Below are 230686 nucleotides of genomic sequence, written 5' to 3'. Positions count from 1 at the left end.
GCCGCACAACGAAATCCCGACTGGCGGTTCCGCCCACGATACCTTCTGGGACTTCGTCTCCCTGGTGCCGGAATCGGCGCACATGGTTATCTGGGCGATGTCCGACCGGGCAATCCCGAAAAGCTTGCGCAGCATGCAAGGCTTCGGCGTACACACCTTCCGGTTGGTCAACGCCGAGGGCAAATCACGCTTCGTCAAATTCCACTGGCGCCCTACCGCCGGCACTTGCTCGCTGGTGTGGGACGAGGCGCAGAAGCTCGCCGGTAAAGACACCGACTACCACCGTCGCGACCTCTGGGAAGCCATCGAGATGGGCGACTACCCGGAATGGGAACTGGGTGTGCAAATCATCGAAGAGGAAAACGAGCACGACTTCGATTTCGACATCCTCGACCCAACCAAGCTGATCCCCGAAGAAATCGTGCCGATCACGCCGCTGGGCAAAATGACGCTGAACCGCAACCCGGACAACTTCTTTGCCGAGACCGAACAGGTTGCGTTCTGCCCCGGCCACATCGTGCCGGGCATCGACTTCTCCAACGATCCGCTGTTGCAAGGTCGGCTGTTTTCCTACACCGACACGCAAATCAGCCGCCTCGGCGGGCCGAATTTCCATGAGCTGCCAATCAACCGGCCGGTGGCGCCGTTCCATAACGGCCAGCGCGATGCCCAGCACCGTACGGTGATCGACAAGGGTCGTGCGTCTTATGAGCCGAACTCGATTGACGGCGGCTGGCCGAAAGAAACGCCGCCAGCCGCGCAGGACGGTGGTTTCGAGACGTATCCGGAGCGCATCGACGCCGCCAAGATCCGCCAGCGCAGCGAGTCGTTCAGCGATCACTTCTCCCAGGCGCGGCTGTTCTTCAACAGCATGAGTGCGCATGAGAAAGAGCACATCATCGCCGCCTACAGCTTCGAGCTGGGCAAGGTTGAACGCGAGTTCATCCGTGCGAGGGAAGTGAACGAGATTCTCGCCAACATTGATCTGGAACTGGCCAAGCGTGTGGCGGCCAACCTGGGTCTGCCGGCACCAACAAAAGGCACTGTTGAAGCGCGCAAAACATCGTTCGACAACTCCCCAGCGCTGAGCCAGGCCAATCTGCTGCCGGAAAACATCAAAACGCGAAAAGTGGCGATTCTTGCCGCCAACGGCGTCGATGGTGCGGCGATTGATGCGATGAAGAAGGCCCTGGCCGCTGAAGGCGCGCATGCCAAATTGCTGGGGCCGACTTCGGCGCCAGTGAAAACGGCGGATGGCAAAAGCCTGCCCGTAGACGCTTCGATGGAAGGCATGCCGTCGGTGATTTTCGATGCGGTATTCGTGCCGGGTGGTGCGGCGTCGATCAAAGCACTAAGCGGTGACGGCGTGGCTCTGCATTACGTGCTGGAGGCGTACAAGCATCTGAAGGCGATTGCGTTGCAGGGTGAGGCGAAGCAGTTGCTGGATGTGTTGAAGCTGGAGAAGGATGCGGGGCTGCTGGAGGGCAAGGATGTTGGTGCGTTGACCAAACCGTTCTTTGCCGCGATTGGGCAGCATCGTGTTTGGGATCGGGAGCCTAAGGCGAAAGCCATCCCGGCCTAAAGAACGCCTTCGCGGGCAAACCTTGCTCCTACAAGATCACACTCAATTGTAGGAGCAGAGCTTGCTCGCGAAGCTTTTAGGGTTTACGAGGACTCAAAACCATCTGCGCAGGCACGGTGCGCACGGTCTGTTTCTCGATCTGCAGATCAAAATCCGGGTTCAGTTTCTTCACACGCTTGGTCAGCAGCGTCGACAACCACGGATAATCATTCGTGCGCGGCGCCTGAATCGTCACGGCACACTCGTAATTCACCACATCGGCGGCAATCGCATCCAGTTGCCGACGAAGTTTGCGGCTATCGGTGATGTTCAGCGCAACCGTGGTGCTTTCGGCGGTCGGATCGATCACCTTGGCTTTCGGCTTGGCTTCCGCTGCCAGCAACGCCGCTTCAGCCTTTTCCAGCTCAGCCTTGCGCGCTTCAGTGATGGCGCCATTGACGCCACCGGTCAGCGCCGGCGCTTTCGGCATCAACGCGCGAGCCCGGCTCAACGCTGTGGCGGCGGCGTTCACATCACCCTTCTGCAGCACGATCTGGCTGCGACGCAGATACGCTTCGGCAAGCTGCCGCTGGTATTGCTCAAGGGATTGATCGTTAGGGGTTTCTTTCTGCAAAGCAGCCAATTGGTCTTCGGCAGTGGCCAGTTCGCTGCTGGCCAGGCTTTGCTCCAGCTGTGCGATGGCCGTAGCTCGCGCATCGGGGGCTTCGGCCACCGGCGGCGTGCTTTGGCAGGCGCCCAGCAGCACGGAAAATGCGACAAGGAGCAGATAACGGGAGGCGAACGGCTTCATTCCTGCGACTCTCTAATTGCGCAAAAAGCGAGCAAGTCTACACCCCTCGACGGGGCAGAACAAAACTCAGCAGAAACAGTGCGGCCGCCGTCACAACGATTGACGGGCCGGCCGGGGTGTCCTTGAACCACGACAACGCCAGCCCGCCACACACGGCGAGCATGCCCAGCAGGCTCGCGCCCACTGCCATCTGCTCTGGCGAACGGGCGTGACGCTGTGCCGCAGCCGCCGGGATGATCAACAGCGAAGTAATCAGCAAAACCCCGACGATTTTCATCGCCACAGCGATCACCACCGCAATCAACAGCATCAGCGCCATGCGTAGCCCCGCCACCGGCAGGCCTTCGACTTTGGCCAACTCTTCATGCACAGTGACCGCCAGCAATGGCCGCCACAGCGTCACCAGCAACACCAGCACCGCCGCGCTGCCGCCGAGGATCCACGCCAGGTCGGTCGGGCTGATCGCCAGCAGGTCACCGAACAGATAGGCCATCAGGTCGATCCGCACTTCATGCATGAAGCTTAGTACTACCAGCCCGAGCGAGAGCGTGCTCGGTGCGAGAATTCCCAAAAGCGTGTCGGACGCTAGCGGTTGGCGCTGTTGCAGCGTTACCAGCAGCACCGCCAGCAGCAGGCAGCCGACTGTTACCGCGACCGTCGGGCTGACATCCAGCAGAAAACCCAATGCCACGCCGAGCAATGCCGCGTGGGACAGCGTGTCGCCGAAATAGGCCATGCGCCGCCAGACCACGAACGAACCCAGCGGACCTGCAACGATCGCCAACGCCAGACCTGCAAGCAGGGCATACAACAGAAAATCAGCCATGCTTGCAGTTGTCTCCATGAACGTGAGGTTGGCCAGTAACCGGCCCTTTGACCACCGAACCGTGCAGATCGTGAGCGTGGTCGTGATGGTGGTGATAGACCGCCAGGCTCTGCGCGTTCTTGCCGAACAGCTCGACAAACGCCGGATCGCCGCTGACCTGCTCGGGATGCCCGGAGCAGCAGACGTGACGGTTGAGGCAGACCACCTGATCGGTGGTGCTCATCACCAGATGCAAATCGTGGGACACCATCAACACGCCGCAGCCATGACGGTCGCGCAGACGGGTGATCAAACTGTACAACTCGGCCTGGCCGGCGACGTCGACGCCTTGTACCGGCTCGTCGAGCACCAGCAATTCCGGCTCGCGCAGCAATGCCCGAGCGAGCAGCACACGCTGCATTTCACCGCCGGAAACGCTTTGCACCGGGCTGTCGATAACGTGTTCGGCGCCAACTTCCTTCAACGCGGCCAGCGCACGCGGACGGTCAACGCCGGGCACCAGGCGCAAAAAGCGCAGCACCGACAGCGGCAAGGTCGGATCGACGTGGAGTTTTTGCGGCATGTAGCCGACGCGCAGTTTCGGCTTGCGCCAGACGCTGCCGCTGTCCGGTTTCAGCAGCCCGAGCACGGCGCGCACCAGCGTGGTCTTGCCAGCGCCGTTGGGCCCGATCAGGGTGACGATCTGTCCCGGCTCGACGCTCAGCTCGATGTTGTCCAGCACGGTCTGCCCGGCAAACGTGACGGCGACCTGTTCCAGACGGATCAGCGCGTTGCTCATCAAGCCCCCTGGCAACCGGAGCAGAGGCCGACGACTTCGACGGTCTGCGCTTCGACGATGAAACCGACATCCCTGGCGCTGTTGATGATCGCGTCGCTGATCACTTTTTGCTCAAGTTCGATGGCGGCGTGGCAATCACGGCAGATCAGGAACTGGCCCTGATGCGCATGCTCCGGATGCACACAGCCAACGAAGGCGTTGAGCGAGGAGATGCGGTGCACCAGGCCGTTTTCGAGCAGAAAATCCAGCGCCCGATAGACGGTTGGCGGCGCGGCGCGGCGGCCGTCCTGCTCGCTCAGCACGGCGAGAATGTCGTAGGCGCCCAGCGGTTTGTGGCTCTGCCAGACCAATTCCAGCACCCGGCGGCGCAATGCAGTCAGGCGCAGGCCTTTCTGGGCGCACAAGGTATCGGCCTCGGACAAAGCGCTGTGCACGCAATGAGAGTGGTCGTGGGGACGGCTGGCAATCGGTGTGATAGGCATGGGCGGCGACGAGTTTTGATAGAGACGTTATTATGTTACCCGTTCTCGCCTCCTTGAGTGGTCATCGTGTCCCGACTTTTTTCTGTTTTTGTGGCTTTTGTCGCCAGTTTTCTGTTGATCGGTTCGGCTCAGGCCGAGGTCAAAGTCCTCACCAGCATCAAACCGTTGCAGCTGATTGCAGCGGCGGTGCAGGACGGCGTGGCGATCCCTGAAGTGTTATTGCCGCCGGGTGCGTCGCCGCATAACTATGCTCTGCGGCCATCCGACGTACGGAAGGTGCAGTCGGTGGATCTGCTCTACTGGATCGGCCCGGACATGGAAGGTTTCCTGCCGCGCGTGCTCAACGGTCGGACGTTGCCAAGCGTGGCGGTGCAGGATCTGCCGGGGATGAAGTTGCGTCGTTTCGCTGAAGACAGCCATTCCCACGCCGAAGACGCCGACGAACATGATCACGATCACCGTCCGGGCACACTGGACGCACATTTGTGGTTATCGCCGGTCAATGCGCGGGTGATCGCCGACAAGATGGCCGCAGACCTCAGCGCTGCCGACCCGGCGAATGCCGAACGCTATCAGAGCAATGCCAAGGCTTTCGACGAGCGTCTGGATGCACTGGATGTGCGTTTGAAAAAGCGTCTGGCAGGCGTTGAAGGCAAGCCGTACTTCGTTTTTCACGAAGCGTTCGATTACTTTGAAGAGGCTTACGGCCTGAAGCACACCGGGGTGTTCAGCGTGGCAGCCGAAGTGCAGCCGGGCGCGCAGCACGTGGCGGCGATGCGCAAGCGTTTGCAGGAAGTGGGCAAGACCTGTGTGTTCAGTGAGCCGCCGTTGCGTCCGCGTTTGGCGGAGACTTTGGTGGCGGGCCTGCCAGTGAAACTGGCTGAGCTGGATGCGTTGGGCGGCTATACGCCGGCGACGGCCCAGGGTTATGAGCAGGTGCTGGAGAAGTTGGGTAACGACCTGGCGGGATGCCTGGAATCGTTGTAACAAACCAAAACCTGTGGCGAGGGAGCTTGCTCCCGCTTGAGTGCGCAGCACTCACAAAAATCTGGCTGACTGCCAGAATTTTGGGGCCGCTGCGCAGCCCAGCGCGAGCAAGCTCGCTCGCCACAGTTTCAGAGGGCGAACGGTAGCGGTGTATTGACCTGCTGCCGCTGTGCCAAACGCTGTTCAAATTCCTGCGGATCGTGAATCAACACGTCCTGCCCGGCAAACTGCTCCGCCGCAATCAACCGCGACAGCCAGAACCGTACACACGCCACGCGCAGCATCGTCGGCCACAACTCAGCCTCCGCCGCCGTGAACGGCCGCAGCGCCGCATAAGCACCGAGGAATGCCCGGGCACGCGGCCCATCGATCAAACCTTCTTCGTCCGAACACCAGTCGTTCAAGGCAATCGCCACGTCGTACAGCATCGGCCCCGAAAAAGCGTTGTAGAAGTCGATCAGCCCGGTCAGGTGCGTGCCTTCGAACATCGCGTTATCGCGAAACAGGTCGGCATGAATATTCGCCCGAGGCAGCGCGAGAATCTTGTCTTTGCGCTCGGTGATTTCATCCAGCGCTTTCTGCAGCAAGGCACGCGGCTCGTTGCTCAGGTGCGAAAGAAACTCGGTGCCCTCCTCCAGCATCCAGTCCAGGCCACGATCGGTCTTGCGCTTGATCATGCGCTCGCCCTGGGTCGCCAGGTGCAAATGCGCCTGCAACTCGCCGACCTGCGCGCAATGCTGGGCATTGGCGACTTTGATGTGCTTGCCAGACAGACGCGGTTGCAACAGCGCCGGTTTGCCCTTCAGCTCACGCAACGCCACGCCGTCGGTGGTGCGCAGCGCGTACGGCACCGGCAGATCGGCTTCGTGCAGCACGTCGAGCAGGTCGATGAAGAACGGCATCTCCTGCACCGGGCCGCGCTCGACCAGGGTCAGGACGAATTCGCCCTGCTCCAGGCTGATAAAGAAGTTGGTGTTTTCGCTGCCGGCGGCGATCCCCTGGAAATCAAGCAGACGGCCAAGCCCGTAAGGGGCGAGAAAGGTTTCCAGCTCGGGCCGAGCGAGGGGAGTGAACACAGACATGGTTAAAAACTGCTCAGTTCAGGCGTCGCTGTCAGCGACGCCGATTAAAAGTCGGGAAACTTACTTCCAGGTAAAGATTTCCCACGACGGAATCAGCATATCCGGCTGGTCGGATCGAATGTAGTTCGCGTCCGAGCCATCGGCGCGCACCAGGAAATAGGGTTTACCACCCTTCGGTGTGACCTTGATCGCATACACGAAGCCACTGCGGCTGTATTCCTGGATGACCTTGTCACCTTCCGTGTGCGTGTTGATAGTAACTTCCGGCTCCGAGGCGGGCGCATCATCCGCCGCCATCGCGGCCAACGGTGAGGCAGCAATCAGACCGACCAGCAGCAAGCGATTTAACGTACGCATGATAACCTTGTCCCTTTGTCGTCAACGGTCCCGCTATTCTAGCGCCGGACCCGCCGAAAAGGTTGATCCTGCTCATGAGCCAAGCCCCCCTCGTCCTGGTGGACGGTTCGTCTTACCTGTACCGCGCTTTCCACGCCCTGCCTCCCCTCACCACCTCCAAAGGCCTGCCGACCGGTGCGGTCAAGGGCGTGTTGAACATGCTCAAGAGTCTGCGCAAGCAGTACCCGGACAGCCCGTTCGCGGTGGTGTTCGACGCCAAGGGCGGGACCTTTCGCGATGAGATGTATGCTGAATACAAGGCCAACCGCCCAAGCATGCCCGACGACATGCGCGTGCAGATCGAGCCGCTGCACCAGAGCGTGATCGCCCTCGGCTTCCCGCTGCTGTGCGTGGAAGGTGTCGAGGCCGACGACGTGATCGGCACCCTCGCCCGCAGCAGCGCGGCGGCGGATCGCCCGGTGATCATCTCGACGGGCGACAAGGACATGGCGCAACTGGTCGACGGCCACATTACCTTGGTCAATACCATGTCCGGTAGCTCGATGGACGTGGACGGCGTGAAGGAGAAATTCGGCGTCGCACCCGAGCAGATCATCGATTATCTGGCGCTGATGGGCGACTCTTCCGACAACATTCCGGGCGTACCGGGCATCGGCCCGAAGACCGCTTCCGGCCTGTTGGTTGGCGTCAACGGCGGCCTCACCGAGCTGTACGCAAACCTCGATATCGTCCCGACCCTGCCGATTCGCGGTGCCAAGACCCTGCCGGCCAAGCTCGAAGAGCATAAGGAGATGGCGTTCCTCTCCTATCAACTGGCGACCATCAAGGTCGACGTGCCGCTGGACGTCGAACTCGACGACCTGCAAATGGGCGCGGAAGACCCGGCCAAGCTCTACGAGCTGTACACCCTGTTGGAATTCAAGAGCTGGATCAATGATCTGGATCGCGACGCCAAGCGTCTCGAACTGAGCGCTGCCGCTGCGCCTGCGCCTGCTGGCGATCTGTTCAGCGCGCCAGAAGCCGAAGCGCCTGCTGCCCCGGCTGAAGCCGCTTACGAAACCATCCTCGATCAGGCGCGTTTCGACGTCTGGCTGGAAAAGCTCAACAACGCCAAGCTGTTCGCCTTCGACACCGAAACCACCGGCATCGACGCGCAACAGGCGCAACTGGTCGGTCTGTCGTTTGCCGTGCAAGCCAACGAGGCCGCGTACATCCCGCTGACCCACTCCTACATAGGCGTGCCGGAGCAACTGGATCGCGACACCGTGCTGCGCGCGCTCAAGCCGATTCTGGAAGACCCGAGCAAGCTCAAGGTCGGCCAGCACGCCAAGTTCGACATGAATATTCTGGCCAACTGCGCCATTGGTGGCGACCAGAACAACGGCATCACCGTGCGCGGCATCGCCTTCGACACGATGCTTGAGTCCTACGTGCTCAACTCCACCGCCACCCGCCACGACATGGACAGCCTCGCGCAGAAGTACCTGGATCACACCACCGTGAGCTTCCAGGACATCGCCGGCAAAGGCGCCAAGCAGCTGACGTTCGACCAGATCGCGCTGGAGCAGGCCGGCCCTTATGCCGCCGAAGACGCCGACATTACCCTGCGCCTGCACCAGACACTGTTCGAAAAACTCAGCGCCATCCCGAGTCTGGCCAGCGTGCTGACCGACATCGAAATCCCGCTGGTGCCGGTGCTGGCACGCATCGAACGCCAAGGTGCGTTTGTCGATGCCGAGCTGCTTGGCATTCAGAGCATCGAGCTGGGCAACAAGATGGTTGCGCTGGAGCGCGAAGCGTTCGAGATCGCCGGGGAAGAATTCAACCTTGGCTCGCCAAAACAACTGGGCGTGATTCTCTACGAGAAACTCGGCCTGCCGGTGCTGAAAAAAACCGCCAAGGGTCAGCCATCCACCGCTGAAGAAGTGTTGGCGAAGCTCGCTGAAGACGATCACCGCTTGCCCAAGGTGCTGATGGAGCACCGCTCGATGAGCAAGCTGAAAAGCACCTACACCGATCGCCTGCCGGAGCAGATCAACCCACGCACCGGGCGCATTCATACCTCGTACCATCAGGCCGTGGCGTCGACCGGTCGCTTGTCCTCCAGCGATCCGAACCTGCAGAACATTCCGGTGCGCACCGCTGAAGGCCGCCGTATCCGCCAAGCGTTCGTCGCACCGAAAGGCTACAAACTGCTGGCGGCGGACTATTCGCAGATCGAACTGCGGATCATGGCGCACCTGTCCAAGGACGAAGGCTTGATGAATGCCTTCCGCAACAACCTCGACGTGCACACCGCCACCGCTGCCGAAGTGTTCAAGGTCGAGCTCAACGAGGTCACCTCCGACCAGCGTCGTGGCGCCAAGGCGATCAACTTCGGTCTGATTTACGGCATGGGCGCCCAGAAGCTCGGCAAGGACATCGGCGTCGACACCAAGACTGCCAAGGCTTACATCGATACCTACTTCGCCCGCTATCCGGGGGTTCGCGAGTACATGGATCGCACCCGCGCGCAGGCGGCGGATCAGGGTTATGTCGAGACCTTCTTCGGGCGTCGTCTGTACCTGCCGGAGATCAACTCGAACAAGCCACAAGAGCGCGCCGCCGCCGAGCGCACGGCGATCAACGCGCCGATGCAAGGCACCGCTGCCGACATCATCAAGAAAGCCATGGTCGCGGTGGATAACTGGCTGGCGACGTCAGGCCTGGACGCCAAAGTCATCCTGCAGGTGCACGATGAACTGGTGCTGGAGGTGCGCGAGGATCTGGTCGAGCAGGTCAGCGCCGAGATTCGCCTGCACATGAGCGAGGCGGCGAAACTGGATGTGCCGCTGCTGGTCGAAGTGGGTGTGGGCAACAATTGGGATGAGGCTCACTGAGCCATTTGATGTCGGTCGCCGCGACATAGCGTCGCGGCAGCCCTGATAAATACTGCTTATTTCGAAAAGCGCTGAGGATTATTCCAAAGCTTTTTGAAAAAAATCTGAACTAATCTGGAAGGACACTACTCAGAGTTACTGAATGGCTGGTGAAGCCCTTCGATGCTCCTATGTTGTGTTAAGTGTTGGCAGATATCTGAACCCCGCCCTAGCGGTTCGGAACTTAAACCCCGGAATTTCTCCCTCCCCAATGAAATCCGGGGCTTTTTTTGCCCAAAATTTGTCTGTAGCGCGTTCATGCCGCGTTGAAAGCACAGCTCAAATGCTCATTTAGGTTCCCTAAAGTCGAGCGCGACCCCGGCCGCTTTTCACCGTGCTTTCGCCTTGCCTGAACACACTACAAACAAATTTCCATATCCCGATTTACTCGGCAGCCGCCTCGGCACCCTTGTCAGCCAGTTCCATCCAGCCGGCCAATACAGTGTAGGCCTCTTCCAGGCCCATGCGTTTTGGCGCCGAGAACAGCTGGATGGTGACCAGGTCGCCCCAACCCTTACGAATTTCGGACTGCACTTTGAGCAGGGTGTTCTTGGCTGCGCCGTAGGTCAGCTTGTCCGCTTTGGTCAGCAGGATGTGCATTGGCATGCCGGCGGCAACGGCCCAGTCGAGCATCAGCAGGTCGAAGTCGGTCATTGGATGACGGATGTCCATCATCAGAATCAATCCCTTCAAACTCTCGCGGCCACCGAGGTAAGCCTCAAGGTGACGCTGCCAGTGCATCTTCAACGGGATCGGTACTTTTGCGTAACCGTAGCCCGGCAGGTCGACCAGACGGCGATCTTCGTCTAGCTTGAAGAAGTTCAACAGCTGTGTGCGACCCGGGGTTTTCGAGGTCCGCGCAAGGCTGGCGTGAGTCAAAGTGTTCAGCGCGCTGGATTTGCCGGCGTTGGAACGACCGGCGAACGCCACTTCAAAGCCTTCGTCGTCAGGGCATTGATCGACTTTGGCGGCACTGAGCATGAATGTGGACTGTTGGCACAGGCCGAGGATGGGATTCTTGAGTTGCATGGGATTTCCGATGTGGGCGGCGCCGGGATTGGGCGCGGAACGCGGTGTCGCTTCCGTTTCAGTGACGCCAGTATATAATGCCGCAGATTTTGTGTGTGCTTTGTCCCAGCGTAGGATGAAGTTCACGAGAGCGACAGACCTTGATTGCGCATTAGAACGCAGAACGCTCTCAACCCTGAAAAGGTCGTTTTATGACGAAATGGCTGCTGGCTGCCGGAGTCTTGATGCCGCTTTACAGCGCACAGGCTACACAGGATCCGGAAGCTGTGTACAACCGTGTTTGTGGTGCCTGTCATTCCGGCCAACTCCCAACGGCGCCCGAAAGAGGCGATCAGGAAGCTTGGACGCCGAGGTTGGCGAAAGGTATGGGGACGCTGGTGCAACACGTGACCCAGGGTTTCAAGGCGATGCCGCCGCGTGGTTTGTGCATGGACTGCAGTGCCGAGGATTACCAAGCCATCATCCTTTGGATGAGCGAGTAAGCCCGGTCCATAACTTAACCCTTAGCCGTAGTTGGATTAGCTGATGAACAAATTGATCGTGAGTCTGCTGTTGACCGTGGGAATCTCAGGTTTCGCTCATGCTGCCGGTGATGCAGCAGCAGGCCAGGCGAAAGCCGCCGTTTGCGGAGCCTGCCATGGCCCGGACGGAAACAGCATGGCGCCAAACTTTCCGAAACTGGCCGGGCAAGGTGAGCGCTACCTGACCAAGCAACTGCACGACATCAAGTCGGGCAAGCGCACTGTTCTGGAAATGACCGGCCTGCTGACCAACCTGAGCGATCAGGATCTGGCCGACATCGCCGCCTATTTCGCCAGCCAGAAAGGCAGCGTCGGCGCGGCTGATCCGAAGATCGTCGCTCGCGGTGAAGCCCTGTTCCGCGGCGGCAACCTGGCCAAGGGCCTGCCCGCCTGCACCGGCTGCCACTCGCCCAACGGCGCCGGCAACGCCGCCGCAGGCTTCCCGCATCTGGGTGGCCAACACGCTCAATACATCACCAAGCAGTTGACCGATTTCCGCAAGGAAGAAGGCGGCCGCACCAACGATGGCGACACACTGACTATGCAGACCATTGCCAAACGGTTGAGCGACGAAGACATCGCCGCCGTCTCCAGCTACATTCAAGGTCTGCACTAAGACCCACGGATCGAGCGTTGTCGGTGAGAGATATCTCCTGCAATGTTAACGCTCGATTAATCCGTCGCAGCAAGTATAAAAAGGGTGGCTTGGGCCGCCCTTTTTTGTGGCCGCTGCCGTTACACTACAGAACTCATGCCCGCCAGGGCCTGTCTGAAAACAGGTCGCGCGAGGCGAACAAAATTGTCCAGGAGTAAAGCATGCGTAATCTGATCATCAGCGCCGCTCTCGTCGCTGCCAGCCTGTTCGGCGTGACCGCTCAAGCCGCCGAAGCCCCTGCCGCCCCTTATGTCGAGTTGGCCAACCCGGTCCCGGTGGCAGAGCCTGGCAAGATCGAAGTGGTCGAGCTGTTCTGGTACGGCTGCCCGCACTGCTACGCCTTCGAACCCGTGATCAACCCTTGGGTTGAAAAACTGCCGTCCGACGTCAACTTCGTGCGTATTCCTGCCATGTTCGGCGGCCCGTGGGACGCTCACGGCCAGATGTTCCTGACCCTGGAAGCCATGGGGGTCGAGCACAAGGTTCACGCGGCAGTTTTCGAAGCGATCCAGAAACAACACAAACGCCTGACCGATCCACAGGAAATGGCTGAATTCCTGGCCACTCAAGGCGTGGATAAGGACAAGTTCCTGGCCACCTTCAACTCCTTCGCCATCAAGGGCCAGATTGTAAAAGCCAAAGAACTGGCCAAGAAGTATGAAATTTCCGGCGTTCCAACCATGATCGTCAACGGCAAGTACCGCTTCGACATCGGCTCCGCCGGTGGTGCCGAACAAGCGCTGAAACTGGCCGACCAACTGGTGGCCAAAGAGCGAGCGGCAACCAAGGCTGCAGCCAACTAAGCGCGGCAACTGCCATGCGCCGCTGGAAGTCTGAACGCATCGTTGGCCTGCATGATCCGCAGGTCAACGAGCATCACCTGGCGTCCACGGGCCTGCCCGCAGACCATCGTCTGCGCTTGCTCAGTTTCAATATCCAGGTCGGCATCAGCACCGAGCGTTATCGGCATTACCTGACCCGCAGCTGGCAGCACTTGCTGCCGCACACCGGGCGTTCAGGCAATCTGCAAAAGATCGGTGACCTGCTGGGCGACTTCGATCTGGTCGCCCTGCAAGAAGCCGATGGCGGCAGCCTGCGCTCAGGCTACGTCAACCAAGTCGAACATCTGGCCCACCTCGGCGCCTTCCCGTACTGGTATCAACAACTCAATCGCAACCTCGGTCGACTGGCACAGCACAGCAATGGCGTGCTCAGCCGCCTGAAACCGTGGGCGATCGAAGATCACCCGTTGCCCGGCCCGAAAGGTCGTGGGGCGATTCTGCTGCGTTTCGGCGAAGGCCCGGAAGCGCTGGTGGTCGTGATGATGCACCTGGCCCTCGGCGCGCGAACGCGCAGCCTGCAACTGGCCTACATTCGTGAGCTGATCGGTGGTTACAAACACCAAGTATTGATGGGCGACATGAACACCCATGCCAGCGATCTGCTACAACACTCACCGTTACGCGATCTCGGCCTGCTCGCCCCTCAACTGGAAGCGACATTTCCCAGCTGGCGCCCGCAGCGTTGCCTTGATCATATTCTGCTCAGCCCGACCCTGACCCTGGAAAGAGTCGAAGTGCTGGCACAACCCATTTCCGATCACCTGCCGGTCGCGGTAGAGATCCGTCTGCCGGGTTCGCTCACGGCCGATGCATTGCCCGCGATGAGTCCTGCCCCTCGCGGAACCCCTGAATGAGCGACGACGCCCAGCGCTGGAAAGAGAAATACCTCAAAAGCATCGAAAACCAGGACAAGCTCGAACGGCGTTGGGCCGCACGCCTGGACTTGCTGCGTCGCGGGCTGGTGCGCAGCACCCTGGCGGCTGAAGGCACTGACAAGGTGGTTGATCAGTGCATGAAAGAGATGCGCGACGTGGTGCGCACTGACGACATGGACGCCGGCCTCGCCGCCCTGTTGCCACGCCTGGAAAAAGCCGTGCTCGACTCCGAGCAGCGTCGCGAAACCCGCATTGATCAGATGAGTACCGCGCTGACTTCGCTGGTCGCTCAGTTGCAGGCTTTGCCGTTGCCACGGGAAGTGGCGCAACCGCTGAAGAAATTCGCCAAACAACTGGATGGCCGCGTCGGCCAGGCGCGGGAAATGCCGCTGCTGCTGAGCGAACTCAGCGGCTTGCAGGGCAAGGCGTTGAGCCAGCTGGAGGCGCCGGCGGAGCCGGAGCGTCCGGGACTGTTGCAGCGTCTGTTTGGCAACCGTGACAGCGACGAGGTGCCTGCGCCTGCTACGCCCGAGCACGTGGCGCCAGTCGAACAGCTGCATGTCGCTCCTGCACCTGCATCCGAACCTGTGCAAACTGCGCCTGTCGCCGTCGCTGAACCGGCGGTGGTCACTACGGTAATCAAAGACACTGCGCCAATCGCAGTAGTGGAAGTACCAGCGCCCCCAGCTCGGCCGGAAACAGACGTGGTTACCTTCGTTCCGCCGACAATCGCTACCGAAGCGGCCTTCCCGATTGAAGTGGAATCCATCGCGCCCGAGCCTGAATCCGTTGTGGCTCCAGCTCCAGCTGCGATCCCACACCCAGTCGCACCAGCCGCTTTCAACCCCGACGAACTGATTCATCCCGGCGATCCGGCCCCGCTGATCCTCGACAGCCTGCCCCTGCCCGGGCCTATCGCGCAGGCTTTGGCCGCTATCGATCCGGAACAGTCCGAGCACGACATTCTGTTCGCCCTGCCGGACTCCCCGGAGCCGTCCTACAGCTCCGTGGCCAAACACATCGAAGACACCCTGATCGGCCTGCTCGACGACCTGACCCTGCCCGAACGCCACCGACCGCAAGCCGAAGCGATGCGTGAACGGCTGCAACATGGTCTGAACTGGTACGAGTTGATCCCGATCCTCGACGATCTGGCAACTCTGATGCTGGCAATCACCGACAGTGGTCAGCACGAATTCGAAGTGTATTTGCAGCAACTCAACGAACGCCTCGAAACATTTCAGAGCAACCTGCAAGCGGCCAGCGATGGCCATGCCGACAATAGCTCGGCGGCGCGGGCGATGGACTCGCAGATCCGCGAACAAGTCGACGGTTTGCAGACCAGCATGCAGGAAGCGGCGGATCTGGAAGACCTCAAGCAAGTGCTGGAAAACCATCTGGAAGGCCTGCTCGGCACCATGGATCAGCACCAGAAACAACGCGACGCCCGCGAACAGGAAGTCGCAGCGCGGCTCAAAGGCCTGTCCGAACGCGTGGCGCACATGGAACAGGAAGCCCAAGGCTTCCGCGAACACCTTGAAGTGCAACGCCAGAAAGCCCTGATCGATCCGCTCACCGGCCTGCCCAATCGCGCCGCGTGGAGCGAACGCCTTGAGCACGAGATCAAGCAGTGGCAACAACACGGCAACACCCTGAGCCTGGCGATGCTCGATCTTGATCACTTCAAACGGATCAACGACAACTACGGTCATCTGGCCGGCGACAAGGTGTTGAAGATCATTGCCACCGTGCTGCGCAAACGCCTGCGCGGTTCAGACTTCATCGCCCGCTTCGGCGGCGAGGAGTTCGTCCTGCTGCTGCCAGCCACTCCGCCCGCGGTCGGCGCCAAGTTGCTGGAAACCCTGCGAGCGGCCATCGAAGCGTGCCCGTTCCACTTCAAGGGCGAGCGTGTGACGATCACCATCTCAATGGGACTGGCTTCGTTCAAACCCGGCGAACACAGCGATCTGGTGCTGAAAAGAGCCGATCAGGCGCTGTACCGGGCAAAAAATGCAGGACGCAATCGGGTCGAGCTGGGCTGAGCCAATTGTTCCATTTTGTTTAAATGCGGCCGCTGGCCGTCGAGACGCCAGGCAGTACGTTACACTGTTGCATTATCGTCTTCTGTGTACTGCCTTCTGCCATGAAATTCTTTGCCCTTCTCGCCTCCCTGCTCGTTCTCGCCGGTTGTGCCAGCGGTCCGCGCTACGACACCAGCCACCCTTCGGCCAATCACGACAGCCGCATCCAGTTCGTGATCGTGCATTACACCTCGGCTTCGCTGGAACGCTCGCTGCAACTGCTGACCCACGGCGAAGTCAGCAGCCACTACCTGATCGGCGACGACACGCGTGGCACCGTCTACAAACTGCTGGATGAAAACCAGCGGGCCTGGCACGCCGGCGAAAGCCAATGGCAAGGCCGCACCTGGCTCAACTCGAGCTCTATCGGCATCGAAATCGTCAATCCCGGCTTCAAGGACACCCCGACCGGGCGCCTGTGGTATCCGTACAGCGAGGCGCAGATTCAAGCACTGATCGCGCTGCTCAAGGACATCAGCAAGCGCAACGGCATCAGCCCCCGCCACATCATCGGTCACAGCGATATCGCCCCCCTGCGCAAACTCGATCCGGGACCGTTGTTCCCCTGGAAACGCCTTGCCGCTGAAGGACTCGGCATCTGGCCGAATGAACAAGCGGTGGCGCGTCAGCAAGCGCTGTTCAACAGCAGCGAACTGCCGAGCATCAGCTGGTTCCAGGCGCAGCTGGCACACCTGGGTTACGACACCCCGCAGACCGGCGAACTCGACGTCGCCACGCGACATGTTCTCGCCGCCTTTCAGATGCACTTCCGGCCCTCGCGCTTCGACGGCACGCCGGACGCGCAAACGGCAGCGCTGTTGCTGGTACTCAATCAGACAAAATAATGACGCCCGCCCGACGGTCAGGGCGAAATCGTGATCAGCAGCTATAACTCATTGGTAACTCTTCGGATATTCCATGATGGTTGCTACCCGAGAGACGCTGCGTAGCTGGTTTTATCGCCCCTGGTTTTTGGCGATGATCGCGGCTGTCCTCAGTGCCAGCCTGTTGATCGCCGGCGGTTTGTTTGTAGCGATGCGTCAGGTCGAACAAAGCGAGAGCCAGGAAATGAACGCGCAAGGCGAACGTTTCCTCGCTCGTCTTGAACAATTGTTCGGCCAGTTGCGCGAAAGTCTCGACGACCTCGAAGCCCAACCCTTACGCAGTTGTGACGATGAAATGATCGCCACCCTGCAACAAGTCACCTTCAACTATCGTTTCGTCTATGAAGCCGCTTATATGGACGCCTCGCGAATCTGTTCGAACCGTCCGCGTCAGGAAGGCTTATCGGTTGTCCGCGCGCCGGACATCAAAGGCCCGACTTACAGCTATTGGCTGAACACCACCACCGAACCCGATGAAAACCGTGCAGCGCTGATGCTCGGTCGGGGCAATTTTCGGGTGGCCACCTCGCGCGGCCATTTGACCGACATGGTCGATCTGTCGCCCGGCAGCAGTCTTTTAGTGGTGCTGGATCATGGCACCCGAGCCATCCCGGTATTGGGTACGGAACAGACCTGGCCACCCGCGGAACACTGGCCGCCGAAAAGCCACAACGCCTTGCAGGTCACGCATACCCGGTTGATCTACCGTATGCCCACCGACAACCCGGAATACCAATTGGTGCTGATCACGCCGCGCACTGGCATGCACATCCCCGCCATCTGGTGGTGGATGATCCCGGTTTGTCTGGTGGCCGGTGCCATCGTCGGTTTTCTCACCTTCCTGCTGGTGCGCCAGCGCCAGTCGCTGGATGCCGAACTCCACGGCGCGATCCGTCGAGGCGAATTGCAGGTGCTCTACCAACCGATCTTCGACCTCGACAGCCGCAACTGCGTCGGCGCCGAAGCCCTGCTGCGCTGGCGTCGCCCGGACGGTACGCTGACCAGCCCCGACCTGTTTATCCCGATGGCGGAAAACACCGGACAGATCCGTCAGATGACCGACTTCGTCCTCCAACGCTTGCTGGAGCAACTGGGCCAGCTACTGCGCGCCAATCCGCAGCTGTATATCTCGGTCAATCTCGCCGCTTGCGATGTGATGGTGCCGCGCATTGGCCAGGTCATGGCGCGGTTGCTGACGTTGCACCGGGTCGCGGCGCGACAGATTGCCTTTGAAGTCACCGAACGCGGCTTGATCGATGTAGTGGTCGCGCGGGAAAACCTGCAAGCGCTGCGCGATGTCGGCCATCAAGTGCTCATTGACGACTTCGGCACCGGTTATTGCAGCCTCGCCTACCTGCAAACCCTGCCGGTCGACTGCCTGAAAATCGATAAAGCGTTCATCGACGCGCTCGGCCATGATGCCGCCAGCAGCGGCGTCGCTCCGCACATCATTCACATGGCGCAGGCACTGGATTTGAAGGTGATTGCCGAAGGCATCGAACTCGAATCGCAAGCTGAATTGCTCAGCAGCGAAGGCGTGAAGTTTGGTCAGGGCTGGTTGTTCGCCCATGCGCTGAGCGCGGTGCAGTTCATTGAACTGATCACCCGTGGCCGCCGCCTCGCGGCTCGGCGGCTGGACGACGAAGCCTAAACCGCCAGCGCCATATAGAACTGCGTGCCCTGCCCCGGCCGCGAATAAACACCCATCCGCCCACCGTGCAGCTGGACGATTTCCTTGCACAGTGCCAGGCCGAGCCCGGCCCCGCCCTTCTTGCGCCCAACCTGCACGAACGGCTCGAAGATCCGCCCCTGCTGGCCATAGGCAATACCTTCGCCGTTGTCTTCAACGCTGATGATCACCCGCTCGCCGTGGCGCCGCGCCTGCAAACGGATCTGACCGTCACGGGCGGTATGGCGCAGGGCGTTGTCGATCAAATTGTCGAGGACGCGGTCGAGCTGGGCCTGATCGGCCTGCAAACGCGGCAGCGGCCCCTGCACCTCGATGTCCAGGGCGATGCCTTTGTCCGCCGCCGACTCGGCAAAACGCGATTGCGCCTGTTCCAGCAAGTCTTCAATGGAGCACGGCGCCAGCGTGAGTTTCTGCAAACCGTTCTGATAACGCGAGAAGTTGAGCAAGTCGTTGATCAACTGCATCAGGCGCTGCATTTCCTCGTTCACCGTGTCGAGCAGATCGGCCTCGCGCGAATCCGCCGGAAACTTCGCCCGCTCACGAAACAGCCCGAAAGCCATGTGCATGCCGGTGACCGGCGTCCTCAGCTCGTGGGATGCGCGCAAGACGAACTCACTGCGCACGCGCTCGAAGGCGCGCTGCTCGGTTACGTCATGCAATACCATCACCGCACCCAGAATGTGGCCTTGGGTGTGGCTGACCGGTGTGAGGCTGTAAGTCAGCAGACGGGATTCGCCGTCGACCTCGATGCTCAAGTCTTCCGGTGCACGCTCAAGGGTGCCGCCACGCAGCACCAGTTGCAGCTGCGCATCCAGCTCCGGCCGCTGCAACGCCGTGCCCAAGCCCTGACCCAGCCGATCGTCGTCCCAACCTAACTGGCGCTGAGCCACTGGGTTGAGGTGCTCCAGATGCCCTTGGCGATCGATCATCAGCAGGCCATCGTCGATGCTGTCGAGCACAGCTTGCAACCGCTGCTGGCCGGCCAGCAGTTCGTCGACGTTGGTGGCCTGGTGTTCACGCAACGCTTCAGCCATGAGCCCGAAGCGACGCGACAACAGGTTTACTTCCATGGCCGAGGAAATCGGCAGGGTCACTTCATAGTTGCCCTGACCGATGTTATCGGCGGCCTTGGCCAACACCTCGATGGGCACACCGAAGCGCCGAGCGATGCCGTGGGCGGTAACGAAACCGATGATCAACACCGCCAGTCCCACCAACCCCAGCAAGCCGGCGACCAACAGCGCCCGATCACGCGCGTCGCGTTGTACCGCGTTGATGTTGTCCAGCGCGTGCTTGTGCTCGGTGATCAGGCCGTTGCGCAGGGTGTTGAAACGCTGCCTGAAGTTGGCGTCGTTGCTCATCGCTGTCGCCGGGTCCCGGGACAGGTCGAACGCTTCAAGAAAACTCAGGTAATCGGCCTTGGCCTGACTGAAACCGTACTGGCGACCATCACCCTGCTGTTCTTGGGCAATGCCTTCATCGAGCAGCTTGAAGTAATGCTGTTTGGACTCCTCGAACGCAACCGGGTCAGGTTTTTCGGCGAGCATGAGGATCAGTTGATCACCGAGTGTCTGCCGTAGCTTGAGCCCCAGATCGAGGGTGACAAAGTTGCTGCGCACCAGGGTTTCCTGCGAACCGGCCATCTGCATCACGCTGACCAACCCGAGCATCAGCCCGAGCAAGGCCACGGTGATCAATGCGGAGATACTCAGGAACAGCCGCGTGCGCAACTTCATCGCCAGTTTCATCGCCCGGCACTCACAGGTTGTACTGCTTGCGCTTGCGATAAAGGGTCGAGGCGTCGATGCCCAAGGTTTTTGCCGCTTGATCCAGCGTACCCGCCGTGGCGAGTACCGCGCCGATGTGAGCCTTCTCCAACTCGTCCAGACTTAGCGCTGCACCGACTCTTGGCGCATTGTTGGCCGGTTGCTCGGCCATGCCCAGATGGCTGATCTCCACACGCTCCTGCGGGCAGATGATGCTCGCGCGCTCGACCACGTTGCGCAGTTCACGAATGTTGCCCGGCCAGCGATAACCGAGCAGTGCTTCGCGCGCTTCATCACTGAAGCCCCGCGCCGGACGCGCGTACTCTTTAACGAAGCGCGCAAGGAAGCGGTCGGCCAGATTAAGGATATCCTCGGCGCGCTCGCGAAGTGGCGGCAGGTGCAGGGTGATGACGTTGAGGCGATAGAGCAGGTCTTCACGGAAACGACCGTCGCGCACCATGTCCTCGAGATTGAGGTTGGTCGCCGCCAGAATCCGCACATCGGCACGCCGAGTCACCGGATCCCCGACCCGTTCGTATTCCTTGTCTTGAATAAAACGCAGCAACTTAGGCTGCAACGTCAGGGGAAAGTCGCCGATCTCGTCGAGAAACAGCGTACCGCCATCCGCCTGATTGACTCGCCCCAAGGTGCTTTCGCTGGCGCCGGTAAACGCACCGCGACTGTGGCCGAACAGCTCGCTCTCCATCAATTCCGCCGTCAGCGACGGACAGTTGATGGTCACGCAGGATTTCTTCTCGCGCTTGCTCCAGCCGTGAATCGCCCGGGCCAGCTCGCCTTTACCGGTACCCGATTCGCCGAGGATAAGAATGTTGGCGTCAGTACCGGCCACTTGCCGCGCGGTTTCCAGCACGACTTTCATCGCCGGGCTGTGAGAATCGAGACCGTCCTTGGGTTTACGGATCTCGCCTTCCAACGCTTCGAGACGCGCCGACAGTTGACGCACTTCCAGTTGCTTGGCGGTGGCCAGACGTAGCTGATCAGGGCTGCAAGGCTTGACCAGGTAATCAGCGGCGCCCGCCTGAATCGCGTCCACGGCGGTATCTACAGCCGAATGCGCGGTGACGATCACCACGCGCATCCACGGCGCCTGAATGCGCATCTGCGCCAGGACGTCGAGGCCGTTGTCTTCGCCCAGACGCAGGTCAAGAAAGCACAGATCAAAGACCTGACGTTGCAGCAGTGCGTCGGCCTGAGCCGCGCTGTTGGCAGTGGCCACCGTATAGCCTTCGTCTTCGAGGCAATAACGGAAGGTACGCAGGATGGCGGACTCATCGTCCACCAGCAGAATGCGGCCTTGATGCTCAGTGGCAGATTCCATTTTTCCTACGCTCCATAGTGATTGGTCTGAGGTTAGTCCCGGAAAAATCGGGCAAGTTGCATGGTTGATTCTGAACGAAGCCAGCCATAGGAAGGTAGCTCTCTCCTGCCATTACGGCCAATACGTTGATTTTGTTGGTTTTTTAAACAATCAGCGGTTTGCAGGGCTTTACCTGCGTACTTTTCTGACATCCGCGACCCGCTCTCAATTCCGTAAGAATCAAATCTGCTACGAAATAATCGTGCAATCCGCACGACCCTGTATGAGCCATCGTGCAGGATGCGTCGCGATCTATTTTTTACTAGCTCGTAAGTAATTGATTTTATTGAATATTTTTCAATCAAAAAACTGGCATGCAGGCTGCAATAGCTTATTCAGCCCGGGCAGATCAGAACTGCCCCAACCGAATAAGAGTGAGGAACCCAGGATGACTCGCCAACGTGCCGCCCAAGTGCGTATCTCGCCACTGCTCATCCAGCAAAGTCTGTTTGGCGTACTTGCGCTGTTGATCACCCTGATCGCGTGCCAGCAATACCTGCGCTGGGAAAACAGCCAGCAGCCAGAGCCGCTGATCTCGGTTCAGCACAACACGCAAACGCACTTCAGCGCCGTCAGCAGCAGCCAGGCAGAAAGCCTCTCGATGCGCATGGTGGACGTCGATCAGGCGCAGCCACTGGATCAACTGCCACGTGAAGAGCGCTGGGTCTTCTAATTGATTAAACGGATTCGGGCGCGACGCGCCGGAACACGCAACACCCCTAAATAGAGAAGTAAGGAGAATCACCATGTTGAGCTGGGCAATTACATTCTTGATCATTGCCATCATCGCTGCAGTACTGGGCTTCGGTGGTATCGCGGGCACCGCCACGGGTATCGCCAAGATTCTCTTTGTCGTGTTCCTGGTGATGTTCATCGCTTCCTTCTTCTTTGGCCGTCGCGGCCGAGGTTAACGATGAGTGCGTTAAAGACACTGGCAGCCGCCCTGCTTCTGGGCGGTAGTGCCATGGCGATGGCGGCCAACGATGGCCAGGCGCGGGTCAATGAACTGTTGAGTTCGGACCCGCAGTACAGGGAAACCTGGGAAGGCGTGGTGAAGAAGGAAGAACGCCTGCCGGAATGGGTGATGAACCTTTCCGGTACGCCGGACCAACAGATGAATGCCGTGACTGAAGATGGCGACAAGTATCTGGTCGGCCCTCTCTGCGAATCTGCGGACAAGTGCCTGAACCACCGCTTGATCGTTGCGTTCAGCTTCGACAAGAAAGACGCTTACGCCATGCTCGTCGATGTGCCCGAAGGATTGCCGGCCGACAAGTCGCCAACGCGACATGCCACCTACCGCTTCCTCGGCAAGCCGAATGAGGGCATGCAGAATCTGCTGATGGAAACGCTGAAGAAAGATCCTAAATGGTATTGAACATGAAGGCAGCAGCCCTGCTGCCTTCCATTGCGCCGATCCGAGGAGGGTCGGCGCATGACCAAGGGGCCGGGACGTTCTGACTGTAACAGGGTCGGAGTGACCTACGGGTACAGGGAGTGCCTGCGCAAGGGCCGGGTCAGGGCAAGTAAAAAAGCTGCGCCGCAGGTTCGCCGACCCTCAGTGGTTCGACGGATCTGCGCTGAGCTTTCAATCGATCAAAACATTGATCCAGAGCGTTCAGCTCATCCTTTTTATCGTCGACACTGCGCGCGAAAACATTACGCGGTGTTTCACGGCGACCGTATATCGACAAAGAGACCCTTTAAACAGTGGGACTTCTAGTCTTCTCACGTAAGCTTTTTCTTAATTTCCTGTCGATTTTTCTCGTTCAAAAAACAACCAACCTTCGCTGTGATGGCCGGTTCACGGCACTTATGCCGGCCGAAATGTCACAATCGAACCGGTTGGGACGCCAGTTTCATTTAAAAAAGCTCATGCCGATTCGGCATAGGGTAGGCGTTTACGGCATTAGACGGCGCAACCTTGCATCGGAATAGTTGCGCCTTTTTTCGCCTGCCGAAGAGCCGTAAATACGCGCTTCGGGGCACCTTATACGGAGGCAGATGCACAAACTTTTCCGCTAGAAAGCGTTCCAGTTCCTGCATGTGCCTGAGTCAAACGCAAGTAAGGGTAAAGATAATGAAGAAGGCAAAAATTAGCCTCGCCTGGCAGATCCTCATCGGTCTGGTTTTGGGTATTGCAATTGGTGCGTTGCTCAACCACTTCAGTGCCGAGAAGGCCTGGTGGATCAGCAACGTCTTGCAACCGGCAGGCGATATCTTTATCCGTCTGATCAAGATGATCGTGATCCCGATCGTCATCTCCTCCCTGATCGTCGGCATCGCCGGCGTGGGCGACGCCAAGAAACTGGGCCGCATCGGCCTGAAGACCATCATCTACTTCGAAATCGTCACCACCATCGCCATTTTGGTCGGTCTGGTCCTGGCCAACGTGGTTCATCCGGGCACCGGCATCGACATGAGCACCCTGGGTACTGTGGATATTTCCAAGTACCAGGCGACGGCCGCCGAGGTTCAGCATGAGCACGCGTTCGTCGAGACCATTCTCAACCTGATCCCTTCGAACATCTTCGCGGCCATGGCCCGCGGCGAAATGCTGCCGATCATCTTCTTCTCCGTATTGTTCGGCCTCGGTCTGTCGAGCCTGCAATCGGACCTGCGCGAGCCGCTGGTGAAGATGTTCCAGGGCGTCTCGGAAAGCATGTTCAAAGTCACCCACATGATCATGAACTACGCGCCTATCGGCGTTTTCGCTTTGATCGCGGTGACCGTGGCCAACTTCGGTTTCGCCTCCTTGCTGCCGCTGGCCAAACTGGTGGTGCTGGTTTACTTCGCCATCGCCTTCTTCGCTTTCGTGGTGTTGGGCCTGATCGCCAAGATGTTCGGTTTCTCGGTGTTCAAGCTGATGCGCATCTTCAAGGATGAGCTGGTGCTGGCCTACTCCACCGCCTCCTCGGAAACCGTGCTGCCGCGCGTGATCGAGAAGATGGAAGCCTACGGCGCGCCGAAAGCCATCTGCAGCTTCGTGGTACCGACCGGTTACTCGTTCAACCTCGACGGTTCGACCCTGTACCAGTCGATCGCGGCAATCTTCATTGCCCAGCTGTACGGCATCGACCTGTCGATCAGCCAGCAACTGCTGTTGGTACTGACCCTGATGGTCACCTCCAAAGGCATCGCCGGCGTGCCGGGCGTGTCCTTCGTGGTGCTGTTGGCCACTCTGGGCAGCGTGGGTATCCCGCTGGAAGGTCTGGCGTTCATCGCTGGTGTCGACCGTGTCATGGACATGGCGCGTACCGCCCTGAACGTGATCGGTAACGCCTTGGCCGTGCTGGTCATCTCGCGTTGGGAAGGCATGTACGACGACGCCAAGGGCGAGCGCTACTGGAACTCCCTGCCGCACTGGCGCAGCAAGGAAAAACTGCCGGCTGGCGAGATTTCCAAGAACTGATTGCTGAACATTGTGGGATTGGCTTTTCTGTGGGAGCGAGCCTGCTCGCGAAGGCGGTATGTCATTGAGCATTGATGTGACTGGCAGGACGCTTTCGCGAGCAGGCTCGCTCCCACAGTGGGTTGAGTCAGACCGCAAGTGATGCACAGACAAACCCCGGAGAAATCCGGGGTTTGTCGTTTCTGGCCACCCCGCTATCATTCGCCGCATTCTTCGGGGGATTTGACTGATGCTTAATGGCCTGTGGCTTGGCTTCTTCATCGTGGCAGCCGTGTCGGCGCTGGCGCAGTGGCTGATCGGCGGCAACGCCGGGATTTTTGCGGCGATGGTGGAAAGCATATTCGCCATGGCCAAGCTCTCGGTCGAAGTCATGGTGCTGTTGTTCGGCACCCTCACCCTGTGGCTGGGCTTTCTGCGCATTGCCGAGAAAGCCGGGATCGTCGAATGGCTGGCCAAGGTTCTCGGGCCGCTGTTCCTGCGGCTGATGCCTGAGGTGCCGCCCGGTCACCCGGCCCTCGGCCTGATCACCCTGAACTTTGCCGCCAACGGTCTGGGCCTGGACAACGCCGCCACGCCAATCGGCCTGAAAGCCATGAAGGCGCTGCAAGAACTCAATCCCAGCGCCACCGTCGCCAGCAACGCACAAATCCTCTTTCTGGTGCTCAACGCCTCCTCGCTGACCCTGCTGCCGGTGACGATCTTCATGTACCGCGCTCAGCAAGGCGCGCCGGACCCGACACTGGTGTTCCTGCCGATTCTGCTGGCGACCAGTTGCTCGACCATCGTCGGCTTCCTTTCGGTGGCGTTCATGCAGCGCCTGCGGATCTGGGATCCGGTGGTGCTGGCGTATCTGATTCCCGGCGCCCTCGTCCTCGGTGGTTTCATGGCGCTGCTGGCGACGATGTCGGCCACGGCGCTGGCGGGACTTTCGTCGATCCTCGGCAACCTCACGCTGTTCGGGCTGATCATGCTGTTTCTGCTGATCGGTGCCTTACGCAAAGTGAAGGTCTACGAAGCATTCGTCGAGGGCGCGAAGGAAGGCTTCGACGTCGCCAAGAACCTGCTGCCCTATCTGGTCGCGATGCTGTGTGCGGTCGGCGTGCTGCGTGCATCAGGCGCACTGGACTTCGGCCTTGAAGGCATTCGCCATCTGGTCGAGTGGGCCGGTTGGGACACGCGGTTCGTCGATGCGTTGCCGACGGCGATGGTCAAACCGTTCTCCGGCAGCGCCGCGCGGGCGATGCTGATTGAAACCATGAAGACCTCGGGCGTCGACAGCTTCCCGGCACTGGTCGCGGCGACGGTGCAGGGCAGTACCGAGACGACGTTCTATGTGTTGGCGGTGTACTTCGGCGCGGTGGGCATTCAGCGGGCGCGGCATGCCGTGGGTTGTGCGCTGCTGGCGGAGTTTGCCGGTGTCGTCGGCGCTATCGCCGTCTGCTACTGGTTCTTCGGCTAAACAAATATCCAATGTGGGAGCGAGCCTGCTCGCGATAGCGGTCTATCAGTCACTATCATCGGCGACTGTCACTCAGCTATCGCAAGCAGGCTCACTCCTACAGGGATTGTGGTGAATCAGGGGTTCTGCGGGGCGAGTTTCTGGCCTTGGTCGACGGCCCAGGCCACGACCTTCGCGGTCAGGCGATCACTGGCCTGGCCAAACCCGGCGACTACCGCAGGCACCTGCACATCATTCAGCGGCTGGCGCTCTTCAAAGCGCCGGCTGGCGAGAATCCGCTGGTCATAACCGCGCACCAACAGCGCATCGACCCGCACCACAACGCTGGCCTGCGTGCCCTGATATTCAGTCTGAAACGCCTGCAAGCTGCCGCCCAGTTCCAGATCCGCGGCAAAGTTGCTGTCGTCGGTGCTCAGCAACGTCACCCGACCATCACGCGCAAACCCGTCCAGCAAGCGATTGCGCACCAGCACCGGCGCCGGATCGCTCCAGCGCGAAGCCTTGTAGCTGCTGATCACGTCGCCCTGTGGAATCACGGCGATGTTCGGCCGGTTCAGCGCTTCGCTGGCCTGCAATTTGTTCAAGCGCAGCGACCAATGCTGAGTCGACGCCGAACTGGCCGAGGCGGGCGCCTGGGCGGCCGGCAAGCGATAGACGTCCGATGGCTCAGACTTCGGCAGGATCGAGCACGAACCCAGCAACGTGATACCAGCGAGGAGGGCGAGGTGAGTCAGCTTCATGGTGTGAACTCCTTGTTCTTGTCACTGCCCAGCAGGTAACCGCTGGGGTTGGCCTCCAGACGTTGAGAAATGGCGCGCAGCGAAGTCAGGGTTTCGCGCAGTTCGCGAATCGCCGGGGCCAGGCCATTGAGGCCCTGCATGCCGTTGTCGAGGGAGTTCTGGTTCTTGCTCAGCAAGGCATTGATCGTGGCGCTGCTCTGTTCCAGCGATTTCATTGCCTGCTCGGCACTGCCCAGCGCCTGTTTGCCCTGATCGTTGAGCAGGCCGTTGGCGTTGCGCATCAGCGCCGAAGTCTGTTCGAGCATGCTCCCGGCCTGTTTGCCAACTGCCGCCAGTTGCTGCATGGCCTGACGCAGATCGCCGCGCTGATCATTGATCGAGCCGGTGGTCTGCTCCAGATGCGCCAGAGTCTTGCTCACGCGCTCGACGTTCTCGGCGGAGAACATCTGATTGGCGTTGCCCAGCAAAGAACTGATGCCGCTCATCAAATCATTGCTGTCATTGAGCAGCCGTGAAATAGGTGAGGGCGCAGCGACGATGATCGGCAGATTGCCATCGTGCCCCTTGAGTTGCGGGCTGTCTGGCGTGCCACCGCTAAGCTGGATGATCGAGGTGCCGGTGATCCCGGCCAGCGCCAGTTTGGCCTGGGTGTCTTCCTTGACCGGCGTATCACCGGCCAGACGAATCCGCGCCAGCACCCGCCGAGGGTCTTTCGGATCGAGACGCAGGGTGACCACGTCGCCGACCTTGATCCCGCTGTACTGCACCGGGCTGCCCTTGGACAAACCACTGACCGCTTCGCTGAAGACAATCTCGTAGTCCTTGAACTCGGTGTCGACACTGGACTTGGCCAGAAATAGACCGAAGAGCAAGGCGCCTGCCACCACAATCACCGTGAACAGGCCGATCAACACATGATGCGCTCGGGTTTCCATGTCAGACCTCGTTGAGCAATTTGGCGGCGTCCAGCGCCGAGCGGCCGCGCGGGCCGTGGAAGTATTCGTGAATCCACGCGTCGTCGGTTTCCGAAACGACGTCGATGGGGCCGGCGACCAGCACTTTTTTCTGCGCCAGCACGGCCACACGGTCGGTGAGGGTGTAGAGCGTGTCGAGGTCGTGGGTCACCAGAAACACGCTGAGGCCGAGCGCATCGCGCAGGGTCAGGATCAATTGATCGAACTGCGCCGCGCCAATCGGATCGAGGCCGGCGGTGGGTTCGTCGAGAAACAGGATGTCCGGATCCAGCGCCAGAGCACGGGCCAGTGCGGCACGTTTGATCATGCCGCCGGAGAGCGACGACGGGTATTTATCCGCAGCCGACAGCGGCAACCCGGCCAGCGCCAGCTTCACAGCGGCCAAGTGCTCGGCGTCGTTGCGGCTGAGGCCGGCGTGTTCGATGAGGGGCAGGGCGACGTTCTCGGTCACCGTCAACGACGAGAACAGCGCGCCTTTCTGAAACAACACGCCGAAGCGGCGTTCAACCAGCGAGCGCTCATGCTCGGACAGGCTCGGCAGGTTCTTGCCGAACACTTTGACGATGCCTTCGCTGGGTCGGCGCAGACCGACAATGCTGCGCAACAGCACCGATTTACCGCTGCCGGAGCCGCCGACCACGGCGAGGATTTCGCCCTTGTACAAATCCAGATCGAGGTTTTCGTGCACGCTCTGGCTGCCGAAGCGATTGCACAGGCCACGGACTTCGATCACCGCCTCCGAGGGCGCGCGGGGTAGACGACTCACCAGCCCATCTCCATGAAGAACAGTGCGGCCACCGCGTCGAGCACGATCACCACGAAAATCGACTGCACCACGGCAGAAGTCGTGTGCGCGCCGACCGATTCGGCACTGCCGCTGACCTTGAAACCTTCCAGACAACCAATCGCGGCGATGATGAAGGCGAAGATCGGCGCTTTCACCAATCCGACCAGAAAATGCTGAACACCGATGTCGCTTTGCAGCAGCGACAGGAACATCGCCGGCGAAATCCCCAGCGACACCGCGCAGACCACGCCGCCACCGATGATCCCGCAGAGCATCGCCAGGAATGTCAGCATCGGCAACGCCACCAGCATCGCCAGCACGCGCGGCACCACCAGCAGCTCCATCGGGTCGAGGCCAAGGGTGCGAATGGCGTCGATTTCTTCGTTAGCCTTCATCGAGCCGATCTGCGCGGTGAAGGCACTGGCGGTGCGTCCGGCCATGAGGATCGCCGTCAACAGCACGCCGAATTCGCGCAGGAACGAGAAGCCCACCAGGTCCACGGTAAAAATCGTCGCGCCGAAACTGGCCAGCACCGTCGCGCCGAGAAACGCCACCACCGCGCCCACCAGAAAAGTCAGCAACGCCACGATCGGCGCGGCGTCGAGGCCAGTCTGTTCGATGTGCGCGATCATCGGGGTGATGCGCCAGCGCTTGGGCCGGAACAGGCTGCGAGCGATGGTTTCCAGAATCAGGCCGACGAAACCGAGCAATTGCAGGGTGTCTTGCCAAACCGTGTCGACGGCGCGGCCGATGCGCGTGAGCAACTGCACGCTGACGCTGATTTCCGGCTCCTTGATCGGCACGCAAAAGTCGCTCATCGAGCAGTACACGGTGTGCAGCAGCGCGCGGTCGGCGGAGGTCAGAGTGCAGTCGGGGTGTTCGGCGGATTGGCCGAGGCGCTCGGAACCGAGCAGTTCGACCAGCAACGAGGCGCCGGCGGTGTCGAGGGCGCCGAGGCCATTGAGGTCGACAATGGTGCTGGCGTCGTATTGGCCATAAAGCTTTTCGCTCAGTTGCTTGAGGTCGGCGTAATGGGCAAGCGTCCAGTCCCCCGTGACCCGCAGGCGGGCAGGGCTGGTCGATGTGTCCAGTTGGGCACTGCCCGTCATCGAGCTGCTGGTCATAAGCTCCGTGCTTGTTCGGCTAAATACGCTGGCATACGTAATAGCACGAACCGGATTACTTTTCTTTGATCGCTGTGCTGTCGGTGACTTCAAAACGCAGCACACCGATCACCTGACCGTCCTCGGTCAATACCCGTACCTGCCATTTGCCCGCCGGGTTGCCGGGGAAGTTCTGTTTGTGCGTCCACGCCCGGTAGCCTTCCTTGCGCCCGCCGTGGATGTCGAGCGCGATACGGTCGACCTCTTTGCCGTTGAACTGCCAGACGTGATAAATCCGCTCATCGAGCCCGCGCGGCGCGTTGATCGCGGTATAGGCGTAGAGCCCGCCGTTGCGGATCTGCTCGGCGCTGACCGTGTCGAGGCTGGCGCCGGGGGTGCGATCCTGCAACTCGGTGCTGATCGCCACGTCGGTCATCCACAGCGTCGCCGGCGGCACCCACGAGCGCAGCGTCCAGCCGACCGCACCGATGCCGACCGTGATGCAGAGAATCGCCAACGCGTTGCGCACCGTGCGGATCGGGAAGATCGACGCCAGGCTCGGAAACGACAACAGCACGGCAATGCCCAGCGCCCATTTGAAACTCTGCGCCGTGGTCAGGTGCATGATCACCGGCAGCGCAGTGAGCAGGGCGGCGAACAGGGTCAGGGTGTGCAACGCGAGAAACGCCCAGCGCCGTGGCGCCAGCCATTTGTAGTAGAGCGGATCGACGATGGATATCAGTGCGGCGACGCCGAGCAGGCCGGTGAAAATGAGCTGGCCGCTGTTCCACGTCGTGGTGATGAAGAAGAACGGCAGGACGAAAAACAGGCTTTCCTGGTGGATCATCTGCGTCGCGTAACGCAGCAGCGGCTGGGGAATCTCGCGTTTGAACACGCGGGTGAACAGGCCGGTGAGGGTGTTTTCCAGCATCAGCCAGATCCAGCTGAGCAGCATGATCACCGTGATCCAGCTCGCCAGCCCCTGCTGACGGTCGACCATGATGAAACTGCCGACGCCGGAGATGAAACCGCCAAGCGCAATGACCCCCGGATAGCGCTTCATCAGTTCGAGGATGCGCTGGATCAGGAGCTGTATTTTCGGCATGTCGGGGTTCACAACGCTGTAGGAAAAATCCCAGAAAGGTTACCGCCGCCCAGCCCCCGTGGCGAGGGGATTTATCCCCGTTCGGCGGCGCAGCCGTCGTAAATCCTGCGAATGTGTTTTGTCTGGATGAATCGAGTTGCAGGGTTTGGGGCTGCTTCGCAGCCCAACGGGGATAAATCCCCTCACCACAAGGACCTCATCATCACAACATGGGTATTCCATGCAGGCGCTGCCGAAGGCTGCGATCTTTTGATCTTCAACCCCGCTTACGGTGCAGGCGCCAGCCGACCAGGATCAGTAACACCAAGCCCAAGCCACCCGCACTCAACCACAACACCTGATCATCACTGATCAACGGCTTCTCGATGCGCAAATACCCCGGCTGCAACAGCAACTCGCGCATGGCCTTGTTCGCCGCTTCCAGCGTCACGCCTTGCAGCTCCCGCGCCGGGTTGGCAAAGCGGCCGTCCTCGTAGTCGCCGAGCGCACTCCAGTAGTAATCGGCCATTGCGCTGTTGCCTTGCACCGCCCAGGCCTGATGGGCGATAGAGGCCTGTTTGATCCGCGCGAAGGTGTCCGGGTCGAGGCCGTTTTTCAGCAGATCAGCCTTGAGGTCTTCCAGCACCTGAATGGCTTCGTCGACATCATCACGATCCAGGTCGGCATTCAGGCTCATGAAGCCAACGCCGCCAAACACTTCACGCTCGGCCCACGGCCCATACGACAAACCGTGGTTCAGGCGAATCTGCCGGTACAGGGCCCAGTCGAGATAGTCCTTGAGAATGTCGAACGTCTCGTCGTACTGATCGTCCAGCACCGGTTCCGGCACCAGCCAGTGCAGCTTGGCGCTATCGCCAATGAAACCGCGGGTGAGGGTGCGTTCGTGGGCAGCGCTGGTGCGAATGTCCGGCAACGGCCGATGCTCGCTCGGCTCGACGGCTTCGAGCGCGCCCCAAGTGCGTTCCAGATAGGCCGGCAGCAATTTGTCGAGTTCACCGACGACAATCAGGGTCATGTTGTTTGGTGCGTACCAGGCCTTGCGCACCTTCTCCAGTTGCGCCTGGGTCAGATGGCCAACCTCGGCGCGTTGCGGGCATTTCAGGCCCAGCTCGACGGCGAGTTGATTGCTCGCCGTGTGGCCGAGATCCTGACGGTCGAGAAAGCGTTGCAGGCGCGTGTAATGGCCGCCGTCTTCGCGCTCGACCACGCGCTTGGCGGCGTTGATCGCGTTGTCGTCGATGCGTGTCTGGGTCAACAGATCAAGCAGCAGATCCAGCACTTTGCGCTGGTTTTTCGCCGGGGCCTCGATGACGAACGTGGTGTCGGCATTGCTGGTGAACGCGTTCCAGTCGCCGCCGAGGGCCTGCATGCGTTCTTCCAGACCTCCTTCGCCCGTCGCGTCGATGCCGCTGAACAGCAAGTGTTCGAGCAGATGCGGCAGCTCTTTTTCATCGCAATCGAAATCGTCCAGGCCAACGCCGACCACCAACCGGATCGCCACATGCCCGCGCTCAGTGCCGGGTTTGAGCAGCAACTGCAAACCGTTGGGCAATGCATAGCCTTCGACCTGAAAACGATCCAGGGCAAGGGCGGGCAGGGAACCGAGCAACAGACAGGCGAACAACAGGCAACGCATAACAGGCTTCCATACGGCTGATTTGGAGATCCGTGTCGCTATTCAGACCGCCATTCGCGAGCAGGCTCGCTCCCACAGGGACATGCATTCAAATGTGGGAGCGAGCCTGCTCGCGAAGGTCTTAAGCCTGAATCAATGTTACTGACTGACCACAGCCCCAGACGTTCAAGGCGAATGCGTGATGTCGGCAATATCATCCGCCGCCAATGCCCCGGTGTCCGCCGTTTCCAGCACCACATAAGCACTGCTGCAAAACAGCGAATTAAGCCGCTTCATGTCGGCAATCAGCTCAAGGTGCAGCGAACTGGTCTCGATACTCTGCACGATCTTGCGTTGCAAACGGCTGACATGCGCGTGCGCCAAACGGCGTTCCTGCGCGCGAAAACGGCGTTTTTCGCGCAGCAACTGCCGAGCGCTTTCCGGGTCGCCGCTGAGGAACACCGACAACCCCAGACGCAGGTTGGCGATCAATTGCTGGTGCAGCCCGGCAAGGTCTTCCAGACCTTCTTCGGAAAACGAGCGACGCTGCGAAGTTTTCTGCTGCTGGATCTTGCGCAACATGCGTTCGATCAGATCGCTGGCCAGTTTCAGGTTGATCGCCAGCTCGATGATTTCCGCCCAGCGCCGACTGTCCTGTTCGCCGAGATCTTCGCGGGGCATTTGCGCCAGATACAGCTTGATCGCGCTGTACAGCGCTTCGACGTCGTCGGTCAGCCGGCGCATTTCCTGAGTAATGGCGGTCTGCTTGCCGCGCAACACATCGAGGGTGGCGTCGAGCATGTTGTCGAGCAGGTCGCCCATGCGCAGGGTTTCCCGCGCGGCGTTGGCCAACGCCAGGCTTGGCGTGACCAGCGCGGTGGCGTCGAGATGGCGTGGTTTGGCGGTGCCGTTGACCTCCGGGCGCTCCGGCAACAGCCAGGCACAGAGTCGCGCCATCGGCCCTACCGAAGGCAGCAGAATCAGACAGCGCGCGGTGTTGTAGAGCAGATGGAAGCCGATGACCATTTCCTGCGGGCTGAAATCGAGGCTGTCGATCCAGTGCACCAGCGGGTCGAGCACCGGGATGATCAGCAGCAGGCCGATCAGTTTGTACAACAGACTGCCCAGCGCCACTTGCCGGCCAGCGGCGTTCTGCATGCTGGTGCTCATGAACGCCAGCACGCCGCTGCCGATGTTGGCACCAATCACCAGGCCAATCGCCACTGGCAGGCTGATCACCGCCGCGCCGGCCAGCGTCGCGGTGAGCAGCACGGCGGCGAGGCTGGAGTAGGAAATCATCGCGAACAGCGCGCCGACCAAGGCGTCGAGGAGGATGTCGCCGGTCAGCGAGGCGAAAATCACCTTCACCCCTTGAGCGTGGGTGATCGGCGCCGCCGCTTCGACAATCAGTTGCAGCGCCAGAATGATCAGCCCGAGCCCGATGGACACCCGGCCCATCTGCCCGAGCCGCGTCTGTTTGCGCGACAGAAAGAAAATCACCCCGAGGAAAATCAACAGCGGCGACAGCCACGACAGGTCGAACGTCAGCACCCGCGCCATCAGCGCGGTACCGACGTCGGCGCCGAGCATGGTTGCCAGCGCCGGGGTCAGCGCCATCAGGCCCTGGCCGACGAAGGAAGTGACGAGCATGGCGGTGGCGTTGCTGCTCTGCACCATGGCTGTGACAAGGATGCCGGCGACGAACGCGAGCCAGCGCTTGGACATGTTCTGGCCAATCACATGGCGCAGGTTAGTGCCGTACACCCGCAGGATGCCGGTTCGGACGATGTGCGTGCCCCAGATCAGCAGGGCGACGGCGGAAAGCAGATTGAGCAGGGTGAGCATGCAGACCCCCTGTAATAGCAGCGCCCCAGAGGGGCAAGTTGACGGTACCGCGCGGTTTCTACGTTCTGATACTTAAGCTGTAGTTGGCTAACGGTCTGGGCGCCAGCATTGCACAGCTAAAGAGTCGATTGAAACAAAACTGTCATGAAAAGCGCTTCATGCCCCTCTGAATCACAGCCCCGCTTTCGAATGTGCCAATGATCCTGTGGCGAGGGGATTTATCCCCGATGGGTCGCGCAGCGGCCCCGTAGTTGAAGCTAGAAGCAGGGGACTGCTGCGCAATCCATCGGGGATAAATCCCCTCGCCACAGGTTTTCGCTGGTACAAAAAACCTGTGGGAGACTGGCAAGCCAACTCCCACAGGTTTTGTATTTGCGGCTATCCCGATTACTGGCCCGGAATGTCCTTGCGCAGTTTTACCGGATCCTGCTGCTTTTTCTTCTTGGCCATCGCGCCGCGCAGCTTGATGTTGATCGCTTCCACGGCCAGCGAGAACGCCATCGCGAAGTAGACGTAGCCCTTCGGCACGTGCACGTCGAACGACTCGGCAATCAGCACGGTACCCACCACCAGCAGGAACGACAGCGCGAGCATCTTCAGCGACGGGTGCTTGTCGATGAATTCGCTGATCTTGCCCGAGGCCAGCATCATCACCAGCACTGCGACGATAATCGCCGCGACCATCACCGGCACGTGGGAAACCATACCCACGGCAGTGATCACCGAGTCCAGCGAGAAAACGATGTCGATGATCGCGATCTGGATGATGGTGTAGAGGAAGTTGCCGCCCTTGCCGCCTGGCGAGTCGTCGCTTTCGTCTTCGCCTTCCAGTGCGTGGTACATCTCCTGCGAGCTCTTCCACAGCAGGAACAGACCACCGAAGAACAGAATCAGGTCACGGCCGGAAATGCCTTGGCCAAACACTTCGAACAGATCGGCGGTGAGGCGCATGACCCAGGTGATCGACAGCAGCAACATGATCCGGGTGATCATGGCCAGGCCAAGACCGAAGATCCGGGTGCGCTGCTGCATGTGTTTGGGCATGCGGCTGACCAGGATCGAAATCATGATGATGTTATCGATGCCGAGGACGATTTCCAGGGCAGTCAGGGTGAAGAAGGCAACCCAGATTTCAGGGTTGGTCAGCCATTCCATGTGTATTCCTTTAAGCGTTTGTTAAACCAGGACGCCAGCAAGCCGCTGGCGTTTTGGTCGGTTGATGCCGTTACAAAGTGCTGAACAGCGGGAAAGTCCCCAACAGCAAGGCAGCCACCAATATGCAAAGGCAGACCAGGACTGCCCATTTCAGGGTAAAGCGTTGATGGTCACCGAACTCGATGCCGGCCAGCGCCACCAGCAGGTAAGTCGATGGAACCAACGGGCTGAGCAAGTGGACGGGCTGACCGACGATCGAGGCACGGGCCATTTCCACCGCGGTGATTCCGTAATGGCTGGCCGCTTCGGAGAGCACCGGCAACACGCCGTAGTAGAACGCGTCGTTCGACATGAAGAACGTGAACGGCATGCTCACCAGCGCCGTGATCACCGCCAGGTACGGGCCAAGGAAATCAGGGATCACTGCCAGCAGACTTTTCGACATGGCGTCGACCATGCCTGTTCCGGAGAGGATACCGGTGAAGATACCGGCGGCGAAAATCAGACTGACCACTGACAGCACGCTGCCGGCGTGGGCCGCGACACGATCCTTCTGCTGTTGCAGGCAAGGGTAGTTGACGATCATCGCAATACTGAACGCCACCATGAACAGCACTGGCAGCGGCAAGAGGCCGCCGATCAGGGTGCACATCAACGCCAGGGTCAGCAGGCCGTTGAACCAGATCAGTTTCGGACGACGCGCATCCGGGAACTGCGACACGCTGATTTCGCTGTGATCGATCTCATCGCCGATCAGGTGCAGCTCACCCAGACGCGCACGCTCACGTTTGCCGTAGAAGTAGGCAATCAGCAGGATCGCCACCACACCGGCAGCCATGGCTGGAATCATCGGCACGAAAATATCCGACGGGTCGACATGCAGCGCACTCGCGGCACGGGCCGTCGGGCCGCCCCACGGGGTCATGTTCATCACGCCACCGGCGAGAATGATCAGGCCGGCCATGATCCGCGGGCTCATGCCGATGCGGCTGTACAGCGGCAGCATGGCGGCCACGCAGATCATATAAGTGGTCGCGCCGTCACCATCAAGGGAAACGACGAGCGCCAGCACGGCGGTACCGACCGAAACTTTCAACGGGTCGCCCTTGACCAGTTTGAGGATTTTGCGCACGGCCGGGTCGAACAGGCCGGAGTCGATCATCAACGCAAAGTACAGAATGGCGAACATCAGCATCACGCCGGTCGGCGCGAGCTTGGTAATGCCTTCGAGCATCATCGGGCCGATCTTCGGCGCAAAACCGCCGAACAGGGCAAACAGGATCGGGATGATGATCAGAGCGATCAGCGCAGACAGGCGCTTGGTCATGATCAGGAACATGAACGTGATGACCATGGCGAAGCCAAGGAAAGTCAGCATGGGAATACTCCAGGCGTAGCGCGACTAGTTGAGTGAGCGGATCGGGGTGAGATCAGCGCAGAACGGGAAGCACGAGACGTACGGGCGGAGTGACAGCGAGGAGGCGGGTTGCAGAGGACATCAGATCACCATTGTTGTTGTTAATTGGGCCGCACGGGCGAGGAATCACACGCATGGCCAACCGGTCTGTTGCCGGAGGTGGGGCGATCCTAATCGGGGAAGCTTTCAGCCAGCTTTCGCTGGAGAAAGCTTTGAATGAACGGTCACCCGATCGTCGGATACGGCTAGAGTCAACAAAAACGGGGGAGGGGAGTGATGCAGATGCACGAATCACACAGCGGCGGCTGCCATTGCCGACATATTCGCTATCAGTTCAGCGGCGCGCTGCATGACATCGCCCACTGTCATTGTTCGATCTGCCGCAAGGTCAGCGGCGGGATTGTCACGACGTGGATCAGCGTGCCAGCAGCGCACTTCCAATGGTTGGCGGGGACGCCGTCGCGCTATCACTCATCGGACAGTTGCACGCGGTTCTTCTGCCCGAACTGCGGCGCGCAATTGGCCCTGGTGACGTTGCTCAGCCCTGAAAGCATCGACGTCACCATCGCCACGCTGGATCACCCGGAGCTGGCGCCGGCCGAGCGGCATATCTGGACGGACAGCCAGTTGCCCTGGCTGCATCTGGACGAAAACCTGCCGGGCGAACCCGAAGAGACGATCTGATCAAAAAATAGACAGATCCAGCGGCCGTATCGCCCCCATCCAGATTGCGTGCTCGGTGTGATCGAGCAAATCATCGCCGGTGTCCGGGTGCAGGAACACCACCAAGCCTTTGCGGTTCAGCGCCAACCACGGCAACACGTCGCTGATCAGCTCAGGGCCGAAGGCCAACTGGCAGCTCCAGTCCGGGTGCGGGCCGACCGGGCGTTCGTGGACGCGGCCCATTTTCAACGGAAACAACTGCGCCGCCTGCTCGCACAATGTCCGCGCTTGCTCAATGGTGCTGACGTCGAAATAGACGTGGGCGTGATAACCCTTGATCGCTTGCATCTGAAAGCCTCTGAATCGGTTCGAACCCTCGGCGTTACCCGTATGTCACACGCCATACAAGGGATAACAAAAGGGATCAGCCATGAAAAATGCCGAAACCCCGGCGGTAAAAGTGGTGCTCTATGGTGCCATGAGTAGCCTGGGCGGTGCGTTGATGGCTGAGTTGCTGCGTCGCCAGCACGAAGTCATCGCCATCCTCGACGACCTCACCGCGCTCGCGCCGCGTCCGGGTCTACGTACGAAAAGCGGTGATCTGTTCGATTCCGAGCGGGTCAATCAAAGTGTGGCAGGCAGTTCGGCGGTCATCTGTTTATTGGATGCGCCGGGGTTGCCGTTCAGTAGCGACCACGTTGAACGCTCAGTGGTGCTCGGGCCGGTGGAGCAGGTACTTGCCGTAGATGCTTTGGTCGACGGCCTGCAAGCGGCGAATGTTTCGCGGCTGTTTTTGGTAGGAGAGTTCTCGGTGCTCGACGAACCGGAACTGGACGATCGCCTGCAACGCCACGCCGCCGAAGAAATCCGCGAAGCCCTGCAAAGCAGCCCGCTGCACTGGACGCTGGTCAACGCGCCGCATGGCGTGGCCGGGCTGACGATTGAGCATTTCAGTCAGGTTGGCGGCAATCTGGAACCGGGATTGGCGGAGCCACTGGAACGGCTCAATCGGGTGGCGGTGGGGATTGCCGATGAACTGCGGCTGAATTTGCACGTGGGTCAGCATGTGAATTTTGTCGCCGCCAACCCCCTGTAGTTGTCGCAGGCTGCGATCTTCTGGTTTTCAGACCGCAATCGAAGGCAGCGCCAGCCCTGCCAACGATTCGGCGCTGCTCGCCTGCTCCTCCATCAACCAATCCACAAACTGCTGAATCAACACCCCACGCCGTTTGCGTTGTGGCAGCACCACGTAATAGCCCAACTGCGACAGCGTCGTTTCAGCAATCGGCCGACACAACAAACCCTGGGTCAGCAAGTTATCCACAAGGTGCCGCCAGCCAATTGCCACGCCTTGGCCGCCGATCGCCGCTTGAATCAACAGCGTGTAATTGTCGAATCGCAACTGCCCCGGGGCCGGCGGCGTGCTGATGCCCAACTCGCGAAACAGACCACTCCAGTCAAACCAGTTGCTGCTGTTTTCACCGCGCAGGTGCAACAGCGGCAATTCCAGCAAGGCCTGAGCACCGAGGGGCGTCGGACGATCCTTGAGCAATTGCGGGCTGCACACCGGGAACACTTCTTCGCTGAACAGCCAATGGCTTTCACCCTGTTTAAAGCGACCATCGCCAAACAGGATGGCGACGTCGATGTCGGTGCGCAGCATGTTGTGGTTGCGTTCGCTGGTGACCAGGCTGACATCGACGTGTGGATTGGCTTCGTGGAAGCGGTGCAGGCGTGGCATCAGCCAATACGCGGCGAAGGCGAAATCGGTGGCGACTTGCAGGACTTCATGTTGCTGCTGTGCGCTGATTGCGCTCAATCCTGCGTCGATGTTCTGTAAACCAAGGCTAACTTGCTCGAACAGAATGACGCCAACTTCAGTCAGCTCAATGCCCCGGTAGATGCGATCAAACAGGCGTGTGCCGAGCTGTTCCTCCAGCCGTTTGATCTGCTGACTGATCGCCGGTTGTGTGGTGCCGAGCTCGACCGCCGCCGCAGTGAAACTGCGCTGCCGGGCCGCGGCCTCGAAAGCACGCAATAGGTCGAGCGACAGCTCACCAAGGGCTTCATACATAAGCTGTGCTTATCCTAGTCATTACCCGTCACGGGCTTTACCCGACATAGCATGGACTCCATGCTCGATCGCAGCAATGTCGCATAAATATTCACTATGGAATGCCGCGATCACATGAAGCGCAAGAATATTCTTTTCATCATGGCCGATCAGATGGCCGCGCCAATGTTGCCGTTCTACGGGCCGTCGCCAATCAAACTGCCGAATCTTTCCCGCCTCGCCGAACAAGGTGTGGTGTTCGACGCCGCTTACTGCAACAGCCCGTTGTGCGCGCCGTCGCGCTTTACCCTGGTCAGCGGCCAGTTGCCGAGCAAGATCGGCGCCTATGACAACGCTGCCGATTTCCCTGCTGATGTGCCGACTTACGCCCACTACTTGCGCCGTCTCGGCTACCGCACGGCGCTGTCGGGCAAGATGCATTTCTGCGGCCCGGATCAACTGCACGGCTATGAGGAACGTTTAACCAGTGATATCTACCCGGCTGACTACGGGTGGGCAGTGAATTGGGATGAGCCGGACGTGCGGCCGACCTGGTATCACAACATGTCTTCGGTGTTGCAGGCCGGACCGTGCGTGCGGACCAACCAACTCGATTTCGACGAAGAGGTGGTGTTCAAGGCGCAGCAATACCTGTTCGACCACATCCGTGAGGACGGCGATCAGCCGTTCTGCCTGACCGTATCGATGACCCACCCACACGACCCGTACACGATTCCCAAAGCGTTTTGGGATTTGTACGACGATGCCGATATCCCTTTGCCTACAACCCCGGATCAACACGAACTCGATCCGCATTCGCAGCGCCTGCTCAAAGTTTATGACCTGTGGGATAAACCGCTGCCTGTGGATAAGATCCGCGACGCGCGCCGGGCGTATTTTGGTGCGTGCAGCTATATCGACGCCAACGTCGGCAAACTTCTGCAAACCCTCGAAGAAACCGGGCTGATCGATGACACCATCATTGTGTTCTCCGGTGACCACGGTGACATGCTCGGCGAGAGAGGCCTCTGGTACAAAATGCACTGGTACGAAATGGCCGCCCGCGTGCCGCTGTTGATCAGTGCGCCGGGCCAATTTGCTGCCGGTCGGGTCAGCGCGGCTGTTTCTACCGCTGACCTGTTGCCGACCTTTGTGGAACTGGCCGGCGGTACCCTGGAGCCGGGCTTGCCACTGGATGGCCGCTCGCTGGTCGCGCATCTGCAAGGGCAGGGCGGACATGACGAAGTGTTCGGCGAATACATGGCCGAAGGCACGAACAGTCCGTTGATGATGATCCGTCGCGGCGCCTACAAATTTATCTACAGTGAAAGCGACCCTTGTCTGCTTTTCGACGTGGCCAACGATCCACGTGAATTGGAAGAACTCAGCCAATCACCGCAACATCGCCAACTGTTCGACGATTTTCTCGCCGAGGCACGCGCCAAATGGGACATCCAGGCCATTCACCGCGAGGTACTCGCCAGCCAGCGCCGTCGCCGTTTTGTCGCCGAAGCGTTAACCATCGGCAAGCTGAAGAGCTGGGATCACCAGCCGCTGGTAGACGCCAGTCAGCAGTACATGCGCAACCACATCGACCTCGATGATCTGGAACGCAAAGCACGTTATCCACAACCCTGCCAAAACCAATAATGTTAAGGGGAAGTCCATGCGTAAGTTATCCACAGTAGTGACGGTAGGCCTGCTCGCGCTAAGCAGCGCCTCGGCATTTGCCGAGCAAAGCTGTGAAACGGTGAAGATGGCGGACCCCGGCTGGAGCGACATCGCCGCGACCAATGCGATCACCGGGTTTCTGCTGGACGGCATGGGCTACAAGGCCAAGGTCGACACCCTCGCGGTGCCGATCACCTTTGGCGGTTTGAAGGACGGCCAGGTGGATGTTTTCCTCGGCAACTGGATGCCGGCGCAGCAGGGTTTCTACGATAAGTTCGTCGCAACCGGTGATGTCACGCAACTGGCGAAGAACCTCGACGGCACCGAGTTCACCCTCGCTGTGCCGGACTACGTGTGGGAGGCGGGTGTGCATAACTTTGCCGACCTGAACAAATACGCCGACAAATTCGAGCGCAAGATCTACGGCATCGGCTCCGGGGCGCCGGCGAATATCTCGCTGCAGGAAATCATCAAGAAGAATGATTTCGACATGGGCCAGTGGAAGCTGATCGAGTCCAGCGAGCAGGCGATGCTCGCCGAGGTATCGCGGGCGGTGAAGAAGCAGAAATTCGTCACCTTCCTCGGCTGGACGCCGCACCCGATGAATGTGCAGTTGAAAATGCATTATCTGAAGGGTGGCGAGAAATACTTCGGTGATACCGGCAGCGTGTTTACCTTGACGCGTAACGGCTATGCCGAGGCGTGTCCGAATGTGGGTAAATTGCTGACCAATCTTTCGTTCACTCAGGAGATGGAGAACAGCATCATGGCCGAGGTGGTGAACAAAAAGGTCAGCAATGCCGACGCTGCGAAGGCGTGGATCAAGGCGAATCCGGCGGTGTTGGATAAATGGCTGGACGGCGTGAAGACGGCTGACGGGAAGGATGCGTTGGCGGCCGTAAAAGCCAAGCTGTAACGATAACCAACAGTTGACCCACTTCCTGTGGTGAGGGGATTTATCCCCGTTGGGCTGCGCAGCGGCCCCAAATCCAGTATTCACGGTGTATCAGGTAAACCGAATGCGATGGTTTTGCGACTGCTGCGCAGCCGAACGGGGATGAATCCCCTCCCCACAATGATTGCTGTGTCCTGATAGGCTTGCCTGAAAACCCCAACCGCGAGGACCCATGGCCTTCCCCAGTCGCCGCTCACTCTTGCCCTTCCTCACCTGGCTCCCGCGGCAAACCCGCGCCAGCGTCGGACGGGACCTGATCGTCGGCCTCAGCGGTGCGATTCTCGCCTTACCCCAGTCGATTGCCTACGCGCTGATCGCCGGCCTGCCACCCGAATACGGCCTCTACGCCGCGATCATCCCGGTGTTGATCGCTTGCCTGTGGGGTTCTTCGTGGCATCTGATCTGCGGGCCGACAGCGGCGATTTCGATCGTGCTCTACGCCAGCGTCAGCCCCTTGGCAGTGCCGGCCTCGCAGGACTACATCACTCTGATTCTGTTGCTGACGTTTCTGGCAGGGATTTTCCAGTGGCTGCTTGGCTTGCTGCGCTTTGGCGCGCTGGTGAACTTCGTTTCGCATTCGGTGGTGCTCGGCTTCACCCTCGGCGCGGCCGTGGTGATCGCCATAGGGCAGTTGCCGAATCTGCTCGGGCTGGAACTGCCAGCGAAAGCCACGGCGCTGGCCAGCCTGATGGATTTGCTGGAACACCTTGGGGCTGTGGATAAACCCTCTTTGCTGCTCGGCATCGCTACCGTGGTGGTCGGCGTGGTGCTGAAACAATTGCTGCCGCGCTGGCCTACGCTGTTGATCACGCTGGTATTGGCCAGCGTGTTGGTGTGGCTGTGGCCGGCGATGTTCGGCCACGTGCATCTGGTCAGCGCTTTTGTCGGCCGCTTGCCGCCCTTCAGCGGGTTGCCGCTGGACCTGGATTTGATCCTGCGCTTGCTGCCCAGCGCCGTGGCGGTGGGCATGCTCGGGCTGGTCACCAGCCTGTCGATTGCCCGCTCGATTGCTGCGCGCTCGCAGCAATTGCTCGATGCCAACCAGGAAGTCCGTGCGCAGGGTTTATCGAATATTGTCGGGGCGTTCTTTTCCGGATCGTTGTCCGCCGGATCATTCACCCGCTCGGGATTAAGTTATGAGGCAGGTGCCTGCTCGCCGCTGGCCGGAATGTTTTCGGCAATCTGGGTCGCGCTGTTCGCGATTTTCGGCGCCGGGCTGATCGCGCACATTCCGATCCCGGCGATGGCGGGCAGCATTCTGCTGATTGCTTGGGGACTGGTCGATCATCGTGGCATCCGCGCATTGCTGCGGGTCAGCCGTGCCGAGTTTGTGGTCATGGCCCTGACGTGTCTCGCCACATTGCTGCTGGAGTTGCAAACGGCGATCTATGCCGGGGTGCTCGCGTCGCTGTTCTTCTACCTCAAGCGCACGTCGCAACCGCGGGTGCAGCATTGGCGTGACGACGAGGACGATGTGCTGCGGGTCGGCGGCTCGATCTTTTTCGGCGCCAGCCATTACCTGCAAGTGCGTCTGCAACGCCTGCACGGCGCGCGCGTGGTGATCGAGGCGCAGCAGATCAACTTCATCGATTATTCGGGGGTTGAGATGCTGCATCAGGAGGCACGGCGCTTGCTGAGCCAGGGTCGCAGTTTGACCCTGCGTGGGGCGCGGCCGCAGGTGGTGGAGGAATTGAGGAAGCTTGAAGGGCCGGAGAAATGTCCGATCCGGTTTGAGGATTGATTCAACAAACACCGCATCCCCCTGTAGGAGTGAGCCTGCTCGCGATAGCGGAGTATCAGTTGAAGCATTTGCATCTGACACTCCGCTATCGCGAGCAGGCTCACTCCTACAAGGGTTATAGCGCTAGTTGGCGACGTAATTCGGCGAGTACCGGCGCCGTATCCGGGCGCACACCGCGCCACAAAAAGAACGCCTCGGCGGCCTGCTCAGCCAACATCCCCAAACCATCCATCGACACCGCTGCACCCTGCTCGCTGGCCCAGCGGCAGAACGCCGTCGGTTCCTTGCTGTACATCATGTCGTAGCACAGGGTTTTGCCCGGCTCGATCAAGCTCGGCGCAATCGGCGGCACATCACCGGTCAGGCTCGCCGATGTGGCGTTGATGATCACGTCCACCGGCTCGCGCAGCCAATCAAAACCGCTGGCCGATACCGGCCCCAGGTCGCAGAACAACTCGGCCAGCAACTCAGCCTTGTCCACGGTGCGATTGGCGATGATCACCGACGCCGGTTTTTCCGCCAGCAACGGTTCCAACGCGCCACGCACTGCGCCTCCGGCACCCAGCAACAAAATGCGTTTGCCGCTCAGGCTGAACCCGGCGTTCACCGTCAGATCACGCACCAGTCCAGCGCCGTCGGTGTTGTCGCCGAGCAGCGAGCCGTCGGCCAGTTTGCTCAAGGTGTTCACCGCGCCGGCACGTTGCGCACGGGCGGTCAGGCTGTTGGCCAGACGGTAGGCGTCTTCCTTGAACGGCACGGTGACGTTGGCGCCGCGACCTTGCTGGAAAAACGCCATGGCGCAACCAGCGAAATCTTCGAGGGGCGCCAGCAAAGTGCTGTAGTCGAGGCTTTGGCCAGTTTGTTCAGCGAACAGTTTGTGAATCATCGGCGATTTGCTGTGGCCGATCGGGTTACCGAAAACGACGTAACGATCCATCAGAAATCCTCAGGCCTCGGCCAGCCAGTCGCGGTCCTGCAGGAAATACTCGGTCAGGCGCGCTTCTTCGCTGCCGGGTTCAGCCTTCCAGTCATAGCCCCAGCGCACTTGCGGCGGCAGCGACATCAGGATCGATTCGGTACGCCCGCCCGATTGCAGGCCGAACAGCGTGCCACGGTCATAAACCAGGTTGAACTCGACGTAACGGCCTCGGCGGAACTCTTGGAACTCGCGTTGCTGCGCGGTGAATGCATCGTGCTTGCGGCGCTGCACGATCGGCAGGTACGCATCGATGTAGGCGTCACCGATGGCGCGCATGAAGGCGAAACTGGTGTCGAAATCCCACTCGTTCAGGTCATCGAAGAACAGCCCGCCGATGCCGCGCGGTTCGTGGCGATGCTTGATGTGAAAGTAGGTGTCGCACCAGGCCTTGTAGCGCGGATACACGTCTGGCCCGAACGGCGCGCAGGCCTGCTCGGCGACGCGGTGCCAGTGGATGCAGTCTTCTTCGTTGCCGTAATACGGAGTCAGGTCAAAGCCGCCGCCGAACCACCAGACCGGCTCTTCACCTTCCTTCTCGGCGATGAAAAAGCGCACGTTGGCGTGGGATGTCGGCACATGCGGGTTGTGTGGGTGAATCACCAGCGACACGCCGAGGGCTTCAAAACCGCGACCGGCGAGCTCCGGGCGATGGGCGCTGGCCGACGGCGGCAGGCCGCTGCCGAACACATGGGAAAAGTTGACGCCGCCCTTTTCGATCAGCGTGCCGTTCTCGATCACGCGGGTGCGACCGCCACCGCCGGCCGGCCGGGCCCAGGCGTCTTCGACGAAGCGCGTGCCGCCGTCCTCGTTTTCGAGTGCGGCGCAGATGCGGTCTTGCAGGTCGAGCAGATAGGCCTTTACGGCGTCGGTGCGGGTCGTCATGGCTTCACCTTGAATCGGGCATCACTACGCGGCGCCCCGCAGGCGGGGGTCGACGCAAATGGGCGCGTAGCATACCACCGCAAACCGGCGCGCCGCAGTTGACGAAGATCAAGCATGGGAGTTGGATAGGGGGCTTACGAAAGACCCAAGGAGAGCAGGCAGATGGCAAAGCGTATCCAGTTCCGCGCCCACGGCGGCCCCGAAGTGCTCGAATATGTTGACTACGAACCCGCCGCACCCGGCCCGAATCAGGTGCGCGTGGCCAACAAGGCCATCGGCCTGAACTTCATCGACACCTATTTCCGCAGCGGCCTGTACGCGCCGCCAGCCTTGCCGTCCGGCCTGGGCGCAGAAGGCGCAGGGGTTGTCGATGCGGTGGGCAGCGACGTCACCCGGTTCAAGGTCGGTGATCGCGTGGCGTACGGCAGTGGCCCGCTGGGCGCCTACAGCGAGTTGCACGTTTTGCCTGAAGCCAACCTGGTGAAGCTGCCGGACGCAATCAGTTTTGAAACCGCCGCCGGGGTGATGCTCAAGGGCCTCACCGTGCAATACCTGCTGCGCCAGACCTATGAACTCAAGGGTGGCGAAACCATTCTGTTCCACGCCGCGGCCGGGGGCGTCGGCTCGCTGGCCTGCCAATGGGCCAAGGCGTTGGGCGTGAAGTTGATCGGTACCGTCAGCTCGAAAGATAAGGCTGATCTGGCCAAAGCCAATGGCGCTTGGGCGACCATCGATTACAGCCACGAAAACGTTGCCGAGCGCGTGCTGGCGCTGACCGATGGCAAGAAAGTCCCGGTGGTCTACGACGGTGTCGGCAAGGACACTTGGCTGACTTCGCTCGACAGCGTGTCGCCGCGAGGCCTGGTCGTCAGCTTCGGTAATGCCTCCGGTGCAGTGGACGGTGTGAATCTGGGCATCCTCTCGGCGAAGGGCTCGCTCTACGTGACTCGTCCGACCCTGGCGACCTACGCCAACAACGCCGAAAACCTGCAGCGCATGGCCGATGAGCTGTTCGAAATGATCATCAGCGGCAAGCTCAAGGTTGATATCAGCCAGCGTTATCCACTGGCTGAAGCAGCAAAGGCGCAGACCGAGTTGTCGGCCCGACGCACCACCGGCTCGACCATTCTGCTGCCGTGACACGACGTTACCCCGGTGAGTCCGGGGTAACGCCCAGCTCGATAAAAAACGGCGTCTTGCCGGCAAAGGTTGTTTCGAAGCTACTGCGGTCAAGACGCTGTACCCGCAATCCCAATACTCCGGGCAATCTGAGCAGAGCGCTGGCTTGCGCTTCGCTTCGCAGCGCCTGTTCGAGGGCGACTTCTACACCGGCTGGCAGTTTGTCCTGAGCAATGACCAGTCGCATGCGGACACCGTTGACCTGCCGATTGATCTGTACCTGAACGTCGGTAGTGTCTAGGTCAGGCAACGCCTGGGCGAGTACGCTCATGACCTGCCGTTGCGTGACGATCGCGCCGCCCAGTTTTATCGTTGTTTCGACCCGCCCCTCGAGTTGCAGCACGGGCAGCGCACTGCCACAGGCGCAATTCGTCGCATTACGCAGCACTCGGCCACGATCACCAATCCGATATCGCAACAGCGGCACATGGTCGGGCAGCAACGGCGTCAACAGAAACTCACCGCTTGCACCTTCGGCCACCGCTTGCAGCGTCTGTGGATCAACCACCTCAAGCAGCATCGCGTCGGCGTGCAGATGATACAAACCGTGTTCAAGATGAGCACACTGAAAACCGATGGGCCCGGTCTCCGTGGAGCTGTAGCCCAGCGACCGCAGATTTATCGCGGGCCAGTCCCGCCCCAGTTGATCGCGCAGCGGCTGCCTGCACGGCTCCCCGATGTAGTAGAGCCATCGCAGACTCGTCAATTGCTCTGCATCGATATCGTCATGGTTGAACAGAGCAGCCGCGAAGGACGGGGTGCACATCAACGCATCGGCCGCTTGCGACTGAATCAGCTCGGCGATCCGCTGAACCCCCATCAACGAACCGGCAGGCAACAGGCGCGCACCGATGTGCTGGACGATGGACGCGGCGTACTGAAAAGCGCCCTGCATCTCGCCGGCAGTCAGGCAGTTGATGACCACCCCGGGGCGTTCATCCGCCACGCCAAACATCCTCGCGCCCAACGGCACAATGCTCGCGTTGAATGCCCAGGAATGGGTGATGTGTTTACGGTTGCCCGTGCTCCCTCCCGACGTCAGGGTCAGCCCGCCACCCGGCGCACGGTGCGAGGCCTCGCCAAGCTCGGAGAACAGCACACCGCCATGCTCGTCCTCCACGGCTTGAATCGGCAATCGATGCAGATCCTCCAGGCTCTGCACATGCAGGATCTGTGGACACAATGCGCAGAACCACGGCAGTGACCGCGCGTGAGTCAGTTTGCGGGCAAAGGCCTGGTTCGCGTCGTCATTCATCACCAGCCCCTTGCTGACGAATGCCCAGTTCGGCAAAACCGCCCGTGACGGCATTGGCCAGACTCTGCAACTGCGCCTGGCTGTGATTCGCGCTGATGGCCAGGCGCAGCATTGCTTCGCCTTTGGCGACCACCGGAAACAACGCGGTGGTGACGGCGATGGCCTGTCGCCGCAGGTACAGCGCCAGGCTGATCGCATCGCGCTCGGCACCGACGCGGACAAAACGGATCGGTGAGGCGACGTCATGATTGCCAAGAACCGGCCCGAGCAATCCGTCGATCAAGGCAGTATTTCGCCACAGCGCCGCCTGTAACTCACCGATCTCCGGTGAAAGATGGATTTTCCCGGAGGCGACTGCCGCGCCGACCCCGCCCATCGACAGTGGCCCGCCGAAGGTATAGGTCGACGCATGACGCCGTATCATCTCGGCATCGCCCGCCGTGAGCACGGTGATCGCCCCTCCGGTCGCACCAAACGCCTTGGACAATGAGGACAAAAGGATCAAGCGGTTGCGCAGTCGCTCATCAGCAGCGACGAGCGCATATCCTCCCCGGCAGCCCCATGTATCGAAGTGCCGTGGGCATCATCCGCATACAGATAGCCTTCAAAGCGCTCCGCCAGCTGTAACAGTCGATTGATCGGGTACAGGCCGCGCATCGAGCCAATGCTGTCGGTCAGGATGATCGGTGTATGGCCAGCCGCGACTGCCGTGGAGCATGCCTGTTCAACTTGCTCCACGACGCTGCAATCACAACGCTGGACGGGGCCGAACTGCCACAGAATCCCTTGCAGCACTTGCATCGAGGCATGAGCCGCGCGGTCGACGATCCAGCTCGGGCCGCGACGCAATGGATAGGACGGCAATTCGCCTGACCCCAGTAGCGGCAGGCAGCCGAGATGCGCACTGCCCACCGAGTTGAAGGTGACCGTGTGCCCCTGAAATATCTGGTTCAACAGCTCATCCAGTTCACGCATTGGCGGCAGCAGCGCCCGGGTTCGCGCGGCAGCGAATTGCACGCCGAATGATTCGACAGCCTCCACCGCGCCTTGAACCAGACGTGGGTCGTATTCCAGCCCCAGATAGGAGCATGAGAGAAACTCGGTCAGTCGCTCGCCGCTGCTCAATTCAATATGCTTGCCCTCGCGCCTTGCCAGTTTCAAACCATTTAGCCCGGCGTCGAATAACTGCTGCTGATCATCGCGCGCCTGACGGACACGGTGTTTCACCCAATTGACGGTCGGTTGCTGAGTATTCATCGGGATGCCTGCAAAGGAGATGTCCGGCGATAGACCTGCACACGCCAGAGTTGGGTTTTTCTCGTGCGATCGCGGCCTGGTACTCGGCGGTGGTATCGCAGAAACCTGCACAATCGGGTCGGACAACATGCAAATGGCCACGGATGACCGTCAGCGCCGCCTCGGCAAGCGACGGGCGCAGGCGCTGCAAAACGCTGGCGCCAGTGGCCTTGGGCATGAAGGAGGGCACGTCCGAGAGCGAGACGAAATCGATGTCCGTGTGGCTGGCGGCACACTCGAGAATGTCAGCCTGCACCACCCTTAATTCGCACTGCTGAAGAGCTTCTCGGGCCTTGTCGAAAATCTTCGGCTCGCACTCCAGTGGGAAGCCCTGCGGGTCGCGCAGCTCACCGAAAAACAGCATTTGCAGGAAAAAACTCTCACGCACAACTTGCGTGGTGAACAGGGAGTGGAAAATCCCCAGGTACACCTCGCGAGAATTGATCCCCAGGTTGTTGCGGGGAAACGAACCCTTGTACAGTAGCGAGTTGAGCACCGCTGCGTTGCCCAACAACGCAATCAACGCCCGCCAACGCTTCAGAGGAAAACGGCTGCGGTAATAGCTGGTTTGCTCGTCAAGGTCCCTGCACTGAAAAATCTCCCGACCCGCCTTGCCGGTCAACAGTCGGTTGACCTTCGCCAACCGCTGCAAGGTCTGCTCGAAAGCCCCCATGTAGATCGGCGCTTGCCATTGACGGGCCTGGAAAAACTCCGCCAGCCAACGCCGATCAGCCCGCGGTACGTCGAGTTGCTGCAGGATGGATTGGCGTCGTGATACCTGAGTCCCCGCCCGGTACCCCATGAAATCCATGAACGTTTCGTGGTCGGTCTGCTCCAGCAGGGCGAATCGCAACCGCGTAAACGCCAGTTGCGGCGCGCTGATATCGGTGCAGGTCATGCGCGTCGGACTGCGGGCCAACAGCGGCAAAAGCCGTCCGCCACTCCCGGCAACACCTATCACGTGCCTGGCACGCGCCGGCAGGATCGCGTATTCCAGCGCGGTGTCTTCATCCCCCAGTGCGTAGTTCAGTTGCTGGAAGTAGTCAGCCATGCCTGCCTCCCTGCACCCACTGGAGAAATCGCCGTGAAACCCTCATGAGTCGGCCAATGCATGGAGAAAGTCATAACGCGGCGCGAGGTCGTTTTGCCAGGCCTCATATTGCTCATAAACGGCTTCAAGCATGTTGCCGGTCAGGCGCAAGCTGGTTTCCATCACATTGGCAATGGCGTCCCAGTCGCACTGGCGTTTACAAGTGCGCTGCAGGATCAGTTTTATTTCGTTGAAGTGCTCGACATCAATATCGGAGTGGGCAACGAAGAATGTTAATTGAGCCGGTTTCAATGACAGTGTTTCGCTCAACTTATTGATAAGCGGAGTAATGAATTGATAGGCATTTTCCGCCCAATAACTGTATCCCAGACGCTGTAGCGGATTACCAGTGAACGATATCCAATATAGATAAGCAATCAACACCTCAGTTGCTGGAAGTGCCGGGGGTATATCGAAGCTTTCATTCTTCAGGCCAAGACTCAGGACATCATGCAATGCCATTTTTTCATGACCGACTTCCTGTGCCGCGTGTTCAAAACAGAATTTTGCATAGACCGGATTATCGGCATGACGCACACCGACCAGGCCCTGATTTCGCGCATTGTGCGCGGTGTAGTGAAAGGTCTCGATCATGTAGATCGCATATAAAGCCTTGGACACTTTGCCTTCACGTATGGCTTTTACCAAGCGTGAACTGTCGAGTATCTCGGCCCAGGATTTTTCGATTCGCTGATCAAGCAGGATCAACTGTTGTTCAAAACTGAGTGGCGCATTCATCGTGGTGCTCCGGTTGGTCGACGGTGGAGTGATCAGGTTGTTGTACTGCCGCAAGGATCTGCTGCCATTGCGCGGACAGCAGCCAGTAGCCACCGCGAGCGCGTTGCTCGATTTGCAGGGCGTCGGAGGTGATCGGTGTCAGGCCGAATCGTTGGAACAGTCGCCGTTGCGGCGTTCGGCATAGCGCCGTGACGCCTTGATAGCCCTGCTTGATCGCCCACGCTGTGGCGGCTGCCAGCAGGCAGTTGATCGGCACGGGTAGATGATTGCGCGAGTGAGTAATCAAGCGACTGAACTCGACATGGCGCGACAACGCCACGGTGGGAGAAACCTGCCGATGCGCCAGTGACGCCCACTCGAATGGCGCAGGCGTTACCCTCAATACCGCCACCAGATGGTCATGCTGATAAAGCAGGAAGTGCGTGCTGCGTGACGTTATTCCCAGCCGTTTTTCAAGCATCCGGGCTCGGGATGTCAGCATGTAATGTTGCAATCGAAGGCGAAACTGCCGGCCAATAAATCGTTCAAACTCTTGCGTGTCTGAACCCGCTTCAAGAATAACAACGCGGCAATCTTCATGGCGACTGCTCAGGGTTGCCTGAAGTGACTGCAGATAATCCATGAGTTGCAAATCCGTAGTATCCATTCTTTCTCCGCAGACGTTAACTTATCGAAGTTTCCTTGGCGCATTTGAATAATGGATGCTTTTGGAAATATCGCCACTGCGTGACTTCTGATAATTACGTGGGAAAAGTTACTGAAAATGAATACTTACCGATTATTCTTACGCGAACAGCAATGAACAAAAAACAAAGTTGTTGAACTTGGTTAATGACTTGAAGGATAAATCGCAGGCATGTGTAGTACTCCTCGCCATACAAGCCGAGGAGTATTCAATAGATGAAGTTCGAAGTGATGTCAGTCGGGGCGAATGACATTGCCGGAGGCCAGATCACGGATGACGCTGGGGTTCTTGCGACCGCCCAACTCGCCACCGAGGATCAAATCGACCTGTCCGCGAAAATACTGCTCGACCCGCAACCGCGTGCGCGCCGCCGGCCGGCCCTGCGGGTTGGCCGACGTCGAGATCAATGGCCCGACCATCGAGCACAAGTCACGCACCTGCGGATGATCGCTGACACGCAACGCCACGGTGTCATGCACACCCGTCACCCACTCCGGCAACAAGTCCTGATGCGGTACCAGCCAAGTGTTCGGCCCCGGCCAGGTACTGGCCATGCGGTCGATCCACTCTTGCGGGAAGTCTTCGAACAGGAAGTCGAATTGACGAATGTTGTCGGCGACCAGAATCAGGCCCTTGTCGACCGAGCGATTCTTGATCGCCAGCAGACGATCCACCGCTTCTTCGTTCCACGGGTCGCAACCCAGCCCCCAGACGGCTTCGGTTGGATAGGCAATCACCGCCCCGGCGCGAATCTCTCGTGCGGCTTGTTGCACACGCCAACTGTTGACCATGAAAAAACTCTCCGCAAACAGGTTTCGCGCAGTTTACCGATCTTCCCCGTAAAACCTAGCTCACCCGCGCAAGCCAGCGACCGTTTTCGCACACCGCGCGACCCTCCATCTCCAATTCGGTAAGGGCTGCCAACACTTTCGGCAGCGTCCAGCCGCTACTGCCGGCCAACGCTTCGCTGGTGTGCGGCGCGGCGTGAAGCAGGGCGAGCAACGGATGGTCGACTGTCGGCATGCCTGTGGACAACGGCAAACGCTGCCAGCCGCGCAGCGCTTCGAGGATGTGCTCGATGGTTTCCACCAGCACCGCGCCATCGCGAATCAATTGGTGACAACCCCGAGCACCGGGGTGATGGATCGAGCCGGGAATCGCGTAAACCTCACGCCCCTGTTCCGCGGCCAGCCTTGCCGTGATCAACGAACCGCTGGCCACGCTGGCCTCGACCACCAGCACACCGAGGGACAAACCGCTGATGATCCGGTTGCGCCGTGGGAAGTTGCTCGCCGTCGGTCCCGCGTCCAGCGGAAACTCCGAAAGCACCGCGCTGCCGGACGCGATCATCGCGTCGCAGAGGCGTCGATTGCGCTGTGGATAAAAGTTTTCAAGCCCGGTGCCGAGTACCCCCACGGTCAGCCCACCGACATCCAGCGCGGCTTGATGCGCAGCGGCATCAATGCCCAGCGCCAAGCCACTGGTGATGACAAAACCGGCACCGGCGAGGCTGCGGGAAAACGCCGCCGCGGTGTCCATCCCCGGACGCGAAGCGCGGCGGCTGCCGACCATCGCCAGTTGCGGTTTTTCCAGAATCAGCGGGTCACCCGCGACAAACAGCAACGGTGGCGGGTCAGGAATCTGCGCCAGCAACGCCGGGTAATCCGGCTGATCCCACATCAGCAAATGTTGACCCGGCCGCTCTAGCCAGCGCATTGCGTGGCTGGCGCCGTCGCGCACTTCAGGGGATCTTCGCGCGTCAGCACTGGACGCCGGCAACCCCAGCGAGCGCCAGGCGCTGGCCGGAGCGCTGATGGCTTTCGACGCCGAGCCAAAGGCTTCGAGCAATTTTGCAAAACGCTTCGGGCCGATGTCCGGCAAGCGGTGCAGGCGCAAGCGCGCTTCCAGTTCCGCCGGGGAAACGGGCGTGCAGACAGACAGCATCATGGATCATCCTTGATCGTTATAAGTCCCGAACGATTCGGAACAAGCTGTGGATAACTCTGTTGGTAACTTGTTAAGCCAGCTAAGGATTTCGCACCTTGTCGAGCACCGCCAGCGAGCGCGATGCGTTGAGGACGAGGCCGTAGCTGAGCTTGTCGTAAGTGCGGAAGACCATGAGCAACCCGGCGCGTTCGTCGGGAATTTTCAGCGGTTGGCCAGTGATGCGGTCGCGCACGGTTTCGCCGGTTTTCATCACCTCCAGAACGTTGCCTTCGACCAGCCCGTCGCGTTTGCCCTTGTTCAGGGTCACCACATCCATCACGCCGATCTGGGTGACACCGCGCGGCACATCAATGATCACGCCGTTGATGCTGGTGGTGGGCGCGCTGGGCATGAAGGTCGAATTGATCGAGCGCTCTTCGCCGCTGAACAAACGGTCGCCGAGGCGCACTTCCTGCGTGGTGCGTTGCAGGGCGAGGGTGGCGACGTCGCCTTCGGTCGCGACGATTTCGCCGCCGCCAATGTCATCGGCGTTGATCCCGAGGAACTCCTTGGTCTGCGGATCGGTGTAAACCTTGCCTTGGCGGAAGATGCCGTAAACCGGCTGGTTCGGATCGAATTGGCCACGCGCGTAGATGCGGTCGCCGGTGCCGCTGAGCACGCGCTCTGCATCGCCAGCGACGATGTACGGCGCCTTGTCGAAATCCTCGACCTTGTCGACGATGCGATTGCTCAGCAGAAAACTGTTGATCGATTTCAGCGGAATGCTCGGAATCGCCTCGGCCACCGGGCTGGTGCGGATCCGCGGTGACAGCTTGATGGTGCCGCGCGACTCGCCGCGATTGAGCATCAGACGTGGCTGGCCATCGACGTAGCTGAGCGTCAGCGTGTCGCCCGGATAGATCAGGTTGGGGTTTTCAATCTGCGGATTGGCCCGCCACAACTGTGGCCACTGCCAGGGCTCGCGCAGGTATTTGCCGGAAATGTCCCAGAGTGTGTCACCCGAAACCACCGTGTATTGCTGTGGAAAACCATCCCTGAGCTGCACTTGCCCTTGCGCCACGCCGGCCGAAGCCAACAGCAGCAGGGCGAGTAGTGTTTTCCTCATGCAGTGAATCCCTTTATCATGTGCATTCGCGTGAACCGTCAGAGCCCCTGTGGCTCGCTTCTGATTTTGTAGAAGCTACGCTTCACAACGGTAGCCTGCATCTTCGGACCTGCCAGGCCATCGCCCGACTTTACTCAACATGTGCAGCAATCAAAGCCTATGGCCATTTTAAACATCCTCGAATTCCCGGACCCGCGTCTGCGCACTATCGCCAAGCCTGTGGCTGTAGTGGACGACGAAGTGCGTCAGTTGGTCGATGACATGTTTGAAACAATGTATGAAGCGCCGGGCATCGGCCTTGCCGCGACCCAGGTCAACGTGCACAAACGTATCGTCGTGATGGACCTTTCCGAAGACCGTACCGAACCCCGGGTGTTCATCAACCCCGAGTTCGAATCGCTGACCGAAGAAATGGAGCAATACCAGGAAGGCTGCCTCTCGGTGCCGGGCTTCTACGAAAACGTCGACCGCCCGCAGAAGGTCAGGATCAAGGCGCTGGACCGCGACGGCAAGCCCTATGAGCTGATCGCCGAAGGCCTGCTCGCGGTGTGCATCCAGCACGAATGCGACCACCTCAACGGCAAATTGTTCGTCGATTACCTGTCCACGCTCAAACGCGACCGGATCAAGAAGAAACTGGAAAAGCAGCACCGCCAGAACGCTTGATGCCCCTCCTTCAAAGGCTTGCTGCGGCAAGCCTTTTTCTTTTTATGAGACTCCCTTCATGACTGAGCCACTGCGCATCGTTTTTGCCGGCACCCCGGAATTCGCCGCCGAACACCTCAAGGCCCTGCTGAGCAGCCCTTACGAGATCGTTGCGGTCTACACCCAACCGGATCGTCCGGCCGGTCGCGGGCAAAAACTGATGCCGAGCCCGGTCAAACAGCTCGCGCTGGAAAACAATATCCAGGTGTTGCAGCCGCCGACTTTGCGCAACGCCGATGCCCAGGCAGAGCTGGCCGCGCTAAAACCGGACTTGCTGGTGGTGGTCGCCTACGGCCTGATCCTGCCGCAAGTGGTGCTGGATATTCCGCGTCTCGGTTGCATCAACAGCCATGCATCGTTGCTGCCACGCTGGCGCGGTGCGGCGCCGATCCAGCGCGCCGTAGAACATGGCGATGCCGAAAGCGGCGTGACCGTGATGCGCATGGAAGCCGGCCTCGACACCGGGCCGATGCTGCTCAAGGTCGTCACCCCGATCAGCGCTGCAGACACTGGCGGCAGCCTGCACGACCGTCTCGCCGAGATGGGCCCGCCGGCCGTGGTGCAAGCGATTGCCGGTCTGGCGGCTGGCACTCTGCAGGGCGAAGTGCAGAACGATGAACTCGCCACTTACGCGCACAAGCTCAACAAGGACGAAGCACGCATCGACTGGAGCCGTCCGGCGGTTGAGCTTGAACGTCTGGTCCGCGCCTTCAACCCATGGCCGATCACCCACAGCACCCTCAACGGTGAAGCGCTGAAAGTGCTGGCGGCGACACTCGCCGAAGGCAACGGCGCACCGGGTGAAATCCTCAGCGCCAGCAAGGACGGCCTGGTCATCGCGTGTGGTGAACAGGCGCTGTGCCTGACCCGCCTGCAATTGCCCGGCGGCAAGGCGCTGAACTTCAGCGACCTGTTCAACAGCCGTCGTGAGAAATTCGCCGTCGGCACGCTGCTCGGCGCAGCGGTGGACGCGCAATGAACCCGCGTCTGGCCGCCGCCAAGGCACTCGCCGCCGTCCTCAGCGGCAAAGCCTCGCTGAACAGCTCCCTGCCGACGCAACTGGACAAGGTCGAGGATCGCGATCGCGGCTTCACTCAGGATCTGGCCTTCGGCACCGCGCGCTGGCAGCCACGCCTGTCGGCCCTGGCGGAAAAACTCCTGCAAAAGCCGTTCAAGGCTGCAGACGCCGATGTCGAGGCATTGCTGCTGGTCGGCCTCTACCAATTGCTTTACACCCGCGTGCCGGCCCACGCGGCCATCGGCGAAACCGTCGGTTGCGCCGACAAGCTGAAAAAGCCTTGGGCCAAGGGTTTGCTCAACGCCGTGCTACGCAACGCTCAGCGCGAAAGTGAATCGATTTTCGCCGAGCTGGAACGTGATCCGGTGGTGCGCACCGCTCACCCGCGCTGGCTGCAAAAATCCCTCAAGGCGTTCTGGCCTGAGCAGTGGGAAGCCATCTGCGAGGCGAACAACGCGCATCCGCCAATGATCCTGCGGGTCAATCGCCGTCATCACAGCCGCGATGACTACCTCGGCTTGCTGACTGAAGCGGGTATCGCCGCAACACCGTGTATTTACAGCCGCGACGGCATCATCCTCGAAGCCGCCGCCGACGTGCGCAGCCTGCCGGGTTTCGCCGAAGGCTGGATCAGCGTGCAGGACGAAGCCGCACAACTGGCTGCCGACCTGCTTGATCTCGCCCCGGGCCAGCGCGTACTCGACGCCTGCTGTGCGCCGGGCGGCAAGACCTGCCACATCCTCGAAGCCGAACCGGCGTTGGCCGGCGTGGTCGCGGTGGATCTCGAAGCCAAACGTCTGGTGCGCGTTAAGGAAAACCTTGAGCGCCTCGGCCTCAACGCCGAACTGATCGCCGCTGATGGTCGCGACACCGAGAAATGGTGGGACGGCAAACCGTTCCAGCGCATCCTGCTCGACGCACCATGCTCGGCCACCGGCGTGATCCGTCGCCATCCGGACATCAAGCTGACCCGTCAACCCGACGACATCGTCGCCCTGGCGCAACTGCAAGGTGAGCTGCTCGACGCGATGTGGAAGACCCTCGAAGTCGGCGGCATCCTGCTCTACGCCACCTGCTCGACGCTGCCGACCGAAAACACCGAGGTGATTGCCGCATTCCTTGAGCGCACGCCGGGCGCCCGTGAACTGGATCTGGCCACCACGGCCGGGATCAAGCAGCCCCATGGTCGCCAATTGCTGGCCCAGCAGGGCGGCCATGACGGGTTCTACTACGCCAAGCTGATCAAGATCGCTGCCGCGCGCGGCTAAACGGATTCAATGGAGTGACTGGATGAAAATCATCATCCTCGGTGCAGGGCAGGTCGGCGGTTCGCTGGCTGAACACTTGGCCAGCGAAGCCAACGACATCACCGTGGTCGACACCGATGGCGAGCGCCTGCGCGACCTCGGTGATCGTCTCGACATCCGTACCGTGCAGGGCCGTGGCTCGCTGCCGTCGGTACTGCGTCAGGCCGGCGCCGACGACGCCGACATGCTGGTCGCGGTGACCAACAGCGACGAAACCAACATGGTCGCCTGCCAGGTCGCTCACACGTTGTTCCACACCCCGACCAAGATCGCCCGGGTGCGCGAAGCGTCCTACCTGAACCGCGAAGAACAGTTGTTCCAGAACGAAGCGATTCCGGTCGACGTGCTGATCAGCCCCGAGCAAGTGGTCACCAATTACATCAAGCGCCTGATCCAGTATCCCGGTGCGTTGCAGGTGATCGATTTCGCCGAAGGCGCGGCGCAACTGGTGGCAGTGCGCGCCTATTACGGCGGTCCGCTGGTGGGCCAGCAACTGCGCCAGCTGCGCGAGCACATGCCCAACGTCGAGACCCGCGTCGCCGCGATCTTCCGCCGCGACCGGCCGATCCTGCCGCAGGGCGATACGGTGATCGAGGCCGATGACGAAGTCTTCTTCATCGCCGCCCGTGAGAATATTCGCGCAGTGATGAGCGAAATGCGCCGCCTCGATGAAACCTACAAGCGCATCGTCATTGCTGGCGGCGGGCAAATCGGCGAGCGTCTGGCCGAGGCCATCGAAAGCCGTTACCAGGTGAAGATCATCGAGATGAACCCGGCCCGTTGCCGTTATCTCTCGGACACCCTCGACAGCACCGTGGTGTTGCAGGGCAGCGCCTCGGATCGCGATTTGCTGCTGGAGGAGAACATTGCCGACGCCGACATTTTCCTCGCGCTGACCAACGATGACGAAGCCAACATCATGTCGTCGCTGCTGGCCAAACGGCTGGGGGCGAAGAAGGTCATGACGATCATCAACAACCCGGCGTACGTCGACCTGATTCAGGGCGGCGACATCGACATCGCCATCAGCCCGCAACTGGCGACCATCGGCACCTTGCTGGCCCACGTACGCCGTGGCGATATCGTCAGCGTGCACTCACTGCGCCGCGGTGCGGCGGAAGCCATCGAGGCAATTGCTCACGGTGATGCGAAGTCGAGCAAAGTGATCGGCAAGCCGATTGAAAAGATCGGCCTGCCGCCGGGCACCACGATTGGCGCAATTATCCGCAACGAACAGGTGATCATCGCCCACGACGACACCGTGATCGAAGCGGGCGACCATGTGATTCTATTCCTTGTGGATAAAAAGCATATTCGCGATGTGGAGAAGCTGTTTCATGTGGGGTTGAGCTTCTTCTGAGGTTTGCGCTGACGGCACTGGCCCCTTCGCGAGCAGGCTCGCTCCCACATTTGGAATGCATTTCCCCTGTGGGAGCGAGCCTGCTCGCGAAGGCGGTCTCAATAAACCCCATCAACACCTGACACTCCGAAGAAAGGAAAGCCACCGATGCTCGAATCCCTGGAAAAAATGCTCGCCAAGGGTGTGGATAACGCCCTGCTGCGCTTCGGTCTGGGCAAGGGCTATCTGGATCTTGGAGAGAATGCCAAAGCAGCCGAGCATTTCCAGCGCTGTGTCGGCTTCGATCCGAAGTATTCAGCAGCGTGGAAGCTGTTGGGCAAGGCGCACCTGGCGCTGGGCGATCACGCCGCCGCGCGGCAGGCATGGGAACAAGGGCTGGAAGCGGCTCGCGCCCACGGCGACAAGCAGGCCGAGAAGGAAATGACGGTGTTCTTGAAGAAGCTTGATCGTCCGGCGCAGTGATTTTCTATAGATAGCGCAGGCCGATGCCTTCCGCATCGACCGTCACGACTTCCATCCGCACGCGCGGCGCGCCTGTGGGTAAGTCCTGCACCTGGCCATACACCACCGCGCCTTTGGGCAGTGACGCCAGACGCGGATGCTGCACGTACACCCCGGTGGGCGACAGATTGCGGGTCTGGCCGAGGCATTCGCCGAAGCTGTCGTGGGTGATCTTGATGCGGAAGGATTTGCGGTGTTCGGACATCTTCATGCGCCCTTGAATGAACGAAGTTGTGGATAACCGTAGAAGCCAGATCAAGAGATCGTCCGATCGCGGCCCGAACCTTCGGCAGCTCCTACAAGTTATCCACAGAATGTGCCAACTTCTTCAGTACCAGCGTTCTTCGCCGGGTGGACGCTTTTTGAAGCGCTTCATGCTCCACAAGTATTGGCTTGGATAGGCGGCGACGTAACGCTCGACGACTTTGCTCATCGCCGCGCAGGACTCAGCGGTATCGGTGCTGTACATGGCTTCGGGTGCGGCTTCGAGGATGACTTTATAACCGGAGCCGTCGGGCAGGCGTAGCGCATGCAGGAACACGCCAACCGCTTTGCCACCGGCCAACATGTTCGGCACGAATTTGCTGGTCAGCGCTTGCGTGGCGAAGAACGGCACAAAAATCCCGGCGGATTCGGCCGGTTCCGGGTCAGCGGGAATGCCCACTGCACCACCTTTGCGCACTTCCTTGATGACGCTGAGAATGCCTTCCTTGGTCGACGCGGCGACTTTGTTGCCCAGTTGCACGCGTTGCTTGCGCAGCAATTCATCCACCGCCTTGAGCTTCGGTGGACGATAGAAAATGATCGGTTTGCACTGGCTGCAATAGAAGTGGTTGAGCACTTCCCAGTTGCCCAGGTGGCTGGTGATGCCGACCACGCCTTTGCCTGAAGCCAGCGCCTCCTTGAGGACGTCGAGGCCTTCGACTTCGCGCACCAGATCGATCGAACGTTGCGCCGGCCAGATCCACGCGCAGGCGCTTTCAGTCAGCGACTTGCCGATGTCTTTCAGGCTCTGCCCGACCAGACGCTCGCGTTCGGCCGCATCCATCTGTGGAAAACACTTGGCGAGGTTGATCCGCACCACGTCGCGGGAGCGGTTGGGGGTTTTCCACATGATCCAGCCAATCGCCGAACCCACGGCCTGCACAGCCCGCCATGGCAGCAGGGCAAACAGCCGCAGAGCGCCTACCAGCAAGGCGCCTTTAAACTTTTCCACAGGTCACTCCTGATCTTGTGCGGTGCGCGAGTCGGCCATTCTAACCGCCGTTGACCAGCTGCGCGTAGCGGTCGCAGTCCCGGGTGTGGTCCATGACCATGCCCGAAGCCTGCATCAGCGCGTAGCAAATGGTCGGTCCGACGAACGTGAACCCGGCCTTTTTCAGGCCTTTGCTCATCGCCACAGCGATGGGGGTGATCGCCGGGACTTCGCTGCGATCCTTGAAATGATTGATGATCGGCGTGTCGTTGACGAACGACCAGAGGAACGTCACCGGATCCTCCAACGCCAGCCAGGCCTGGGCATTACGGCGCGCGGCATTGAGTTTGAGGCGGTTGCGGATGATCCCCGGATCGAGCATCAACGCTTCGATTTCGGCGTCGCTCATCTGCGCCACGCGTTGCACATCGAAGCCGAACAACACCTCGCGATAGCGCTCGCGTTTGCGCAACACGGTGATCCAGGACAGGCCGGCCTGGAACCCTTCGAGCAAAAGCAACTCGAACAAACCCTGCGCATCGCGTAGCGGCGTGCCCCACTCCTGGTCGTGATAAGCCATGTACAGCGGATCTTCGGTACACCAAAAGCAGCGTGGCATAAGGCTCCAGGGGGCGTGCGCAGCAATGAATCGGGTATACTCCCGCTCTTTAAATCGCAGCCCAAGAAACAGGTGAATTTCGTGAGCCAGCCTACGCCAGCCGTGCGTACCTTCCAAGACTTGATCCTCGCGCTCCAGCAATACTGGGCCGAGCAAGGTTGTGTGGTACTTCAGCCCTACGATATGGAAGTAGGCGCCGGCACTTTCCACACCGCGACTTTCCTGCGCGCCATCGGCCCGGAAACCTGGAACGCCGCGTACGTGCAGCCAAGCCGCCGTCCGACTGACGGCCGTTACGGCGAAAACCCGAACCGTCTGCAGCACTACTACCAGTTCCAGGTGGTCCTGAAGCCGAACCCGGACAACTTCCAGGAACTGTACCTGGGCTCCCTCAAGCATGTCGGCCTGGACCCGTTGGTCCACGACATTCGCTTCGTCGAAGACAACTGGGAATCGCCGACCCTCGGCGCCTGGGGTCTGGGCTGGGAAGTCTGGCTGAACGGCATGGAAGTGACCCAGTTCACTTACTTCCAGCAGGCGGGCGGCATCGAGTGCTACCCGGTGACCGGCGAGATCACTTACGGTCTCGAGCGTCTGGCCATGTACCTGCAAGGCGTGGATTCGGTCTACGACCTGGTCTGGGCTGACGGCCCGATGGGCAAAGTCACCTACGGCGACGTGTTCCACCAGAACGAAGTGGAGCAGTCCACTTACAACTTCGAACACGCCAACGTCGATAAGCTGTTCGAACTGTTCGATTTCTATGAAAGCGAAGCCAAGCGCCTGATCGAACTCGACCAGCCGCTGCCGTTGCCGAGCTACGAAATGGTCTTGAAGGCCTCGCATACCTTCAACCTGCTGGATGCGCGCCGGGCAATCTCGGTGACCGCGCGTCAGCAATACATTCTGCGCGTACGCGCTCTGGCGCGTTCCGTTGCGCAAGCCTACCTGCTGGCACGCGCCAAGCTGGGCTTCCCGATGGCGACCCCGGACCTGCGTGACGAAGTACTGGCCAAGCTGGAGGCAGCACAATGAGTGCGCAAGATTTTCTGGTTGAACTGGGCACCGAAGAACTGCCACCGAAAGCCCTGAACACCTTGGCTGAGGCGTTCCTCGCCGGTATCGACAAGGGCCTGCAAGCCGCTGGCCTGAACTACGAGACCAAAACCGTCTACGCCGCGCCGCGTCGTCTGGCTGTGCTGATCACCGCGCTGGCCACCCAGCAACCTGATCGCAGCATCAACCTTGACGGCCCGCCACGTCAGGCGGCATTCGACGCTGATGGCAATCCAACGCAAGCAGCACTGGGCTTCGCCAAGAAGTGCGGCGTTGATCTGAGCGAAATCGATCAGAGCGGCCCGAAACTGCGCTACAGCCAGAGCATCGCCGGCAAGCCGACCGCAAGCCTGCTGCCGACCATCGTCGAAGATTCGCTGAACGACCTGCCAATCCCGAAACGTATGCGTTGGGGTGCGCGCAAGGAAGAGTTCGTGCGTCCGACCCAATGGCTGGTGATGCTGCTCGGTGACCAGGTCATCGACTGCACCATCCTCGCGCAGAAGGCTGGCCGTGATTCCCGTGGTCACCGCTTCCATCACCCGGAAAGCGTGCGCATCGGTTCGCCGTCGAGCTACCTCGCTGACCTGCGTGCCGCTTACGTACTGGCCGACGCCAACGAGCGTCGCGAGATCATCAGCAAACGCACCGAAGAGCTGGCTACCCGCCAGGAAGGCACGGCAATCGTGCCGCCGGCACTGCTCGACGAAGTGACCGCGCTGGTTGAATGGCCGGTGCCGCTGGTGTGCTCGTTCGAGGAACGCTTCCTCGATGTGCCGCAAGAAGCGCTGATCACCACCATGCAGGACAACCAGAAGTATTTCTGCCTGCTGGATGCCGATGGCAAGTTGCTGCCACGTTTCATCACTGTGGCCAACATCGAAAGCAAAGACCCGCAGCAGATCATCGCCGGTAACGAGAAAGTGGTTCGCCCACGCTTGACCGACGCCGAGTTCTTCTTCAAGCAAGACAAGAAGCAGAAGCTCGAAGCCTTCAATGATCGCCTGCAGAATGTGGTGTTCCAGGAAAAACTCGGCAGCGTCTACGACAAGGCCGAGCGCGTATCCCGACTGGCTGCGTACATCGCCGCACGCATCGGCGGCAACGCCTCGTGGGCTGCCCGCGCTGGCCTGCTGTCGAAGTGCGACCTGGCCACCGAAATGGTCGGCGAGTTCCCGGAGATGCAAGGTGTTGCCGGTTACTACTACGCCCTCAATGACGGCGAGCCGGAAGACGTCGCGCTGGCGCTGAACGAGCAATACATGCCGCGCGGTGCCGGTGCTGAACTGCCGGCGACCCTGACCGGTGCAGCCGTTGCGATCGCTGACAAGCTCGACACCCTGGTCGGTATCTTCGGTATCGGCATGCTGCCAACCGGCAGCAAAGACCCGTACGCTCTGCGCCGTGCGGCACTCGGCGTGCTGCGAATCCTGATCGAGAAGAAACTCGATCTGGACCTGAACGACGCCGTGGCGTTCGCCGTGAATGCGTTCGGTGCCAAGGTCAAGGCTGCCGGTCTCAACGAAGCCGTGCTGGAATTCATCTTCGACCGTCTGCGGGCGCGTTACGAAGACGAAGGCGTCGATGTCGCCACTTACCTGTCGGTGCGTGCCCTGAAGCCGGGTTCGGCGCTGGACTTCGACCAACGCGTACAAGCGGTGCAAGCTTTCCGCAAACTGCCGGAAGCGGCAGCGCTGGCGGCGGTGAACAAGCGTGTATCGAACCTGTTGAGCAAAGTCGAAGGCTCGGTACCGAGCGTGGTCGAAGCCAAGTACTTCGACAACGCCAACGAGTTCTCGCTGTACTCGGCGATCCAGCAAGCGGATCAGGCTGTACAGCCGATGGCTGCGGCGCGCCAGTACAACGAATCGCTGGCACGTCTGGCGGCATTGCGCGAGCCGGTCGACGCGTTCTTCGACGCGGTGATGGTCAATGCCGACGACGCCAATGTACGGGCCAACCGTTACGCGCTACTGGCGCGTCTGCGGGGCTTGTTCCTCGGTGTCGCAGACATTTCGCTGCTGGGTTGAGGGATTGCTGTTGAAACTGCTGATTCTCGATCGGGACGGAGTGATCAATTACGACTCCGACGCTTACATCAAGTCAGTCGCGGAGTGGATTCCGTTGCCCGGCTCGATCGAGGCGATTGCGCAGTTGAGCAAGGCCGGCTGGACGGTGGCGATCGCCACCAACCAGTCGGGCATTGCTCGCGGCTACTACGACCTCGCCACCCTCGACGCCATGCACGCGCGCCTGCGCGAGCTGGTGGCGGAGCAGGGCGGTGACGTCGGGCTGATCGTGTATTGCCCGCATGGGCCGGACGAAGGCTGCGATTGCCGCAAGCCGAAACCGGGCATGTTGAAAACCATTGCGGCGCATTACAACGTCGACCTGGCCAATGTCTGGTTCGTCGGCGACAGCCTTGGTGACCTGGAGGCCGCCAAAGCCGTCGATTCACAGCCAGTTTTGGTAAAGACCGGGAAAGGCGCAAAGACTCAGGGCAAAACCCTGCCGGTTGGCACTCTGATTTTTGACGATCTGGCGGCGATTGCCGCAGAACTTATCCACAACTAGAGTACTTCTGAAATTCCTGACCAGGGATTGATCGGGAGTGCGCTTGAACACTCGGGCATTGCCCCGTAACGGTAAACGTCACTATGTCGATACTGCGGGCCATCAGAATTTTTCTCTTTTACCTGCTGCTGGGCACCACCTCCCTGCTGTGGTGCAGCTTGAGTTTTTTTATCGCGCCGTTTTTGCCATTCAAGGCGCGCTATCGTTTTATCAACGTGTACTGGTGCCGTTGCGCCTTGTGGTTGACCAAGGTGTTCCTCGGTATTCGTTACGAAATCAAAGGCGCGCAAAACGTGCCTGACCGGCCCTGCGTGATTCAATCGAACCACCAGAGCACCTGGGAGACGTTCTTTCTCTCTGCTTATTTCTCGCCATTGAGCCAAGTGCTCAAGCGCGAACTGCTCTACGTGCCGTTTTTCGGCTGGGCCATGGCCATGCTGCGGCCGATCGCGATTGATCGCGACAACCCGAAAGCGGCGCTCAAACAGGTGGCGGCGAAAGGTGATGAGCTGCTCAAGGACAACGTTTGGGTACTGATCTTCCCCGAAGGTACACGCGTACCCTACGGCACCGTCGGCAAGTTTTCCCGCAGTGGTAGCGCTTTGGCGGTGAATGCGGCGCTTCCCGTGCTGCCGATTGCACACAATGCCGGCAAGTTCTGGCCGAAAATCGGTTGGGGCAAGAAGTCTGGTGTGATCACCGTGGTCATTGGTGAACCGATGTACGCCGAAGGCACTGGCCCGCGCGCCATCGCTGAGTTGAACGACCGGGTGCAAGCCTGGAACGAGAAGACTCAGCGCGAAATGGGTTCGCTGCCACCCGCCCCGCAGGCACCGGCTGCAAATGATTAAATCGCTGTCTGAGATTTTGTGGATAAGCTGTGTACGGTTTTCCTGAAAAAGCTTGAATGTTGATATTAAGTTGTTGATTTACTTATATATTTCTCAAGCTCATAAAAGACCGTAAAAGGTGCATAAGTTTTTTTCGGATGTAAAAAAACCGGCTGATATAGCCGGTTTTTTTGTGCCTGTTCACTCGGGGATCAGCGGTAATTCAAGCAGGAACGTGGTGCCTTGATCGACCACGCTGCGGCATTCGATCCGGCCGCCGTGGTGATCGACCACGGCTTTGACCATCGACAGGCCCAGCCCAACGCCATCGATGCCTTGAGCGGAGGAAAAGCGTCGGTACTGGCTGAACAGATCGGGTAGCTCTTCGGCGGCGATGCCTTTGCCTTGATCAATCAGCTCGCAGCGGAGCCATTCCTCATGGCAACTGATGCGCAGCTGAATTCTGGTATCTGCGGGGCTGTACTTGATGGCGTTTTCCAGCAAATTGAACAGCGCACGGGTCAGCAATCCCTGATCGGCCATTATCAGTCGTTCCTGAGATTGCTCATCCATGTCATGGAGCAGTTCGATGCGGTTCTGTAGGGCGATCGGCAGGGCCTGGTCGAGTACGTCCAGCACCAGCATCGCAAACAGACTGGGCTGAAAGTGATAAGCCTCGGACTCAGCCCTTGCCAGCAAGACGAATCCATCGGTGAGGTCCAGTGCTCGGCGCACTTGCCGTTCAATCTGCTCGAACAATGGCGCATCCGCACCGGCCTGATGACGATGTACATCAAGCAGCGCGAGGATCGCCGAATGCGGTGCGCGAAGATCGTGCGACAGAAAGCGCAGCAACACACCGCGTTGTTCCTCGGCGGCGCGTTCGGCGCTGAGGTCGGTAAGGCTCAGCAGCCAGCCGATTGGTGTGTCACCGTCCACCGGCAGCAACGCAGCACGTTCAAGACGCAGATTGCGTTCCTTGTGGTCACGAAACTCCAGCAACGGCAGGGTTGATAGCAGCGGGCGCGGCTCTGTGGATAATTCCGGATAACCCAGCACCGCCAGTTGATCGAGAACGTCGTACCCCACCAGCGCGCTGTCGAACAGATCCCGCGCCTTGCGATTGCCGAGCAGAATCCGCCCCTTGGGATCGCTGATCAGCGTGGCGACGGGCAAGTATTCCAAACCATCAGCGATAAACCGCCGGGTGTCACGGGTGCGGCTCATGGCTTGCTCAAGGGCCATGATCTGACCCTGCAAACGATCAGCGCCAGTAAACTGCGTGCGGCGGCGTTCGGGAAAGACTTTTGGCTCGCTGTCCAAACGTGTCAGCTCCCAGCCGAAGTAGGTCAGTACCACGCTGAGGCGTCGCCAATTCCAGATCAGATAGCCGAACAACATGCCCAGTACTGCCGGCGTCGGTGACCACCAGCGGCGCGTCTCCGCCAGACCCGCACTGGTCAACAGCACGCAAGCCATGCCGATCAGCGTCACCCAAAGCGCCCATCGCGGACGCCAGAGCAATAGGCCCAGCACACACGCCACCAGACCGACCGACAATAACGCCCCAATACCGGGAGCCACATCGAGCAAGTTGATCTGCGCGCGATAAGACAGCAGCGCAGTCAGCGGCAACAGCACTAGACTTATCCACAACCACTCGCGCACCAACTGGCGAAACAGGCGCTGTACCTGGCTGGGCTCACGGCTTTCACGCCGACGCGTGTTATTCATGGGGAAAAAGGGCAGGGCAGGTGAATGCTTTCATGGGCCGCGGGTCTGAGTCATGACCCGAAGAATCATAGCGGACGTCGACCAACGGCGGGCCGCTTACTTTCATCGCAATGGCCGAGCGACTATGGTTGACCGCCAACTGCCCAAGCAACAAGGAACCACCGCGTATGCGCGTTGCAATACTGGACGACGAACCCGCCGAACTGCGCCGGGTCGAGCAGACCCTGCAACAGATGGCCGATGCCGGCGGACAACCCTGGTCGCTGCACAGCTTCGAGCGCGGTGAAGACCTGCTGAGGCAACTGCGCCGGGAAACCTTTGACCTGCTGATCCTCGACTGGCAATTGCCCGACCTCAGCGGCTTGGCCCTGCTGCGCTGGACCCGCGAGCACATGGAAGCGCCACCGGCGGCGATCATGCTGACCAGTCGCGATGGCGAAAGCGATATCGTTCAGGCGTTGAATGCGGGGGCTGATGATTACGTCAGTAAACCGTTTCGACCGAATGAGCTGAAGGCGCGGGTGGCGGCGGTATTGCGTCGACACAGCCAGCAACGTGCGGCAGCGACGGAAGTGCTGAGCTTCAATGATCTGACCTTTGATGACGCTGAACTGACCGTCACTCGCGAGGGAAAGCCGATTGTCATGACCGAGCGCGAGTATCGACTGGCGCGGTGCCTGTTCAGCAATCTCGGCCGGCCATTGTCGCGGGATTATCTGTACGAGCGGTTCTGGCCGCATGAGGAGATGGCTTCGTCGCGGCCGCTGGATACGCATATTTATCGGCTGCGGAACAAGCTGGGGCTGACGGCGGATCGGGGTTGGCAGCTGTTGACGATTTATGGGTATGGGTATCGGTTGGAGAGTGTGGCGACTGCACAGGAATAAAGATCAAAAGATCGCAGCCTTCGGCAGCTCCTGCACAAGATCAATGCAGGCGCTGCGATCTCTCTTTACTGATCAATGAAACGTCAACCCGAGCAACCCGATTGCCAGTTTTCGTTCATCCACACTCATCCCCAGTTCGTGTGGGCTGATCGCCAATGGAAAATGTAACTGGATGCGCAAGACACCTTGCTGCGCAACGAGCTGCTGCACCTGCGGCGGCAGCAAGACATTTATTTTGTTCGCAGTGGCTTGGGTCAGACTGGCGGAGAACACCGCAACATCATTGACGCGGATATCCACAGCCTGGCGCGGGTGTGACTCCGCCAGAAAGGCATTGGCTTCGAGCGACAGCGAGGTCACATTACCGGCCGGCCTGAGGATGATTTCCGCATCTGAACCCACTGACCCGGTACCCCAGGCATCAGAAACCCACCAGCCTGTGCCCAGACCGGCGGCCCCGGAACTGCTATCGGTGAACTGAATTTTTTCACCCGGCCGGAAAGTCGGAATCAGCTCTTGAGGTTGCACTGCATTGATGGCGGGACAGTCAGCACAGCGCTTCCACCCCGGTGCCAAGACATAAAAGTCGTCGACTCTGGCCAGGACATCGGCATTGCGGTCCAGGTTGACCGTTGCTTGAAGCGCCGAGCGTTGATCCAGTACATACAGGGTGTCGGCATCATACTTTCCGGATTCGACAGTCCTGTCTGCCGCGCGCTGCGCAGCCTCCTGCGCCGCCGCACTTACCCGTCCCAGGTAAACGGCATCTGTTGCCAGATGATACTTGCCTGCGTAATCGGCCAGCGTCATCCAATGCGTGGAAAAGTTTTGCGGACTCACCCATCGCACGTTCTGATAATGCGATGCCGCGCTGCGCCAGAAAGGATCGACCAACGGGGTTTTCCATTCCTTGCCCGGCGAAGCCATCAGTTGGCTGCGCGTGTTTGCCCAGCCTGCACGGGTGTCCGCCACTTGAACGACCACCGCCAGCGCCAACAGCATGATCGCCGCCTGCGGCCGGGCACTTCGGGCCACCAAAAAACCACCGCGAAAATCACCGCGTACATGACCGGCCAGATCATCCGGCCCGATGCGCGGAAGATACTCGCGATTGCAATGAAGGTGTCCGGCAACCAATAGTCGAATTCGTACGACGCGATCCCGACCTTGTTGGAAAGCGCAAAAACCATCAGCCCGACCAGCGCGAGCAGCAATATCCAGCGCTTGCGTATGGCGGCCATAACCCCGTTGTTCTTGCCGCCCAACGTGAGCGGCAATGCACAAACGAGGAGCAACACCACCCCCAGCCCAGGGAAGGCCATGCCATCTCCATCGCCGGGCACTCCGGGGAAATCCCTCAAGACATATGACCACCCGGCAGGGTTGAAGAAGGTCAACGCATTCGCACGGAACAATCCAAACCCGATGGAGGCCAGACCAGCTCCATTGATCGTGAAGTAGCCCGCCTGCCAGCAGCACAATCCCGTCAACAACAAGAGGCCGAACAACTCGGCAACTGCCTTGCGCGGAGTCAGTTGGATTTTGATGGTTCGGTACAGAAGATCGGCGATCCAGATCAGCGCAATCATGACCAGCAGATAGGCGTGCACCAGGGCCGACGCGGCCAGCAGGGATCCCCAGGCCAGAGCGCGCTTGTCATTGCCACGGCGTAGCGTCAGGTACAGTGCGGCGAGGATCAGGAAATGTCCGGAAAGGGATAGATGTACGCCCATGCGCGCAATCATCGCCGGGTTGAAGAGAAACAATGCCGCGCCCAGCAGGCGCACTGTCACATTGCTTGTGGCCAGCCCCATCAGTTTCCAGGCAAACCAGCTCTGCAGCACAAAACACGTCAGCAACCAAAGTCCGAAGTACTGGAAAGGCTCGGGAAGCAGCGAAGCGAACGGTTTGAAGATAAAGGCAAACAGCGGATTGGAATCCGAGAAGATGATCGCGCTGCTCAGCTCCAATCCGTAAGAGGGATTGAGCCCCAGCGGAATCGACCAGGGTGAATGCCTGAAAAACGCCCACCCCAGGTAATGCGTCGCCGGATCGCTCTGACCCAGCCATGCAATGTTTTCAGGGTTCAGCGCCCTTGGCCCCACGACGATAAAAAATGCCAGAACGCCCATCAGCAAGGGAAAGAGACTAACCGGCAAGCGTTTAAGCAGATCCTTCATCGATACACGTCCATTCGTCATGCGCCAAAATCAGAGGCTGGAATCGAGGCTGCATCGTACGCAAAAAAAGCCCGCTTGCGCGGGCCTTCTTCTGGCTTGGCCGGCCAACCCTTTGGGGTGGCCGAACCGTCACAGGTGTAGCGGATCAGAAATCCAGGTTCGAAACCGCCAGCGCATTGCTTTCGATGAATTCACGGCGAGGTTCGACCGCATCACCCATCAGGGTGTTGAAGATCTGGTCTGCGCCAATGGCGTCTTCGATGGTGACTTTCAGCATGCGGCGCACGCTTGGGTCCATGGTGGTTTCCCACAGCTGATCCGGGTTCATTTCGCCCAGACCTTTGTATCGCTGGATGGTGTGACGCTTGGTGCTTTCAGCCATCAGCCAGTCCAAAGCTTCCTTGAACTCGGTGACCGCTTTTTTGCGCTCGCCACGCTGGATGTACGCGCCTTCGTCGAGCAGGGTGCTCAATTGAGCGCCCAGGGTGACGACAGTTTTGTAGTCGTTGCTGCCGAAGAAGTCGCGGTTGAAGGTGACGTAGTTCGACAGGCCGTGGGAGATCAGCTCGACCTCTGGCAGCCACACGCCACGTTCACGATCTTCACGCAGGCTGGCCTTGTAGACCAGACCGGACTTCTCGTTGGTGCGCAGACGGACCTCGTACTGAGCCAGCCAATCTTGCATCGCTGCATGATCGCCAAGCGTTTCCAGGCTGACGGCCGGCAGGTAGATGAAGTGCTCGGTCAGTTCCTGGGGGTACAGGCGCGACAGACGCTTGAGGGTCTTCATCACCATGCGGAAGTCATTCACCAGACGTTCCAGCGCTTCACCGGAAATGCCCGGGGCTTCTTCGTTCAGGTGCAGGCTCGCATCTTCCAGGGCCGACTGCGTCATGTACTCTTCCATGGCGTCGTCGTCTTTGATGTATTGCTCTTGCTTGCCTTTCTTGACCTTGTACAGCGGCGGCTGGGCGATGTAGATATAGCCACGCTCGATCAGCTCAGGCAACTGACGGAAGAAGAAGGTCAGCAGCAGGGTACGGATGTGCGAACCGTCGACGTCAGCATCGGTCATGATGATGATGTTGTGATAACGCAGCTTGTCGATGTTGTACTCGTCGCGACCGATACCGCAGCCCAATGCGGTGATCAGGGTGCCCACTTCCTGGGAAGAGATCATCTTGTCGAAACGGGCTTTCTCGACGTTGAGGATCTTGCCCTTCAACGGCAGGATCGCCTGGGTCTTGCGGTTACGTCCCTGCTTGGCAGAGCCGCCCGCGGAGTCACCTTCCACGAGGTACAGTTCGGACAGCGCCGGGTCTTTTTCCTGGCAGTCAGCGAGCTTGCCTGGCAGGCCGGCGATGTCCAGCGCGCCTTTGCGTCGAGTCATCTCACGGGCTTTACGCGCAGCTTCACGGGCACGGGCGGCGTCGATCATCTTGCCGACGACCAGCTTGGCTTCGTTCGGATTTTCCAGGAGGAAGTCGGAGAAATACTTGCCCATCTCCTGCTCGACCGCAGTCTTCACTTCGGAAGAGACCAGCTTGTCTTTGGTCTGCGAGCTGAACTTCGGATCCGGTACTTTCACCGAGATAATCGCGGTCAGGCCTTCACGGGCATCGTCACCGGTGGTGGCGACTTTATGCTTCTTCGCCAGGCCTTCGGCTTCGATATAGGTGTTCAGGTTACGCGTCAGTGCCGAACGGAAACCCACCAGGTGAGTACCGCCGTCGCGCTGCGGAATGTTGTTGGTGAAGCACAACAGGTTCTCGTTGAAGCTGTCGTTCCACTGCAGGGCGATTTCCACGCCGATGCCGTCTTCACGCTGGATGTTGAAGTGGAACACCTGGTTGACCGGAGTCTTGTTGGTGTTCAGGTATTCAACGAACGCGCGCAGACCACCTTCGTATTTGAACAGCTCTTCCTTGCCGCTGCGCTCATCCTTGAGGACGATACCCACACCGGAGTTGAGGAAGGACAGTTCACGAATGCGCTTGGCCAGGATGTCCCAGCTGAAGTGGATGTTCTTGAAGGTTTCGCTGGAAGCCTTGAAGTGGATCTGGGTGCCGGTGGTTTCGCTGTCGCCAACGATGGCCATCGGCGCCTGAGGTACGCCGTGGACGTAGGTCTGTTCCCAGATCTTGCCGCTGCGGCGAACGGTCAACACCAGCTCTTCGGACAGCGCGTTCACTACCGAAACGCCTACACCGTGCAGGCCGCCGGATACTTTGTAGGAGTTGTCGTCGAACTTACCGCCAGCGTGGAGGACGGTCATGATGACCTCGGCGGCGGAAACGCCTTCCTCTTTGTGTACGTCTACCGGGATGCCACGGCCGTTATCTTTAACGGTGATGGACTCATCCGGGTGGATGATGATGCTGATGTCGTCGCAGTGACCGGCGAGGGCTTCGTCGATCGAGTTGTCGACCACTTCGAACACCATGTGGTGCAGACCGCTGCCATCGTCGGTGTCACCAATGTACATACCGGGACGTTTGCGTACGGCATCCAGGCCTTTCAGCACTTTAATGCTCGTTGAGTCGTACGTATTTTCTTCGCTCAATGCCTTCACTCCCGATGGTCGTGGGTCTGGGTGATACGGCCCTGTTCCACGTGGAACAGAGCGACTGGCGTTTCCGTCTGCCAGCCTTCCCTCAATAATTCGTGATCTACACAGGTGATAAAAACCTGGCAGCGTAAGTCTTCCAGCAAGCGGCACAGCGCGCGACGGTGGCCCTCGTCCAGCTCGGACGGCAAGTCATCCACCAGATAAATACACTGACCGCGACGGGCCTGGCTGACCAGATGCCCCTGGGCAATTCGCAGGGCACAGACCACCAACTTCTGCTGACCCCGGGACAAGATGTCCGCGGCGTTGTGTGCGCCCAATCTAAGACGCAAATCAGCCCGTTGTGGCCCAGCCTGGGTATGGCCCATTTGCTGATCCCGTTGCAGGGACCCGGCAAGTACGGCGCTCAATTCCCGGTCTTTGTCCCAGCCTCGGTAATAGCTGAGCGTCAAACCTTCGAGCTCAACCAGTTCGCTCAAGGTTTGTTCAAAGACTGGTTTCAAGGCTTTGATGTAAGCGCGGCGGTATTCATCTATTTCAGCGCTGGCCTGGCACAGTTCTCTGTCCCAAACCGCTTGCGAAACGGCGTCAAGTGTACCATGCCGCAGCCAGGAGTTTCTCTGGCGCAAGGCCTTCTGCAAACGCTGCCAGGTGGCCATGAAGCGCGGCTCGACGTGGAACACGCCCCAGTCGAGAAACTGCCGGCGAATCTTCGGCGCACCTTCCAGCAAGCGAAAGCTGTCGGGGTTGATCAACTGCAGTGGAAGGATCTCCGCCAGTTGCGCGGCGCTGCGGGCATTCTGGCCATCGATACGGATCTGGAACTCGCCCTGACGGTCACGCGAGATGCCCAATGCGCTATGGCCTCCCTCGGCCAATTCGACCTGACCGAACACGGTGCAGGCGAGTTGCTCGTACTGGATGACCGGTAACAGACGGGTGCTACGAAACGAACGGGCAAGCCCCAGCAGATGAATGGCTTCCAGAACACTGGTTTTGCCGCTGCCGTTGGCGCCGTAAAGAATGTTGATGCGGGGGGAGGGGGAGAAGGTCACCGGGTGCAGATTGCGCACCGCGGTGACCGAAACACGACTTAAGGACATCCAGGGTCAGCTGATTACAGACGCATCGGCATGACAACGTAAGCCGAATCGTCGTTGTCGGACTCTTGCACCAGCGCACTGCTGTTGGAGTCGGACAGAATCAGACGAACCTGCTCGGTGGTCATCACGCCCAGCACGTCGAGCAGATAGCTGACGTTGAAGCCGATTTCCAGCGAACCGCCGTTGTATTCAACGCCCACTTCTTCTTCCGCTTCTTCCTGCTCCGGGTTGTTGGCCTGGATCTTCAACTGACCGCTGGCCAGTTGCAGCCGGATACCACGGTACTTCTCGTTGGACAGAATCGCGGTACGGCTGAACGCTTCACGCAACGCCTGACGATCGCCCAGTACCAGCTTGTCGCCGCCCTTCGGCAGCACGCGCTCGTAGTCCGGGAATTTGCCGTCGACCAGTTTCGAGGTGAAGGTGAACTCGCCGGTGGTCGCGCGAATGTGGTGCTGACCCAGGACGATGCTGACGTTGCCGTCCGGCTCGGTGAGCAGACGCGCCAGTTCGAGAATACCTTTGCGCGGCACAATCACCTGATGGCGATCGGGCTGGCCGATATCGGCTTTCATCGAGCACATGGCCAGACGGTGACCGTCAGTGGCCACAGCGCGGATGATGCCTTCGGAAACTTCCAGCAGCATGCCGTTGAGGTAATAACGCACATCCTGCTGGGCCATGGCGAAGCTGGTGCGTTCGATCAAGCGACGCAGTTTGCTTTGCTCAAGGCTGCAGGTCAGCGAACCCGGGCCTTCTTCAACGGTAGGGAAGTCGTTGGCCGGCAGGGTCGAAAGGGTGAAACGGCTACGGCCGGCCTTGACCACCAGCTTCTGCTCGTCGACCTTGATGTCGATCAGGGCATCGTTGGGCAGGCTTTTGCAGATGTCCATCAGCTTGCGCGCAGGCACGGTGATGGAACCTGTTTCGGCCGGCTCTTCAAGTTGCACACGACCGACCAGTTCGACTTCAAGGTCAGTACCGGTCAGCGACAGTTGCTGGCCTTCGACTACCAACAGCACGTTGGAGAGTACCGGCAAGGTCTGTCGGCGCTCGACGACGCCTGCGACCAGTTGCAGGGGTTTCAACAGGGCTTCGCGTTGAATGGTGAAATGCATGGTCTAGTCCCTTGCCTTAATAAGCTGCGCTGGTGTTCATCAAGTGGTCAGTGTACGCAGCAGGTTCTTGTAGTCCTCGCGGATGTCCGCGTCGGATTCCTTAAGTTCGTTGATCTTGCGGCAGGCGTGCAGCACGGTCGTGTGGTCGCGGCCGCCAAACACATCGCCGATTTCCGGCAGGCTGTGGTTGGTCAGTTCCTTGGACAACGCCATGGCCACCTGACGCGGACGAGCGACCGAGCGCGAACGGCGCTTGGACAGCAGATCCGAGATCTTGATCTTGTAGTACTCGGCGACAGTGCGCTGAATGTTATCCACAGAGACCAGTTTGTCCTGCAATGCCAACAGGTCTTTCAAGGATTCGCGAATCAGCTCGATGGTGATATCGCGGCCCATGAAGTGCGAGTGGGCGATCACGCGTTTCAGCGCGCCTTCCAGCTCACGGACGTTGGAGCGAATGCGTTGGGCAATGAAGAACGCGGCGTCGTGCGGCAAGTCGACTTTGGCCTGGTCGGCCTTCTTCATCAAGATCGCCACACGGGTTTCCAGTTCCGGCGGCTCGACGGCAACCGTCAGGCCCCAGCCGAAACGGGATTTGAGGCGCTCTTCGAGGCCTTCGATTTCTTTCGGGTAGCGGTCACTGGTGAGAATGACCTGCTGGCCACCTTCAAGCAGGGCGTTGAAGGTGTGGAAAAACTCTTCCTGCGAACGCTCTTTGCGGGCGAAGAACTGAATATCGTCGATGAGCAACGCATCCACCGAGCGGTAGAAACGCTTGAACTCGTTGATCGCGTTCAGTTGCAGCGCCTTGACCATGTCGGCCACGAAGCGCTCGGAATGCAGGTACACAACCTTGGCATTCGGGTTCTTCTTTAATAGGTGGTTACCCACCGCGTGCATCAAGTGGGTTTTACCCAGGCCGACGCCACCATAAAGGAAGAGCGGGTTGTAACCGTGCTTGGGGTTATCCGCCACTTGCCAGGCTGCCGCGCGGGCGAGCTGGTTGGATTTACCTTCGACGAAGTTTTCGAAGGTAAATGTGCGGTTCAGGTAACTGGTGTGCTTGAGCGCGCCTTCGACCTGCACGGTGCGCTGTTCAGCGCGGACCGGGGCCTGTTGCGAGGCGGCACCGGACATCGGGTCGAAACTGTCGCGAGACGGTTCGTCGCTGACTTCCGGGCTTTTCTGCGTCGAGCGCTTGGCCGCCGGTGCTGGTGTATGAGTCGGTGCCGGCGCATTCACAGGCGCGGCATTTACCTGGGCCTGGGATACCTGCGCGGCAGCCAACGGCGCGTTCGGGGCGGCACGCGGAGCGGAACTGCGTTTGCTGCCTATTAATAAGGAAAGCGCCGGCGCCATGCCGTTGCCATGCTCATCCAGCAGTTCAAGGACGCGGCCCAGATACTTTTCGTTGACCCAGTCCAGCACAAAACGGTTCGGTGCGTAGACGCGCAACTCGTCGCCTTCGGCTTCGACCTGTAGTGGACGGATCCAGGTGTTGAATTGTTGGGCAGGCAGCTCCTCGCGCAAAAGCTCCACGCACTGCTGCCAAAGTTCCACTGACACGGATATCCCCTAAGTTGAAAGCCGGTGAGGCAAAAACAAGCGGCCATTGTAGCGGCGAGCTGTCCACTTATCCACATGCAGGTTGCGCGGTGTTCATGATTTATCAATGCGTTAACCCATAAGAAAGCGACCAACGGTGTGTGCATAAGCTCTGTGGATAACCGCCTCTAAGGGCACTGGACAACTGGGGGTTGAACTCGGTGGATAACCTGCCTGTGGATAACAGGCCATTCCACGCACAGGTTATCCGACAGCGCAGCACAGGCTGAACACGGTTTTCCACTGTAGTTGTCATTCTCTGTACATCACGTCGAACAAGGCCTGATAGCACTTATCCACAGAAGAGGGCGGCCCTAGCTTTTATAAGCTTTACAGAAAAGCTTTAAATAATTCCCTTCTTTATTTTTATGTATGGCGAACAGGCTTTCAGCCAAATAGGCCCCTGAGATCTATTTATAAGGAAACGTTGGTTGGAAATTGACCTGAAGGCTTGCTTTCTCTAGAATCCCCGGTCTCTTAAAACGGGGGCCATTCCGGCCCGTTGTGGACGAACCAGGTAACACGACAATGAAACGTACTTTCCAACCAAGCACTATCAAACGCGCTCGTACCCACGGTTTCCGTGCTCGCATGGCTACCAAGAACGGTCGCGCAGTCCTGTCGCGTCGTCGCGCCAAAGGTCGTGCGCGTCTGGCAGTTTGATAATCCGGTACTGGAGGTGAGTCAGGACTTCAGTCGGGAAAAGCGTCTGCTTACCCCCCGGCATTTCAAGGCAGTCTTTGACTCCCCTACCGGCAAGGTTCCGGGGAAAAATCTCCTGCTCCTTGCACGCAACAACGATCTTGATCACCCCCGTCTCGGGCTGGTTATCGGGAAAAAGAGCGTAAAGCTCTCCGTTGAGCGCAATCGCCTCAAGCGTTTGATGCGCGAATCGTTCCGTCTGCACCAGGATTCACTGGTCGGCTGGGATATCGTTATCGTCGCGCGCAAAGGTCTGGGCGATGTAGAAAACCCCGAATTGATTCAGCATTTCGGCAAGCTCTGGAAGCGTCTGGCACGCAGCAAGCCAGTTCCAGAAGTCAAAACCGAAACTGTAGGGGTAGACAGTCCAGATGCGTAAACTGGCCCTCGTTCCGATCCAGTTTTATCGCTATGCCATTAGTCCTTTGATGGCCAGCCACTGTCGTTTCTACCCCAGTTGTTCCTGCTACGCGTATGAAGCCATTGAAAATCATGGCCTTCTGCGCGGTGGCTGGCTGACCTTTCGTCGTTTAGGTCGCTGTCATCCGTGGAATCCCGGTGGTTATGACCCGGTTCCACCTATCCCTACCTCCCGTTCTTCTTCGATGGCCGAGTAATCATGGATATCAAACGCACGATCCTGATCGTCGCCCTGGCAATCGTGGCCTACGTTATGGTTCTTAAATGGAACCAGGACTATGGTCAGGCTGCTTTGCCGACTCAGAATGTTGCTTCCAGTACGACTACATCCGGTTTGCCGGACACCGCCACTGGCAATAATGCTGCCGCCAGTGACGATATTCCGCGCGCCGCTAGCGATACCAGCGCACCTGCCGAAACGCCGGTAGCCGCCAGCAAGGATCTGATCCAGATCAAAACCGACGTGCTCGATCTCGCGATCGATCCACAAGGTGGCGATGTTGCTCAACTGACCTTGCCTCTGTATCCACGTCGTCAGGATCGTCCTGATGTTCCGTTCCAGCTGTTCGATAACGGCGGCGAACGTGTTTATCTGGCACAAAGTGGTCTAATCGGCACCAATGGCCCGGATGCAAATCCGGCCGGTCGTCCGGTTTACTCCTCTGAGAAGAAGACTTATCAACTGGCTGACGGTCAGGATCAACTCGTCGTTGACCTGAAATTCAGCAAGGACGGCGTTAATTACATCAAGCGTTTCACCCTGAAACGCGGCCTGTATGACGTAGCCGTTTCCTACATTGTGGATAACCAGAGCGCTCAGCCCTGGAACGGCGCAATGTTTGCCCAGTTGAAGCGTGATAACAGCGCTGATCCTTCGTCGACAACTGCTACTGGCACCGCGACTTACCTGGGCGCCGCCCTGTGGACAAGTTCCGAGCCGTACAAGAAAGTGTCCATGAAGGACATGGACAAGGCACAGCTCAAAGAAACCGTCACCGGTGGTTGGGTAGCCTGGCTGCAACACTACTTCGTGACTGCGTGGATTCCGGCCAAGGGCGAAAACAACGTCGTCCAGACCCGTAAAGACAGCAAAGGCAACTACATCATCGGTTACACCGGTCCTACACTGACCGCTGCTCCGGGTGCCAAAGTTGAAACCGGCGCTGTGCTGTACGCCGGTCCGAAAAGCCAGGCTGTGCTGAAACAGTTGTCCCCAGGTCTGGAACTGACCGTCGACTACGGCATTCTGTGGTTCATTGCCCAGCCGATCTTCTGGCTGCTGCAACACATCCACGCCATTGTTGGTAACTGGGGCTGGTCGATCATCTTCCTGACCATGCTGATCAAGGGTCTTTTCTTCCCTCTGTCGGCTGCCAGCTACAAGTCGATGGCGCGTATGCGTGCCGTTGCGCCGAAACTGGCTGCTCTGAAAGAGCAACATGGCGATGACCGGCAGAAAATGTCGCAAGCCATGATGGAGCTGTACAAGAAAGAGAAGATCAATCCGCTGGGCGGCTGCTTGCCGATCCTCGTGCAGATGCCGGTTTTCCTTTCGCTGTACTGGGTTCTGCTGGAAAGCGTGGAAATGCGCCAGGCGCCGTTCATGCTGTGGATTACTGACCTGTCGATCAAGGATCCATTCTTCATTCTGCCGATCATCATGGGCGCAACCATGTTTATCCAGCAGCAGCTGAACCCGACTCCTCCGGATCCGATGCAGGCGAAGGTCATGAAAATGATGCCAATCATCTTCACCTTCTTCTTCCTGTGGTTCCCGGCTGGTCTGGTGCTGTACTGGGTTGTGAACAACTGCCTGTCCATCACCCAACAGTGGTACATCACGCGTAAAATCGAACGGGCTACCAAAGCAGCCGCTTGATTTACACTGTGGATAACCACTCAAAACGCCCCCTAGTGGGGCGTTTTGCTATCTGTCACTTTTGTCTGGATTCCGGTTAATGAGCGCACCTCGTGAAACCATCGCAGCTGTCGCCACCGCCCAAGGTCGCGGTGGTGTGGGCATCGTCCGTATTTCCGGGCCGTTGGCCAGTGTTGCAGCGAAAGCCATCAGCGGCCGCGAACTGAAACCGCGTTACGCCCATTACGGGCCATTTTTCAGTGATGATCAGCAAGTACTGGATGAAGGTCTGGCGCTGTATTTCCCCGGGCCGAACTCGTTTACCGGCGAAGACGTACTGGAACTGCAGGGCCACGGAGGCCCGATCGTTCTGGATATGTTGCTCAAACGCTGCCTGGAACTCGGCTGCCGTTTGGCTCGTCCGGGCGAGTTCAGCGAACGCGCGTTCCTCAACGACAAACTCGACCTGGCCCAGGCCGAGGCGATTGCCGATTTGATCGAAGCAAGTTCTGCACAGGCTGCGCGGAATGCCCTGCGTTCGTTGCAAGGCGCGTTCTCGCAACGTGTGCATAACTTGACCGAACAATTGATTGGCCTGCGCATCTACGTCGAAGCCGCCATCGACTTCCCGGAAGAAGAAATCGATTTCCTTGCCGATGGTCACGTGTTGAGCATGCTCGACAAGGTGCGCGATGAGTTATCCACCGTACTGCGTGAGGCCGGGCAAGGTGCTTTGCTGCGGGACGGCATGACCGTGGTGATTGCCGGTCGTCCGAATGCCGGCAAGTCCAGTCTGTTGAACGCGTTGGCCGGCCGTGAAGCCGCCATCGTTACCGAGATTGCCGGTACCACTCGTGACATCCTGCGCGAACATATCCACATCGACGGCATGCCGCTGCACGTTGTCGATACTGCGGGTTTGCGTGACACCGATGATCATGTGGAAAAGATCGGTGTAGAGCGGGCATTGAAAGCCATCGGTGAGGCCGATCGGGTGTTACTGGTCGTCGACGCCACCGCGCCGGAAGCACTCGATCCGTTTGCGCTGTGGCCGGAATTCCTCGAAACCCGACCGGATCCGGCGAAAGTCACCCTGATTCGCAACAAGGCCGATCTGACCGGCGAAGCGATTGCCCTGGAAACCAGTGAAGACGGCCATGTGACGATCAGTCTGAGTGCCAAGTCGGCCGGTGAAGGACTGGACCTGTTGCGCGACCATCTCAAGGCCTGCATGGGTTACGAGCAAACCTCGGAAAGCAGCTTCAGTGCGCGCCGCCGACATCTGGAGGCTTTGCGCCACGCCAGTGCGGCGCTGGAACACGGTCGCGCCCAGCTAACCCTGGCTGGCGCCGGTGAATTGTTGGCTGAGGATTTACGTCAGGCCCAGCACTCTCTGGGTGAAATCACCGGGGCATTCAGTTCGGACGATCTGTTGGGAAGAATCTTTTCCAGCTTCTGCATCGGCAAATAATCCCTGCGTAATCCAAAGGCAGGTCCGTTCGCGACCTGCCTTCTCTTCTGATTTCAGAATCCTTTCCCAAGTGCCGGGCAGATTTTCTCTCCCTGAGCGGATTTCTTCTGCCTGTCATTCCAGTATTCGTCGATTTTCTGTGGATTAAGCCCTGTGAATAACTGCCACTGAGGTCAGTTGATAACAGGGCTTCAAAACTGGATATAACCCTCTCTGTGGATAACCACCCCTTTCATCCACAGGCTTACAGCGGTTATCCAAGGGCCTCATTGGCACATGGCCACAGGGTTTTGAAACTCTGTACATATTGAATATAAAGGCCTGTAGCAATCTATCCACAGAAATCATGCTCAGTAGAAATAAACATAAAAACAAAGGTTTTATAAAGTTCTCTCTTTTTTATTCTTTTAACCTCGAGTTCTCCACAGCTGGTTAAATTTTGTGCAAAGGGTTCTTTAGGAAGGGCGAAGTCCCTATACTTGTCGACCAGGTCCAAAAACCTGATCTCAAACTATTCCTGAATTACCTACTTAAGCAGGCACGAGGTGCGTGGTGGATTTCCCTTCCCGTTTTGAAGTGATCGTCATCGGCGGCGGTCATGCCGGTACCGAGGCAGCACTGGCGTCAGCACGTATGGGGGCAAAAACCCTGTTGCTGACGCATAACGTGGAAACCCTCGGTGCCATGAGTTGCAACCCGGCTATCGGGGGCATTGGCAAAAGCCACCTGGTCAAGGAAATCGATGCCCTCGGCGGCGCGATGGCCATGGCTACCGATAAGGGCGGCATCCAGTTTCGCGTGTTGAACAGCCGCAAAGGCCCAGCCGTACGGGCGACCCGTGCGCAAGCTGACCGTATTTTGTACAAAGCCGCTGTCCGCGAAATCCTGGAAAACCAGCCGAACCTGTGGATATTTCAACAAGCTGCCGATGACCTGATCGTCGAGCAGGAACAAGTCCGTGGTGTTGTCACGCAAATGGGTCTGCGTTTCTTCGCCGATTCCGTGGTGCTGACCACCGGCACGTTCCTTGGTGGACTTATCCACATCGGCTTGCAGAATTTTTCCGGCGGTCGCGCCGGTGATCCGCCGTCGATTGCCCTGGCTCATCGTCTGCGTGAAATGCCACTGCGTGTCGGTCGCCTGAAAACCGGTACACCGCCGCGTATCGACGGCAAGTCTGTGGATTTCTCGGTAATGACCGAGCAACCGGGCGATACGCCGATCCCGGTGATGTCGTTCATGGGCAACAAAGAACAGCATCCACGCCAGGTCAGTTGCTGGATTACCCACACGAACGCCCGCACTCACGAAATCATTGCCGCGAACCTTGATCGTTCGCCGATGTATTCCGCTGCCGGTGAAATCGAAGGCATTGGCCCGCGTTATTGCCCATCGATCGAAGACAAGATCCACCGTTTTGCCGACAAGGAAAGCCATCAGGTGTTCATCGAACCGGAAGGTTTGACTACCCATGAGCTGTATCCGAACGGGATATCCACAAGCTTGCCGTTCGACGTGCAATTGCAGATCGTGCAATCGATCCGCGGCATGGAAAATGCGCACATCGTGCGTCCGGGTTATGCGATCGAGTACGACTACTTCGATCCGCGCGACCTGAAGTACAGCCTGGAAACCAAAGTCATCGGCGGTCTGTTCTTCGCCGGGCAAATCAACGGCACCACCGGTTACGAAGAAGCTGGCGCCCAGGGTTTGCTCGCTGGCGCCAACGCTGCACTGCGCGCCAAAGGCAAAGAAGCCTGGTGCCCGCGGCGCGATGAAGCGTACATCGGGGTATTGGTCGACGACCTGATCACCCTCGGTACCCAAGAGCCGTACCGTATGTTCACTTCGCGTGCCGAGTACCGCCTGATTCTGCGCGAGGACAACGCCGACCTGCGTCTGACCGAAAAAGGTCGCGAACTCGGTCTGGTCGATGACGCGCGTTGGGCGGCCTTCTGCAAGAAACGCGAAAGCATCGAACTCGAAGAACAGCGCCTGAAAAGCACTTGGGTTCGCCCGAATACGCAGCAGGGCGATGCGATTGCCGAAAAATTCGGCACACCGCTGACTCACGAATACAACTTGCTCAATCTCTTGAGTCGTCCGGAAATCGACTACGCTGGTCTGGTCGAAGTGACCGGCAACGGCGCTGAAGATCCACAGGTCGCCGAGCAGGTCGAAATCAAGACCAAATACGCCGGTTACATCGACCGTCAACAGGACGAAATCGCCCGTCTGCGCGCCAGTGAAGACACGAAACTGCCTGTGGATATCGATTACACCAACATTTCCGGTCTCTCCAAGGAGATCCAGAGCAAACTTGGCGCGACTCGACCAGAGACGCTGGGCCAGGCTTCACGGATCCCGGGCGTGACCCCGGCAGCGATTTCGCTGTTGATGATTCATTTGAAAAAACGCGGCGCGGGCCGTCAGTTGGAGCAAAGCGCTTGAGTTCTAAGGTCACTTCGCAACACGCCGAAGAGTTATCCACAGGAGCCCGCGAGCTCGGTGTCAGTCTCACTGAAACCCAGCACGAATTGCTGCTGGGTTATCTGGCCCTGTTGATCAAATGGAACCAGGCCTACAACCTCACGGCTGTGCGCGATCCGGACGAAATGGTCTCGCGGCATCTGCTCGATAGTCTGAGCGTGATGTCGTTCATCGAAAACGGCCGCTGGCTCGACGTCGGCAGCGGCGGCGGTATGCCAGGGATTCCGTTGGCGATCCTGTATCCGGACTCGCAAGTGACCTGTCTGGACAGCAACGGCAAGAAAACCCGCTTCCTGACCCAGGTCAAACTCGAACTCAAACTGGATAACCTGCAAGTTATCCACAGCCGCGTCGAAGCGTTTCAGCCTGCACAGCCATTCAACGGGATCATTTCCCGGGCGTTCAGCAGCATGGAAAACTTCACCAACTGGACTCGCCACCTCGGCGATGCCGATACGCGCTGGCTGGCAATGAAGGGCGTTCATCCGGCCGATGAGCTGGTAGCATTGCCGGCAGACTTCAAACTCGATAGCGAACACGCCTTGGCCGTACCCGGTTGCCAAGGCCAACGCCATCTGCTGATACTGCGCCGCACGGCATGATTGGGAACACAAGCAAGAATGGCTAAGGTATTCGCGATAGCGAACCAAAAGGGTGGTGTGGGCAAGACCACCACCTGCATCAACCTCGCAGCATCCCTGGTCGCGACCAAGCGCCGGGTGTTGTTGATCGATCTCGATCCACAGGGCAACGCCACCATGGGTAGCGGTGTGGATAAACACGGTCTGGAAAACTCGGTCTACGACCTGCTGATCGGCGAATGCGATCTGGCTCAGGCCATGCACTACTCCGAGCACGGTGGTTATCAACTGCTGCCGGCCAACCGCGACCTGACCGCCGCCGAAGTGGTTCTGCTGGAAATGCAGATGAAGGAAAGCCGTCTGCGCAGCGCGCTGGCGCCGATCCGCGAAAATTACGATTACATTTTGATCGACTGCCCGCCGTCGCTGTCGATGCTCACGTTGAACGCACTGGTTGCCGCTGACGGGGTGATTATCCCCATGCAGTGCGAATACTTTGCGCTCGAAGGTTTGAGCGACCTTGTGGATAACATCAAGCGCATCGCTGAACTGCTGAACCCGAACCTGAAGGTCGAAGGTCTGTTGCGGACCATGTACGACCCGCGCCTGAGCCTGATGAACGATGTTTCGGCGCAGCTCAAGGAACACTTCGGCGAGCAGCTGTACGACACGGTGATCCCGCGCAACATCCGCCTGGCCGAAGCGCCGAGCTACGGCATGCCGGCACTGGCCTACGACAAGCAATCGCGTGGCGCGCTGGCCTACCTGGCTCTGGCGGGCGAGATGGTTCGCCGTCAGCGCAAAAATTCACGCATCGCCGCCGCTCAGGCAACTTAAGGAATCCCCATGGCCGTCAAGAAACGAGGTCTCGGACGTGGACTGGATGCACTGCTGAGTGGTCCGACCGTCAGCGCGCTGGAAGAACAAGCCGCGCAAGCTGACACCCGTGAATTGCAGCATCTGCCGCTGGATCTACTCCAGCGCGGCAAATACCAGCCGCGCCGGGACATGGATCCGCAGGCGCTGGAAGAGTTGGCGCTGTCGATCAAGGCACAAGGCGTGATGCAGCCAATCGTGGTTCGCCCGATTGGTGGTGGTCGCTTTGAAATCATCGCCGGTGAACGCCGCTGGCGCGCAAGCCAGCAAGCCGGGCAGGAAACCATCCCGGCAATGGTGCGCGACGTACCGGATGAAACCGCGATCGCCATTGCGCTGATCGAGAATATCCAGCGCGAAGATCTCAATCCGATTGAGGAAGCGGTCGCCCTGCAACGTTTGCAGCAGGAATTCCAGCTGACTCAGCAACAAGTTGCCGAGGCTGTGGGTAAGTCCCGCGTCACCGTGGCCAACCTGTTGCGTCTGATTGCGCTGCCGGAAGTCATCAAGACCATGCTGTCGCATGGCGATCTGGAAATGGGTCATGCCCGTGCTTTGCTGGGTTTGCCCGATAATCAGCAGGTGGAAGGGGCGCGACATGTTGTCGCACGCGGCCTGACCGTGCGCCAAACTGAAGCACTGGTTCGCCAGTGGTTGAGTGGCAAACCGGAGCCTGTGGAAGCGACCAAACCGGACCCGGATATCGCCCGTCTCGAACAGCGTCTGGCCGAGCGCCTAGGCTCTGCGGTGCAGATTCGCCACGGCAAGAAGGGAAAGGGGCAGTTGGTGATTGGTTACAACTCTCTCGATGAGCTTCAAGGTGTGCTCGCGCACATCCGCTGAAACATTTCCTCATGTAGCGCGCAGTCGGAAATCACTACCTGACAGTTGAATAGGGGCAGAACCGCCCCTATACTCTGCGCGCATTTTGTCGGCACAAATTATGCCAAGTTATTGAATTCTGGCAGCCGACCATTGGAGAGCAATAGTGATGGAAACCCGCAAGCCAAACCGCCTGCCGTTCCATCGCCTGGCGGTTTTTCCGGTGTTATTGGCTCAATTTGTCATTTTGTTCATTGCCGCTTTGGCGCTCTGGCAATGGCATGGAGTCGTTGCCGGATACTCGGGACTTTGCGGAGGCCTGATAGCCTTGCTGCCCAATGTTTATTTCGCTCATAAGGCATTTCGGTTTTCCGGCGCCCGAGCAGCCCAGTCCATCGTCCGGTCTTTTTATGCCGGCGAGGCAGGCAAACTGATTTTGACAGCAGTGCTTTTTGCGCTGGTGTTTGCAGGTGTGAAGCCACTGGCGCCGATAGCTGTATTCGGCGTGTTCGTGCTGACTCAGTCGGTCAGCTGGTTCGCTCCCCTGCTGATGAGAACAAGACTTTCGAGACCTTAGGGCGTTTGAGGCAACCATGGCAGAAACAACCGCTTCGGGCTATATCCAGCACCACTTGCAGAACCTGACCTTCGGTCAGCTACCTAACGGCGGCTGGGGCTTTGCCCATACCGCAGCAGAAGCCAAAGAAATGGGCTTCTGGGCTTTCCACGTCGATACTCTCGGCTGGTCGGTCGCGTTGGGTCTGATCTTCGTACTTCTTTTCCGCATGGCGGCAAAGAAAGCGACTTCGGGTCAGCCGGGTGCTTTGCAGAACTTCGTTGAAGTATTGGTCGAATTCGTCGATGGCAGCGTGAAAGACAGCTTCCATGGCCGTAGCCCGGTGATTGCACCGCTGGCACTGACCATCTTCGTCTGGGTGTTCCTGATGAACGCCGTCGACCTGGTACCGGTCGACTGGATTCCTCAACTGGCCATCCTGATCTCCGGCGACCACCACATCCCGTTCCGTGCCGTGTCGACTACCGACCCGAACGCGACGCTGGGTATGGCGCTCTCGGTTTTCGCACTGATCATTTTCTACAGCATCAAGGTCAAGGGCATCGGCGGCTTCATCGGCGAACTGACCCTGCACCCGTTCGGCAGCAAGAACGTCTTCGTTCAAGCCCTGCTGATCCCGGTGAACTTCCTGCTGGAATTCGTGACCCTGATCGCTAAACCGATCTCTCTGGCTCTGCGTCTGTTCGGCAACATGTATGCCGGTGAGCTGGTGTTCATTCTGATCGCTGTGATGTTCGGCAGCGGTCTGCTCTGGCTGAGCGGCCTGGGCGTTGTTCTGCAGTGGGCTTGGGCTGTGTTCCACATCCTGATCATCACCCTGCAGGCGTTCATCTTCATGATGCTGACCATCGTTTACCTGTCGATGGCGCACGAAGAAAACCATTAAGACCAGTCTCGACTAGTCTGATGTCCTTCCCGGTCAAACGGGAAGGGGCTCTTCACAGGGCACCTGAAACGATTTGTTTTACCGCTTTAATCTAAAAAACCTAAACCATACGACGTAAAAGTCGGGAGGAAAGATGGAAACTGTAGTTGGTCTAACCGCTATCGCTGTTGCACTGTTGATCGGCCTGGGCGCACTGGGTACCGCAATTGGTTTCGGCCTGCTGGGCGGCAAGTTCCTGGAAGGCGCAGCGCGTCAGCCAGAAATGGTTCCAATGCTGCAAGTTAAAATGTTCATCGTTGCCGGTCTGCTCGACGCCGTAACCATGATCGGTGTTGGTATCGCTCTGTTCTTCACCTTTGCGAACCCGTTCGTTGGTCAGATCGCTGGCTAATTACCCGGATTCTTCCGAGTAATTTGATGTGATGGACAACGTAACTGCGAGGTGTTGGCGTGAACATTAATGCGACCCTGATTGGCCAGTCCGTTGCGTTCCTGATTTTTGTACTGTTCTGCATGAAGTATGTATGGCCTCCGGTCATCACTGCCCTGCACGAACGTCAAAAGAAGATCGCTGATGGTCTGGACGCTGCCAGCCGAGCAGCTCGCGACCTGGAGTTGGCCCAAGAAAAAGCGGGTCAGCAACTGCGCGAAGCGAAAGCTCAGGCAGCTGAAATCATCGAGCAAGCCAAGAAACGCGGTAACCAGATCGTTGAAGAGGCTGTTGAAAAAGCCCGTATCGACGCTGACCGTGTGAAGGTTCAGGCTCAAGCCGAGATCGAACAGGAACTGAACAGTGTCAAAGACAAGCTGCGCGCCCAAGTGGGTATGCTGGCTGTCGGCGGCGCCGAGAAGATCCTGGGTGCCACAATCGATCAAAACGCGCACGCAGAGCTGGTAAACAAACTGGCTACTGAAATCTAAGCGAGGGCGATCATGGCAGAACTGACCACGTTGGCCCGACCTTACGCTAAGGCGGCCTTCGAGCACGCTCAGGCCCACCAGCAACTGGCCAATTGGTCAGCCATGCTCGGCCTGGCAGCAGCGGTGTCGCAAGACGACACCATGCAGCGTGTGCTCAAGGCCCCGCGACTGACGAGCGCAGAAAAGGCCGCCACGTTTATTGACGTGTGCGGCGACAAGTTTGATGTGAAGGCACAGAACTTCATCAACGTCGTTGCCGAAAACGACCGTCTCCCGCTTCTGCCGGAGATTGCCGCTCTTTTCGACCTGTACAAGGCCGAGCAAGAGAAATCGGTAGACGTTGAAGTGACCAGTGCTTTTGCATTGAACCAAGAACAGCAAGACAAACTCGCCAAGGTTCTCAGTGCACGACTCAACCGGGAAGTGCGCCTGCAAGTCGAGGAAGACAAATCCCTTATTGGGGGCGTTGTCATCCGCGCCGGCGACCTGGTTATCGATGGCTCGATTCGCGGCAAAATCGCGAAACTTGCCGAAGCATTGAAATCTTGAGTTTGAAGGGGCAGCAGAGCAATGCAGCAACTCAATCCTTCCGAAATAAGTGAAATTATCAAGGGCCGCATCGACAAGCTCGATGTGACCTCCCAAGCCCGTAACGAAGGCACTGTCGTCAGCGTATCTGACGGCATCGTGCGGATTCACGGTCTGGCCGACGTAATGTACGGCGAGATGATCGAGTTTCCGGGCGGCGTCTACGGTATGGCCCTCAACCTGGAGCAAGACTCCGTAGGTGCCGTTGTTTTGGGTGCTTACCAGTCTCTGGCTGAAGGCATGAGCGCCAAGTGCACCGGCCGCATCCTCGAAGTTCCTGTTGGTAAGGAACTGCTGGGTCGCGTTGTCGACGCACTGGGTAACCCTGTTGACGGCAAAGGTCCACTGGGCAACACCGAGACCGACGCGGTCGAGAAAGTTGCTCCAGGCGTGATCTGGCGTAAGTCGGTAGACCAGCCTGTACAGACTGGCTACAAGGCTGTCGATGCCATGATCCCTGTCGGCCGTGGCCAGCGTGAGCTGATCATCGGTGACCGTCAGATCGGTAAAACCGCTCTGGCGATCGACGCGATCATCAACCAGAAAGACAGCGGCATTTTCTGCGTCTACGTAGCAATCGGTCAGAAGCAATCGACCATCGCCAACGTGGTTCGCAAGCTGGAAGAAAACGGCGCCCTGGCCAACACGATCATCGTGGCTGCCAGTGCTTCGGAATCTCCTGCGCTGCAATTCCTGGCACCGTACTCCGGTTGCACCATGGGTGAATTCTTCCGCGACCGCGGTGAAGACGCGCTGATCGTTTATGACGATCTGTCCAAGCAAGCAGTGGCTTATCGCCAGATTTCCCTGCTGCTGCGCCGTCCACCAGGCCGTGAAGCTTACCCAGGCGACGTGTTCTATCTCCACTCCCGTCTGCTGGAGCGCGCATCCCGCGTTTCGGAAGAGTACGTAGAGAAGTTCACCAACGGCGCAGTGACCGGCAAAACCGGTTCCCTGACCGCACTGCCGATCATCGAAACCCAGGCTGGCGACGTTTCCGCGTTCGTTCCGACCAACGTGATTTCCATCACCGACGGTCAGATCTTCCTGGAATCGGCCATGTTCAACTCGGGCATCCGCCCTGCAGTGAACGCCGGTGTTTCGGTATCCCGTGTGGGTGGTGCCGCTCAGACCAAGATCATCAAGAAGCTCTCCGGTGGTATCCGTACCGCTCTGGCTCAGTACCGTGAACTGGCGGCATTCGCCCAGTTCGCTTCTGACCTGGACGAAGCGACCCGTAAGCAACTTGAGCATGGTCAGCGCGTTACCGAGCTGATGAAGCAGAAGCAATACGCACCAATGTCGATCGCTGACATGGCGCTGTCGCTGTATGCCGCTGAGCGTGGGTTCCTGACTGACATTGAAATCGCCAAGATCGGCAGCTTCGAACAAGCGCTGATCGCTTTCTTCAACCGCGATCACGCCGATTTGATGGCCAAGATCAACGTTAAAGGTGACTTCAATGACGAAATCGACGCTGGCATGAAAGCCGGTATCGAGAAGTTCAAGGCCACCCAAACCTGGTAAGCCGCAGCGGGAGCCGCGAGGCTCCCGCTTGCTAACCTGATAGGTGTTACATGGCAGGCGCAAAAGAGATTCGCAGTAAGATTGCGAGCATCAAAAGCACGCAAAAGATTACCAGCGCCATGGAAAAAGTGGCGGTCAGCAAAATGCGCAAGGCACAAATGCGCATGGCTGCTAGCCGTCCTTATGCGGAGCGTATCCGCCAGGTTATTGGGCATCTGGCCAACGCCAACCCGGAATACCGCCACCCGTTCATGATCGACCGCGCTATCAAGCGTGTCGGTTATGTCGTTGTGAGCAGTGACCGTGGTTTGTGCGGCGGCTTGAATACCAACCTGTTCAAGGCCCTGGTCAAGGACATGGCGGTAAACCGCGAAAACGGCGTCGAGATTGATCTGTGTGTCGTTGGTAGCAAGGGTGCGGCCTTTTTCCGTAACTTCGGCGGTAACGTCGTTGCAGCTATCAGCCACCTGGGTGAAGAGCCGTCGATCAATGATCTGATCGGCAGCGTCAAGGTGATGCTGGATGCCTACCTGGACGGCCGTATTGACCGCCTGTCCGTGGTGTCCAACAAGTTCATCAACACCATGACGCAACAGCCTACCGTGGAGCAGTTGATTCCATTGGTGGCGACCCCGGATCAGGATCTCAAGCACCACTGGGACTATCTCTACGAACCGGATGCCAAAGAGCTGCTTGACGGCTTGATGGTCCGTTACGTCGAGTCGCAGGTCTACCAGGCGGTGGTCGAGAACAACGCGGCTGAACAAGCTGCGCGGATGATCGCGATGAAGAACGCTACCGACAACGCCGGTGATTTGATCAGCGATTTGCAGCTGATCTACAACAAGGCGCGTCAGGCTGCGATCACCCAAGAGATCTCGGAAATCGTCGGCGGCGCTGCCGCGGTTTAACGGTTCAAATATTCAGAGGATCCAGCTATGAGTAGCGGACGTATCGTTCAAATCATCGGCGCCGTTATCGACGTGGAATTTCCACGCGACAGCGTACCGAGCATCTACAACGCTTTGAAAGTTAAAAGCGATGCCGGCACCACTCTGGAAGTTCAGCAACAGCTGGGCGACGGCGTGGTTCGTACCATTGCGATGGGTTCCACCGAGGGCTTGAAGCGCGGTCTGGAAGTTACCGATTCTGGCGCAGCCATTTCCGTACCGGTCGGTAAAGCGACCCTGGGCCGGATCATGGACGTCCTCGGTAACCCGATCGACGAAGCTGGCCCGATCGACACCGAAGAGCGCTGGGGCATTCACCGTCCAGCACCTTCGTTCGCTGAACAGGCAGGCGGCAACGACCTGCTGGAAACCGGCATCAAGGTTATCGACCTGGTTTGCCCGTTTGCCAAAGGCGGTAAAGTCGGTCTGTTCGGTGGTGCCGGTGTAGGCAAAACCGTAAACATGATGGAACTGATCCGTAACATCGCCATCGAGCACAGCGGTTATTCCGTGTTCGCTGGTGTGGGCGAGCGTACCCGTGAGGGTAACGACTTCTACCACGAGATGAAGGACTCCAACGTTCTGGACAAAGTGGCACTGGTTTACGGTCAGATGAACGAGCCGCCGGGTAACCGTCTGCGCGTAGCACTGACCGGCCTGACCATGGCCGAGAAGTTCCGTGACGAAGGTAACGACGTTCTGCTGTTCGTCGACAACATCTATCGTTACACCCTGGCCGGTACTGAAGTATCCGCACTGCTGGGCCGTATGCCTTCTGCAGTAGGTTACCAGCCGACTCTGGCTGAAGAGATGGGCGTTCTGCAAGAACGTATCACTTCGACCAAAGAAGGTTCGATCACCTCGATCCAAGCGGTATACGTACCTGCGGATGACTTGACCGACCCGTCGCCAGCGACCACCTTCGCCCACTTGGACGCCACCGTCGTTCTGTCCCGTGACATCGCCTCCCTGGGTATCTACCCAGCGGTAGATCCACTGGATTCGACTTCGCGCCAGCTGGACCCGAACGTAATCGGCCAGGACCACTACGACACCGCTCGCGGCGTTCAGTACGTTCTGCAACGTTACAAAGAGCTGAAGGACATCATCGCGATCCTGGGTATGGACGAGCTGTCGGAAGCCGACAAGCAGTTGGTAAACCGTGCTCGTAAGATCCAGCGCTTCTTGTCGCAGCCGTTCTTCGTGGCTGAAGTCTTCACCGGTGCTTCGGGTAAATACGTTTCCCTGAAAGACACCATTGCTGGCTTCAAAGGCATCCTCAACGGTGACTACGACCACCTGCCAGAACAAGCGTTCTACATGGTTGGCGGCATCGAAGAAGCGATCGAGAAAGCCAAGAAACTGTAATCCCGGCGCCCGGCAACGGGCGCTAATTTAGGTTGAGGCAATCAGATGGCTATGACAGTCCATTGCGATATCGTCAGCGCGGAAGGGGAAATCTTTTCCGGCCTGGTCGAGATGGTGATTGCGCACGGTGCACTGGGTGATCTTGGTATCGCTCTGGGTCACGCGCCGCTGATCACTAATCTCAAGCCGGGTCCGATCCGCCTGATCAAGCAAGGCGGGGAAGCCGAGGTGTTCTACATCTCCGGTGGTTTCCTCGAGGTTCAGCCGAACATGGTCAAGGTTCTTGCCGACACTGTGCAACGTGCTGCCGACCTGGATGAAGCCTCCGCTCAGCAAGCCGTTCAGGCTGCCGAGAAGGCATTGCATGAACGTGGCGCAGAGTTCGACTACGGAGCTGCGTCCGCACGTCTGGCCGAGGCTGCAGCTCAGCTGCGCACCGTCCAGCAGATCCGCAAGAAGTTTGGCGGTTAATCCGTCAGCCACTTGTTGTGCGATTGATAAAAAAGGGTAGCCTCGGCTACCCTTTTTTCTATTCTGAATTCTACAAACCCGGTCGCAGTCGCTGACCACCCAGGATTGGTAGCCAGTCATGTCTCTCGAAATCGTTATCCTCGCGGCCGGTCAAGGCACTCGTATGCGTTCGGCCCTGCCGAAGGTGTTGCACCCGATTGCCGGCAATTCCATGTTGGGCCATGTTATCCACAGCGCCCGGCAACTTGATCCACAGCGCATCCATGTGGTCATCGGCCACGGAGCCGATGTGGTGCGTGAACGCCTGGCGGCCGACGATCTGAATTTCGTCTTGCAGGACAAACAACTGGGCACCGGTCACGCCACTGCTCAGGCGGTGCCGTTCATCACTGCCGACACCGTGTTGATTCTCTACGGCGATGTACCGCTGATCGAAGTCGAAACCCTGCAACGCCTGCTCAAACAGGTCGTTCCTGGTCAGATGGGCTTGCTCACCGTTGAACTGGACGATCCAACGGGCTACGGCCGCATCGTTCGTGACGCGCACGGTAAGGTCACCGCCATCGTTGAGCATAAAGATGCCAGCGAAGCGCAACGCGCAATCACTGAAGGCAATACCGGCATTCTCGCGGTACCGGCCAATCGTCTGGCCGACTGGATGAGCCGGCTGTCGAACAACAATGCTCAGGGCGAGTACTACCTGACCGACGTGATCGAAATGGCGGTCAACGATGGTCTGGTGGTGGCCACCGAGCAACCGCATGACGCGATGGAAGTGCAGGGTGCCAACGATCGCAAGCAACTCTCCGAGCTGGAGCGTCATTACCAGTTGCGCGCTGGCCGCCGTTTGATGGCCCAGGGCGTCACCCTGCGTGATCCGGCGCGCTTCGATGTGCGTGGCGAAGTGACCGTTGGTCGCGATGTGCTGATCGACATCAACGTGATTCTCGAGGGTAACGTTTTCATCGAGGACGACGTGGTGATCGGGCCGAACTGCGTAATCAAGGACAGCACGCTGCGCAAAGGCGTGGTGATCAAGGCCAACAGTCATATCGAAGGCGCCGTTTTGGGTGAGGGCAGCGATGCCGGCCCATTTGCGCGTCTGCGTCCAGGCACGGTGCTCGAAGCACGCGCGCATGTGGGTAACTTTGTTGAGCTGAAAAATGCCCACATGGGTGAAGGCGCCAAGGCTGGGCACCTGACGTATCTGGGCGATGCCGAAATCGGTGCGCGCACCAACATCGGCGCGGGCACTATCACCTGCAACTACGATGGCGCCAACAAGTGGAAAACCGTGTTGGGCGCGGACGTGTTCATTGGCTCCAACAATTCGCTGGTTGCGCCTGTGGATATCTCCGACGGCGCGACAACGGCGGCCGGTTCGACGATTACGCAGAATGTGGATAACGCACAGTTGGCGGTCGGCCGTGCGCGGCAGAAGAACATAGACGGCTGGAAGCGACCGGAGAAAATCAAGAAGAGTTGAGTTATACACAGGCCGTTCGATAGCCATCGCGGGCGAGCCCGCTCCCACAAGATTTGTGTTGAAGCACAGTTCTTCAACACACAGTGAATCCATGTGGGAGCGGGCTTGCCCGCGATGCTTTTATCCACAGATATTTTTTGCATCATCCGCTTGACGATTTTGGGCCGATAGGTTTTGATTGCTTCCGTTATCTTTCGAATCGAAACTTAGGTCGTCATGTCGAAACGCAATACTCCCCAGCGCCGTCACAATATCCTCGCCTTGCTCAATGAGCAGGGCGAAGTCAGTGTGGACGAACTGGCCAAGCGCTTCGAAACCTCCGAAGTTACGATTCGCAAGGATCTTGCTGCGCTTGAGAGTCATGGTCTGCTGCTGCGTCGTTACGGCGGGGCAATCACCATGCCGCAGGAACTGGTCGCGGAAACCGCGCAGAGTGTTTCCAAATACAAACAGGCGATTGCCCGTGCAGCGGTGAAGCGCATCCGCGAGCACGCCCGCATCATCATCGACAGCGGCAGCACCACCGCCGCGATGATTCCCGAACTCGGTCAACAGCCGGGCCTGGTGGTGATGACCAACTCCCTGCACGTCGCCAATGCCCTGAGCGAACTCGAGCACGAACCGGTGTTGTTGATGACCGGCGGCACCTGGGATCCGCATTCGGAATCCTTTCAGGGCCAGGTCGCCGAGCAAGTACTACGCTCTTACGACTTCGATCAGTTGTTCATCGGCGCCGATGGCATCGATCTGGTACGCGGCACCACGACCTTCAATGAACTGCTCGGTTTGAGCCGGGTCATGGCGGACGTGGCGCGAGAAGTCATCGTCATGGTCGAGGCCGACAAGATCGGCCGCAAGATTCCCAACCTGGAGCTGCCATGGAGCAGCGTCCATACCCTAATTACCGATGATCGCCTGCCTCTTGAGGCCCGCGATCAGATTCAGGCCCGCGGTATCAACTTGATTTGTGCGGCTGTCAGTCAGGAGAAATAAGCATGTGTGGAATTGTCGGCGCAGTGGCTGAACGTAACATCACCGCCATTTTGCTCGAAGGCCTCAAGCGCCTCGAGTACCGCGGCTATGACAGCGCGGGTGTGGCGGTTTACACCAACGAGGAAACCCTCGAGCGCATGCGTCGTCCGGGCAAGGTCAGTGAACTCGAAGCCGCGTTGGCCGAGCATCCACTGGTCGGTCGTCTCGGCATTGCCCACACCCGCTGGGCCACCCACGGCGCGCCGTGCGAACGTAACGCCCACCCGCATTTCTCCGGCGACATCGCCGTGGTGCACAACGGCATTATCGAAAACCACGAAGCTTTGCGTGAACAACTGAAAGCGCTGGGTTACGTGTTCACGTCGGACACCGACACTGAAGTCATCGCCCACTTGCTCAACCACAAACTCAAGGATCAGCCAGACCTGACCGTCGCACTCAAAGCGACCGTCAAGGAACTGCACGGTGCCTACGGCTTGGCCGTGATCAACGCCAAGCAACCTGATCGTCTGGTTGCCGCCCGCAGTGGCAGCCCGTTGGTGATCGGCCTGGGTCTGGGCGAGAACTTCCTCGCGTCCGACCAACTGGCGTTGCGTCAGGTTACTGACCGCTTCATGTATCTGGAAGAGGGCGATATCGCCGAAATTCGCCGCGATAACGTGCAGATCTGGGATATCGATGGCAAATCTGTCGAGCGCCAGACCGTGCAATACACCGACGGTGCGGAAGCCGCCGACAAAGGTGAATTCCGTCACTACATGCTCAAGGAAATCCACGAGCAACCGGCCGTTGTACAGCGCACCCTCGAAGGTCGCCTGAGCAACGATCAAGTGCTGGTTCAAGCCTTCGGCCCACAAGCCGCCGAGCTGTTCGCCAAAGTCCGTAACGTGCAGATCGTCGCCTGCGGCACCAGCTATCACGCCGGCATGGTCGCCCGTTACTGGCTGGAAGAACTGGCCGGCATTCCGTGCCAGGTCGAAGTCGCCAGCGAATTCCGCTACCGCAAAGTGGTGGTGCAGCCGGACACCCTGTTCGTGACCATCTCGCAGTCCGGCGAAACTGCCGACACCCTGGCCGCCCTGCGCAATGCCAAGGAGCTGGGGTTCCTCGCCAGCCTGGCGATCTGCAACGTCGGCATCAGCTCGCTGGTGCGTGAATCCGACCTGACCCTGCTGACCCAGGCCGGCCGCGAAATCGGCGTTGCTTCGACCAAAGCCTTCACCACGCAACTGGTTGGCCTGTTGTTGCTGACCCTGTCGCTTGGCCAGGTTCGCGGCACCTTGGCCAAAGGCGTAGAAGCCACATTGGTCGAAGAACTGCGTCGCCTGCCAACCCGCCTCGGCGAAGCGCTGGCGATGGACAGCACCGTGGAAAAAATCGCCGAACTGTTCGCCGAGAAAAACCACACCCTGTTCCTTGGTCGCGGTGCGCAGTTCCCGGTAGCGATGGAAGGTGCCTTGAAACTCAAGGAAATCTCCTACATCCACGCCGAAGCCTACCCGGCCGGCGAGTTGAAACACGGCCCACTGGCGCTTGTGGATAACGACATGCCAGTGGTCACCGTTGCGCCAAACAACGAGCTGCTGGAAAAGCTCAAGTCCAACCTGCAGGAAGTCCGCGCCCGTGGCGGCGAACTGATCGTCTTCGCCGACGAGAAAGCCGGGATGACCAACGGCGAAGGCACTCACGTGGTGCAGATGCCGCATATCCACGACATCCTCTCGCCGATCCTCTACACGATCCCGCTGCAGTTGCTGTCGTACTACGTTGCTGTGCTGAAAGGCACGGACGTGGATCAGCCGCGTAATTTGGCGAAGTCGGTGACCGTGGAATAAGTTATCCACAGTTGATATGACCGAAGAGATCGCAGCCTTCGGCAGCCCCTACAGGTGAAACACGAGGCCCATGTAGGAGCTGCCGGAGGCTGCGATCTTTTGATTTTGGGGATGAGCCCATGGACCGCTTTCAGGAAATGCAAATCTTCACCACCGTCGCTCAAGAGCAAGGCTTCTCCTCGGCCGCTCGGCGCTTGGGTTTGTCCGCTGCAAGTGTGACGCGGGCGGTGGCGGCGCTGGAGCTGCGCATCGGTACGCATCTGCTGGTGCGCACGACGCGCAGCGTGCATCTCACTGAGGCCGGTCAGCGTTTTCTGGAGGATTGCCGGAGGATTCTCGCCGAGGTGCAGGAAGCTGAGGATTCGGCGGCGGGCAGTCATGCCGAGCCGCGTGGGCAATTGACGGTGACGGCGCCGGTGCTGTTCGGCGAGTTATTTGTCACGCCGGTGATGGCGGGTTATCTGGCGCAATATCCGGACGTTTCGATCAACGCCCTGCTGCTTGATCGGGTGGTGAGCATGGTCGAGGAGGGCATTGATGTCGCGGTGCGCATCGGTGAATTGCCGGACAGCAACCAGCATGCGATTCGGGTGGGCGAGGTGCGCCGGGTTGTTTGCGGTTCGCCGCAATACCTCGACGAACATGGTCGACCGAATCATCCACAGGCATTGGCCGGCGCACCCGTGGTGGCGACTTCGTCGATTGGCCAGCAGCGCAGTTGGTTATTTCTTGATCAGGGTCAGCCGCTGAGCGTGAAACCCGAACCGCGGCTGGTGGTGACGGCCAATCAATCGGCGATCACCGCTGCCTGCATGGGCGTGGGTCTGACCCGAGTGTTGTCTTATCAGGTGGCGAGCAAGGTGGCTGCCGGTGAGCTGGAAATTGTCCTCGCCGAATATGAATTGCCGCCTCTGCCGATCCATATTGTTTATCAGGGTGGGCGCAAGGCGCCGGTGCGGGTTCGCAGCTTTGTCGATTTCGCCGTGAATGCCTTGCGTGAGCATCCTGCGTTGAACATGCGGCGCTATTGCGCTAAATGAAATAATCGATTGCGATTTTTGGTCATTCTGTAGTTTTCGCGATAGGTGGAAGATGACGGCCATCGGCGCTGTCATTCCCGCAACGGCGCCACTGCACTGCGGAGTCGACCATGCAAGCGATCAAACTCTACAACTTCCCACGCTCTGGCCACGCACATCGGGTGGAGTTGATGCTGTCCCTGCTGCAATTGCCGACCGAACTGATTTTCGTAGACCTGGCGAAAGGTGAGCACAAGCAGCCGGCGTATCTGGCGATCAACAGCTTCGGCCAGGTGCCGGCGATTGATGACGGCGGCGTGGTGCTGGCCGATTCCAACGCGATTCTGGTGTATCTGGCGCAAAAATACGGCCACGGTCGCTGGTTGCCGGCTGACCCGGTGGGCGCGGCACGGGTGCAGCGCTGGTTGTCGGCAGCGGCCGGGCCGATTGCATTCGGGCCTGCTGCTGCGCGGTTGGTCACGGTGTTTGGTGCACAGTTGAATGCTGATGAAGCCATTACCCGTGCATACAACCTGCTCAAGGTGATGGATCAGGAGTTGGGCAAAACCCCGTACCTGGTCGGCGAAGAACCGACCATCGCCGACGTCTCCGCCTACAGTTACATCGCCCACGCGCCGGAAGGCAATGTGTCGCTGGACGACTACGGCAACGTGCGCGCGTGGCTGGCCCGCGTCGAAGCCTTGCCCGGTTTTGTCGGCATGCCGCGCACCGTCGCCGGTCTGCAAACCACCGCCTGATTTTCGCAATCCACACTGTGCCGTCGGCGCAGGGGAGAGGTCGTGATGGAACGTTCACCATGGCACGCTGGCGAACAACAGTTGCAGGCGCAGGTCGGGGTTGCCGAACGCATGGAAGCCTTCGGGCGCAAGGTGATTCGCACCTGGATGCCGGATCAGCACCGCGAGTTCTATCAGCAATTGCCCTTCCTGCTGTACGGCGCCGTTGATACGGATGGGCGGCCGTGGGCCAGCGTGCTTGAAGGCGCGCCGGGGTTCGCCCACTCGCCGGACCCTGAGCATCTGCATTTCGCCAGCCAGGTCGCGGCTGATGATCCGGCGCAACTGCGCGATGGTGAGCCGATCGGTTTGCTCGGCATCGAGTTGCACACCCGCCGGCGCAATCGCCTCAACGGCCATGTCGGTCATCTGAACGCTCACGGTTTTGAGGTGAGCGTGGATCAGGCGTTCGGTAATTGCCCGCAATACATCCAGCTGCGCCAGTTTCAGCGTGTGCCACTGACGGATCCGCTGAGCCGCCCGGCTGAGCATCTGAACGGTCTCGATGACGCCGCCACCGCGCTGATCGCGGGCGCCGACACGTTCTTTGTCGCCAGTTACGTCGATGTCGATGGCCAACGTGCAGTGGATGTTTCCCACCGTGGTGGCCAGGCCAATTTCGTACGGGTGCAAGGCAATCGTCTGACCATCCCTGACTTCGCCGGCAACCTGCACTTCAATACCCTCGGCAATCTGCTGCTCAATCCCAAGGCCGGCTTGCTGTTCATCGACTTTTCCACAGGCGATTTGCTGCAACTCAGTGGGCGCACCGAGATCCTTCTCGACGATCCCCAAATCGAAGCGTTTCAAGGCGCGGAACGGCTGTGGACATTTGACGTGGAGAAATTGGTGCGGCGCCCGGCGGCATTGGCGTTGCGCTGGCGCTTTGACGGCATGTCGCCGACCAGCCTGTTGACCGGCAACTGGGCCGAGGCCGATGCGCGTTTGCAGGCGCAGGCGCTGGGTAACCAATGGCGGCCGCTGCGCGTAGCGAAGATTGAAGCGGAAAGTCGCAGCATCCGTTCGATCTACCTGGAGCCCGCCGATGGCGCCGGTTTGCCGGTGTTTCTGGCGGGGCAGCATTTGCCGCTGCGTTTCACAATTGATGGCGAGGTGCACATCCGCACCTACAGCCTGTCGAGCGCACCATCCGATGGTTTTTACCGGATCAGCGTGAAGCGCGAAGGCCTGATTTCATCGCACTTGCATGAGCAGATCCGCGTTGGCGATGTGCTGGAAGCGCGGGCGCCGCAGGGGCATTTCACCGTGGCGCCGCTGGAGCACAGACCGTTGGTGCTGCTGGCTGCCGGCGTAGGAATCACGCCGTTGCTGTCGATGCTGCGCGAGGTGGTGTATCAAGGCTTACGCACGCGCGGGATTCGTCCGACGGTGTTGCTACAGAGTTCGCGCAGCCTGGCGGATCAGCCGTTTCGCAAGGAACTGGATCGTCTGCTCGAAACGGCAGGCGACTCGGTGCGAGTCCTGCGGTTGCTCAGCCAGCCTGAAGCTGATCTGCAAGAAGGCGAGGATTTTGATCTGCTGGGCCGAATTGATAGCACGGTGCTGAGGAATCTGCTGGAGGCCGAGGATTTTGATCAGCTCGATTTCGTGCTCTGTGGCCCCGGTGGTTTTACCCAGGGGCTGTACGACATCTTGCGTGAACTGGATGTGCGCGATGCGCAGATTCATGCGGAAACCTTTGGCCCGTCGACGTTGAAACGTCAGGCCGATCCGGACGCCATCGTCATCGAACAACCGTCCGCATCGACCACTTCGGTTCCCGTGGTGTTCGAGCGCTCGGCCAAGGAAGCACGCTGGCAACCGGACGGCGGCAGTTTGCTGGAGCTGGCGGAAAGCCGCGGATTGCGCCCGGAATTCAGTTGCCGTGGCGGCTCATGCGGCACCTGCAAGACCCGACTGGTCAGCGGCGCGGTGAATTATCCACAGCCTCCGGCGGATATCCCGGAAGCGGGCCATGTGTTGATCTGCTGCGCCGTCCCGGCACAAAGCCCCCAACCCCTGATCCTCGATCTGTAACCCGCCCCCTTTAGGAGCTGCCGCAGGCTGCGATCTTTTGCTGTTGTTTTTAACAGACAAGGTCAAAAGATCGGGCGATTCGGGTTCGAATCAGGCGTAGGACAGCTCTTTCTCTTCCAGCAGTTCCTGATACAGCTCCGTCCACTTGCGGCCCATGTCGTCGGCTGTGAATAACTGCCGATAACGGGCTTCAGCCTTCGCGCCCATCGCCGCGGCGCGCACCGGGTCTTCCCACAGCGTGCGCATTGCCTCGCGAAAGGCCTGTGGATGACTGGGCGGCACCACCAATCCGGTTTCATTGTGGATATTGATATAGCTGGTGCCGGTGCCGATCTCGCTGGAGATCATCGGTTTGCCGTACATCGCACCTTCGAGCAGGGAAATACCGAACGCTTCCGAGCGCAGGTGTGACGGAAAGACAATGGCATAGCTCAGTTGCAGCAGCGCAACCTTGTCCTCATCGCCCAAACGCCCGAGGAAGTGAATGTTGCGCAGGCCCAGCGCTTGCGCCTGCGCATGCAGTTCCAGCTCCAGTGGCCCGGCACCGACGATAACCACGGGATAGTCGACGTCTTTCAGCGCGTCGAGGAGGATGTGCAAACCCTTGTAATAACGCATCACGCCGACAAACAGGAAAAACTTATCCCCAAGCTGTTGGCGCCAGCGGTTCATCCGCTCTGCGTCCGGCTGTGGATAACCGGCCTTGTTCAAGCCGTAAGGAATCACCCGGGTCTTGTCCTGGAACTGCTGCAACACATCGCTGGTGTGCAGGTAGTTCGGCGAAGCGGCAACGATGCGGTCGGCGCTGGCGAGGAAGCGGTTCATCAGCGGACGGTAGAGTTTGAGCAGGTGTTTCTGGCGGATGATGTCCGAGTGGTAGGTGACCACGCTGGGCTTGTTCGTGGCGCTGGCGAAGTGCACCAGGTCCATGAACGGCCACGGGAAGTGGTAATTGACCACGTCGGCTTCGGCGGCCAATTCACGAAACTGCTTGAACACGCTCCAGGAAAAACCGGTGGAGGCGAATTGAATGTCGAGTTTGGCTCGATGCACTTCGTGTTGCCCGAGTTGCACCACGGGCGGTGTCGGGTCGGTGCTGAGGGTCAGAACCTGGCCGTCGATACCGTGCTGGGCGCCGCTTTCGCACAGTTGGAAAATCACTTGTTCGATGCCGCCCACCGAGTCAGGCAGGTACGTCTTGAAAAAATGAAGAACTCGCATTCAACCTCCCATGGCCTGGCGGTAGGCACCGGCCGTGGCCTGTGCACAACGTTCCCAGGAAAAAAGCCGTGACTGCTGCAACCCGGCTTCTTGGCATGCCTGCCAATGCACTTGATCGTCGATCAGTCGGCTCATTGCATCACGCAAGCCTTCCGCATCGTCAGCTTCAATATAGTTGCCGGCAGCGCCAGCCACCTCCGGCATGGCCGAAGAGTGTGTGAGCACCACCGGTGTGCCGCTGGCCATCGCCTCCAGAACCGGCAGACCAAAACCTTCATACAGCGACGGAAAAATCAGCGCCCGGGCGCCGGCCAACAGCTGCGCCACCTGTTCATCGGGCAAATAGCCGAGCAGACACACATGCCCGCTGGCCAGCGCCTGCCGTAAAGGCTCGCTGAACTGCTCACGTTCCCAACCGGCCATGCCGACGATCAGCAGCGGAAAGCGCTCGCGCACGGCTTCTGGCAACAGAGCGTGGGCACGTAGAGCCAGGCTCAGGTTCTTGCGCGGTTCCAGCGTGCCGACGCAGAGGAAATACCCGCGTGCCTCGACGGCATGCGCCTTGAGGACCTTGTCGATGCTGTTTGGCTCGCGGGGATGGAAGCGTTCGGCGACACCCAATGGCGCCACGACAAAGCGCTCGGCGGGCAGCCCGAAATGTGCTTGAGCTTCGTCGGCAATCGCCTGCGAGTCCGTCAGGATCAGCCGCGCCTGCTGTACTCCCACGGCCAATCGACGCTCGATTTCCTTGAGCCGTGCCGGCGGCTGAGTCTCGGGGAAATGCAAGTGCGTGAGGTCGTGCAGGGTGATCACGGTCGGGCCGTCGAAGGCCAGCGGCCACAGGCTCGGTTCGTGATACAGGTCGATACCTTGCGCGCGGCCCTGATCAAAGCGTTTCTGCTCCAGCCAGCGGCGGGCCTGATAAGCCCCGGGAATCTGCCGTAACAGTGGCGTCAGGCGCGAATAACCGGGCATGGCCGCTTCCGGCAGTGCCGAACTCCAGCCCCAGCCGTGGAACAGTGTCACGTCTACGTCGGGCTCGTAGCGCAATGCATTCACCAGTTCGGCGACATAGTGGCCGATGCCGGTGCGCGGCGCCTGGAGGATGCGTGCGTTAAGGGCAATGCGCATGCTGACTCTGCGGGCCGACCGCTGAAGGGTTCACATTGCGTTCGATACGCTCGACCAGCTGCGCACTTGCTTCACGCCAACTCAGCCAGCGCCATTGTTCAAGGCCAAGGGGAGCAGGGAACACCTCGCTGCGTTCCATATCGGTGACCAGATCGGTCAGGCTCTGAGGGTCTGCCAAATCGAAGTAGGCCATGAACTCGCCGCCAATTTCGCGAAACACCGCGATATCGCTGCCCATTGCCGGCAAGCCACGCTGCATGGCCTCCACCAATGGCAAGCCAAAGCCTTCGACGAACGAGGGGAACACCAGCGCACTGGCATGGGCGTAAGCGTGTTCCAGGCTGGTGTCGCTGAGGTCGTTGAACATGAACAAGCGCTGGTTCAGTTCGGGGTGATTGCGCACACGGGCGAGCAGCGCCTCGCATTTCCAGCCGACCCGCCCGGCAATGCACAGTCGCGCCGTTGAGCCGGCAGCCCAGGCGCGTTCGAAGGCGTCGAGCAAGTACGCGTGGTTCTTGCGCGGTTCGATGGTGCTGACCATCAGCAACACCGGCTCAGGTGTGGCGAACAAAGACTTGAGGCGCGGTTCGACTGTCGCGTGGCTGTTGTGCAGATCGAGTTCGCTACCCAGGTGAAAGAAGTCGAACCAACGCTTATCGGTCTGCTCGGCACCGATGCGCCGCTGCAGTTCTTCGCGCACCTGATCCCGCACCGTGGCAGAAATCGCCATGTAGCCATCGGCCGTGCGGGTTATCCAGTCGAACCACTCGCTGAAAACCTCGACTAGACGCGTGTTGTAAAACTGTGGGTGAGTCAGCGGGATCAGGTCGTAGATCACCGCAATCACGCCGACGCCATCACGTTTGAGACGCTCGACGTGGGCAAAAAAATCCGAGTGCCAGGACGAATCCAGCAGCACCAGTTGATCGCCGGCCCGATGCTGCAACGGCACGCAGCGCTCGGGGATCTGTTTGCCCTTGAGTGCTCGTCCCAGCAGGCGCATCGGCAGGCTGAAACAGGCGAAGGCTGTGAGCCGGCAACCGACATACAGGACCCGACGAGCGAAGTGCGACTGACTGAACGGGCGCCGCCGCTCCAGGGCTCGATGGCGCAACCAGAAGGCGCTGGCCCACTGTTCGAGTTTCACCCGCAGGCCGATCAGATCGAGCTTCAGCGATTTCAGCGGGGCCAGACGCTTAACCTGATACAAGCCACCGCCGATCAGGATCACCGGCATGCATTCGACGTCTTCGGCGCTGGCGGGCAATTGTTTGATGACGTTGCGCACCACGCGTTGAATCCCCGAGTTGACCGTCGGGTGTTTGAACACATGGGTGCATTCCACCAACAGTCGCGTCATTTCGAGATCTCTCTGTCGGGCAGGGGCGCGAGGTGTTCCCCGGAACGGGTGATTTCAGTTTGCGCCTGCAGCCAGGAACAGCCGACAAAATCTTCCTGACGGTTGTTGATGACATGGAACACCAGGCCGTAATCGCGCCATTCGAAATTGCGATCGAGGTGAGAGTCCAGACGCGACAGGCTCAGCGACACCGAATAATTGCCTTTGCCCAGACCCATGACGAAGGCGAAGCGATAGGTGAAACGTTCGCCGGCGTGCAGCTCGGTCAGTGCCTTGTTCAGCCGATGGGTGTTGATCCCGTACATCATCTGACCCAAGCGATCCTTGAGGATAAAGCCCAGCACCAGCCGTTCGATGTCCTTGCGCACTTCGACCTGGACTTCGAGTACCACCGACTGGCCGACTTCGGCGGCGTCGATGCTCTGATCATTTTCATCAAGCAGGCGCACGCCGAGAATCGCCGCTTCACCGGTGCCGGACACCGTTTGCACTTCGCCGCCGGCGAGCATTTCCTGGCGCACGATCTGGCCTTCGCGTTCGGCCATCAAGGCGTTGTAATAATCGAGCACGACCTCGGGCTTGTCGTACATGGCCATGCGGCCATCCTTGAGCAGGATCGCCGAGTCGCAGATCGACTGTATCGCCGAGCGGTCGTGGGACACGATCAGCAAGGTAGTGCCGGATTTGCGGAAGCTGCGGATGCGTTCGAAGCTCTTGTGCTGGAAGTAGGCGTCACCCACCGACAACGCTTCGTCGACGATAAGAATGTCCGGGCGCCGAGCCGTGGCGACACTGAACGCCAGGCGCATCTGCATGCCACTGGAATAGGTGCGTACCGGATGGTCGATGGCCTCACCGATCTCGGCGAAGTGTTCGATATCGGGCATCAGCGCTTCGACTTCTTCAAGCTGCATGCCCAGCAGCTGGCCGGCCATGATCGCGTTCTGGCGCCCGGTAAAGTCAGGGTGAAAACCCATGCCCAGTTCCAGCAGTGCCGCCACGCGACCTTGCAGTTCGATCTTGCCGCTGGTCGGCTGGGTGGTGCCAGTGATCATCTTCAGCAAGGTGCTTTTGCCGGCCCCGTTGGCGCCGACGATGCCCACGGCTTCTCCGGGGGCGATTTCGAATTCGACGTCTTGCAGCACCCAGTGCTGGCGGTGGCGGATCGGCGAAAACGGGATCAGCCACTCGGCCAGTCGGCTCCAGCGGTTGGGGTATTGTTTGTAGGCCTTGCTCAGGCCGGTGACGCGAATATGCCCCATCAGAGTTCATCCACCATTTCGCCGACGCGCTGGCGAAACAGGCGCAGACCGATCAGACAAAACAGCACGGCCGTGACGAAAATCGGCAGCAGCGAGCTCCAGACCGGCCACTGACCGTAGAGAAACAGGTTTTGGTAACTGCTGAACAGGTTGGTCAGCGGGTTGAGTTGCAGCAGGCGCTGCACCCATTCCGGCAGGATTGTGATCGGGTAAACGATCGGCGTCAGCCAGAACCAGAACTGCAGGCAGATGCCAAATAGCTGACCGACATCGCGGAAGAACACGTTCAAGACGCCGAGCACCATGCCCAGCCCGGCGCAGAACATCATTTGCACCGCGATCAAGGGAATCAGCGCCAGCAGCGCCATGCCCGGCCAGCGTCCGGTGACCAGCAGAAAGCCCAGAAACAGCGCGATGATGATCGCGAAGTTGATCGCGGCATTGCACAGCACGATGACCGGCAGGCAGATCCGCGGGAAGCTGATTTTCTTCAGCAGGTTGGCGTTTTCCAGAAACATGTTCTGGCTGCGCAAGGTGATTTCCGAGAACAACCCCCACGCCAGCAACCCGGCGCAGAGGTAAACGCTGTAGGCCATGCTGTCGTCTACGCCCGGTAACCGGGCGCGCATGATGTGGGAAAAGATCACGGTGTAAACGACGATCATCGAAAGCGGGTTGAAGATCGGCCACAAAGCGCCGAACAGCGAATTGCGGTAACGCGCTTGGAACTCTCGCTGCACGCTACCGAGGATGAAACCCCGATAGCCATGCAACGAGCGGCACAGAGAAAGCAGCATCTAAACCGTCCTGCCGTAGTGGTCTTCGAAGCGAACGATGTCGTCCTCTCCCAGGTATTCGCCGCTTTGCACTTCGATGATCACCAGATCGATCACCCCGGGGTTTTCCAGGCGATGCTTGTGGCCGGCGGCGATGAAGGTCGATTCGTTCTTGGCCACCAGTGTCGTGCCGGTGCCATTGTTGGTGACCTTGGCCATGCCTTCGACCACCACCCAGTGTTCGTTGCGGTGGTGATGCATTTGCAGGGACAGCTTGCCACCGGGTTTGACCACGATGCGTTTGATCTTGAAACGCGGGCCTTCTTCGAGAACCGTGTAAGTCCCCCAAGGGCGGCTGACGGTGCGATGCAGTCGATAGGCTTCGTGGGATTTGTCCTTGAGTTGCTTGGCCACCCGGCGCACATCCTGCGCACGGTCGGCGTGGGCCACCAGCACGGCGTCGGCGGTGTCGACGATGATCAGGTTATCCACACCGACGGTGGCCACCAGCCGGCCCTCGCTCTGCACAAAGTTGCTGTGGCTGTCGATGAAGATCGCTTCGCCGCTGGCGCGGTTGTTGTCGGCATCGGCCGGGACCAGTGCCGCGACAGCGCCCCAGGAGCCGATATCGCTCCAGTCGAAACCGGCCGGCACGACGACGACTTTTTCCGAACGCTCCATCAACGCGTAGTCGATGGAGATGTCGGTGATCTCTGCGAACAGCGCCGGCGACAGTTCCTGTTGCAGGCAGCCGACGGTTTCGATCGGGGCGCTGGCGGCCATGCAGGCGCGGGTCTGCTCAAGCAACTCGGTCGCGTGCAGTTGCAACTCGGCAATCACCGTCGCCGTGGTGAAGCAGAACATCCCCGAATTCCACAGGAAGTTGCCGCTCTCCAGATAATGGGTGGCGGTTTGCAGATCGGGTTTCTCGACGAAGCGCTGCACTTTCGCCGCGCCTTTGGCGTCCAGCGGTGCGCCGGTTTCGATGTAGCCGAAGCCGGTTTCCGGGGCCGTCGGCAGTACGCCGAAGGTCACCAGATAACCGTCTTTGGCCAGGTTGACCGCGTGCTCGACGGCACTTTTCAGTGCGTCCTGATTAACGATCAAATGATCGGCCGGCATCACCACCATGATTGCGTCGTCGCCATGCAGCGCTTGCAACGACAGGGCGGCGGCGGCGATGGCCGGCGCGGTGTTGCGCCCGGTCGGCTCGAGCAGGAAATGCCCGCGATGGCGCGATACGTGGGCGGCGCAATAGTGATCCTTGCTCTGGAAGTAGTACTCGCGGTTGGTCACCGTGACAATGTCGCCCCAGCCGTCCAGCAGCGCGGCGGCACGCTGATAGGTTTTGCCGAGCAGCGACTGGCCGTCGGGCAGGGTCATGAACGGCTTGGGGTGGCCCTCGCGGGACACCGGCCACAAACGGGTGCCGGCACCGCCGGACAGAATCACGGGGATCAGCATGGCCTACTCCTTGGCGACGCGTTTCATGTCCGCATCCATCATCATGCGGATCAAGGTATCCAGGTCGGTTTTCGGCTTCCAGCCCAGCACACGCTGGGCCTTGGCCGGATTGCCGAGCAGTACTTCAACTTCGGCCGGGCGGAAAAACGCCGGGTCGATCTTCACGTAATCGCGGTAGTTGAGGCCGACGTGATCGAAGGCGATACGGCACATTTCGCGCACCGTGGTGGTGACGCCGGTGGCGACCACAAAATCATCAGGCTTGTCCTGTTGCAGCATCAGCCACATGGCTTCGACGTAATCGCCGGCAAATCCCCAGTCACGTTTGGCGTCGATGTTGCCCAGGGCCAGCTCCTGCTGTTTACCCTGCTTGATGCGTGCGGCGGCGTCGGTGACTTTGCGGGTGACGAATTCGATGCCGCGCAGCGGTGATTCGTGGTTGAAGAGGATGCCGCTGCTGGCGTGCAGGTTGAAGCTTTCGCGGTAGTTGACGGTGATCCAGTGGCCGTACAGCTTCGCTACGCCGTAAGGGCTGCGCGGGTAGAACGGAGTGTTCTCGTCCTGCTGCTCGGCCTGGATCAGGCCAAACATTTCGCTGGTCGAGGCCTGATAGAAGCGCGTGTGCGGGCTGAACTGGCGGATCGCTTCGAGCAGATGGGTAACGCCCAGGCCGTCGACGATGCCGGTGGTCACCGGTTGATCCCACGAGGCGGCGACAAAGCTTTGCGCGGCGAGGTTATAGACCTCGTCCGGCGCCGACTTGATGACCGCACGCTGTACCGAGCAGGCATCGGCCATGTCTCCGTCCAGATAGACGATGTCGGCTTCGACGCCCATCTCGCGCAGGCGCCAGCGCGAATCGCTGCTGCGCCGTGCGACGAGGCCGTGAACCTTGTAGCCCTTGTCGAGCAACAACTTGGCCAGATACGCGCCGTCCTGGCCGGTGATCCCTGTGATCAGTGCACTTTTTGTCATTCTTGTCGTACTCGCGTCTCCCAGTCGGACAGGATCGCCCGCAGGGATTGTTGTGTTGTGATTTGCGGCTTCCATCCTGTGGTCTGGGTCAGCCTGGCGTGGCTGCCGCAAACGCGACGCTGATCGGCGCGGCGCATGCGCGCCGGGTCCTGAACCAGTTGCATCTCGACCTCTGCCAGATCGCCGAGCTGCTCGATCAAACTGCGGATGCTCTGCTCGCGGCCTGAACAGATGTTGTAGACCTGCCCTGCGGTGCCTTTTTCCAGCAGGGCGAAATAGGCCGAGATCACATCGCCGACATCGAGAAAATCCCGTGTCACGTCGATATCGCCGACTTCCAGCTGCGGTGCTTGCAGGCCCTGTTTGATGCGATTGATCTGGCGCGCGGCACTGGCAATGACAAAGCTTTGGTTTTGTCCGCTGCCGATGTGATTGAACGGGCGCGCAACGAGTACCGGCCAGCTTTCGCTGAGGCCCCATTGCAGGCTGAGGAATTCCGCCGAGAGTTTGCTCACCGCGTACGGGTTGCGCGGGCAGGGCGCTTGTTGCTCGGTGATTGGCAGGTGGCTTTCGCTGACCTGCCCGTAGACGTCACCGGAGCTGACGTACAGGAACGTGCCGGCAAAACCCCGCGCCTTGAGCGCTTGCAAGAGGTTGAGAGTGCCGAGCAGATTGATCTCGAGCGTACGCGCCGGATCGCGGAAGGCTTCGGGGACAAAAGTCTGCCCGGCCAGATGAATGACCGCATCAGGCAGTTGCGGCCACAGGTCGATAAGGCTATGCGGATCCGTGAGGTCGTAAGGCGAAGCGGCAGGCAGCAGCTCCCACGACGAATCAGGCAACGCCAGACGCGACTGAATATGGTGTCCCACGAATCCACTGAGACCCGTGACGAACAGACGCTTTTTCAAACAGCGACCCCTTGGTCTTGAACTTGCGCCACTTTCCCACAGGCTTTGAGGGAAGGTCTGTCAGACCGGAAGAAAACCGGTTGAAAGACAGGCGAAGTCAGTTGTTGTATTTGTTTGTTGCCAATCTGTGCCAATTGCTCGGCAATTTCAACAGGCCAAACCGTGACTGGTCAGTTCTCGTTAGCGTAGTCCGATTTATTCTCGCCGGGCGGTTCACGAACCCTCAACGGATGTGTTTAGAATGCGCCTTGTCGTCAAATCCCGGGGGTTGTCACCGGGACTGCGACGCAGGGTGAAACCGACCACTAAAACAAGAACGAAGACGTACCCGATGACGAAGGACGAGTGCCGGCCCTGGCAACCCGATCCACCGCACGGCCGTCATAGCATGAAGGTGCCGGGATGGCAGCTTCATCGTGGGATGCCATGAATTTCATTCTTTACTCGGACGTCAACGACAGCTCCATCAGCCAGAGTCTCGGGCGTCCCGAATACAGTTATTACTTCGTGCTCAAGGCTTATCTCCCGGTGCTGGAAAGCCTTGGGCGGGTGCACGTGGTTTCGTCTGCGGCCGACGTTGATCCGCTGTATCGGCAACTGCTCGCCGCCGGCGAAGAAAGCCTGTTCCTGTCGTTCTCCCCGCCGCAGAAAACCCCGATCGACCTCGAATGCCCGATGGTCTGCGTGATTGCCTGGGAATATGACTCGATCCCGTCCGAGAGCTGCGACGACGATCCCCGCCAGGACTGGAGCCAGACCCTGGCACGCCATGGCCGGGTAATTACCCTGTCCACGCACACGGCGCAGGCGATCCGTAAAACCCTGGGTGAAGATTTCCCCGTGCTTGTGCTGCCCACGCCGTTGTGGGAGGGCTTTGCGCAGGTGCGGCAAGACTATCCAGCCGTCCCGGTAAACCCGGGCACGACTTTGCAGATCAAGGGATGCATCATCGACAGTCGCGCGATGGGCCTGTCCGCCGATGGCTTGATCGCGCCGATACACAGTGAGCAGGAACTGCAACTTCGCGGCCTGGCCGAGCCGGAGCCCGAAGCCGCGCCGCCCCTGACCTGGCGTCGGCGTGCATTCATCACCAAGCATTACCTGCGCGAAACCTGCCGGGCGCTGGTCGGCCCTCGCGAACACCCGCCGCTGTTTTTGCTCAAGCACAATCTGCTGTTGTGGTATCGCGAAGCCGTTTGCGATCTGGTGCCGGATGGCCTCCGCCAGCATTTGGCGAAATTGCGTACGCCAGCACCGCAGCCGCTGCCGGTGGCCACCACGGTCAGCGAAGCGCTGGACCCCGCAGGGCATCCGCAAGCGGTACTGCCTGACACCAGCGAGCAAGTGGCCATCGACGTCAGTGGCGTGGTCTACGTGAGCGTGTTCAATCCCGAGGACGGTCGCAAGAACTGGCATCACCTGATCACGGCCTTCTGCTGGGCCATGCGTGACAACGAGGACGCCACGCTGGTGCTGAAAATCACCCAGAACGATCTGGCGAGCTACTACGTCCACTTGATTACCTTGCTTTCGCAACTGTCGCCGTTCGCCTGCCGGGTCGTGGTCATGCACGGCTATTTGCAGGACGAGGAGTTCGCCCGGCTGTACGGTGCCGCGAGTTTCTACGTCAACGCATCGCGCTGCGAAGGTTTGTGTCTGCCGTTGATGGAGTTCATGTCGTGCGGCAAACCGGTGATTGCCCCGAACCACACGGCGATGCGCGACTACATCGACGAGCAGGTCGGGTTCATCGTCAAGTCCAGTCACGAGCCGACAATCTGGCCGGAAGACGTGCGGATCCTCTACCGCACCGTGCGCCATCGCCCGGACTGGAGCTCATTGAAAGCCGCTTATGAGGACAGCTATGCCATGGCCAAAAACCACCCGCAGGCTTATCTGGCCATGGCCGCTGCCGCCAATCAACGCATGCGCGATTACTGCGGGTTTACCCCGGTGCAGCAGCGCGTAAAGGCGTTTTTCGACCTGAAGGCGGACAGCGAAATCACACCGCTGATGGCCGAGGCGGGGACTGCCGCATGCTGATCATCATTCATTCGGAAACCAACAAGAGCAACATCCAGCAGAACCTCGGCCGACCCGAGTACAGCTACTACTTCGTCCTCAAGGAATTCCGCCCGGTGCTGGAGCGAATTGGCCAGGTGATCGAAGTCAGCAACCCGGACGAACTGGTTGATCGCCTGTATTTCGATTGCCTGAGCCGTGGCGAAGATTGCGTCTTTCTGTCCTTCTCGCCGCCGCATCGCACACCGATTCATTACGCCTGCCCGACCATCCCGGTGTTTGCCTGGGAGTTCAGCACCATTCCCACCGAAAGCTGGCAGGGCGAGCCTCGCCATGATTGGCGTGTGGTGCTGGAGGCGTGCGGCCGGGCGATCACCCATTCGAGCTTCACGGTCGATACCGTGCGCGATGCGATGGGCGCTGATTATCCGGTCTGCGCGATCCCCGCCCCGGTATGGGATCGCTTCGCCGCGCGCGGTGAACATCTGGATCGACGCCCGGTCGTCGAACCGGTCACCCTGAATCTGCGCGGGTTGTTGATCGACAGTCGCACCGTGGATTTACGCCCCTATGGGCCACCCGGGCGGTGCGAAGGCACGCCGATGTCCTTCGCCGGGCCGGCGCAGGATTGCTCATTGCAGCTTGACGGCGTGGTCTATTCCTCGGTGTTCAATCCCTACGATGGGCGCAAGAACTGGCAGGACATGCTCAGCGCGTTTTGCACCACGTTCCGCGATACCACCGATGCGACTCTGGTGCTGAAACTCACGCACCATGACATCGCCGATGCGTTGACCGACATGCTGCACCACCTCTACAAGAACCAGTCTTACCAATGCCGGATCGTGCTGATCCACGGCTATCTGGCGGATGTCGATTACGAACGTCTGGTGCAGGCCACCAGCTACGTGGTCAACAGTTCCTTCGGCGAAGGCCAGTGCCTGCCGTTGATGGAGTTCATGTCCTGCGGCAAACCGGCGATTGCGCCGTTGAACACTGCGATGGCTGACTACGTGAGCGGCGACAACGCATTCATCGTCGACTTCACCGAAGAGCTGACGGCCTGGCCCCACGACCCGCGAGCGGCCTACCGCACGATGCGCTACATGACCAATTGGGACTCGCTGTGTGCGGCGTATCGGGCCAGCTACGACGTGGCGAAGACGGATGAACAGCGTTATGCCGCGATGTCGGTCGAAGCGGTGCGCAGTCTTGAGCACTTCTGCAGTCAGGCCGGTGCCGAGCGGCGTTTGCAGGCGTTTCTCGAGCCGTTGTTGCAAGCGGCCGGCACCTCATCTGCGCCAGTCGCCGTCGCATGATCCGGCGCCTGCTCGCTCGATTTCGCCCGGCGCCAGCAGCGCTCCCTGTCGAAGAGTCGGCGCCTGCCGCGCCCGATACCGCGTCGCCGCTGTATGTCGGATTGCGTGACGCGGTTCTCGACGGCTGGTTTCTCGGTGACAGCGGCGAGTTGCTCAAAGGCTTTGCCATCAACGCTGACGATACGTTGCTCGACGTCGGTTGCGGTGACGGCGTAGCGACACTGTTTGCCGTGCGCCAGGGCGCGTCTGTGATCTTCACCGACAGTGAACACGACAAGGTGCGCGAACTGGCGCGGCAGGTCGACGCGCAAAGCCGCCAGTTGAATCTGGGGCTGGTCAGTAACAGCCTGCCATTGCCCCTGGCCGATGGTTGCGCGAGCAAAGTGGTGTGCATGGAAGTGCTTGAGCACGTCGACCAGCCCGAAGCATTCATGGCCGAACTGGTGCGCATGGGCCGTCCTGGCGCGCAGTACCTGCTCAGCGTGCCGGCGCCGGTCGGCGAGCATCTGCAAAAAGGCATCGCTCCGGCCAGTTACTATCAGTCGCCCAATCATGTGCAGATTTTTACCCCGGAGCGTTTCGCCGCACTGGTAGAGGACGCTGGCCTGGTGATCGAGCATCGTCAGGCCAGCGGTTTTTCTGGGTGATGGGCATGATCTTCTTCTGGGCCGGCGAACGGGCGGCCGGTCGCGAACTTTCGGGGGCCGTGCGTGACCGTATCCATGAACCGTTCACACCGATGATGGAACACTGGGCCAGGGCCTGGCAGAGCCTGCTCGATCAGCCTGATGGGCTGCTGGTCAAGCAGACGCTGGACCGGTTCATGCCCAAGAGTCAGGTGATCATCGCGCGCAAGCCACTGGATGGCGGAGGGGCACCATGAGCAGCAAGCGGATCATGGACATTGAAGTCCTGCGCGCCATTGCCGTGCTGGGCGTGCTGCTCCATCACCTGCAGGGAAGCCTGTTCACCGATCCGGTACCGTTGCTGGAGAAGATTCATGGCGTGGCGCAGTCGTGGTGGGGCGTTGATCTGTTTTTCGCGATCTCCGGATTTGTCATCGCCCGCAGCCTGATCCCGACACTGCGGGGTTGCACGACCCGGCAGGAGTATTGGCAGCAGACGCGTAATTTCTGGCTGCGCCGGGCGTTTCGCTTGTTGCCTTCGGCCTGGTTATGGCTGGCACTGATGCTGCTGGCCTGCGTGTTTCTCAATCGTTCCGGGGCGTTCGGATCGCTGTCTGCCAACCTGCAAGCGACGCTCGCAGGGGTGCTCCAGTACGCCAACTTGCGCTTTGCCGACAGCTTCTTTCATTACGAATACGGCAGCAGTTTTGTCTATTGGAGCCTGGCGCTGGAGGAGCAGTTTTATCTGCTCTTCCCGCTACTGATTCTGCTGTTTCGTCGACATCTGGTCTGGGCGCTGCTGGCGCTGGTCGCGGTGCAGATTCTGACCCTTCGCACACCGTTGCTGATGGTGGTGCGTACTGATGCCTTGGCCCTTGGCGTGCTGTTGGCAATGTGGAGCGTGCAGCCGAGTTATTTACGCTGGCAGCCGAGGTTTTTGCGCCGCCCGTGGGCAGGTTTGTCGACGTTGCTGGTGATCGCATTGCTCTTGAGCTTTATCGCCACCGACCGTTTCACCCTCGCCAACTACCGCATCGGTTCGATTGCCGTGCTCAGCGCCGTGCTGGTGTGGATCGCGTCATACAACCGCGATTACCTGATGCCCGCCGGCGCGTTGCAGCGCTCGCTGGCGTGGGTTGGCAGCCGTTCCTACGGCATTTATCTGATCCACATTCCGGCCTATCAACTGGTACGAGAACTGATCTTCCGTTTACAAAACGCCGGTTTGCCGAGCCCGGCCGGACATCCAGTCGTCACGCTGCTGCTGGCGTTCGGCCTGATCGTGCTGCTCAGCGAACTGAATTACCGCTTGATCGAAATGCCCATGCGCAACCGTGGCGCTGCACTGGTTAAACGCCTCCGCACGTCCCCAACCGCCGTCCCATCCCCTGGAGCCACCTCATGCTGAGATTGTTGAAGAAACTCACGGCGGGCACGCCTGCACCGGCACCCGCACAGCCGGTTGCGACGGTTGCCGAGAAGACCGATCCGTACATGCTCGGCCTTTACGATGCGAAGCTCAGCGGCTGGTTCAATCAGGAGACCAACGAGCTGTTCAAAGGCTTTGAGATAACCGCCGAGGACACCGTGCTCGATGTGGGCTGCGGTGACGGCGGCAACGTGAGTTTTTGCGGCATGCGTGGGGCGAAAATCATCATTGCCGACATCGATGCGGCCAAGGTCGAAGCGACACGCCAGCGCCTGAGCGACACCCCGGCGCGGGACGTTGAATGCCACGTCACGGACTGCAACCCGCTGCCGATTGCCGATGCCACGGCGACGCGCGTGGTCTCCACCGAAGTCATCGAACACGTCGACGATCCCGCGCAGTTTCTTGCAGAACTGGTGCGCGTCGGCAAACCGGGTGCCTTGTACCTGTTGAGCGTGCCGCACCCAAGCTCCGAAGATTTGCAGAAAGACATCGCCTCGCCCGAGTACTTCCAGAAGCCGAACCACATTCGCATCATCAGCGAAGAGCAGTTCAAAGCGATGGTCAGCGACGCGGGGCTGGAGATCATCAGCCACAACCAATACGGGTTTTACTGGTCGATGTGGATGTTGCTGTTCTGGGAAGCCAAGGTCGATTTCAGCAACCCCGATCACCCGTTGCTCAATCACTGGGCCGACACCTGGCAAACAGTGCTGGACTCGCCGCGTGGCGCGCAGATCAAGCAGGCGCTGGATGCGGTCGTCGCGAAAAGCCAAGTGATCATTGCCCGCAAACCCTGAAGCTTTATCGCCGGGAGCCTGCTTCCGGCGGTTTTGTGTACCCTGCATGTTTTCTTCGGCAGGGATCGGCGATTTCATGCGGTTTGGTTATGTGGTTCTGATCACGGCTTTGTGGCTCGCGGGTTGCGAGCAACACGACGCGCCGCCCCTCGACCAACAACTCTATATCTGGCAACGCCAATGGACGCCCGCCCATGAAGCGGCGTTGCGTGACAGCCACGATGACTTTTCAACGCTGCGCGTGCTGGCGCTGCAAGCCTTTCCGAAGGCGGGATGGAGCCGGGCGCGGATCGATGCGCAGCGATTGCACGCCGATGGGCGCCCAGTGATCGCGGTGATTCGTCTCGATGGCCAGCTCAAGTCGCTGGATCAGGCTCAGGTCACTTCGCAGATTCTTCAGGTGCTCGCCGATTGGCGGGCCCAAGGCCTGACGCTGAGCGGCGTCGAGATCGACCACGATGCCGGTAATGCACGGTTGCCGGCCTACGCTGAATTTCTCCAACATCTGCGCGCGGCACTACCGGCATCTCTGGCGTTGAGCATCACCGCGCTGCCGGCGTGGCTCGACAGTGCGCAACTGCCGGCGTTGCTGGCCACGGTCGACAGCAGCGTGCTGCAAGTGCACGCCGTCAGCGACCCGCGTCGGGGTCTGTTTGATCCTGATCAGGCGTTGAAGTGGGCCCGGGCCTGGTCAGGCATCACGGACAAACCGTTTTATCTGGCGCTGCCGGCGTATGGCGTGGCGCTGTTGCCGGATGACGGCGGTGCACCGCTGGTGGAAAGCGAAGTGTCGCTTGAACGGGGCGGAAAGCGCCGGGAACTGTTGGCGGACCCGCTGCAGTTGAGTCAGCTCGGCAAAGCATTGCGAAACGATCCGCCGGCGCATCTGGCCGGGCTGATCTGGTTTCGCTTGCCGCTGGCCAATGACCGCCGCGCCTGGAGCCTGACCACGTTACGCGCGGTGGCGCGTGGCGATGCGCTGAGCAGCCAGCTCGGCCTGACGTTCAGCGAGCACAACGGGCTCTACGATATCCAACTGAACAACCCTGGAAACCTCGACAGCGCCTGGCCCGCACGCCTCATGGTGAAGGCGCGGGACTGCGAAGGCGCCGATGCGCTCGCCGGTTATTCGTTGCAACAAAGTGCCGATCTGCTTACCTTCACCCGCCTGCGCGACGGCCGCTTGCCGGCGGGTGGACAACGCGCCATCGGTTGGGCACGCTGCGCAAATATTGATCAAGGAGGTTCGCATGTTGTCCCGTAACTGGCCCCGCCATCTGCTCTGCCTGAGCCTCAGCCTGCCGCTGGGCTCGGCGTTGGCCTGCGGGCCGGACTTTCCCAATCGTCTGCTCGAAGATCGCGGACAGACCCTGGCCGACCTGCCCGAGGGCAACTTCAACTTTGAGGTGAGCCGTTTGGGCAAAGCGATTGCCGGGCTGAAGAATGTCACTGCCGCGACACACAACCCCAATGACAACTACGGCGAATCGAACGAGCTGGCCGAGGCGCGGGAAAAGGCCGAGCAGGCCGGTCTGACCACCGAGCAGCTAGCGATGGTCAAACAGTTGCGTGGCTTGACCGATGCGCGTCAGGTCGAAGTGCAGGGTGCCAGTCTGCCGACGGAAATCCGTTTTTACGTGGCCGGCGCCGTGGCGTTTGCCACGGGTGACCATCAACTGGCGGTCGAGTATTTCGACAAGCTGCTGGCGCTGCCGGCCGATCAGCGGCCGTTGCGCAGCACTTGGGCGGCGTACTCTCTGGGCCGCACATGGTTTGCAATGAGCAGCGAAAGCGGTGACGCAATCGAAGCGCTGGAACGGTCGCGCGAGGCGTTTCGCCAGACTCGTCAAATGAGCATCGACGGTTTCAGTGATCCACTGGAATTGGGTGTTGCCAGTCTCGGCGAAGAGGCGCGGGCCCTGCGCACCGCCGGTGACTGGAGCGGCGCCATTGAACTCTACGAAGCGCAAAACCTGCACGGCTCGGCGGTGGGCAATACGTCGCTCAGGCAATTGATGAATGAACTGGCCGAGTTGCCCGAAGCGGAACTGGCGAAGTTGCTTGATCACAAAGCGGTGCAGAAACTGGTCACCGCTTCGTTGATCAGCCGTCTCGGCGGGTCGTTCGGCGATGAACCACCGAACCAGAAAAAGCTGCTCAAGGTCCTGCAAAACAGCACCCGTGGCAGCTTCGAAAATGCCGATCGGCTGGCCGCGGTGAATTATCAACAGGGCGATTACGCCAACGCCAAGGCCTTCCTCGAACACGCTGGCGACGGCGGCCTCGCCTGGTGGCTGCGGGCGAAGCTGGCGGTGCGCGACGGCGATAAGAATGCGGCTGTCGCCGCTTATGCCAAAGCCGCACAGGCTTTTCCGCAAAGCGAAGATTGGGGTAATCGGCGTACGCCTGACTGGGCGTTTGAAAGCGTTCAGCCGAAATGCCGTGTCGAAGGCGAAAGTGCAATTCTCGCGTTGCAACGTGGCGAATATCTGCAAGCATTCGTGCAGTTGTATCGCAGCAATGAGATCTATTGGTTTGATGCCGCGACCGTTGCTGAACGCGTGCTGACGGTCGACGAACTGAAACGGTATGTCGACGAAAATGTGCCAGCCCCGCAAGAACCCGTTCAGGAAGGGCAGGATCACTACGAGCAACAGCGCTCGGCGGAAAAACTGCGCAATTTGCTCGGTCGGCGCTTGCTGCGTGAAGGCCATTACGCGGACGCGGTCGGGTACTTCCAGGAAAGTTTGCAGAATCAGGCCAGGCTTTACGGCGAGCAACGGCTGAAAGCCGATAGCGCATGGTGGCCGACCAAACGTGCCAGTGCCTTGTACAACGCGGCGTGGACGGCGCGCGATTGGGGCATGGATATCCTCGGTTACGAGATGGCGCCGGACTACGCCACGCTTGGCGGCAACTACAGTCTGGAGTCCGTGGAATTGAAAGTCGGCCCGCTGATTTCCGAGGCCGAAGTGCAACGCCAGAAAGCCAGTCAAGCGCAGCCGGATCAGCGTTATCACTATCGCTTTGTCGCCACCGAGCTAGCCAGTCGCGCCGCCGACAATCTGCCGCACACCAGTCAGGCGTTCGCCGCCGTGCTGTGCAATGCCGCAGGCTTCAATAGCAGTCTGGAGAACCAAAGTGCGCTGTATCAGCGTTACGTGAAAGAAGGCCCATACGTGCCATGGGCGGTGGACTTCGGTAATCAATGCCCGTACCCGGACTTTGAGAATGCCGACAAACGCTACGTAACCCAAGTGACCGACGCTGTTCGCGCCAGTCTGCGACCGTACAAGTGGCCGGTGCAGATTGGCGCGATTGTGGTGGCGGTCGGTGCGGCGTTGTTGCTGATCACTCGTCGCCGCAAGGTACGCAAAAGCTAAGCCTGCTGGATGAACGTCAGGCGCACCGCGAAGCCGATCAACAGGCTGCCAAACAGCCATTGTTGAACCCGTTGCGCCGTTGGACTGTGTTGCAGCCAGCGGCCCAGCGCGGCGCCGGTCAGGGCGTAGGCGCTGTCGAACAACAGGCCGACGCCAACCAGCAGCGTGCCGAGCAGAGCAAACTGGCTCAACACGGGGGCGCCATCGGCAACGATGAACTGCGGCAGCAGCACCGAGCAGAACAACAGCGCCTTGGGGTTGAGCAGGTTGGTCAGCAAACCCCGGCGAATCGCCTCGCGCCATTGCCCGTGAGTCGTGGCAATCGCGCCAGCACCGAGATCCGGCACCAGTGAGCTGCGCAGGCATTGAATACCGATCCACAACAGGTACGCAGCGCCCGCCAGCCGTACCACTTCAAATGTCCACGGCGCAGCCTTGAACAGCGCCGCCAACCCCAACGCGGCCAGTGCCACATGACAACCCCGGGCAATCCCCAGGCCGATTGCCGTGGCCAGCGCCGCGCTGCGACCCTGGCGCGCACCGGTTTGCAACAGCAGGATCATGTCCGGGCCGGGCAGCAGAAAGACCACCGCCAATGCCAGGAAAAACAGCCAGAGACTCGCCACGCCCACACCCCTTTCGTTGTCGATTCGGTCGCTCAAGTCTAGGGCCGAAGGGTAGGGCAGGTGCTTGCGTAGTCAGCTTCTAAAGCGCTCGGATTTGGCATAACCTGCTGGTTTTTAGCGCTTCAACACTTTGGATCTGCCAAACATGAAACTGGATGCCTTTGATCGCAAGATTCTCGCGGCGCTGCAACGCAACGGACGGTTGAGCAATGTCGAGCTGGCAGATGAAATCGGTTTGTCGGCATCGCCCTGCTTGCGCCGGGTGCGCATGCTCGAGGAGGCCGGGGTGATTCGCGGCTATCAGGCCAATCTGGATCGCGATGAAGTCGGGCTGGGGCTGACGGTGTTTGTCGGGGTCAAGGTCGAGCGCCACAACGACGCACAGGCCGAGGCGTTTTACGCGGCGGTGACGGCGTTGCCGGAAGTTATTTCAGCGTTTCTGGTGTCCGGAGAATCGGATTTTCTGCTGCAAGTGGTGGTGCCGGATCTGCGTGCGTATGACCGTTTTCTCAGCGGTTGCCTGCTGAAATTGCCGGGCGTGAGTGATATCCGCAGCAACTTTGCGATTCACACGGTGAAGACGCCGGGAGCCTTGCCGCTGGGACATCTGCCTGCCTGAAAAACCAACATCGCAGCCTTCGGCAGAGAATGCGTACCCCTGTAGGAGCTGCCGAAGGCTGCGATCTTTTGATCTTCTAAACGGTTACATCTGCGTCGCCATCCCCTCGACATTCATCGCTGCCTGGCGCAACGCTTCCGAGCGTGTCGGGTGCGGGTGGCACGTCAACGCAATGTCCTCAGCCGACGCACTGAACTCCATCGCCACACAAAACTCGCCAATCATCTCGCTCACGCTCGGCCCCACCAAATGCACGCCGAGCACTTCATCGGTGCGCTCATCGGCGAGGACTTTGGCAAAACCCTCGGTCTCATGGTTGATCTTCGCCCGGCTGTTGGCGGTGAACGGAAACTTGCCGACCTTGTAGGCACGGCCCTCGGCCTTGAGCTGCTCTTCGGTTTTGCCGACGCTGGCCAGCTCCGGTCTGGTGTAGATCACGTTGGGGATCAGGTCGTAATTGACCTCGCCAGCCTTGCCGTGGATCTGCTCGACGCAGGCCATCGCCTCGTCTTCCGCCTTGTGCGCGAGCATCGGCCCGGACGTCACATCGCCGATCACCCAGACGCCAGCGGCTTCGGTGCGATGCTGTTTATTGGTGAGCATGCCGCGCTTGTCGGTGTTCAGGCCGACGTTCTCCAGCCCCAGGCCCTGGGTGTATGGTCGGCGACCGATGGCCACGAGCACGTAATCAGCTTCCAGTAACTCAGCCGTGCCACCGGCCGCTGGCTCGACGCTGAGCTGCACGCCGTTGGCCGATGAGGTGGCGCTGGTGACTTTTGAGCTCAGTTTGAAGGCGATGCCCTGTTTGCTCAGTGAGCGTTGCAGGGTTTTGCCAGCCTCGCCGTCGACGCCGGGGCAGATGCGGTCGAGGTATTCGACGACGGTGACCTGCGCGCCCAGGCGCCGCCACACCGAGCCCAATTCCAGACCAATGACGCCGGCGCCGATTACCACCAGATGTTTGGGCACTTCACTCAGGGACAGCGCCCCGGTGGAATCGAGGATGCGCTTGTTGTCGATCTCGACGCCGGGCAGGGGAGTGGGCTCGGAGCCGGTGGCAATGATGATGTCTTTGGCGGTCAGCTCGACCTTGTTGCCCTGATCGTCAGTCACGGTGACCTTGCCCGGGCCGTCAATGTGGCCCCAACCTTTGATCCAGTCGACCTTGTTCTTGCGAAACAGAAACTCGATGCCTTTGGTCAGGCCGGCCACACTCTCGTCTTTCTGCTTCATCATTTGCGCGAGGTTCAGCGTCGGTTTGACCTCGATGCCGAGGTTGGCGAATTCCGCACCCATGGCAGCGTCGTACAGCTCCGAGGCATGCAGCAGGGCTTTCGATGGCATGCAACCAACGTTCAGGCAGGTGCCGCCGAGCGTCGCCCGGCCTTCCACGCAAGCGGCCTTCAGGCCCAACTGGCCGGCGCGGATCGCCGCGTTATAACCGCCGGGACCGCCGCCCAGAATCACCACGTCATAGTTGCTCATGCGCTTGCTCCTGATGGATGAATGCGGATCGCTAAAAGTAGCTCTGGATAAAAATTACGAACGTAATATGTGCGTTTCCGGACATTTCGGTCAAGGCTTCAGGCAAGCGACAGGTTGAGCGTCTTTGAATAAGGGCAATTGTGTACGAATATTTCACGCTTTTCGTTATATCGTAACGATATGCAGGGTGAATCAATGATTTCGGGGTGATATGCAAGTTGATCTGGAGGTTGATGGCACGCGAGTGAGCGGGCTGCCGCGCTTTCAACAGGCGGCAACGCAGGCCAAGCGCTTACGCCGCTGGGCTATCGGGCTCGGTGCGTTGGCCGGGGCGGCCTGGGTATTGGCATTTTTTGTCGGGCTGTTTGCCCCGCAATCAATCTGGTTGCCGCTGCTGGTCAATCAGAGTGCGGCGTTGCTGGTGCTGGTCGCCGGGTTGCAGTCGGCGTGGTGGCTAACGCGCTGGCGCGCGCACGCGCTCAATCCCGTCGTGCTGGCTCCGCAGACGACTGTGCAAGAACAGACCGAGCCGCACGGCTGGTACGAACGGTTGCTGGACCGTCTGAGCCGGCGTAGCGCGCATGTGCTCGGCCAGATCGGTGCGGCGACGCTGTGGTTGGGCGGTTGGTCGCTGCTGGTGCTGCTGAGCATCGAACAAGTGTGGAATCTCGCCTTAACCCCGGCGGCTGTTGGCGTGTCTGCCACGGTCGGCGCGGCATCGGCGTTGTTGCTGGCGTTCGGTCTGCTGGTGCTGGAGCGCCAACTGGCCCAGGACAATCCTGCGCAATGGCCTGAAGCCGGATCACTCGCGCAAATGACGCGTGTGGCAATCATCAGTCTGGTGCTCGGCGCGCTGTGTTTATTGTTCGCCAGTGACAGCTCAGTATGGCCGGTGCGGGTGGCTGTGTTGATCGCTATCTTGCCGGGGTTGGTCGCGATCGAGCTGCTATTGCGCGCAGTTCTGTCACTGTTCAGCCCACGTCGGGAACAGCTTGAACCGACGCTGCTGGCGCGCAGTTTTATCGCCGACATGCTGCGTTGGCCGCCACAGCCGTTGCTTGTGTTGCAGCACGAATTGCACAACCGCTTCGGCATCGATCTGCGCCAGATCTGGGCGTTCAGTTACATGCGTAGAGCGTTTCTGCCGGTGTTGGCGCTGGTCGCTCTGGTTGGATGGTTGCTGACCGGTATCCACGAAATTCCGCTGCAAGGTCGTGGCATCTATGAACGTTTCGGCAAACCGGTGGAGGTCTTCGGCCCGGGTTTGCACAGCGGTTTGCCGTGGCCACTGGGGCGTGTATTGAGTGTGGAAAACGGCGTGGTGCATGAGTTGGCCACCAGCGTCGGCGAGAATTCCGCGCCGGTTTCACTCGATCCTGCTGAAGGTCCGGCGCCGCTCACGGCTAATCGCTTGTGGGATGCCAGTCACGTCAACGACAAGTCGCAAGTCATTGCCAGCAGCCGCGGCGAGCAACAGAGCTTTCAGATCGTCAACATGGACGTGCGTTTCGTCTATCGCATTGGCTTGAGTGATCAGGCCGCGCTTGCCGCCACTTACAACAGCGCCGATGTGCCGACGCTGATTCGCAGCACGGCCAGCCGAATTCTGGTGCACGACTTTGCCTCGCGCACGCTCGACGGCTTGCTCGGCGAAGACAGGGCAGGGTTGGCCGAAGAGATCGGCAAAGCGCTACAAAGCGATCTGCAAAAACTCGACAGCGGGGTGGAGATTCTTGCCACGGTGGTCGAGGCGATTCACCCGCCGGCCGGCGCCGCCAACGCTTACCACAGTGTGCAAGCAGCGCAGATCGGTGCGCAGGCATTGATCGCCCGCGAACGCGGTGCCGCCGCAGAAGCGAGTAATCAGGCGCAGTTGCAAGCCAGCCTTGCGCGCGATCAGGCCAGCGCCAATGCGCGCGAGATCAACGCCACGGCGCAGGCTGCCGATCTCAAATTCAACGCCGAGCAAAAAGCCTTTGCCAGTGCCGGCCAGGCGTTTGTGCTGGAGCAATACCTCAGCCAGCTCAGCCTCGGACTGAGCAAAGCCAAGCTGCTGATCCTCGATCATCGTCTGGGCGGCAGCAGCAATGCGCCGACCATCGACTTGCGTACGTTCACGTTGCCGGCTGACCCGACGCCCGCGCGCATCAACGCTCAACCAGGAGTTGCCCATTGAGCCAGTCGCACACTCACTCACCGCATGACCATAGCGGCCACGATCACGGCCATGGCGGGCATCACCATCATGGGCATCATCACCATCACCACGGTGCGCCGGAAGAGGCAGGGCCGTTTCCGTGGCGGCGCATGGGCTGGGCGCTGTTGCTGGTGGCGTTTGCCATCGCGGCGGCAAGCCTGGTCCAAGTGCGTTCCGGTGAAGCCACGGTCATTACCCGGTTCGGTAATCCATCGCGAGTGCTGCTCGATCCGGGTTTGAGCTGGCGCTGGCCGGCGCCGTTTGAAGCCGCGATCCCGGTCGATCTGCGGTTGCGCACGACGTCCAGCGGTTTGCAGGATGTCGGCACCCGTGACGGCTTGCGCATTATCGTCCAGGCCTATGTGGCGTGGCAGGTGCAGGGCGATGCGGATAACGTGCAGCGCTTCATGCGCGCCGTGCAGAATCAGCCGGACGAAGCGGCGCGGCAGATTCGCACGTTTGTCGGCTCGGCATTGGAAACTACCGCCAGCAGTTTTGACTTGGCGAACCTGGTGAACACCGATGCCAGTCAGGTGCACATCGCTGAATTTGAAGCGCAATTGCGTCAGCAGATCGATCAGCAATTGCTCGCCACTTATGGCGTGCGGGTGGTGCAGGTTGGCGTCGAACGTCTGACCTTGCCGTCGGTGACACTCACCGCGACGGTCGATCGTATGCGCGCCGAGCGTGAAACAATCGCCACCGAACGTACCGCTATCGGCAAACGAGAAGCGGCGCAGATACGTTCTGCCGCCGAACGTGATGCGCGGATTGTTCAGGCTGACGCGACGGTAAAAGCCGCAGAAATCGAAGCGCAATCCCGCGTCGAAGCCGCGCAAATCTACGGCCGCGCCTACGCCGGTTCGCCGCAGCTGTATAACCTGCTGCGCTCGCTGGACACCCTCGGCACCATCGTTACCCCGGATACCAAGTTGATTCTGCGTACCGATGCCGCGCCGTTCCGCGTGCTGGTCGACGGCCCGCCGAGTCTCGACAGCAAATCCGGATCGCAGCCATGAATGATGAAGTTCCACGTGGAACACATTCGTTGAACAGCCCATGGATTCAGGCCGGACGTCTGGCTTTTTTTGCCCTGTATGCGGTGACGGTGCTCGCTGCGCTGGCTTGGGCGTTCTCCAATGTGCGGCAGATCGATCCGCAGAATCGCGCGGTGGTTATGCATTTTGGTGCGCTGGATCGCATCCAGAATGCCGGGCTGTTGTTGGCCTGGCCGCAGCCGTTCGAGCAGGTGATTTTGTTGCCGGCAGCGGATCGGGTGATCGAGCGTCGAGTGGAGAACCTGTTGCGCACGGACGAGGCATTGAAGGCTGATCGGGTCGCTTCCTTCGCTACGCCGCTGAGTGATGCGCTGGCAGGCTCTGGTTATTTATTGACCGGTGATGCCGGCGTTGTGCAACTGGATGTGCGGGTTTTTTACAAGGTCACCGATCCGTATGACTTCGTGCTTCAAGGCGAACATGTCTTGCCGGCGCTCGATCGGCTGGTCACGCGTAGCGCTGTGGCACTGACAGCCGCACGGGATCTCGACACCATTTTGGTTGCTCGCCCGGAACTGATCGGCGCCGACAATCAAGCGGCAGAACGTCGTGAACGACTGCGCGGTGATTTGGTGCAGGGCATCAACAAACGTTTGGCTGAGTTGAAGGTCAGCGGGCAGGGCATCGGTATCGAAGTGGTGCGGGTCGATGTGCAATCGAGTTTGCCGGATCCGGCGGTCAGTGCTTTCAACGCGGTTTTGACCGCCAGTCAGCAGGCGGACAAAGCCGTGGCCAACGCGCGCACCGACGCCGAGAAACTTACCCAGAGCGCCAACGAACAAGCCGATCGCCTGCTTCAAGTCGCTCACGCACAAGCCGGCGAACGCTTGGCCAAAGCCTCCGCTGACACCGCCACCGTGTCGAGCCTGGCCAGCGCCACCGACCCACAGATGCTCCTGCGTCTATACCGCGAGCGCATGCCGAAGATTCTCGGTCAGGCCGGATCCGTGACCACGGTCGATCCAAAAGATGATTCCCGTCTGATCATTCAGGGAGCCAGTAAATGACTGCGTCCAACGCTGCACCGAGCCTGTTGTCCTCGGCCGAACAACGTCGTGCCGCTCGGCAACTGACCTTGGCGATGCTCGCACTGGGGCTGCTGGGTCTGGGTTTGATCTGGCGTTGGCGGGTGCCGGAACAAACCGGTGTCAGTCAGCTGTTGCTGGGTTTCGCTTCTTTATTGGTAGCTGTGCCGGTGATGCGTTCGGCGTGGTACAGCCTGCGCTATCCAAGCCTGCACGGCATCACCGATCAACTGATTGCCTTGGCCATGCTCGGTGCGTGGGCAACGGGCGATTTGCTCACTGCTGCGTTGCTGCCGATCATCATGATCTTCGGCCACGTGCTGGAAGAGCGCAGTGTCATCGGTTCGCAGGAGGCTATCCACGCGCTCGGCCAATTGACCCGCAGTCACGCGCGCAAGGTTCAGGCGGATGGCTCGATCATTGAAGTGGACAACGGCACGCTGAAATCCGGCGACACCGTCGAGGTGCGTGCCGGTGATCGCGTACCCGCGGACGGACGGGTTTTGTCGGGGCAGGCGAGCCTCGATACGGCGTCGATTACCGGAGAATCGGTGCCGGTAGAGGCGGGCGTCGGCATGACGGTGTTCGGTGGTGCGATCAATCTCGACGGGCTGTTGCGCATCGAAGTGACCCGCACTGGCGACGAATCGACCCTGGGTAAAGTCATCGCACTGATGCAGAACGCCGAGCGCTCGAAACCGCCGATCACCCGGTTGCTCGAACGCTATGCCGGCAGCTACATGGTGCTGGTGTTGCTGCTGGCAGCGGTGACCTGGTTCATCACCAACGACGCGCAAGCGATGCTCGCAGTGTTGGTCGCCGCGTGCCCTTGCGCATTGGTCCTGTCGGCGCCGGCCACGGCGATTGCCGGGGTAGCGGTGGCCGCAAGGCACGGCATTCTGATCCGCAGTTCGGCGTTTCTTGAGGAGCTGGCGGATCTGACCTCATTGGTGGTCGACAAGACCGGCACGCTGACTTACGGCACCTTGCGCTTGCAGTCGATCAACAGCCCTCGCGCAGAATCAGCAACGGTCATGGCGCTGGCCGCCAGCCTTGGTGCGGCCAGCAGTCATCCGGTCAGCCGGGCGCTGGCCGGGTTGGTCAGTCAGGAGCACGCTGTCGCGCTGAGCGAAATCCACGAGCGCCAGGGCCTCGGCGTGGTGGCCATGACCGGCCAGGGCGAAGCGGCCCTCGGGCGGCCGGAGCTGTTCGCGCAACTGGGCATCAGTACGACAACGGTTCCCGATCACGACGGCCCGATTGCCGGATTGGCGTTGAACGGCGAATTCCTGGCCTGGCTGTTGCTGGCTGACAGCGTCAAACCGGAAGCCCGATTCGCCTTGAGCGAACTCCGTGAGTTGGGTCTCGGGCGACAATTGCTGCTGACCGGCGATCGCCAAAGCGTCGCGCAGTCGCTGGCCAGGGATGTCGGTCTGCACGAGGTGCAAGCTCAGGCGCTGCCCGAGGACAAACTCAATCGTGTGCTCAAGGAAATCGACAACGGTTTCCGGCCGATGGTGGTGGGTGATGGCATCAACGACTCGCTGGCACTCAAAGCGGGCGTGGTTGGCGTCGCGATGGGGGCGGGCGGTGCAGACATCGCACTGGCGTCGGCGGACATCGTGCTGATCGGCAGTGATCTGCGCCGGCTCGGCACCTGCGTGCGGTTGAGTCGTCAGTGCCGCAGGACGTTGCAGGTCAACGTGATCATTGGTTTGGGCTGGACGCTGGCCATTGTCGTGTTCGCCGCATTCGGCTGGCTGGGCGCTGCCGGGGCAATGATTGCGGCGTTGCTGCACAACCTCAGTACGCTGCTGGTATTGGGCAATGCCGGCCGATTGCTGCGCTTTCAGGAACCGCTACTCAAGCTCAAGGAAGACATTTAAAAATATTTCTGACTCCTCTGTAACGCCGTCGGGGTTGCTCTCTCTAGTGCTGTGTCGGGACTGAACAACCTTCCAGCCGACACCCCTGACGATCACCGAGGATTAGAAAAATGACTATCAAGACTGTTGCTGCTGGTGCCGCTCTCGCTTTGGCCGCTGCCACAATGTTTGCGGGTGTTGCTACCAACGCGATGGCTGCCGATGCCAATGTTCACTGTTACGGCGTCAATGCCTGCAAAGGCCAGAACGACTGCAAAACCAAAGACCATGCTTGCAAAGGCATGGGCTCCTGCAAAGGCCAGGGTTTCAAAGCCATGACTCAAGCGGCTTGCGAAAAAGCAGGTGGCAAGGTCGGCGAATAACTGACCGGCAAGTGCCGCCGCAGTGGTTAACGCCACTGCGGCCACTTTTTTTCAGGAGTTTGCCCATGTCAGTCTCTGTTCCTTTCCTCGGCTACGGCCTGGGATTGCGTAGCGCTTACTACCAGCAGATCCTCGAACAGTCGCCGGACGTCGACTGGTTCGAAGTGGTCTCGGAAAATTTCATGGTGCAGGGCGGCAAGGCCTTGTACCACCTCGATGCCATTGCCGAGCGCTATCCGCTGGTGATGCATGGCGTGTCCTTGTCCATCGGCGGCCCGCACGCGCTCGATGTCGACTATCTCAAACAACTCAGGCAATTGGCCGAGCGGGTGCAACCCGCGTGGGTCTCCGATCATTTGTGCTGGAGCCGTGGCAACGCTCACCAATTGCACGATCTGTTGCCGTTGCCGTACACCGAAGAAAGCCTTGAATACATCGCGGGCCGGGTCGCGCAGGTTCAGGACGTGTTGCAGCGTCCGTTGGTGCTGGAGAATGTCTCCAGTTACGTGCGTGGGGCCTCGGATGATTTCAGCGAATGGGAGTTTCTCGCTGCGCTGAGTCAGCTGAGCGGCTGCGAATTGCTCCTCGACGTGAACAATGTCTATGTCAGCTCACGCAATCACGGTTTCGATCCGTGGACGTTCATCAGTAGCCTGCCCGTCGATAAAGTCCGGCAATTGCATCTGGCGGGTCACAGCGACTATGGCGATTACGTGATCGACACCCACGATCACCCAGTCGCCGATCCAGTCTGGGCGTTGTACCAACGCACCCTCGAACATTTCGGTGCGGTGGCGACTTTGCTGGAGCGTGACGATCACCTTCCTCCCCTCGAAGAGTTGCTTGATGAACTGCACAAGGCCCGAGAACTGGGAAACAAGGTCTTGGCCGGGAGACAACAATGCGCCTGAAAGAATGGCAACTGGCGTTTGAATCGTTTCTGCTGGATGGCCCGGCAACGGCAAATCCGAGCTTGGGTAACAGCCTGATCGGTGGCCCGACACTCGATGTCGGCACCGGCCTGGCGATTTATCACAACGCCTACAAGGCGCGTTTGCTGGAAGTGCTGCGCAATGATTTTCCGGCGATTGCGTATTGGATGGGCGATGAAGAGTTCGACGCACTGGCCACGACATACATCCGCCAATACCCGTCGGCGCACTACAGTTTGCGCTGGCTGGGCAAAGGTTTCGAAGGCTTTATCCGCGAGCACCTGGTTCCCCAGCAAAGTGCGCCATTGGCCGAATTGGCGGCGCTTGAATGGGCTTTCACATTGGCCTTTGATGCGCCGGAGGGTCATCCGCTGACCCTGGAAACCATGGCGGCCCTGGCGGCGGAGGAGTGGCCCGAACTGCGCGTTAAACCGACGGCTTCGTTGCAGTGGCTGGCCTGCGGTTTCAACAGCCTGTCGCTGTGGCGCTCGGTCAAGGAAGGCGGCGAATTCCCTGACAGCGTTGCGCTGGAAATCCCACAGGTGTGCCTGATCTGGCGCCACGAGCTGATCTGTAATTACCGCAGTCTCGAACCTGCCGAAGCCAATGCTTTAAACGGTCTGCTCAGCCAAGATTGGAATTTCGCCGAACTGTGCGCAGCATTAGCAGTCATCTATGGTGAGGGCGCGCCACTTCAAGCGGTTACCTGGCTGAAACAGTGGGTACAGGACGGTGTGTTGGAGCGTCTGCAGCAATAGACACGGCTAATCAAATCGATAGCCTGCTATTTTTCCAGGATGGTCTACCCTCAGATCTGACGTCTGAAACAAGGGGGATTTTCCATGCTCGCGCAACTTCCACCGGCCTTACAGAATCTGCAGCTACCGCTTCGCTTGCGACTCTGGGATGGCCACGAGTTCAATCTGGGGCCGGCGCCCAGTGTCACCATCGTGGTCAAGGACCCGCAGATGGTCAGCCAGTTCACCCATCCAAGTCTTGATGCGTTGGGCGCGGCTTTCGTCGAGGGCAAACTGGAACTGGAGGGCTCGATCAGCGAGGTCATCCGGGTCTGCGACGAACTGAGCAATGCCTTGCTCGGTGAGGATGACGACAATCAGCCCGTGCGCTCGGTCCACGACAAGGAAACCGACGCCAAAGCCATTTCCTACCACTACGACTTGTCCAACGCGTTTTATCAGCTGTGGCTGGACAGCGACATGGCGTATTCGTGTGCCTATTTCGAAACGGGCAGCGAAACCCTTGAGCAGGCGCAACAGGCCAAATTCCGTCATCTATGCCGCAAGCTGCGTTTGCAGCCTGGCGACTATCTGCTGGATGTCGGCTGCGGTTGGGGTGGCCTCGCGCGATACGCTGCTCGCGAGTTCGGCGCCAAAGTGTTCGGCATCACCCTGAGCAAGGAACAGCTGGAACTGGCGCGTGAGCGAGTCAAAGCTGAAGGCCTGGAAGACCAGGTCGAACTGCAGCTGCTCGACTATCGTGATCTGCCTCAGGATGGGCGATTCGACAAGGTGGTCAGCGTCGGTATGTTCGAGCACGTCGGCCACGCGAATCTGGCCGAGTACTGCAAAACCCTGTTCGGCGCGGTGAAGGAGGGCGGCCTGGTGATGAACCACGGCATCACCGCCAAGCACACTGATGGCCGCCCAGTGGGGCGCGGTGCCGGGGATTTCATCGAGAAATACGTGTTCCCCAATGGCGAGCTGCCACACCTGTCGATGATCTCGGCCGAGATCAGCGAAGCGGGTCTGGAGATTGTCGACGTTGAAAGCTTGCGGCTGCACTACGCGCGCACACTGGATCACTGGAGCGAGCGTCTGGAGGACAACCTCGAAGCGGCGGGTAAACTGGTGCCGGATCAGGCGCTACGCATCTGGCGTTTGTACCTCGCCGGTTGTGCCTATGCGTTCGCGCGCGGCTGGATCAATCTGCACCAGATCCTCGCAGTGAAGGCGCATGCCGATGGCAGCCATGAACTGCCGTGGACCCGCGACGACATCTATAACCCTTAGCTTCAGAGAATCGGTGAAATAAGCCGGGCGATCCGCATGCCGAGTTGTTGCAGGCGGTGGATCTCCCGGCTTTCTTCTTGGGCGATCTCGCACGATTGCTCGAAATCCTCAATGAGCATGTGTTCCACACTCGCAGCGAAGGCGCTGTCGACGGTCAGTAGCATCACCTCGAAATTCAGCCGGAACGAGCGGTTGTCCAGATTGGCGCTGCCGATGGCGCTGATCTCGCTGTCGATCAACACCACTTTCTGATGCAGAAAACCGGGTTGGTAGCGGAAAACCCGCACGCCGGCACGTACGGCCTCGAACGCATAGAGGCTGGAAGCGGCGTAAACGATGCGGTGATCGGGGCGCGACGGCAGCAGCAAACGCACATCGACACCGCGTAACACTGCCAGCCTTAACGCGGCAAATACCGCTTCGTCAGGTATGAAATAAGGGCTGGTGATCCACACCCGTTCGGTTGCCGCGTGGATCGCTTCGACGAAGAACAGCGAACAGGTTTCGTAAGCATCGGCCGGGCCGCTGGCGAGCAGTTGACAGAGCACGCCGTCGTCGGGGTACTCATCCGGCAGGATCAGCGGCGGCAGACTGCGCGCAGCCCAGAACCAGTCTTCGGCAAAGGATTCCTGCATGCACGCCACCACCGGGCCACGGACTTTTACGTGGGTGTCGCGCCACGGGGCCAGCGGCGGTTTCTCGCCCATGTACTCATCGCCGACGTTATGCCCGCCAACGAAGCCGACGACGCCGTCGACCACGACAATTTTGCGATGGTTACGGAAGTTGACCTGAAAGCGATTGAGCCAGCCACTGCGCGTGGCGAAAGCTTTGACCTCGACACCGCCATCGCGCAACGCCTGCACATAACTGTGGGGCAGGGCGTGGCTGCCGATGCGGTCGTAAAGCAAATGAATGCTCACGCCTTCGGCGGCTTTCTTCAGCAGCAGATCACGCAAGCGCTGGCCGAGCCGATCATCGTGGATGATGAAGAACTGGATCAGCACTGCTTCTTTTGCGTGGTCGATGGCTTGGAAAATCGCTTCAAAAGTTGCCGCGCCGTTTACCAGCAACTGCACTTCGTTGTTCGCCAGGCATGGCATACGCCCCAGTTTTGGCATCGCCCGTAATGACGCGTAGGCATTTGAGGCGCGGGCGGTCAGGGCTTCTTCCACCCACGGCCGCCAATTCAGTTCGGAGATGGCCTGACGCATCTGTTCGTTGGCCTGGCGCCGGGCCTTGATGTAGCCATCGAAGGTACTGCGGCCAAACACCAGATACGGAATTAGCGTGAGATAGGGAATAAAGATCAGCGACAATGCCCAGGCGATCGAGCCTTGAGCCGTGCGCACGGTGAGCACCGCATGTATCGCGGCGATCAAGCCGAGGGTGTGTATCAGGGCGATCAAGTAACCGAAAATGTGCGGTCCAAAATAATCCATGGGGCAGCCTTGCTCCGGAAGATTCAATGCTTAACAGACCATGTTCTGTCGCGAATGTCGCTATTTAATTGGCGCATGAACCGAAGCAATCGGCCGGCGTCTAACGGCCACTACTGATCAGGAGTTTTTCGATGAATGTTCGTCTGCTGGGTTTGGCGCTGGGCCTGGGTTTGGCAATGCCGATGATTGCGCAGGCGCAGATGCTGCAGCCGGGGCTGTGGGAAATGACATCGAGCAACGTCAAGGTCGATGACCAGCCGATGGATGTGCAATCGATTCTGGGCCAGCTCCAAGGCCAGATGACTCCGCAACAGCGTGCAGCGCTGGAAAAGAACGGGATCAATATTGGCGGCAAAGGCATCCGCGCCTGCCTGACACCTGAGCAAGTGGCGACCAACGACATCCCACTGGCCGACCCGCAATCGGGCTGCAAACAGCAGATCACCGAGCGCAGCGGCAATCAGTGGAAATTCCGTTTCAGTTGCCCGAAAGCTCAGGGTACTGGTGTGGCGACGTTCGTTAGCGATCGTGAGTTCACCACGGTGGCCAACGGCACGTTCAACGCGATCGGGATCAATCAGAAGGGCAGTCTGGAAACCCGCGCGGTATGGTTGGGCCAGGACTGCGGCGCCGTTAAACCCCGCGCTTGATGCGATCCCTGCAGGAGCTGCGGCACGCTGCGATCTTTTGATCTTGATTGTCAAAAACAAGATCAAAAGATCGCAGCCTCGTTTCACTCGTCAGCTCCTACAGAGTTGGGTATCTGGCGAAGATTACTCAGCGCATGAATCGCAGCGGCAACCCTCGACACCCATCATTCACGCGACTCTCGTGCCAGGCGATCTGCCCAGACACCAGCGTCGTGCTCACCCGATGCCGAAAGCTGCGCCCGGCAAACGGCGTCCATCCGCACTGCGACAGAATCGGCTGCCGTTCCACCGCCAGCGTTTGCGGTTCGACCAACACCAGATCTGCCCAATACCCCTCACGCAAATATCCCCGATCAGGAATAGCAAACAAGTCAGCCACGCGATGGCTGGTCTTCGCCACCAGCGTAGTGATGGGCAGCACGCCGTCCGCGACCAGTTCCAGCAGCGCCGGCAGCGCATGTTGCACCAACGGCAACCCCGAAGGCGCCTGAGTATAAGGCTGCTGCTTTTCTTCCCAGGTATGCGGTGCATGATCGCTACCTATAACGTCCAGCCGATTGCTGTTCAACGCCTCGCGCAGGGCATCGCGATCAGCTTGGGTTTTAATCGCCGGATTGCACTTGATCAGGTTGCCGAGGTTTGGGTAGTCACGATCATCGAACAACAAATGATGCAGACACACCTCTGTGGTGATGCGTTTTTGCGCCAGGGGGCTGTCCTCGAACAAGGCTAGTTCCCGCGCTGTGGTCAGGTGTAAAACGTGCAGGCGTGTGCCGTGACGTCGGGCCAATTCCACTGCCAGTGAAGAGGAGCGATAACACGCCTCGGCATCACGGATCAGCGGATGAGCGGCGGGAGGGATTAGATCGCCGAACACCTCCCGCAGGTTGGCCACGTTGGCGTCGATGCTCGGTGTGTGTTCGCAGTGGGCCAACAGGATCGTCGGCACTTCGGCGAACAGCCGCTCAAGGATCTGCGGATCATCCACCAGCATGTTGCCGGTCGAAGCGCCCATGAACACTTTAACGCCGGCTACCTCACACGGATTGAGCGCGGCCACCGTGTCGAGGTTGTCCCGGCTCACGCCAAAGTGAAAGCCGTAATTGGCCACCGAACTGATCGCCGCCCGACGCTTTTTATCCGCTAACGCTTCGAGGGTGAGCGTTGCCGGGTTGGTGTTGGGCATGTCCATGAAGCTGGTGATGCCACCGGCGACTGCCGCCCGCGATTCCGTGTAGAGGCTGCCCTTGGTCGGCGCGCCAGGTTCTCGGAAGTGAACCTGATCGTCGATCATTCCCGGCAGCAACCATTGGCCGTTGGCATCGATTTCTAGCGTCGCATTTTCACCTTCGATGCAGCGGGCAATTTTGACGATGCGGCCATGGCTGACCAACAGATCGGCGTCGAATACTCGTCCTTCGTTGACCAGTCTGGCGTTGCGAATCAGCACACTGCTCATGGCTCAGAACTCGTTCTGCAAGGCTTTGTAGCCGCGTACCAGATCGACGTTGGTGCGCGCCACGTCTTCGGAAAACTCCGAGGCGCTGATGCTCACCGGTGGGAATAACGAGAGGTCGGTATTGGGGCCGATACGGGTGGTGGAGGGCACGTAGAACGCGTCGGGCAGATCGCGGCCGTCGACCACCGAATTGTGCCGCACCACGCAGCCGTTACCGACTACGCAGTTGAACAGTACGCTGTTGAAACCGATGAACACCCGATCACCGACGACACATGGGCCATGCACGATCGAGCGGTGGGCGATGGAGCTGAACTCGCCGATAGTCACCGCCGCGCCGGATTTCGAGTGGATGACGACGCCGTCCTGAATGTTTGAATTGGCGCCGATGGTGATCGGTTCCATATCGCCTGAAGCATCCACTTCGTCGGCACGGATGACCGCGTACGGGCCAACGAAAACGTTTTCACCGATCACCACTTTGCCGCAGATGATCGCGGTTTTATCGACGTAAGCCGACTCGGCAATCTGCGGTAGATCACCTGAAGGATTCTTGCGGATCATGGTTGGCGCAGCGCGTCGTACAGGGTGTTGAGGTTGTACTCGAACAACCCGGTGAAGGTGCTGGCCGGGCCGCTGGCAGCGAGGGCATCCGAGTACAGCGTGCCACCAATGTGTGCGCCGCTTTCGTCGGCAATCTGCTTGAGCAAGCGCGCATCCTTGATGTTTTCCATGAACACCGCTTTGACGTTGGCCTGACGGATCTGGGTGATCAGCGCAGCGACTTCGGTCGCTGAGGGCTCACGCTCGGTGGACAGTCCTTGCGGTGCCATGAAGTCGATTCCGTACGCCTGGCCGAGATAACCAAAGGCGTCGTGGCTGGTAACGATCTTGCGATTGCCCGGCGGCAACGAACCTAGTTTCGCCTTGGCTTCGGCGAGCAGGGCGTAGATCTGCTTAAGGTAGGTTTTGCTGTTGCGCTGGTAATCGGCTGCGTTCGCCGGGTCGGCGGCGATCAACGCTTGGGTGATGTTGGCGATATACAACTCGGTATTGGCCAGGTTGTGCCAAGCGTGTGGGTCGGGAACGGTTTCGCCGTCCTCATCCAGCGAGCGCGGGATCACGCCGTGGCTGGCACTGATGACGGTGGCTTTGGTTTCGGTGCTGGTCACCAGACGATCCAGCCACGGCTCGAAACCCAGGCCGTTCTTGATGATCAATTTGGCTTTTAGCAGCGCTTTCGCATCGTCCGGTGTCGGTTCGTAGGTGTGCGCGTCGGCGTCCGGGCCGACCATGTTGGTGATCTGGATATGCTCACCGCCGACCTGATGGACCATGTCAGCGAGGATGCTGAAACTGGTGACCACCGGCAATTTTTCCGCCGCCGACAATGACATCGACAGCATCAGGCTGAACAGCACGAGTAGAGCGCGCATCGGAAAACACCTCATTGGGATGTGAGCAAGGGCGGGCGGCGCAGCAGACCGTGGACCGGTCCGAACACCACAGACAGCAGATAGCCGACGCCGGCAACCAGGACGATGGCCGGGCCGCTGGGTAGCGAGTAATAGAACGACAACAGCAAGCCGAGCCACACCGAGAGGCAGCCGAGGATCGCCGCAATACCGATCAGGCTTGGCAGATGGCGACTCCAGAATCGCGACGCGGCGGCGGGGAGCATCATCAATCCGACCACCATCAATGCGCCGATGGCCTGGAAGCCAATCACCAGGTTGAGCACCACCAGCATCAGGAACACACCATGCGCGAGGGGGCCGAGGCGGCTGACAGTTCTCAAAAAAAGCGGATCGAGGGTGTCGAGCAGCAGCGCTTTATAGATCAATGCCATGGCGATCAGACTGAATGCCGAGACCCATAACATGCCGTTGAGCGTCGGTCCGTCGACGGCCAAGGCCGAGCCGAACAGCAGGTGCAGGAGGTCGAGACGCTTGCCGGCAATCCCCAGAATCAATACGCCGCTGGCGAGGGAAATCGGATAGATCGCGGCGAGGCTGGCGTCTTCGCGCAAACCGGTTCGACGGGTAATCCACGCAGCGAGACCGGCCATACTCAGACCCGCGCCCAGCCCGCCGAGGGTGAGTGCGGGCAGACTCAGGCCGGCAAACCAGAACCCTAATGCGGCGCCGGGAAGAATGCCGTGAGCCACTGCGTCACCGATCAGGCTCATCCGCCGCAGGATCAGAAACACCCCGAGGGGGGCGGTGCTGCAAGCCAGTACCAGGCCGCCGAGGAGGGCGCGGCGCATGAAGACGAAGTCGTTGAACGGTTGCCAGAGGTGGGCGACGGTTAGCATCAGGCCACCTGTGTGTGTGGTGTTTGCAGGATCAGTTCTGCGCTCGTGCCGAACACACATTCGCGGTTTTTGATCAGTAGCGTTTTGGCAATGTTCTGGCGGACGGCGGCGAGGTCATGGCACACGACGACCAGTGTTCGTCCCTCTGCATGCCAGGCGTGAATGTGTTGCCACAACAACTGCTGACCGAATTCATCGAGCGCGGCGTGGGGTTCATCGAGCAACAACACGGGTGTGTCGGCCAGGCTTAATCGCGCGAGTAGGGCGCGTTGTAACTCGCCGCCGGACAGGGCCATAAGTGGGCGACGTTCCAGGCCGCCAAGGTGCCAGTTTTCCAATGCCGCGGTGAGTTGCTGAGCGCGCAATTGCGTCGACAGTCGGCGGCCCCAGAATCCTGCGGCCACAAGCTCTTCCAGGCTGATCGGGAATTGACGGTCCAGATGCTGTTGTTGCGGCAGGAAAGACAGACCGCTCTGCCGTGGAACACTCAACGACACTTTGCCCGCCAACGGTTTTTGCAGGCCCGCGATGACTTTCAACAGGCTGCTTTTGCCGCAGCCGTTGGCGCCAATGATCGCCGTCAGGCTGCCGGTTTCGAATTCGAGATTGAGCGGCGAGGTCAGCGGTTGGCCCGGCGCGCCCCAGCTCAAGGATTGGCAGCGGATCATGCGTGCTCCCGCTGCCAATGGCTTTCTGCGACGGCATCGTGAGCGTGCAGGCTTTCTGCATGAACGACTCGCAGATGAAATGCACAGACACCCGGTGAACGTCGCAGGGCCAGATTCAGTCGGCGAGCAGCGTCTTCACAGAACATCAGGTTCTGTCCATTGGCGAGGGCGAAGGCTTGTTCATCGGCGCGTTTGACCGCGGTTTGTACGGCGGTGCCGAGGGAGGTTTCGGCATCATTGATGATCGTGCTTAGCGGCAGCTCATCAACGAATTCGTCGAGGTGTAGATGTAATTGGGCAATGCTGCGTTGGCTGTGTGGCGTAGCAACGATGCCTTGGGTCGAACCGAGCCAGGCCAAAACATCGGCGTGTTGCAGTGGTTGGTTGGCGAAGTCGTCGATGAATTGTTGCTGGATCAACTGCCTCGCCAAGGCAGCTGAGCACGGGCATGTTGATGAGTAAGGCACGTCAATTTTGAGTTCCACGTGGAACATATCGCTTTTCAGACGGGCTGAAATCGTCACCGGATAGGCTTTCCATCCCGACAGCGGGCTGACCAATGCCGGTCTTTTCAGGAGTAAATCAGTGTGGATATTCAGGTAGGCATTGTTGGATAGCCCTTCGTGACTATCGAGGAACTCCTCAAGGACTTGGCGTAGAACCATTGGAGACAGGCTTTCCCGCTGAAGAGATTCCAGCGCCAAATAAAGCCGCGACATATGAATGCCCCGCGCATCACCGTCATCGAGGCTCACTCCCGCATCAGCTCTTGCGCTCAAGCGTTGGCCTTCCAGCAAAACAGGTAACGCAATGCCGCGCATGCCCACCCATTCGAGCGGCAAGTTTTGGCGATTGGATTGCGCGGCGATATCCGGGAGTGACAGCAAATTCATGTTCGGAACCATCGTGTTGATTAAATTCGATGTTACATTATAACAATACAAATCACGATGCCTTTTTCATGAACAGGCTTTCATATGCACAGACGCCATCTGCTTAATCTGATCCTGGCCGGCGCGGCATTCGCCTTGCCCTTTAGCGTGTCCGCTACGCAAATCCGCAATGCGCGGCTCTGGCGCTCGGATGACAAACTGCGTTTGGTTTTCGAATTGAGCGGACCGGTGCGCTACAAAACCTTCACGCTCAGCGCTCCTGAGCGACTGATCATTGACCTGAATGGCGCCAGTCTGATTGGCGATTTCAGTCAACTGTCGCTCAATGACTCTGTCATTCGGTCAATCAGATCGGGTCGGTTCGGCCAAGGTGATACGCGGATTGTTCTCGATCTGAGTGATCCAGTACTGTTGAACAGCTTTCTTCTGGCGCCTCAGGACGGCCAGGGATATCGCCTTGTCCTGGATTTAGTCAGCGCAAAACAGGCGCCTGTAGCGCCAATGGTTCCACGTGAAACACCCGAGAATAAGGTTCATCCAAAGCGCGACATCATCGTGGTTGTCGATCCTGGACATGGCGGAAAGGACCCCGGAGCAGTGGGAGCCAAAGGCGAGAGGGAGAAGGACGTAGTACTTTCCATCGCCCAGTTGCTGGCCAAGCGTCTGAAAAAAGAGAAAGGGTTCGACGTCAAACTGGTGCGTAACGATGATTTTTTCGTGCCGTTGCGCAAGCGTGTGGACATCGCTCGGCAGCACAAAGCCGACATGTTTATCTCGGTGCATGCCGATGCGGCGCCACGGCTGAGCGCTTCTGGCGCGTCGGTGTATTGCCTGTCGGAGGGTGGCGCAACGTCAGCGACGGCGCGTTTCATGGCGCAGCGAGAGAACGGCGCGGACCTGCTCGGCGCCACCAGCTTGCTCAATCTCAAAGACAAGGACCCGATGCTTGCCGGAGTGATTCTCGACATGTCGATGAATGCGACGATCGCCGCCAGTTTGCAATTGGGTAACACGGTACTCGGCAGCCTGGCGGGCATCACTACCTTGCATCAGAAACGCGTTGAGCAAGCCGGATTTGCCGTGCTGAAGTCACCCGATGTGCCTTCGATTCTGGTGGAAACCGGCTTCATTTCCAACGCTCGCGACAGTCAGCGGCTGGTCACTGCGAGGCATCAACAGGCGGTGGCGGATGGTTTGTTTGAGGGTTTGCAGCGTTACTTCGTAAAGAATCCGCCTATCGACAGCTACATCGCCTGGCAGCAACAGCAGCAAAAAGCGCAGGTCTAGCAGCCAGCAATCCGGCTGCAAGTGAACTTGGTGCTGCTGCCACCCGAGCTGGAAAAGCGATTGATGGTGGTCCAGCCTACCCGGCGGGTGTAGCCGACCCAGGCTTCACCGTCGGAGGCGATGCCGGTGAAGAACGTCAGTTGCCCGAATCGGCTGTTGGTCTGTGCCCAATAGCGATGGCCGTCCTTTTCAAAACCGCGCAAGTACAGCGTGCTGCCCACGGTGTTAACGCTGTAGGCGTTGCCATCGGCATCCACGCAGGCCAGCAGATTGGCGCTGCGCGTACACGTGGCAAGGGACGGCATCTGCGCCCACGCGTTGCCAGTCATCAGCAAGGCAAGGCTCACCAGCGAGCATTTCAGCGCATTCATCAACACATTTCCCGACTAGCAGATTGATTGCAGATTCCAGCGCTTTGTCATTTAGCGCAAGAGCAGGGCTGGCTTATTCTTGTTGTTATACTATAACATTAATTTTAGCCAAACCTGAGCTGGCCGATTTCAAGCGTTCAACTTCTGCGAGCCCATCGCCTGCGGCCAGAAAACGTCATGCGCAACCAAAAGCGTTGATCGGCTACTACCTTATGAGGATTATCCAATGTCAGCTGCGTTGCCCGTGACCGTTCTTTCAGGATTTCTCGGCGCTGGAAAAAGTACACTTTTGAATTACGTACTACGTAATCGCAAGGGTTTGCGCGTGGCAGTGATCGTCAATGATATGAGCGAGATCAACATTGATGGCAGCGAAGTTCAACGCGATGTCAGCCTGAACCGCGCTGAAGAGAAGCTCGTGGAAATGAGCAACGGTTGTATCTGCTGTACGTTACGCGAGGACTTGCTTGAGGAAGTCAGCAAGCTCGCCCATGAGGGTCGCTTCGATTATTTGTTGATCGAATCCACGGGAATCTCTGAGCCGTTGCCGGTGGCCGAGACGTTTACCTTTCGCGATGAGTCCGGCCAAAGTCTCGCTGACATCGCTCGCCTCGACACTATGGTCACTGTAGTCGACGGGGTGAACTTCCTCCTCGATTACCAGGCTGCTGAAAGCCTCGCCTCCCGGGGTGAAATCCTCGGCGAGGAAGACGAGCGCTCGATCACCGACCTGCTGGTCGAACAAGTCGAATTCGCCGACGTGTTGTTGATCAGCAAGATCGACTTGATCAGCCAGAGCGAGCGGGAGGAATTGATGGCGATCCTCAAACGCCTCAACGCTCAGGCCGAAATCATTCCGATGGTGATGGGCGAAGTTCCGTTGGAGAAGATCCTCAACACTGGCCGTTTCGACTTTGAAAAAGCTGCACAAGCACCCGGTTGGCTACAAGAATTACGTGGCGAGCACGTTGCGGAAACCGACGAATACGGTATCGCCTCTACGGCTTATCGCGCGCGCCGGCCCTTTCACCCGCAACGCTTCTTCAGCTTCATCGACCGCCCGTGGTTGAACGGTAAATTACTGCGCTCAAAAGGGTTCTTCTGGCTGGCAAGCAAACCCACGGACGCCGGTAGCTGGTCCCAGGCCGGCGGTTTGATGCGCCATGGTTTCGCCGGACGCTGGTGGCGTTTCGTGGCGAAAAACCAGTGGCCGCAGGATCAGGAAAGTACCGCAGCAATCATGGAAAACTGGACGCCGAGTGTCGGAGACTGCCGTCAGGAGCTGGTATTCATCGGTCAGAACATCGATTTCCTGCAACTTTTTGCCGAACTCGACGCCTGCCTGCTGAGTGATGATGAAATGGCGATTGGCGTCGAAGGCTGGCGATTGCTGCCCGACCCGTTCGGCCCTTGGCATGAAGAGGCCGCCTGATGCTCGCGCTCAAACTGCTGCAAAACCGCACGCGCTTGCAACACCAGGGCCCGGCGCCGAAAGCGCTGACACGCATCCTCGAGGAGGAGGTAAACCTCGCCGTCTGGCAGCGGCAATTGCCGTTGCACATTGCCGATTTCGCCAACTTGCTGCTGTCACTCAACGAACCTTTGGCGGAGTCGCTGTGTTTGGAACTGGCGGACGAAGATGATGAGCCGAACCTCAGCGGTCTGGCCGGCGGATTCCGCGATCTGGAGGGATATGAAGGGTTTATTGCCGACCTGAAGTGGCTGGTCAGCGCCTTCGCCTGTCTGCTCGGCGCGCGGCGTATCGGCTTGCGCCTGCGGGTGCTGGATAAGGCCATGTGCCCGCGCTTCCACGTCGATCATGTGCCGGTGCGGTTGATCACCACGTACGCGGGCGTTGGTAGTCAGTGGCTGAAGGAAGGCGCGATGGATCGTACGCAATTGGGCCAGGCCAACGCCGAGCCGCAGGATGCAAAGCAGATCCGGCAACTCAACAGCGGCGATGTGGCGTTGTTGAAAGGCGAAAAATGGCACGGTAATGAAGGCTTCGGGCTGATCCACCGCTCGCCGCAACCGGCAGCGGGCGAGCGACGACTGATGCTGACCCTCGATTGGCTCGGCTAAAGCCTCAAGGCTTGAGCCACGAACCCTGGCTCTGGCCTTCGCAATACGGCTTGAGATACGCCGCGTCAGTAGCGACGCCGTAATAGTGGATGTCCTGGCGATAAGGCATATTGGCGACTTGCGCGTTGCTGCACACACCAAACGCACCGCTCGGGCACTGGTCGACGTACTGCACTTCGACTTTCTGCCCGGCCAGCGATGGCTGGCAGAAACCGTCGTTGAACAGTTTCTGCGGAATGTTGCGGTTCTGCTGGCAGACTTTGACGTCGAGCCGCTCGCCCTGACTGTGCACTACGCAGGCCTGAGCCCACACTTCGCTCGACAGCAACGCCAACAACAACGACCATCCCATCCAACGCATCTTTGAATCTCCCAAGTAAGCTCCCGGCCATGTTGCAGAACATTCTCACCCATGTCATTGCTGGCCCTTTGGGTGCCGGCAAGACCAGCCTGATACGCCAGCTCATGGCGCAGCGGCCGACCGGCGAGCGCTGGGCGGTGCTGATCAACGAGTTTGGCCAGATCGGCCTCGACGCCGCGCTGCTGACTCGCGCCGCCGATGGTATCGCACTGGGTGAAGTGGCCGGGGGCTGCTTGTGTTGCGTGAATGGTGCGCCGTTTCAGATCGGCCTTGGGCGTTTACTGCGCAAGGCCAAACCGAACCGATTGTTTATCGAACCTTCCGGGCTGGGACATCCGGCGCAGTTGCTTAAACAGCTGAGCGAAGCGCCGTGGCTGGGGGTGCTGGCCGTTCAGCCGTGTGTTCTGGTGTTGGATGCTCAAGCGCTTCAAGCGGGGAAAGCGTTGCCGGCAGCGCAGCAGGAAGCGTTGCAAACCGCTGGCTTGTTGCTATTGAACAAGGCGGAAAATCTTGATGACACGGCCCGTACACAAATCGCCAGCCAGTTGCCGCCAGTCAGGTTGATCTGGACGCAACAGGCGCAACTACCTCTGAGTGAGCTGCCGGGCCTGGCCGCAAAAGCGCTCAACGGTGTGGATAATCTGGTCGTGCCCAAAGGACTCGGACAAATGCCGGCCGTCTGGAGTGATCCAACGGTGCCGATTTGTCTGAGTCAGGCGCAGGAGGGTGGCTGGAGTATTGGTTGGCGGTGGCATCCGGTTCAGACGTTCGACAAACAATGCCTTGCTGACTGGCTAACCCGCCTCAATTGGACGCGAGCCAAACTGGTTATCCACAGCCGGAATGGCTGGGTGTCTGCGAACGCCCTGGAGAATGCCGAGCTGATCTGGCAGCCCAGCGAATGGCGAAAAGATTCGCGAATCGAGCTGATCTTCGCCGATCCACAGAATATCGCTGAATTACAGGCCGGATTGGCGCAGTGCCGGATTCAGGCGAGCTGATTCAGGGCTTCCACTTGGTGTGTTCCTGCCGCCACTGACTCAGCTCGATGACTTCCGCACGAGGCCTCTGCACCTCGACCACCGGCGGCGTGTCATCGAACGGGGCCGGGTAGGGCGCCAGTTCAATCTGCGCACTGTGCGCGCCAAACTGGGTGATGGTGCCGTTGTGCCGGGTTTCACCGGTTACGGTGAATTCGAAGTTGTACACCCGCGCCAGACGTCGACGGCCGTTGGCGTCCTTGATGAAGCCGATCTTCTTCAGCGCCACGTTACCGTCGAGCAGCTCGACGCGCACGTTCAGGCAATGCTGCTTGACCCGCTCCAGCGCCCGCTCGCGCAAGCCGTGGTTGTGCCATAGCCACGCGCCGGCAGCGGCGAACAGCATCAGCACGAAGATGTTTTCGAGGGTCAGCATCAACAAGGAACTCCAAAAGATAGCGTCAGCTTAACTGCGTCGCCGGTCTGTCGTACAGGCTGTGTTTCGTCGCATACTGCGCGGCTTGAATTTCAATCGTTTTACGGAAAAACCCGAATGAAACGTACGCCTCATCTGCTCGCCATTCAGTCCCATGTGGTGTTCGGCCATGCCGGCAACAGCGCCGCGGTTTTCCCGATGCAGCGGGTCGGGGTGAATGTCTGGCCGCTCAACACCGTGCAGTTTTCCAATCACACCCAGTACGGCCAGTGGGCGGGCGAAGTGCTGCCGCCACAGCAGATCCCCGAGCTGGTCGAAGGCATCGCCGCCATTGGCGAGCTGGGCAACTGTGATGCGGTGCTGTCCGGTTACCTCGGCAGTGCGGCGCAAGGACGGGCGATTCTCAGCGGCGTCGAACGCATCAAGTCGGTCAATCCGAAGGCTTTGTATCTGTGCGATCCAGTCATGGGCCATCCCGAGAAAGGTTGCAGCGTGCCGACCGAGGTCAGCGACTTCCTGCTGGAAGAAGCGGCGGCCGTGGCGGACATCATGTGCCCGAACCAACTGGAACTGGACAGCTTCTCCGGGCGCAAACCGCAGTCGCTGTTCGATTGCCTGGCGATGGCGCGAGCCTTGTTGGCGCGCGGGCCGAAAGCGGTGCTGGTCAAGCATCTGGATTATCCGGGCAAACCGGCAGAGGGTTTCGAGATGTTGTTGGTGACGGCAGATGGCAGTTGGCACCTGCGCCGTCCGTTGCTGGCGTTTCCGCGCCAGCCGGTGGGCGTGGGCGATCTGACGTCCGGTCTGTTCCTGGCGCGCGTACTGCTCGGCGACAGTCTGGTGGCCGCGTTCGAATTCACCGCAGCGGCGGTGCATGAGGTGCTGCTGGAAACTCAGGCCTGCGCCAGTTATGAGCTGCAGCTGGTGCGAGCGCAGGATCGCATTGCGCATCCGCGGGTGAAGTTCGAAGCCACGCCGATCAGTCTTTAATCGCGTAATCGTTGAAAAAGATCGCAGCTTCCGGCAGCTCCTACAGGATTTCACATTCCCATGTAGGCGCTGCCGGAGGCTGTGATCTTTTGCTTTTGATCTCAGGCGTCGCCCTTGATCTCCTGATACCGCTTTTCCAGCTCCTGGCGGATCTGCCGGCGCTGCTGTGCCTGCATGTAACGACGCTTGTCTTCACTGTTCTGCGGTTGCAGCGGCGGCACCGCAGCAGGTTTGCGCTGATCGTCGACCGCGACCATGGTGAAGAAACAGCTGTTGGTGTGGCGCACCGAGCGTTCGCGGATGTTTTCGGTTACCACTTTGATACCGACTTCCATCGACGTATTGCCGGTGTAGTTGACCGAAGCGAGGAAGGTCACCAGTTCGCCGACATGGATCGGCTCGCGGAAAATCACCTGATCCACCGACAGGGTCACCACGTAACGGCCGGCGTAACGGCTGGCGCAGGCGTAAGCCACTTCGTCGAGGTATTTGAGCAGGGTGCCGCCGTGGACATTGCCAGAGAAGTTGGCCATGTCGGGTGTCATCAGTACCGTCATCGACAGCTGGGCGTTTCCGGGTTCCATAACGTTCTCACGGGTCAAGGCTGTTTGCTGGAAGCACCTCTGCGGGTGCCTGGTCGCTTTTCAAAAGCACCGTTATCGGGACGCCGGGCGACAGACTGTCGTCACGCCGGGATCGATCTGTTTCCTTATATTGCACCGCCTTCCAGCAGGAAGTCGCGGTGTTAACCTGCAAAAGCCCGCCCCAAGGGCAATTCCCACATAAAAATCGGATTTTTACTTAGCTCGTTCAGACCTTTCTGACGTCTGCTCGCGAGCCTCGTCATTCAAGGAGCCCACGCCATGCATGCCATCAGCTTTATTCAGGACCTGGCAGTGATCATGTTGGTCGCAGGCGTGGTGACCGTGTTGTTCCACCGTTTCAAGCAGCCGGTGGTGCTTGGCTACATCGTCGCCGGGTTCATCATTGGCCCGCACACGCCACCGTTCGGCCTGATCCACGACGAAGAAACCATCAAGACCCTCGCCGAGCTGGGGGTGATTTTCCTGATGTTCTGCCTCGGGCTGGAGTTCAGCCTGCGCAAGCTGTTCAAGGTCGGCGCCACGGCATTTATCGCGGCGTTCCTCGAAATCATCCTGATGATCTGGATCGGCTACGAAATCGGCCGCTGGTTCGACTGGAACACCATGGACTCGCTGTTCCTCGGCGCGATTCTGGCGATTTCCTCGACCACCATCATCGTCAAGGCGCTCAATGACCTGAAGATGAAGAACGAGCGCTTCGCGCAGTTGATCTTTGGCGTGCTGATCGTTGAAGACATCCTCGGCATCGGCATCATCGCGCTGCTATCAAGCATCGCGGTCAGCGGCACAGTCAGCTCCGGCGAAGTGTTTTCCACGGTCGGCAAGCTGTCGCTGTTCATGATCGTCGCACTGGTCATCGGTATTCTGCTGGTGCCGCGTCTGTTGGCTTATGTGGCCAAATTCGAAAGCAACGAAATGCTCCTGATCACCGTGCTGGGCCTGTGTTTCGGCTTCTGCCTGCTGGTGGTCAAGCTTGAGTACAGCATGGTGCTGGGTGCGTTCCTGATCGGCGCGATCATGGCCGAGTCGCGGCAACTGCTGAAAATCGAGCGGTTGATCGAGCCGGTTCGGGATCTGTTCAGTGCGATTTTCTTCGTCGCCATCGGCCTGATGCTCGACCCGCTGATCCTGCTGCAATACGCGTGGCCGATCGCGGTGATCACCGTCGCCGTGGTGCTGGGCAAGATGTTGTCCTGCGGGCTCGGTGCATTTATCGCCGGCAATGACGGACGTACCTCACTGCGGGTGGGCATGGGGCTGTCACAGATTGGCGAATTTTCCTTCATCATCGCCGCGCTGGGCATGACCTTGCAGGTCACCAGCAACTTCCTTTATCCCGTCGCAGTGGCGGTGTCGGTGATCACTACGCTGCTGACGCCATACCTGATTCGTGCGGCTGATCCCCTGTCGATCAAATTGTCGGCAGCGGTGCCCAAACGTCTCGGTCGCGTGCTTGGCATGTATGGCGAATGGCTGCGCAGCATTCAGCCGCAAGGCGAGGGCGCGATGCTGGCGTCGATTATCCGCAAGATTTTGCTGCAAGTCGGGGTCAACCTGGCGCTGGTAATCGCGATTTTCTTCAGCGGTGCGTTCTTTGCCGAACGCATCTCGGCGTGGCTGCAGGACTGGATCGCGGATCCGAGCTGGCAGAAGGCATTGATCTGGGGCGGGGCATTGTTGCTGTCGTTGCCGTTCCTGATCGCCGCCTATCGCAAGCTCAAGGCGCTGTCGATGCTGCTGGCGGAGATGGGCGTGAAGCCGGAGATGGCCGGGCGTCACACGCAGCGAGTGCGCCGGGTGATCTCCGAAGTGATCCCGATTCTCTCGCTGCTGGTGATTTTCCTGCTGTTGGCAGCCTTGTCGGCCAGTATCTTACCGACCAACAAGTTGCTGGTGCTGATCGCGGTGGTCGCGGCCGGCGTGGCGGCGCTGCTCTGGCGCTGGTTCATCCGCGTGCACACGCGGATGCAGGTGGCCCTGCTGGAAACCCTCGACAACCACAAGGAGTCGTCGGGGCATTGACCAAACGGGACGTTGGGGCGATCAGCTTTCCAGCCAGACGTCCCGCGCCCAGTGCCATACCGATTCCCAGGTTTCTTCGGCGATCAGCTCTTCTTCGGCCTGCCACAACACGACGGTGCCGTCTTCTTCGACGCAGTAGTAGTCATCGCCGTCCTGGCAGATCGGAATCAGGCTGCGGTCGACACCGGCATCCCAGGCGTTGGCGGCCACGTCCGGCAGATAGGTGTGCGATTGCGGGTCGGTGACGGTAACCGGCTCCAGGCTGCCATAGACCACATCACTGACCGTCAACAGGAATTCTCTGAAGACAAACGGGATATCGATGAACAGTTGTTCCTCGATTTCCACCAGCAGGTCTTCGTCAGGCAGCTCCAGTGGAACCGGTACGGGTTCGTTGGCTTCGCGCAGTTGTTCGATGATTTCTTCCACGTCCGGGATCCTCTTGCTTGAATGGCGCGGTTTATATGGGCCGGTTTATACAGTAGCTCGCTATAGATGCAACCGCGAAATAGAAAACCCCGGCCGAAGCCGGGGTTTTTATCACAACAAGTGAAGCGCAGGAGGGGATCAGCCGTTCTGGCGGATACCGGCGACCAGCCAAGGCTGGTTGTCGCCCTGCGGACGCTCCATGTTCCAGCTTTCGCTGAACACTTCGCCCTGGTCGAAACGCGAAGTCTTCGACACGCCGTTGAAAGTCAGGGTGGCGATGGTCTTGTCGGCGCGATCATCGACGCCATCCAGTTGTACCTGGAGGTTGTCGATGAAGGTCGACTGGAATGCATCGCCCAGATCTGCACGCTCACGCTTGAGGAACTCGAGCATTTGCGGGGTCACGAACTCGGCGATCTTGTCCATTTCGTTGGCGTCCCAGTGTTGCTGCAGGGCCTGGAAGTGGCTGCGTGCAGCTTCAAGGAAGCGCTGTTCGTTGAACCAGGCTGGCGCGTTGATCACCGGACGAGCGGCAGCGGGTGCCGCCGAACCCCCGAAAATCGAACCCATCGGCGAAGGGTTCTGCGGGACCGCTTCACGTTGCAGCGGCGCGCCGGCTGGAGCGAACTGCTCCTGTTGCTTGCGGCGACGAGCGGCAATGAAGCGGAAGATCACGAACGCGATCACAGCCATGATCAGGATGTCGAAGATCTGCATACCCTGGAAGCCGCCGCCCATGAACATGGACGCGAGCAAGCCACCGGCGGCGATACCGGCCAGAGGGCCGAGCCACTTCGAAGCGCCGCCAGCCTTGGCAGCAGCACCGGCGGCACCGGCAGCACCAGCGGTCGCCGCAGCGCCGCCCATGCCTGGAGAAGAAGGAGCCATCTGGCTGGTCTGGTGCGTCGGCGCAGCGCCGGCGCTTTTGCCACCACCAAAGCGCTTGGCATTGGCGTCGAGGCTCATCGTCAGGCCGATGCACAACGCCATGGCGATGCTAAGAAAACGTTTCATAAAGGGAATTCCCGTTTGTGGAGACACGCGCGCCATGTTGCACAGCTCAACTGTTACTGGCTAGCGAGAGAGTGTTTCGGGCTTTTGCCTGACAGGTTGCGTTCAGCTTGGAAGAGGCAAGAGGCCTTCTACCTTTTGGCTGTAGGAAAGCGCGACAGGTTCAGTGGGAAATGTACTTAGCGACGAAACGCCAGCATCACTACCCCGGCGGTGATCAAACCGATGCCGCCCCACTGGCGCAAATCAAGTTTCTCACCCAACAGAATTACGCCGAGCACCGCCACCAGCACCACGCTGAGCTTGTCCACCGGCGCGACCAGCGACGCCGGGCCGACTTTCAAGGCGCGGAAGTAGCACAGCCATGAAGCGCCGGTGCCCAGCCCGGATAACAGCAGGAACAAGTAACTCTTGGCGGAAATCGAGCCCAGTGACTGATATTGGCCTGTGGCGTACAGAATCAACGCCAGACTGACGAGCACCACGATGGTGCGCAGCAGGGTGGCGAAATCGGAATTGACGTTCTCAATGCCGACTTTGGCGAAGATCGCCGTCAGCGCGGCGAAGGTCGCCGAAAGCAGAGCCCAGAATGTCCAGGAAGAGAAGAAGCCTGAGCCCATCGACATATCCTTGATCAAGGAGCTGACAGAGCCTTGTAGGAGTGAGCCTGCTCGCGATGAGGCAGTTTCAGACAATACATATTGAATGAAAAATCGCTATCGCGAGCAGGCTCACTCCTACAGAAAGCAATCGAGCAAGGCTTCAGATCGCCTCCAGCTTCGCGTAACCCAGCATCAGCCACTTGCTGCCTTCGCTGAAGTTCACCTGCACTCGCGCCTGCGCGCCGGCACCTTCGAAGTTGAGGATCACGCCGTCGCCGAAAATCGAATGGCGCACTGCCTGGCCGAGGCTGAAACCCGTTTCTGGAATTTCGCTGCCGCTGAACAGGTTGCTGCCGCTCATCGACTGGTTGCCGCCAAACGGTCGGCTGACGCTGTTCGACAAGCGCACTTCCTGAATCAGGCCTTTCGGCACTTCACGGACGAAACGCGAAACCTTGTTATAGGTTTCACTGCCGTACAGGCGTCGGGTTTCAGCATAGGTCATCACCAGGTTCTGCATCGCCCGCGTGATGCCGACATAGGCCAGGCGTCGTTCTTCCTCAAGACGACCCGGTTCTTCCAGGCTCATCTTGTGCGGGAACAGGCCTTCTTCCATGCCGACGAGGAACACGTAGGGGAATTCCAGGCCTTTGGCGCTGTGCAGCGTCATCAGTTGAATGCTGTCTTCGTGCTCGTCGGCCTGAGTGTCGCCAGCCTCCAGCGACGCGTGGCCGAGGAACGCTGCCAATGGCGTCAGTTCTTCGTCTTCTTCGTTGTTCTCGAAGTTGCGCGCGGCGCTGACCAGTTCCTCAAGGTTTTCTACCCGCGCCTGGCCTTTCTCGCCTTTTTCCGCTTCGTGATAGGCGATCAGGCCGGACTGCTCGATGACGGTTTGCGTCATCAAGTGCAACGGCATGTCCATGCACTTGGCGGCAAGGTTCTCGATCAGCTCGATAAACGCGCCCAGCGCACCGGCGGCACGGCCGGTCAGGCCTTTATTGGCGACCAGTTGGCGCATCGCTTCCCACATCGACACATCGCTGTGACGGGCGTGGTCGCGGATCGCTTCGACGGTTTTCTCGCCGATGCCACGGGCCGGAACGTTGATCACCCGTTCCAGCGCGGCATCGTTGCCGCGACCTTCGAGCAGGCGCAGATACGCCATGGCGTTCTTGATTTCCGCGCGCTCGAAGAAGCGTTGGCCGCCATAGATGCGGTACGGAATGCGTTCGCGCAGCAAGGCTTCTTCAAGAACGCGCGATTGGGCGTTGGAGCGGTACAAAATCGCGATATCGCTACGTGCCAAGCCGGTTTTCAGCGCGCTTTCGATGGTTTCGACAACGTAGCGTGCTTCGTCGTGTTCGTTGAACGCAGCGTACAGATTGATCGCCTCGCCGTCGCCGCCATCGGTCCACAACTCTTTGCCGAGACGTCCGGTGTTGTTGGCAATCAGCGCGTTGGCAGCCTTGAGGATGCCGGCGGTGGAGCGGTAGTTCTGTTCCAGACGAATGGTCACCGAATCGGCGAAGTCGGAGGAGTACTGATGAATGTTCTCGATCTTCGCGCCGCGCCAGCCGTAAATCGATTGGTCGTCGTCGCCGACCACCATCAGGCTGTCGCCGCCCTTGCCGAGCAGGCGCAACCAGGCGTACTGCACGGCGTTGGTGTCCTGGAATTCGTCGACGAGGATGTGGCGGAAACGCTTCTGATAATGCGCCAGCAGGCCCGGATGATCGCGCCACAGGTCGAGGGCGCGCAGGAGCAGTTCGGAGAAGTCGATGACGCCGGCGCGCAGGCACGCCGCCTCGTAAGCTTCGTAAATGCTGCGCATGGTCGCCAGGTACAAGTCGCCGCTGGCTTGAATGTGTTGCGGGCGCAGACCTTCGTCTTTCTGCCCGTTGATGAACCACTGAGCCTGACGGGCCGGCCAGCGTTGCTCGTCCAGCCCCAGCTCACGGATCACCCGCTTGACCAGCCGTTGCTGATCGTCGCTGTCGAGAATCTGGAAGGTCTGGCTCAGCCCGGCTTCCTGCCAATGTGCCCGCAGCAAGCGGTGCGCCAGGCCGTGGAAGGTGCCGACCCACATGCCGGCCGGGTTGATACCCAGCAACTGCTCGATGCGATGACGCATCTCGGCAGCGGCCTTGTTGGTGAAGGTCACCGACAGAATTGAGTGAGGCGAGGCGTTTTCGACCTGGATCAACCAGGCGATACGGTGCACCAGCACTCGGGTTTTACCGGAACCGGCGCCGGCCAGGACCAACTGACGACCAACGGGGGCTGCTACGGCCTGGCGTTGGGCATCGTTGAGGGAGTTCAGCAGAAGGGAGAGATCATCGCGCATCGGGGCATTCTAGGGTGCGCCGCAGGCCCGGGCAAACCGAGCTTTGCATTAGCCGATGAAAGTCCTGCCGATGACGACCGGTCGGTCACCGGCTACAGGCGTCAGCCCGTCTCGCTTTGCGGGTTTTGCCGGTGCCACGGTCGGGAAAAGTTTCGCGCAAATTATGATCTGGAGCAGTTTGGCAACGGGATCTGCTTGTGTATGCTCCGTCCACGTTTCGGGCGCACGCCCTCCTTATAAGAACAAGAACGTTGCCCATGACCCTCAGCTCCGAACTGTCGGGCCCCTCTGTGGAACCCCGGGTTGTCCGCAAGCACTACGCAACCGAAATGGCGGTCGAGCGCACGCGCCTGCTGTATCAGGGTTCTTTATTGCCCACGCTGTTCATGTTGATCAATGGTCTGGTCTGCGCCGGTTTGCTCTGGAGCCCGCAGCGTTACTTCGTGGTCAGCGTCTGGCTGGTCTGGTTGCTTTCGCTGGTCGCCCTGCGGGTGATACAGGTGGCAGCGTTTGATTCGGCAATCCCCAATCGTCAGGCCCAACCCATCTGGCGCCGAATGTTTCTGCTCGGCTCGACCATGACCGGCCTGACGCTCGCCGGTGCCGGCATCGCATTGGTGCCCGCCGACAACTTCATGCAGCAAGCCTGGGTGTTCGGCCTGATCGGCGCGGCGACCCTGTCAGCCAGTGTCGCCTATGCGGTGAGCCTGCCGGCGTTCCTGTCCTTTACCTTGCCGTGCCTGCTGCCGGCCATCGGTTATCTGTTTTGGGGCGGCGATGAGCTGGCGCGTGGCTGGGGTTGGCTCGGGTTGATCCTGTTGGGCTCGCTGAGCGTGGTGGCGTGGCAGGTCAATCGACTAATTGATCGCGGTTTGCTGCGGCGTTTCCAGAATCAGCACCTGATCGAACATTTGCAGCAGACGCAGTCGCGCAGCGAGCAGCTCAATCAGGAGTTGGCCAAGGAAATCGAGCATCGCCGCTGCGCCGAGGGCAAGTTGCGCGAAGCGCAGGTCGAACTGGAAGACCGTGTCGCGCAACGTAGCCGAGAGCTGGACGCCGCCAACCAGGCCCTGAGCAAAAGCGAAGCCCGTCTGGCGCTGGCGTTGAAGGCCAGTGAGCTGGGGTTGTGGGACTGGAACCTGCAAACCGACGAAGTCCACCACACGCAGATTCAGGAGTTGTTCGGCCTCGCCCCGGAATACGTCACGGCGATCCTGCGTGACCTCAAGCCGCGCCTGCATCCCGAAGACGTGCCGACGCTCAAAAACGCGCTGATCGAGCATTTGAAGGGCCGCACCGAGGACTATCAGATCGAGTACCGCGTGCGTCACGGTGATGGCCACTGGGTCTGGATCGAAGACCGTGGCCGCGCCGTCGAGCGTAGCGACAGCGGGCGGGTGATTCGCATGGTCGGCACTCGCCGCGACATCAGCGCCAGTAAAAGTGTGGAAGAGCAGCAGCGGCTGGCGGCAACGGTGTTCGAAGCCGCCAGCGAAGGCATTGTGATTCTCGACCCTGACTACGCGCTGATCGCAATCAATCAGGCGTTCAGTCGAGTCACTGGCTACGACATTGACGACATGCTCGGGCGCAACGTTGTGGAGTTGCCGTGCAGCCGCGACGCGCGCCGCCATTACGTTGCGATCCGTCATGCCCTGGAGCAACACGGCAGTTGGCAGGGCGAACTGGTCGAAACCCGCAAGAACGGCGAGCTGTATCCGCAATGGCTGCAACTGAGCGCGGTGCGCGATAGTCGGGGAAATGTCAGTCATATCGTCGGCTTCTTCGCCGATCTCTCGGCGCGGCGCGAATCCGAAGAGCGCATGCGTTATCTGACCCATTACGACGAACTGACCGGGCTGGCGAATCGCTCGTTGTTCCGCGAGCGTCTGCACGAAGCGCATCAGCGGGTTCGGCAGGGCGGGCGCCGCAGTCTGGCATTGCTGCATATCAATCTGGATCGCTTCAAATTGCTCAACGACAGCCTTGGCCACGAAGTCGCTGACCAGTTGCTGCAGAAAATGGCCCGACGGCTGGTGAATGCGTTGCCAGAAGCCGACACCATTGCGCGCTTATCCGGCGATGAATTCGCGGTGCTGTTCGATGCCTACGGCAATTTGTCGAGTCTGGCGCGGGTCGCTACGCGGTTATCGACCAAGTTGCGCTTGCCGCTGACGGTGGACGGGCATGAGCTGGTGGTCAGCGCCTCGATGGGCATCAGCATGCTGCCGGACAATGCCCGTGAGATCTCCGCGCTGGTCAGCCGGTCGAACATGGCCATGCAGCATGCCAAACACTTGGGTGGCAATAACTTCCAGTTCTACACCGACAGCTTGCAGGCCAGCACCCTGGAGCGTTTGCAACTGGAAAACCAGTTGCGCAAAGCCATTGATGACCAACAGCTCAAAGTCTTTTATCAGCCGAAACTGTGCCTGCAAAGCGGCCGGTTGAATGCGGCGGAAGCGCTGGTGCGCTGGGACCATCCAACCATGGGGCGGGTGCCGCCGGGGGATTTCATCGGGCTGGCCGAGGAAACCGGATTGATCGGGCCGATTGGCGAATTCGTCCTGCGGCAGGCCTGCTGGCAGGCGTGCGAATGGCAGCGTCAGGGCCTTGAGCCGATCCGCGTTTCGGTGAACTTGTCGGTGCATCAGTTGCGTCAGGGCAAGCTGGTCAGTCTGGTGCGCCAAGTGCTGGAGGAAACCGGCCTGGCGCCGCACTACCTCGAGCTGGAGCTGACTGAAAGCCAGTTGCTCGACAGCGTCGAGCACATCATCGCGACCTTCCAGCAACTGCGCGATCTAGGCGTGAAACTGGCCATCGACGACTTTGGCACCGGCTATTCGTCGCTCAGTTACCTCAAACGCATTCCGGTGGATTACGTGAAGATCGATCAGGCGTTCATTCGTGGGCTGGGGGAGGGCAGTGAAGACGCGGCGATCACCCGCGCGATCATCGCCATGGCCCATGGACTGTCGTTGAAAGTGGTGGCGGAGGGCGTTGAACGCCAGGAGCAACTGGAGTTTTTACGCGCCGAACGCTGCGATGAAGTGCAGGGCTATCTGATCAGCCGTCCGGTGGAAGCCGCCGTTCTGGCCGGGCTTTTACGCGAACAGAGCAATCCGTATTAAGGGCTACATGCACGCCATCGCGCCTGATACGGGGGCATGGAGTTACGCATTGAGCAGGCAAAAAGCCAATTCATGTAGTATAACTACAAGCGTGCTACATCCTTGCCCATAAGAAGAGTCCAGCCCCTTGAATCTGCTGCAACACATCGCCCAATCACGTCACCTGTTACGCAAGTCGGAGCTCAAGGTCGCCGACCACGTGCTGCTTGACCCTGCGGCGGTGATGCACAGTTCCATGGCCGACCTGGCCCACAGCGTCGGCATCAGCGAACCGACCATCGTGCGCTTCTGTCGCGCCATTGGTTGCTCGGGTTTTCAGGATCTGAAACTGAAGCTGGCGCAGAGCCTGGCCGCCGGTGCCAGTTTCGGCCAGTTCGCGATCCACGAAGACGACTCGGTCGCCGATTACAGCCTGAAGATTTTCGACACCACCCTGCACACGTTGATGGAGGTTCGCGAGAAGCTTGATCCGATTGAGTTGCAGCGCGCGGTGACGCTGATGTCGCAGGCGCAGCGTGTCGAGTTCTACGGCTTTGGCGCGTCAGGCGCGGTGGCGGCGGATGCGCAGCACAAGTTCTTCCGTTTGCTGCTGACCGCAGCGGCGTATTCCGATCCGCACATGCAGGCAATGTCGGCGGTGACCTTGAAGCCGACCGATGTGGCGATCTGTATTTCGCAGTCCGGGCGTTCGAAGGATCTGTTGATCACCGCCAATCTGGTGCGCGAGAGCGGGGCTTCGCTGATTACCTTGTGCCCGAGTCAGACGCCGTTGGCTGAATTGTCGACCGTCAACCTCGCGATCGATGTGCATGAAGACACTGAAATCTATACGCCGCTGACGTCGCGTATCGCGCACCTTGTGGTGATTGATGTGTTGGCGATGGGCGTGGCGATGGCGCGCGGGCCGAGCCTGGTCAACCACCTCAAGAGCGTAAAGCGCAGCCTGCGCAGCTTGCGTCTGTCGCCTAAGGCCGCGAAAGCTCTGGATGATTAAAGCAAGGTCGTTCCGACCTTAATCGCTAGCAGGCGCGCTCCCACAGGGGATCTCCTCTGATACAAATTCTGTGTCATACCGAGATCAAATGTGGGAGCGAGCCTGCTCGCGAAGGCGTCCTCAACTAAACCAAAACCCTGCGCAAGATTCATCGCACTGTCATCCGCGAGAAGCCAAACCGTCATCCCCCACGCCTATCGTGAAACTCCCGTCATCGCCTTGGGAGACTCGAAATGGCTCAGCCCTACGAAGAACGCAACAGCGCAGCGAAAACCCGTCGTCAGCAGGAAGACCAGCGCCGCATGGAATTTCGCCGCGCCATCGAAGATCGCTTCGAACTTCGCCAGCTTCAAGCCGAAATAGGCGACTTTCCCGAGATCAATCACTGGCAGGCAGCGCCCGCAGCTTCCCGTCGAAGCGCTCAACCAGCGCGCTGATCTGCACGCGCTCGCTGCGGATAAACGCCAGGAAGGCGTGCGCCACCGGTGACAGCCGTTTGGCCTTGGCTTGCACCAGGCACCAGCTGCGCAGCAGCGGCAGTTCCTCGACCGGCAACTCGACGAGGCCGCCGGTCGCCAGCTCCAGGTTCAGGGCGTGGCGCGTCAACAGCGCCAGGCCCAGACCTGCCACCACGCATTCACGCTGAGCTTCGGCCGAGGCCACTTCCTGGGTCTGGGTGAAGTGCACGCGCTTCTCTTTGAAATACTCTTCGCAGGCCAGTCGCGTGCCCGAGCCCGGCTCGCGGATCAGCAGCGTGTACGGCTCAAGATCCTGCAAGCGCAGCGGGCCCATGTGCGCCAGCGGATGATCCGGTCGCGCCACGGCGACAATCGGATTGTTCAGAAACGGCAGGAATTCCAGGCCCATGTCCTGCGGCACCATCGACATGATCACCAGATCATCGCGGTTGTCCGATAGTCGTCGGATCACTTGGCCACGGTTGACCACGGTCAGTTGCAGATTCACTTCCGGATGCTGGCGCTTGAACGCCGCAAACAGATGCGGGACGAAGTACTTGGCGCTGGATTCCACTGCGAGCTTCAGTTGGCCCTGCAGCGAACCCTGCATATCCGACAGCTGCATATCAAGGTTTTCCAGACGCCCGAAAATGTCTCGGCTGGCACGCTGAAGGGCTTCCGCGGCTTCGGTCATGTAGAGTTTTTTGCCGACGTAATCGAATAATGGCTGCCCGATCAGCTCTTCCAGCTGGCGAATCTGCAGGCTGACCGCCGGTTGCGTCAGAGACATTTCATCTGCGGCACGGCTATAAGAGCGCAAATCACACACTTCGTTGAAAATCTGCAACTGACGTAATGTCATACGCATCAAGGACTTACGCATTTTTTATAGGCTCTGACGGCGGGCTGGTGTTTCAACTATAAGTCTTTGCTTATGCCTGACCCAATTTTTATTCATTTTTGTTAATCCCTCATGAGCGCTAGTGTGGGGTCGCGACTAAATTGAAACATTTGGTCACGCGTCGACCTGGGTCTAGCAGGTCGTGGTGCCACCGGCTCAAGGGAACCTCCAAGTGATAAAAAAGATCCTGATCGCCAACCGTGGTGAGATTGCCGTACGAATCGTGCGAGCCTGCGCCGAAATGGGCATTCGCTCGGTTGCGATTTTTTCCGACGCTGATCGCCATGCCTTGCATGTGAAGCGTGCGGATGAGGCCCACAGCATTGGTGCCGAGCCACTGGCCGGTTACCTGAACCCGCGCAAGCTGGTGAACCTGGCGGTTGAAACCGGCTGCGATGCGCTGCACCCCGGCTACGGTTTCCTCTCGGAAAACGCTGAGCTGGCAGATATCTGCGCCGAACGCGGGATCAAATTCATCGGCCCTTCGGCAGAAGTCATTCGCCGCATGGGCGACAAGACCGAAGCGCGCCGCAGCATGATCAAGGCCGGCGTACCGGTCACGCCGGGCACCGAAGGCAATGTCGCGGACATCACCGAAGCGTTGGCCGAAGGTGACCGTATCGGTTACCCGGTAATGCTCAAAGCCACCTCCGGTGGTGGTGGTCGCGGTATCCGTCGCTGCAACAGCCGCGAAGAACTCGAACAGAATTTCCCCCGGGTGATTTCCGAAGCCACCAAGGCTTTCGGTTCGGCGGAAGTGTTCCTGGAAAAATGCATCGTCAATCCCAAGCACATCGAAGCGCAGATCCTCGGCGACAGTTTCGGCAACGTCGTGCACCTGTTCGAGCGGGACTGTTCGATCCAGCGTCGTAACCAGAAGCTCATCGAAATCGCCCCGAGCCCGCAACTGACCCCGGAACAGCGTGCCTACATCGGCGACCTGTCGGTACGTGCGGCCAAGGCTGTGGGTTACGAGAACGCCGGCACCGTGGAGTTCTTGCTCGCCGAGGGCGAGGTGTACTTCATGGAGATGAACACCCGGGTGCAGGTGGAACACACCATCACCGAAGAAATCACCGGGATCGACATCGTCCGTGAACAGATTCGCATCGCTTCCGGCCTGCCGCTGTCGGTGAAGCAGGAAGACATTCAGCACCGTGGTTTCGCGTTGCAGTTTCGTATCAACGCCGAAGACCCGAAGAACAACTTCCTGCCGAGCTTCGGCAAGATCACCCGTTACTACGCCCCCGGCGGTCCGGGCGTGCGCACCGACACAGCGATCTACACAGGCTACACCATTCCGCCGTTCTACGACTCGATGTGCCTGAAACTGGTGGTCTGGGCACTGACCTGGGAAGAAGCGATGGACCGTGGCCTGCGCGCCCTCGACGACATGCGTCTGCAGGGTGTGAAAACCACCGCCGCGTACTACCAGGAAATCCTGCGCAATCCGGAATTCCGTAGTGGCCAGTTCAATACCAGCTTCGTTGAAAGCCACCCTGAACTGACCAACTACTCGATCAAGCGCAAACCCGAAGAGCTGGCCCTGGCCATCGCCGCCGCCATCGCCGCCCACGCAGGCCTATGAGGAGATACCAATGACTAAGAAGATCTTCGTTACCGATACCATCCTGCGCGACGCTCACCAATCGCTGCTCGCCACCCGCATGCGCACCGAAGACATGCTGCCGATCTGCGACAAGCTCGACAAAGTCGGCTACTGGTCGCTGGAGTGCTGGGGCGGCGCGACCTTCGACGCCTGCGTACGCTTTCTGAAAGAAGACCCGTGGGAGCGTCTGCGCCAACTGCGCGCGGCGTTGCCTAACACACGTCTGCAAATGCTTCTGCGCGGCCAGAACCTGCTGGGCTACCGCCACTACAGCGACGACGTGGTCAAAGCCTTCGTCGCCAAGGCTGCAGTCAACGGCATCGACGTGTTCCGCATCTTCGATGCGATGAACGACGTGCGTAACCTGCGCGTGGCTATCGAAGCGGTGAAAGCTGCCGGCAAACATGCTCAAGGCACCATCGCCTACACCACCAGCCCGGTGCACACCATTGACGCTTTTGTTGCGCAAGCCAAGCAAATGGAAGCCATGGGTTGCGACTCGGTGGCGATCAAGGACATGGCCGGTCTGCTGACCCCTTACGCCACCGGTGAACTGGTTCGCGCACTGAAAGCCGAGCAGTCGCTGCCGGTGTTCATCCACTCGCACGACACCGCCGGTCTGGCGACCATGTGCCAGCTCAAGGCCATCGAAAACGGCGCCGACCACATCGACACGGCGATCTCCAGTTTCGCCTCGGGCACCAGCCACCCTGGCACCGAGTCGATGGTCGCGGCCCTTAAAGGCACTGAGTACGACACCGGCCTCAATCTGGAACTGCTGCAGGAAATCGGCCTGTACTTCTACGCCGTGCGCAAGAAGTACCACCAGTTCGAAAGCGAGTTCACCGCCGTCGACACCCGAGTGCAAGTCAACCAGGTGCCGGGCGGGATGATCTCCAACCTCGCCAACCAGCTGAAAGAGCAGGGCGCTCTCAACCGCATGGCCGAAGTGTTGGCAGAAATCCCGCGGGTGCGTGAAGACCTCGGCTTCCCGCCGCTGGTGACGCCGACTTCGCAGATCGTCGGCACTCAGGCGTTCTTCAACGTGCTGGCCGGCGAGCGCTACAAGACCATCACCAACGAAGTGAAGCTTTACTTGCAGGGCGGCTATGGCAAGGCGCCGGGCGTGGTTAACGAAAAACTGCGTCGTCAGGCCATCGGCAGCGAAGAAGTCATCGACGTGCGTCCGGCCGACCTGCTCAAGCCGGAAATGACCAAACTGCGTGCCGACATCGGCGCACTGGCCAAGTCGGAAGAAGACGTTCTGACCTTCGCCATGTTCCCGGACATCGGCCGCAAGTTCCTTGAGGAGCGTGCCGCCGGCACCCTCACGCCGGAAGTGCTGTTGCCGATTCCTGAAGCGGGTGGTGTGACAAAAGCAGGCGGCGAAGGCGTACCGACCGAGTTCGTCATCGACGTTCACGGCGAGACCTATCGCGTCGACATCACCGGTGTCGGTGTGAAGGCTGAAGGCAAGCGTCACTTCTACCTGTCCATCGACGGCATGCCGGAAGAAGTGGTGTTCGAACCGCTCAACGAATTCGTCGGCGGTGGCAGCAGCAAGCGCAAACAAGCGTCGGCTCCCGGCCATGTCAGCACCACCATGCCGGGCAACATCGTTGATGTGCTGGTCAAGGAGGGCGACACCGTGAAGGCTGGCCAGGCTGTACTGATCACCGAAGCGATGAAGATGGAAACCGAAGTCCAGGCAGCCATTGCCGGCAAGGTCACCGCGATTCATGTGGCCAAGGGTGATCGGGTCAATCCGGGCGAAATTCTGATCGAAATCGAAGGCTGAGATAACGGCCGCGATCCAACGCTTTAAACCTCGGGGGGGCATGTGCTCCCCTTTTTTTTGCTTTTTTCCCTGTAGGAGCTGCCGCAGCCTGCGGCAGCTCCTACAGGGATCGGTTAGAACGCCATGCGCCATTGGCCCATTACGGCGGTGTTGCGGCTGTCAGATGCGATGTCCCCGGTGACGCCCATGCCCAGCGTGTGGTTGGCGGACAGGGCCAGATCGAGGCCGGCATCGAGTGACAGGCTGTTGCGATCCAGTTGTGCTCCGGCGATTTCGAAATCGATGCCACCGTTGAGCAATTGCTGGCGGGTGTGCTGGTCGAGTTCGCCATAGGTGTGTTTCCAGCCTGTGCTCAAGCGCGGAGTCAGTTGCATGCCGTTGTCCAGGGTGTTGGTTTTTGCCACACGCAGGCCGAAGGTGCTGTTCAAGTTGTTTTGCGATTGCCCGTGGACTTTCAACGCCGCGTGGCCACCTTTTTCGCTGTAGCTGTCGCGTTGATAGCGCTGATAACCCAGATTGGCGAAAGGTTCGAGCGTGACGTCTCCCTCGCCGAAGTTGTAACCCGCTTCGGCGAAGGCCTGTTGGGTGCTGGCGTCGTAACTGCCTTTGAGACGATCGCTGAAACCATTGAACGCCACTCGACGTTTGCTGCTGCCATCGTGGCTGGCATAGGTGGCGCCGAAACGCAGCGCCAATGGGCCGTCCTGGCGAACGGCATACGCACCGACGTGCCAGCTGTCGAGGTCGCCGTCGGAGTGTCGGGCATCCAGCTTCGTCTGCGATTTACCGCCGATGATCCCGACATGCCATTGCTCGTCGAGGCGCCAGTCAGCACCCGCAACCAGACCTTGAGTCGAGTGTTTCAGCGTGCTGTCGGTATCACGATCAATCTTGCCGCCATTGCCCAGTGCCTGCACCCAGACGCGACCGGAATCTAAACCGCCCGCCGCCTGGCGAGGTGAGTTGCCCGAGCCATGAGCGGGGCCGGTGCGGTTATCGAGTTGGCGCATGGCTGAGAGCATGCTGGTGCTCACGGGTGTGATACTACTCAGCGTGGCTTTGGCGAGGTTGGCGTTGCTGCCGGCGGCGAGTTGTTCCAGAGCGATAGCGGCTGTTTTGCTGTCGCTGGCCAGTATTGCGGCGACGGCCGTGTTGGCGGGTTTTTGCGGGGCTGAGGCTGGCGCTTCGACAGCTTCGCTGACCGGCGCAGTCACGAACTCATCCTGTATGGGTACTGAAGCTGACGTCGCAGCAGGAGCAGTCAATGAAGTGGAAGCGGTTGCTGTTGAAGCTGAATCCGAATCTGGTAGGGGAGTTGATGCCGTCAGCGGTGTCGACGGCGCGGGAGACGATGGCACCTGAGGCTCGACGATGCTGCCAGCAACCGCACGACCGCTGTCTGTAGTGGCGACGCTTTTCAGCGGTACATCATTGCGGGCGAAAGTCAGCCCAACGGATTTTTTGTTGTATTGAGGTGTGGCCGTCATAAAAGCCAGATCGTTCACGATCGTGCCGAACTCACCGTCAACCTTGGCGGCTTCGATGATTTTGTACGGACTGGTTGCTGGATACTCACCGGGAACAGCAACGACTTTCAGAGTGGCGCCACCAAGCTCGGCAGTGCCGTCGACTTTGATCGTTTGGCCACGACCTTCAGGCGTGACCTCATAGGCCAGCTCGGCTGTAGGGGACAGGCTCAGGTCGCCTTTGACCCGGGGGCTGCCATGCAATCCGTTGACTGTGAGCAGGCCGTTAACGTGCAGGTGTCTTACCGTCCCCTTACCCGCAAAACTGCCGCCCGTCTCGACATGTACATCGCCTTTGATGCTTCCCTTGTTGAAAAGCTTGCCGACGCTGATAGCACCACCCTCGATGCTGCCAAGGTTGGTCAGTGTGCCGTCGCGATCTACCAACACGCCTTCCGTGAAGTCTCCCTTGCTGCTCAGTGTCCAGTCTCCACGCAGGAGATGCAGTCCATTGAAATTATGGGTGTCTTTGATCGTTCCGCCATCAGCGGCGTTGAGTACCAGGTAGTTTTCTCCCCGTCACCGTCCAGGCGGCCACTGAAGCTGGCACCGTCTTTGAGAACGATGAAATCGTTGAGAGTAGTGCCCTGGAAAGTACTTTCGGGCGAGTCGAAGGAGATTGGAACGGTGTTTATATGAGTGGAAAAATCTTTGAGCTTTTGAAGAGCCGCTTCATATGGCGTGCTTTCCGGCAGCTCCGGGACTTCCATGATTGGAGGTGAGTCAGTCACTTGCGAAGGTAGCTGAGCGCTCGCAAGCTCTACGCCGCCAAGCGCCAGCGCAATGGCCAAAGCCAAGTGTTTTGGTTTGTATCGGTGTTGAACGGGCATCAAGTTAGGCCTCTTTTGACAGGAGACCAAACTCTATTGATGCGCCAGAAAATCCGATGTCGGCTACTTCCTGTGGCCTTGCAGGCGACGTCGGATCGTTTTGTAGAAAATCGCCACGGTGGTACGAACCGGTATTTTTACTCGGCTGCACCGATCCCTTTTCCTACAAGCAACACGGACCCCGCCGGCTATTCAAACTCAAAAACTCATCTGCCATTGCCCGATCAACCCGTGATTACGGCTGTTGCTGCCAATCTCGCCGCTGTAACCCACACCCAGGGTATGCCGCGCCGAGATCCCCACATCCAGTCCTGCTTCCAGCACCAGACTGTCCCGATCCAGTGAACTACCATCGACGCTGAATGCCGTGCCGCCGGTGACAAACGCCTGACGTGTCGAACTGCTGACATCGCCGTAGGTGTGTTTCCAGCCCGCTGCCATGCGTGGCGTCACGCTCATGCCGTTGTCCAGGCTGCTCAGGTGCGCCAGGCGCACGCCGAAGGTGCTGCTGAAGTTGTCCTGGGTCTGGCTGTCGACTTGCAGCGCGGCGGCGCCACCTTTTTCTTTGTAGCTGTCGCGGTGGTAGCGCTGGTAGCCGAGGCTGGCGAACGGTTCGGCACTGAGGCGGCCGCTGCCCAGTGCATAGCCGAGTTCGGCAAAGGCTTGCTGGCTGTCGGCGTCGTAATCACCTTTCGGGCGATCGCTGAAACCGTTGAAGGCGATCGTGCGTTTGCTCTCGCCCTGATGCCCGCTATAAGCGGCGCCGAGACGCAGGGCAATCGGGCCGTTCTGATGCAGCGCGTAGACGCCGGCGTGCCAGCTCTCGACGTTGCCATCGACACCAGTGGCGTCCAGGTCGGTTTTCGAATAACCGCCGAGCACACCGAGTCGCCATGCAGGATTCAACGACCAGTCGGCACCGAGCACGCTGCCTTTGGTGCGCTGTTCCAGGCCGCTGCTGCCGTGCTCGCCATCGAGCTTGCCGTAGCCGCCAATGCCTTGCAGCCAGAGACGACCACGTGCATTCGGATCATTCAGGTTGCGTGCTTCGGACGGTACGCCATTGGCCGCCAACACGGGCGTGTCGCGTTGATCGAGACCGACCAGCAGGCCCGGGCTGCCGCCAATTTGTTGCAGCGCCGCGAGCATGCTGCTGCCCACCTGACTGCTGGCGCCGAGGGTGGCGCTGGTCAGATTGGCGTTGCTGGCGCCGGCCAGTTGCTCGATGGCCGCACCCGCCGTGCTTTGCGTGGTGTTGAGCAAGGCGTTGTACAGTGCGTTGTTCTTGCCCATTGAGGCGAGGCTGTTGGCGGCGTTGCTGCCATTGCCGGTTGCAGCGAATTGGTTGAAGGCCACATCGTTGCGGGTGTAAGTCAGATCGACTTGAGTCGGCGTGTAGGCGAGGGTCGGCGTGAGGAATGCGTAGTCGCTGGTGACCTTGCCGAACGTACCGTTGACCTGCGCGGCTTGCAGCACAGTGTATTGGCTCTGCCACGGGTAGGTGCCACTGCCGGGATTCACCGCCAGGGTCGCACCGTTGAGGTTGGCCGTGCCGCCGACCTGTACCGGGGCGCTGCTGCCATCGGCGTTGACGCCGTAGGCGAGGGTGGATGCACTGGTCATGTTCAAGTCGTGAACGATGCTCGCACGGCCGAAGCGGGTGTCGGTGCGCAATGTGCCGTTGACGTTGAGGTTGCCGACCGATCCGCCGCCGGCATACACGCCGCCCGCGTCGACGCTCAGGTCGCCAGCGATGCCGCCCTGGTTGATCAGCGTCGCGCCGTTGCGCACCGCGCCGCCGTCGCTGAAATCGCCGCTGCCGGTCAGCGTCCACGCGCCTTGTTTGACCTCCAGCCATTCAAAGTTGCGGCTGGCGCCGAAGCTGCCGCCCGCCGCGTCGTCCATCACCACCCGATCGTAACCGCTGCCACCATCGACCACGCCGACAAAGCGGCTGCCGTTGCGCAAAGTCAGGCTGTCGTTGCCGGCGCCCAGATCCAGTGCGAGCCCATTGCTGCCGCTGATGGTGCCGGCGTTGACCACGTTGTCGGCGAACTCGCCGACGAATTTCACGCCGAAACCGTTGAGGCCTTGAATGGTGCCGAAGTTCTCCAGCGTGGTCGCTGCCAACCCGGAACCGCCGCTGCCGTCATCGACCAGAATCGCACTGTTGGCGCCGCTGATCAGCGCGCCGCTGGCGTTAAGGATGTAACCGCCACCGAGGGCGATGCCTTCGCTGCCATTGGCGAAACCGCCCTTGTCCACACCACCGGCGCCAACGCCTTGAATGGTGCCGTAGTTTTCGATGTGGGCGATCTTGTCGATGTCCACGCCATCGCCGTCACCGTTGGCTTGCAGCCCGGAATAGGCGCCGGTGATGGTGCCGTGGTTGATCACGGTGCCATCGCCGTCGGAACCGTAGCCCGAACCATTGCGCCCGGTGATCTGACCGTAGTTGACCAATGTCGCGCCGAGGTCGGTGGTGATGCCGTGACGGCCACCGGAAATCACTCCGTAGTTGGTGATCGACACACCGGTTGCGGTATCGATATCGATGCCGTCGAATTTCTCGTCGGCGTTGTGCGAGTCACCCGTGGAGATCTCGCCGTAGTTGGTAATGGTCGCGTTGGCGCCGGTCTTCATGCCGTCGCTGGCGTCGCCGCGAATCAGCCCGCCGGCACGGTTGATGATCGTGGTTTTTACGCCGTCACTGCGCAGCGCATCAAGGTCCAGCCCTTGGCCCGTGGTCGAGCGAATAATGCCGCTGTTGTCGATCAACAGGCTGCCGCTGACGAAGTTGCTGTCGATGCGCAACGCGTCGTTGGCACCGAGAATCTGCCCACCGCTGCGGTTGTAGATTGAATAGTTGCGCGCCTTGCTCTCATCACCACTGCTGTCTATGGCGCGGCCGCCGCTGGAGATGATCTTGCCGGCGTTATCGATGATCACGCCCATGCCGCTGGTTTGGTCCTTCAGGCTTACAGCCTTGCCGCTGTTGGTGATGCTGCCGGGGGCCGAAATCGTCAGCGTGTCGCTGCCGCCCAGGGTTTGTGAGGCACTGGTGGCGGTGTCGATCTGCACGGTTTTGCCGTGGGCGGCGCTGGTGGCAACCAGCAGGGCAATGGCGAGGGGCAAACGCTGAGGCGGGAAGGGCATGAGTGGACGGCCTTTTTGTTATGAGCGGGCCGTCCTGTATAGCGATGGGTTTTTACAGAATGATGTCTGTGCTGTTGCAGAACGGGTTAGCTGCGGCGTTCGTACGCCTTGCCGTAATGCCGCTCCATGCGCGCCTGAATCAACTCCAGCCCGATCGACATTACCCAGTAAATGATCGCCGCGGTCGTGAGCATTTCGATGTAGCGATAGCTGGAGCGCCCATACGACTGCGCGAGAAACATCACTTCCCAGACCCCCATCACCGAAATCAGCGACGAGTCCTTGAGCATCGAGATGAACTGGTTGGTCGTCGGCGGGATGATCGTGCGCATGGCCTGGGGCAGGGTGATGCGCCAGAAGATCACCGATTCGCGCATGCCCAGCGCCAGCGACGCTTCGCGTTGGCCATAGGGAATGCCGAGGATGCCGGCGCGGAAAATCTCACTTAAGTAAGCGCCGTAATTCAGCGAGAGGGCGATGATCCCGGCAACGATGGCACCGGGCACGATGCCCAGTTGCGGCAAGCCGAGATAGATCAGCAGGATCTGGATCAGCAGCGGCGTGCCGCGAAAAAACGACGCGTAGAAACTGGCGATGCCGAACGCCACGGCGCTTTTCGACAGGCGTGCCAGTGCGGTGACGAAACCCAGCAATGACGAGGCGACAATCGAGCACACGCACAGAAACAGCGTGAGCGCCGCGCCTTGCAGAAAGCCGTTGGGGGCCAGATGCAGGCCGACCAGGTTGGGCAGCTTGTCGAGGATGATCGAGAACTTCAGATCAAAGCTCAGGAAAAACCCGGCAAACAGGCAGAACATCGCCGCCCAGGTCAGGTACAGCCGTGTGCGAAAACCGAAGAACCGTTGCAGGCGGGATTCAGTCACTGGTGGTCGTGGAGGTGTCGGGAAAGAAGTCATTGACTGATATCGGCGCCGATCCATTTCTGCGAGAGCTTGCTCAGGGTGCCGTCCTGTTTAAGTTGCGCGAACACTTCGCGCACTTTGGCATCCCATTGCGCGTCACCCTTTTCGATGGCGACCGAGTTCGGCTCCGAGTACAGCGGCGCGCCGGCCAGTTTGAAGCGTTTGTCTTCGTTAAGGCGTGGCTGCGCGGTAACGAGGTTGGTGAGGATCGCATCCAGACGCACGCCGGCACCCAGGCCCAAATCCTGAAACGCGACGTTGTCGGTATCGTATGGGGCGATCTGCACGTCTTCGAACGGGTACTGCAATTGCGTGTCTTCGGCGCCTTCGATGACCAGATTCTTGTTCAGATAACTTTCATAACTGGAGGCGCTGGTGAGGCCGACCTTCTTGCCGCTCAGGTCATTGGCGCTGTGGATCCGCTCATCCCTGGCGTTGACCACGATCACCGCGGGCGAGGCGTAATACTCGACCGGGAAGTCGAACACTTCGGCGCGCGCCTTGCTCGGTGTCATCGAGCAAATGCAGATGTCGTAACGGCCGCTCCAGCGACCGGCGGCGATGACATCCCAGGACGGTGTTTCGAGGCGCAACTTGACCCCGAGTTTGTCCGCCACGGCTTTGGCTACATCGACGTCAAAGCCGTCGAGCTGGTTCTGATCGTTGAGAAACGAGAACGGTGGATAGCTCTCCATCAGCACGCCGACCAACTGTTTTTTCTGCTCGACTCGATCCAGCGTGGTGCCAGCAAAAGCTTGTGTGGAGGCGGCCAGAATCGTCAGGCCCAGGGCCAGTAGCGGTTGAAATTTCACAGTCGATCCCTGAGCAAAAAAGAGGTTGTTATTAACCGAATGGTGCGTATTAAATAGTTATAAGAACGACTCTGATAGTGAGTTATTTTCATAAGCTTATGAGTGAAAAGCATATGGGCGCAGGAAGCACGATTATTCTTGATGGCGGCATGGGCCGTGAGTTGCAGCGCGCCGGGGCGCCGTTTCGCCAGCCGGAATGGTCGGCGCTGGCGCTGAGCGAGGCACCGCAAGCGGTCGAGGCGGTGCACGCCGCTTACATCGCCAGCGGCGCCAACGTGATTACCAGCAACAGTTATGCGGTGGTGCCGTTCCACATTGGCGAAGAGCGTTTTGCCGCTGAAGGGCAGGCGCTGGCAGCCTTGGCCGGAGAACTGGCACGCCGTGCGGTAGACGCATCGGGAAAATCGGTACGCGTGGCCGGTTCGTTGCCTCCGCTGTTCGGCTCCTACCGTCCGGATCTGTTTGAAGCGTCCCGTGTCAGCGAGTTGTTGCAGCCATTGATTCAGGGTCTGGCACCGCACGTCGATCTGTGGCTGGCGGAAACCCAGAGCTCGATCATCGAAGCGCGGGCCATCCATGCCGGTCTGCCGCAGGATGGCAAGCCGTTCTGGTTGTCCTTCACATTGAAGGATGAAGACACTGACGAAGTACCGCGTCTGCGTTCCGGCGAGCCGGTGGCCGAAGCGGCGGCGGTGGCGGCTGAGTTGGGCGTCGAGACGCTGCTGTTCAATTGCAGTCAGCCGGAAGTGATTGGCGCAGCAATTGATGCGGCGCGCGCGACCTTCGAGCGTCTGGGAGTGAAAATTCACCTTGGCGCCTACGCCAACGCGTTCCCGCCGCAGCCCAAAGAAGCGACGGCCAATGATGGGCTTGATCCGTTGCGCGAGGATCTTGATCCGCCGGGTTACTTGCATTGGGCGGTCGATTGGCAGCAGCGCGGTGCCAGTCACCTCGGCGGTTGCTGCGGGATCGGCCCTGAGCACATTGCCGTGCTGGCGCAGAAACTGGGCTGAAAAACACGGCAAAAGATCGCAGCCTGCGGCAGCTCCTGCATAAGGCAAATGTAGGAGCTGCCGCTGGCTGCGATCTTTTGCTTTTAGAAGTGGGATGGACGTTACATTCCAGCGTGGACGGATGACTCGCTGTTGTAAGCGAGTCGTTATGCTCAGCGGCTTTTACAAAATGATGTCAAACATCCATCCGCATTACTTTGTGTTTGCCCCAAAATAGACCGTGGCATTTCTGCATTTTGTTGCAGATATTTCGGCAGGTCTCGTCAAAAAATGCACTATATTGCATCTTCGGTTTAAAAAACTTCGCCAGAATGCATTTAAATGCAGGTGCAAAGCTCATGTACGACCTGACACTACAGATATTCGCGACTGGGCGATGGCATGACGCGATGGTTCTGAGTTTCGCTGACCCCGAAAAGGGTTTCGAAAGTCGCTGCGATTTCGGTTATCAAACCACCTATCTCGTCGAAAACTTAGACGCGATAGGGTCGCCGTTCTCAAAGGCTGTGAGTGTACGGTTCCCGTTGGACTGGGATAGCCGGCGATCGAGTGTGCCTGCCTTCGTTCATGACATCGTTCCTGCCGGTGCTGCGAAACGTTTTCTTCTTGCTCGCTTAGGGCAGGAAAAACCCGCAGACATCAGCGCCGACCTCTATCTGCTGGGTCGGAGCACGCCAGCTCCCATCGGCAACATGCGAATAAAGGAATCTGCCGAGTCTATGGATGAGCGGGAGCCCATTGGGTTTCAGCGTCAGGACGTAATCCTGCGTGACAATCGTTTTCTCGAGTACGCCTATGAACTCGGTGCAGCCATTGGCGGTGCGACGGGGGCAGGGGGTGAAGCGCCTAAGCTTTTGTTGGCAGAGAACAAGGCCGGTCTCCTGTATCCCGATGCAGTCCTTGAGGATTCAGAGGTCAGTCAGCACTGGTTTGTGAAATTTGCTCGTAACAAAGGCAATCAGACCGATCAGGACATCTTGCGAAGTGAGTTCCACTACTACAGGGCCCTTCAGACATTAGACATCGAAACGGTAGCTTCACAAGGGCTGGCACTGGAAGAGGCGAGTAAACCCAGCTTGTGGATGCAGCGTTTTGATCGTCGGGTAACGGCTCAAGGTGTTGAGCGTTATGCGGTCGAATCGATTTATTCGCTGGCTAATGTGACAACGCCAGGCAGCGCGATGGACCATTTGGGCGTGATTCGTATGCTTGCCAGTCTTTGGTGTGAGGCAGGGCAAGAGGAGCAGATTCCCGATCTGGTTGCGGACTACTTGCGTCGGGATCTGATCAACAAAATTCTCGGTAACTCGGATAACCATGGCCGTAATACCGCGATCATTCGTGGCTTGAGTTCGTTTCGACTTGCGCCGATTTATGATTTGGCGCCCATGGTCATGGACGATGAAGGCGTTACCCGTTCGACTAAATGGCCGAAAGAGTTGGAAAGGGCGGGGGATGTCGATTGGCGAGGAGTTTGTCGTGCATTGGCTGATATTGCTGATCCGGATGACCCCTTGGCTGCTTTGGCCGATGGGCCGGATGCGTTCGAGCGCCTTCGTCAGGACGCACGACGCCTTGCGGCTCTTCCCGATATTTTGACCGAGAGCGGCCTGCCGGACCGAACCATGAACCATCCGGGGATTCACCTGAGAAATCTGGAGCAACGCTTGAAAGAGTGGGACCTGAAATGAGCCTGACCGTCGCCGAGCGCACGCTGCTCATCGAAAACATTCAAGAAGCATTGGCCCAGGGAACGCTTGAGATCGGCGAGGCCGTTCGCCGCCTGCGCGTAGAAGTGACGGGCCTGCATCAGACCCAGTTTGCGAAGATGTGCAAAATCTCGGTTCGAACCCTGGTGCACATCGAGCACGGCGAAGGCAATCAGACGCTGAAGTCGCTGAACGCCGTGTTTCGTCCGTTTGGGATGAAGATGGGCGTTGTGCGGATTCGGCGAGATATCAGTTAAAGATCAACAGATCGCAGCCTGCGGCAGCTCCACGGAGATCCTGTGTAGGCGCTGCCGCAGGCTGCGATCTGTTGTTTTTACATCATCAGGAACGACACTCGACCAGGCCTTTCACCTGCCCGTCAGGTGCCTGATTATCATCAGACAGCCAACGCTCAAACCCTGCCGCAATTGCCGGCCACTCTCCATCCAGAATCGAGTACCACGCGGTGTCACGGTTTTCGCCCTTGACCACCATGTGCTGGCGGAACACACCTTCGAAGCTGAAGCCCAGGCGCTCGGCGGCGTATTTGGAGCGAGCGTTGCCGTTGTTGCACTTCCACTCCAATCGACGGTAACCCAGCTCGAAAGCGTGCCTGGCCAACAGGTAAACCGCCTCGGTGCTTTTCGGCGAGCGTTGCATCGGTGCGCCGAAGGTCACGTGGCCGATCTCGATGCGGCCCTGCGCCGGGACGATCGACATCAGGCTGAGGATGCCTTGCACTTGCCCGGTGGCGCGGTCGATGACGCTGAAGAAATACGGATCGCTTTGAGCCGCGTGGTTGTTCAGCCAGTCATTGAAAACGCTGCGCTCGGGGAAAGGCCCATAAGGCAGATAGTTCCACAGTTTCGGGTCGGCACCGGGGCCTTCGAGGGCGTTGAACAGCTGATCGCCGTGGCGCGACGGGTCGAGTTTTTCCAGGCGAATGAAGCGGCCTTCAAGCAGTGTGGTGGTGGGGGCGGGGACGCCTTTCCAGTCAGCGAGTGAAGCGGTCATGAGCGCGTCTCCTTAAATGGCTTTACGAAACTGGATGAAACCCGGGCGTTCGGCGATACGCTCGTAGAGCTGGATCGCGGTGGCGTTGGTTTCGTGGGTCAGCCAGTGCACTTTGCAGCAGCCGTCAGCCTTGGCAGTGGCGTAGACGTGCTCGATCAGCAGGCGACCGACGCCGGTACCGCGGGTTTCGGGCATCACCAGCAGATCCTGCAGGTAGCAGGAGTTTTCGATACTCCAGTTCGAGCGATGGTAGATGTAATGCACCATGCCCACGGCTTTGCCGTCAGCCCAGGCGAGGGCGGCGTGAGTCGGTTCGTTCGGATCGAGGAAGCGCTGCCAGGTGCTTTGCGTGACAGCGTCCGGCAGTTCGGCGTTGTAGAAGCGCAGGTAAGCCTGCCACAGCGGCAGCCACGCGGCGTGGTCATCAGCACTGACCTGGCGAATGTCGATCTGACTCATGGTGATTTCCTTAGCGCATCAATTGGGCGAGGGTTTGATCATTGACTTCGGGGCTGGCAGCGAGGCCTTCACGCACGCCGGCAATGTCTTCGGCGCTGCGGTTCTGGCTGAGCTTGCGCTTGCCTTCGAGACGGTCGATGGGAATCGCAAAACCGACGATGGCCTTGAGCATGCCGTCGATGTAATCGGCGGGAGCGTCGTCCACTGACCACGGCTGGGCGCGGCCGGCTTCATGGCGATCAGTGAGGGTGCTGACAATGTCGAGCAGGCGTCCGCCATCGCTAAAGGTTTCGGCGTGACCATAGGCGTGCACGGCGACGTAGTTCCAGGTCGGCACGACTTTGCCGTGCTCGGCTTTGCTCGGGTAAAAACCGGGGCTGACGTAGGCATCGGGGCCGGCAAAAATCAGCATCGCTTCGGCGCCGTCGCGCAAGTCTTTCCACTGTGGATTGGCTTTGGCGAGGTGACCGTACAACGTGCCGTGGGAACCTTGTTCGCAGTGCAGCAACACCGGCACATGACTGGCTTGCAGGCCGTTTTCGCCGTGGCTCACCAAAATGGCCAAGCGAGTGGCGAGGATCAGTTCGTGCAGTTGGGACAGCTCGTCGATGGCAAAGGCGCGGGGCGTGTACATGGAGAAGTTTTCCTTGGCGAATGACTGCATCCTAGGCAGGCTATTGGTTCGTTGTAAGAGCCATTAACGATCAAATTCATAGGTCCAATGCCATGAGCGATCTGCCCCTGTCCTTGTCCTTCAACCCGGCGGGTATCGAACTTGATCGCCGACAGGGCTTGAGTCTTCAGCTTTACCAGGCCCTGCGCATGAGGGTGCTCGACGGGCGTCTGGCCAGCGGCACGCGATTGCCGGCCAGTCGTGATCTGGCGGTGGCGCTGGCGATCTCCCGGAACAGTGTGGTGCGCGCTTACGATCAGCTCTACGCCGAAGGCTTCATCGAGGGGCGGGTCGGTGATGGCACTTACGTGGCGCAATTGCCACACACGGCGTTATCGACAAAAAAGTTGTCCACAAAACTATCCACAGGGTTTTCAACAGGCTTATCCACAAGTTTATCCACAAAACACGTGGAATTAACTGTGGATTTATCCAGCAAAGTTATCCACAGAAGCGCTTTGCAACGGTTGGAAAACAATCATCTATCCCTGCCGCCGAGCGGACCACCGAGAGCTTTTCGGGTCGGCGTGCCAGCATTCGACCTGTTTCCATTCGGGGTGTGGGCCAAGTTGAATGCGGCTTTCTGGCGAAAACCGGACTTGCAGCAGTTGTGTTACGGCGCACCGGAGGGCGATGTGCGTTTGCGCGGCTTGATCGCCGCCTATTTGCGCAGTTCGCGCGGTATGCAATGCACGGCTGAACAAATAGTGATCACCAGTGGTGCCCAGCAGGGAATTAGCCTTTGTGCACAGTTGCTGGTGGAGCCGGGGGACGGGGTCGCCATCGAGAATCCCGGGTACCGTGCGGCGGCTCATGCATTCGCCATTGCCGGTGCAAGGTTGCACGGCGTGTCGGTGGACGGTGACGGCATCAATTGCGCGCAATTGAACGGGTTGACCGATTGCCGTCTGGCCTATGTGACGCCGTCTCATCAGTACCCCACTGGGGTGATCATGAGTCTGGCGCGCCGCCTGGAGTTGTTGGCGTGGGCTGAGCGCACGGAGGGCTGGATTATCGAGGACGATTACGATGGCGAGTATCGTTACAGCGGCGCACCGCTGGCACCTTTGGCCGCGCTGGATCGGCAGGGGCGGGTACTTTACGTCGGCACCTTCGGCAAAATCGCCTTTCCCGCATTGCGGCTGGGTTATCTGGTGCTGCCGGCAGGCCTGGTGAAAGCGTTCACTCAGCGCCGGGCTGTGGACATGCGCCATTCCGAAGTGAGCACCCAGGCGGTCATGGCCGAGTTCATGGCGGCCGGGCACTTTCAGCGGCATATTCGCCGCATGCGCCGCGCCGCCTTGAGCCGCCGCAACAGCTTGTTGGCTGGCTGGCCGGAAGGTGTCGCCGGTGTCGGCAGCCTGCCGAATGTGGTGGCGGGGTTGCACTTGACGGTAGCGGTCGACACGCAAGCGCGGGAGCAGCAATTGATTGAAAAGGCTGCCGGCGTCGACGTTGAAATCAATGGTTTGAGCAATTACTGGTTGCCGGACTCAAGCACCCCGCACGATCAGCGTGCAGGCCTGGTGCTGGGTTTCGCTGCGGTGCCCGAGGCCGCTATCAGCGCGGCGCTGATGCGCCTGCGGCAGGCGTGGCAGGTGGGAAAAACAACTCTTCGGCCAATTTAAGCGACATCCCGCTGCGATGAATGGCAATGAGTTCCTGATTGTTCAGGTTGTGCAGTTCGTAGGCACCGCCAAGGTGCCGCTGCTCGAGGGTTTTCATATGGCGCGCCTTTGACGCAGTGACCGGGTCTTTGGCGTTGTCATAGTGAAGGTGCGCGTACCACAACGCTGTACCGGTTCTGGCGTCGCTGACTTCATATTCATCGAGAAAGTCATTGGCCCGCCCCTTGAGCCGACGGCGGAGGCCGATTTTGGCGATTTTCACTTCTCCGATGTTTTTCAACCACTGCACGTGGGCGGCCGTCGGAGGCTGTTGCTTGATCAGGGTAATACGGGTTTTGCGTCCAGTTTTGTCGAGGGCTGTCGCGGCGCTGTCGAGTGCGTCCACCAGCTCGGAGGCCACACGATCTGCCGGCTCGTTGCTGGCGATCAAGGCTTGGTCGATCGCCTCTCTGGCGCTGCGCAAACTCACGGCGTGAATTTGATAAAGGGCTTCAGCCTCCGCCGGTATGCGTTTGGCTCGTTTGACATGGCCTTCGGTTCGTCTGTGGAACGCTGACAGGTCGTCGATCAAGGCTTGTCCGGCTGCAAGGCTGTTGTTCAGATTCGGCCTGGATTTGGTCGGAGACGGTTTCGGTGTGATGCGCTCGACCCACTCCCCGGGTGTTTTTTCGTGAAACGTGGCGATGAGTCTGCCCGAAACTTTTGCTCGCACCTCCACCAGGTCAGTGTCCTGGCCATCGGCACTTTTTCGGACTTCACCGACAAGCGTGCCTTTGTAGCGGGTCTTGATGATTTTTCTGCCGGAACCGGCCCAGGGGCGGGAAGGGCCGGGCTTCGGCCCGAGCAGAATCTGGTCGCGCAACAGGTTTCCCAGGCGGTTTACCGTGGCTTCGCTGAATTCGTTGATCCGCTTGCGCACTTGCGCCAAACGCTCGGGCTGGTAGTGCTTGGGATATTCGATGAGCAGATCGACGAAGCGCTGGTCGATGGCGGCAAATTGTTCGGCCAGATTGCTGGTGGCTTCTATCCGTTCGGCGAGGTTGTCCAGACTTTCATCAGTGCTAAGGTCCATTGAGCTCTGGATATTCAGGGCGGCATCTTCGATCACGTTTTCCAGTGCAACCCTTGCCGCAGTCGCACTGTCTGGCGGACCAGCCTTGAGACACAGTTTCTGCCCCAGGCTGATCTCGAGCATTTTCAGGTCGTTGATTTCATAACCGGGGAGTTTGGTCTGGTAACGACGCTGGGTCTCGACCCCCTCTTTGCCGAGCAGCTTCAGTTCATCGAAACGTGTGTGGGCAAACTCCAGCTTCGCAATGAACTCGGCGGACAGCCCATTCAGCTTTTCAAAGGCTGTGACGTGATCGACCGGTGTCGCCGCTTTGTTCTCGAACAGATTCATCGTCGTGTTCAGGGTACTGGCGTACTCGCCATTGCGTTCGAGAAACCAGGAGTGACACAGAAACATCTGCATGGTCAGCCGGTCGATCATGGCCGTGCGGTAGTTGGGTACCGGCTCCGCCAGATTCAGGGCCTTGAGCTTGTCGATGTGGACCGTGTATTGGCTGAGCTGCGCTTCAATGGTGTCGAGGTACTCCTTGCGTATCGCTTCGACTTTTTCCGGCAGTGCCTCAAGCAACGCAGTATGAAAGTCGGCCAGTGTGTCCTGCTTGGGTTTCATCGTCACATCGAAGGCGCTGATGTCGCTCTTTAACTGAGTCAGCTTCTGTTTTTTCCAGGCGTGCTTGCGCGATGCGGCTGCGCAGGGCGCCTCCGCGCAGACGCAGGCGCAAATCGACGACCCACTGCCCGCTCGCTGTGCGGGTCAGCAAGGGCCCTGTACGTGTGGGCACTTGATGTGAATCGATGATTTGCACATCGCCGTTGTCGTTGAATTGCACTTCGAACCAGCGTTTGCCGACGGGCGCGTACCATTTTTCCTGGTGAGCGTAGAGGTGCTGGTGCTGACCCTCGGTGGCCGCTGCGCCGAGCCCTTTGGGTTTTATGGTTTTCAGGCTGTCGAGGAGTGACTCAAGACCGGGACGTGAGCGCCCCAACGCCGCGCTCGCATTGAGCGAGGTGTCATGACCGACTGGCAGTTCGAGGCTGGTAACGTCTTGCATGCGCACGGGTTTAATGGCTTCGGGAACGACTTTTGGCGGCAACTGTTCTGCCGTTTCCGACACGGTGCCGGTCTTGCGCCGCGTTGCCTTGCCGACGGCGGCGCGGTGGGCCAGCACCATACCGAGCGCCAGCAGGATGTCCGCCAATGCCGTCCAGGCGATCTTGCCGCTCTGCTGGTTTTCGCTATCGCTGATCTCTTGCAGGTCGTCCATGATTTGCCAGATCCAGGCGGCGGTACTGACGCCACGGCCCAGAAAAGGCAGGGCGGCGTTGAACAGCATCCAGCCGCCGCGTTTTACCGTGGCCCAGCGCGCTTCGGCGTTGGAGACCGTCTGGCGATCGGCCTGAGTGAGGAGGGCGGCAACGTTGGCCTTGTGCAGCGTCTCGACGATATCGCCGGTGATTTCGCTGGTGTGCAGCTTGACCACCCCGAGCATGTCGATGGCGGCGACGGGATTGACCACGGTCTGAGGAATGACCCATACCGACGGCATCTTGGCCGGGAATACGTACTGGCTGTAATTGAAACGAACGTCATCCGGCAACCAGGCGAGCACCGATTCGCGCAACAGTCGCGAGTGCTTGATCGCATAAAGCAGATTGGTACGACTGGGGTATTGAATCAGCGGTTTTTCGAACAGCGGTCGATAGAGCAGGTAGGGACCTTTGTCGGACTGACGCGGGCCGATGACAAACATGTTGACCACGGTGTCGGCCCTTGAGCTGATGCGGTGGGCATTGAACGCCAGCGGGCTGATGATGATTTCCTGCCCGTCGACCAGGCGACCCTCGGCGCTGTCACCCAAGGCGGCCAGGAGGTAGCGATAACCTTGCTCATCAATGCCGGCCTCGTCACGGATCTTGTGTTGCAGCGCCAGCATCGGCAGTTCGATCGGCAACTGGCGGATATACAGTTTCTGCAGGGCTGCGGCCTGGACGTTATCGTCGACCAGAAGCTTTTTCAGGTACGCCGGATAGGTCTTGCCGATGTTGACGGCGGTGACCAGTTTTTCCACGTAGGCCACGGTGAGCCAGTCCGGCAAAGCGCTGCCATCCCGATAGCGTACGGTCTTGTTGCCCAGCGGCAACCCTTCGAGGTTTTGCAGGGTGAGTTCGCTTAGCGACAACGTCTGGTTGTCGCTATTGAACGGCAAGACAAACGTGCCCCAGACCTCCAGGGCGGTGATGCTGATTTCGATCTCGTCGATTTTTACCTCGCCGGCCTTGGGGTGATCGGTGCGGATCTGTCGGGTCAACGCATCGCGGGTAAAAGTGTCGAGATTGTCGACCTCGCTTTGAAACGACTTACCGGCGTTCTGGTGTTGCACCACAGTCAGGTCCAGCAGGTGCCGGCTGAAGCTGGTCTGATCGGCCGCATTAGCGTTGTCGAGCCAGGGCGGCAGCATCGGCTGGAGACGGTCGACGTGCGGTTTGAGGCGCGGCGCCGGCTCTGAGTGATCGCCGCCCGTGCCGTTTTGCGGGAAGAGGTTGTTGAGGGTCGAGCCTTGAAAGAAGTTGATTTCGCCGAGGGCGTCGGCCTCCAGAGCGATCAGTGTGCAAGCCTGTTGATCGAAAAAGTTGCCGTCCGGCTCGAACAACCGCCAGTGCAGGCCACCGGCGGCGGTGTTCTCCCGATACCGGCGCGGCAGGGCATTGCCCAGCTCCTCCATCGATTCGAAACGCCGAAAACCATTCACCAGCGAATGCGTAATGATCAGCGTGCGCTTCTCGTGGGTGCCGACCAGCACGGCGGTATCGAGAACATGCAGGTGATTACGTTTTTCACCGTCACCCTGATCCAGGTCGATCAGGCACGCGCGTGTTTTGTACTTGTCTGCGGACAGCCGCTGCTGCTTGTCGGGGTGACGGAAAACCGCGTGGGCCATGGCTCGCTGATGCACGTCCCAGTCCAGACTTTCGTCGACATTCCACAGATTGTGCAAAGCATCCGACAGTTGATACCAGCGCGGCTGTGCGAGAGACGTGTGCTGGTTCCAGTAATCAACCTGTTGTTCGCGGTACGCCACGAACAGCAGCGGCGCGAGTTCGTTGAGCAGGCTGGCGAGCGCATCGACCTCCACGGGCAACTGGATCGCTGATTCACTGCCCGGATGCTGGGTCAGAAACTGTTCATCGTCCAGATACGTGACGGTGGTACCGGACAGACCGAGCCGCACCAGCACGTCGGTCAGGGACTCGACCTGATCACCGCCGCGAACGACACGGTCATCTTTGACGATCCAGGTCGGGGTCACGACCATGGCCAGTTGCGGATCGATATCCAGATTCGGGTAAAGGATTTTCAGCTCGGGGCGCAGCGCCTGGGTGGCGACTTCCCGCAACGAGGGACCGGTCACCAGTTGCGTCAGTACATCAACGGCGCTGGGCAAGGAGATTTCGGGCATGGGCAATTCCTGCTCTGACAAGGGCGGCGCGCCAAATGGCGCCGGGTCAGGGCAAGGTAAAAGTCGCGTGCCGGCGGTGTGCGGTACATACAGCTTGCAGGCAAAAAAGACCCGCAGTTGCGGGTCTCTGGCGGCGGGCTGATTATTGGGCGCTTTCGAACCCTTCAAGCACGTTCACCGCATTGATGCCGATTTCTTCGACAGCGTAGCCACCTTCCATGACAAACAGCGTCGGTTTGCCGAGGGCGGCAATGCGTTTACCCATCGCCAGATAATCCGGGCTGTCGAGTTTGAATTGCGAGATCGGGTCGTCCTTGAAGGTATCGACACCCAGCGACACCACGATGATGTCGGCACCGTAGCGGTCGATCTCGTCGCAGGCCTGCTCCAGCGCGGCGCTCCAGGCGTCCCAGCCGGAACCGGCGGGCAGCGGGTAGTTGAAATTGCAGCCTTCACCCACACCTTCACCACGTTCATCTTCATAGCCGAGGAAGAATGGAAACTCCGCTTCCGGGTGACCGTGGATCGAGGTGAACAACACATCGTTGCGCGCGTAGAAAATCGATTGGGTGCCGTTGCCGTGGTGATAGTCGACGTCGAGGATCGCCACTTTGCCGTGGCCTTGATCGAGGAAGGCTTGAGCAGCGATGGCGGCGTTGTTGAGGTAGCAATAACCGCCCATCAAGTCGCCGGCGGCGTGGTGCCCCGGTGGACGACACAGTGCGAAAGCGCTGCGTGCGCCGCGCTGGATGGCCGCTTGGGCGGTCAATGCAACCTGCGCTGCGCTGTACGCGGCCTGCCAGGTGCCGGCGGTGATCGGTGCGCCGCCGTCGAAACTGTAATAACCGAGTTGGCCGTGCAGGCTGGTCGGTTTGATCGAGCGCAACGTGCGCGCCGGCCAGGTGTAGGGAAGCAGATCGCCGTCGGTATTGAATTCAGTCCAGCGCGCCCATGCGCCTTTGAAGAAGTCGAGATAATCGCGGCTGTGGATGCGGGCGATCGGTTCCAGACCGAAATCCTGCGGCGCCTCGACGGGCCCCAGGTTCTGCTTTTGTACGCGTTGCAGCACGTGGTCGGCGCGCGACGGCATCTCGAAGCAGGGCTTGAGCTGACCGTCGATCAATTCGCAGCGGCCATGGTGCAGGTGGTGATCGTCTGAGTAGATCGTCAGCATTTGTTGTTCTCCGCAGGGCTGATTCGGTTGTCCACAGTGTTGCGGCGCCAGCTGAATCGGAGAATGGCAGGAAAGGCCAAAAGGGGATTGATATGGCCAAAAATACTGACCGCAATTCGCCCCATCACAGACCAGGGCGCCCCTCGGTGGGGCGCCATACGGATTCAGGGACGGCTGGCGGTTTTATCCGGCGTGGCTTGATGGCGGTCAAGCGCTTCCAGCCAATCCGGCCGCTCGCGCTGCTCAAGCACCTTGCGCAACTTGCTGTAGGCATCCGCGCTGCAATCATTTCCCAGCGTCGGGTCGGCGCCTTTTTCCAGCATCAGTGTGAACAGCCCGAACATTTGCTGATGGTCGAGTTCCTTGTCGATGTTGCCTCTCGGGGCCTGGCTGGCCAGCAGATAGAGCACCGAATCCAGGCGATCACCCTTGTAGCAACGTCCGGAAGGATAGAGAAAATTCAGCTGCGCGCCGGCGTCGACCAGACGTTTTGCCGCCGGATAGTTGTTGCGGTAAATCGCTTCGTACAGCGCGGTTCGCTGTTCCTCGCTTTCCCGCAAATCGAGGTTTTGCGGGTGCTTGAACAGCCAGTTGAACACCTCTTCATCCTTGGCCGATGCTCGCTGCATCAGCAGGGTCTTGCCGCGTGCATCGGGCTCGTCGATGGCCGCCCCGGCATCGAGCAGGAACTGCGTGCGCTGAGCTTGCTGTGGATCCTTGTCGGTCTTGAGATCCTTGTTGAGTGCCTGTATCACCAGCGGTTCGCTGCCGTTGATGCCGTGGGTTTCGGCGCCACGTTCGAGCAGCAGGCGGGCGATGGCGAAGTTCGGTGCATCCAGTGCGTGCAACAAGGCACTGCGGCCGTCCTCGCCCAAGGTTTTGGCTTGCAGACCGCTGTCGAGCAACTGCCGCACGCGCGGCTCGTCCTGATTGTCGACGGCCTCGATCAATGGCCATTGGGCCTGGCACGCTTGAGGCTCGGCCTGGCTGAGGCCCAACCGTTGCACCACGCGCTCGGGCACGCTCAGGTTGCGTTGCAGGCGCAGGCCGCAATAGATCCGGTAATACTCCAGCGCCATGGCGTATTGGGTGGTGTAGGCGGGCGCTTTTTCATAGCCTCGCCAAGCCTGATCCGCGAGGTTCAAATACACCGGAATGCGTTGCGGGGCGCGACGTGCTACCTCCAGCAGCCATTGCCGGGAACCCTCATCCGGGGTCAGTTGGCTTTTCCAGAACGCAATGTCGTTGAGCTGGCCGATGAATTCTTTCTGGTCAGCACCGATGCGCCGAAAGTCCTGATTCAAAAACAGCTCATCGACTTTCTTCAGCCCCGGGCCTTTGTCGCTGGCCTGGCTCAGTTGCCGATGCAGTTCCCACAGTTGCAGGGCACCGTCGCCGGCAATATAGGGTTTTGGATCGACCTCAATGCTCAGCGGAGCGTCGGGTACTCGGTAGCGCATGGCATCCCGGGCACCTTCGACACCTTTGAGCCAGGTGTCGAGCACTGAGGCCGGGGTGTCCTGCAACGGCTGGAACGACAGCAGGTGATCGTTGCGGATCCGGCCCAGTGCCAGCAACGGCGTGCCAGGTGCGCGCCAATCGATCAGCAGGTAGCGCTTGGTTTCCCAGCCACTGCTTTTGACACAGTCGAACGTCAGCGTATCGACCACGATGCCGGGTGCGATGTCGGTGCGACTGGCCGACGAACCCAGATTCAAGTACTGGAAGTCAGTAATGCAGCTGCGAAATTCGTCGGCGGTGAGCAGCGGGATCGGCCCGAGTTTTTGCGTGCGCTCGCGGTAGTCCTGATCGCGATAGACGTTCAGGTAGAACAGACCGCGAAAGCCACTGAGCAATCCCACCAACGGCGTCGGTGTTTCGGCAGCGGCGGGCATTGGAATGATGGTTCGGGCGTACTCGGGCGTGTCGACCAGCGCTTTGGGCGGCAGCCCCCACCAGTTCAGTTCAATGGCATGGGCAGCCACGGGCAGGTTGATCAGAACAGCGAGAAGGACACGTGGTGCGCAGTAACGAAAAAGGGCCATCGAGCAAAAACACCGGCGACAGAATCAGGCCGCGTAATGTAGTGCAGTCCTCGACGCAGTGCCTGATTTATCTCAAGGCCTGAACTGACTGGGCGCGACGCCGCTCCAGCGCACAAACGCATGACGAAAACTGGCGGTCTCACTGAAACCGAGGGTTTCGGCAATGCGGTAGATCGGCAGTTGATCCTCACACAACATCTGCTTGGCTCGCTCAAAGCGCAGCTCATCGAGTAATTCCTGATAGCTGCTGCCCATGTCTTTGAGGTGCCGTCGCAGCGTGCGTGGCGAGCACTTCATCTGCTGCGCCAGACCTTCCAGCCCCGGTGCAGCATTCAGTTGCGCGCTGAGCAATTGGCGAATCCGCCCCAGCCACGCCTGGCGTCCGGTGAACTCGAGGTTCTGCTTGCGGCAACGTTCGGCCATCGCTTGGTGGGTAATGGCATCGGCCAGTGGCAGCGGTTGATCGAGCCAGTGCCGGTCGAAGGCGAACGCGTTGTCCTTGGCGCCGAAATGCAACGGGCTGTCGAAGTGTTCGGCGTAGCTGTCGCGGTAATCCGGCGCGGCATGTTCAAACCGGGTGGCCAGCAGCGGTAGCGGATGCCCAAGCAGGTCGTCGCAAATGACTTTCAGCGATACCAGGCAAAACTCGGCATTGAACGCTGCCATCGCCGGGCTCTCGCGATAATCCGCCGCGACAAACCAGATGCGCTCGCCATCGTCTTCCAGGCTCAATTCGAAAAGTGTTCCCAGCAGCGCCGGATACCGGATCGCCAGGCGCAAAGCGTCACCGAAGGTGGCACAGGTCAGCAGGGCGTAACCGAGCATGCCGTAGCAGGAAACATGCATGCGCCGGCCCAGCTCCAGGCCGATGTCATGCTTGAGTGCGACCGCGTTGGCGCAGACCTGCATCTCCTGATTGGTGGTGATTCGTGTGTCGGCACGCTGCAGATCCGCCGCACTGATGCCGCTGCCAGCAAGCAGCGCCTCGCTCGACAGACCTTCGGCCTTGAAGGTGTTGAGCACCAGGGAGACGGCGTTGAGGGTGGTGAGGTGGGAGTGGAGCATGGGAGCTTCCAGCCTTGAGAGGGCTGGAATGCAGCAATTTATATGCCGGACGAAACTCCCTTGTAGGAGTGAGCCTGCTCGCGATTACGGTCTGGCAGCCAACATCAATGTTGAATGAAAGATTGCCATCGCGATCAGGCTCACTCCTACAAGGGCGAGGCGTGTGTCAGAGGAGTTCGCCGCAGAGGTCGAGTTCGATCAGTCGGCGGACTTCAGCTGTTTCCAGCCCAGCGCCGAGCAGTCCGTGCAGCTTGCCGAACGCCGCTTCACGGGTCATGCCGCCACCGGACAACACGCCAACACCGCGCAATCGACTGCCAGCCTCGTAAACATCCAGATCGACGCCACCTTCATGGCACTGCGTGACCGCCACCACGACCACGCCGTTCTCCCGCGCGCGGCCGAGGCTGGCGATGAATTGCGGATTGTCACTCGGCCCAGTGCCGCTGCCGTAGCACTCCAGCACCAGACCCTGAATGCCACTGTCGAGCAGGCCATCGAGGACTTCGGCGCTGATGCCAGGGAACAGTGGCAACACGGCAACCTTGGCCAGTTGCTTCGGCTGGTTGTAGTTCAACGACGCAGCAATCGAAGCGGCTTTCACGCCGCCGCCCTGACGCTCCAGACGCTTGAACGGATGACGGCCGAAGCTGCGCACTTTCGCGCAACGGGTCGGCGCCAGCAGCTCACCGTGGAAGTACAGATGCACGCCCGGCGCCAGGCCTTGGCCGAGGGCTAACAGCGCGCCGCTGAGGTTTTCCCAGGCATCGCTGTCGGTGACGCCCGCCGGCAGCATCGAGCCGGTGAAACACACGCGAGCCTGCAGCCCCAGCAACTGGAAACTCATCGCGGCGGCGCTGTAGGCCAAAGTATCGGTGCCATGCAGAATCAGCACACTGTCACAGCCTTGCACATCAACAGCGTCGACCACCGCTTCGCGCAGTTGCTGCCAGTAGGCTGGGGTCATGTTGGCGCTGTCGATCAGCGGCGACATCTCACGAAAGCGCCACTGCGGCACGACCAGTTCTGGCTGACTGTGCAGGTACTCGCGCATCCGCGCTTCGAAGCCGGATGCAGGGGCCAGGCCGTTGGCGCTGGCCTGCATACCAATGGTGCCACCGGTGTAGAGCACCATGACGTGTTGGGCTGCGGGATAGGTCGACGAATTCATGGGGATTCTCCGAAAGGATACGGTCCTGTGGGAGCGAGCCTGCTCGCGAAAGCGGTGTGTCAGTCAACCTGTGTATTAACTGGCAGATTGCATTCGCGAGCAGGCTCGCTCCCACAGTTTTTTGAACTGTACCTGACGGGCGCAGGGGATGCGCCCGTCATTCACCTGTCAGCGTTGCGCTGCAGGCACGCCTTGCGGCTCGGCTTCAGTCTTGCCGGTAGCAGCAGACGGGTTGGCCGGCCAGGCGTTCAGGTCGAGGTCCAGATCAGCAAATTTGCTGGAGTCGAACACTGGCTGTTTGACGCCGGCGCGGCGCTGCCCGTCGTAGTCGCGCATTACGCGCATGCCGACCTTGAACAGCATGGCCAGGGCCACTAGGTTGACGAAGGCCAGGCAGGTCATGGTGATGTCGGCGAAGGCGAACACGGTCGAAAGATCCTGCATCGAACCCCATACCACCAGCGCCAGCACCAGGCCGCGGAAAACCATCAGCGCGGCACGGTTGCGGGTGAGGAACTGCAAGCTGTTCTCGCCCAGGTAGTAGTTGTAGAGGATGCAGGTGAAGACGAACAGCGACAGCGCGACGCTGACGAACATGCGACCCCAGTCACCGACCACGGCGGCCAGCGAGTTCTGGGTCAGGACGATGCCGTCACCTTCGAAGCCCGGCGTGTAGAAACCCGACAGCAGGATCAGCAGCGCGGTGCAGGTGCAGATCACGAAAGTGTCGAGGAACACGCTGAAAGCCTGAACCACGCCCTGGGCGCCAGGGTGCTTCACGGCGGCCACAGCGGCGACGTTCGGCGCACTGCCCAGGCCCGCTTCGTTGGCGAACACGCCACGCTTCACGCCCATGACGATGGCACTGCCGAGCAGGCCACCAAAGGCCGGGTCGAGACCGAAGGCGCTCTTGAAGATGGTTTCCAGCATGGCTGGCACGTGTTCGATCTGAGTGCCGATCACGTACAGGGTCACGCCGATATAGGCCAGGGTCTTGATCGGTACCAGCAGGTCGGACACCGAAGCGATGCGCTTGATGCCGCCGATGAAGGTGATGGCCAGCAACACCGCCAGGACGATACCGGTGTGTTGTGGGTTAAAGGCAAAGGCGTTTTGCAGCGAGTGCGTCACGGTGTAGGACTGCAGGCCAATAAAGGCGAAGCCGTAGGTGACCAGCAGCAGTACGGAGAACACCACTGCCATGCCTTTGAGTTTCAGGCCGTGCTGGATGTAGTAGGCCGGACCGCCACGGTACAGGCCATCGCCTTCGGCGCGCTTGTAGACCTGGGCCAGGGTGCACTCGAAGAAGCTGCTGGACATACCGACCAGTGCGGTCACCCACATCCAGAACACCGCACCTGGACCACCGAGGGTCACGGCGATGCCGACACCCGCGATGTTGCCTGCACCGACACGGCCGGCGAGGCTGAGCATCAGGGCCTGGAACGAGCTGAGTTGCCCGGCGCTGCCTTTCAAGCTGTCGCGGAACACCGCGAACATGTGGAAGAAGTGGCGCAGTTGTACGAAACGCGAGCGAATCGTGAAGTAGCTACCGAGCCCTACAATGAGCACGATCAGTACTTTCCCTGAGAGGAAGTCGTTAATGACTTCGAGCATGGATTTTTCCTCGCTGTTTTTTGTGTAAGCAAATACTGGGTGGTCAGAAACATCGCGTTACACCGGTTTGCGCGCGGCACAACAGGTGGGGCGAGGGTTTCGTCCCGGATCCATTTCGCGGGTTTGTTATTAGTTCGGGTTTCGCATGGGTTATGGCCTCGTTACCGACGACCGCTCACGCGAAGAGGGGCGGCACTATACCGATCAGTGACGCGCCCGTCTGCACGGTAGTGGTGCAAGCGACGAAAACGAAGCTTTGAAGCACCCGACGTTACCGGCGCCGGGCTTGTACGGGGACTGCTCCTCTATGGACTCAACCCCCGTGGCGAGGGGATTCATCCCCGTTCGGCTGCGAAGCAGTCGCAAAACCATCGCACGCGGTGTACCTGATACATCGCGATAGCAGGTATTGGGGCCGCTTCGCGACCCAACGGGGATAAATCCCCTCGCCACAAAGGCTTACCTCCACATTGTTCAGTCCCCAGACATACGGGTCTCAGGATCAAACAGTTAAAAAAAAGGGCTTGGGGACTAAATCCCCAAGCCCTCAAAAGGTGAGAGGTGTCTAGTCCCTCGACCTGGTGAGCGGTGCTACAAGTAACGTGTCGGTTCAGCCTTTAAGCGGAACCAGACGCGGAGCAATCATGTTTTCCGGGCGCAGGATGTCGGCGAGCATGGCTTCGTCGAGCAGGCCTTCTTCGCGCACCAGTTCCAGCACGCCGCGGCCGCTTTCAAGAGCGAGGCCGGCGATACGGGTGGCGTTTTTGTAGCCGATGTACGGGTTCAGTGCGGTGACCAGACCGATCGAGTGCTCGACCAGTTCACGGCAGCGCGCTTCGTTGGCGGTGATGCCGACGATGCAGTGCTCGCGCAGCATGTCCATGGCGCGTTGCAGCAGGCGGATCGAGTCGAAGATCTTGAAGGCGATCAGCGGCTCCATCACGTTCAGTTGCAGTTGGCCGCCTTCGGCTGCCATGGTCAGCGCCAAGTCGTTACCGATGACCTGGAAGGCCACCTGGTTAACGGCTTCCGGAATAACCGGGTTGACCTTGCCAGGCATGATCGAGCTGCCTGGCTGACGCGCCGGCAGGTTGATTTCATTGATGCCGGTGCGTGGGCCGCTGGACAGCAGGCGCAGGTCGTTGCAGATCTTCGACAGCTTCACCGCGGTGCGCTTGAGCATGCCGGAGAACAGTACGAAGGCGCCCATGTCGGAGGTCGCTTCGATCAGGTCGGCAGCAGGCACCAGCGGTTGACCGCTGATCAGCGCCAGACGCTGTACAGCCAGCGCTTGATAACGCGGGTCGGCGTTGATGCCGGTACCAATGGCGGTGCCGCCCAGGTTCACTTCAGTCAGCAGTTCCGGGGCCAGCGTCTTCAGACGGGCCAGGTCTTCGCCCATGGTGGTGGCGAAAGCACGGAATTCCTGACCGAGAGTCATCGGCACGGCGTCTTGCAGCTGGGTACGGCCCATCTTCAGGACGTGGTTGAATTCCTGGCCCTTGGCCGCGAATGCCTGAATCAGGCTGTCGAGGCTGGCCAGCAGCGCGTCGTGACCCAGCAGCAGACCCAGGCGGATAGCCGTTGGGTAAGCGTCGTTGGTCGACTGCGCCATGTTGACGTCGTCGTTCGGGTGCAGGTACTGGTATTCGCCTTTCTGATGACCCATTGCTTCGAGCGCAATGTTGGCGATCACTTCGTTGGCGTTCATGTTGGTGGAAGTACCGGCGCCACCTTGAATCATGTCGACCACGAACTCTTCGTGGAAATCACCGCGGATCAATCGTGCACAGGCTTCGCTGATGGCAGCGTGCTTGGCTTCGCTCAGATGACCCAACTCACGGTTGGCGTCAGCAGCGGCCTGTTTGACCATCGCCAGACCGACAACCAGTTTCGGGTAATGCGAAATCGGAACGCCGGAGAGACGGAAGTTGTTCACCGCTCGCAGGGTCTGGATGCCGTAATACGCTTGAGCCGGTACTTCGAGGGCGCCAAGCAGGTCGTTTTCTGTGCGGAAAGATGCAGCGGAGGACATGATAGAAATCATCTCGATATGGACCCGGTCTATGCCGGAACGCTGCGAATGCTAGGCTTGTGGGAAATTTTGGGCCAATGCTGTTAAGCACTGGCCTATGCACATTCGGCATAATGCCCGTGTGACGCCGCGTGCGCGGCAGACGTGTGACCTGTTTTGGTGCGTGTCCGGGAGGACGTGATGAATCTGGAAAGCAAATGGCTCGAGGACTTCAGTGCTCTGGCCGCCACCCGCAGCTTCTCGCAGGCAGCCGAACGGCGCTTCGTGACTCAGCCGGCGTTCAGTCGACGGATCCGCAGTCTGGAGGCTGCGCTGGGGCTGACATTGGTCAACCGCTCGCGCACGCCGGTCGAATTGACGGCGGCGGGGCAGTTGTTTCTGGTGACCGCGCGCACCGTGGTCGAACAGCTCGGCGAAGTATTGCGCCACCTTCATCACCTTGAAGGCGGGCAGGGTGAAGTGATGCAGGTTGCGGCCGCTCACTCGCTGGCGTTGGGCTTCTTCCCACGCTGGATCGCGCAGTTGCGTAATGAAGGGCTGAACATCGCCACGCGGCTGGTCGCGACCAACGTTGGCGATGCGGTGCATGCGTTGCGCGAAGGCGGTTGCGATTTGATGCTGGCGTTCTACGACCCGGACGCTGCCATGCAGATGGACCCGGAGATCTTCCCGTCGCTGCACCTGGGTCAGACTGAAATGCTTCCGGTGTGCGCGGCGGATGCCGATGGCAAGCCGCTGTTCGACCTTGAAGGCGACGCCAGCGTACCGTTGCTCGCTTACAGCGCCGGGGCATTTCTCGGGCGTTCGGTGAATGGCTTGCTGCGTCAGCGAGCGTTGCGCTTCACCACGATCTACGAGACCGCGATGGCCGACAGCCTCAAAAGCATGGCGCTGGAAGGGCTCGGCATCGCCTGGGTGCCGCAACTGAGCGTGCGTGCTGAACTGGCGCGCGGCGAACTCGTTGTCTGCGGCGGCCCGCAATGGCATGTGCCATTGGAGATCCGCCTCTATCGCTGCGCCTTGGTGCGCAAGGCCAACGTGCGACTGCTGTGGCGCAAGCTTGAAGGCGGCGCCGCGCAAGCTTCCTGACTTGCACAAAGATCCAATGTAGGAGTGAGCCTGCTCGCGATAGCGTCAGCACATTCAGCGATGATGTGACTGATACACCGCTATCGCGAGCAGGCTCACTCCTACAGGGGATTTGTGATGTCTCGGCGCTGACCTCCAAGTCAATAAAACCGGGCATTTGCGGCAGATGACAGATGGTCGTGCAGGGGGCTGTTTATTGCTTTCTTTGCGGTATACTGCGCGGCCTTCGGCCGGTACGTCCGGCCATTTTTCGTACAATCAAGCCACGCAACCTGCGTGGCTTGTTGTTTTATGACGCGCCTGCGGGCGCTCCAGAGAGAAGAGGCGCGACGATGAGTGCACTGGTTGGCGTGATCATGGGCTCCAAGTCCGATTGGTCCACCCTTAGCCACACCGCCGATATGCTGGAAAAGCTCGGCATCCCTTACGAGGTGAAAGTGGTCTCTGCCCACCGCACCCCGGATCTGCTGTTCCAGTACGCCGAAGAGGCCGAAAGCCGCGGCATCGAGGTGATTATCGCCGGCGCCGGTGGCGCAGCTCACTTGCCAGGCATGTGTGCGGCCAAGACCCACTTGCCGGTGCTGGGTGTGCCGGTGCAGTCGGCCATGCTCTCGGGCGTCGATTCGCTGCTGTCGATCGTGCAGATGCCAGCGGGCATTCCGGTTGCCACCCTGGCCATCGGCAAAGCCGGCGCGATCAACGCCGCGCTGCTCTCGGCGAGCATCCTCGGCGCCAAGCATCCGCAGTTCCACGCGGTACTGAAAACCTTCCGTGCCGAGCAGACAGACAGCGTCCTGGACAATCCAGACCCACGTATTGCCTGAGGTTGTTGAGATGAAGATCGGTGTAATCGGTGGCGGCCAGTTGGGCCGCATGTTGGCCTTGGCGGGCACCCCGCTGGGCATGAACTTCGCTTTCCTCGACCCTGCGCCGGACGCTTGCGCCGCGGCGTTGGGCGAACACCTGCGGGCCGATTACGGCGATCAGGATCATCTGCGCCAGTTGGCCGATGAAGTCGATCTGGTGACCTTCGAGTTCGAAAGCGTCCCGGCCGAAACCGTCGCGTTCCTCTCGCAATTCGTGCCTGTCTATCCGAGTGCCGAAGCCCTGCGCATCGCTCGTGACCGCTGGTTCGAAAAGAGCATGTTCAAGGATCTGGGCATCCCGACTCCGGCGTTCGCCGACATTCAGTCGCAAGCCGATCTGGATGCCGCCGTGGCCTCGATCGGTCTGCCGGCCGTGCTGAAAACCCGCACTCTGGGTTACGACGGCAAGGGTCAGAAAGTCCTGCGCAAGCCGGAAGACGTGGTTGGTACCTTCGCCGAACTGGGCAGCGTTGCCTGCCTGCTGGAAGGCTTCGTGCCATTCACCGGTGAAGTGTCGCTGATCGCCGTGCGTGCTCGCGATGGTGAAACGAAGTTCTACCCGTTGGTACACAACACCCACGACAGCGGTATTCTCAAGTTGTCGGTGGCCAGCACGGATCACCCGTTGCAGGCGTTGGCGGAAGACTACTCGAGCCGTGTGCTCAAGCAGTTGAACTACGTTGGCGTGATGGCGTTCGAGTTCTTTGAAGTCGACGGTGGTCTCAAGGCCAACGAAATCGCCCCGCGTGTACACAACTCCGGGCACTGGACCACCGAAGGCGCCGAGTGCAGCCAGTTCGAAAATCACCTGCGCGCCGTTGCCGGCCTGCCGCTGGGTTCGACCGCCAAGGTCGGCGAGAGCGCGATGCTTAACTTCATCGGCGTTGTTCCGCCGGTTGAAAAGGTCATCGCCATCGAAGATTGCCATCTGCACCACTACGGCAAAGCCTTCAAGGCCGGGCGCAAGGTCGGTCACGCCAACCTGCGCTGCGCCGACATGGCCACGCTGCAGGCGCAGATCATCAAGGTCGAAGCGCTGATCGCCGAGTAAAACAGTTTCATGTGGCAGCGGCGGAACCATTGCGGGGCCGCCGTTCTCTCATGGCAGGATGCGAAAGTCTGACTAGGCTTCGCATATCGACCATTAAGAGGGAAATGTCATGGGAATTATCGGAACCATCTTTATCGGCTTGATCGTCGGCCTGTTGGCTCGGTTCCTGAAACCGGGCGATGACAGCATGGGCTGGATCATGACCATCCTCCTCGGTATCGGCGGTTCGCTGGCAGCTACTTACGGCGGCCAGGCTCTGGGCATCTATCAGGCGGGTCAGGGTGCAGGCTTTATCGGCGCACTGGTCGGCGCGATCGTTTTGCTGGTGATCTACGGTCTGATCAAAAAGAACTGATCCAAAGCGACAAAGCCCTCTCTGCCAAACAGGCGGGGAGGGCTAGAATGCTCGGCGACTGATTGTCCCTTCCTTTTACCGAGCTCCTCCATGCGCCGCATTTTGTTGACTCTCCTTTTCCTCGGCAGCGGTTTGGCCCACGCTGGCGAACTGCCGGAAACCGACTGGCTCGAACTGATGCCCAAGTCGGACCAGAAGGCCCTCGAGGCCATGCCTGAAATCGACCACAACTCCCCCGAAGCCACCGGTACCTTTACCGAGAAGGGCGGGATGAAGCAGGCCAAAGGTCTGCCGGCGGTGATGTATTCGACTAAAACCGTGGCGTCGATGAACGACAAGCACATCCGTATCGGCGGTTATCCGGTGCCGCTGGAATCCGATGCCAAGGGCCGCAGCACGTTGTTCTTCCTCGTGCCGTACCCGGGCGCATGCATCCACGTGCCGCCACCGCCGCCGAATCAACTGGTGCTGGTGCGTTATCCGAAGGGCTTGAAACTGGATGACATCTACACACCGTTGTGGGTAACCGGCACGCTGAAAGTCGAAAAGGTCAGCAATGATCTGGCTGACGCGGCGTATGCGCTGGAAGCAGACAAGGTGCGGGTGGTGCAGGAATCTGATCTCTAGACCTGCACAATAAGCCCTGTGGCGAGGGGATTTATCCCCGTTGGACTGCGCAGCAGGCCCAGCTCTTGATTAAAAAGCGGGGGCCGCTTCGCGACCCAACGGGGATAAATCCCCTCACCACAATTGCCCGCTGCCACATTTCGTTCTGCGCTAGGGTTTAGAGCGGTTTGCTGCCGACACTCACACCCATTGTATGGCTCGCACCCGGCGCCAGATCCACCACGTCATCCATCACATTCGCCGTTTCGATGCACAACATGCGCTGCCAGCCATCGTTGTCCATGTCAGCCAGCGCAGCCGCGCGGTCGATCCATGGGTTCCAGATCACCGCTGTGCGCGAGCCGGTGGCCGTCAGCACAATGCGCCGTTCCCACGTCGGATCAACAATGCTCAGCTGCGGCGGAGCGTCGAGGTAGATGCGGTCGGTCTCACCGGCAAAATGCAGATCACCTTGCTGAGTGGCCGTTTTCCAGTCATCCAGCGTCTCGATGTAATTCAAACCATCCACACCGTCGACATGCACATTGCGCACATCGCTGACCGCGAAATAGGTGTGCAGCGCCTGGCTGATGCTGACGGTCTCGCTACCCCGGTTGTGGCTGGTCAGGCTGAAGTGCAGTTGATCGGCCAGATGCAGGGTCAGGGTCAGATCAACCTGATGCGGCCAGCCTGGCAAGCCACCTTCGGGGGCGGGCAGCTTGAATTCGACCTTGATGCCGTCAGCCTCTGATTCGATGCCGCCCAACGCCCAATCCATCGCCCGCACCAGACCGTGCGCGGGTGCCGGTTGCTCGCCGGTGTACATGGCCTGCACGCTCTGCGGGTTGCGTTCGAACTTGCCGAACCACGGCCAGCACACCGGCACGCCGGCGCGGATGCTTTTGCCGGTCTTGAACTCGGCCTTGTCGTTGAGCCAGATGATAGGTGGCTGGCCATCCATCTGATAACTGAGGATGTGCGCGCCTTGCTGGGCTACCAGCACTTCGGCCTGACCGTGGCGGATGCGCCAGCAATTCAGTTCATCCAGTTTCACCGCTTCAACGTTGGGCGTGTTCATGGGACAGCTCTCGATCAGTAACAAGGACAACTATCGACCGTCAGACGGCCGCGATGTTTAACGCGCGCGCGGTGGCACCGAACGGGTGCGGCCGCTGCCGTCGATGGCAACGAAGACGAACACCGCTTCGGTCACTTTACGCCACTCGCTGGACAGCGGATCGTCGCTCCACACTTCGACCATCATCTGGATCGAGCTGCGACCGATTTCCAGGGTCTGGGTATAAAAGGACAACTGCGCGCCGACGGCCACTGGCACGAGGAACGCCATGCGGTCGATGGCGACGGTCGCCACACGGCCGCCGGCCACGCGGCTGGCCATCGCGGTGCCGGCCAAATCCATTTGCGCCACCAGCCAGCCGCCGAAAATATCGCCAAAGCCGTTGGTTTCGCGCGGGAGTGCGGTGATTTGCAGGGCCAGGTCGCCTTGCGGGATCGGATCTTCTTGTTCGAGCTCTATCATGCCGGGGGTGCCTCTGACCCGTGACTCTTGTTGGTATTGCTGGTGGTAGCCGTCTTCAGGAAAAACGATTCAGCACCGAACATACTACGTTCGTCACGTTTTCCATAAGGCGCCTGAAGGGAAACTCTGCGAAACCGGCTGCTCCCGAGCAAAGGGCGGGCCAACGACGTTTTCGCACAGCAACCCCCTACAAACCGGAGCAGGTTGCGAGTATATCGGTCGGTAGACTCCACGACGACCATCCGGTTCTCATTTCGACCGTCAAATACGCGCCTCTATGTGCTTTTTCGAACAATTTGCTATGGTGCCGAACCTGCCCAAGCCACCGCCAGCGTTGTTGTGGCGGCAGATCCGACTATAAGAGAAGCCCTTGCCATGACCACAGCGCCTTCGAGCCTCGCGCAGCCCGAGCAACCCGCACGACCGTTGACCCGCAATGACTACAAGACTCTGTCGCTGTCCGCCCTCGGTGGCGCGCTGGAGTTTTACGATTTCATCATCTTCGTTTTCTTCGCCACGGTGGTCGGCAAGCTGTTCTTCCCGGCTGACATGCCCGAGTGGCTGCGCATGATGCAGACCTTCGGCATTTTTGCTGCCGGTTACCTGGCGCGGCCACTGGGCGGCATCGTCATGGCGCATTTCGGCGACCTGCTGGGACGCAAGAAGATGTTCACCCTGAGCATCTTCATGATGGCCGTGCCGACGCTGATCATGGGGCTGCTGCCGACGTATGCGCAGATCGGCCTGTGGGCGCCGATCCTTCTTCTATTGATGCGCGTGATTCAGGGCGCGGCGATTGGCGGCGAAGTGCCGGGAGCGTGGGTCTTCGTTTCCGAACACGTGCCGCAAAAGCACATGGGTTACGCCTGTGGCACGCTCACCAGTGGCCTGACCGCCGGCATCCTGCTCGGCTCGCTGGTCGCCACCGCGATCAACAGCATTTATACGCCTGCCGAAGTTTCCGATTACGCGTGGCGAATCCCGTTCCTGCTCGGCGGTGTCTTCGGTCTGTTCTCGGTGTACCTGCGCCGCTGGCTGCACGAAACCCCGGTGTTCGCCGAACTGCAACAACGCAAGGCGCTGGCTGAAGAAGTGCCGTTGCGTGCAGTACTGCGTGACCATCGTGGGGCGATTGCGATCTCGATGCTGCTGACCTGGCTGCTGTCTGCCGGGATCGTCGTGGTGATTCTGATGACCCCGACCGTGCTGCAAACGGTCTATAACTTCTCGCCGACGGTGGCGCTGCAATCGAACAGTCTGGCGATTGTGTTCCTGAGCATCGGCTGCATTATCTCCGGCGCGTTGGCAGATCGTTTTGGTGCCGGCCGTGTGTTCGTATTCGGTTGCCTGGGCTTGCTGATCAGCTCCTGGACTTTCTATCACAGCCTCGCCGCTCACCCGAATTGGCTGTTCCCGCTGTACGCGCTGACCGGTTTCCTGGTCGGCACCATCGGTGCGGTGCCGTATGTGATGGTTAAAGCGTTCCCGCCGGTGGTGCGCTTCAGTGGTTTGTCCTTCTCTTATAACGTTGCCTACGCGATTTTCGGCGGCCTGACGCCAATGGTGGTCAGCCTGCTGCTGAAAGAAAGCGCGATGGGGCCTGCCTACTACGTGGCGGTGCTGTGCACGGTGGGGATTCTGGTAGGAGCGTGGCTCTGGAAGAGGGGGCGCTGATCCGAAATCTGCTCCAGTAGTACCGGCCTCTTCGCGAGCAGGCTCGCTCACACATTGGAATGCATTTCAATTGTGCGAGCGAGCCTGTTCGCGAATGGGGCACCACGAATCATCCAGTAAAAACCGAATGCTGGCCTTTCATCCAATTGTCATATTTCAGCCATAGAGTGTTCACACGGCCTGCTGATACTTGGCCCCGACTTAACACACCCTATCTGCTAGGAGTAAGGCATGAAACTGAAGCGTTTGATGGCGGCAATGACTTTTGTCGCTGCTGGCGTTGCGACTGCCAACGCGTTCGCCGCTGTTGACCCTGCTATCCCGAGCTACACCAAGACCACTGGTGTGTCGGGCAACCTGTCCAGCGTCGGCTCCGATACTCTGGCCAACCTCATGACCCTCTGGGCTGAGAACTACAAAAAAGAATACCCGAACGTAAACATCCAGATTCAGGCCGCTGGCTCCGCCACTGCGCCACCTGCGTTGACTGAAGGCACCTCCAACCTGGGCCCGATGAGCCGCAAGATGAAGGACACCGAACTGGCTGCCTTCGAGCAGAAGTACGGCTACAAGCCAACCGCTATCCCGGTTGCCGTGGACGCCCTGGCCGTGTTCGTACACAAAGACAACCCGATCCAGCACCTGACCATGGAACAGGTTGACGCGATTTTCTCGTCGACCCGTCTGTGCGGCGCCAAAGCCGACGTGAAAACCTGGGGTGACCTGGGCGTGACCGGCGACCTGGCCAACAAGCCAGTGCAACTGTTCGGCCGTAACTCGGTATCCGGCACTTACGGCTACTTCAAAGAAGAAGCCCTGTGCAAAGGCGACTACAAGCCAAACGTCAACGAACAACCAGGCTCGGCTTCGGTCGTGCAGTCGATCAGCTCCTCGCTGAACGGCATCGGTTACTCGGGCATCGGCTACAAGACTGCCAGCGTGAAGACTGTTGCTCTGTCGAAGAAAGGCAGCACTGACTTCATCGAAGACACCGAAGAAAACGCCCTGAACGGCAAGTACCCGCTGTCGCGTTTCCTCTACGTTTACGTCAACAAAGCCCCGAACAAGCCTCTGGCTCCGCTGGAAGCTGAGTTCGTGAAACTGGTGCTGTCGAAACAGGGCCAGGAAGTTGTGGTGAAAGACGGCTACATCCCGCTGCCAGCCAAGGTTGCTGCAAAAGCACTGGCTGACCTGGGTCTGCAAGAAGGCGGCGCTGAAGTCGCAAAGAAGTAACAAATTGAGTCCGGGGTGAACCCCGCCGGACTCAAGGAAAAAGGCCGGATCTGCTAGCAGGCCGGCCTTTTCCACACCTCAAATTTTCGATCCGCTGCCAGTGCCCGCTGGCGGTGGATTTGGTGCGTCACTGCATTGTCATCTTTCTGTCATACAGGATCGCTAGGGTGTGCGCATGAATGATCTGGCCAATTCCACAATGACTACGACTTCCCCTCCCAAGCGCATTGATTTCAATACGCCTGAGCTGCAACGCAAGCGCCGCATTCGCGCGCTCAAGGATCGCTTCACCCGCTGGTACGTCCTCGTTGGCGGTCTGGCGGTGCTGGCAGCCATCACCCTGATCTTTTTCTTCCTCGCCTACGTGGTTGCGCCGCTGTTCAAGGGTGCCGACCTGACCGCGAAAGACGCCATCACCCCAGCCTGGATGCAAGACGCCGGCAAGCCGCTGATGATTTCGCTCGAAGAGCAGAATCAGGTGGCCATGCGCGTTTCCGACAAAGGCCAGGCGCTGTTCTTTGATATCGACAGTGGCGCTGAATTGAAGCGCGTCGATCTGCCGGTCCCGGCCGGCACCACCGTGACCGCCATCGGTGAAGACCAGCCAGGTCATCCGCTGGTGGCAGTGGGTCTGTCCAACGGTCAGGCGCTGGTGTTCCGTCACACTTATAAAGTCAGCTACCCCGACGGCAAGAAAACCATCACCCCGGCCATCGAATACCCGTACGGCAACACGCCGATCGCGTTGAACGAAAGCGGCGGTGCGCTGGAACACGTCAGCCTCAACGCCACCGATACCAGCCTGATTCTGGTCGGCTCGACCGGTTCGCAACTCAATGTGTTGTCGCTGACCAGCGAAGAAAACATGATGACTGGCGAAGTCACCAACGAGCAGAAGCGCATCGATCTGCCGCAGATGACCGAGCCGGTGAAAAACATCTTCGTCGACCCGCGCCAGCAATGGCTGTACGTGGTCAACGGGCGTGCTCAGGCCGACGTGTTCAGCCTGCGCGACAAGAGCCTCAACGGTCGCTACAAACTGCTGGAAAACGCTGACGCCGAAGTCACGGCCACCACGCAATTGGTCGGCGGTATCTCGCTGATCGTGGGTGATTCCAAGGGTGGCCTGGCCCAGTGGTTCATGGCCCGCGACACCGACGGCGAGCTGCGCCTGAAGCAGATCCGTACCTTCCAGATGGGCACCGCGCCGATCGTTGAAATCACTGCTGAAGAACGCCGTAAAGGCTTCCTCGCGCTGGATGCCAGCGGCAAGCTTGGCGTGTTCCACAGCACCGCGCACCGTACGCTGCTGGTTGATCAGGTAGTTGATGGCCAAGGCGTATTCGGTCTGTCGCCGCGCGCCAACCGTGTGATCGTCGAAGCCGGCGGCAAGCTGCAACCGCTGCTGCTCGACAACCCGCACCCGGAAGTATCGTGGAGCGCGCTGTGGAGCAAGGTCTGGTACGAGAACTACGACGAGCCTAAATACGTCTGGCAATCGACCGCCGCCAACACCGATTTCGAACCGAAACTGAGCCTCTCGCCACTGACCTTCGGCACCCTGAAAGCCGCGTTCTACGCGATGCTGCTGGCCGCACCGCTGGCCGTTGCCGCCGCGATCTACACCGCGTACTTCATGGCCCCAGGCATGCGCCGCAAGGTCAAACCGGTCATCGAGCTGATGGAAGCGATGCCGACGGTGATCCTCGGCTTCTTCGCCGGCCTGTTCCTCGCGCCTTATGTGGAAGGGCATTTGCCGGGCATCTTCAGCCTGCTGATGCTGCTGCCGATCGGCATTCTGGTCGCCGGTTTCACCTTCAGCCGTCTGCCTGAATCGATCCGCCTGAAAGTCCCGGACGGTTGGGAAAGTGCGCTGCTGATTCCGGTGATCCTGTTTGTGGGCTGGCTGTCGCTGTACATGAGCCCGTTCATGGAGAACTGGTTCTTCGGCGGTGACATGCGCATGTGGATCTCCCACGACCTGGGCATCACCTACGACCAGCGCAACGCCCTGGTGGTTGGTCTGGCCATGGGCTTCGCGGTGATCCCGAACATCTATTCGATTGCCGAAGACGCCGTGTTCAGCGTGCCGCGCGGTCTGACCCTCGGGTCGCTGGCCCTCGGCGCCACGCCGTGGCAGACCATGACCCGCGTGGTCATCCTCACCGCCAGCCCGGGGATCTTCTCGGCACTGATGATCGGCATGGGCCGTGCGGTCGGTGAAACCATGATCGTGCTGATGGCCACCGGTAACACCCCGGTCATGGAAATGAACCTGTTCGAAGGCCTGCGCACCCTGGCCGCCAACGTTGCGGTGGAAATGCCCGAGTCGGAAGTCGGCGGCAGCCACTACCGCGTGCTGTTCCTCTCGGCGCTGGTGCTGCTGTTGTTCACCTTCGTCATGAACACCCTGGCAGAACTGATTCGTCAGCGTCTGCGCAAGAAATACTCGTCGCTTTAAGCAAAGGTAGAAGTCTGTGAAACAGAACTCCCTGAAAGGATGGTTCAAGAGCGGCGCCCCGGGCGTCTGGATCAGCGGTGGCGCGGTGTCCATCGCGGTCATCATGACCATTGGCCTGTTGGCGGTCATCGCTGTGCGCGGTCTCGGTCACTTCTGGCCGGCAGATCTGATCCACGCCAGTTATGACGTCCCGGGCCAGGCCAATCACCTGGTCGTCGGTGAAGTGGTACAGAAGGAAGAAGTGCCGCGCGCCCGCCTGAAAAGCGCTGGTTTGCCAGTGCCGGATCAAGGCCCGGAGTTCATGACCCGCGAGCTGATCAAGGTCGGCAACCGTGACCTGAACGGCAACGACTTCACCTGGATTGTCGGCGAGTGGTTGACCAACCAGACCACGCCGCCAGAGCTGATGGCGATCGAGCGTCGCGAGTGGGGCAACTTCTACGGCTACCTGGTCAACGTCAAACAGGACGGCAAAGTCATCGCCGAGGGCGAGGCTGCGTGGCCCGAACTGCAAGCGCGGATCAACCGTGTAAACGGTCTGGCTGCTCAACTGAAGTCGCTGGAAAAAACCGATATTGGTGCGATCAACGCAGGCCTTGAACGCATCCGTCTGCACGGTCGGAAACTGGAACTGGAAGGCAAGCTCGACGCCACCGCACAAGCGGACATGGAATCCGAGCGCGCCGAGCTGAATGCGCGTTATCAGGACATCGAAGCGCGTCTGGCCGATCTGCATGCGCAGTTCAACCGCGACGCTTTGACCGCCCGTGATGCCAACGGCAAAGAAATTGAGATCGGTCTGGGCAAAGTGGTTCACGCCTACCAGCCGAACGCGATGAGCACCTTCACCAAGGTCGGTTTCTACTTCAGCAAGATTTGGGAATTCCTTTCGGACGACCCGCGTGAAGCGAACACCGAAGGCGGGATTTTCCCGGCGATCTTCGGCACCGTGATGATGACTTTGATCATGGCGATGATCGTCACCCCGTTCGGCGTGTTGGCGGCGGTGTACCTGCGTGAATACGCCAAGCAGAACACCCTGACGCGGATCATCCGCATCGCGGTGAACAACCTCGCTGGTGTTCCGGCGATCGTTTACGGCGTGTTCGGCCTGGGCTTCTTCGTTTACGTGCTCGGTGGTTCGGTCGACCGCTTGTTCTTCCCGGAAGCGCTGCCGGCACCGACCTTCGGTACGCCGGGTCTGCTCTGGGCGTCGCTGACGTTGGCATTGCTGGCGGTGCCGGTGGTGATCGTCGCGACCGAGGAAGGTCTGGCACGTATCCCGCGCACCGTTCGTGAAGGCTCGTTGGCCCTCGGTGCGACCAAGGCTGAAACCCTGTGGAAGATTGTGATCCCGATGGCCAGCCCGGCGATGATGACCGGCATGATCCTCGCCGTGGCTCGCGCCGCCGGTGAAGTGGCACCGCTGATGCTGGTGGGTGTGGTGAAACTGGCGCCGTCGCTGCCGGTGGACGGCAACTACCCGTACCTGCACCTGGATCAGAAGATCATGCACTTGGGCTTCCATATTTATGACGTCGGCTTCCAGAGCCCCAACGTCGAAGCGGCCCGCCCGCTGGTGTACGCCACGGCACTGTTGCTGGTGCTGGTAATCGCCACGTTGAACCTGTCGGCAGTGTGGATCCGTAACCACCTGCGCGAAAAATACAAAGCACTGGATAGCTGATTTCTTATGTAGGAGTGAGCCTGCTCGCGATGGCAACACCACGGTTTGATAGACAAACCGTAGCGCCTGAATCGCGAGCAGGCTCACTCCTACAAAAACCGAACCGAATTTGTCAGCACAGGGAGCCTCCCATGCAGCACGAAGCACATACCCACGGCATCAACATGTCCGCCCTGGGCCGCGACAAGCAGAGCTTGAATCTCGAGCAGGAAACCGTGGCCATCGAAGTACCGGGCCTGAGCCTGTACTACGGCGAGAAACAAGCGCTGTTCGACGTCAGCATGAACATCCCGAAACAGCGCGTGACCGCTTTCATCGGCCCGTCCGGCTGCGGTAAATCCACGCTGTTGCGCACCTTCAACCGCATGAACGACCTGGTTGACGGCTGCCGCGTTGAAGGCGCGATCAACCTGTACGGCAACAACATCTATCGCAAAGGCGAAGACGTGGCCGAGTTGCGTCGTCGCGTCGGCATGGTGTTCCAGAAGCCCAACCCGTTCCCGAAGACCATCTACGAAAACGTGGTCTACGGCCTGCGCATCCAGGGCATCAACAAGAAGCGCATCCTCGACGAAGCGGTCGAGTGGGCGTTGAAAGGCGCGGCGCTGTGGGATGAGGTTAAAGACCGTCTGCACGAATCGGCACTCGGTCTGTCCGGTGGTCAGCAGCAGCGTCTGGTGATTGCCCGCACTATCGCGGTTGAGCCGGAAGTGTTGCTGCTCGACGAACCGTGCTCGGCCCTCGACCCGATCTCGACGCTGAAAGTCGAAGAGCTGATCTACGAGCTGAAATCCAAGTTCACCATCGTCATCGTCACGCACAACATGCAGCAAGCGGCGCGGGTGTCCGACTACACGGCGTTCATGTACATGGGCAAACTGGTGGAATTCGGTGACACCGATACCCTGTTCACCAATCCGGCGAAGAAGCAGACCGAAGACTACATTACCGGTCGTTATGGCTGATTGAAGCGGCTGCGAGCGGCAAGCTTCAAGCGGCAAGTGAGAAGCGAGCGGCATGGATCACCACATAACAGCTTGCAGCTTGAAGCTTGCAGCTCTTGGTTAAACGCTTTTTCGGAGCGAATGCATGATTTCCAAAGAAGGCCTCACCCATCACATCTCCGCGCAGTTCAACGCCGAGCTTGAGGAAGTGCGCAGCCACCTCCTGGCCATGGGCGGGCTGGTCGAGAAGCAGGTCAACGACGCGGTGACCGCGCTGATCGAGGCCGACTCCGGCCTGGCTCAGCAGGTGCGCGAGATCGACGACCAGATCAACCAGATGGAACGCAACATCGACGAAGAATGCCTGCGCATTCTCGCCCGTCGTCAGCCGGCAGCGTCTGACTTGCGTCTGATTATCAGCATCTCCAAGTCGGTGATCGACCTCGAGCGCATCGGCGACGAAGCGACCAAGATCGCCCGCCGTGCGATTCAGCTCTGCGAAGAAGGTGAAGCGCCACGCGGTTACGTCGAGGTTCGCCACATCGGCGACCAGGTGCGCAACATGGTCCGCGATGCGCTCGACGCGTTTGCCCGCTTCGATGCCGATCTGGCACTGTCGGTGGCGCAGTACGACAAGATCATCGACCGCGAATACAAGACCGCGCTGCGCGAGCTGGCGACCTACATGATGGAAGACCCGCGCTCTATCTCGCGGGTCTTGAGCATCATCTGGGTGCTGCGTTCCCTGGAGCGCATCGGCGATCACGCGCGCAACATCTCCGAATTGGTCATCTACCTGGTGCGCGGCACCGACGTGCGTCATATGGGCCTCAAGCGCATGAAGGAAGAAGTTCAAGGCACAAGCGGCGAAACCGCTAATGTTCCGGGCGATGCTGACGATAAGTAAGATTGCCTGAGAAAAGCGCCCGGCCCTTTGGCCGGGCGTTTTTGTTTACGGTTATCGAACAAAGAATCGAATTGAAAAGCAGCACCCGCGAACGAAAAGTCCCGGCGTGACTGAAGATTGTTGGCAATGTGCCATCAGTAAAAGCGGTATGCTTGCCGGGATTTTTATAGGGGTGTTGGATGAGCAAGATCAGTGTGTTGGTCGTGGACGATGCTTCGTTCATTCGTGACCTGGTAAAAAAGTGCCTGCGTAATTACTTCCCGGGGATCCGCACCGAGGACGCCGTCAACGGCAAAAAAGCTCAAGCGATGCTGGCCAGAGAAGCGTTCGACCTGGTCCTGTGCGACTGGGAAATGCCGGAAATGTCCGGTCTTGAACTGCTGACCTGGTGCCGCGAGCAAGACAATCTCAAGACCATGCCGTTTGTCATGGTCACCAGCCGGGGCGACAAGGAAAACGTCGTGCAGGCGATTCAGGCCGGCGTTTCCGGTTACGTCAGCAAGCCATTCACCAACGAGCAGCTGCTGACCAAGGTCAAGCAGGCGCTGAACAAGGTCGGCAAACTCGACACCCTGATGAACAGCGCGCCGACCAAGATGAACTCGGCGTTCGGCAACGATTCCCTGAGCGCTTTGACCGGCGGTAAACCTGCCGTGGTCGGTGGTGCTCCGGCGGCCGCTGCGGTCAATCCGTTCGCCAAGCCTGCCGCTGCTGCTCCAGCACCCGCCGCTGCGCCGTCCCGTGGTCTGCTCAACAGCCCGCCAGTGCAGGCACCCGCCGCGTCGAAAGCGCCGGCCGGTGGTCGCGGTCAGGGCCAGTTGCGCCTGCCAAGCGGCAACCAGCAATGCGTGATCAAGGCGCTGAGCATCAAGGAAGCGCTGCTGGTGGTGAAACGCACCGACACGCTGCCGCAGATCCTCGACAGCGCCGTACTCGACCTGGAGCAGGGCGACAACGCCGAAATCGCCCGCCTCAATGGCTACCTGCACGCCATCGTCGCCCACGAGCAGAAAGCCGACAGCGACTGGCTGCAACTGACTTTCCGCTTCGTCGATCAGGACGCGCAGAAGCTCGACTACATCTCCCGTCTGATCGCTCGCGGCACGGCGCAGAAGCACTTCGTGCCCGGCGCGTAATTCGCGTCGCCGGAAAGTCCGTCTTCGCGAGCAGGCTCGCTCCCACATTGGAAATGCATTCCAATGTAGGAGTGAGCCTGCTCGCGAAGGGGCCATCAAAAGCACCACCGATCTCCCGCGTTGCCCAATTTGAAACATCTGTCGACTACCCTGGTCTGTCTCAGCTGCTAGGCTCTCTTCCAGGCCTTACTTAGACAGACTTTTGCCCATGCTCGCGCGCCTGCTGTTTTTCTGTGGTCTCTTCATGGCCTCCACCTCGGCTGTGGCCATGACCATTTACAAATCCACTGATGCCAACGGCGTTGTCTCCTACAGCGACCGACCGAGCAAAGGCTCGCAGGTGTTCGTCTTTCAGGATCGGATGGTCGAACGTCTGGACCGTCAGGTGTACCTCGACATCAAAAAGCAGAGGGGCACCGACGTGGTGTTCGTGCGCAACGACCTGTATGCGCCGGTCGAGGTGGCGCTGGCGTTTACCGGCATGAGCAACGTGCGTGGCGCGCCGGCGCAAACCATCCGCCGGGTGCTGCCGGCGCGCAGCAATACGCGGTTGGCGTTGCTGACGGCGGTGTCCGGTGGCAAGCCACTGGTGTACACGCCGCAGTTCCAGTATTCCCTCGGTGATCCCGCTGGCACCGCGCAGGGTTATCGCTATCCGCTGCCGTGGCGTGGCGGGCCGTTCCGCTTGAGTCAGGGTGCCAACGGCCAATACAGCCACTACGGGCCGAAGAACAAATATGCGATGGACATCGCCATGCCGGTCGGCACACCGATCATTGCTGCGCGGGCAGGGGTGGTGGTGAAAACCGAGAATTCACAGAGCGGGCGCGGCAACGATGCGTCGGGCAACTTTGTGCGGGTGCTGCACGATGACGGCACGATGGGCGTGTACCTGCACCTCAAGCAAGGTTCGGTGAGCGTACGTGAAGGGCAAAGGGTGACGGTCGGCAGTCCGTTGGCGCTGTCGGGCAACACCGGCAACAGCAGCGGCCCGCACCTGCACTTCGTGGTGCAGCGCAACAGCGGAGCGGGGCTGGTGTCGATTCCGTATCAGTTCAACCAGCCACTGGGAGCATTGCCCAACTTTGCGCTGGGCAAACAGTAAACACACGAGGGATCAGATCCGGATGGCTTTTGTGGAGAGGGGATTTATCCCCGATGGAGGGCGCAGCCGTCCCAAAACCATTGAATGCATTGTGTCAGATGCTATACGAATGCAGATTCAGGGCCGCTTCGCAGCCCATCGGGGATAAATCCCCTCACCACAGAAGCCTCCCCCAGACCACCCATCAATCCAGCATCAACACCTTCGCCAGCACAATCTTCGGCCCTTTCATCTTCTTGATGATGATCCGCAGCCCTTCGACTTCCAGCACTTCTTCCTCTTCCGGTACCCGTTTCAGGGTTTCGTAGATCAGCCCGGCGAGGGTTTCCGCTTCGATGTGGTCGAGGTCGATACCGAGCAGGCGTTCAACCTTGAACAACGGCGTGTCGCCACGCACCAGCAACTTGCCGGGCTGATAGGCAAGAATGCCGCGCTCAGCCTTGCGGTGTTCGTCCTGGATGTCGCCGACCAGCACTTCCAGCACGTCTTCCATGGTCAGGTAGCCGATGATGTTGCCGTCAGCCTCCTCGACCACGGCGAAGTGCGAGCCGCCCTTGCGGAACTGCTCCAGCAACTGCGACAGCGGCATGTGCCGCGATACGCGCTCCAGCGGACGGGTCAGTTCAGCCAGGTTGAACGACTCGGGAATGTGATCCAGCGCCGCCAATTCCAGCAGCAGATCCTTGATGTGCAGCAGGCCGACGAACTCCTGACGCTCGCTGTCGTACACCGGATAACGGCTGAACTTGTGGCGACGGAACATCGCCAGGATTTCTTTCAGCGGCGCGTTGAATTCCAGCGTGATCAGGTCTTCGCGGGAGTTGGCCCAGTCGACCACTTCCAGCTCGCCCATTTCCACCGCCGAAGCCAGTACGCGCATGCCCTGATCGCTCGGATCCTGGCCACGGCTGGAGTGCAGGATCAGTTTCAGTTCTTCGCGGCTGTAATGGTGTTCGTGGTGCGGGCCGGGTTCACCTTGGCCGGCGATACGCAGAATCGCGTTGGCGCTGGCGTTGAGCAGGTAAATCGCCGGGTACATTGCCCAGTAGAACAGGTACAGCGGCACCGCCGTCCACAGCGACAGCAACTCGGGTTTGCGAATCGCCCACGATTTTGGGGCCAACTCGCCGACGACGATGTGCAGGTACGAAATGATGAAGAACGCAGTGAAGAACGACACACCTTTGACGATTTCCGGCGATTGCACGCCGACCGCGCTGAGCAACGGCTCGAGAATATGCGCGAACGCCGGCTCACCGACCCAGCCAAGGCCGAGCGAGGCCAGGGTGATACCCAACTGACACGCCGAGAGGTACGCATCGAGCTGACTGTGTACGGTGCGCAGGATGTGCCCGCGCCAGCCGTTTTTATCAGCGATGGCCTCGACCCGGGTCGAGCGCAGTTTGACCATGGCGAACTCTGCCGCAACGAAGAAGCCGTTGAGCAAAACCAGGATCAGAGCAAAAAGGATCATGCCGAAATCGGCGAATATTGTTGCGAGGGACAAGCCAGGGGAAGGGTCCATGATGGAGTTTTGCGGGTTCCGTGTGATTCGAAAGAAGTAAAAGCCGCGCCTGAAAGGCAGGCACAAGTCAGCCAATGTAGCGGCTGACTGGGCGATTGCCTAGTGGCGCTCTACTCGGCGGCGCTGTTTATCCGCACTGGAGCGACTTGCGCCGGGGCGAAATGGCAGGTGAACGTGCTGCCGTGACCGGGCACGCTGCTGATCTCCATGCGCGCGCGATGGCGCAACAACACGTGTTTGACGATGGCCAGGCCCAGGCCGGTGCCGCCGGTGTTGGAGTTGCGGCTGGAGTCGACGCGATAGAAGCGTTCGGTCAGGCGCGGCAGGTGTTTGCTGTCGATGCCGATCCCGGAATCCTGCACGCTCAGGTGCGCACCTTGTTCGTCGCCCCACCAGCGGACGCGGATGTTGCCTTCGGCCGGGGTGTACTTCACCGCGTTGAACACCAGGTTGGAAAACGCACTGCGCAATTCCGCCTCGCTGCCCTTGAGCAGCAGGCTGGCGTCGGCTTCGAGGGTGATGCGCTGGTTTTTCGAACCGGACAGCTGCTGCGCATCGCTCTTGATCGATTGCAGCAATGTATCGACATGGATCGGCTGGTTGTCCGACGGGTAGTCGGTGGCTTCCAGCTTCGCCAGCAACAACAGATCATTGAGCAGCGTCTGCATGCGCCCGCCCTGTTGCTGCATCTGTTGCAGGGCTCGACTCCAGCGTGGGTTCACGTCTTCGACGTTGTCGAGCAGGGTTTCCAGATAACCGCAGATCACTGTCAGCGGGGTGCGCAGTTCGTGGGAAACGTTGGCGATGAAGTCTTTGCGCATTTGCTCAAGCTGATGAATGCGCGTGACGTCGCGCACCAGCATCAAGTGTTCATTGTTGCCATAGCGGGTGAGGTACAACTGAATGCGCACGCGATCATTGGTCGGCGAAGGGATTTCCAGCGGCTCGGCGTAACTTTCCTGCTCGAAGTATTCCTTGAAGCGCGGATGCCGTACCAGGTTGGTTACCGGTTGGCCGCTGTCTTGCGGGGTCTTGAGGCCGAGAAGGGTTTCGGCGGCGCGGTTCCACCATTCCAGGTTGCCGTCGCTGTCGAGCATGATCACCGCGTCTTTCAGCGCAGCGGTGGACTCCTGCACCCGGTCGATCACCGCTTGCAGGCGCCCACGCACGCGTTGGTCGCGGCGTTGCAGGTGGTAGATGCTGTCGAACACTTCGCCCCACAGGCCATAGCCGTCGGGCGGTGCTTCGTCGGGTTGGTGCTGGCGCAGCCACTCGTGCAGGCGCAGCAATTGCTTGAGCGTCCAGCCCAGATAAATACCCAGACCCGCCGCGAGGCTCCAGCCGTAATAGCCGGTGATCAGGCCGATCACCAGACACGCGGTGACCAGCAGCAGCATGTGGCGAATCAGGGTGCCATGCCAGTTTTGATTCACGGGGCGTCCTTAAACGCAGCTTCAAGTTTCAAGCCGCAAGCTGCAAGGCACAGCGGCTCGTTGTTTCTTGCCGCTTATAGCCAGAAGCGTGCAGCTGCTTTTTTACGCTTTGGTGGAAAACCGGTAACCGGTACCGCGCACGGTTTGTACCAGATTTTCGTAGGCGTCGCCGAGGGCCTTGCGCAGACGGCGGATGTGCACGTCGACGGTGCGTTCTTCAACGTAGACGTTGCCGCCCCAGACTTGATCCAGCAACTGGCCACGGGTGTAGGCGCGTTCCTGGTGGGTCATGAAGAATTGCAGCAGACGGTATTCGGTCGGGCCCATCTCGGCCGGTTTGCCGTCGATGGTCACACGGTGGCTGATCGGGTCGAGCAGCAAGCCACCGACTTCAATCGGCGCTTCGCCATCGGTCGGTCCGGCGCGGCGCAGCACAGCTTTGAGGCGGGCGACCAGTTCACGCGGGGAAAACGGTTTGGTGATGTAGTCGTCGGCGCCGACTTCCAGACCCTGGATCTTGTTGTCCTCTTCGCCCTTGGCGGTAAGCATGATGATCGGGATGTCCCCAGTCAGCTCGTCACGCTTGAGGCGGCGGGCCAGTTCGATGCCGGAAGTGCCGGGCAGCATCCAGTCGAGCAGGATCAGGTCCGGCTTGCGGTCGACGATGATGGCGTGCGCCTGCTGCGAGTTCTCCGCCTCGAGGCAGTCATAGCCGGCCATTTCCAACGCAACGGCGATCATTTCGCGAATGGGCGCTTCGTCGTCGACGATCAGAATGCTCCTGCCAACCATGCCTTAATCCTCTTGTCATTTAACTGTCTTGCGCCGCATTAGATAACGGAATTATTGCAGTCGTGTGACAGTATTTTAGTCCGGCGGCGATTGTGCAAATCCTGAACTAAGCTCTAAGTCCGAATCCTGACAACCACAAAAGAAGGTTTCCATGACTCAAATGACTGTTTCTTTCAAAGCCCTGCTGATGGCTGCGGCCCTGACTTTGCCTGGATTTGCCATGGCTGCGGATCCTGCGATGGAAAAAGACGGCATGTACACCGATCACCACGGCATGACCCTGTACACCTTCGCCAAGGACTCAGGTGGCAAGTCGATGTGCAACGACAAGTGCGCCGAAAACTGGCCACCACTCATGGCGACTGCCGGCGACAAGTCGATGGGCGACTGGACGGTAATCAAGCGCGATGACGGCAAGATGCAATGGGCCTATCAAGGTATGCCGTTGTACACCTTCAAGATGGACAAGAAGGCCGGTGACATGACCGGTGAAGGGAAAATGGACGGCGCCTGGAAAGTCGCCAAAGCCAAGTAACCGCATTGCCTTTGTAGGAGCCGAGCTTGCTCGCGAAAGCGCCGTGTCAGTCAGCCAATTCGTTAACTGACACACCGTTTTCGCGAGCAAGCTCGGCTCCTGCAAGGTTTGGTGTTTAGCGCAGCGCGTAGTCCAGCACGATCCCGACGAATATCGCCAACCCGGCCCAGTGGTTGTGCAAAAACGCCTTGAAGCAGCGCATCCGGTCGCGATCGCGGGTGTACCAGAATTCCCACGCGTAACAACCGGCAGCCACCAGCAGACCAAGGTGGAACCACACCCCCAGCTCGAACTTCGACCCCGCCAACAACAGGCAGCCCAGCGACAACGCCTGCAAGCTCAGAATGATCACCCGATCCGCCTCACCGAACAGGATCGCCGTGGATTTCACGCCGATCTTCAAGTCGTCATCGCGGTCGGTCATCGCGTAATAGGTGTCGTAACCCACCGTCCACAACAGATTGGCGATCCACAGCAGCCAGGCCGCCGCCGGCAGTTCGCCGGTCTCGGCGGTAAACGCCATCGGCATGCCCCAGGAAAACGCCGCGCCCAGCACCACTTGCGGGTAATAGGTGTAGCGCTTCATGAACGGGTAAGTGAAGGCCAGCGCCAAACCGCCCAGCGATAGCCAGATCGTTGGCGCATTGGTGCACAGCACCAGCAGGAAACTCACGCCCATCAGCAGCGCGAAGAACACCAGCGCCTCTTTCGAACTGATCTTGCCGCTCGCCAGTGGTCGTTGCGCGGTGCGTTTGACGTGACCGTCGACCTTGCGATCGGCCCAGTCGTTGATCACGCAACCACCGGCGCGGGTCAGTATCACGCCAAGGACGAAAATCACCACGTTGGCCAGCGACGGCGAGCCTTTGCCGGCAATCCACAGCGCCCACAACGTCGGCCACAGCAGCAGATAAATGCCGATCGGCTTGTCCATCCGGGTCAACTGAATGAAATCCCAGGCGCGCGGGTTCAAACGGTTCAGGGACTTGAGCAGGCTCTGATACATCAGCAATTCTCCGGATGGGCGCGGGCGGCGCTCCACAGGCTCGGCAAGAAGATTTCTGCAACCAGCACGCTCAGCGCGCCACGGTCGAACCGCGAACGGCGGCCCCACAGCTGCGGTGCTTTGGCGGCAGGCGGCAGCCATGCTTCAGGGTAGTGACACACTTCGATGGCGCGGCGTAGGAAGGCCTGATCGCAAAACAGCAGTTCGCCCAGCGAGCGGCTGCCCAGTTCATCCATGTGCAAACCGTCGCCCTGCAAAGCGGCGCGTGAGGCCACGCTGCGGGCAAACACCCAGGCCTCGTCATGCCCGCGCAAATACACTTCGCGCACCCAGCCTTCGCTGCCTTCGGCCAGGTTCAAGGCCGCGCATTCGTCGGCGCGCAGGATGTCCCAGCCCTCGAATAACGGGGTCACGCTGAAGCCATCGTTGGACAGCCGCGTCAGTCGGCGGGTCAGCGAGCCTTCGTCGAACAACCAGTTCAGGGTCAACGAATCGGGGAGGGGCGTCAGTTGGCTTTGAGTCAGCCAGAGCGGGGCCGGGCAGGCATTTGAATGTTGCACAATGAGTCATTATTGGCCGCAAATGAGGCGGCGAGCTTACCATGGCGCGTTGCGATTTTGATTGATCCGGAGCGCCATTGCGCCGAACAGGCTTGCATCTGCCGGGCTCCATCAGTACAAAACGCCCTGAGCCGGATGGCAGCGCAACACCCATCGACCCTCCGCGCCGGTAATAAGCCTGAACCCTGAGGAAGTACCTGAATGAAAAAGTGGCAATGTGTGGTCTGCGGCCTGATCTACAACGAAGCCGATGGCTGGCCGGATGACGGCATCGCGCCGGGCACCCTGTGGCAGGACGTCCCCGAAGACTGGCTGTGCCCGGACTGCGGCGTCGGCAAGATGGACTTCGAAATGATCGAAATCAACTAAGCAAAGTGAAGGAGTAAGGCATGAGCGCACCTGTCGTCATCGTTGGCACTGGGCTGGCCGGCTATAACCTGGCTCGCGAGTTTCGCAAACTCGATAGCGAAACCCCGCTGCTGTTGATTACCGCAGATGACGGCCGCTCTTACTCCAAGCCGATGCTCTCCACCGGTTTCGGCAAGAACAAGGACGCCGATGGCCTGAGCATGGCCGAACCCGGCGCAATGGCCGAGCAGTTGAAAGCCGAAGTGCGCACCCACACGCGCATCAGCGGCATCGACGCCGGCCACAAGCGCCTGTGGATCGGCGAAGAAGCCGTGCCCTACCGCGACCTTATTCTCGCCTGGGGCGCGGAAACCGTTCGCGTACCGATCGAGGGTGACGGCAGCGATCTGGTGTTCCCGATCAATGATCTCGAAGAATACGCACGTTTTCGCGCGGCAGCGGCCGGCAAACGCCGGGTATTGCTGCTCGGCGCTGGTCTGATTGGCTGCGAATTCGCCAACGACCTGATCCTAGGTGGCTATGAAGTGCAACTGGTCGCGCCGTGCGAACAAGTCATGCCGACCTTGCTCCATCCGGCCGCTGCGGCAGCGGTACAGGCAGGGCTGGAAAGCCTCGGGGCAAAATTCCACCTCGGCCCGGTGCTGACGCGCTTGCAGAAAGTCGCTGACGGCCTCGAAGCGCATCTGTCCGACGGTCAGGTCATCGCCTGCGATGTGGTGGTCTCGGCGATCGGCCTGCGTCCACGCATCGATCTGGCAGCGGCTGCCGGCGTGCAGGTCAATCGCGGCGTCGTCGTCGACCGGCATTTGAAGACGTCCCACGCCAATATCTATGCGCTGGGCGACTGTGCCGAGGTCGATGGGCTGAATCTGCTGTACGTGATGCCCCTCATGAGCTGTGCGCGAGCGCTGGCACAAACCCTGGCAGGAAACCCCACCGCCGTGAACTACGGTCCGATGCCGATCACCGTAAAAACTCCGGTGTGTCCGCTGGTAGTTTCGCCACCGCCACGGGGCAGCGAGGGCGTCTGGAGCGTCGAAGGGCAGGGTGGCGACATCAAAGCCCTGTGCCACAGCGCCGACGGTCAGTTGCTGGGTTACGCGCTGACGGGCGCGGCGGTCATGGAAAAACTTGCCCTGAACAAACAGCTTCCGGCCCTACTGGCGTAAATACCGGTCGTTCTGTCGGAATCACCCCGGTTTTGCCCCCACAAAGGTCGTAGTGAGACTGGCGCAGGCCTTGTCCGCGTGCCATTCTCACTCCCGTCTGCCGCAGAGTAGAGCCTGCGGCGCCTTGGGCGCTGTTCCAACGAGAACAGCACGGACATAACAACAAAAAACCGTCAAAGGGGCTTCACTAATGCGTAAACCAGAACTCGCCGCTGCAATCGCTGAAAAAGCAGATCTGACCAAAGAACAGGCCAACCGCGTACTCAACGCCGTTCTCGAAGAAATCACCGGCGCTCTGCACCGCAAGGACAGCGTCACGCTGGTGGGCTTCGGCACCTTCCTGCAACGCCATCGCGGTGCGCGCACCGGCAAAAACCCGCAGACCGGTGAGCCGGTGAAAATCAAGGCCAGCAACACTGTAGCGTTCAAGCCAGGCAAGTCGTTGAAAGACAGCGTCAATCCTTAATACGGCGAACTCCCTCAATCGCGGGGGCGCTGTATAAAAAAATGGGCATACCGATTGCGGTCGGATGCCCATTTTTTGTGCCTGGTGATTTATACAGACATACAGTTCGGATCTAAACGTTAGTACCTATTCGGTATTCGTTTCATTTGATAGCTATCGCCCCTCCTAAATAATGAAGACAGGCTCTATATATAGAGGCCATCAAAATGATGGCACTTTTTTAATTGTTCGTTGTCTCACTGCGTTTTGTTGAATCAATACCAAGGTCTTTAGGAATAATCCTACATCCAGTTTTTTCAAAACTTGTCATGCTCTGCGCCATTCCGCTACGGCCCTTTTTACGTGGTGAGGGGGATCTGGAACGAGCGCTCTAAATCAAGGTTTTCAGGTTGTCTCTGCGCGTGACTGATTAAAAAGAACGTGTCAGGGATTCCCTGACTGAATATAGGGAAACCTCCTACAGCAATTAAAGAACACTTCGTCTTGTTGTTTGATCGGATGCTTGCTAGTGGCCATCATTGTGATTACGATGCGCGCACTTGATAGAGCACACACTCAATTGGATGAGTCGCGTCACTGCTCTTCGATACTGTCCCGCGCCGCTGAAACTCCAATAGGCGCACGACTGTAATCCAATTAAAGGCCATGGATGTCCTACTCAAGCAAACTTTCCGCCCATTACCTCGAACTCGCGAAAGTCTCTGTTTCCAAAGAGAATTTTGCGGGCGAAGACGTACGCTTTTCGAGCGAATTCGAGGCCCTGGAAAGTGAGCTGGCCAAAGCCTCGTCGATGCACGAAAGCGGGCAGATCGACTGGCTGAAAATTCGCGAAAACAGCGAAAACCTCCTGCGCACCCAATCCAAGGATCTGCGTGTCGGCGCCTGGCTGACCTGGTCGCTGTATCAGCGTGAATCCTTCCCAGGGCTACTGGCCGGCCTCGGTCTGCTGCACCATCTGTCGGAAAACAACTGGGCCGACGTTCACCCGCTCAAACCCCGCACCCGTGCCGCCGCCATTGGCTGGCTGGTGCCGCGTCTCGAGCAGGTGATCACCGAAAACATCGCGATCAAAGAGCAGCTGCCGATGTTCCGGCAGCTCTCCGAGCACCTGTCCGGCCTCGAAGCCGCGTGTGCCGAGCATTTGGGCGACGACTCGCCGCTGTTGCTGCCGATCTCCCGTCGCCTGAAAACCATGATCCAGCGTGCGGCCGACAACCAGCCGGCCCCTGGCGTCGTCGGTGCGGCGGTGGCGCAGGTCAAGCAGGCCGCCAGCCAGTTGCTCGCCCCCGGCGCACCGATCGACAACGAAAGAGACGCGCACAAAGCCCTGCGCGCCCAGCAGGACAGCGCCCGTCCGCTGTGCGCCTGGTGGCTCAAACAGAAAGCCACCGACCTGCGCGCCCTGCGCCTGAACCGCACGTTGCTGTGGATGACCATCGACGCCGTGCCCGAACGCAACGCCGAGCAGATCACCGTGTTGCGCGGTCTGCCGCTGGAAAAACTCAAGCTCTACCAGGACCGTTTCGATCAGGGCAAATACGCCGACCTGCTGGTGGAACTGGAGGCGAGCCTGGCGAAGGCGCCGTTCTGGTTCGATGGCCAGAGGATGGTCTGGGAATGTCTCCAGAACCTCAACGCCGAGCTGGCCATGCGCGAAGTGGAAATCCACTTCGCGCTTTTGATTCAGCGCCTGCCCGGCATTGTCGAATTGCGCTTCCATGACGGCGCGCCGTTTGCCGATCCGTCTACCCGGGCGTGGATCGCCGCCAACGTCATGCCGCACCTGCAAAGCGCCAGCGCGCCGCGCAAGGTCGAAAGCGAAAACGTCGAAACCCAGCCGGCCTGGGAAAAAGCCCTCGAAGAAGTTCTGCCACTGCTGCGCAAGGAAGGCTTGAAGCCTGCCGTGCAGACGCTCAAGCAAGGCTTGCAGTCGGCCCATGGCGGCCGCGAACGGTTCTTCTGGCAGTTCGCCCTCGCGCGCCTGTGCTTCATGGCCAAGAAATACGAACTGGCCAAGAACCAGCTGGAAACCCTCGATCAGACATTACAGGACTCAGGCCTGCACGCCTGGGAGCCCGATCTTGCATTGGAAGTGCTGCACCTGCTGCACAGTTGCTGCGAGTTGTTGCCGCAGAACCATGCCGTACGTGAACGCAAGGAAGAGATTTATCGCAGGCTGTGCCACCTCGATCTCGAAGTGGTACTCGAATAGGCCCCAGGGCCACAACCGCAAGGAGAAAAGCCATGGCCAAAGAAGGCTCGGTAGCCCCCAAGGAACGCATCAACGTCACCTTCAAACCCGCCACCGGCGGTGCTCAGGAAGAGATTGAACTGCCGCTGAAGCTGCTGGCAATCGGTGACTACACCCACCGCAAGGACGAGCGCAAAATCGAAGATCGCAAGCCGATCAGCATCGACAAGATGACCTTCGACGAAGTGCTGGCCAAGCAAGAGCTGCAACTGACACTGAGCGTACCGAACCGTCTGCAGGAAGATGGCGACGCCGACGAGCTGGCTGTGCAACTGCGCGTCAATTCGATGAAGGACTTCAACCCGGCCAGCCTGGTCGAGCAAGTGCCTGAGCTGAAAAAACTGATGGAACTGCGCGATGCGCTGGTGGCCCTCAAAGGCCCGCTGGGTAACGCACCTGCGTTCCGTAAAGCGATCGAAGGCGTGCTCGCCGACGACGAATCCCGCGGTCGCGTACTCGGTGAGCTGGGCCTGAACGCCGCAGCCCCGGACGCCTGAGACTCCAGCCAAGGAAGCCAACACAATGAGCACTAGCGCAGCACAAGAGAAGAGCGCCGAAAACGGCGAGTACAGCATTCTCGACAGCATCATCGCCGAAACCCGTCTGACCCCGGACGACGAAGCCTACGACATCGCCAAGCGCGGTGTGTCGGCGTTCATCGAAGAACTGCTCAAGCCGCAGAACAACGGTGAGCCGGTCAAGAAAGCCATGGTTGACCGCATGATCGCCGAGATCGATGCCAAGCTCAGCCGTCAGATGGACGAAATCCTTCACCACCCGGACTTCCAGTCGCTGGAATCGGCATGGCGTGGTCTGCAGTTGCTGGTCGATCGCACCAACTTCCGCGAAAACATCAAGATCGAAATCCTCAACGTCTCCAAAGACGACCTGCTGGACGATTTCGAAGATTCGCCGGAAGTCATGCAGTCGGGCCTGTACAAGCACATCTACACCGCTGAATACGGCCAGTTCGGTGGACAGCCAGTTGGCGCGATCATCGCCAACTACTACATGTCCCCAAGCTCGCCGGACGTGAAATTGATGCAGTACGTGTCCAGCGTAGCCTGCATGTCCCACGCGCCGTTCATCGCCGCTGCCGGTCCGAAATTCTTCGGTCTGGAAAGCTTCACCGGCCTGCCGGATCTGAAAGATCTGAAAGACCACTTCGAAGGCCCGCAATTCGCCAAATGGCAGAGCTTCCGTACCTCGGAAGACTCCCGCTATGTTGGCCTGACCGTGCCGCGTTTCCTGCTGCGTAACCCGTACGATCCGGAAGAAAACCCGGTCAAATCGTTCGTGTACAAGGAAACCGTTGCCAATAGCCACGAGCACTACCTGTGGGGCAACACCGCTTACGCGTTCGGCACCAAGCTGACCGACAGCTTCGCCAAATTCCGCTGGTGCCCGAACATCATCGGCCCGCAGAGCGGCGGCGCGGTTGAAGACCTGCCGTTGCACCACTTCGAAAGCATGGGCGAAATCGAAACCAAGATCCCTACCGAGGTTCTGGTCAGCGACCGTCGTGAATACGAACTGGCCGAGGAAGGCTTCATCTCCCTGACCATGCGTAAAGGCTCCGACAACGCGGCGTTCTTCTCCGCAAGCTCGGTGCAGAAGCCGAAGTTCTTCGGCATCAGCGCAGAAGGCAAGGCGGCAGAGCTGAACTACAAGCTCGGCACCCAACTGCCGTACATGATGATCGTCAACCGCCTGGCTCACTACTTGAAAGTGCTGCAGCGCGAGCAACTCGGTTCGTGGAAAGAACGTACCGACCTCGAGCTGGAACTCAACAAGTGGATCCGTCAGTACGTTGCCGACCAGGAAAACCCGAGCGCCGAAGTACGTGGCCGTCGTCCGCTGCGCGCTGCGCAAATCATCGTCAGCGACGTTGAAGGCGAGCCAGGCTGGTACCGCGTGAGCTTGAACGTGCGTCCGCACTTCAAGTACATGGGTGCCGATTTCACCCTGTCGCTGGTTGGCAAGCTGGACAAAGAGTAAGAGCGACTCATGGACGGATACGGCAGCCTGTTCGAACGCCTCAACGGCGACGCGCAACTACGCAAGGGCAACAGCCTTGAGGCTTGTGCCATGGCGTCAGTGGCTGCCCATCTGGCCAAAATGCTCAGCACCCGGGCCGGCAGCGTGCAAACGCTGTCCGACTACGGGTTGCCCGATCTCAATGACATGCGCCTGAGCCTGCACGACTCCCTGAGTCAGGCCCGTCTGGCTATCGAAAACTTCATCGAAGCCTACGAGCCGCGCCTGAGCAACGTGCGTGTCATTTCCCTGCCGCGTGATCACGATCAGCTTCGCCTGTCCTTCAGTATCGAAGGCCTGCTGGAAGTTGAAGGTTTCAAGCGTCAGGTCAGTTTTTCCGCGCGCCTGGATGGCAGCGGTCAAGTGAAGGTCACCTAAGGATAACCCCGATGTCTGGCAAACCCGCAGCACGCGTATCCGACCCCACCGCTTGCCCGCTCCCCGGCCACGGTACCAACCCGATCGCCGCTGGTTCTGGCGACGTGTTCTTCGACGGCCTCGCGGCCGCCCGCGAAGGCGATGCCTCCGCGTGTGGTGGTGCGATGGTCGGCGGTTTGGCCACGACGGTGAAAATCAACGGCAAGTCTGCTGTCACGGTTGATTCCGTTGGCTCCCACGGCAACAAGGTTACGGCTGGGTCTTCGACGGTGATTATCGGGAATTCGCATTCGCCGGCGCCGTTTGTGCCGCCGTTGCCTGTGATTATTCCGGGAATATTCAATCGTGTTTTTGCCTTTAAAACTGCCAGTGGGAAAACGGTTGAAGGACTGAACTACAAAATAGTTTCGGAAAGTGGGATCGAGAAGTTTGGTACTGCAGTCGCAGGAACTTCTGCCAGTTTCTCAACTGGACAGAAACCTGAGCCCGTCTCGATCTTTGTAACATCGGAGTAAGATCTTGGAAACGATAGTTGAAATTGGTGGTGTGCCTTATACCTTTGTTACCGAAGATGGTGCTACTGCGTTAAGGCTTGATGACAAAACGACCGCCAGTAACGACACGGATCCTGGAACTTTAAATCTCCCTGAAGCGTGGTTGGTGACTCGTTCTAATGGCGTGCCTCTATTCGCTGTAAAACCAGATGTTTGTGATAAGCCTTTTCGCATCATGAGCGCTGAAAAATTATACGCTGAAAAAATTCAGTGGTTTGAGCCGCTGGCTGATTTCTACCGCGAGCGGTTGTGGGTTAACCCGAATAGCAATGTTGAGGGCTCGGAAGTTTACGACGCTTATCGACAGCATACGTGGCAATCAATTATTGACTTTGCAATCGTAGATAGGCCTTCGTTCGCTTACTATAAGAATCTTCCGGGTGATTGGAAAAAACAACCTGAAGGTGGGGCAAAATATCTTCTTTGTCTAGTTGAAGGTGATCCTTACTGGACAGATGGGCTAGGGCAAATTCCATTCGCAGTGGATACCTTTCGCAAATATTGGGAAGAAACCCGAGAAATTGATTCCGCGATTAGGAAGACGGGCCAGACTGGCTTGGATTGGGCAGATGGAACAATCGGCGGCAGCGATGATGGTAGTGAGAATGTCTACGATAACTTCATAATTATCAGGGCTTGTTTGTGGGCTTCCGAGAACTTTGAACTGGTACTAGAAAAAAGACCCCTGAGTGGTCAAAGATTTGGGATCGACGGTGCAACAGTTGCAAGTACCGTGTACAAGCCAGCCTCTAATGTGCGGCTAAAAACGTCAATTGATGCAGGCCTGTTGGCAAAATACAAAACATGGGAAGCATGATTGTGAAAGTTATCATTGGTGCCGCTATTTATCTGCTTGTTGGTTTTTTGTATTTCTACGTGCACGATGTTGGTGTTGTTTATTACAAGTTGCATGTGGGCTTTACAGATAGGGGGCAGCAATAGGTGGTGTTGCAGAGCTGGTTTTTTATTTTTTTATATTTGTAAATTTTATAATTTTCTTTATTCCAAGGGTTTTATTCAAGCTGCTAGGGATAGCAGTAATGCTGAGTGTTGTGTTGTTTTATTTCTTGCCAGACAACCCGGTGCGAGCATTTGCCTACGGTGGCCTCACTACCAGTATGAGCTTCTTGGCGTTTGTGCTGCGCTTGAATTTTGAGCGGTGGCACTCCCGAAGCTTTATTTAAGCCGGCGCTCTACAGGATATTTTTTTGATGAGTTCCACTACCAGGCAGGTAACCCGTGTCCTTTAACCACTACTACCAAAGCGAACTCACCGCTCTGCGCCAACTCGGTCGCCGTTTCGCCGAGCGTAGTCCGGCGCTGGCCCCGTATCTGGGGCAGGCCGGGCGGGATCCGGACGTGGAGCGGTTGCTCGAAGGCTTTGCGTTTCTGACCGGGCGCTTGCGCCAGAAGCTCGATGACGAGCTGCCGGAACTCAGCCATTCGCTGATGCAACTGCTGTGGCCGAACTACATGCGCCCGCTGCCGGCGTTCAGCATCTTGCAGTTCGACCCGCTGAAGCGCTCCGGGCCGGCGCTGAAAGTCGAGCGTGATACCCCTATCGAAAGCGTGCCGATCGAAGACGTGCGTTGCCGCTTCCGCACCTGCTACCCGACCGAAGTGTTGCCACTGGATCTGGCCGCGCTGAATTACTCGGTGAAGGGCGACGGTTCGCTGCTCAGCCTGCGTCTGGAAATGAGCGCCGATGGTCACCTCGGTGAACTGGAACTGAGCAAACTGCGCTTGCACTTCGCCGGTGAGCGATATATCAGCCAGATGCTTTACCTGAGCCTGCTGCGCAACCTTGAAGGCATCGAACTGATCCCGCTCGACGGCGCCGGCAAGCCCATTGATGGCGTCAGCGGCAAGCCGATGGCGTTCAAGATTCCGGGTGACCGGGTCAAACCAGTGGGCTTTGCCGAAGAAGAAGCGTTGATCCCGTATCCGCTGAACACCTTCCGTGGCTATCGCTACCTGCAGGAATACTTCGCCTTCCAGGACAAGTTCCTGTTCGTCGACGTCAACGGTCTGGACATTCTCAAGGCGCTGCCCGAAGACACGCTCAAGCAGATGCGCGGCCTCGAATTGCGTTTCGACATTCGCAAGAGCGGCATCATGCGCATGCGCCCGACGCTGGATAACGTGAAGCTGTTCTGCACGCCAATTGCCAACCTGTTTGCGCACGACGCACTGCCGATTCGCCTCGATGGCAAACAGGACGAATACCTGCTGCTACCGGCGGAATACGACCTGGAAAACTGCGGCGTGTTCTCGGTGGAAACGGTGACCGGCTGGAAGCCCGGCGGCCTTGGCTATCAGGAGTACGTGCCGTTCGAATCCTTTGAGCACGACCCGAGTTTCGACGTGCCCAACAGCCGTCCGCACTACAGCATTCGCCAGCGTTCGTCGCTGTTGCACGACGGTCTCGACACCTACCTGAGCTTCGGCATTCGCCACACCGAGGCCCACGAAACCCTGTCGATCGAGCTGATGTGCACCAACCAGAACCTGCCGCGCAAGCTCAAGCTCGGCGACATCTGCATGGCTTGCGAAGAGACGCCGGAGTTCTTGAGTTTCCGCAACATCACCCCGGCGACCTCGAGTTTTGCGCCACCGCTGAACCGTGACTTCCTGTGGAAGCTGATCAGCAACATGTCGCTTAACTATCTGTCGCTGGCCGACGTCAATGCGTTGAAGGTGATTCTCGAAACCTACGACTTGCCGCGCTACTACGACCAGCACGCGGAAAAGGTCAGCAAGCGCCTGCTCGGCGGCCTCAAGCACATCAAGCATCACCACGTCGATCGGTTGCACCGTGGCCTGCCGGTACGCGGTTTGCGCACCGAGCTGACCATCGACCCGGAAGGGTACATCGGCGAGGGCGACCTGTTCGTCTTCGCTTCGGTTCTTAACGAGTTTTTCGCGCTTTACGCCAGTCTCAATTCATTCCATGAATTGCGCGTAAAAAGCACACAGGGAGAGGTGTACCAATGGACACCACGTATGGGCCTTCAGCCCCTGCTTTAAGCGGGCTGACCAAGGTAATACGCGAGTACTCGCTGTTTCAGGCCGTGCTGCTGGTGATTGACCGGCTGCGCGAAGCACACCCGCACCTGAGCGAAGACGATCTGTACGATCAGGTCGAGTTCCAGGCCAACCCGAGCCTGGGCTTTCCGCGCAGCGACGTCGATCGCGTGGAGTTTTTCGAAGAGCACGGGCAGATGCGCGCGCGCATGCGTTTCAACCTGATCGGCCTGGTGGGCTCGGGTTCGCCGTTGCCGGCGTTCTACGGCGAACAGGCCCTGGGCGACAGCGAGGACGGCAACCCGACGCGCAATTTCCTCGACCTGTTCCACCATCGCCTGCAACGGCTGATGCTGCCGATCTGGCGCAAGTACCGCTATCGCGCGAGCTTCCAGAGTGGCGCGCTCGACCCGTTCTCGTCGCAGCTGTTTGCGCTGATCGGCCTGGGCGGCGACGAGATCCGCAAGGCCAAGGAACTCAACTGGAAGCGCCTGTTGCCGTACCTCGGTCTGCTCAGCTTGCGCGCGCACTCGGCGGCGTTGATCGAAGCCGTGCTGCGGTACTACTTCAAGCACGAAGACCTGGTCATCGAGCAGTGCATCGAGCGTCGCGTGGAAATTCTCGAAGAACAGCGCAATCGTTTGGGCCGCGACAACAGCGTGCTCGGCGAAGACCTCGTGCTCGGTGAGCACGTGCGCGACCGCAGCGGCAAATTCCGCATTCACATCACCCAGCTCGACTGGCAGCGATTCCATGAATTCCTGCCGATCGGTTTTGGTTACCAGCCGCTCTGCGCGCTGGTGCGGTTCACCCTGCGTGACCCGCTTGATTACGACATCCGCCTGGTCTTGCGCCAGGAAGAAATCCGCGAACTGCGCATCGGTGAGCAGAACGCCTGTCGCCTCGGCTGGACCAGTTGGCTGGGCCGCGAAAAAGCGGACGGCGTGGTGACCCTGGGCAGCAAAATTCATTAAGGACGTGAGCCATGATCAACGTAGACCTGCAACAACTCATCCAGGCGCTGGACGCCGAAACCCGTCGTGATCTGGAGCGTTCGGCCGAGCGTTGCGTCGCCCGTGGCGGCAGCAAGATCCTCGTCGAAGACCTGATGCTCGGCCTGCTCGAGCGTCCTAACGGCTTGCTCGCACGCGCGTTGCAGGATGCTGATGTCGACGCCGGTGAACTGAGCGCCGCACTGCAGTCGCGAGTTGAACACAGCGCATCGCGCAATCCGGTGTTTGCTCCGGAACTGGTGCAATGGCTGCAAGACGCCTTGCTGGTGGCCAACCTCGAACTGGGCCAGACCCAGGTCGAAGACGCCGCGCTGATTCTCGCGCTGCTGCGCAACCCGATGCGCTACGCCGGCAGCCGTTATCAGCCGCTGCTCGCCAAGCTGAACATCGATCGCCTGAAAGAGTTTGCCCTGTCGCAAAAAGAGCAACCGGCGGCCAATGGCAAACCGGCCGCGCAGGGCGAATCGCTGTTGCAGCGCTTCACCCACAACCTGACCCAACAGGCCCGCGACGGCAAACTCGACCCGGTGCTGTGCCGTGACGGCGCGATCCGTCAGATGGTCGACATCCTCGCCCGTCGCCGCAAGAACAACCCGATCGTGGTCGGTGAAGCCGGTGTCGGTAAGACCGCCATCGTTGAAGGCCTCGCTTCGCGCATCGCTGCCGGTGAAGTGCCGCAGGTGCTTAAAGGCGTCGAGTTGCTGTCGCTGGACATGGGCCTGTTGCAGGCCGGCGCGAGCGTCAAAGGTGAGTTCGAGCGTCGCCTCAAAGGTGTGATCGACGAAGTCAAAGCCTCGCCGAAACCGATCATTCTGTTCATCGACGAAGCCCACACCCTGATCGGCGCGGGTGGCAATGCCGGCGGTTCCGATGCGGCCAACCTGCTGAAACCGGCACTGGCGCGCGGCGAACTGCGCACCATCGCCGCGACCACGTGGGCCGAATACAAGAAATACTTCGAGAAAGACCCGGCCCTGGCCCGTCGTTTCCAACCGGTGCAGTTGCACGAACCGACCGTCAGCGAAGCGGTGACCATCCTCCGTGGCCTGGCCCAGGTTTACGAGAAGAGCCACGGTATCTACCTGCGCGATGACGCGGTGGTCTCGGCGGCGGAACTGTCGGCCCGTTATCTGGCCGGTCGCCAACTGCCGGACAAAGCCGTTGATGTGCTCGACACCGCTTGCGCCCGCGTACGCATCAGCCTCGCCGCGGCCCCGGAAAGCCTCGAACGCCTGCGTGGCGAATTGGCTGAAGGTGGCCGTCAGCGTCAGGCCCTGCGCCGCGACGCCGAAGCTGGCTTGCTGATCGACCACGAAGCACTCGATGCGCTGGAAGCGCGTCTCGACGAAGCCGAAGATGAGATGGTCGCACTGGAAACCCAGTGGACCGAACAGAAAGCCTTGGCCGAGCGCCTGCTGGAACTGCGTCAGCAACTGGCCAAGGCTCGTGAGGCTGCGGCTGTCGAGCCGACCGTCAGCGTTGAAGAAGACGCCGAAGGCACCGTGATCGAAAATCTCACAGCCGACGTTGAAGAAGGCCAAAGCGTTGAAGCGCTGGAAGCCGAACTGAACAAGACTCACGCCGAGCTGACTGCCGCACAGGTCAAGGAGCGTCTGGTCAGCTTTGAAGTCTGCCCGCGTCTGGTCGCCGAAGTGATCAGCGCCTGGACCGGTGTGCCACTGGCGCAACTGGCCCGTGAGCACAACGCCAAGGTCGCCAGTTTCGCCACCGACCTGCGCACGCGCATCCGTGGTCAGGAGCAAGCCGTACACGCACTGGACCGCTCGATGCGCGCCACCGCTGCCGGCCTCAACAAACCTGATGCACCGGTCGGTGTGTTCCTGCTGGTCGGCCCGAGCGGCGTCGGTAAAACCGAAACCGCGCTGGCGCTCGCTGACCTGCTGTACGGCGGCGATCGTTTCATCACCACCATCAACATGTCCGAGTTCCAGGAGAAGCACACTGTTTCGCGCCTGATCGGCGCGCCACCGGGCTACGTCGGTTATGGCGAGGGCGGCATGCTCACCGAAGCCGTGCGGCAGAAACCGTACTCGGTGGTGCTGCTCGATGAGGTCGAGAAGGCTGACCCGGACGTGCTCAACCTGTTTTACCAAATCTTCGACAAAGGCGTGGCCAACGACGGCGAAGGTCGCGAGATCGATTTCCGCAACACGTTGATCCTGATGACCTCGAACCTCGGCAGCGACCGTATCAGCGACCTCTGCGAAAACGGTGCACGGCCAACCGCCGAAGTGCTCGAGGAAACCATTCGCCCGGTGCTCAGCAAACACTTCAAACCGGCGCTGCTGGCGCGGATGAAAGTGGTGCCGTACTACCCGGTTGGCGGCCCGGTATTGCGCGAGCTGATCGAGATCAAACTCGGTCGTCTCGGCGAGCGTCTCAATCGTCGTCAGCTGGATTTCACTTGGTGCCAGAACCTCGTCGATCACTTGTCCGAGCGTTGCACGCAAAGCGAAAGCGGTGCGCGCCTGATCGATCACTTGCTTGATCAGCACGTGCTGCCGCTGGTAGCGGATCGTCTGCTCGACGCGATGGCCACCGGTGAAAGCCTCAAGCGTGTGCATGCCACGCTCGACGGCGAAGCCAGCGTGACGTGCGAGTTCGCCTGAGGTGGGCGTGATGTTCACTCAAGTGCCGCAGCCGCTGGTCTATGCCGAAGCGTTGCTGGCGCAGTTCGCCAGTCTGTCGCGTGCGGCAGACGGCGCTGCGCTCTTGGGTGACTTCGTGCGTGGGCTGGCCGAGTTGAGCGGCTGCGAATTGACGCAGTTGTACCTGCTCGACGCTACCCACACTTGCCTGGGGATGAACGCCGAGTACCTCGACGGCGCGCTGCAACCGCGCGAAGCGGCAAGCCTGCCGGCGGATTACAACGGTGAGCAACTGTTGCAATTCGCCCTGTGCCAGAACCGCGTGGTGTGCCTCGACGACCTCGGCGGCAGCCTGCACGAAACCAGTTTCCTGCCGGTCGCAACGCAGGCCTGGCAATCGTTGCTGTGTGTGCCGCTGGTCAATCAGCACAAGGCAGTTGAAGGCTTGCTGCTGTGTGCCAGCCATCGCCGCGTCGACCTGCAAGGCTTCGCCCATTCCCTCGGCCAGCTCGGCTCGTTCGTGTTGGGTCAGTTGCACTTGCTGCAACGTCTGCGTCAGCCAGTGGATGTGGTCGCGCCGATGTCGCGCAGTGTGGCCAACGTCAGCGGTTATGGCCTGATCGGCAAAAGTGCGGCGATGCGCCAGACCTACTCGCTGATCAGCAAGGTCTTGCACAGCCCGTACACCGTGCTGTTGCGCGGCGAAACCGGCACCGGCAAGGAAGTTGTGGCGCGAGCGATTCACGACTGCGGCCCGCGACGTTCCCAAGCGTTTATCGTGCAGAACTGCGCGGCGTTCCCGGAAAACCTGCTGGAAAGCGAACTGTTCGGCTACCGCAAAGGTGCCTTCACCGGCGCCGATCGCGACCGTGCCGGGCTGTTCGACGCGGCCAATGGCGGCACGCTGTTGCTCGATGAAATCGGCGACATGCCGCTGTCGTTGCAGGCCAAGTTGCTGCGCGTGTTGCAGGAAGGCGAGATCCGTCCGTTGGGCTCCAACGACACGCACAAGATCGATGTGCGCATCATCGCCGCGACGCACCGTGATCTGTCGGTGCTGGTCAGCGAAGGCAAATTCCGCGAGGACTTGTATTACCGCCTCGCGCAATTCCCGATCGAACTGCCGGCGCTGCGTCATCGCGAAAGCGACATTCTCGAACTGGCGCGGCATTTCGCCGACAAGGCCTGCTCGTTCTTGCAGCGCGACCCGGTGCGCTGGTCGGAAGCGGCACTGGAGCATCTGTCTGGCTACAACTTCCCCGGCAACGTTCGCGAGCTCAAAGGCCTGGTCGAACGCGCGGTGCTGTTGTGCGAGGGCGGCGAGTTGCTGGACGAGCATTTCTCCCTGCGCATGGAACCGATGCCCGACGACCACAGCGGCCTGAACCTGCGCGAACGCCTGGAAAAAGTCGAACGCAGTCTGCTGCTCGATTGCCTGCGCAAGAACGACGGCAACCAGACCCTCGCCGCCCGCGAACTGGGCCTGCCACGTCGCACGCTGCTGTATCGCCTCGGTCGCCTGAATATCAATTTGGGTGACTTCGATGGTTGAGTTACAGCAGTTCGTCGAACTCAAAACATACCCTGTGGCGAGGGGATTTATCCCCGTCCGGCTGCGCAGCAGTCGCAGTCCGGTAAATACGGTTTCACTCAGAGACCGCGCTGGCAGGTTTTGGGGGCGCTGCGCACCCCAGCGGGGCGGTGCGACGTTTCGCCAAGTCCCCTCGCCACAGGAGATCGTGGCACCTCCTTGGATTGGCTCTGAGCCTTGGTTTAGAGCCTCCCAAGCCAATGAATTCGCTAATAATGGCGCCGCCCGCAAGGGTCGGCGCCTTGTGCTTTGTCTACCCCTGGAGACTCTCTGATGTCTGTTCGTCACTGGCACGCTGTTCTGCTGACCCTTGTCGTTCTTTGCGGCCTAGGCGGCTGTAGCGGCAATTACAAATTCAACGACAACGACTATCGCCCGTTGGGTGATCCGCAAGCGGTCAATCGCGGCAAGTGACCGCAAGGAGCATCAAACATGGAATTGGTTTTCGAAATGCTGAACACCAAGCAGTTCGTGCCCACCGAGTTGTGCCAGAAGACCTTCAAACAGGCCGGCGGCGTGATCGGGCGGGGCGAGGACTGCGACTGGATCATCCCTGACCGCAAGCGTCACCTGTCCAATCACCACGCGATTGTGAGCTTCCGTGACGGTGTGTTTTTCCTCACCGATGCCAGTAGCAACGGCGTGCAGGACGGCGACAGCGGCGCGCGCCTGCACAAGGGTGAGCCGGTGCGCATCGAGCACGGCAGCACCTATGTGCTCGGCGACTTCGAGATCCGTGCGCGGCTGGTCCGTGACCCGGCGGCGTTCGACGGTGAAGCCGGGCGCCCGCGCGCGGCCGGCAGCATCATTCCGGACGATGCGTTCCTCGATCTCGACCCGCTGAAATCCCTCGAACAGCAAGAGCGCGTGTACTCGGAATTCGAGGAAATGCTCGCGCCGAACACCGACCCGGAGGACTCCCGTCAGCGCGCCGACTATGCGCGCATCGACATGGAAAGCCTGATGGTGCCGGAGCTGATCGCCGCGCCCGCCGAACCTGAGCCAGCGCCGGCGCCAAAAGCCGTAGAGCGCCAGAGCGAAGGTTTCTGGGAGCAATTCGGTGCCGCGCTCGGTGTCGACGTCAAAGGTCTCAGCCACGACGAGCGTGAAGCCCTGGCGCTGAACGCTGCGCGCTTGCTACGTCAGAGCGTCGGCGGTTTGCAGCAGAGTCTGCGTACTCGTTCGGAGCTTAAAAACGAACTGCGTCTGGCCCAGACCACCGTGCAAGGCAGCAACAAGAATCCGCTGAAATTTGCCGTTGATCCGAGCGAAGCGCTGCAGATTCTGTTGCAACCAAGCAAGCCTGGCCATCTGCCGGCCGAGCAAGCCATCTCCCGCGCGTTCCGCGATTTGCAGGCGCATCAGGTGGCGTTGCTGACCGCCAGCCGCGCCGCCGTGCGCGGCACGCTGGAGCACTTCTCTCCGGAGCAACTGACCCTGCGTTTCGAGCGCGACAACAAGCCGTTGATTGCAACGTCGGGCGGGCGCTGGAGAGCGTTCGGTCGTTATCACCAGGCGCTGCGTCAGGACGATGACTGGAGCGAACGCCTGTTGGCCCGCGACTTCGCCCAGGCCTACGAAGAACAGATCCGCCTGATCTCCACCCTCCACACCGACCACCAAGGATGATGCGCATGTCTCGCCGCTCGACCGCTTTTTTCAAGACGCTGACTGCGCTCACCGTGCTGGTGCTGCTCGCCGGTTGCTCGTCGCTGTCGCCGTACTCGAAAGTGACCAAGATCAATCTGAAACTGACCGGTAGCGATCAGTTGAACCCGGATCTCAATGGTCGGCCGTCGCCGATCGTCGTGCGCCTGTTCGAACTCAAGCACCCGGTGACCTTCGAGAACGCTGACTTCTTCAGCCTCTACGAGCGCGCCAAGGAATCCCTCAACCCGGATCTGGTGGCCAGCGAAGAAATCGAACTGCGCCCGGGTGAAACCGTGGAAATGAAGCTCAGCGTGGAGGAGGGCAGCCGCTACGTCGGCATCCTCGCCGCCTACCGTGACCTGCCGGAAACCAAATGGCGCTACACGGTGCAGATCACTCCGCTGGAAGTCACCGACGCGGATCTGACGCTGGATCAGGCCGGGATCCGCAACACCCATGAAGTGCTCGCCAAGGCGGATGACTGACCATGAATACCCATAAAGTCATTTGGCAGGAAGGCATGCTGCTGCGTCCGCAGCACTTCC

At 59.7% G+C, this 230686-nt stretch carries 207 protein-coding genes and 1 pseudogene (2 of these 208 running past the window's edge); 118 read left to right on the top strand and 90 right to left on the bottom strand.

All coding sequences use genetic code 11. The features are described 5' to 3' along the window. A protein-coding gene (katE, locus tag JFT91_RS06250) for a catalase HPII (RefSeq protein ID WP_201232244.1) crosses the window boundary here: on the top strand, positions 1-1582 show its 3' portion. 560 nt of this gene lie to the left of the window's left edge; 1582 of the gene's 2142 nt are visible here — the last part of the coding sequence; the start codon falls outside the window, past its left edge; its stop codon occupies positions 1580-1582. Positions 1583-1658: 76 nt separating this feature from the next. Here the strand turns inward: katE and JFT91_RS06245 are convergent, their stop codons facing one another. The 4 genes from JFT91_RS06245 to JFT91_RS06230 are packed head-to-tail and all read right to left on the bottom strand — an operon-like array spanning position 1659 to position 4458. Then, on the bottom strand, positions 1659-2372 hold the full coding sequence (locus JFT91_RS06245) for a PA5502 family lipoprotein (RefSeq protein ID WP_201229600.1): 714 nt from the start codon (positions 2370-2372) through the stop codon (positions 1659-1661). 37 nt (positions 2373-2409) lie between these two features. Continuing rightward, positions 2410-3198: a zinc ABC transporter permease subunit ZnuB gene (znuB, locus tag JFT91_RS06240; protein ID WP_201229599.1), complete on the bottom strand. Its 789-nt coding sequence runs from the start codon at positions 3196-3198 to the stop codon at positions 2410-2412. Beyond that, positions 3191-3976 carry a zinc ABC transporter ATP-binding protein ZnuC gene (gene znuC, locus JFT91_RS06235; protein WP_201229598.1) on the bottom strand — a complete coding sequence of 262 codons (786 nt, stop codon included), beginning with the start codon at positions 3974-3976 and terminating at the stop codon, positions 3191-3193. Before znuC ends, znuB begins: the two co-directional genes overlap by 8 nt. Beyond that, positions 3976-4458 (bottom strand): Fur family transcriptional regulator, encoded by a 483-nt coding sequence (locus JFT91_RS06230; protein ID WP_166222181.1) that lies wholly within the window; start codon positions 4456-4458, stop codon positions 3976-3978. Before JFT91_RS06230 ends, znuC begins: the two co-directional genes overlap by 1 nt. 66 nt (positions 4459-4524) lie before the next feature. On the opposite strand from JFT91_RS06230, the gene JFT91_RS06225 reads away from it, so the two are divergent. Continuing rightward, the gene (locus JFT91_RS06225; protein ID WP_201229597.1) at positions 4525-5445 is read left to right on the top strand and encodes a metal ABC transporter solute-binding protein, Zn/Mn family; all 921 of its coding nucleotides are present in this window, start codon (positions 4525-4527) and stop codon (positions 5443-5445) included. Between the two features lie 128 nt (positions 5446-5573). On the opposite strand, the gene JFT91_RS06220 is transcribed toward JFT91_RS06225, so the two are convergent. Together JFT91_RS06220 and JFT91_RS06215 are read right to left on the bottom strand one after the other, a co-directional pair. Further along, the gene (locus JFT91_RS06220; protein ID WP_201231842.1) at positions 5574-6527 is read right to left on the bottom strand and encodes a homoserine kinase; all 954 of its coding nucleotides are present in this window, start codon (positions 6525-6527) and stop codon (positions 5574-5576) included. Positions 6528-6587: 60 nt separating this feature from the next. Further along, the gene (locus tag JFT91_RS06215) at positions 6588-6884 is read right to left on the bottom strand and encodes a DUF2782 domain-containing protein (RefSeq protein ID WP_122593142.1); all 297 of its coding nucleotides are present in this window, start codon (positions 6882-6884) and stop codon (positions 6588-6590) included. A gap of 74 nt (positions 6885-6958) precedes the next feature. On the opposite strand from JFT91_RS06215, the gene polA reads away from it, so the two are divergent. Next, entirely contained in the window at positions 6959-9763 is a 2805-nt protein-coding gene (gene polA, locus JFT91_RS06210) for a DNA polymerase I (protein WP_201229591.1), read from the top strand. Between the two features lie 423 nt (positions 9764-10186). On the opposite strand, the gene yihA is transcribed toward polA, so the two are convergent. Next, positions 10187-10831 (bottom strand): ribosome biogenesis GTP-binding protein YihA/YsxC, encoded by a 645-nt coding sequence (gene yihA / locus JFT91_RS06205; RefSeq protein ID WP_008081236.1) that lies wholly within the window; start codon positions 10829-10831, stop codon positions 10187-10189. Between the two features lie 191 nt (positions 10832-11022). On the opposite strand from yihA, the gene JFT91_RS06200 reads away from it, so the two are divergent. The 7 genes from JFT91_RS06200 (at position 11023) to JFT91_RS06170 (ending at position 18340) form a co-directional block, all read left to right on the top strand. Beyond that, positions 11023-11313, top strand: a complete 291-nt coding sequence (locus tag JFT91_RS06200) for a c-type cytochrome (protein WP_201148753.1) — start codon at positions 11023-11025, stop codon at positions 11311-11313. Between the two features lie 43 nt (positions 11314-11356). Then, positions 11357-11968: a c-type cytochrome gene (locus JFT91_RS06195; protein WP_201231841.1), complete on the top strand. Its 612-nt coding sequence runs from the start codon at positions 11357-11359 to the stop codon at positions 11966-11968. Positions 11969-12168: 200 nt separating this feature from the next. Continuing rightward, positions 12169-12810 (top strand): thiol:disulfide interchange protein DsbA/DsbL, encoded by a 642-nt coding sequence (locus JFT91_RS06190; RefSeq protein WP_201231840.1) that lies wholly within the window; start codon positions 12169-12171, stop codon positions 12808-12810. Between the two features lie 14 nt (positions 12811-12824). Continuing rightward, the gene (locus JFT91_RS06185; RefSeq protein WP_201231839.1) at positions 12825-13703 is read left to right on the top strand and encodes an endonuclease/exonuclease/phosphatase family protein; all 879 of its coding nucleotides are present in this window, start codon (positions 12825-12827) and stop codon (positions 13701-13703) included. Then, entirely contained in the window at positions 13700-15766 is a 2067-nt protein-coding gene (locus JFT91_RS06180) for a GGDEF domain-containing protein (protein WP_201231838.1), read from the top strand. Before JFT91_RS06185 ends, JFT91_RS06180 begins: the two co-directional genes overlap by 4 nt. A 101-nt stretch (positions 15767-15867) precedes the next feature. Next, positions 15868-16650, top strand: a complete 783-nt coding sequence (locus tag JFT91_RS06175; RefSeq protein ID WP_201148756.1) for an N-acetylmuramoyl-L-alanine amidase — start codon at positions 15868-15870, stop codon at positions 16648-16650. 73 nt (positions 16651-16723) lie between these two features. Beyond that, entirely contained in the window at positions 16724-18340 is a 1617-nt protein-coding gene (locus JFT91_RS06170) for an EAL domain-containing protein (protein WP_201229578.1), read from the top strand. Here JFT91_RS06170 and JFT91_RS06165 read toward each other — a convergent pair. Further along, on the bottom strand, positions 18337-20127 hold the full coding sequence (locus JFT91_RS06165; RefSeq protein ID WP_201231837.1) for a KinB sensor domain-containing domain: 1791 nt from the start codon (positions 20125-20127) through the stop codon (positions 18337-18339). The genes JFT91_RS06170 and JFT91_RS06165 overlap by 4 nt on opposite strands. A gap of 10 nt (positions 20128-20137) precedes the next feature. Further along, complete coding sequence (gene algB, locus JFT91_RS06160; protein ID WP_201148757.1) at positions 20138-21484, bottom strand: sigma-54-dependent response regulator transcription factor AlgB; 1347 nt, start codon at positions 21482-21484, stop codon at positions 20138-20140. 427 nt (positions 21485-21911) lie between these two features. On the opposite strand from algB, the gene JFT91_RS06155 reads away from it, so the two are divergent. From JFT91_RS06155 to JFT91_RS06135, 5 genes are all read left to right on the top strand, one after another. After that, a complete protein-coding gene (locus JFT91_RS06155; protein WP_201199309.1) occupies positions 21912-22196 on the top strand; it encodes a hypothetical protein in 285 nt (94 codons plus the stop codon). Positions 22197-22269: 73 nt separating this feature from the next. Beyond that, a complete protein-coding gene (locus tag JFT91_RS06150) occupies positions 22270-22434 on the top strand; it encodes a DUF1328 domain-containing protein (RefSeq protein WP_003177151.1) in 165 nt (54 codons plus the stop codon). Between the two features lie 2 nt (positions 22435-22436). Continuing rightward, the gene (locus tag JFT91_RS06145) at positions 22437-22901 is read left to right on the top strand and encodes an inhibitor of vertebrate lysozyme family protein (protein ID WP_201148758.1); all 465 of its coding nucleotides are present in this window, start codon (positions 22437-22439) and stop codon (positions 22899-22901) included. Between the two features lie 702 nt (positions 22902-23603). Further along, entirely contained in the window at positions 23604-24935 is a 1332-nt protein-coding gene (gene gltP, locus JFT91_RS06140) for a glutamate/aspartate:proton symporter GltP (protein WP_201229572.1), read from the top strand. A 229-nt stretch (positions 24936-25164) separates the two neighbouring features. Next, positions 25165-26394, top strand: coding sequence for a spore maturation protein (locus JFT91_RS06135; protein WP_201229570.1), 1230 nt, complete (start codon positions 25165-25167; stop codon positions 26392-26394). Positions 26395-26510: 116 nt separating this feature from the next. On the opposite strand, the gene JFT91_RS06130 is transcribed toward JFT91_RS06135, so the two are convergent. From JFT91_RS06130 to JFT91_RS06090, 9 genes are all read right to left on the bottom strand, one after another. Beyond that, positions 26511-27134: an ABC-type transport auxiliary lipoprotein family protein gene (locus tag JFT91_RS06130; protein WP_201231836.1), complete on the bottom strand. Its 624-nt coding sequence runs from the start codon at positions 27132-27134 to the stop codon at positions 26511-26513. Continuing rightward, positions 27131-28069, bottom strand: coding sequence for an MlaD family protein (locus JFT91_RS06125; RefSeq protein ID WP_201229566.1), 939 nt, complete (start codon positions 28067-28069; stop codon positions 27131-27133). Before JFT91_RS06125 ends, JFT91_RS06130 begins: the two co-directional genes overlap by 4 nt. 1 nt (position 28070) lies before the next feature. Further along, positions 28071-28874, bottom strand: coding sequence for an ATP-binding cassette domain-containing protein (locus tag JFT91_RS06120; RefSeq protein WP_201231835.1), 804 nt, complete (start codon positions 28872-28874; stop codon positions 28071-28073). Further along, positions 28871-30019: an ABC transporter permease gene (locus JFT91_RS06115; protein ID WP_201229562.1), complete on the bottom strand. Its 1149-nt coding sequence runs from the start codon at positions 30017-30019 to the stop codon at positions 28871-28873. The genes JFT91_RS06120 and JFT91_RS06115 overlap by 4 nt, the downstream gene beginning before the upstream one ends. Before the next feature lie 55 nt (positions 30020-30074). After that, positions 30075-31103, bottom strand: coding sequence for a DUF5924 family protein (locus JFT91_RS06110; protein WP_201229560.1), 1029 nt, complete (start codon positions 31101-31103; stop codon positions 30075-30077). 256 nt (positions 31104-31359) lie between these two features. Next, positions 31360-32739, bottom strand: coding sequence for a M16 family metallopeptidase (locus JFT91_RS06105; protein ID WP_201231834.1), 1380 nt, complete (start codon positions 32737-32739; stop codon positions 31360-31362). A gap of 165 nt (positions 32740-32904) precedes the next feature. Next, entirely contained in the window at positions 32905-34563 is a 1659-nt protein-coding gene (locus tag JFT91_RS06100) for a Na/Pi cotransporter family protein (RefSeq protein ID WP_201231833.1), read from the bottom strand. Positions 34564-34950: 387 nt separating this feature from the next. Continuing rightward, positions 34951-35718 carry a TerC family protein gene (locus JFT91_RS06095; RefSeq protein WP_008084323.1) on the bottom strand — a complete coding sequence of 256 codons (768 nt, stop codon included), beginning with the start codon at positions 35716-35718 and terminating at the stop codon, positions 34951-34953. A gap of 70 nt (positions 35719-35788) precedes the next feature. Next, positions 35789-37096, bottom strand: a complete 1308-nt coding sequence (locus JFT91_RS06090) for a CitMHS family transporter (protein WP_201229551.1) — start codon at positions 37094-37096, stop codon at positions 35789-35791. A gap of 321 nt (positions 37097-37417) precedes the next feature. Between JFT91_RS06090 and JFT91_RS06085 the strand changes: the two genes are divergently transcribed. Next, the gene (locus JFT91_RS06085) at positions 37418-37819 is read left to right on the top strand and encodes a GFA family protein (protein ID WP_201231832.1); all 402 of its coding nucleotides are present in this window, start codon (positions 37418-37420) and stop codon (positions 37817-37819) included. On the opposite strand, the gene JFT91_RS06080 is transcribed toward JFT91_RS06085, so the two are convergent. After that, the gene (locus tag JFT91_RS06080; RefSeq protein WP_201231831.1) at positions 37820-38146 is read right to left on the bottom strand and encodes a DOPA 4,5-dioxygenase family protein; all 327 of its coding nucleotides are present in this window, start codon (positions 38144-38146) and stop codon (positions 37820-37822) included. Positions 38147-38228: 82 nt separating this feature from the next. Between JFT91_RS06080 and JFT91_RS06075 the strand changes: the two genes are divergently transcribed. Further along, positions 38229-38894: an NAD(P)-dependent oxidoreductase gene (locus JFT91_RS06075; protein WP_201231830.1), complete on the top strand. Its 666-nt coding sequence runs from the start codon at positions 38229-38231 to the stop codon at positions 38892-38894. Positions 38895-38921: 27 nt separating this feature from the next. Here the strand turns inward: JFT91_RS06075 and JFT91_RS06070 are convergent, their stop codons facing one another. Next, positions 38922-39872 (bottom strand): choline sulfate utilization transcriptional regulator, encoded by a 951-nt coding sequence (locus tag JFT91_RS06070; RefSeq protein WP_201231829.1) that lies wholly within the window; start codon positions 39870-39872, stop codon positions 38922-38924. Between the two features lie 114 nt (positions 39873-39986). Here JFT91_RS06070 and betC point away from each other — a divergent pair, with 114 nt between their 5' ends. The 3 genes from betC (at position 39987) to JFT91_RS06055 (ending at position 44218) form a co-directional block, all read left to right on the top strand. Next, entirely contained in the window at positions 39987-41501 is a 1515-nt protein-coding gene (betC, locus tag JFT91_RS06065) for a choline-sulfatase (RefSeq protein WP_201231828.1), read from the top strand. A gap of 16 nt (positions 41502-41517) precedes the next feature. Next, the gene (gene choX, locus JFT91_RS06060; protein WP_201231827.1) at positions 41518-42438 is read left to right on the top strand and encodes a choline ABC transporter substrate-binding protein; all 921 of its coding nucleotides are present in this window, start codon (positions 41518-41520) and stop codon (positions 42436-42438) included. A gap of 211 nt (positions 42439-42649) precedes the next feature. Continuing rightward, positions 42650-44218 (top strand): SulP family inorganic anion transporter, encoded by a 1569-nt coding sequence (locus JFT91_RS06055; protein ID WP_201231826.1) that lies wholly within the window; start codon positions 42650-42652, stop codon positions 44216-44218. Positions 44219-44333: 115 nt separating this feature from the next. On the opposite strand, the gene aroE is transcribed toward JFT91_RS06055, so the two are convergent. Both aroE and hemF read right to left on the bottom strand, forming a co-directional pair. Continuing rightward, positions 44334-45155, bottom strand: coding sequence for a shikimate dehydrogenase (gene aroE / locus JFT91_RS06050; protein WP_201231825.1), 822 nt, complete (start codon positions 45153-45155; stop codon positions 44334-44336). A 9-nt stretch (positions 45156-45164) separates the two neighbouring features. Further along, on the bottom strand, positions 45165-46079 hold the full coding sequence (gene hemF / locus JFT91_RS06045) for an oxygen-dependent coproporphyrinogen oxidase (protein ID WP_201231824.1): 915 nt from the start codon (positions 46077-46079) through the stop codon (positions 45165-45167). Between the two features lie 162 nt (positions 46080-46241). Here hemF and JFT91_RS06040 point away from each other — a divergent pair, with 162 nt between their 5' ends. Then, positions 46242-47219 carry an NADPH:quinone reductase gene (locus JFT91_RS06040; protein WP_201231823.1) on the top strand — a complete coding sequence of 326 codons (978 nt, stop codon included), beginning with the start codon at positions 46242-46244 and terminating at the stop codon, positions 47217-47219. A gap of 7 nt (positions 47220-47226) precedes the next feature. Here JFT91_RS06040 and JFT91_RS06035 read toward each other — a convergent pair whose 3' ends face one another. The 9 genes from JFT91_RS06035 to JFT91_RS05995 all read right to left on the bottom strand — a co-directional run bounded on the left by JFT91_RS06035 (position 47227) and on the right by JFT91_RS05995 (position 55374). Beyond that, complete coding sequence (locus JFT91_RS06035) at positions 47227-48513, bottom strand: phenylacetate--CoA ligase family protein (RefSeq protein WP_242489221.1); 1287 nt, start codon at positions 48511-48513, stop codon at positions 47227-47229. Beyond that, positions 48506-49018 (bottom strand): aminotransferase class I/II-fold pyridoxal phosphate-dependent enzyme, encoded by a 513-nt coding sequence (locus tag JFT91_RS06030; protein ID WP_201231822.1) that lies wholly within the window; start codon positions 49016-49018, stop codon positions 48506-48508. The genes JFT91_RS06035 and JFT91_RS06030 overlap by 8 nt, the downstream gene beginning before the upstream one ends. After that, positions 49015-49770, bottom strand: a complete 756-nt coding sequence (locus JFT91_RS06025; protein WP_201231821.1) for a PLP-dependent aminotransferase family protein — start codon at positions 49768-49770, stop codon at positions 49015-49017. Before JFT91_RS06025 ends, JFT91_RS06030 begins: the two co-directional genes overlap by 4 nt. Continuing rightward, positions 49709-50860 carry a DUF3419 family protein gene (locus JFT91_RS06020; RefSeq protein WP_242489220.1) on the bottom strand — a complete coding sequence of 384 codons (1152 nt, stop codon included), beginning with the start codon at positions 50858-50860 and terminating at the stop codon, positions 49709-49711. The genes JFT91_RS06025 and JFT91_RS06020 overlap by 62 nt, the downstream gene beginning before the upstream one ends. A gap of 42 nt (positions 50861-50902) precedes the next feature. Further along, a complete protein-coding gene (locus JFT91_RS06015) occupies positions 50903-51637 on the bottom strand; it encodes an iron-containing redox enzyme family protein (RefSeq protein ID WP_201231820.1) in 735 nt (244 codons plus the stop codon). Continuing rightward, the gene (locus JFT91_RS06010; RefSeq protein WP_242489219.1) at positions 51615-52097 is read right to left on the bottom strand and encodes a GNAT family N-acetyltransferase; all 483 of its coding nucleotides are present in this window, start codon (positions 52095-52097) and stop codon (positions 51615-51617) included. Before JFT91_RS06010 ends, JFT91_RS06015 begins: the two co-directional genes overlap by 23 nt. A gap of 458 nt (positions 52098-52555) precedes the next feature. Further along, positions 52556-53113, bottom strand: coding sequence for an L-threonylcarbamoyladenylate synthase type 1 TsaC (gene tsaC / locus JFT91_RS06005; RefSeq protein ID WP_201231818.1), 558 nt, complete (start codon positions 53111-53113; stop codon positions 52556-52558). A gap of 55 nt (positions 53114-53168) precedes the next feature. Beyond that, on the bottom strand, positions 53169-54269 hold the full coding sequence (gene dprA / locus JFT91_RS06000; protein ID WP_201231817.1) for a DNA-processing protein DprA: 1101 nt from the start codon (positions 54267-54269) through the stop codon (positions 53169-53171). Between the two features lie 79 nt (positions 54270-54348). Further along, on the bottom strand, positions 54349-55374 hold the full coding sequence (locus JFT91_RS05995) for a LysM peptidoglycan-binding domain-containing protein (protein ID WP_201229533.1): 1026 nt from the start codon (positions 55372-55374) through the stop codon (positions 54349-54351). Positions 55375-55533: 159 nt separating this feature from the next. Here JFT91_RS05995 and def point away from each other — a divergent pair, with 159 nt between their 5' ends. The 5 genes from def to JFT91_RS05970 all read left to right on the top strand — a co-directional run bounded on the left by def (position 55534) and on the right by JFT91_RS05970 (position 60226). Then, on the top strand, positions 55534-56040 hold the full coding sequence (def, locus tag JFT91_RS05990) for a peptide deformylase (RefSeq protein WP_122855361.1): 507 nt from the start codon (positions 55534-55536) through the stop codon (positions 56038-56040). A 58-nt stretch (positions 56041-56098) separates the two neighbouring features. Next, positions 56099-57058, top strand: coding sequence for a methionyl-tRNA formyltransferase (gene fmt / locus JFT91_RS05985; protein WP_201231816.1), 960 nt, complete (start codon positions 56099-56101; stop codon positions 57056-57058). After that, the gene (gene rsmB / locus JFT91_RS05980) at positions 57055-58365 is read left to right on the top strand and encodes a 16S rRNA (cytosine(967)-C(5))-methyltransferase RsmB (protein ID WP_201231815.1); all 1311 of its coding nucleotides are present in this window, start codon (positions 57055-57057) and stop codon (positions 58363-58365) included. Before fmt ends, rsmB begins: the two co-directional genes overlap by 4 nt. Before the next feature lie 22 nt (positions 58366-58387). Then, positions 58388-59764 carry a Trk system potassium transporter TrkA gene (trkA, locus tag JFT91_RS05975; protein ID WP_201231814.1) on the top strand — a complete coding sequence of 459 codons (1377 nt, stop codon included), beginning with the start codon at positions 58388-58390 and terminating at the stop codon, positions 59762-59764. Positions 59765-59911: 147 nt separating this feature from the next. Continuing rightward, positions 59912-60226: a tetratricopeptide repeat protein gene (locus tag JFT91_RS05970; RefSeq protein WP_201231813.1), complete on the top strand. Its 315-nt coding sequence runs from the start codon at positions 59912-59914 to the stop codon at positions 60224-60226. Positions 60227-60230: 4 nt separating this feature from the next. Here the strand turns inward: JFT91_RS05970 and JFT91_RS05965 are convergent, their stop codons facing one another. The 3 genes from JFT91_RS05965 to tag all read right to left on the bottom strand — a co-directional run bounded on the left by JFT91_RS05965 (position 60231) and on the right by tag (position 62079). Continuing rightward, positions 60231-60470: a PilZ domain-containing protein gene (locus JFT91_RS05965; RefSeq protein ID WP_201229523.1), complete on the bottom strand. Its 240-nt coding sequence runs from the start codon at positions 60468-60470 to the stop codon at positions 60231-60233. A gap of 123 nt (positions 60471-60593) precedes the next feature. After that, positions 60594-61481 (bottom strand): lysophospholipid acyltransferase, encoded by an 888-nt coding sequence (locus JFT91_RS05960; protein ID WP_201231812.1) that lies wholly within the window; start codon positions 61479-61481, stop codon positions 60594-60596. Between the two features lie 40 nt (positions 61482-61521). Then, complete coding sequence (gene tag, locus JFT91_RS05955) at positions 61522-62079, bottom strand: DNA-3-methyladenine glycosylase I (protein WP_201147752.1); 558 nt, start codon at positions 62077-62079, stop codon at positions 61522-61524. Positions 62080-62160: 81 nt separating this feature from the next. On the opposite strand from tag, the gene glyQ reads away from it, so the two are divergent. From glyQ to JFT91_RS05935, 4 genes are all read left to right on the top strand, one after another. Beyond that, positions 62161-63114, top strand: coding sequence for a glycine--tRNA ligase subunit alpha (gene glyQ, locus JFT91_RS05950; protein WP_201147751.1), 954 nt, complete (start codon positions 62161-62163; stop codon positions 63112-63114). Continuing rightward, on the top strand, positions 63111-65165 hold the full coding sequence (gene glyS / locus JFT91_RS05945; RefSeq protein WP_201231811.1) for a glycine--tRNA ligase subunit beta: 2055 nt from the start codon (positions 63111-63113) through the stop codon (positions 65163-65165). Before glyQ ends, glyS begins: the two co-directional genes overlap by 4 nt. 4 nt (positions 65166-65169) lie before the next feature. Further along, positions 65170-65709, top strand: coding sequence for a D-glycero-beta-D-manno-heptose 1,7-bisphosphate 7-phosphatase (gmhB, locus tag JFT91_RS05940; RefSeq protein WP_201147749.1), 540 nt, complete (start codon positions 65170-65172; stop codon positions 65707-65709). 83 nt (positions 65710-65792) lie between these two features. After that, positions 65793-66560 carry a lysophospholipid acyltransferase family protein gene (locus tag JFT91_RS05935; protein WP_201231810.1) on the top strand — a complete coding sequence of 256 codons (768 nt, stop codon included), beginning with the start codon at positions 65793-65795 and terminating at the stop codon, positions 66558-66560. Between the two features lie 180 nt (positions 66561-66740). On the opposite strand, the gene JFT91_RS05930 is transcribed toward JFT91_RS05935, so the two are convergent. Then, positions 66741-68273, bottom strand: a complete 1533-nt coding sequence (locus tag JFT91_RS05930; protein ID WP_201231809.1) for a sensor histidine kinase — start codon at positions 68271-68273, stop codon at positions 66741-66743. Positions 68274-68440: 167 nt separating this feature from the next. Between JFT91_RS05930 and JFT91_RS05925 the strand changes: the two genes are divergently transcribed. After that, the gene (locus tag JFT91_RS05925) at positions 68441-69160 is read left to right on the top strand and encodes a response regulator transcription factor (RefSeq protein ID WP_201231808.1); all 720 of its coding nucleotides are present in this window, start codon (positions 68441-68443) and stop codon (positions 69158-69160) included. A 72-nt stretch (positions 69161-69232) separates the two neighbouring features. On the opposite strand, the gene JFT91_RS29920 is transcribed toward JFT91_RS05925, so the two are convergent. From JFT91_RS29920 to dnaA, 6 genes are all read right to left on the bottom strand, one after another. After that, positions 69233-70162, bottom strand: coding sequence for a DUF6311 domain-containing protein (locus JFT91_RS29920; protein WP_347340625.1), 930 nt, complete (start codon positions 70160-70162; stop codon positions 69233-69235). Then, on the bottom strand, positions 70087-71340 hold the full coding sequence (locus JFT91_RS29915) for a DUF6311 domain-containing protein (RefSeq protein ID WP_347340624.1): 1254 nt from the start codon (positions 71338-71340) through the stop codon (positions 70087-70089). Before JFT91_RS29915 ends, JFT91_RS29920 begins: the two co-directional genes overlap by 76 nt. Positions 71341-71485: 145 nt before the next feature. Then, entirely contained in the window at positions 71486-73903 is a 2418-nt protein-coding gene (gyrB, locus tag JFT91_RS05915) for a DNA topoisomerase (ATP-hydrolyzing) subunit B (protein WP_201229512.1), read from the bottom strand. Between the two features lie 5 nt (positions 73904-73908). Next, a complete protein-coding gene (gene recF / locus JFT91_RS05910) occupies positions 73909-75012 on the bottom strand; it encodes a DNA replication/repair protein RecF (RefSeq protein WP_201229511.1) in 1104 nt (367 codons plus the stop codon). A 14-nt stretch (positions 75013-75026) separates the two neighbouring features. Further along, on the bottom strand, positions 75027-76130 hold the full coding sequence (dnaN, locus tag JFT91_RS05905) for a DNA polymerase III subunit beta (RefSeq protein WP_007911887.1): 1104 nt from the start codon (positions 76128-76130) through the stop codon (positions 75027-75029). Positions 76131-76169: 39 nt separating this feature from the next. Then, positions 76170-77696, bottom strand: coding sequence for a chromosomal replication initiator protein DnaA (dnaA, locus tag JFT91_RS05900; protein ID WP_201231807.1), 1527 nt, complete (start codon positions 77694-77696; stop codon positions 76170-76172). Between the two features lie 567 nt (positions 77697-78263). Here dnaA and rpmH point away from each other — a divergent pair. The 24 genes from rpmH to JFT91_RS05780 all read left to right on the top strand — a co-directional run bounded on the left by rpmH (position 78264) and on the right by JFT91_RS05780 (position 102410). Then, positions 78264-78398 (top strand): 50S ribosomal protein L34, encoded by a 135-nt coding sequence (rpmH, locus tag JFT91_RS05895; protein ID WP_003213577.1) that lies wholly within the window; start codon positions 78264-78266, stop codon positions 78396-78398. 16 nt (positions 78399-78414) lie between these two features. Beyond that, entirely contained in the window at positions 78415-78816 is a 402-nt protein-coding gene (rnpA, locus tag JFT91_RS05890) for a ribonuclease P protein component (protein ID WP_042704971.1), read from the top strand. After that, entirely contained in the window at positions 78809-79054 is a 246-nt protein-coding gene (gene yidD / locus JFT91_RS05885; RefSeq protein ID WP_010465488.1) for a membrane protein insertion efficiency factor YidD, read from the top strand. Before rnpA ends, yidD begins: the two co-directional genes overlap by 8 nt. 2 nt (positions 79055-79056) lie before the next feature. Then, positions 79057-80736, top strand: a complete 1680-nt coding sequence (gene yidC, locus JFT91_RS05880; RefSeq protein ID WP_201229509.1) for a membrane protein insertase YidC — start codon at positions 79057-79059, stop codon at positions 80734-80736. Positions 80737-80815: 79 nt separating this feature from the next. Next, the gene (mnmE, locus tag JFT91_RS05875) at positions 80816-82186 is read left to right on the top strand and encodes a tRNA uridine-5-carboxymethylaminomethyl(34) synthesis GTPase MnmE (protein WP_201147743.1); all 1371 of its coding nucleotides are present in this window, start codon (positions 80816-80818) and stop codon (positions 82184-82186) included. Positions 82187-82738: 552 nt separating this feature from the next. Then, positions 82739-84637 (top strand): tRNA uridine-5-carboxymethylaminomethyl(34) synthesis enzyme MnmG, encoded by a 1899-nt coding sequence (mnmG, locus tag JFT91_RS05870; RefSeq protein WP_053125290.1) that lies wholly within the window; start codon positions 82739-82741, stop codon positions 84635-84637. Then, a complete protein-coding gene (gene rsmG / locus JFT91_RS05865; RefSeq protein WP_201231806.1) occupies positions 84634-85278 on the top strand; it encodes a 16S rRNA (guanine(527)-N(7))-methyltransferase RsmG in 645 nt (214 codons plus the stop codon). The genes mnmG and rsmG overlap by 4 nt, the downstream gene beginning before the upstream one ends. A gap of 18 nt (positions 85279-85296) precedes the next feature. After that, entirely contained in the window at positions 85297-86094 is a 798-nt protein-coding gene (locus JFT91_RS05860) for a ParA family protein (protein ID WP_007911909.1), read from the top strand. Between the two features lie 9 nt (positions 86095-86103). Next, complete coding sequence (locus tag JFT91_RS05855; protein ID WP_064116543.1) at positions 86104-86976, top strand: ParB/RepB/Spo0J family partition protein; 873 nt, start codon at positions 86104-86106, stop codon at positions 86974-86976. A gap of 148 nt (positions 86977-87124) precedes the next feature. After that, positions 87125-87532, top strand: coding sequence for a F0F1 ATP synthase subunit I (locus JFT91_RS05850; protein WP_201229501.1), 408 nt, complete (start codon positions 87125-87127; stop codon positions 87530-87532). A gap of 16 nt (positions 87533-87548) precedes the next feature. After that, the gene (atpB, locus tag JFT91_RS05845) at positions 87549-88418 is read left to right on the top strand and encodes a F0F1 ATP synthase subunit A (RefSeq protein ID WP_201229499.1); all 870 of its coding nucleotides are present in this window, start codon (positions 87549-87551) and stop codon (positions 88416-88418) included. A 133-nt stretch (positions 88419-88551) separates the two neighbouring features. Beyond that, the gene (gene atpE / locus JFT91_RS05840; RefSeq protein WP_003097235.1) at positions 88552-88809 is read left to right on the top strand and encodes a F0F1 ATP synthase subunit C; all 258 of its coding nucleotides are present in this window, start codon (positions 88552-88554) and stop codon (positions 88807-88809) included. 59 nt (positions 88810-88868) lie between these two features. Next, a complete protein-coding gene (locus JFT91_RS05835; RefSeq protein ID WP_201229497.1) occupies positions 88869-89339 on the top strand; it encodes a F0F1 ATP synthase subunit B in 471 nt (156 codons plus the stop codon). Between the two features lie 12 nt (positions 89340-89351). Beyond that, positions 89352-89888 (top strand): F0F1 ATP synthase subunit delta, encoded by a 537-nt coding sequence (locus tag JFT91_RS05830; RefSeq protein ID WP_201146557.1) that lies wholly within the window; start codon positions 89352-89354, stop codon positions 89886-89888. A gap of 21 nt (positions 89889-89909) precedes the next feature. Next, positions 89910-91454, top strand: coding sequence for a F0F1 ATP synthase subunit alpha (gene atpA, locus JFT91_RS05825; protein WP_016984064.1), 1545 nt, complete (start codon positions 89910-89912; stop codon positions 91452-91454). Between the two features lie 50 nt (positions 91455-91504). Then, on the top strand, positions 91505-92365 hold the full coding sequence (gene atpG, locus JFT91_RS05820) for a F0F1 ATP synthase subunit gamma (protein WP_008084419.1): 861 nt from the start codon (positions 91505-91507) through the stop codon (positions 92363-92365). A gap of 27 nt (positions 92366-92392) precedes the next feature. Beyond that, positions 92393-93772 carry a F0F1 ATP synthase subunit beta gene (gene atpD, locus JFT91_RS05815; protein ID WP_016984062.1) on the top strand — a complete coding sequence of 460 codons (1380 nt, stop codon included), beginning with the start codon at positions 92393-92395 and terminating at the stop codon, positions 93770-93772. A 45-nt stretch (positions 93773-93817) separates the two neighbouring features. Beyond that, the gene (locus tag JFT91_RS05810; RefSeq protein WP_093429554.1) at positions 93818-94243 is read left to right on the top strand and encodes a F0F1 ATP synthase subunit epsilon; all 426 of its coding nucleotides are present in this window, start codon (positions 93818-93820) and stop codon (positions 94241-94243) included. A gap of 118 nt (positions 94244-94361) precedes the next feature. Continuing rightward, positions 94362-95729 (top strand): bifunctional UDP-N-acetylglucosamine diphosphorylase/glucosamine-1-phosphate N-acetyltransferase GlmU, encoded by a 1368-nt coding sequence (gene glmU, locus JFT91_RS05805; protein WP_201231805.1) that lies wholly within the window; start codon positions 94362-94364, stop codon positions 95727-95729. A 216-nt stretch (positions 95730-95945) separates the two neighbouring features. Beyond that, the gene (locus JFT91_RS05800; protein ID WP_201229493.1) at positions 95946-96722 is read left to right on the top strand and encodes a DeoR/GlpR family DNA-binding transcription regulator; all 777 of its coding nucleotides are present in this window, start codon (positions 95946-95948) and stop codon (positions 96720-96722) included. A 2-nt stretch (positions 96723-96724) separates the two neighbouring features. Next, positions 96725-98557: a glutamine--fructose-6-phosphate transaminase (isomerizing) gene (gene glmS / locus JFT91_RS05795; RefSeq protein WP_201231804.1), complete on the top strand. Its 1833-nt coding sequence runs from the start codon at positions 96725-96727 to the stop codon at positions 98555-98557. A gap of 119 nt (positions 98558-98676) precedes the next feature. Next, positions 98677-99597 carry a LysR family transcriptional regulator gene (locus tag JFT91_RS05790; protein ID WP_201231803.1) on the top strand — a complete coding sequence of 307 codons (921 nt, stop codon included), beginning with the start codon at positions 98677-98679 and terminating at the stop codon, positions 99595-99597. Positions 99598-99707: 110 nt separating this feature from the next. Continuing rightward, positions 99708-100334, top strand: a complete 627-nt coding sequence (locus JFT91_RS05785; RefSeq protein ID WP_201199213.1) for a glutathione S-transferase family protein — start codon at positions 99708-99710, stop codon at positions 100332-100334. A 45-nt stretch (positions 100335-100379) separates the two neighbouring features. Next, positions 100380-102410 carry a 2Fe-2S iron-sulfur cluster-binding protein gene (locus tag JFT91_RS05780; RefSeq protein WP_201231802.1) on the top strand — a complete coding sequence of 677 codons (2031 nt, stop codon included), beginning with the start codon at positions 100380-100382 and terminating at the stop codon, positions 102408-102410. Between the two features lie 90 nt (positions 102411-102500). On the opposite strand, the gene JFT91_RS05775 is transcribed toward JFT91_RS05780, so the two are convergent. The 8 genes from JFT91_RS05775 to JFT91_RS05740 are packed head-to-tail and all read right to left on the bottom strand — an operon-like array spanning position 102501 to position 111510. Further along, entirely contained in the window at positions 102501-103631 is a 1131-nt protein-coding gene (locus JFT91_RS05775) for a glycosyltransferase family 4 protein (protein ID WP_201231801.1), read from the bottom strand. Beyond that, entirely contained in the window at positions 103632-104762 is a 1131-nt protein-coding gene (locus JFT91_RS05770; RefSeq protein ID WP_201231800.1) for a glycosyltransferase family 4 protein, read from the bottom strand. After that, positions 104746-106122, bottom strand: coding sequence for a glycosyltransferase family 4 protein (locus JFT91_RS05765; RefSeq protein ID WP_201231799.1), 1377 nt, complete (start codon positions 106120-106122; stop codon positions 104746-104748). The genes JFT91_RS05770 and JFT91_RS05765 overlap by 17 nt, the downstream gene beginning before the upstream one ends. Then, positions 106119-107384 carry an ABC transporter ATP-binding protein gene (locus JFT91_RS05760; protein WP_201231798.1) on the bottom strand — a complete coding sequence of 422 codons (1266 nt, stop codon included), beginning with the start codon at positions 107382-107384 and terminating at the stop codon, positions 106119-106121. Before JFT91_RS05760 ends, JFT91_RS05765 begins: the two co-directional genes overlap by 4 nt. Further along, the gene (locus tag JFT91_RS05755; protein WP_201229474.1) at positions 107384-108181 is read right to left on the bottom strand and encodes an ABC transporter permease; all 798 of its coding nucleotides are present in this window, start codon (positions 108179-108181) and stop codon (positions 107384-107386) included. The genes JFT91_RS05760 and JFT91_RS05755 overlap by 1 nt, the downstream gene beginning before the upstream one ends. Beyond that, positions 108182-109624: a mannose-1-phosphate guanylyltransferase/mannose-6-phosphate isomerase gene (locus JFT91_RS05750; RefSeq protein ID WP_201231797.1), complete on the bottom strand. Its 1443-nt coding sequence runs from the start codon at positions 109622-109624 to the stop codon at positions 108182-108184. It lies immediately after the preceding gene. 3 nt (positions 109625-109627) lie between these two features. Further along, the gene (gene gmd, locus JFT91_RS05745) at positions 109628-110599 is read right to left on the bottom strand and encodes a GDP-mannose 4,6-dehydratase (protein WP_011336673.1); all 972 of its coding nucleotides are present in this window, start codon (positions 110597-110599) and stop codon (positions 109628-109630) included. Next, positions 110596-111510 carry a GDP-mannose 4,6-dehydratase gene (locus tag JFT91_RS05740; RefSeq protein WP_201231796.1) on the bottom strand — a complete coding sequence of 305 codons (915 nt, stop codon included), beginning with the start codon at positions 111508-111510 and terminating at the stop codon, positions 110596-110598. The genes gmd and JFT91_RS05740 overlap by 4 nt, the downstream gene beginning before the upstream one ends. 426 nt (positions 111511-111936) lie before the next feature. Between JFT91_RS05740 and JFT91_RS05735 the strand changes: the two genes are divergently transcribed. The 7 genes and pseudogenes from JFT91_RS05735 to JFT91_RS05705 all read left to right on the top strand — a co-directional run bounded on the left by JFT91_RS05735 (position 111937) and on the right by JFT91_RS05705 (position 121089). Continuing rightward, a complete protein-coding gene (locus tag JFT91_RS05735; protein ID WP_201231795.1) occupies positions 111937-113553 on the top strand; it encodes a glycosyltransferase in 1617 nt (538 codons plus the stop codon). Beyond that, positions 113547-114851, top strand: coding sequence for a glycosyltransferase (locus JFT91_RS05730; RefSeq protein WP_201231794.1), 1305 nt, complete (start codon positions 113547-113549; stop codon positions 114849-114851). The genes JFT91_RS05735 and JFT91_RS05730 overlap by 7 nt, the downstream gene beginning before the upstream one ends. Further along, positions 114848-115734, top strand: a pseudogene (locus tag JFT91_RS05725) (class I SAM-dependent methyltransferase). Before JFT91_RS05730 ends, JFT91_RS05725 begins: the two are co-directional and overlap by 4 nt. Further along, entirely contained in the window at positions 115731-116885 is a 1155-nt protein-coding gene (locus JFT91_RS05720) for an acyltransferase family protein (protein WP_201231793.1), read from the top strand. Before JFT91_RS05725 ends, JFT91_RS05720 begins: the two are co-directional and overlap by 4 nt. Continuing rightward, the gene (locus JFT91_RS05715) at positions 116879-117706 is read left to right on the top strand and encodes a class I SAM-dependent methyltransferase (RefSeq protein WP_201231792.1); all 828 of its coding nucleotides are present in this window, start codon (positions 116879-116881) and stop codon (positions 117704-117706) included. The genes JFT91_RS05720 and JFT91_RS05715 overlap by 7 nt, the downstream gene beginning before the upstream one ends. 76 nt (positions 117707-117782) lie before the next feature. Continuing rightward, positions 117783-118970, top strand: a complete 1188-nt coding sequence (locus tag JFT91_RS05710; RefSeq protein ID WP_201231791.1) for a DUF3142 domain-containing protein — start codon at positions 117783-117785, stop codon at positions 118968-118970. Then, the gene (locus JFT91_RS05705; RefSeq protein WP_201231790.1) at positions 118957-121089 is read left to right on the top strand and encodes a hypothetical protein; all 2133 of its coding nucleotides are present in this window, start codon (positions 118957-118959) and stop codon (positions 121087-121089) included. The genes JFT91_RS05710 and JFT91_RS05705 overlap by 14 nt, the downstream gene beginning before the upstream one ends. Here JFT91_RS05705 and JFT91_RS05700 read toward each other — a convergent pair. Further along, entirely contained in the window at positions 121086-121715 is a 630-nt protein-coding gene (locus JFT91_RS05700) for a LysE family transporter (RefSeq protein WP_201231789.1), read from the bottom strand. The two genes, JFT91_RS05705 and JFT91_RS05700, sit on opposite strands and share 4 nt — an antisense overlap. 145 nt (positions 121716-121860) lie before the next feature. Between JFT91_RS05700 and JFT91_RS05695 the strand changes: the two genes are divergently transcribed. Continuing rightward, the gene (locus JFT91_RS05695) at positions 121861-122334 is read left to right on the top strand and encodes an Lrp/AsnC family transcriptional regulator (RefSeq protein ID WP_158955444.1); all 474 of its coding nucleotides are present in this window, start codon (positions 121861-121863) and stop codon (positions 122332-122334) included. An 84-nt stretch (positions 122335-122418) separates the two neighbouring features. On the opposite strand, the gene lpdA is transcribed toward JFT91_RS05695, so the two are convergent. Next, positions 122419-123819 carry a dihydrolipoyl dehydrogenase gene (gene lpdA, locus JFT91_RS05690; RefSeq protein ID WP_201231788.1) on the bottom strand — a complete coding sequence of 467 codons (1401 nt, stop codon included), beginning with the start codon at positions 123817-123819 and terminating at the stop codon, positions 122419-122421. A 211-nt stretch (positions 123820-124030) separates the two neighbouring features. Here lpdA and hflK (JFT91_RS05685) point away from each other — a divergent pair, with 211 nt between their 5' ends. The 8 genes from hflK (JFT91_RS05685) to cfaB all read left to right on the top strand — a co-directional run bounded on the left by hflK (JFT91_RS05685) (position 124031) and on the right by cfaB (position 133309). Next, positions 124031-125995, top strand: a complete 1965-nt coding sequence (hflK, locus tag JFT91_RS05685; protein WP_201231787.1) for a protease modulator HflK — start codon at positions 124031-124033, stop codon at positions 125993-125995. Continuing rightward, entirely contained in the window at positions 125992-127035 is a 1044-nt protein-coding gene (gene hflC / locus JFT91_RS05680; RefSeq protein WP_201231786.1) for a protease modulator HflC, read from the top strand. Before hflK (JFT91_RS05685) ends, hflC begins: the two co-directional genes overlap by 4 nt. After that, positions 127032-128081 (top strand): protease modulator HflK, encoded by a 1050-nt coding sequence (gene hflK / locus JFT91_RS05675; protein ID WP_201231785.1) that lies wholly within the window; start codon positions 127032-127034, stop codon positions 128079-128081. The genes hflC and hflK (JFT91_RS05675) overlap by 4 nt, the downstream gene beginning before the upstream one ends. After that, the gene (locus tag JFT91_RS05670) at positions 128078-129985 is read left to right on the top strand and encodes a heavy metal translocating P-type ATPase (protein ID WP_201231784.1); all 1908 of its coding nucleotides are present in this window, start codon (positions 128078-128080) and stop codon (positions 129983-129985) included. The genes hflK (JFT91_RS05675) and JFT91_RS05670 overlap by 4 nt, the downstream gene beginning before the upstream one ends. Before the next feature lie 110 nt (positions 129986-130095). Further along, positions 130096-130347 (top strand): BufA2 family periplasmic bufferin-type metallophore, encoded by a 252-nt coding sequence (gene bufA2 / locus JFT91_RS29470; RefSeq protein ID WP_242489218.1) that lies wholly within the window; start codon positions 130096-130098, stop codon positions 130345-130347. Positions 130348-130412: 65 nt separating this feature from the next. Beyond that, positions 130413-131258 carry an MNIO family bufferin maturase gene (gene bufB, locus JFT91_RS05660; protein WP_201231782.1) on the top strand — a complete coding sequence of 282 codons (846 nt, stop codon included), beginning with the start codon at positions 130413-130415 and terminating at the stop codon, positions 131256-131258. Then, positions 131249-132037, top strand: coding sequence for an HvfC/BufC N-terminal domain-containing protein (locus tag JFT91_RS05655; RefSeq protein ID WP_201231781.1), 789 nt, complete (start codon positions 131249-131251; stop codon positions 132035-132037). Before bufB ends, JFT91_RS05655 begins: the two co-directional genes overlap by 10 nt. Before the next feature lie 84 nt (positions 132038-132121). Next, entirely contained in the window at positions 132122-133309 is a 1188-nt protein-coding gene (cfaB, locus tag JFT91_RS05650) for a C17 cyclopropane fatty acid synthase CfaB (protein WP_201231780.1), read from the top strand. A 2-nt stretch (positions 133310-133311) separates the two neighbouring features. Here cfaB and cls read toward each other — a convergent pair whose 3' ends face one another. Continuing rightward, the gene (gene cls, locus JFT91_RS05645) at positions 133312-134751 is read right to left on the bottom strand and encodes a cardiolipin synthase (RefSeq protein ID WP_201229443.1); all 1440 of its coding nucleotides are present in this window, start codon (positions 134749-134751) and stop codon (positions 133312-133314) included. Positions 134752-134882: 131 nt separating this feature from the next. Here cls and JFT91_RS05640 point away from each other — a divergent pair, with 131 nt between their 5' ends. Next, positions 134883-135401, top strand: coding sequence for a DUF3617 domain-containing protein (locus JFT91_RS05640; RefSeq protein ID WP_201229441.1), 519 nt, complete (start codon positions 134883-134885; stop codon positions 135399-135401). Between the two features lie 127 nt (positions 135402-135528). On the opposite strand, the gene JFT91_RS05635 is transcribed toward JFT91_RS05640, so the two are convergent. From JFT91_RS05635 to folE2, 6 genes are read right to left on the bottom strand one after another with little or no spacing between them, the layout of a single operon-like run. Further along, positions 135529-136860: a dihydroorotase gene (locus tag JFT91_RS05635; protein WP_201231779.1), complete on the bottom strand. Its 1332-nt coding sequence runs from the start codon at positions 136858-136860 to the stop codon at positions 135529-135531. A 3-nt stretch (positions 136861-136863) separates the two neighbouring features. After that, positions 136864-137424, bottom strand: a complete 561-nt coding sequence (locus JFT91_RS05630; RefSeq protein WP_201231778.1) for a gamma carbonic anhydrase family protein — start codon at positions 137422-137424, stop codon at positions 136864-136866. Beyond that, positions 137421-138296, bottom strand: a complete 876-nt coding sequence (locus JFT91_RS05625; RefSeq protein WP_201231777.1) for a metal ABC transporter substrate-binding protein — start codon at positions 138294-138296, stop codon at positions 137421-137423. Before JFT91_RS05625 ends, JFT91_RS05630 begins: the two co-directional genes overlap by 4 nt. Before the next feature lie 11 nt (positions 138297-138307). Continuing rightward, positions 138308-139174 carry a metal ABC transporter permease gene (locus JFT91_RS05620; protein ID WP_201231776.1) on the bottom strand — a complete coding sequence of 289 codons (867 nt, stop codon included), beginning with the start codon at positions 139172-139174 and terminating at the stop codon, positions 138308-138310. Continuing rightward, the gene (locus tag JFT91_RS05615; RefSeq protein WP_201231775.1) at positions 139174-139842 is read right to left on the bottom strand and encodes a metal ABC transporter ATP-binding protein; all 669 of its coding nucleotides are present in this window, start codon (positions 139840-139842) and stop codon (positions 139174-139176) included. Before JFT91_RS05615 ends, JFT91_RS05620 begins: the two co-directional genes overlap by 1 nt. Next, positions 139839-140735 (bottom strand): GTP cyclohydrolase FolE2, encoded by an 897-nt coding sequence (folE2, locus tag JFT91_RS05610; RefSeq protein ID WP_201231774.1) that lies wholly within the window; start codon positions 140733-140735, stop codon positions 139839-139841. The genes JFT91_RS05615 and folE2 overlap by 4 nt, the downstream gene beginning before the upstream one ends. Before the next feature lie 84 nt (positions 140736-140819). On the opposite strand from folE2, the gene JFT91_RS05605 reads away from it, so the two are divergent. Further along, positions 140820-142022: an N-acetylmuramoyl-L-alanine amidase gene (locus tag JFT91_RS05605; RefSeq protein WP_201231773.1), complete on the top strand. Its 1203-nt coding sequence runs from the start codon at positions 140820-140822 to the stop codon at positions 142020-142022. On the opposite strand, the gene JFT91_RS05600 is transcribed toward JFT91_RS05605, so the two are convergent. Then, positions 142019-142396, bottom strand: coding sequence for a glutamine synthetase (locus JFT91_RS05600; protein ID WP_201231772.1), 378 nt, complete (start codon positions 142394-142396; stop codon positions 142019-142021). The genes JFT91_RS05605 and JFT91_RS05600 overlap by 4 nt on opposite strands. 223 nt (positions 142397-142619) lie before the next feature. Here JFT91_RS05600 and zigA point away from each other — a divergent pair, with 223 nt between their 5' ends. Together zigA and JFT91_RS05590 are read left to right on the top strand one after the other, a co-directional pair. After that, positions 142620-143825: a zinc metallochaperone GTPase ZigA gene (gene zigA, locus JFT91_RS05595; protein ID WP_201231771.1), complete on the top strand. Its 1206-nt coding sequence runs from the start codon at positions 142620-142622 to the stop codon at positions 143823-143825. Then, positions 143825-144475, top strand: a complete 651-nt coding sequence (locus JFT91_RS05590; RefSeq protein ID WP_201231770.1) for a DUF1826 domain-containing protein — start codon at positions 143825-143827, stop codon at positions 144473-144475. The genes zigA and JFT91_RS05590 overlap by 1 nt, the downstream gene beginning before the upstream one ends. Positions 144476-144479: 4 nt before the next feature. Here JFT91_RS05590 and JFT91_RS05585 read toward each other — a convergent pair whose 3' ends face one another. After that, positions 144480-144836 carry an NADH:ubiquinone oxidoreductase gene (locus JFT91_RS05585; RefSeq protein ID WP_201147262.1) on the bottom strand — a complete coding sequence of 119 codons (357 nt, stop codon included), beginning with the start codon at positions 144834-144836 and terminating at the stop codon, positions 144480-144482. A 29-nt stretch (positions 144837-144865) separates the two neighbouring features. Between JFT91_RS05585 and JFT91_RS05580 the strand changes: the two genes are divergently transcribed. Continuing rightward, positions 144866-145837, top strand: a complete 972-nt coding sequence (locus JFT91_RS05580) for a CobW family GTP-binding protein (protein ID WP_201231769.1) — start codon at positions 144866-144868, stop codon at positions 145835-145837. A 1-nt stretch (position 145838) separates the two neighbouring features. Here JFT91_RS05580 and JFT91_RS05575 read toward each other — a convergent pair whose 3' ends face one another. After that, positions 145839-146252 carry a DUF3301 domain-containing protein gene (locus JFT91_RS05575; RefSeq protein WP_122593228.1) on the bottom strand — a complete coding sequence of 138 codons (414 nt, stop codon included), beginning with the start codon at positions 146250-146252 and terminating at the stop codon, positions 145839-145841. Between the two features lie 117 nt (positions 146253-146369). On the opposite strand from JFT91_RS05575, the gene pdxY reads away from it, so the two are divergent. Beyond that, positions 146370-147242, top strand: a complete 873-nt coding sequence (gene pdxY, locus JFT91_RS05570; RefSeq protein WP_201229424.1) for a pyridoxal kinase PdxY — start codon at positions 146370-146372, stop codon at positions 147240-147242. Between the two features lie 101 nt (positions 147243-147343). Here the strand turns inward: pdxY and JFT91_RS05565 are convergent, their stop codons facing one another. Beyond that, a complete protein-coding gene (locus tag JFT91_RS05565) occupies positions 147344-147826 on the bottom strand; it encodes an acyl-CoA thioesterase (RefSeq protein ID WP_003229693.1) in 483 nt (160 codons plus the stop codon). Between the two features lie 279 nt (positions 147827-148105). On the opposite strand from JFT91_RS05565, the gene JFT91_RS05560 reads away from it, so the two are divergent. After that, positions 148106-149869, top strand: a complete 1764-nt coding sequence (locus JFT91_RS05560; protein ID WP_201229422.1) for a cation:proton antiporter — start codon at positions 148106-148108, stop codon at positions 149867-149869. 21 nt (positions 149870-149890) lie between these two features. Here the strand turns inward: JFT91_RS05560 and JFT91_RS05555 are convergent, their stop codons facing one another. From JFT91_RS05555 to uvrD, 4 genes are all read right to left on the bottom strand, one after another. Continuing rightward, positions 149891-150298 (bottom strand): SMI1/KNR4 family protein, encoded by a 408-nt coding sequence (locus tag JFT91_RS05555; protein WP_003187120.1) that lies wholly within the window; start codon positions 150296-150298, stop codon positions 149891-149893. A gap of 138 nt (positions 150299-150436) precedes the next feature. After that, positions 150437-151312, bottom strand: a complete 876-nt coding sequence (locus JFT91_RS05550) for a Tim44 domain-containing protein (protein ID WP_201231768.1) — start codon at positions 151310-151312, stop codon at positions 150437-150439. A gap of 176 nt (positions 151313-151488) precedes the next feature. After that, the gene (locus tag JFT91_RS05545) at positions 151489-151929 is read right to left on the bottom strand and encodes an EamA family transporter (protein ID WP_016984014.1); all 441 of its coding nucleotides are present in this window, start codon (positions 151927-151929) and stop codon (positions 151489-151491) included. Positions 151930-152071: 142 nt separating this feature from the next. Next, on the bottom strand, positions 152072-154255 hold the full coding sequence (gene uvrD / locus JFT91_RS05540; RefSeq protein WP_201229415.1) for a DNA helicase II: 2184 nt from the start codon (positions 154253-154255) through the stop codon (positions 152072-152074). Positions 154256-154512: 257 nt separating this feature from the next. Between uvrD and JFT91_RS05535 the strand changes: the two genes are divergently transcribed. The 3 genes from JFT91_RS05535 (at position 154513) to JFT91_RS05525 (ending at position 158817) form a co-directional block, all read left to right on the top strand. Continuing rightward, positions 154513-157386, top strand: a complete 2874-nt coding sequence (locus tag JFT91_RS05535) for a putative bifunctional diguanylate cyclase/phosphodiesterase (protein WP_201231767.1) — start codon at positions 154513-154515, stop codon at positions 157384-157386. A 127-nt stretch (positions 157387-157513) separates the two neighbouring features. Then, on the top strand, positions 157514-158380 hold the full coding sequence (gene hexR, locus JFT91_RS05530) for a transcriptional regulator HexR (RefSeq protein ID WP_008078846.1): 867 nt from the start codon (positions 157514-157516) through the stop codon (positions 158378-158380). A 233-nt stretch (positions 158381-158613) separates the two neighbouring features. Next, positions 158614-158817 (top strand): PA3496 family putative envelope integrity protein, encoded by a 204-nt coding sequence (locus JFT91_RS05525; protein ID WP_095188667.1) that lies wholly within the window; start codon positions 158614-158616, stop codon positions 158815-158817. Here JFT91_RS05525 and JFT91_RS05520 read toward each other — a convergent pair. Continuing rightward, positions 158759-159721 (bottom strand): LysR family transcriptional regulator, encoded by a 963-nt coding sequence (locus tag JFT91_RS05520; RefSeq protein WP_201147255.1) that lies wholly within the window; start codon positions 159719-159721, stop codon positions 158759-158761. The two genes, JFT91_RS05525 and JFT91_RS05520, sit on opposite strands and share 59 nt — an antisense overlap. Before the next feature lie 190 nt (positions 159722-159911). Here JFT91_RS05520 and JFT91_RS05515 point away from each other — a divergent pair, with 190 nt between their 5' ends. Together JFT91_RS05515 and oadA are read left to right on the top strand one after the other, a co-directional pair. Beyond that, positions 159912-161327 (top strand): acetyl-CoA carboxylase biotin carboxylase subunit, encoded by a 1416-nt coding sequence (locus JFT91_RS05515; protein ID WP_201229412.1) that lies wholly within the window; start codon positions 159912-159914, stop codon positions 161325-161327. A 10-nt stretch (positions 161328-161337) separates the two neighbouring features. Continuing rightward, positions 161338-163146, top strand: a complete 1809-nt coding sequence (gene oadA / locus JFT91_RS05510) for a sodium-extruding oxaloacetate decarboxylase subunit alpha (RefSeq protein WP_077575109.1) — start codon at positions 161338-161340, stop codon at positions 163144-163146. 113 nt (positions 163147-163259) lie between these two features. Here the strand turns inward: oadA and JFT91_RS05505 are convergent, their stop codons facing one another. The 5 genes from JFT91_RS05505 to JFT91_RS05485 all read right to left on the bottom strand — a co-directional run bounded on the left by JFT91_RS05505 (position 163260) and on the right by JFT91_RS05485 (position 170393). After that, positions 163260-165062, bottom strand: a complete 1803-nt coding sequence (locus JFT91_RS05505; RefSeq protein WP_347340623.1) for an autotransporter domain-containing protein — start codon at positions 165060-165062, stop codon at positions 163260-163262. 26 nt (positions 165063-165088) lie between these two features. Continuing rightward, a complete protein-coding gene (locus JFT91_RS29910) occupies positions 165089-165502 on the bottom strand; it encodes a hypothetical protein (protein WP_201231766.1) in 414 nt (137 codons plus the stop codon). A gap of 198 nt (positions 165503-165700) precedes the next feature. Continuing rightward, the gene (locus JFT91_RS05495; protein WP_201231765.1) at positions 165701-168658 is read right to left on the bottom strand and encodes an autotransporter outer membrane beta-barrel domain-containing protein; all 2958 of its coding nucleotides are present in this window, start codon (positions 168656-168658) and stop codon (positions 165701-165703) included. Between the two features lie 86 nt (positions 168659-168744). Next, entirely contained in the window at positions 168745-169575 is an 831-nt protein-coding gene (locus JFT91_RS05490; protein WP_201231764.1) for an amino acid ABC transporter permease, read from the bottom strand. Continuing rightward, positions 169572-170393: a transporter substrate-binding domain-containing protein gene (locus tag JFT91_RS05485; RefSeq protein ID WP_201231763.1), complete on the bottom strand. Its 822-nt coding sequence runs from the start codon at positions 170391-170393 to the stop codon at positions 169572-169574. Before JFT91_RS05485 ends, JFT91_RS05490 begins: the two co-directional genes overlap by 4 nt. 113 nt (positions 170394-170506) lie before the next feature. Between JFT91_RS05485 and JFT91_RS05480 the strand changes: the two genes are divergently transcribed. From JFT91_RS05480 to JFT91_RS05470, 3 genes are all read left to right on the top strand, one after another. Continuing rightward, on the top strand, positions 170507-171406 hold the full coding sequence (locus JFT91_RS05480) for a homocysteine S-methyltransferase family protein (protein ID WP_201231762.1): 900 nt from the start codon (positions 170507-170509) through the stop codon (positions 171404-171406). Between the two features lie 338 nt (positions 171407-171744). Then, entirely contained in the window at positions 171745-173097 is a 1353-nt protein-coding gene (locus JFT91_RS05475; RefSeq protein ID WP_201231761.1) for a HipA domain-containing protein, read from the top strand. Continuing rightward, complete coding sequence (locus JFT91_RS05470) at positions 173094-173372, top strand: helix-turn-helix domain-containing protein (RefSeq protein ID WP_201231760.1); 279 nt, start codon at positions 173094-173096, stop codon at positions 173370-173372. Before JFT91_RS05475 ends, JFT91_RS05470 begins: the two co-directional genes overlap by 4 nt. An 85-nt stretch (positions 173373-173457) precedes the next feature. Here the strand turns inward: JFT91_RS05470 and JFT91_RS05465 are convergent, their stop codons facing one another. Genes JFT91_RS05465 through JFT91_RS05455 form a run of 3 tightly spaced genes read right to left on the bottom strand, consistent with a single transcriptional unit; the run spans position 173458 to position 175222 of the window. Next, on the bottom strand, positions 173458-174129 hold the full coding sequence (locus tag JFT91_RS05465; RefSeq protein ID WP_201231759.1) for a GNAT family N-acetyltransferase: 672 nt from the start codon (positions 174127-174129) through the stop codon (positions 173458-173460). Positions 174130-174141: 12 nt separating this feature from the next. After that, a complete protein-coding gene (locus JFT91_RS05460; RefSeq protein ID WP_201229404.1) occupies positions 174142-174588 on the bottom strand; it encodes a GNAT family N-acetyltransferase in 447 nt (148 codons plus the stop codon). Positions 174589-174598: 10 nt separating this feature from the next. Then, positions 174599-175222, bottom strand: a complete 624-nt coding sequence (locus JFT91_RS05455; RefSeq protein WP_201229403.1) for an FMN-binding negative transcriptional regulator — start codon at positions 175220-175222, stop codon at positions 174599-174601. 92 nt (positions 175223-175314) lie between these two features. Here JFT91_RS05455 and pdxR point away from each other — a divergent pair, with 92 nt between their 5' ends. Beyond that, complete coding sequence (gene pdxR, locus JFT91_RS05450; protein WP_201231758.1) at positions 175315-176889, top strand: MocR-like pyridoxine biosynthesis transcription factor PdxR; 1575 nt, start codon at positions 175315-175317, stop codon at positions 176887-176889. On the opposite strand, the gene JFT91_RS29465 is transcribed toward pdxR, so the two are convergent. The 8 genes from JFT91_RS29465 to aspA form a co-directional block, all read right to left on the bottom strand. After that, positions 176822-178570, bottom strand: a complete 1749-nt coding sequence (locus tag JFT91_RS29465; RefSeq protein WP_242489217.1) for a hypothetical protein — start codon at positions 178568-178570, stop codon at positions 176822-176824. The two genes, pdxR and JFT91_RS29465, sit on opposite strands and share 68 nt — an antisense overlap. Next, entirely contained in the window at positions 178521-181418 is a 2898-nt protein-coding gene (locus JFT91_RS29460; protein ID WP_242489216.1) for a dermonecrotic toxin domain-containing protein, read from the bottom strand. The genes JFT91_RS29465 and JFT91_RS29460 overlap by 50 nt, the downstream gene beginning before the upstream one ends. 142 nt (positions 181419-181560) lie before the next feature. Further along, entirely contained in the window at positions 181561-182592 is a 1032-nt protein-coding gene (locus JFT91_RS05440) for a histone deacetylase family protein (protein ID WP_201231757.1), read from the bottom strand. A 164-nt stretch (positions 182593-182756) separates the two neighbouring features. Beyond that, entirely contained in the window at positions 182757-184637 is a 1881-nt protein-coding gene (locus tag JFT91_RS05435) for an ankyrin repeat domain-containing protein (RefSeq protein ID WP_201231756.1), read from the bottom strand. Positions 184638-184709: 72 nt separating this feature from the next. Further along, a complete protein-coding gene (locus JFT91_RS05430) occupies positions 184710-185702 on the bottom strand; it encodes an AraC family transcriptional regulator (protein ID WP_201231755.1) in 993 nt (330 codons plus the stop codon). Positions 185703-185868: 166 nt separating this feature from the next. Next, positions 185869-186873, bottom strand: coding sequence for an asparaginase (locus JFT91_RS05425; RefSeq protein ID WP_201231754.1), 1005 nt, complete (start codon positions 186871-186873; stop codon positions 185869-185871). Between the two features lie 168 nt (positions 186874-187041). Beyond that, entirely contained in the window at positions 187042-188490 is a 1449-nt protein-coding gene (locus JFT91_RS05420; protein ID WP_201229395.1) for an alanine/glycine:cation symporter family protein, read from the bottom strand. A 610-nt stretch (positions 188491-189100) separates the two neighbouring features. Beyond that, the gene (gene aspA / locus JFT91_RS05415; RefSeq protein ID WP_201229393.1) at positions 189101-190525 is read right to left on the bottom strand and encodes an aspartate ammonia-lyase; all 1425 of its coding nucleotides are present in this window, start codon (positions 190523-190525) and stop codon (positions 189101-189103) included. A gap of 180 nt (positions 190526-190705) precedes the next feature. On the opposite strand from aspA, the gene JFT91_RS05410 reads away from it, so the two are divergent. The 5 genes from JFT91_RS05410 to JFT91_RS05390 all read left to right on the top strand — a co-directional run bounded on the left by JFT91_RS05410 (position 190706) and on the right by JFT91_RS05390 (position 194513). Further along, positions 190706-191614 carry a LysR substrate-binding domain-containing protein gene (locus tag JFT91_RS05410; protein ID WP_201229391.1) on the top strand — a complete coding sequence of 303 codons (909 nt, stop codon included), beginning with the start codon at positions 190706-190708 and terminating at the stop codon, positions 191612-191614. A gap of 332 nt (positions 191615-191946) precedes the next feature. Further along, the gene (gene purE / locus JFT91_RS05405) at positions 191947-192438 is read left to right on the top strand and encodes a 5-(carboxyamino)imidazole ribonucleotide mutase (RefSeq protein WP_007920220.1); all 492 of its coding nucleotides are present in this window, start codon (positions 191947-191949) and stop codon (positions 192436-192438) included. Positions 192439-192448: 10 nt separating this feature from the next. Next, positions 192449-193531 (top strand): 5-(carboxyamino)imidazole ribonucleotide synthase, encoded by a 1083-nt coding sequence (locus JFT91_RS05400; RefSeq protein ID WP_201229389.1) that lies wholly within the window; start codon positions 192449-192451, stop codon positions 193529-193531. A gap of 109 nt (positions 193532-193640) precedes the next feature. Continuing rightward, on the top strand, positions 193641-193886 hold the full coding sequence (locus JFT91_RS05395; protein WP_003229635.1) for a GlsB/YeaQ/YmgE family stress response membrane protein: 246 nt from the start codon (positions 193641-193643) through the stop codon (positions 193884-193886). Between the two features lie 90 nt (positions 193887-193976). Next, complete coding sequence (locus JFT91_RS05390; RefSeq protein WP_201147242.1) at positions 193977-194513, top strand: DUF3299 domain-containing protein; 537 nt, start codon at positions 193977-193979, stop codon at positions 194511-194513. A 157-nt stretch (positions 194514-194670) separates the two neighbouring features. Here JFT91_RS05390 and JFT91_RS05385 read toward each other — a convergent pair whose 3' ends face one another. Together JFT91_RS05385 and JFT91_RS05380 are read right to left on the bottom strand one after the other, a co-directional pair. Beyond that, positions 194671-195570 carry a D-hexose-6-phosphate mutarotase gene (locus tag JFT91_RS05385; RefSeq protein ID WP_201231753.1) on the bottom strand — a complete coding sequence of 300 codons (900 nt, stop codon included), beginning with the start codon at positions 195568-195570 and terminating at the stop codon, positions 194671-194673. A 57-nt stretch (positions 195571-195627) separates the two neighbouring features. After that, the gene (locus JFT91_RS05380) at positions 195628-196032 is read right to left on the bottom strand and encodes an acyl-CoA thioesterase (protein ID WP_003229628.1); all 405 of its coding nucleotides are present in this window, start codon (positions 196030-196032) and stop codon (positions 195628-195630) included. A 375-nt stretch (positions 196033-196407) separates the two neighbouring features. On the opposite strand from JFT91_RS05380, the gene JFT91_RS05375 reads away from it, so the two are divergent. The 8 genes from JFT91_RS05375 (at position 196408) to JFT91_RS05340 (ending at position 207179) form a co-directional block, all read left to right on the top strand. After that, on the top strand, positions 196408-197706 hold the full coding sequence (locus JFT91_RS05375) for an MFS transporter (RefSeq protein WP_201231752.1): 1299 nt from the start codon (positions 196408-196410) through the stop codon (positions 197704-197706). 231 nt (positions 197707-197937) lie between these two features. Continuing rightward, complete coding sequence (locus JFT91_RS05370) at positions 197938-198939, top strand: phosphate ABC transporter substrate-binding protein PstS (protein ID WP_034152107.1); 1002 nt, start codon at positions 197938-197940, stop codon at positions 198937-198939. A 427-nt stretch (positions 198940-199366) separates the two neighbouring features. Beyond that, the gene (locus JFT91_RS05365) at positions 199367-201400 is read left to right on the top strand and encodes an ABC transporter permease subunit (protein WP_201232241.1); all 2034 of its coding nucleotides are present in this window, start codon (positions 199367-199369) and stop codon (positions 201398-201400) included. 16 nt (positions 201401-201416) lie between these two features. After that, on the top strand, positions 201417-203087 hold the full coding sequence (gene pstA / locus JFT91_RS05360; RefSeq protein WP_201229386.1) for a phosphate ABC transporter permease PstA: 1671 nt from the start codon (positions 201417-201419) through the stop codon (positions 203085-203087). A 131-nt stretch (positions 203088-203218) separates the two neighbouring features. Beyond that, positions 203219-204052 (top strand): phosphate ABC transporter ATP-binding protein PstB, encoded by an 834-nt coding sequence (pstB, locus tag JFT91_RS05355; RefSeq protein WP_064116474.1) that lies wholly within the window; start codon positions 203219-203221, stop codon positions 204050-204052. A 124-nt stretch (positions 204053-204176) separates the two neighbouring features. Next, positions 204177-204938 carry a phosphate signaling complex protein PhoU gene (gene phoU, locus JFT91_RS05350; RefSeq protein WP_201229385.1) on the top strand — a complete coding sequence of 254 codons (762 nt, stop codon included), beginning with the start codon at positions 204177-204179 and terminating at the stop codon, positions 204936-204938. 179 nt (positions 204939-205117) lie between these two features. After that, the gene (locus tag JFT91_RS05345; protein WP_201229384.1) at positions 205118-206074 is read left to right on the top strand and encodes a response regulator; all 957 of its coding nucleotides are present in this window, start codon (positions 205118-205120) and stop codon (positions 206072-206074) included. 208 nt (positions 206075-206282) lie between these two features. After that, positions 206283-207179: a M23 family metallopeptidase gene (locus JFT91_RS05340; RefSeq protein WP_201229383.1), complete on the top strand. Its 897-nt coding sequence runs from the start codon at positions 206283-206285 to the stop codon at positions 207177-207179. 184 nt (positions 207180-207363) lie between these two features. Here JFT91_RS05340 and JFT91_RS05335 read toward each other — a convergent pair whose 3' ends face one another. From JFT91_RS05335 to phoB, 3 genes are all read right to left on the bottom strand, one after another. After that, complete coding sequence (locus JFT91_RS05335; RefSeq protein ID WP_129386672.1) at positions 207364-208704, bottom strand: hemolysin family protein; 1341 nt, start codon at positions 208702-208704, stop codon at positions 207364-207366. 110 nt (positions 208705-208814) lie between these two features. Beyond that, positions 208815-210101: a phosphate regulon sensor histidine kinase PhoR gene (gene phoR, locus JFT91_RS05330; RefSeq protein ID WP_207196825.1), complete on the bottom strand. Its 1287-nt coding sequence runs from the start codon at positions 210099-210101 to the stop codon at positions 208815-208817. Positions 210102-210239: 138 nt separating this feature from the next. Further along, on the bottom strand, positions 210240-210929 hold the full coding sequence (gene phoB, locus JFT91_RS05325) for a phosphate regulon transcriptional regulator PhoB (RefSeq protein WP_007896474.1): 690 nt from the start codon (positions 210927-210929) through the stop codon (positions 210240-210242). Between the two features lie 151 nt (positions 210930-211080). Here phoB and JFT91_RS05320 point away from each other — a divergent pair, with 151 nt between their 5' ends. After that, positions 211081-211464, top strand: a complete 384-nt coding sequence (locus JFT91_RS05320; protein ID WP_201231750.1) for a COG4315 family predicted lipoprotein — start codon at positions 211081-211083, stop codon at positions 211462-211464. Between the two features lie 115 nt (positions 211465-211579). On the opposite strand, the gene ubiA is transcribed toward JFT91_RS05320, so the two are convergent. Together ubiA and JFT91_RS05310 are read right to left on the bottom strand one after the other, a co-directional pair. Next, positions 211580-212470, bottom strand: a complete 891-nt coding sequence (ubiA, locus tag JFT91_RS05315) for a 4-hydroxybenzoate octaprenyltransferase (RefSeq protein ID WP_201229377.1) — start codon at positions 212468-212470, stop codon at positions 211580-211582. Beyond that, positions 212470-213030, bottom strand: a complete 561-nt coding sequence (locus JFT91_RS05310) for a chorismate--pyruvate lyase family protein (RefSeq protein ID WP_201149345.1) — start codon at positions 213028-213030, stop codon at positions 212470-212472. Before JFT91_RS05310 ends, ubiA begins: the two co-directional genes overlap by 1 nt. A gap of 201 nt (positions 213031-213231) precedes the next feature. On the opposite strand from JFT91_RS05310, the gene JFT91_RS05305 reads away from it, so the two are divergent. The 17 genes from JFT91_RS05305 to tssK all read left to right on the top strand — a co-directional run. Then, positions 213232-213399: a rubredoxin gene (locus tag JFT91_RS05305; RefSeq protein WP_007954349.1), complete on the top strand. Its 168-nt coding sequence runs from the start codon at positions 213232-213234 to the stop codon at positions 213397-213399. A gap of 20 nt (positions 213400-213419) precedes the next feature. After that, entirely contained in the window at positions 213420-214568 is a 1149-nt protein-coding gene (locus tag JFT91_RS05300; RefSeq protein ID WP_201231749.1) for an NAD(P)/FAD-dependent oxidoreductase, read from the top strand. 190 nt (positions 214569-214758) lie between these two features. Then, positions 214759-215034, top strand: a complete 276-nt coding sequence (locus JFT91_RS05295) for an HU family DNA-binding protein (RefSeq protein WP_003213368.1) — start codon at positions 214759-214761, stop codon at positions 215032-215034. A 649-nt stretch (positions 215035-215683) separates the two neighbouring features. Continuing rightward, positions 215684-217246 carry a type VI secretion system protein TssA gene (tssA, locus tag JFT91_RS05290; protein ID WP_201229371.1) on the top strand — a complete coding sequence of 521 codons (1563 nt, stop codon included), beginning with the start codon at positions 215684-215686 and terminating at the stop codon, positions 217244-217246. Positions 217247-217278: 32 nt separating this feature from the next. Continuing rightward, the gene (gene tssB / locus JFT91_RS05285; RefSeq protein WP_201229363.1) at positions 217279-217782 is read left to right on the top strand and encodes a type VI secretion system contractile sheath small subunit; all 504 of its coding nucleotides are present in this window, start codon (positions 217279-217281) and stop codon (positions 217780-217782) included. A gap of 25 nt (positions 217783-217807) precedes the next feature. Continuing rightward, positions 217808-219283, top strand: a complete 1476-nt coding sequence (tssC, locus tag JFT91_RS05280) for a type VI secretion system contractile sheath large subunit (protein WP_201229359.1) — start codon at positions 217808-217810, stop codon at positions 219281-219283. 9 nt (positions 219284-219292) lie between these two features. After that, the gene (gene tssE, locus JFT91_RS05275) at positions 219293-219700 is read left to right on the top strand and encodes a type VI secretion system baseplate subunit TssE (RefSeq protein ID WP_201231748.1); all 408 of its coding nucleotides are present in this window, start codon (positions 219293-219295) and stop codon (positions 219698-219700) included. Between the two features lie 11 nt (positions 219701-219711). Then, positions 219712-220215 carry a PAAR domain-containing protein gene (locus JFT91_RS05270; protein WP_201231747.1) on the top strand — a complete coding sequence of 168 codons (504 nt, stop codon included), beginning with the start codon at positions 219712-219714 and terminating at the stop codon, positions 220213-220215. 4 nt (positions 220216-220219) lie between these two features. Next, positions 220220-221071 carry a hypothetical protein gene (locus JFT91_RS05265; protein WP_201231746.1) on the top strand — a complete coding sequence of 284 codons (852 nt, stop codon included), beginning with the start codon at positions 220220-220222 and terminating at the stop codon, positions 221069-221071. Positions 221072-221493: 422 nt separating this feature from the next. Beyond that, complete coding sequence (tssF, locus tag JFT91_RS05260; protein WP_201229349.1) at positions 221494-223281, top strand: type VI secretion system baseplate subunit TssF; 1788 nt, start codon at positions 221494-221496, stop codon at positions 223279-223281. Beyond that, positions 223245-224252 (top strand): type VI secretion system baseplate subunit TssG, encoded by a 1008-nt coding sequence (gene tssG, locus JFT91_RS05255; RefSeq protein WP_201229347.1) that lies wholly within the window; start codon positions 223245-223247, stop codon positions 224250-224252. Before tssF ends, tssG begins: the two co-directional genes overlap by 37 nt. A gap of 11 nt (positions 224253-224263) precedes the next feature. Beyond that, positions 224264-226921 carry a type VI secretion system ATPase TssH gene (gene tssH, locus JFT91_RS05250; RefSeq protein ID WP_201231745.1) on the top strand — a complete coding sequence of 886 codons (2658 nt, stop codon included), beginning with the start codon at positions 224264-224266 and terminating at the stop codon, positions 226919-226921. A gap of 10 nt (positions 226922-226931) precedes the next feature. Next, positions 226932-228452, top strand: coding sequence for a sigma-54 interaction domain-containing protein (locus JFT91_RS05245; RefSeq protein ID WP_201229343.1), 1521 nt, complete (start codon positions 226932-226934; stop codon positions 228450-228452). Positions 228453-228764: 312 nt separating this feature from the next. Next, positions 228765-228905: a hypothetical protein gene (locus JFT91_RS05240; RefSeq protein WP_003229566.1), complete on the top strand. Its 141-nt coding sequence runs from the start codon at positions 228765-228767 to the stop codon at positions 228903-228905. A gap of 18 nt (positions 228906-228923) precedes the next feature. Further along, positions 228924-230120 (top strand): type VI secretion system-associated FHA domain protein TagH, encoded by a 1197-nt coding sequence (gene tagH, locus JFT91_RS05235; protein WP_201231744.1) that lies wholly within the window; start codon positions 228924-228926, stop codon positions 230118-230120. Positions 230121-230125: 5 nt separating this feature from the next. After that, complete coding sequence (gene tssJ, locus JFT91_RS05230) at positions 230126-230626, top strand: type VI secretion system lipoprotein TssJ (protein WP_201229339.1); 501 nt, start codon at positions 230126-230128, stop codon at positions 230624-230626. Between the two features lie 2 nt (positions 230627-230628). Next, a protein-coding gene (tssK, locus tag JFT91_RS05225; RefSeq protein WP_201229337.1) for a type VI secretion system baseplate subunit TssK crosses the window boundary here: on the top strand, positions 230629-230686 show its beginning. The gene runs 1274 nt beyond the window's last position; only the first 58 of its 1332 coding nucleotides appear in the window; it begins with the start codon at positions 230629-230631; its stop codon lies off the right edge, out of view.

The organism is Pseudomonas sp. TH08 (genome assembly GCF_016651275.1).
Taxonomy (GTDB): domain Bacteria; phylum Pseudomonadota; class Gammaproteobacteria; order Pseudomonadales; family Pseudomonadaceae; genus Aquipseudomonas.
The sequence above is the reverse complement of the archived record's forward strand: the minus strand, read 5'-3'. Positions and strand labels throughout refer to the sequence as shown.

What these genes read in the sequence shown, in the direction of transcription:
- JFT91_RS06135 (WP_201229570.1), top strand. Translation starts at nt 25,165, where the DNA reads ATGCTTAATGGCCTGTGGCTTGGCTTCTTCATCGTGGCAGCCGTGTCG.
- JFT91_RS29910 (WP_201231766.1), bottom strand. Translation starts at nt 165,502, where the DNA reads ATGCCCGTTCAACACCGATACAAACCAAAACACTTGGCTTTGGCCATT.
- JFT91_RS05480 (WP_201231762.1), top strand. Translation starts at nt 170,507, where the DNA reads ATGGGCGCAGGAAGCACGATTATTCTTGATGGCGGCATGGGCCGTGAG.
- pdxY (WP_201229424.1), top strand. Translation starts at nt 146,370, where the DNA reads ATGAAACGTACGCCTCATCTGCTCGCCATTCAGTCCCATGTGGTGTTC.
- JFT91_RS05380 (WP_003229628.1), bottom strand. Translation starts at nt 196,032, where the DNA reads ATGATAGAGCTCGAACAAGAAGATCCGATCCCGCAAGGCGACCTGGCC.
- JFT91_RS06170 (WP_201229578.1), top strand. Translation starts at nt 16,724, where the DNA reads ATGATGGTTGCTACCCGAGAGACGCTGCGTAGCTGGTTTTATCGCCCC.
- JFT91_RS05640 (WP_201229441.1), top strand. Translation starts at nt 134,883, where the DNA reads ATGAATGTTCGTCTGCTGGGTTTGGCGCTGGGCCTGGGTTTGGCAATG.
- bufA2 (WP_242489218.1), top strand. Translation starts at nt 130,096, where the DNA reads ATGACTATCAAGACTGTTGCTGCTGGTGCCGCTCTCGCTTTGGCCGCT.
- gmd (WP_011336673.1), bottom strand. Translation starts at nt 110,599, where the DNA reads ATGACAAAAAGTGCACTGATCACAGGGATCACCGGCCAGGACGGCGCG.
- JFT91_RS06020 (WP_242489220.1), bottom strand. Translation starts at nt 50,860, where the DNA reads ATGGCTGACTACTTCCAGCAACTGAACTACGCACTGGGGGATGAAGAC.
- JFT91_RS06070 (WP_201231829.1), bottom strand. Translation starts at nt 39,872, where the DNA reads ATGTATGAAGCCCTTGGTGAGCTGTCGCTCGACCTATTGCGTGCTTTC.
- JFT91_RS06200 (WP_201148753.1), top strand. Translation starts at nt 11,023, where the DNA reads ATGACGAAATGGCTGCTGGCTGCCGGAGTCTTGATGCCGCTTTACAGC.
- JFT91_RS06180 (WP_201231838.1), top strand. Translation starts at nt 13,700, where the DNA reads ATGAGCGACGACGCCCAGCGCTGGAAAGAGAAATACCTCAAAAGCATC.
- tssG (WP_201229347.1), top strand. Translation starts at nt 223,245, where the DNA reads ATGGACACCACGTATGGGCCTTCAGCCCCTGCTTTAAGCGGGCTGACC.
- znuC (WP_201229598.1), bottom strand. Translation starts at nt 3,976, where the DNA reads ATGAGCAACGCGCTGATCCGTCTGGAACAGGTCGCCGTCACGTTTGCC.
- JFT91_RS06095 (WP_008084323.1), bottom strand. Translation starts at nt 35,718, where the DNA reads ATGGAATGGCTGACCAACCCTGAAATCTGGGTTGCCTTCTTCACCCTG.
- JFT91_RS06215 (WP_122593142.1), bottom strand. Translation starts at nt 6,884, where the DNA reads ATGCGTACGTTAAATCGCTTGCTGCTGGTCGGTCTGATTGCTGCCTCA.
- pdxR (WP_201231758.1), top strand. Translation starts at nt 175,315, where the DNA reads ATGAGCGATCTGCCCCTGTCCTTGTCCTTCAACCCGGCGGGTATCGAA.
- yidC (WP_201229509.1), top strand. Translation starts at nt 79,057, where the DNA reads ATGGATATCAAACGCACGATCCTGATCGTCGCCCTGGCAATCGTGGCC.
- atpG (WP_008084419.1), top strand. Translation starts at nt 91,505, where the DNA reads ATGGCAGGCGCAAAAGAGATTCGCAGTAAGATTGCGAGCATCAAAAGC.
- JFT91_RS05785 (WP_201199213.1), top strand. Translation starts at nt 99,708, where the DNA reads ATGCAAGCGATCAAACTCTACAACTTCCCACGCTCTGGCCACGCACAT.
- JFT91_RS05520 (WP_201147255.1), bottom strand. Translation starts at nt 159,721, where the DNA reads ATGCGTAAGTCCTTGATGCGTATGACATTACGTCAGTTGCAGATTTTC.
- fmt (WP_201231816.1), top strand. Translation starts at nt 56,099, where the DNA reads ATGACTGAGCCACTGCGCATCGTTTTTGCCGGCACCCCGGAATTCGCC.
- JFT91_RS06100 (WP_201231833.1), bottom strand. Translation starts at nt 34,563, where the DNA reads ATGCTCACCCTGCTCAATCTGCTTTCCGCCGTCGCCCTGCTGATCTGG.
- JFT91_RS05830 (WP_201146557.1), top strand. Translation starts at nt 89,352, where the DNA reads ATGGCAGAACTGACCACGTTGGCCCGACCTTACGCTAAGGCGGCCTTC.
- tag (WP_201147752.1), bottom strand. Translation starts at nt 62,079, where the DNA reads ATGCCACGCTGCTTTTGGTGTACCGAAGATCCGCTGTACATGGCTTAT.
- JFT91_RS05550 (WP_201231768.1), bottom strand. Translation starts at nt 151,312, where the DNA reads ATGAAACGTTTTCTTAGCATCGCCATGGCGTTGTGCATCGGCCTGACG.
- JFT91_RS05720 (WP_201231793.1), top strand. Translation starts at nt 115,731, where the DNA reads ATGAGCAGCAAGCGGATCATGGACATTGAAGTCCTGCGCGCCATTGCC.
- atpB (WP_201229499.1), top strand. Translation starts at nt 87,549, where the DNA reads ATGGCAGAAACAACCGCTTCGGGCTATATCCAGCACCACTTGCAGAAC.
- JFT91_RS05495 (WP_201231765.1), bottom strand. Translation starts at nt 168,658, where the DNA reads ATGCCCTTCCCGCCTCAGCGTTTGCCCCTCGCCATTGCCCTGCTGGTT.
- JFT91_RS05860 (WP_007911909.1), top strand. Translation starts at nt 85,297, where the DNA reads ATGGCTAAGGTATTCGCGATAGCGAACCAAAAGGGTGGTGTGGGCAAG.
- tssJ (WP_201229339.1), top strand. Translation starts at nt 230,126, where the DNA reads ATGTCTCGCCGCTCGACCGCTTTTTTCAAGACGCTGACTGCGCTCACC.
- JFT91_RS05790 (WP_201231803.1), top strand. Translation starts at nt 98,677, where the DNA reads ATGGACCGCTTTCAGGAAATGCAAATCTTCACCACCGTCGCTCAAGAG.
- JFT91_RS05545 (WP_016984014.1), bottom strand. Translation starts at nt 151,929, where the DNA reads ATGGGCTCAGGCTTCTTCTCTTCCTGGACATTCTGGGCTCTGCTTTCG.
- JFT91_RS06175 (WP_201148756.1), top strand. Translation starts at nt 15,868, where the DNA reads ATGAAATTCTTTGCCCTTCTCGCCTCCCTGCTCGTTCTCGCCGGTTGT.
- yihA (WP_008081236.1), bottom strand. Translation starts at nt 10,831, where the DNA reads ATGCAACTCAAGAATCCCATCCTCGGCCTGTGCCAACAGTCCACATTC.
- JFT91_RS05385 (WP_201231753.1), bottom strand. Translation starts at nt 195,570, where the DNA reads ATGAACACGCCCAACGTTGAAGCGGTGAAACTGGATGAACTGAATTGC.
- rpmH (WP_003213577.1), top strand. Translation starts at nt 78,264, where the DNA reads ATGAAACGTACTTTCCAACCAAGCACTATCAAACGCGCTCGTACCCAC.
- folE2 (WP_201231774.1), bottom strand. Translation starts at nt 140,735, where the DNA reads ATGAATTTGCTGTCACTCCCGGATATCGCCGCGCAATCCAATCGCCAA.
- JFT91_RS05765 (WP_201231799.1), bottom strand. Translation starts at nt 106,122, where the DNA reads ATGACGCGACTGTTGGTGGAATGCACCCATGTGTTCAAACACCCGACG.
- tagH (WP_201231744.1), top strand. Translation starts at nt 228,924, where the DNA reads ATGGAATTGGTTTTCGAAATGCTGAACACCAAGCAGTTCGTGCCCACC.
- pstB (WP_064116474.1), top strand. Translation starts at nt 203,219, where the DNA reads ATGCAGCACGAAGCACATACCCACGGCATCAACATGTCCGCCCTGGGC.
- JFT91_RS05590 (WP_201231770.1), top strand. Translation starts at nt 143,825, where the DNA reads ATGCTCGCGCTCAAACTGCTGCAAAACCGCACGCGCTTGCAACACCAG.
- tssA (WP_201229371.1), top strand. Translation starts at nt 215,684, where the DNA reads ATGTCCTACTCAAGCAAACTTTCCGCCCATTACCTCGAACTCGCGAAA.
- JFT91_RS05750 (WP_201231797.1), bottom strand. Translation starts at nt 109,624, where the DNA reads ATGCTGATCCCCGTGATTCTGTCCGGCGGTGCCGGCACCCGTTTGTGG.
- rsmB (WP_201231815.1), top strand. Translation starts at nt 57,055, where the DNA reads ATGAACCCGCGTCTGGCCGCCGCCAAGGCACTCGCCGCCGTCCTCAGC.
- aroE (WP_201231825.1), bottom strand. Translation starts at nt 45,155, where the DNA reads ATGGATCGTTACGTCGTTTTCGGTAACCCGATCGGCCACAGCAAATCG.
- JFT91_RS05695 (WP_158955444.1), top strand. Translation starts at nt 121,861, where the DNA reads ATGAAACTGGATGCCTTTGATCGCAAGATTCTCGCGGCGCTGCAACGC.
- JFT91_RS06115 (WP_201229562.1), bottom strand. Translation starts at nt 30,019, where the DNA reads ATGACCAGCAGCTCGATGACGGGCAGTGCCCAACTGGACACATCGACC.
- phoB (WP_007896474.1), bottom strand. Translation starts at nt 210,929, where the DNA reads ATGGTTGGCAGGAGCATTCTGATCGTCGACGACGAAGCGCCCATTCGC.
- JFT91_RS05435 (WP_201231756.1), bottom strand. Translation starts at nt 184,637, where the DNA reads ATGGCCCTTTTTCGTTACTGCGCACCACGTGTCCTTCTCGCTGTTCTG.
- JFT91_RS06040 (WP_201231823.1), top strand. Translation starts at nt 46,242, where the DNA reads ATGGCAAAGCGTATCCAGTTCCGCGCCCACGGCGGCCCCGAAGTGCTC.
- JFT91_RS05995 (WP_201229533.1), bottom strand. Translation starts at nt 55,374, where the DNA reads ATGAGGAAAACACTACTCGCCCTGCTGCTGTTGGCTTCGGCCGGCGTG.
- JFT91_RS05395 (WP_003229635.1), top strand. Translation starts at nt 193,641, where the DNA reads ATGGGAATTATCGGAACCATCTTTATCGGCTTGATCGTCGGCCTGTTG.
- JFT91_RS05730 (WP_201231794.1), top strand. Translation starts at nt 113,547, where the DNA reads ATGCTGATCATCATTCATTCGGAAACCAACAAGAGCAACATCCAGCAG.
- zigA (WP_201231771.1), top strand. Translation starts at nt 142,620, where the DNA reads ATGTCAGCTGCGTTGCCCGTGACCGTTCTTTCAGGATTTCTCGGCGCT.
- JFT91_RS05770 (WP_201231800.1), bottom strand. Translation starts at nt 104,762, where the DNA reads ATGCGCATTGCCCTTAACGCACGCATCCTCCAGGCGCCGCGCACCGGC.
- JFT91_RS29920 (WP_347340625.1), bottom strand. Translation starts at nt 70,162, where the DNA reads ATGCTGTTGGCGCTGGCGGTGGTCGTTCAAGTGGCGGACACCCGTGCA.
- JFT91_RS06145 (WP_201148758.1), top strand. Translation starts at nt 22,437, where the DNA reads ATGAGTGCGTTAAAGACACTGGCAGCCGCCCTGCTTCTGGGCGGTAGT.
- JFT91_RS05320 (WP_201231750.1), top strand. Translation starts at nt 211,081, where the DNA reads ATGACTCAAATGACTGTTTCTTTCAAAGCCCTGCTGATGGCTGCGGCC.
- JFT91_RS06075 (WP_201231830.1), top strand. Translation starts at nt 38,229, where the DNA reads ATGAAAAATGCCGAAACCCCGGCGGTAAAAGTGGTGCTCTATGGTGCC.
- JFT91_RS05715 (WP_201231792.1), top strand. Translation starts at nt 116,879, where the DNA reads ATGCTGAGATTGTTGAAGAAACTCACGGCGGGCACGCCTGCACCGGCA.
- JFT91_RS06150 (WP_003177151.1), top strand. Translation starts at nt 22,270, where the DNA reads ATGTTGAGCTGGGCAATTACATTCTTGATCATTGCCATCATCGCTGCA.
- hflK (WP_201231785.1), top strand. Translation starts at nt 127,032, where the DNA reads ATGAATGATGAAGTTCCACGTGGAACACATTCGTTGAACAGCCCATGG.
- JFT91_RS05240 (WP_003229566.1), top strand. Translation starts at nt 228,765, where the DNA reads ATGTCTGTTCGTCACTGGCACGCTGTTCTGCTGACCCTTGTCGTTCTT.
- JFT91_RS05300 (WP_201231749.1), top strand. Translation starts at nt 213,420, where the DNA reads ATGAGCGCACCTGTCGTCATCGTTGGCACTGGGCTGGCCGGCTATAAC.
- JFT91_RS05575 (WP_122593228.1), bottom strand. Translation starts at nt 146,252, where the DNA reads ATGCTGACCCTCGAAAACATCTTCGTGCTGATGCTGTTCGCCGCTGCC.
- JFT91_RS06085 (WP_201231832.1), top strand. Translation starts at nt 37,418, where the DNA reads ATGCACGAATCACACAGCGGCGGCTGCCATTGCCGACATATTCGCTAT.
- JFT91_RS05460 (WP_201229404.1), bottom strand. Translation starts at nt 174,588, where the DNA reads ATGAGTCAGATCGACATTCGCCAGGTCAGTGCTGATGACCACGCCGCG.
- JFT91_RS06105 (WP_201231834.1), bottom strand. Translation starts at nt 32,739, where the DNA reads ATGCGTTGCCTGTTGTTCGCCTGTCTGTTGCTCGGTTCCCTGCCCGCC.
- mnmE (WP_201147743.1), top strand. Translation starts at nt 80,816, where the DNA reads ATGAGCGCACCTCGTGAAACCATCGCAGCTGTCGCCACCGCCCAAGGT.
- tssC (WP_201229359.1), top strand. Translation starts at nt 217,808, where the DNA reads ATGAGCACTAGCGCAGCACAAGAGAAGAGCGCCGAAAACGGCGAGTAC.
- algB (WP_201148757.1), bottom strand. Translation starts at nt 21,484, where the DNA reads ATGGAATCTGCCACTGAGCATCAAGGCCGCATTCTGCTGGTGGACGAT.
- JFT91_RS05780 (WP_201231802.1), top strand. Translation starts at nt 100,380, where the DNA reads ATGGAACGTTCACCATGGCACGCTGGCGAACAACAGTTGCAGGCGCAG.
- JFT91_RS29915 (WP_347340624.1), bottom strand. Translation starts at nt 71,340, where the DNA reads ATGAAGGATCTGCTTAAACGCTTGCCGGTTAGTCTCTTTCCCTTGCTG.
- phoU (WP_201229385.1), top strand. Translation starts at nt 204,177, where the DNA reads ATGATTTCCAAAGAAGGCCTCACCCATCACATCTCCGCGCAGTTCAAC.
- aspA (WP_201229393.1), bottom strand. Translation starts at nt 190,525, where the DNA reads ATGTCCTCCGCTGCATCTTTCCGCACAGAAAACGACCTGCTTGGCGCC.
- hemF (WP_201231824.1), bottom strand. Translation starts at nt 46,079, where the DNA reads ATGACGACCCGCACCGACGCCGTAAAGGCCTATCTGCTCGACCTGCAA.
- atpA (WP_016984064.1), top strand. Translation starts at nt 89,910, where the DNA reads ATGCAGCAACTCAATCCTTCCGAAATAAGTGAAATTATCAAGGGCCGC.
- dnaN (WP_007911887.1), bottom strand. Translation starts at nt 76,130, where the DNA reads ATGCATTTCACCATTCAACGCGAAGCCCTGTTGAAACCCCTGCAACTG.
- JFT91_RS05615 (WP_201231775.1), bottom strand. Translation starts at nt 139,842, where the DNA reads ATGATCCGCTGCCAATCCTTGAGCTGGGGCGCGCCGGGCCAACCGCTG.
- tssH (WP_201231745.1), top strand. Translation starts at nt 224,264, where the DNA reads ATGATCAACGTAGACCTGCAACAACTCATCCAGGCGCTGGACGCCGAA.
- JFT91_RS05670 (WP_201231784.1), top strand. Translation starts at nt 128,078, where the DNA reads ATGACTGCGTCCAACGCTGCACCGAGCCTGTTGTCCTCGGCCGAACAA.
- JFT91_RS05560 (WP_201229422.1), top strand. Translation starts at nt 148,106, where the DNA reads ATGCATGCCATCAGCTTTATTCAGGACCTGGCAGTGATCATGTTGGTC.
- JFT91_RS05270 (WP_201231747.1), top strand. Translation starts at nt 219,712, where the DNA reads ATGTCTGGCAAACCCGCAGCACGCGTATCCGACCCCACCGCTTGCCCG.
- glmU (WP_201231805.1), top strand. Translation starts at nt 94,362, where the DNA reads ATGTCTCTCGAAATCGTTATCCTCGCGGCCGGTCAAGGCACTCGTATG.
- JFT91_RS05585 (WP_201147262.1), bottom strand. Translation starts at nt 144,836, where the DNA reads ATGCGTTGGATGGGATGGTCGTTGTTGTTGGCGTTGCTGTCGAGCGAA.
- JFT91_RS29460 (WP_242489216.1), bottom strand. Translation starts at nt 181,418, where the DNA reads ATGCCCGAAATCTCCTTGCCCAGCGCCGTTGATGTACTGACGCAACTG.
- JFT91_RS06220 (WP_201231842.1), bottom strand. Translation starts at nt 6,527, where the DNA reads ATGTCTGTGTTCACTCCCCTCGCTCGGCCCGAGCTGGAAACCTTTCTC.
- JFT91_RS05340 (WP_201229383.1), top strand. Translation starts at nt 206,283, where the DNA reads ATGCTCGCGCGCCTGCTGTTTTTCTGTGGTCTCTTCATGGCCTCCACC.
- JFT91_RS05475 (WP_201231761.1), top strand. Translation starts at nt 171,745, where the DNA reads ATGTACGACCTGACACTACAGATATTCGCGACTGGGCGATGGCATGAC.
- JFT91_RS06035 (WP_242489221.1), bottom strand. Translation starts at nt 48,513, where the DNA reads ATGAATGACGACGCGAACCAGGCCTTTGCCCGCAAACTGACTCACGCG.
- JFT91_RS05490 (WP_201231764.1), bottom strand. Translation starts at nt 169,575, where the DNA reads ATGACTTCTTTCCCGACACCTCCACGACCACCAGTGACTGAATCCCGC.
- JFT91_RS05810 (WP_093429554.1), top strand. Translation starts at nt 93,818, where the DNA reads ATGGCTATGACAGTCCATTGCGATATCGTCAGCGCGGAAGGGGAAATC.
- glyS (WP_201231811.1), top strand. Translation starts at nt 63,111, where the DNA reads ATGAGTGCGCAAGATTTTCTGGTTGAACTGGGCACCGAAGAACTGCCA.
- JFT91_RS06190 (WP_201231840.1), top strand. Translation starts at nt 12,169, where the DNA reads ATGCGTAATCTGATCATCAGCGCCGCTCTCGTCGCTGCCAGCCTGTTC.
- JFT91_RS05335 (WP_129386672.1), bottom strand. Translation starts at nt 208,704, where the DNA reads ATGGACCCTTCCCCTGGCTTGTCCCTCGCAACAATATTCGCCGATTTC.
- JFT91_RS05705 (WP_201231790.1), top strand. Translation starts at nt 118,957, where the DNA reads ATGTTGTCCCGTAACTGGCCCCGCCATCTGCTCTGCCTGAGCCTCAGC.
- JFT91_RS05465 (WP_201231759.1), bottom strand. Translation starts at nt 174,129, where the DNA reads ATGACCGCTTCACTCGCTGACTGGAAAGGCGTCCCCGCCCCCACCACC.
- JFT91_RS05440 (WP_201231757.1), bottom strand. Translation starts at nt 182,592, where the DNA reads ATGCTGACGATCTACTCAGACGATCACCACCTGCACCATGGCCGCTGC.
- gltP (WP_201229572.1), top strand. Translation starts at nt 23,604, where the DNA reads ATGAAGAAGGCAAAAATTAGCCTCGCCTGGCAGATCCTCATCGGTCTG.
- JFT91_RS05935 (WP_201231810.1), top strand. Translation starts at nt 65,793, where the DNA reads ATGTCGATACTGCGGGCCATCAGAATTTTTCTCTTTTACCTGCTGCTG.
- JFT91_RS05470 (WP_201231760.1), top strand. Translation starts at nt 173,094, where the DNA reads ATGAGCCTGACCGTCGCCGAGCGCACGCTGCTCATCGAAAACATTCAA.
- ubiA (WP_201229377.1), bottom strand. Translation starts at nt 212,470, where the DNA reads ATGTATCAGAGCCTGCTCAAGTCCCTGAACCGTTTGAACCCGCGCGCC.
- JFT91_RS05970 (WP_201231813.1), top strand. Translation starts at nt 59,912, where the DNA reads ATGCTCGAATCCCTGGAAAAAATGCTCGCCAAGGGTGTGGATAACGCC.
- cfaB (WP_201231780.1), top strand. Translation starts at nt 132,122, where the DNA reads ATGCTCGCGCAACTTCCACCGGCCTTACAGAATCTGCAGCTACCGCTT.
- JFT91_RS05420 (WP_201229395.1), bottom strand. Translation starts at nt 188,490, where the DNA reads ATGCTCGAAGTCATTAACGACTTCCTCTCAGGGAAAGTACTGATCGTG.
- tsaC (WP_201231818.1), bottom strand. Translation starts at nt 53,113, where the DNA reads ATGGTCAACAGTTGGCGTGTGCAACAAGCCGCACGAGAGATTCGCGCC.
- JFT91_RS06010 (WP_242489219.1), bottom strand. Translation starts at nt 52,097, where the DNA reads ATGCTTGAAAAACGGCTGGGAATAACGTCACGCAGCACGCACTTCCTG.
- JFT91_RS06090 (WP_201229551.1), bottom strand. Translation starts at nt 37,096, where the DNA reads ATGCTGACTTTCCTTGGCTTCGCCATGGTCATCACGTTCATGTTCCTG.
- JFT91_RS05245 (WP_201229343.1), top strand. Translation starts at nt 226,932, where the DNA reads ATGTTCACTCAAGTGCCGCAGCCGCTGGTCTATGCCGAAGCGTTGCTG.
- JFT91_RS05375 (WP_201231752.1), top strand. Translation starts at nt 196,408, where the DNA reads ATGACCACAGCGCCTTCGAGCCTCGCGCAGCCCGAGCAACCCGCACGA.
- def (WP_122855361.1), top strand. Translation starts at nt 55,534, where the DNA reads ATGGCCATTTTAAACATCCTCGAATTCCCGGACCCGCGTCTGCGCACT.
- lpdA (WP_201231788.1), bottom strand. Translation starts at nt 123,819, where the DNA reads ATGAGCAACTATGACGTGGTGATTCTGGGCGGCGGTCCCGGCGGTTAT.
- tssB (WP_201229363.1), top strand. Translation starts at nt 217,279, where the DNA reads ATGGCCAAAGAAGGCTCGGTAGCCCCCAAGGAACGCATCAACGTCACC.
- JFT91_RS05370 (WP_034152107.1), top strand. Translation starts at nt 197,938, where the DNA reads ATGAAACTGAAGCGTTTGATGGCGGCAATGACTTTTGTCGCTGCTGGC.
- JFT91_RS05710 (WP_201231791.1), top strand. Translation starts at nt 117,783, where the DNA reads ATGCGGTTTGGTTATGTGGTTCTGATCACGGCTTTGTGGCTCGCGGGT.
- JFT91_RS06125 (WP_201229566.1), bottom strand. Translation starts at nt 28,069, where the DNA reads ATGGAAACCCGAGCGCATCATGTGTTGATCGGCCTGTTCACGGTGATT.
- JFT91_RS05655 (WP_201231781.1), top strand. Translation starts at nt 131,249, where the DNA reads ATGCGCCTGAAAGAATGGCAACTGGCGTTTGAATCGTTTCTGCTGGAT.
- JFT91_RS06185 (WP_201231839.1), top strand. Translation starts at nt 12,825, where the DNA reads ATGCGCCGCTGGAAGTCTGAACGCATCGTTGGCCTGCATGATCCGCAG.
- JFT91_RS05760 (WP_201231798.1), bottom strand. Translation starts at nt 107,384, where the DNA reads ATGGGGCATATTCGCGTCACCGGCCTGAGCAAGGCCTACAAACAATAC.
- JFT91_RS05565 (WP_003229693.1), bottom strand. Translation starts at nt 147,826, where the DNA reads ATGGAACCCGGAAACGCCCAGCTGTCGATGACGGTACTGATGACACCC.
- JFT91_RS06155 (WP_201199309.1), top strand. Translation starts at nt 21,912, where the DNA reads ATGACTCGCCAACGTGCCGCCCAAGTGCGTATCTCGCCACTGCTCATC.
- JFT91_RS05345 (WP_201229384.1), top strand. Translation starts at nt 205,118, where the DNA reads ATGAGCAAGATCAGTGTGTTGGTCGTGGACGATGCTTCGTTCATTCGT.
- JFT91_RS05735 (WP_201231795.1), top strand. Translation starts at nt 111,937, where the DNA reads ATGAATTTCATTCTTTACTCGGACGTCAACGACAGCTCCATCAGCCAG.
- JFT91_RS05625 (WP_201231777.1), bottom strand. Translation starts at nt 138,296, where the DNA reads ATGCGCGCTCTACTCGTGCTGTTCAGCCTGATGCTGTCGATGTCATTG.
- JFT91_RS05635 (WP_201231779.1), bottom strand. Translation starts at nt 136,860, where the DNA reads ATGAGCAGTGTGCTGATTCGCAACGCCAGACTGGTCAACGAAGGACGA.
- JFT91_RS06025 (WP_201231821.1), bottom strand. Translation starts at nt 49,770, where the DNA reads ATGAATACTCAGCAACCGACCGTCAATTGGGTGAAACACCGTGTCCGT.
- hflK (WP_201231787.1), top strand. Translation starts at nt 124,031, where the DNA reads ATGCAAGTTGATCTGGAGGTTGATGGCACGCGAGTGAGCGGGCTGCCG.
- JFT91_RS05390 (WP_201147242.1), top strand. Translation starts at nt 193,977, where the DNA reads ATGCGCCGCATTTTGTTGACTCTCCTTTTCCTCGGCAGCGGTTTGGCC.
- oadA (WP_077575109.1), top strand. Translation starts at nt 161,338, where the DNA reads ATGACTAAGAAGATCTTCGTTACCGATACCATCCTGCGCGACGCTCAC.
- JFT91_RS05605 (WP_201231773.1), top strand. Translation starts at nt 140,820, where the DNA reads ATGCACAGACGCCATCTGCTTAATCTGATCCTGGCCGGCGCGGCATTC.
- bufB (WP_201231782.1), top strand. Translation starts at nt 130,413, where the DNA reads ATGTCAGTCTCTGTTCCTTTCCTCGGCTACGGCCTGGGATTGCGTAGC.
- JFT91_RS06080 (WP_201231831.1), bottom strand. Translation starts at nt 38,146, where the DNA reads ATGCAAGCGATCAAGGGTTATCACGCCCACGTCTATTTCGACGTCAGC.
- phoR (WP_207196825.1), bottom strand. Translation starts at nt 210,101, where the DNA reads ATGCTGCTGCTGGTCACCGCGTGTCTGGTGATCGGCCTGATCACCGGC.
- yidD (WP_010465488.1), top strand. Translation starts at nt 78,809, where the DNA reads ATGCGTAAACTGGCCCTCGTTCCGATCCAGTTTTATCGCTATGCCATT.
- uvrD (WP_201229415.1), bottom strand. Translation starts at nt 154,255, where the DNA reads ATGCGCGATGATCTCTCCCTTCTGCTGAACTCCCTCAACGATGCCCAA.
- recF (WP_201229511.1), bottom strand. Translation starts at nt 75,012, where the DNA reads ATGTCCTTAAGTCGTGTTTCGGTCACCGCGGTGCGCAATCTGCACCCG.
- JFT91_RS06015 (WP_201231820.1), bottom strand. Translation starts at nt 51,637, where the DNA reads ATGAATGCGCCACTCAGTTTTGAACAACAGTTGATCCTGCTTGATCAG.
- atpE (WP_003097235.1), top strand. Translation starts at nt 88,552, where the DNA reads ATGGAAACTGTAGTTGGTCTAACCGCTATCGCTGTTGCACTGTTGATC.
- glmS (WP_201231804.1), top strand. Translation starts at nt 96,725, where the DNA reads ATGTGTGGAATTGTCGGCGCAGTGGCTGAACGTAACATCACCGCCATT.
- JFT91_RS06110 (WP_201229560.1), bottom strand. Translation starts at nt 31,103, where the DNA reads ATGCCGAAAATACAGCTCCTGATCCAGCGCATCCTCGAACTGATGAAG.
- JFT91_RS05410 (WP_201229391.1), top strand. Translation starts at nt 190,706, where the DNA reads ATGAATCTGGAAAGCAAATGGCTCGAGGACTTCAGTGCTCTGGCCGCC.
- JFT91_RS05400 (WP_201229389.1), top strand. Translation starts at nt 192,449, where the DNA reads ATGAAGATCGGTGTAATCGGTGGCGGCCAGTTGGGCCGCATGTTGGCC.
- JFT91_RS05930 (WP_201231809.1), bottom strand. Translation starts at nt 68,273, where the DNA reads ATGAATAACACGCGTCGGCGTGAAAGCCGTGAGCCCAGCCAGGTACAG.
- choX (WP_201231827.1), top strand. Translation starts at nt 41,518, where the DNA reads ATGCGTAAGTTATCCACAGTAGTGACGGTAGGCCTGCTCGCGCTAAGC.
- JFT91_RS05965 (WP_201229523.1), bottom strand. Translation starts at nt 60,470, where the DNA reads ATGTCCGAACACCGCAAATCCTTCCGCATCAAGATCACCCACGACAGC.
- purE (WP_007920220.1), top strand. Translation starts at nt 191,947, where the DNA reads ATGAGTGCACTGGTTGGCGTGATCATGGGCTCCAAGTCCGATTGGTCC.
- JFT91_RS05525 (WP_095188667.1), top strand. Translation starts at nt 158,614, where the DNA reads ATGGCTCAGCCCTACGAAGAACGCAACAGCGCAGCGAAAACCCGTCGT.
- JFT91_RS06165 (WP_201231837.1), bottom strand. Translation starts at nt 20,127, where the DNA reads ATGAAACTGGCGATGAAGTTGCGCACGCGGCTGTTCCTGAGTATCTCC.
- JFT91_RS06245 (WP_201229600.1), bottom strand. Translation starts at nt 2,372, where the DNA reads ATGAAGCCGTTCGCCTCCCGTTATCTGCTCCTTGTCGCATTTTCCGTG.
- JFT91_RS05755 (WP_201229474.1), bottom strand. Translation starts at nt 108,181, where the DNA reads ATGCTGCTTTCTCTGTGCCGCTCGTTGCATGGCTATCGGGGTTTCATC.
- JFT91_RS05925 (WP_201231808.1), top strand. Translation starts at nt 68,441, where the DNA reads ATGCGCGTTGCAATACTGGACGACGAACCCGCCGAACTGCGCCGGGTC.
- dprA (WP_201231817.1), bottom strand. Translation starts at nt 54,269, where the DNA reads ATGATGCTGTCTGTCTGCACGCCCGTTTCCCCGGCGGAACTGGAAGCG.
- JFT91_RS05580 (WP_201231769.1), top strand. Translation starts at nt 144,866, where the DNA reads ATGTTGCAGAACATTCTCACCCATGTCATTGCTGGCCCTTTGGGTGCC.
- JFT91_RS29465 (WP_242489217.1), bottom strand. Translation starts at nt 178,570, where the DNA reads ATGAAACCCAAGCAGGACACACTGGCCGACTTTCATACTGCGTTGCTT.
- JFT91_RS06195 (WP_201231841.1), top strand. Translation starts at nt 11,357, where the DNA reads ATGAACAAATTGATCGTGAGTCTGCTGTTGACCGTGGGAATCTCAGGT.
- JFT91_RS05535 (WP_201231767.1), top strand. Translation starts at nt 154,513, where the DNA reads ATGACCCTCAGCTCCGAACTGTCGGGCCCCTCTGTGGAACCCCGGGTT.
- trkA (WP_201231814.1), top strand. Translation starts at nt 58,388, where the DNA reads ATGAAAATCATCATCCTCGGTGCAGGGCAGGTCGGCGGTTCGCTGGCT.
- cls (WP_201229443.1), bottom strand. Translation starts at nt 134,751, where the DNA reads ATGGATTATTTTGGACCGCACATTTTCGGTTACTTGATCGCCCTGATA.
- polA (WP_201229591.1), top strand. Translation starts at nt 6,959, where the DNA reads ATGAGCCAAGCCCCCCTCGTCCTGGTGGACGGTTCGTCTTACCTGTAC.
- JFT91_RS06230 (WP_166222181.1), bottom strand. Translation starts at nt 4,458, where the DNA reads ATGCCTATCACACCGATTGCCAGCCGTCCCCACGACCACTCTCATTGC.
- JFT91_RS05455 (WP_201229403.1), bottom strand. Translation starts at nt 175,222, where the DNA reads ATGTACACGCCCCGCGCCTTTGCCATCGACGAGCTGTCCCAACTGCAC.
- JFT91_RS05800 (WP_201229493.1), top strand. Translation starts at nt 95,946, where the DNA reads ATGTCGAAACGCAATACTCCCCAGCGCCGTCACAATATCCTCGCCTTG.
- JFT91_RS05365 (WP_201232241.1), top strand. Translation starts at nt 199,367, where the DNA reads ATGCAAGACGCCGGCAAGCCGCTGATGATTTCGCTCGAAGAGCAGAAT.
- JFT91_RS05620 (WP_201231776.1), bottom strand. Translation starts at nt 139,174, where the DNA reads ATGCTAACCGTCGCCCACCTCTGGCAACCGTTCAACGACTTCGTCTTC.
- betC (WP_201231828.1), top strand. Translation starts at nt 39,987, where the DNA reads ATGAAGCGCAAGAATATTCTTTTCATCATGGCCGATCAGATGGCCGCG.
- JFT91_RS05855 (WP_064116543.1), top strand. Translation starts at nt 86,104, where the DNA reads ATGGCCGTCAAGAAACGAGGTCTCGGACGTGGACTGGATGCACTGCTG.
- JFT91_RS05775 (WP_201231801.1), bottom strand. Translation starts at nt 103,631, where the DNA reads ATGCGAGTTCTTCATTTTTTCAAGACGTACCTGCCTGACTCGGTGGGC.
- JFT91_RS05430 (WP_201231755.1), bottom strand. Translation starts at nt 185,702, where the DNA reads ATGCTCCACTCCCACCTCACCACCCTCAACGCCGTCTCCCTGGTGCTC.
- tssE (WP_201231748.1), top strand. Translation starts at nt 219,293, where the DNA reads ATGGACGGATACGGCAGCCTGTTCGAACGCCTCAACGGCGACGCGCAA.
- JFT91_RS05305 (WP_007954349.1), top strand. Translation starts at nt 213,232, where the DNA reads ATGAAAAAGTGGCAATGTGTGGTCTGCGGCCTGATCTACAACGAAGCC.
- znuB (WP_201229599.1), bottom strand. Translation starts at nt 3,198, where the DNA reads ATGGCTGATTTTCTGTTGTATGCCCTGCTTGCAGGTCTGGCGTTGGCG.
- JFT91_RS05630 (WP_201231778.1), bottom strand. Translation starts at nt 137,424, where the DNA reads ATGATCCGCAAGAATCCTTCAGGTGATCTACCGCAGATTGCCGAGTCG.
- JFT91_RS05295 (WP_003213368.1), top strand. Translation starts at nt 214,759, where the DNA reads ATGCGTAAACCAGAACTCGCCGCTGCAATCGCTGAAAAAGCAGATCTG.
- JFT91_RS05850 (WP_201229501.1), top strand. Translation starts at nt 87,125, where the DNA reads ATGGAAACCCGCAAGCCAAACCGCCTGCCGTTCCATCGCCTGGCGGTT.
- atpD (WP_016984062.1), top strand. Translation starts at nt 92,393, where the DNA reads ATGAGTAGCGGACGTATCGTTCAAATCATCGGCGCCGTTATCGACGTG.
- JFT91_RS06130 (WP_201231836.1), bottom strand. Translation starts at nt 27,134, where the DNA reads ATGAAGCTGACTCACCTCGCCCTCCTCGCTGGTATCACGTTGCTGGGT.
- JFT91_RS06055 (WP_201231826.1), top strand. Translation starts at nt 42,650, where the DNA reads ATGGCCTTCCCCAGTCGCCGCTCACTCTTGCCCTTCCTCACCTGGCTC.
- JFT91_RS05425 (WP_201231754.1), bottom strand. Translation starts at nt 186,873, where the DNA reads ATGAATTCGTCGACCTATCCCGCAGCCCAACACGTCATGGTGCTCTAC.